General features: G+C 62.7%; 229 protein-coding genes, 2 tRNA genes and 1 pseudogene (2 of these 232 only partly in view). 99 read left to right on the top strand and 133 right to left on the bottom strand.

From position 1 onward, the window contains the following. Nucleotides 1-317, bottom strand: partial view of a DUF4330 domain-containing protein gene (locus EP007_RS04845; protein WP_166035442.1) — the 5' portion only. 172 nt of this gene lie to the left of the window's left edge; 317 of the gene's 489 nt are visible here — the first part of the coding sequence; its start codon is at nt 315-317; its stop codon lies off the left edge, out of view. Between the two features lie 293 nt (nt 318-610). Here EP007_RS04845 and EP007_RS04840 point away from each other — a divergent pair, with 293 nt between their 5' ends. The 3 genes from EP007_RS04840 (at nt 611) to EP007_RS04830 (ending at nt 5376) form a co-directional block, all read left to right on the top strand. Next, nucleotides 611-3106: a GH92 family glycosyl hydrolase gene (locus EP007_RS04840; protein WP_368408092.1), complete on the top strand. Its 2496-nt coding sequence runs from the start codon at nt 611-613 to the stop codon at nt 3104-3106. Between the two features lie 46 nt (nt 3107-3152). Next, on the top strand, nt 3153-4604 hold the full coding sequence (locus EP007_RS04835; RefSeq protein ID WP_128476577.1) for an oligosaccharide flippase family protein: 1452 nt from the start codon (nt 3153-3155) through the stop codon (nt 4602-4604). A gap of 112 nt (nt 4605-4716) precedes the next feature. Then, complete coding sequence (locus EP007_RS04830) at nt 4717-5376, top strand: class I SAM-dependent methyltransferase (protein ID WP_166035440.1); 660 nt, start codon at nt 4717-4719, stop codon at nt 5374-5376. Nucleotides 5377-5502: 126 nt separating this feature from the next. Here the strand turns inward: EP007_RS04830 and EP007_RS04825 are convergent, their stop codons facing one another. The 9 genes from EP007_RS04825 to EP007_RS04785 all read right to left on the bottom strand — a co-directional run bounded on the left by EP007_RS04825 (nt 5503) and on the right by EP007_RS04785 (nt 16597). Continuing rightward, nucleotides 5503-7191 (bottom strand): hypothetical protein, encoded by a 1689-nt coding sequence (locus EP007_RS04825; protein ID WP_128476575.1) that lies wholly within the window; start codon nt 7189-7191, stop codon nt 5503-5505. A 61-nt stretch (nt 7192-7252) separates the two neighbouring features. Continuing rightward, nucleotides 7253-8296 carry a glycosyltransferase family 4 protein gene (locus tag EP007_RS04820; RefSeq protein ID WP_128476574.1) on the bottom strand — a complete coding sequence of 348 codons (1044 nt, stop codon included), beginning with the start codon at nt 8294-8296 and terminating at the stop codon, nt 7253-7255. A gap of 7 nt (nt 8297-8303) precedes the next feature. Beyond that, nucleotides 8304-8516: a CopG family transcriptional regulator gene (locus EP007_RS04815; RefSeq protein ID WP_128476573.1), complete on the bottom strand. Its 213-nt coding sequence runs from the start codon at nt 8514-8516 to the stop codon at nt 8304-8306. Between the two features lie 28 nt (nt 8517-8544). After that, a complete protein-coding gene (locus EP007_RS04810; RefSeq protein ID WP_128476572.1) occupies nt 8545-9654 on the bottom strand; it encodes a prenyltransferase/squalene oxidase repeat-containing protein in 1110 nt (369 codons plus the stop codon). Beyond that, nucleotides 9651-11474 carry a heparinase II/III family protein gene (locus EP007_RS04805; protein WP_166035438.1) on the bottom strand — a complete coding sequence of 608 codons (1824 nt, stop codon included), beginning with the start codon at nt 11472-11474 and terminating at the stop codon, nt 9651-9653. The genes EP007_RS04810 and EP007_RS04805 overlap by 4 nt, the downstream gene beginning before the upstream one ends. 1 nt (nt 11475) lies before the next feature. Next, nucleotides 11476-12888 (bottom strand): sulfatase, encoded by a 1413-nt coding sequence (locus tag EP007_RS04800; protein WP_128476570.1) that lies wholly within the window; start codon nt 12886-12888, stop codon nt 11476-11478. A 1-nt stretch (nt 12889) separates the two neighbouring features. Then, on the bottom strand, nt 12890-14140 hold the full coding sequence (locus EP007_RS04795) for a nucleotide sugar dehydrogenase (RefSeq protein ID WP_128476569.1): 1251 nt from the start codon (nt 14138-14140) through the stop codon (nt 12890-12892). After that, nucleotides 14137-15264 (bottom strand): non-hydrolyzing UDP-N-acetylglucosamine 2-epimerase, encoded by a 1128-nt coding sequence (gene wecB, locus EP007_RS04790; RefSeq protein WP_128476568.1) that lies wholly within the window; start codon nt 15262-15264, stop codon nt 14137-14139. Before wecB ends, EP007_RS04795 begins: the two co-directional genes overlap by 4 nt. A 73-nt stretch (nt 15265-15337) precedes the next feature. Beyond that, nucleotides 15338-16597, bottom strand: coding sequence for a glycosyltransferase family 4 protein (locus EP007_RS04785; RefSeq protein WP_128476567.1), 1260 nt, complete (start codon nt 16595-16597; stop codon nt 15338-15340). A gap of 100 nt (nt 16598-16697) precedes the next feature. On the opposite strand from EP007_RS04785, the gene EP007_RS04780 reads away from it, so the two are divergent. Together EP007_RS04780 and EP007_RS04775 are read left to right on the top strand one after the other, a co-directional pair. Next, nucleotides 16698-17678 (top strand): GDP-mannose 4,6-dehydratase, encoded by a 981-nt coding sequence (locus EP007_RS04780; RefSeq protein ID WP_128476566.1) that lies wholly within the window; start codon nt 16698-16700, stop codon nt 17676-17678. After that, nucleotides 17675-19018 carry a nucleotide sugar dehydrogenase gene (locus tag EP007_RS04775; RefSeq protein ID WP_128476565.1) on the top strand — a complete coding sequence of 448 codons (1344 nt, stop codon included), beginning with the start codon at nt 17675-17677 and terminating at the stop codon, nt 19016-19018. Before EP007_RS04780 ends, EP007_RS04775 begins: the two co-directional genes overlap by 4 nt. 50 nt (nt 19019-19068) lie before the next feature. Here EP007_RS04775 and EP007_RS04770 read toward each other — a convergent pair whose 3' ends face one another. The 4 genes and pseudogenes from EP007_RS04770 to EP007_RS04750 form a co-directional block, all read right to left on the bottom strand. Beyond that, nucleotides 19069-20352, bottom strand: a complete 1284-nt coding sequence (locus tag EP007_RS04770) for a sugar transferase (protein ID WP_368408091.1) — start codon at nt 20350-20352, stop codon at nt 19069-19071. 202 nt (nt 20353-20554) lie between these two features. Beyond that, complete coding sequence (locus tag EP007_RS04765; protein ID WP_166035436.1) at nt 20555-23560, bottom strand: LamG-like jellyroll fold domain-containing protein; 3006 nt, start codon at nt 23558-23560, stop codon at nt 20555-20557. A gap of 108 nt (nt 23561-23668) precedes the next feature. Then, nucleotides 23669-24077: pseudogene (locus tag EP007_RS04760) on the bottom strand (hypothetical protein). 681 nt (nt 24078-24758) lie between these two features. Then, nucleotides 24759-25745, bottom strand: a complete 987-nt coding sequence (locus EP007_RS04750; protein WP_128476562.1) for an SDR family NAD(P)-dependent oxidoreductase — start codon at nt 25743-25745, stop codon at nt 24759-24761. Nucleotides 25746-26085: 340 nt separating this feature from the next. Between EP007_RS04750 and EP007_RS17330 the strand changes: the two genes are divergently transcribed. Further along, complete coding sequence (locus EP007_RS17330) at nt 26086-26250, top strand: HVO_A0556 family zinc finger protein (RefSeq protein ID WP_166035434.1); 165 nt, start codon at nt 26086-26088, stop codon at nt 26248-26250. Nucleotides 26251-26659: 409 nt separating this feature from the next. Here the strand turns inward: EP007_RS17330 and EP007_RS04745 are convergent, their stop codons facing one another. After that, complete coding sequence (locus EP007_RS04745; protein WP_128476561.1) at nt 26660-27823, bottom strand: tubulin/FtsZ family protein; 1164 nt, start codon at nt 27821-27823, stop codon at nt 26660-26662. Between the two features lie 302 nt (nt 27824-28125). Here EP007_RS04745 and EP007_RS17750 point away from each other — a divergent pair, with 302 nt between their 5' ends. Next, the gene (locus EP007_RS17750; protein ID WP_208023539.1) at nt 28126-28356 is read left to right on the top strand and encodes a hypothetical protein; all 231 of its coding nucleotides are present in this window, start codon (nt 28126-28128) and stop codon (nt 28354-28356) included. A gap of 45 nt (nt 28357-28401) precedes the next feature. Beyond that, nucleotides 28402-28998: a tRNA (pseudouridine(54)-N(1))-methyltransferase TrmY gene (trmY, locus tag EP007_RS04735; protein ID WP_128476560.1), complete on the top strand. Its 597-nt coding sequence runs from the start codon at nt 28402-28404 to the stop codon at nt 28996-28998. 197 nt (nt 28999-29195) lie between these two features. On the opposite strand, the gene EP007_RS04730 is transcribed toward trmY, so the two are convergent. Next, entirely contained in the window at nt 29196-29534 is a 339-nt protein-coding gene (locus EP007_RS04730) for a cupin domain-containing protein (RefSeq protein ID WP_128476559.1), read from the bottom strand. Nucleotides 29535-29981: 447 nt separating this feature from the next. Between EP007_RS04730 and EP007_RS04725 the strand changes: the two genes are divergently transcribed. The 6 genes from EP007_RS04725 (at nt 29982) to EP007_RS04700 (ending at nt 34636) form a co-directional block, all read left to right on the top strand. Continuing rightward, a complete protein-coding gene (locus tag EP007_RS04725; protein ID WP_128476558.1) occupies nt 29982-30512 on the top strand; it encodes a DUF5817 domain-containing protein in 531 nt (176 codons plus the stop codon). Between the two features lie 170 nt (nt 30513-30682). Beyond that, nucleotides 30683-31939 carry a hydroxymethylglutaryl-CoA reductase (NADPH) gene (gene hmgA / locus EP007_RS04720; RefSeq protein ID WP_128476557.1) on the top strand — a complete coding sequence of 419 codons (1257 nt, stop codon included), beginning with the start codon at nt 30683-30685 and terminating at the stop codon, nt 31937-31939. Nucleotides 31940-32383: 444 nt separating this feature from the next. Beyond that, on the top strand, nt 32384-32707 hold the full coding sequence (locus EP007_RS04715; RefSeq protein ID WP_128476556.1) for a hypothetical protein: 324 nt from the start codon (nt 32384-32386) through the stop codon (nt 32705-32707). Between the two features lie 103 nt (nt 32708-32810). After that, nucleotides 32811-33791, top strand: coding sequence for a ribose 1,5-bisphosphate isomerase (locus tag EP007_RS04710; RefSeq protein WP_128476555.1), 981 nt, complete (start codon nt 32811-32813; stop codon nt 33789-33791). Nucleotides 33792-33839: 48 nt separating this feature from the next. Next, the gene (locus EP007_RS04705; RefSeq protein ID WP_128476554.1) at nt 33840-34028 is read left to right on the top strand and encodes a hypothetical protein; all 189 of its coding nucleotides are present in this window, start codon (nt 33840-33842) and stop codon (nt 34026-34028) included. 71 nt (nt 34029-34099) lie between these two features. Continuing rightward, the gene (locus EP007_RS04700; protein WP_128476553.1) at nt 34100-34636 is read left to right on the top strand and encodes a DUF302 domain-containing protein; all 537 of its coding nucleotides are present in this window, start codon (nt 34100-34102) and stop codon (nt 34634-34636) included. Nucleotides 34637-34769: 133 nt separating this feature from the next. Here the strand turns inward: EP007_RS04700 and EP007_RS04695 are convergent, their stop codons facing one another. The 3 genes from EP007_RS04695 to EP007_RS04685 form a co-directional block, all read right to left on the bottom strand. Next, nucleotides 34770-35558, bottom strand: coding sequence for an ABC transporter permease (locus tag EP007_RS04695; RefSeq protein WP_128476552.1), 789 nt, complete (start codon nt 35556-35558; stop codon nt 34770-34772). Next, nucleotides 35555-36547: an ABC transporter ATP-binding protein gene (locus EP007_RS04690; RefSeq protein WP_128476551.1), complete on the bottom strand. Its 993-nt coding sequence runs from the start codon at nt 36545-36547 to the stop codon at nt 35555-35557. The genes EP007_RS04695 and EP007_RS04690 overlap by 4 nt, the downstream gene beginning before the upstream one ends. Nucleotides 36548-36754: 207 nt before the next feature. After that, nucleotides 36755-37543 carry a DUF2270 domain-containing protein gene (locus EP007_RS04685; RefSeq protein WP_128476550.1) on the bottom strand — a complete coding sequence of 263 codons (789 nt, stop codon included), beginning with the start codon at nt 37541-37543 and terminating at the stop codon, nt 36755-36757. Nucleotides 37544-37721: 178 nt separating this feature from the next. On the opposite strand from EP007_RS04685, the gene EP007_RS04680 reads away from it, so the two are divergent. After that, nucleotides 37722-38228: a hypothetical protein gene (locus EP007_RS04680; protein ID WP_128476549.1), complete on the top strand. Its 507-nt coding sequence runs from the start codon at nt 37722-37724 to the stop codon at nt 38226-38228. 21 nt (nt 38229-38249) lie between these two features. Here EP007_RS04680 and nucS read toward each other — a convergent pair whose 3' ends face one another. Together nucS and EP007_RS04670 are read right to left on the bottom strand one after the other, a co-directional pair. Beyond that, nucleotides 38250-39038 carry an endonuclease NucS gene (gene nucS, locus EP007_RS04675; RefSeq protein WP_128476548.1) on the bottom strand — a complete coding sequence of 263 codons (789 nt, stop codon included), beginning with the start codon at nt 39036-39038 and terminating at the stop codon, nt 38250-38252. Between the two features lie 409 nt (nt 39039-39447). Further along, nucleotides 39448-39975, bottom strand: a complete 528-nt coding sequence (locus EP007_RS04670; RefSeq protein WP_208023537.1) for an AAA family ATPase — start codon at nt 39973-39975, stop codon at nt 39448-39450. A 166-nt stretch (nt 39976-40141) separates the two neighbouring features. On the opposite strand from EP007_RS04670, the gene EP007_RS04665 reads away from it, so the two are divergent. From EP007_RS04665 to EP007_RS04655, 3 genes are all read left to right on the top strand, one after another. After that, the gene (locus EP007_RS04665; RefSeq protein WP_128476547.1) at nt 40142-40474 is read left to right on the top strand and encodes a glycosyltransferase family A protein; all 333 of its coding nucleotides are present in this window, start codon (nt 40142-40144) and stop codon (nt 40472-40474) included. Then, nucleotides 40471-41703 (top strand): M20 family metallopeptidase, encoded by a 1233-nt coding sequence (locus tag EP007_RS04660; protein WP_128476546.1) that lies wholly within the window; start codon nt 40471-40473, stop codon nt 41701-41703. The genes EP007_RS04665 and EP007_RS04660 overlap by 4 nt, the downstream gene beginning before the upstream one ends. 84 nt (nt 41704-41787) lie before the next feature. Then, the gene (locus EP007_RS04655) at nt 41788-42165 is read left to right on the top strand and encodes a DUF5684 domain-containing protein (protein WP_243700444.1); all 378 of its coding nucleotides are present in this window, start codon (nt 41788-41790) and stop codon (nt 42163-42165) included. A 27-nt stretch (nt 42166-42192) separates the two neighbouring features. Here EP007_RS04655 and EP007_RS04650 read toward each other — a convergent pair whose 3' ends face one another. Beyond that, nucleotides 42193-42912: a hypothetical protein gene (locus EP007_RS04650; RefSeq protein ID WP_128476545.1), complete on the bottom strand. Its 720-nt coding sequence runs from the start codon at nt 42910-42912 to the stop codon at nt 42193-42195. 807 nt (nt 42913-43719) lie between these two features. Between EP007_RS04650 and EP007_RS04645 the strand changes: the two genes are divergently transcribed. Continuing rightward, nucleotides 43720-46899, top strand: a complete 3180-nt coding sequence (locus EP007_RS04645; protein ID WP_128476544.1) for a type 2 lanthipeptide synthetase LanM family protein — start codon at nt 43720-43722, stop codon at nt 46897-46899. Between the two features lie 22 nt (nt 46900-46921). Here EP007_RS04645 and EP007_RS04640 read toward each other — a convergent pair whose 3' ends face one another. After that, nucleotides 46922-47560, bottom strand: coding sequence for an SDR family oxidoreductase (locus EP007_RS04640; RefSeq protein ID WP_128476543.1), 639 nt, complete (start codon nt 47558-47560; stop codon nt 46922-46924). A 432-nt stretch (nt 47561-47992) separates the two neighbouring features. On the opposite strand from EP007_RS04640, the gene EP007_RS04635 reads away from it, so the two are divergent. After that, the gene (locus EP007_RS04635) at nt 47993-49021 is read left to right on the top strand and encodes a tyrosine-type recombinase/integrase (protein WP_128476542.1); all 1029 of its coding nucleotides are present in this window, start codon (nt 47993-47995) and stop codon (nt 49019-49021) included. 29 nt (nt 49022-49050) lie between these two features. On the opposite strand, the gene EP007_RS04630 is transcribed toward EP007_RS04635, so the two are convergent. Together EP007_RS04630 and EP007_RS04625 are read right to left on the bottom strand one after the other, a co-directional pair. Further along, the gene (locus EP007_RS04630) at nt 49051-49806 is read right to left on the bottom strand and encodes a hypothetical protein (RefSeq protein WP_128476541.1); all 756 of its coding nucleotides are present in this window, start codon (nt 49804-49806) and stop codon (nt 49051-49053) included. A 1145-nt stretch (nt 49807-50951) separates the two neighbouring features. Further along, nucleotides 50952-51239 (bottom strand): hypothetical protein, encoded by a 288-nt coding sequence (locus EP007_RS04625; RefSeq protein WP_121820585.1) that lies wholly within the window; start codon nt 51237-51239, stop codon nt 50952-50954. A 355-nt stretch (nt 51240-51594) separates the two neighbouring features. Here EP007_RS04625 and EP007_RS04620 point away from each other — a divergent pair, with 355 nt between their 5' ends. From EP007_RS04620 to EP007_RS04590, 8 genes are all read left to right on the top strand, one after another. Further along, nucleotides 51595-52758, top strand: coding sequence for a hypothetical protein (locus EP007_RS04620; RefSeq protein WP_128476540.1), 1164 nt, complete (start codon nt 51595-51597; stop codon nt 52756-52758). Then, nucleotides 52758-55181: a UvrD-helicase domain-containing protein gene (locus EP007_RS04615; protein ID WP_128476539.1), complete on the top strand. Its 2424-nt coding sequence runs from the start codon at nt 52758-52760 to the stop codon at nt 55179-55181. The genes EP007_RS04620 and EP007_RS04615 overlap by 1 nt, the downstream gene beginning before the upstream one ends. After that, nucleotides 55181-56533 (top strand): hypothetical protein, encoded by a 1353-nt coding sequence (locus tag EP007_RS04610; RefSeq protein ID WP_128476538.1) that lies wholly within the window; start codon nt 55181-55183, stop codon nt 56531-56533. The genes EP007_RS04615 and EP007_RS04610 overlap by 1 nt, the downstream gene beginning before the upstream one ends. A 168-nt stretch (nt 56534-56701) precedes the next feature. Next, nucleotides 56702-57157: a hypothetical protein gene (locus tag EP007_RS04605; RefSeq protein WP_128476537.1), complete on the top strand. Its 456-nt coding sequence runs from the start codon at nt 56702-56704 to the stop codon at nt 57155-57157. Nucleotides 57158-57643: 486 nt separating this feature from the next. Then, the gene (locus EP007_RS18230; RefSeq protein WP_368408089.1) at nt 57644-58144 is read left to right on the top strand and encodes a twin-arginine translocase TatA/TatE family subunit; all 501 of its coding nucleotides are present in this window, start codon (nt 57644-57646) and stop codon (nt 58142-58144) included. Between the two features lie 207 nt (nt 58145-58351). Then, on the top strand, nt 58352-58492 hold the full coding sequence (locus EP007_RS17325; RefSeq protein ID WP_166035432.1) for a hypothetical protein: 141 nt from the start codon (nt 58352-58354) through the stop codon (nt 58490-58492). 719 nt (nt 58493-59211) lie between these two features. Then, complete coding sequence (locus tag EP007_RS04595) at nt 59212-59928, top strand: recombinase family protein (RefSeq protein ID WP_128476536.1); 717 nt, start codon at nt 59212-59214, stop codon at nt 59926-59928. 305 nt (nt 59929-60233) lie between these two features. After that, nucleotides 60234-61430, top strand: a complete 1197-nt coding sequence (locus tag EP007_RS04590) for a BstXI family restriction endonuclease (RefSeq protein WP_128476535.1) — start codon at nt 60234-60236, stop codon at nt 61428-61430. 316 nt (nt 61431-61746) lie between these two features. Here EP007_RS04590 and EP007_RS04585 read toward each other — a convergent pair whose 3' ends face one another. Genes EP007_RS04585 through EP007_RS04570 form a run of 4 tightly spaced genes read right to left on the bottom strand, consistent with a single transcriptional unit; the run spans nt 61747 to nt 68185 of the window. Next, on the bottom strand, nt 61747-64719 hold the full coding sequence (locus tag EP007_RS04585) for a type I restriction endonuclease subunit R (RefSeq protein ID WP_128476534.1): 2973 nt from the start codon (nt 64717-64719) through the stop codon (nt 61747-61749). 5 nt (nt 64720-64724) lie between these two features. Beyond that, the gene (locus tag EP007_RS04580; protein WP_128476533.1) at nt 64725-66017 is read right to left on the bottom strand and encodes a restriction endonuclease subunit S; all 1293 of its coding nucleotides are present in this window, start codon (nt 66015-66017) and stop codon (nt 64725-64727) included. After that, on the bottom strand, nt 66014-67582 hold the full coding sequence (locus EP007_RS04575) for a type I restriction-modification system subunit M (RefSeq protein WP_128476532.1): 1569 nt from the start codon (nt 67580-67582) through the stop codon (nt 66014-66016). Before EP007_RS04575 ends, EP007_RS04580 begins: the two co-directional genes overlap by 4 nt. Before the next feature lie 54 nt (nt 67583-67636). After that, a complete protein-coding gene (locus tag EP007_RS04570; RefSeq protein WP_128476531.1) occupies nt 67637-68185 on the bottom strand; it encodes a TATA-box-binding protein in 549 nt (182 codons plus the stop codon). A 750-nt stretch (nt 68186-68935) separates the two neighbouring features. Between EP007_RS04570 and EP007_RS04565 the strand changes: the two genes are divergently transcribed. From EP007_RS04565 to EP007_RS04540, 6 genes are all read left to right on the top strand, one after another. Beyond that, nucleotides 68936-69199, top strand: coding sequence for a DUF7386 family protein (locus EP007_RS04565; protein ID WP_128476530.1), 264 nt, complete (start codon nt 68936-68938; stop codon nt 69197-69199). A 328-nt stretch (nt 69200-69527) separates the two neighbouring features. Continuing rightward, complete coding sequence (locus tag EP007_RS04560; protein WP_128476529.1) at nt 69528-70700, top strand: hypothetical protein; 1173 nt, start codon at nt 69528-69530, stop codon at nt 70698-70700. After that, nucleotides 70697-71590, top strand: coding sequence for a hypothetical protein (locus EP007_RS04555; protein ID WP_128476528.1), 894 nt, complete (start codon nt 70697-70699; stop codon nt 71588-71590). Before EP007_RS04560 ends, EP007_RS04555 begins: the two co-directional genes overlap by 4 nt. Before the next feature lie 207 nt (nt 71591-71797). Continuing rightward, nucleotides 71798-73750 carry a CBM20 domain-containing protein gene (locus EP007_RS04550; RefSeq protein ID WP_128476527.1) on the top strand — a complete coding sequence of 651 codons (1953 nt, stop codon included), beginning with the start codon at nt 71798-71800 and terminating at the stop codon, nt 73748-73750. A 267-nt stretch (nt 73751-74017) separates the two neighbouring features. Continuing rightward, nucleotides 74018-74260: a hypothetical protein gene (locus EP007_RS04545; protein ID WP_128476526.1), complete on the top strand. Its 243-nt coding sequence runs from the start codon at nt 74018-74020 to the stop codon at nt 74258-74260. 399 nt (nt 74261-74659) lie between these two features. After that, nucleotides 74660-74923: a hypothetical protein gene (locus EP007_RS04540; protein ID WP_128476525.1), complete on the top strand. Its 264-nt coding sequence runs from the start codon at nt 74660-74662 to the stop codon at nt 74921-74923. A 403-nt stretch (nt 74924-75326) separates the two neighbouring features. Here EP007_RS04540 and EP007_RS04535 read toward each other — a convergent pair. The 4 genes from EP007_RS04535 to icd all read right to left on the bottom strand — a co-directional run bounded on the left by EP007_RS04535 (nt 75327) and on the right by icd (nt 78489). Beyond that, nucleotides 75327-75399: transfer RNA gene (locus tag EP007_RS04535), tRNA-Pro, on the bottom strand. Between the two features lie 191 nt (nt 75400-75590). After that, complete coding sequence (locus EP007_RS04530) at nt 75591-76052, bottom strand: TIGR00725 family protein (protein ID WP_128476524.1); 462 nt, start codon at nt 76050-76052, stop codon at nt 75591-75593. 138 nt (nt 76053-76190) lie between these two features. Further along, nucleotides 76191-77090, bottom strand: a complete 900-nt coding sequence (locus tag EP007_RS04525; protein WP_128476523.1) for a tetratricopeptide repeat protein — start codon at nt 77088-77090, stop codon at nt 76191-76193. A gap of 127 nt (nt 77091-77217) precedes the next feature. After that, nucleotides 77218-78489, bottom strand: a complete 1272-nt coding sequence (gene icd, locus EP007_RS04520) for an isocitrate dehydrogenase (NADP(+)) (protein ID WP_128476522.1) — start codon at nt 78487-78489, stop codon at nt 77218-77220. 229 nt (nt 78490-78718) lie between these two features. Between icd and EP007_RS04515 the strand changes: the two genes are divergently transcribed. Continuing rightward, nucleotides 78719-79639, top strand: coding sequence for an isoaspartyl peptidase/L-asparaginase (locus EP007_RS04515; RefSeq protein ID WP_128476521.1), 921 nt, complete (start codon nt 78719-78721; stop codon nt 79637-79639). Between the two features lie 30 nt (nt 79640-79669). Here EP007_RS04515 and EP007_RS04510 read toward each other — a convergent pair whose 3' ends face one another. Continuing rightward, entirely contained in the window at nt 79670-81259 is a 1590-nt protein-coding gene (locus EP007_RS04510) for a hypothetical protein (RefSeq protein ID WP_128476520.1), read from the bottom strand. A 267-nt stretch (nt 81260-81526) separates the two neighbouring features. On the opposite strand from EP007_RS04510, the gene map reads away from it, so the two are divergent. Next, nucleotides 81527-82423, top strand: coding sequence for a type II methionyl aminopeptidase (map, locus tag EP007_RS04505; protein ID WP_128476519.1), 897 nt, complete (start codon nt 81527-81529; stop codon nt 82421-82423). 204 nt (nt 82424-82627) lie between these two features. On the opposite strand, the gene EP007_RS04500 is transcribed toward map, so the two are convergent. The 3 genes from EP007_RS04500 to EP007_RS04490 form a co-directional block, all read right to left on the bottom strand. Then, nucleotides 82628-82828: a DUF7835 family putative zinc beta-ribbon protein gene (locus tag EP007_RS04500; RefSeq protein ID WP_128476518.1), complete on the bottom strand. Its 201-nt coding sequence runs from the start codon at nt 82826-82828 to the stop codon at nt 82628-82630. Between the two features lie 205 nt (nt 82829-83033). Next, the gene (locus EP007_RS04495) at nt 83034-84635 is read right to left on the bottom strand and encodes a TrkH family potassium uptake protein (protein ID WP_128476517.1); all 1602 of its coding nucleotides are present in this window, start codon (nt 84633-84635) and stop codon (nt 83034-83036) included. Then, a complete protein-coding gene (locus EP007_RS04490) occupies nt 84632-85312 on the bottom strand; it encodes a potassium channel family protein (RefSeq protein WP_128476516.1) in 681 nt (226 codons plus the stop codon). The genes EP007_RS04495 and EP007_RS04490 overlap by 4 nt, the downstream gene beginning before the upstream one ends. A 110-nt stretch (nt 85313-85422) precedes the next feature. Here EP007_RS04490 and EP007_RS04485 point away from each other — a divergent pair, with 110 nt between their 5' ends. From EP007_RS04485 to EP007_RS04475, 3 genes are all read left to right on the top strand, one after another. Then, nucleotides 85423-85962 (top strand): HIT family protein, encoded by a 540-nt coding sequence (locus EP007_RS04485; protein WP_128476515.1) that lies wholly within the window; start codon nt 85423-85425, stop codon nt 85960-85962. 50 nt (nt 85963-86012) lie between these two features. Beyond that, nucleotides 86013-86924: a cation diffusion facilitator family transporter gene (locus tag EP007_RS04480; protein ID WP_208023535.1), complete on the top strand. Its 912-nt coding sequence runs from the start codon at nt 86013-86015 to the stop codon at nt 86922-86924. 128 nt (nt 86925-87052) lie between these two features. Next, nucleotides 87053-89419 (top strand): methyl-accepting chemotaxis protein, encoded by a 2367-nt coding sequence (locus EP007_RS04475; protein WP_128476514.1) that lies wholly within the window; start codon nt 87053-87055, stop codon nt 89417-89419. Between the two features lie 119 nt (nt 89420-89538). On the opposite strand, the gene EP007_RS04470 is transcribed toward EP007_RS04475, so the two are convergent. Continuing rightward, nucleotides 89539-90789: a tRNA (N(6)-L-threonylcarbamoyladenosine(37)-C(2))-methylthiotransferase gene (locus tag EP007_RS04470; RefSeq protein ID WP_128476513.1), complete on the bottom strand. Its 1251-nt coding sequence runs from the start codon at nt 90787-90789 to the stop codon at nt 89539-89541. Between the two features lie 169 nt (nt 90790-90958). On the opposite strand from EP007_RS04470, the gene EP007_RS04465 reads away from it, so the two are divergent. Further along, nucleotides 90959-91963 (top strand): sodium:calcium antiporter, encoded by a 1005-nt coding sequence (locus EP007_RS04465; protein WP_128476512.1) that lies wholly within the window; start codon nt 90959-90961, stop codon nt 91961-91963. A gap of 296 nt (nt 91964-92259) precedes the next feature. On the opposite strand, the gene deoC is transcribed toward EP007_RS04465, so the two are convergent. The 3 genes from deoC to tmk all read right to left on the bottom strand — a co-directional run bounded on the left by deoC (nt 92260) and on the right by tmk (nt 94327). Further along, nucleotides 92260-92901 carry a deoxyribose-phosphate aldolase gene (gene deoC, locus EP007_RS04460; protein WP_128476511.1) on the bottom strand — a complete coding sequence of 214 codons (642 nt, stop codon included), beginning with the start codon at nt 92899-92901 and terminating at the stop codon, nt 92260-92262. Nucleotides 92902-93237: 336 nt separating this feature from the next. After that, entirely contained in the window at nt 93238-93684 is a 447-nt protein-coding gene (locus tag EP007_RS04455; RefSeq protein ID WP_128476510.1) for a hypothetical protein, read from the bottom strand. A 31-nt stretch (nt 93685-93715) separates the two neighbouring features. Then, nucleotides 93716-94327, bottom strand: coding sequence for a dTMP kinase (gene tmk / locus EP007_RS04450; protein WP_128476509.1), 612 nt, complete (start codon nt 94325-94327; stop codon nt 93716-93718). Nucleotides 94328-94456: 129 nt separating this feature from the next. On the opposite strand from tmk, the gene EP007_RS04445 reads away from it, so the two are divergent. The 7 genes from EP007_RS04445 (at nt 94457) to cofG (ending at nt 101730) form a co-directional block, all read left to right on the top strand. Then, entirely contained in the window at nt 94457-95344 is an 888-nt protein-coding gene (locus tag EP007_RS04445; RefSeq protein ID WP_128476508.1) for a complex I NDUFA9 subunit family protein, read from the top strand. A gap of 268 nt (nt 95345-95612) precedes the next feature. Beyond that, a complete protein-coding gene (locus tag EP007_RS04440) occupies nt 95613-96794 on the top strand; it encodes a tubulin/FtsZ family protein (protein WP_128476507.1) in 1182 nt (393 codons plus the stop codon). Further along, a complete protein-coding gene (locus EP007_RS04435; RefSeq protein WP_128476506.1) occupies nt 96772-97560 on the top strand; it encodes a DUF4398 domain-containing protein in 789 nt (262 codons plus the stop codon). Before EP007_RS04440 ends, EP007_RS04435 begins: the two co-directional genes overlap by 23 nt. 271 nt (nt 97561-97831) lie before the next feature. Next, on the top strand, nt 97832-98512 hold the full coding sequence (gene cofC / locus EP007_RS04430) for a 2-phospho-L-lactate guanylyltransferase (RefSeq protein WP_128476505.1): 681 nt from the start codon (nt 97832-97834) through the stop codon (nt 98510-98512). An 87-nt stretch (nt 98513-98599) separates the two neighbouring features. Next, entirely contained in the window at nt 98600-99937 is a 1338-nt protein-coding gene (locus EP007_RS04425; RefSeq protein WP_128476504.1) for an AAA family ATPase, read from the top strand. Beyond that, on the top strand, nt 99937-100533 hold the full coding sequence (locus EP007_RS04420) for a hypothetical protein (RefSeq protein ID WP_128476503.1): 597 nt from the start codon (nt 99937-99939) through the stop codon (nt 100531-100533). Before EP007_RS04425 ends, EP007_RS04420 begins: the two co-directional genes overlap by 1 nt. Before the next feature lie 54 nt (nt 100534-100587). Continuing rightward, entirely contained in the window at nt 100588-101730 is a 1143-nt protein-coding gene (cofG, locus tag EP007_RS04415; protein ID WP_128476502.1) for a 7,8-didemethyl-8-hydroxy-5-deazariboflavin synthase subunit CofG, read from the top strand. Here the strand turns inward: cofG and EP007_RS04410 are convergent. The 5 genes from EP007_RS04410 to cofH form a co-directional block, all read right to left on the bottom strand. Then, the gene (locus EP007_RS04410) at nt 101727-102878 is read right to left on the bottom strand and encodes a hybrid sensor histidine kinase/response regulator (RefSeq protein WP_128476501.1); all 1152 of its coding nucleotides are present in this window, start codon (nt 102876-102878) and stop codon (nt 101727-101729) included. The two genes, cofG and EP007_RS04410, sit on opposite strands and share 4 nt — an antisense overlap. Then, nucleotides 102871-103323 carry a response regulator gene (locus EP007_RS04405; RefSeq protein ID WP_128476500.1) on the bottom strand — a complete coding sequence of 151 codons (453 nt, stop codon included), beginning with the start codon at nt 103321-103323 and terminating at the stop codon, nt 102871-102873. The genes EP007_RS04410 and EP007_RS04405 overlap by 8 nt, the downstream gene beginning before the upstream one ends. Beyond that, nucleotides 103316-104767 carry a sensor histidine kinase gene (locus EP007_RS04400; protein WP_128476499.1) on the bottom strand — a complete coding sequence of 484 codons (1452 nt, stop codon included), beginning with the start codon at nt 104765-104767 and terminating at the stop codon, nt 103316-103318. The genes EP007_RS04405 and EP007_RS04400 overlap by 8 nt, the downstream gene beginning before the upstream one ends. A gap of 79 nt (nt 104768-104846) precedes the next feature. After that, entirely contained in the window at nt 104847-105404 is a 558-nt protein-coding gene (locus tag EP007_RS04395; RefSeq protein ID WP_128476498.1) for a metal-dependent hydrolase, read from the bottom strand. Between the two features lie 15 nt (nt 105405-105419). Beyond that, the gene (gene cofH, locus EP007_RS04390) at nt 105420-106811 is read right to left on the bottom strand and encodes a 7,8-didemethyl-8-hydroxy-5-deazariboflavin synthase subunit CofH (RefSeq protein WP_128476497.1); all 1392 of its coding nucleotides are present in this window, start codon (nt 106809-106811) and stop codon (nt 105420-105422) included. A gap of 319 nt (nt 106812-107130) precedes the next feature. Here cofH and EP007_RS04385 point away from each other — a divergent pair, with 319 nt between their 5' ends. Continuing rightward, nucleotides 107131-108156 (top strand): phosphoribosylaminoimidazolesuccinocarboxamide synthase, encoded by a 1026-nt coding sequence (locus EP007_RS04385; RefSeq protein ID WP_128476496.1) that lies wholly within the window; start codon nt 107131-107133, stop codon nt 108154-108156. 302 nt (nt 108157-108458) lie between these two features. On the opposite strand, the gene EP007_RS04380 is transcribed toward EP007_RS04385, so the two are convergent. Together EP007_RS04380 and EP007_RS04375 are read right to left on the bottom strand one after the other, a co-directional pair. Continuing rightward, nucleotides 108459-109856 carry an aryl-sulfate sulfotransferase gene (locus tag EP007_RS04380; protein WP_128476495.1) on the bottom strand — a complete coding sequence of 466 codons (1398 nt, stop codon included), beginning with the start codon at nt 109854-109856 and terminating at the stop codon, nt 108459-108461. 130 nt (nt 109857-109986) lie between these two features. Continuing rightward, entirely contained in the window at nt 109987-110970 is a 984-nt protein-coding gene (locus EP007_RS04375) for a formyltetrahydrofolate deformylase (RefSeq protein ID WP_128476494.1), read from the bottom strand. Nucleotides 110971-111124: 154 nt separating this feature from the next. Between EP007_RS04375 and purS the strand changes: the two genes are divergently transcribed. Both purS and purQ read left to right on the top strand, forming a co-directional pair. Continuing rightward, a complete protein-coding gene (gene purS, locus EP007_RS04370; RefSeq protein ID WP_128478496.1) occupies nt 111125-111379 on the top strand; it encodes a phosphoribosylformylglycinamidine synthase subunit PurS in 255 nt (84 codons plus the stop codon). Next, nucleotides 111376-112053, top strand: a complete 678-nt coding sequence (gene purQ / locus EP007_RS04365; protein WP_128476493.1) for a phosphoribosylformylglycinamidine synthase I — start codon at nt 111376-111378, stop codon at nt 112051-112053. The genes purS and purQ overlap by 4 nt, the downstream gene beginning before the upstream one ends. A gap of 29 nt (nt 112054-112082) precedes the next feature. On the opposite strand, the gene EP007_RS17320 is transcribed toward purQ, so the two are convergent. Beyond that, nucleotides 112083-112253, bottom strand: coding sequence for a hypothetical protein (locus tag EP007_RS17320; protein WP_166035430.1), 171 nt, complete (start codon nt 112251-112253; stop codon nt 112083-112085). Between the two features lie 20 nt (nt 112254-112273). Then, nucleotides 112274-112510, bottom strand: a complete 237-nt coding sequence (locus tag EP007_RS04360; RefSeq protein WP_128476492.1) for a hypothetical protein — start codon at nt 112508-112510, stop codon at nt 112274-112276. Between the two features lie 99 nt (nt 112511-112609). On the opposite strand from EP007_RS04360, the gene EP007_RS04355 reads away from it, so the two are divergent. Beyond that, nucleotides 112610-113239: a hypothetical protein gene (locus EP007_RS04355; protein WP_128476491.1), complete on the top strand. Its 630-nt coding sequence runs from the start codon at nt 112610-112612 to the stop codon at nt 113237-113239. Further along, nucleotides 113239-113760 carry a hypothetical protein gene (locus EP007_RS04350; protein WP_128476490.1) on the top strand — a complete coding sequence of 174 codons (522 nt, stop codon included), beginning with the start codon at nt 113239-113241 and terminating at the stop codon, nt 113758-113760. The genes EP007_RS04355 and EP007_RS04350 overlap by 1 nt, the downstream gene beginning before the upstream one ends. Before the next feature lie 75 nt (nt 113761-113835). Here the strand turns inward: EP007_RS04350 and EP007_RS04345 are convergent, their stop codons facing one another. Beyond that, nucleotides 113836-114921, bottom strand: a complete 1086-nt coding sequence (locus EP007_RS04345; RefSeq protein WP_128476489.1) for an archaeosine biosynthesis radical SAM protein RaSEA — start codon at nt 114919-114921, stop codon at nt 113836-113838. A gap of 337 nt (nt 114922-115258) precedes the next feature. Further along, complete coding sequence (locus EP007_RS04340) at nt 115259-115690, bottom strand: VanZ family protein (protein WP_128476488.1); 432 nt, start codon at nt 115688-115690, stop codon at nt 115259-115261. Between the two features lie 190 nt (nt 115691-115880). On the opposite strand from EP007_RS04340, the gene EP007_RS04335 reads away from it, so the two are divergent. Continuing rightward, nucleotides 115881-117812, top strand: coding sequence for an aldehyde ferredoxin oxidoreductase family protein (locus tag EP007_RS04335; protein WP_128476487.1), 1932 nt, complete (start codon nt 115881-115883; stop codon nt 117810-117812). 19 nt (nt 117813-117831) lie between these two features. Here the strand turns inward: EP007_RS04335 and EP007_RS04330 are convergent, their stop codons facing one another. Then, a complete protein-coding gene (locus tag EP007_RS04330; RefSeq protein ID WP_128476486.1) occupies nt 117832-118152 on the bottom strand; it encodes a hypothetical protein in 321 nt (106 codons plus the stop codon). Nucleotides 118153-118203: 51 nt separating this feature from the next. Further along, nucleotides 118204-118374: a hypothetical protein gene (locus tag EP007_RS17315; protein WP_166035428.1), complete on the bottom strand. Its 171-nt coding sequence runs from the start codon at nt 118372-118374 to the stop codon at nt 118204-118206. Between the two features lie 461 nt (nt 118375-118835). On the opposite strand from EP007_RS17315, the gene EP007_RS04325 reads away from it, so the two are divergent. Then, nucleotides 118836-119375, top strand: coding sequence for a GNAT family N-acetyltransferase (locus EP007_RS04325; RefSeq protein ID WP_166035426.1), 540 nt, complete (start codon nt 118836-118838; stop codon nt 119373-119375). Between the two features lie 215 nt (nt 119376-119590). After that, complete coding sequence (locus EP007_RS04320) at nt 119591-120895, top strand: trans-sulfuration enzyme family protein (protein WP_128476484.1); 1305 nt, start codon at nt 119591-119593, stop codon at nt 120893-120895. Here the strand turns inward: EP007_RS04320 and EP007_RS04315 are convergent. The 8 genes from EP007_RS04315 to arcS form a co-directional block, all read right to left on the bottom strand. Beyond that, complete coding sequence (locus EP007_RS04315; RefSeq protein WP_128476483.1) at nt 120892-121734, bottom strand: MOSC domain-containing protein; 843 nt, start codon at nt 121732-121734, stop codon at nt 120892-120894. The genes EP007_RS04320 and EP007_RS04315 overlap by 4 nt on opposite strands. Before the next feature lie 41 nt (nt 121735-121775). Continuing rightward, nucleotides 121776-122141, bottom strand: coding sequence for a hypothetical protein (locus tag EP007_RS04310; RefSeq protein ID WP_128476482.1), 366 nt, complete (start codon nt 122139-122141; stop codon nt 121776-121778). A gap of 28 nt (nt 122142-122169) precedes the next feature. After that, nucleotides 122170-122439 (bottom strand): hypothetical protein, encoded by a 270-nt coding sequence (locus tag EP007_RS04305; RefSeq protein ID WP_128476481.1) that lies wholly within the window; start codon nt 122437-122439, stop codon nt 122170-122172. After that, complete coding sequence (locus EP007_RS04300; RefSeq protein WP_128476480.1) at nt 122440-122745, bottom strand: ubiquitin-like small modifier protein 1; 306 nt, start codon at nt 122743-122745, stop codon at nt 122440-122442. It lies immediately after the preceding gene. Nucleotides 122746-122778: 33 nt separating this feature from the next. Then, entirely contained in the window at nt 122779-123258 is a 480-nt protein-coding gene (locus EP007_RS04295) for a hypothetical protein (RefSeq protein ID WP_128476479.1), read from the bottom strand. An 8-nt stretch (nt 123259-123266) separates the two neighbouring features. Beyond that, nucleotides 123267-123647, bottom strand: coding sequence for a hypothetical protein (locus EP007_RS04290; protein ID WP_128476478.1), 381 nt, complete (start codon nt 123645-123647; stop codon nt 123267-123269). A gap of 367 nt (nt 123648-124014) precedes the next feature. After that, nucleotides 124015-124863, bottom strand: a complete 849-nt coding sequence (locus EP007_RS04285) for a GNAT family N-acetyltransferase (RefSeq protein WP_128476477.1) — start codon at nt 124861-124863, stop codon at nt 124015-124017. Between the two features lie 147 nt (nt 124864-125010). Beyond that, entirely contained in the window at nt 125011-126762 is a 1752-nt protein-coding gene (gene arcS / locus EP007_RS04280) for an archaeosine synthase subunit alpha (protein WP_128476476.1), read from the bottom strand. A 207-nt stretch (nt 126763-126969) separates the two neighbouring features. Here arcS and EP007_RS04275 point away from each other — a divergent pair, with 207 nt between their 5' ends. Continuing rightward, nucleotides 126970-127341: a hypothetical protein gene (locus tag EP007_RS04275; RefSeq protein WP_128476475.1), complete on the top strand. Its 372-nt coding sequence runs from the start codon at nt 126970-126972 to the stop codon at nt 127339-127341. A gap of 4 nt (nt 127342-127345) precedes the next feature. Here the strand turns inward: EP007_RS04275 and tgtA are convergent, their stop codons facing one another. The 3 genes from tgtA to EP007_RS04260 form a co-directional block, all read right to left on the bottom strand. After that, entirely contained in the window at nt 127346-128818 is a 1473-nt protein-coding gene (tgtA, locus tag EP007_RS04270) for a tRNA guanosine(15) transglycosylase TgtA (RefSeq protein ID WP_128476474.1), read from the bottom strand. Between the two features lie 211 nt (nt 128819-129029). Then, nucleotides 129030-129587, bottom strand: a complete 558-nt coding sequence (locus EP007_RS04265; RefSeq protein ID WP_128476473.1) for an NUDIX hydrolase — start codon at nt 129585-129587, stop codon at nt 129030-129032. A 510-nt stretch (nt 129588-130097) separates the two neighbouring features. Next, on the bottom strand, nt 130098-130505 hold the full coding sequence (locus EP007_RS04260; RefSeq protein WP_128476472.1) for an SPW repeat domain-containing protein: 408 nt from the start codon (nt 130503-130505) through the stop codon (nt 130098-130100). Nucleotides 130506-130695: 190 nt separating this feature from the next. On the opposite strand from EP007_RS04260, the gene EP007_RS04255 reads away from it, so the two are divergent. The 4 genes from EP007_RS04255 (at nt 130696) to EP007_RS04240 (ending at nt 135233) form a co-directional block, all read left to right on the top strand. Further along, a complete protein-coding gene (locus EP007_RS04255; RefSeq protein ID WP_128476471.1) occupies nt 130696-131502 on the top strand; it encodes a DUF63 family protein in 807 nt (268 codons plus the stop codon). A 395-nt stretch (nt 131503-131897) separates the two neighbouring features. After that, entirely contained in the window at nt 131898-132806 is a 909-nt protein-coding gene (locus EP007_RS04250; protein ID WP_128476470.1) for a carbohydrate kinase family protein, read from the top strand. A gap of 92 nt (nt 132807-132898) precedes the next feature. Beyond that, the gene (locus tag EP007_RS04245; protein ID WP_128476469.1) at nt 132899-133630 is read left to right on the top strand and encodes a nucleoside phosphorylase; all 732 of its coding nucleotides are present in this window, start codon (nt 132899-132901) and stop codon (nt 133628-133630) included. Between the two features lie 97 nt (nt 133631-133727). Next, entirely contained in the window at nt 133728-135233 is a 1506-nt protein-coding gene (locus tag EP007_RS04240; protein ID WP_128476468.1) for an HPP family protein, read from the top strand. 19 nt (nt 135234-135252) lie between these two features. On the opposite strand, the gene EP007_RS04235 is transcribed toward EP007_RS04240, so the two are convergent. Then, nucleotides 135253-136419, bottom strand: a complete 1167-nt coding sequence (locus tag EP007_RS04235) for an NAD-binding protein (protein ID WP_128476467.1) — start codon at nt 136417-136419, stop codon at nt 135253-135255. A 160-nt stretch (nt 136420-136579) separates the two neighbouring features. Between EP007_RS04235 and EP007_RS04230 the strand changes: the two genes are divergently transcribed. The 4 genes from EP007_RS04230 to EP007_RS04215 all read left to right on the top strand — a co-directional run bounded on the left by EP007_RS04230 (nt 136580) and on the right by EP007_RS04215 (nt 140977). Then, nucleotides 136580-137842: a potassium channel family protein gene (locus EP007_RS04230; protein ID WP_128476466.1), complete on the top strand. Its 1263-nt coding sequence runs from the start codon at nt 136580-136582 to the stop codon at nt 137840-137842. Next, entirely contained in the window at nt 137839-139077 is a 1239-nt protein-coding gene (locus EP007_RS04225; RefSeq protein WP_128476465.1) for a cation:proton antiporter regulatory subunit, read from the top strand. The genes EP007_RS04230 and EP007_RS04225 overlap by 4 nt, the downstream gene beginning before the upstream one ends. 277 nt (nt 139078-139354) lie before the next feature. After that, nucleotides 139355-139630 (top strand): ubiquitin-like small modifier protein 1, encoded by a 276-nt coding sequence (locus tag EP007_RS04220; RefSeq protein ID WP_128476464.1) that lies wholly within the window; start codon nt 139355-139357, stop codon nt 139628-139630. Between the two features lie 144 nt (nt 139631-139774). Continuing rightward, nucleotides 139775-140977 (top strand): hypothetical protein, encoded by a 1203-nt coding sequence (locus EP007_RS04215; RefSeq protein WP_128476463.1) that lies wholly within the window; start codon nt 139775-139777, stop codon nt 140975-140977. Between the two features lie 11 nt (nt 140978-140988). Here the strand turns inward: EP007_RS04215 and EP007_RS04210 are convergent, their stop codons facing one another. Both EP007_RS04210 and gatD read right to left on the bottom strand, forming a co-directional pair. Beyond that, entirely contained in the window at nt 140989-141912 is a 924-nt protein-coding gene (locus EP007_RS04210; RefSeq protein ID WP_208023595.1) for a GNAT family N-acetyltransferase, read from the bottom strand. Between the two features lie 18 nt (nt 141913-141930). Further along, nucleotides 141931-143178, bottom strand: a complete 1248-nt coding sequence (gene gatD, locus EP007_RS04205) for a Glu-tRNA(Gln) amidotransferase subunit GatD (RefSeq protein ID WP_128476461.1) — start codon at nt 143176-143178, stop codon at nt 141931-141933. Between the two features lie 115 nt (nt 143179-143293). On the opposite strand from gatD, the gene EP007_RS04200 reads away from it, so the two are divergent. Continuing rightward, entirely contained in the window at nt 143294-143782 is a 489-nt protein-coding gene (locus tag EP007_RS04200; RefSeq protein WP_128476460.1) for a hypothetical protein, read from the top strand. 9 nt (nt 143783-143791) lie between these two features. On the opposite strand, the gene EP007_RS04195 is transcribed toward EP007_RS04200, so the two are convergent. The 3 genes from EP007_RS04195 to EP007_RS04185 form a co-directional block, all read right to left on the bottom strand. Then, a complete protein-coding gene (locus EP007_RS04195) occupies nt 143792-144580 on the bottom strand; it encodes an ArsR/SmtB family transcription factor (RefSeq protein WP_128476459.1) in 789 nt (262 codons plus the stop codon). A gap of 69 nt (nt 144581-144649) precedes the next feature. Further along, entirely contained in the window at nt 144650-145771 is a 1122-nt protein-coding gene (locus EP007_RS04190) for a DUF7096 domain-containing protein (protein WP_128476458.1), read from the bottom strand. A 114-nt stretch (nt 145772-145885) separates the two neighbouring features. After that, nucleotides 145886-146533: a DUF1405 domain-containing protein gene (locus EP007_RS04185; RefSeq protein WP_128476457.1), complete on the bottom strand. Its 648-nt coding sequence runs from the start codon at nt 146531-146533 to the stop codon at nt 145886-145888. Nucleotides 146534-146721: 188 nt separating this feature from the next. Here EP007_RS04185 and EP007_RS04180 point away from each other — a divergent pair, with 188 nt between their 5' ends. Together EP007_RS04180 and EP007_RS04175 are read left to right on the top strand one after the other, a co-directional pair. Next, on the top strand, nt 146722-147078 hold the full coding sequence (locus EP007_RS04180; RefSeq protein WP_128476456.1) for a DUF5802 family protein: 357 nt from the start codon (nt 146722-146724) through the stop codon (nt 147076-147078). 75 nt (nt 147079-147153) lie between these two features. Then, nucleotides 147154-147429, top strand: coding sequence for a hypothetical protein (locus EP007_RS04175; protein WP_128476455.1), 276 nt, complete (start codon nt 147154-147156; stop codon nt 147427-147429). Between the two features lie 20 nt (nt 147430-147449). Here the strand turns inward: EP007_RS04175 and carB are convergent, their stop codons facing one another. Further along, complete coding sequence (gene carB / locus EP007_RS04170) at nt 147450-150746, bottom strand: carbamoyl-phosphate synthase large subunit (RefSeq protein WP_128476454.1); 3297 nt, start codon at nt 150744-150746, stop codon at nt 147450-147452. 299 nt (nt 150747-151045) lie between these two features. Between carB and EP007_RS04165 the strand changes: the two genes are divergently transcribed. Then, nucleotides 151046-151633, top strand: a complete 588-nt coding sequence (locus EP007_RS04165) for an NUDIX hydrolase (RefSeq protein ID WP_128476453.1) — start codon at nt 151046-151048, stop codon at nt 151631-151633. Nucleotides 151634-151651: 18 nt separating this feature from the next. Here the strand turns inward: EP007_RS04165 and EP007_RS04160 are convergent, their stop codons facing one another. The 5 genes from EP007_RS04160 to EP007_RS04140 all read right to left on the bottom strand — a co-directional run bounded on the left by EP007_RS04160 (nt 151652) and on the right by EP007_RS04140 (nt 155767). Then, on the bottom strand, nt 151652-152296 hold the full coding sequence (locus tag EP007_RS04160) for a MogA/MoaB family molybdenum cofactor biosynthesis protein (protein WP_128476452.1): 645 nt from the start codon (nt 152294-152296) through the stop codon (nt 151652-151654). Nucleotides 152297-152459: 163 nt separating this feature from the next. Further along, nucleotides 152460-152750 (bottom strand): hypothetical protein, encoded by a 291-nt coding sequence (locus EP007_RS04155; RefSeq protein WP_208023532.1) that lies wholly within the window; start codon nt 152748-152750, stop codon nt 152460-152462. Next, nucleotides 152747-153793 (bottom strand): zinc-binding dehydrogenase, encoded by a 1047-nt coding sequence (locus EP007_RS04150; protein ID WP_128476451.1) that lies wholly within the window; start codon nt 153791-153793, stop codon nt 152747-152749. The genes EP007_RS04155 and EP007_RS04150 overlap by 4 nt, the downstream gene beginning before the upstream one ends. 104 nt (nt 153794-153897) lie before the next feature. After that, a complete protein-coding gene (locus tag EP007_RS04145; protein WP_128476450.1) occupies nt 153898-154326 on the bottom strand; it encodes a desampylase in 429 nt (142 codons plus the stop codon). A gap of 400 nt (nt 154327-154726) precedes the next feature. Continuing rightward, entirely contained in the window at nt 154727-155767 is a 1041-nt protein-coding gene (locus EP007_RS04140) for a hypothetical protein (protein ID WP_128476449.1), read from the bottom strand. Between the two features lie 72 nt (nt 155768-155839). Between EP007_RS04140 and EP007_RS04135 the strand changes: the two genes are divergently transcribed. Further along, nucleotides 155840-157189: a hypothetical protein gene (locus EP007_RS04135; RefSeq protein WP_128476448.1), complete on the top strand. Its 1350-nt coding sequence runs from the start codon at nt 155840-155842 to the stop codon at nt 157187-157189. Here the strand turns inward: EP007_RS04135 and EP007_RS04130 are convergent. Continuing rightward, complete coding sequence (locus EP007_RS04130; protein ID WP_128476447.1) at nt 157186-158022, bottom strand: PspA/IM30 family protein; 837 nt, start codon at nt 158020-158022, stop codon at nt 157186-157188. The two genes, EP007_RS04135 and EP007_RS04130, sit on opposite strands and share 4 nt — an antisense overlap. A gap of 215 nt (nt 158023-158237) precedes the next feature. Between EP007_RS04130 and EP007_RS04125 the strand changes: the two genes are divergently transcribed. After that, a complete protein-coding gene (locus EP007_RS04125; protein ID WP_128476446.1) occupies nt 158238-158894 on the top strand; it encodes an alpha/beta hydrolase in 657 nt (218 codons plus the stop codon). A gap of 36 nt (nt 158895-158930) precedes the next feature. Next, complete coding sequence (locus EP007_RS04120; protein ID WP_128476445.1) at nt 158931-159287, top strand: hypothetical protein; 357 nt, start codon at nt 158931-158933, stop codon at nt 159285-159287. 36 nt (nt 159288-159323) lie between these two features. On the opposite strand, the gene EP007_RS04115 is transcribed toward EP007_RS04120, so the two are convergent. Further along, nucleotides 159324-160427: a S1C family serine protease gene (locus tag EP007_RS04115; RefSeq protein WP_128476444.1), complete on the bottom strand. Its 1104-nt coding sequence runs from the start codon at nt 160425-160427 to the stop codon at nt 159324-159326. Nucleotides 160428-160588: 161 nt separating this feature from the next. Between EP007_RS04115 and EP007_RS04110 the strand changes: the two genes are divergently transcribed. Genes EP007_RS04110 through EP007_RS04100 form a run of 3 tightly spaced genes read left to right on the top strand, consistent with a single transcriptional unit; the run spans nt 160589 to nt 163489 of the window. Further along, nucleotides 160589-162247 carry a CTP synthase gene (locus EP007_RS04110; RefSeq protein WP_128476443.1) on the top strand — a complete coding sequence of 553 codons (1659 nt, stop codon included), beginning with the start codon at nt 160589-160591 and terminating at the stop codon, nt 162245-162247. Beyond that, entirely contained in the window at nt 162247-163164 is a 918-nt protein-coding gene (gene guaA, locus EP007_RS04105; protein WP_128476442.1) for a glutamine-hydrolyzing GMP synthase, read from the top strand. Before EP007_RS04110 ends, guaA begins: the two co-directional genes overlap by 1 nt. 4 nt (nt 163165-163168) lie before the next feature. Further along, nucleotides 163169-163489: a DUF7126 family protein gene (locus tag EP007_RS04100; RefSeq protein ID WP_128476441.1), complete on the top strand. Its 321-nt coding sequence runs from the start codon at nt 163169-163171 to the stop codon at nt 163487-163489. Between the two features lie 8 nt (nt 163490-163497). On the opposite strand, the gene EP007_RS04095 is transcribed toward EP007_RS04100, so the two are convergent. Continuing rightward, nucleotides 163498-164121 carry a class I SAM-dependent methyltransferase gene (locus EP007_RS04095; RefSeq protein WP_128476440.1) on the bottom strand — a complete coding sequence of 208 codons (624 nt, stop codon included), beginning with the start codon at nt 164119-164121 and terminating at the stop codon, nt 163498-163500. A gap of 62 nt (nt 164122-164183) precedes the next feature. Beyond that, nucleotides 164184-164879, bottom strand: coding sequence for an MBL fold metallo-hydrolase (locus EP007_RS04090; RefSeq protein WP_128476439.1), 696 nt, complete (start codon nt 164877-164879; stop codon nt 164184-164186). A 145-nt stretch (nt 164880-165024) separates the two neighbouring features. Between EP007_RS04090 and EP007_RS04085 the strand changes: the two genes are divergently transcribed. Further along, complete coding sequence (locus EP007_RS04085) at nt 165025-165243, top strand: hypothetical protein (protein WP_128476438.1); 219 nt, start codon at nt 165025-165027, stop codon at nt 165241-165243. Nucleotides 165244-165434: 191 nt separating this feature from the next. Here EP007_RS04085 and EP007_RS18100 read toward each other — a convergent pair whose 3' ends face one another. Then, complete coding sequence (locus EP007_RS18100; protein ID WP_281062932.1) at nt 165435-165560, bottom strand: hypothetical protein; 126 nt, start codon at nt 165558-165560, stop codon at nt 165435-165437. 163 nt (nt 165561-165723) lie between these two features. Here EP007_RS18100 and EP007_RS04080 point away from each other — a divergent pair, with 163 nt between their 5' ends. After that, a complete protein-coding gene (locus EP007_RS04080; RefSeq protein WP_128476437.1) occupies nt 165724-166041 on the top strand; it encodes a cupin domain-containing protein in 318 nt (105 codons plus the stop codon). Between the two features lie 185 nt (nt 166042-166226). Here EP007_RS04080 and EP007_RS04075 read toward each other — a convergent pair whose 3' ends face one another. Further along, nucleotides 166227-166766, bottom strand: coding sequence for a hypothetical protein (locus tag EP007_RS04075; RefSeq protein ID WP_128476436.1), 540 nt, complete (start codon nt 166764-166766; stop codon nt 166227-166229). A 104-nt stretch (nt 166767-166870) separates the two neighbouring features. Between EP007_RS04075 and EP007_RS04070 the strand changes: the two genes are divergently transcribed. Next, entirely contained in the window at nt 166871-168436 is a 1566-nt protein-coding gene (locus tag EP007_RS04070; RefSeq protein ID WP_243700443.1) for a methyl-accepting chemotaxis protein, read from the top strand. Between the two features lie 25 nt (nt 168437-168461). Here EP007_RS04070 and ppc read toward each other — a convergent pair whose 3' ends face one another. Continuing rightward, nucleotides 168462-171155: a phosphoenolpyruvate carboxylase gene (ppc, locus tag EP007_RS04065; protein WP_128476435.1), complete on the bottom strand. Its 2694-nt coding sequence runs from the start codon at nt 171153-171155 to the stop codon at nt 168462-168464. A gap of 501 nt (nt 171156-171656) precedes the next feature. Between ppc and EP007_RS04060 the strand changes: the two genes are divergently transcribed. Further along, nucleotides 171657-172046 (top strand): DCC1-like thiol-disulfide oxidoreductase family protein, encoded by a 390-nt coding sequence (locus tag EP007_RS04060; protein WP_128476434.1) that lies wholly within the window; start codon nt 171657-171659, stop codon nt 172044-172046. Nucleotides 172047-172065: 19 nt separating this feature from the next. Here EP007_RS04060 and EP007_RS04055 read toward each other — a convergent pair whose 3' ends face one another. The 9 genes from EP007_RS04055 to EP007_RS04015 form a co-directional block, all read right to left on the bottom strand. Further along, the gene (locus EP007_RS04055) at nt 172066-172395 is read right to left on the bottom strand and encodes a transcription factor S (RefSeq protein WP_128476433.1); all 330 of its coding nucleotides are present in this window, start codon (nt 172393-172395) and stop codon (nt 172066-172068) included. A gap of 123 nt (nt 172396-172518) precedes the next feature. Next, nucleotides 172519-173268, bottom strand: a complete 750-nt coding sequence (locus EP007_RS17745; RefSeq protein WP_208023530.1) for a hypothetical protein — start codon at nt 173266-173268, stop codon at nt 172519-172521. After that, nucleotides 173265-174176, bottom strand: a complete 912-nt coding sequence (locus EP007_RS04045) for a hypothetical protein (protein WP_128476432.1) — start codon at nt 174174-174176, stop codon at nt 173265-173267. Before EP007_RS04045 ends, EP007_RS17745 begins: the two co-directional genes overlap by 4 nt. Nucleotides 174177-174255: 79 nt before the next feature. Further along, on the bottom strand, nt 174256-174606 hold the full coding sequence (locus tag EP007_RS04040) for a hypothetical protein (RefSeq protein ID WP_128476431.1): 351 nt from the start codon (nt 174604-174606) through the stop codon (nt 174256-174258). Nucleotides 174607-174649: 43 nt separating this feature from the next. Next, entirely contained in the window at nt 174650-174970 is a 321-nt protein-coding gene (locus EP007_RS04035; protein WP_128476430.1) for a hypothetical protein, read from the bottom strand. 4 nt (nt 174971-174974) lie between these two features. After that, complete coding sequence (locus tag EP007_RS04030; RefSeq protein WP_128476429.1) at nt 174975-176636, bottom strand: GTPBP1 family GTP-binding protein; 1662 nt, start codon at nt 176634-176636, stop codon at nt 174975-174977. 123 nt (nt 176637-176759) lie between these two features. Beyond that, nucleotides 176760-177791 (bottom strand): restriction endonuclease, encoded by a 1032-nt coding sequence (locus EP007_RS04025; protein ID WP_128476428.1) that lies wholly within the window; start codon nt 177789-177791, stop codon nt 176760-176762. Nucleotides 177792-177856: 65 nt separating this feature from the next. Then, nucleotides 177857-179311, bottom strand: coding sequence for a BGTF surface domain-containing protein (locus EP007_RS04020; protein ID WP_128476427.1), 1455 nt, complete (start codon nt 179309-179311; stop codon nt 177857-177859). A 106-nt stretch (nt 179312-179417) separates the two neighbouring features. Beyond that, nucleotides 179418-179969 (bottom strand): J domain-containing protein, encoded by a 552-nt coding sequence (locus tag EP007_RS04015; RefSeq protein ID WP_128476426.1) that lies wholly within the window; start codon nt 179967-179969, stop codon nt 179418-179420. Between the two features lie 190 nt (nt 179970-180159). On the opposite strand from EP007_RS04015, the gene EP007_RS04010 reads away from it, so the two are divergent. The 3 genes from EP007_RS04010 (at nt 180160) to EP007_RS04000 (ending at nt 182771) form a co-directional block, all read left to right on the top strand. Further along, nucleotides 180160-181932 (top strand): DUF255 domain-containing protein, encoded by a 1773-nt coding sequence (locus tag EP007_RS04010; RefSeq protein WP_128476425.1) that lies wholly within the window; start codon nt 180160-180162, stop codon nt 181930-181932. A 210-nt stretch (nt 181933-182142) separates the two neighbouring features. After that, nucleotides 182143-182562, top strand: a complete 420-nt coding sequence (locus tag EP007_RS04005) for a DUF2178 domain-containing protein (RefSeq protein WP_243700442.1) — start codon at nt 182143-182145, stop codon at nt 182560-182562. Beyond that, nucleotides 182559-182771 (top strand): helix-turn-helix transcriptional regulator, encoded by a 213-nt coding sequence (locus EP007_RS04000; protein ID WP_128476424.1) that lies wholly within the window; start codon nt 182559-182561, stop codon nt 182769-182771. Before EP007_RS04005 ends, EP007_RS04000 begins: the two co-directional genes overlap by 4 nt. A gap of 4 nt (nt 182772-182775) precedes the next feature. On the opposite strand, the gene EP007_RS03995 is transcribed toward EP007_RS04000, so the two are convergent. After that, the gene (locus EP007_RS03995) at nt 182776-184803 is read right to left on the bottom strand and encodes a hypothetical protein (RefSeq protein ID WP_128476423.1); all 2028 of its coding nucleotides are present in this window, start codon (nt 184801-184803) and stop codon (nt 182776-182778) included. A 353-nt stretch (nt 184804-185156) separates the two neighbouring features. Beyond that, nucleotides 185157-185456 carry a hypothetical protein gene (locus EP007_RS03990; protein WP_128476422.1) on the bottom strand — a complete coding sequence of 100 codons (300 nt, stop codon included), beginning with the start codon at nt 185454-185456 and terminating at the stop codon, nt 185157-185159. Between the two features lie 124 nt (nt 185457-185580). Here EP007_RS03990 and EP007_RS03985 point away from each other — a divergent pair, with 124 nt between their 5' ends. From EP007_RS03985 to EP007_RS03975, 3 genes are all read left to right on the top strand, one after another. Then, nucleotides 185581-186393 (top strand): TrmB family transcriptional regulator, encoded by an 813-nt coding sequence (locus tag EP007_RS03985; RefSeq protein WP_128476421.1) that lies wholly within the window; start codon nt 185581-185583, stop codon nt 186391-186393. Between the two features lie 155 nt (nt 186394-186548). Then, nucleotides 186549-187892, top strand: a complete 1344-nt coding sequence (trkA, locus tag EP007_RS03980) for a Trk system potassium transporter TrkA (protein WP_128476420.1) — start codon at nt 186549-186551, stop codon at nt 187890-187892. Nucleotides 187893-187949: 57 nt separating this feature from the next. Beyond that, nucleotides 187950-189479, top strand: coding sequence for a TrkH family potassium uptake protein (locus EP007_RS03975; RefSeq protein ID WP_128476419.1), 1530 nt, complete (start codon nt 187950-187952; stop codon nt 189477-189479). A 21-nt stretch (nt 189480-189500) separates the two neighbouring features. Here the strand turns inward: EP007_RS03975 and EP007_RS03970 are convergent, their stop codons facing one another. Further along, on the bottom strand, nt 189501-189785 hold the full coding sequence (locus tag EP007_RS03970) for a hypothetical protein (protein WP_128476418.1): 285 nt from the start codon (nt 189783-189785) through the stop codon (nt 189501-189503). 286 nt (nt 189786-190071) lie between these two features. Between EP007_RS03970 and EP007_RS03965 the strand changes: the two genes are divergently transcribed. Next, the gene (locus tag EP007_RS03965; RefSeq protein ID WP_128476417.1) at nt 190072-190302 is read left to right on the top strand and encodes an Lrp/AsnC family transcriptional regulator; all 231 of its coding nucleotides are present in this window, start codon (nt 190072-190074) and stop codon (nt 190300-190302) included. A gap of 23 nt (nt 190303-190325) precedes the next feature. Here the strand turns inward: EP007_RS03965 and EP007_RS03960 are convergent, their stop codons facing one another. After that, a complete protein-coding gene (locus EP007_RS03960; protein ID WP_128476416.1) occupies nt 190326-190727 on the bottom strand; it encodes a hypothetical protein in 402 nt (133 codons plus the stop codon). 45 nt (nt 190728-190772) lie between these two features. Further along, entirely contained in the window at nt 190773-191222 is a 450-nt protein-coding gene (locus EP007_RS03955; RefSeq protein ID WP_128476415.1) for a hypothetical protein, read from the bottom strand. A 138-nt stretch (nt 191223-191360) separates the two neighbouring features. Between EP007_RS03955 and EP007_RS03950 the strand changes: the two genes are divergently transcribed. Continuing rightward, entirely contained in the window at nt 191361-192761 is a 1401-nt protein-coding gene (locus EP007_RS03950; protein ID WP_128476414.1) for an NAD(P)/FAD-dependent oxidoreductase, read from the top strand. A 1-nt stretch (nt 192762) separates the two neighbouring features. On the opposite strand, the gene EP007_RS03945 is transcribed toward EP007_RS03950, so the two are convergent. Both EP007_RS03945 and EP007_RS03940 read right to left on the bottom strand, forming a co-directional pair. Beyond that, nucleotides 192763-193131 carry a hypothetical protein gene (locus EP007_RS03945; protein WP_128476413.1) on the bottom strand — a complete coding sequence of 123 codons (369 nt, stop codon included), beginning with the start codon at nt 193129-193131 and terminating at the stop codon, nt 192763-192765. Between the two features lie 159 nt (nt 193132-193290). Beyond that, nucleotides 193291-193884 (bottom strand): DUF6149 family protein, encoded by a 594-nt coding sequence (locus EP007_RS03940; protein ID WP_128476412.1) that lies wholly within the window; start codon nt 193882-193884, stop codon nt 193291-193293. Between the two features lie 105 nt (nt 193885-193989). Between EP007_RS03940 and EP007_RS03935 the strand changes: the two genes are divergently transcribed. From EP007_RS03935 to EP007_RS03915, 5 genes are all read left to right on the top strand, one after another. Further along, entirely contained in the window at nt 193990-195231 is a 1242-nt protein-coding gene (locus EP007_RS03935; protein ID WP_128476411.1) for an NAD(P)/FAD-dependent oxidoreductase, read from the top strand. Nucleotides 195232-195393: 162 nt separating this feature from the next. Then, on the top strand, nt 195394-195630 hold the full coding sequence (locus EP007_RS03930; protein ID WP_128476410.1) for a DUF7120 family protein: 237 nt from the start codon (nt 195394-195396) through the stop codon (nt 195628-195630). 165 nt (nt 195631-195795) lie between these two features. Continuing rightward, the gene (locus tag EP007_RS03925) at nt 195796-196038 is read left to right on the top strand and encodes a hypothetical protein (protein WP_128476409.1); all 243 of its coding nucleotides are present in this window, start codon (nt 195796-195798) and stop codon (nt 196036-196038) included. Between the two features lie 128 nt (nt 196039-196166). Continuing rightward, a complete protein-coding gene (locus tag EP007_RS03920; RefSeq protein WP_128476408.1) occupies nt 196167-196580 on the top strand; it encodes a DUF7124 domain-containing protein in 414 nt (137 codons plus the stop codon). Nucleotides 196581-196781: 201 nt separating this feature from the next. Next, the gene (locus EP007_RS03915; protein ID WP_128476407.1) at nt 196782-197315 is read left to right on the top strand and encodes a DUF5815 family protein; all 534 of its coding nucleotides are present in this window, start codon (nt 196782-196784) and stop codon (nt 197313-197315) included. Between the two features lie 38 nt (nt 197316-197353). On the opposite strand, the gene EP007_RS17310 is transcribed toward EP007_RS03915, so the two are convergent. Continuing rightward, nucleotides 197354-197491 carry a hypothetical protein gene (locus EP007_RS17310; protein WP_166035424.1) on the bottom strand — a complete coding sequence of 46 codons (138 nt, stop codon included), beginning with the start codon at nt 197489-197491 and terminating at the stop codon, nt 197354-197356. Between the two features lie 226 nt (nt 197492-197717). On the opposite strand from EP007_RS17310, the gene EP007_RS03910 reads away from it, so the two are divergent. Next, complete coding sequence (locus EP007_RS03910) at nt 197718-199583, top strand: hypothetical protein (RefSeq protein WP_243700441.1); 1866 nt, start codon at nt 197718-197720, stop codon at nt 199581-199583. A gap of 408 nt (nt 199584-199991) precedes the next feature. Here the strand turns inward: EP007_RS03910 and EP007_RS03905 are convergent, their stop codons facing one another. Further along, nucleotides 199992-200405, bottom strand: coding sequence for an Lrp/AsnC family transcriptional regulator (locus tag EP007_RS03905; protein WP_128476406.1), 414 nt, complete (start codon nt 200403-200405; stop codon nt 199992-199994). Between the two features lie 102 nt (nt 200406-200507). On the opposite strand from EP007_RS03905, the gene carA reads away from it, so the two are divergent. Next, a complete protein-coding gene (gene carA, locus EP007_RS03900; RefSeq protein ID WP_128476405.1) occupies nt 200508-201587 on the top strand; it encodes a glutamine-hydrolyzing carbamoyl-phosphate synthase small subunit in 1080 nt (359 codons plus the stop codon). A gap of 31 nt (nt 201588-201618) precedes the next feature. Here the strand turns inward: carA and EP007_RS03895 are convergent, their stop codons facing one another. Next, entirely contained in the window at nt 201619-202683 is a 1065-nt protein-coding gene (locus EP007_RS03895; RefSeq protein WP_128476404.1) for a metallophosphoesterase family protein, read from the bottom strand. A gap of 165 nt (nt 202684-202848) precedes the next feature. Between EP007_RS03895 and EP007_RS03890 the strand changes: the two genes are divergently transcribed. After that, nucleotides 202849-203757: a Vms1/Ankzf1 family peptidyl-tRNA hydrolase gene (locus EP007_RS03890; protein WP_128476403.1), complete on the top strand. Its 909-nt coding sequence runs from the start codon at nt 202849-202851 to the stop codon at nt 203755-203757. A gap of 79 nt (nt 203758-203836) precedes the next feature. Here the strand turns inward: EP007_RS03890 and secY are convergent, their stop codons facing one another. Further along, the gene (gene secY / locus EP007_RS03885) at nt 203837-205306 is read right to left on the bottom strand and encodes a preprotein translocase subunit SecY (RefSeq protein ID WP_128476402.1); all 1470 of its coding nucleotides are present in this window, start codon (nt 205304-205306) and stop codon (nt 203837-203839) included. A 151-nt stretch (nt 205307-205457) separates the two neighbouring features. On the opposite strand from secY, the gene EP007_RS03880 reads away from it, so the two are divergent. Continuing rightward, on the top strand, nt 205458-206180 hold the full coding sequence (locus EP007_RS03880; RefSeq protein WP_243700440.1) for a DUF6663 family protein: 723 nt from the start codon (nt 205458-205460) through the stop codon (nt 206178-206180). 43 nt (nt 206181-206223) lie between these two features. Here the strand turns inward: EP007_RS03880 and EP007_RS03875 are convergent, their stop codons facing one another. The 25 genes from EP007_RS03875 to EP007_RS03755 all read right to left on the bottom strand — a co-directional run bounded on the left by EP007_RS03875 (nt 206224) and on the right by EP007_RS03755 (nt 219928). Further along, a complete protein-coding gene (locus EP007_RS03875; RefSeq protein WP_128476401.1) occupies nt 206224-206883 on the bottom strand; it encodes an HAD family hydrolase in 660 nt (219 codons plus the stop codon). Nucleotides 206884-206995: 112 nt separating this feature from the next. Further along, a complete protein-coding gene (locus tag EP007_RS03870) occupies nt 206996-207472 on the bottom strand; it encodes an uL15m family ribosomal protein (protein ID WP_128476400.1) in 477 nt (158 codons plus the stop codon). A gap of 2 nt (nt 207473-207474) precedes the next feature. Further along, on the bottom strand, nt 207475-207939 hold the full coding sequence (rpmD, locus tag EP007_RS03865) for a 50S ribosomal protein L30 (RefSeq protein ID WP_128476399.1): 465 nt from the start codon (nt 207937-207939) through the stop codon (nt 207475-207477). After that, nucleotides 207939-208583, bottom strand: a complete 645-nt coding sequence (locus EP007_RS03860) for a 30S ribosomal protein S5 (RefSeq protein ID WP_128476398.1) — start codon at nt 208581-208583, stop codon at nt 207939-207941. The genes rpmD and EP007_RS03860 overlap by 1 nt, the downstream gene beginning before the upstream one ends. Before the next feature lie 3 nt (nt 208584-208586). After that, a complete protein-coding gene (locus EP007_RS03855) occupies nt 208587-209138 on the bottom strand; it encodes a 50S ribosomal protein L18 (RefSeq protein ID WP_128476397.1) in 552 nt (183 codons plus the stop codon). A gap of 2 nt (nt 209139-209140) precedes the next feature. Then, on the bottom strand, nt 209141-209581 hold the full coding sequence (locus EP007_RS03850; protein ID WP_128476396.1) for a 50S ribosomal protein L19e: 441 nt from the start codon (nt 209579-209581) through the stop codon (nt 209141-209143). Continuing rightward, complete coding sequence (locus tag EP007_RS03845; protein WP_128476395.1) at nt 209578-210294, bottom strand: 50S ribosomal protein L32e; 717 nt, start codon at nt 210292-210294, stop codon at nt 209578-209580. The genes EP007_RS03850 and EP007_RS03845 overlap by 4 nt, the downstream gene beginning before the upstream one ends. A gap of 3 nt (nt 210295-210297) precedes the next feature. Then, on the bottom strand, nt 210298-210834 hold the full coding sequence (locus EP007_RS03840) for a 50S ribosomal protein L6 (protein ID WP_128476394.1): 537 nt from the start codon (nt 210832-210834) through the stop codon (nt 210298-210300). A gap of 2 nt (nt 210835-210836) precedes the next feature. After that, nucleotides 210837-211229: a 30S ribosomal protein S8 gene (locus EP007_RS03835; protein WP_128476393.1), complete on the bottom strand. Its 393-nt coding sequence runs from the start codon at nt 211227-211229 to the stop codon at nt 210837-210839. Nucleotides 211230-211231: 2 nt separating this feature from the next. Further along, the gene (locus tag EP007_RS03830) at nt 211232-211414 is read right to left on the bottom strand and encodes a 30S ribosomal protein S14 (RefSeq protein WP_128476392.1); all 183 of its coding nucleotides are present in this window, start codon (nt 211412-211414) and stop codon (nt 211232-211234) included. After that, nucleotides 211411-211935, bottom strand: coding sequence for a 50S ribosomal protein L5 (locus tag EP007_RS03825; RefSeq protein WP_128476391.1), 525 nt, complete (start codon nt 211933-211935; stop codon nt 211411-211413). Before EP007_RS03825 ends, EP007_RS03830 begins: the two co-directional genes overlap by 4 nt. Next, nucleotides 211932-212633, bottom strand: coding sequence for a 30S ribosomal protein S4e (locus tag EP007_RS03820; protein ID WP_128476390.1), 702 nt, complete (start codon nt 212631-212633; stop codon nt 211932-211934). Before EP007_RS03820 ends, EP007_RS03825 begins: the two co-directional genes overlap by 4 nt. Beyond that, nucleotides 212630-212986 carry a 50S ribosomal protein L24 gene (rplX, locus tag EP007_RS03815; RefSeq protein ID WP_128476389.1) on the bottom strand — a complete coding sequence of 119 codons (357 nt, stop codon included), beginning with the start codon at nt 212984-212986 and terminating at the stop codon, nt 212630-212632. Before rplX ends, EP007_RS03820 begins: the two co-directional genes overlap by 4 nt. After that, complete coding sequence (locus EP007_RS03810; RefSeq protein ID WP_128476388.1) at nt 212983-213381, bottom strand: 50S ribosomal protein L14; 399 nt, start codon at nt 213379-213381, stop codon at nt 212983-212985. Before EP007_RS03810 ends, rplX begins: the two co-directional genes overlap by 4 nt. Next, the gene (locus EP007_RS03805; protein ID WP_128476387.1) at nt 213381-213758 is read right to left on the bottom strand and encodes a 30S ribosomal protein S17; all 378 of its coding nucleotides are present in this window, start codon (nt 213756-213758) and stop codon (nt 213381-213383) included. The genes EP007_RS03810 and EP007_RS03805 overlap by 1 nt, the downstream gene beginning before the upstream one ends. Further along, nucleotides 213743-214267 (bottom strand): ribonuclease P protein component 1, encoded by a 525-nt coding sequence (locus EP007_RS03800; protein ID WP_128476386.1) that lies wholly within the window; start codon nt 214265-214267, stop codon nt 213743-213745. Before EP007_RS03800 ends, EP007_RS03805 begins: the two co-directional genes overlap by 16 nt. 2 nt (nt 214268-214269) lie before the next feature. Further along, complete coding sequence (rpmC, locus tag EP007_RS03795) at nt 214270-214482, bottom strand: 50S ribosomal protein L29 (RefSeq protein ID WP_128476385.1); 213 nt, start codon at nt 214480-214482, stop codon at nt 214270-214272. Further along, nucleotides 214482-215402, bottom strand: a complete 921-nt coding sequence (locus tag EP007_RS03790) for a 30S ribosomal protein S3 (RefSeq protein ID WP_128476384.1) — start codon at nt 215400-215402, stop codon at nt 214482-214484. Before EP007_RS03790 ends, rpmC begins: the two co-directional genes overlap by 1 nt. After that, the gene (locus EP007_RS03785; protein ID WP_128476383.1) at nt 215402-215863 is read right to left on the bottom strand and encodes a 50S ribosomal protein L22; all 462 of its coding nucleotides are present in this window, start codon (nt 215861-215863) and stop codon (nt 215402-215404) included. Before EP007_RS03785 ends, EP007_RS03790 begins: the two co-directional genes overlap by 1 nt. Nucleotides 215864-215867: 4 nt before the next feature. Further along, the gene (locus EP007_RS03780; RefSeq protein WP_128476382.1) at nt 215868-216293 is read right to left on the bottom strand and encodes a 30S ribosomal protein S19; all 426 of its coding nucleotides are present in this window, start codon (nt 216291-216293) and stop codon (nt 215868-215870) included. A 3-nt stretch (nt 216294-216296) separates the two neighbouring features. After that, nucleotides 216297-217016 (bottom strand): 50S ribosomal protein L2, encoded by a 720-nt coding sequence (locus EP007_RS03775; protein ID WP_128476381.1) that lies wholly within the window; start codon nt 217014-217016, stop codon nt 216297-216299. Between the two features lie 2 nt (nt 217017-217018). Further along, nucleotides 217019-217270, bottom strand: coding sequence for a 50S ribosomal protein L23 (locus EP007_RS03770; RefSeq protein ID WP_128476380.1), 252 nt, complete (start codon nt 217268-217270; stop codon nt 217019-217021). Continuing rightward, nucleotides 217267-218013: a 50S ribosomal protein L4 gene (rpl4p, locus tag EP007_RS03765; RefSeq protein ID WP_128476379.1), complete on the bottom strand. Its 747-nt coding sequence runs from the start codon at nt 218011-218013 to the stop codon at nt 217267-217269. The genes EP007_RS03770 and rpl4p overlap by 4 nt, the downstream gene beginning before the upstream one ends. Before the next feature lie 3 nt (nt 218014-218016). Beyond that, nucleotides 218017-219033: a 50S ribosomal protein L3 gene (locus EP007_RS03760; protein WP_128476378.1), complete on the bottom strand. Its 1017-nt coding sequence runs from the start codon at nt 219031-219033 to the stop codon at nt 218017-218019. 4 nt (nt 219034-219037) lie between these two features. Beyond that, on the bottom strand, nt 219038-219928 hold the full coding sequence (locus tag EP007_RS03755) for a putative RNA uridine N3 methyltransferase (RefSeq protein ID WP_128476377.1): 891 nt from the start codon (nt 219926-219928) through the stop codon (nt 219038-219040). Nucleotides 219929-220140: 212 nt separating this feature from the next. Here EP007_RS03755 and EP007_RS03750 point away from each other — a divergent pair. The 4 genes from EP007_RS03750 (at nt 220141) to EP007_RS03735 (ending at nt 222234) form a co-directional block, all read left to right on the top strand. Then, nucleotides 220141-220211 (top strand) — tRNA-Gly (locus tag EP007_RS03750). 122 nt (nt 220212-220333) lie between these two features. Further along, a complete protein-coding gene (locus tag EP007_RS03745) occupies nt 220334-220645 on the top strand; it encodes an MTH1187 family thiamine-binding protein (protein WP_128476376.1) in 312 nt (103 codons plus the stop codon). 151 nt (nt 220646-220796) lie between these two features. Beyond that, nucleotides 220797-221729: a methenyltetrahydromethanopterin cyclohydrolase gene (gene mch / locus EP007_RS03740; protein ID WP_128476375.1), complete on the top strand. Its 933-nt coding sequence runs from the start codon at nt 220797-220799 to the stop codon at nt 221727-221729. Between the two features lie 16 nt (nt 221730-221745). Beyond that, nucleotides 221746-222234, top strand: coding sequence for a hypothetical protein (locus tag EP007_RS03735; protein WP_128476374.1), 489 nt, complete (start codon nt 221746-221748; stop codon nt 222232-222234). A gap of 4 nt (nt 222235-222238) precedes the next feature. On the opposite strand, the gene EP007_RS03730 is transcribed toward EP007_RS03735, so the two are convergent. The 4 genes from EP007_RS03730 to EP007_RS03715 form a co-directional block, all read right to left on the bottom strand. After that, complete coding sequence (locus EP007_RS03730; RefSeq protein ID WP_208023526.1) at nt 222239-222568, bottom strand: hypothetical protein; 330 nt, start codon at nt 222566-222568, stop codon at nt 222239-222241. 2 nt (nt 222569-222570) lie between these two features. Further along, nucleotides 222571-222888: a helix-turn-helix transcriptional regulator gene (locus EP007_RS03725; protein WP_128476372.1), complete on the bottom strand. Its 318-nt coding sequence runs from the start codon at nt 222886-222888 to the stop codon at nt 222571-222573. Nucleotides 222889-223203: 315 nt separating this feature from the next. After that, the gene (locus EP007_RS03720; protein WP_128476371.1) at nt 223204-224040 is read right to left on the bottom strand and encodes an RAD55 family ATPase; all 837 of its coding nucleotides are present in this window, start codon (nt 224038-224040) and stop codon (nt 223204-223206) included. A gap of 236 nt (nt 224041-224276) precedes the next feature. Next, on the bottom strand, nt 224277-225206 hold the 3' portion of the coding sequence (locus EP007_RS03715; protein WP_128476370.1) for a beta-ribofuranosylaminobenzene 5'-phosphate synthase family protein. 36 nt of this gene lie beyond the right edge of the window; the window shows 930 of its 966 coding nt (coding positions 37-966); the start codon falls outside the window, past its right edge; the stop codon is at nt 224277-224279.

The raw sequence follows: 225206 nt of genomic DNA, 5'->3' as shown, positions 1-225206 counted from the left end.
TTCTGCGGATGGGACTGCTCGCGTAACGTCCCGTTTTCCGACTTGACGACCGTCCTCGTCGGTTCGACCGTCTTGTTCACGACGGCGACGACGACAGACTCGTCTACCGGCCCCTCGGATATCGCGTCTGCAACATATGGATGCACACCGTTGACTTGGACTTCAATGGTCGCCTTGACTTCGTCCTCTCGACCCGAGTCATCGTTCAAGAGAAGTCCAGCGACACCTAAAGCTCCAATTACAATGAATACGACAATGAGAGCATCGATGATGTTCACTTTTCCGAATAGATTTCCGTCCTCGTCGATCGGTATCAACGTGGTACCTCGTTCACTTGTGTAGGAGGTCTCCGCCGTAATAAAAGGATTGCTTTTCTAAATGCACTGTATTTAGCTGAGGAACCCCGTAACGCCAATTGTCTGCAGACGAAAAACATATAAATGATGCATATAGTCAACACGTTACTGACCACGCGACCAAGTTTTAATTTACCAAAAATTATTATATGGGTTAATATTGCCCGGAACTGAAATGCGGGAGGCCTCTGATACTCCTACCACAGTCTAACCTACAACGAACAACTTATGTATATAACGTTCTACGGGTCGCTATGACGAATCGTCATTCAGATACATGGCAAACGGGGGTCAACTGGACGCGCCGTGCGTTGCTAGGAACTGGCACAAGTATCATGGCGGGATTTGCTGGCTGTAGCCGTTCCGGAGAGGATAGACCGGAAACCACGAAGTACGAAGGTTCGAATAGATCACAACTCGCACCTGACGACGATGCCCCCAAACCAGCGATAGATGGGAAGAAACCTACTGAGTGGGTGGCACCATGTATCGACACCACTGATACACGTTGGTTTTATTTCTCCTCGGCCTGCAGACCATTCGGGTTAGTAAATCTCAGTCCGGATACGATTACCGACGGGGCGTGGGACGCTGGCTACGTATATGACCGTGAGTACATCCGGTGTTTCAGTCATATCCACGCGTGGCAATTGGCTGGAATTCCAGTAATGCCGACGACCGGCGAGTTCAAGGGGCATCGCGGAATGGACGCTTACGAGTCGCGGTTTAGCCACGACCGCGAAACAATCATTCCTGGCTACCATCAAGTTGAACTGGAAGCCTACGATATTACTGCCGAACTGACGGCCAGCACTCGAGTCGGCGTCCATCGCTATACTTTTCCTGACGACGATGAAAGCCGAATTCTCTTCGACACTGGTGCCGACATCGGCCAAAGTGAGGTATCTCATACCGAGGTTCGACGTGTCAGCGACAGTGAAATAGAAGGATACTCACTACTTGACAGCACCATTCGACGGCCGAACAAGACACCCGTGTTCTTCGTCGCTCAGTTTAGTAAGCCGTTCGAAGCCTTTGAGGGGTGGGAAGGTGGAGAACAGTGTGACAAAGGAGTCGATTCAGTAGCAGGCAGTGATGCTGGCGCTGCCGTTCGATACAATACGTCTGATGGCGATCGCATTATAGTCAGGGTCGGCGTCTCCTATACGAGTGTCGAGGGGGCGCGGCGCAATCTCAACGCTGAGTTTCAGGACTCGAACTTCGACGAGGTTCGGGCGGACGCTGTGGCAGAGTGGAATCAGTGGTTAGGACGTATCGAATTGTCGGGCGGTTCTGATAGACAAAAGACAAAATTCTATACGGACCTGTGGCATGCACTACTGGGTCGGCGTATTGTAAGTGACGTTGACGGCCAGTACAGCGACTACACTAACGACTTCAGAACGGTTCGCCGAGTAGAAACCGACGAGGAGGGTGAACCTCGCTATCCCCACCACCAGCACGATGCATGGTGGGGAAGTCAGTGGAATTTGAACATCCTTTGGTCGATGGCGTATCCACGGGTAATGGCGAGCTTCTGTAACTCGATGATTCGTATGTACGAAGACGGAGATCTACTCCCCCGCGGTCCTTCTGGTGGTAATTACACATACGTCATGATCGGTGATCAGGCAGTTCCGTTCATCTCCGCGGCATGGCACAAGGGCATCCGCGACTTCGATATACAAACTGCCTACGAGGGTCTGCGAAAAAACGCCTTCCCTGGCGGCATTCGCGATCATGCTGGCTACGAACACGCTAACAACGCCCACGGCGGCGGAATGAGACACTACGTGGAACAAGGATACGTCCCAGCCGATATCGAGGCTAACGGTTATCACCTCGAAGGTGCGTCAATGACCCTTGAATACGCGTATCAAGATTGGTGCCTGGCAGAACTTGCCGCCTCGCTAGGTCGTGTCGAGGACGCATCGATGTTTCGGGAGCGAGCGCAGAACTATCGGCACATCTGGGATGACGATCGCGGATACATGCGACCGAAGAGCACAGATGGATCCTGGCTCACGCCGTTCCATCCATTAGGGGAAGGAAATACCACCGAGGACTTCACCGAGGCAAACGCCGCTATCTACACTAACTTCGTGCCGCACGACGTTGCAGGTTTGGCTGATCTTTTCGGGGGTCGCGACGAGTACGCCGATTGGCTCGAAACAGCATTCAAGGATGGCATGGAATACGATTTCGTCCCGGAACGCGACGAGCGAGCGGACTGTCGCGTTGACTTCGGAAATCAGCCGGGGTTGCACATGGCTCATCTGTTCAACTATCTTGGGCGACCATGGGCAGCTCAGAAGTGGGTCCGACAGGTCAAACGAGAAGCCTACGGCGACGTGTCACCCGACGCTGGTTATAATGGTGATGAGGACCAAGGACAGATGGGTGCGCTGGGCGTTCTTATGGCCCTCGGCCTCTTCTCAGTTCGCGGCGGCGCAGCAGCTGTTCCAGTGTACGAAGTGACGTCCCCTATCTTCGACGAGGTGACGATTCACCTCAACGGGGACTACTACGACGGCGAGACGTTCACGATTCGGACGACGAACAACAGCCAGAATAATCAGTACATACAGGCCGCTAGTCTTAATGGCAAGTCACTTGACCGACCCTGGTTCCGACACGAGATGTTTGCGGCGGGTGGGACACTCGAATTAGAACTTGGCTCGGAACCGAACAAGAGTTGGGGGAGCAACCCGTCCGACATACCACCGTCGGGGCATGAGGACGAAAATTAGGTAGAATTATGAGGCCTCTTTCTGTGCTATCCGGTGTAATTAATCGATGGGCCGTAGTATTACGAAGCTCGTCTCGATAGCGTTTCTCGGAGGGTTAATCGGTCGGGGGCTTCGATACGCACTCAACGTCGTTATCGCTCGCGGGCTCGGAACCGACGCTCTGGGGGTCTTCGCATTCGGGCTCGTCCTGATGAAGGCCGGAAGCGTCCTCGCTCGCTTCGGGTTGGGGAGTGGAGCACAGAAGTTCATCCCAATATATCGCTCCGATGGAGACGACGCGAAAGTTACGGGAACAGCGGTTCTATGCCTTGGGATACCTCTTTTCGCCGGGGGCGTAGTGGCTGCTATACTCTACGTCGGTCAAGACGTCATCTTCGCAGTCGTAGACGTGGCGATGCGGTCCCAAGTGAAGTTGTTCTATCTCGGTATTCCGCTGTTTGCAATGCTGATGGTTGGGTTGGCGATAACCCGAGGACTTAAAGAGACAAAGTATGCGGTGTATTCAAGGGACCTCGGACAGTCCGGGTTCGCCATACTTTTGATCGCCGTTGGAGTATACGTTTTGGACGACCTCCAATATGTGATTGGGGGCTATCTACTGTCGCTGGTATTGGGTATCGTTCTCGTCGTCTACTATCTCTACGCCGAGGGAGTACTTACCCCACAGAGTCACCCGTCGTTCAACACCCGCGAACTATTGGTGTTTTCACTTCCTCTCTTGCTCTCGGCCGCGATGCAGTATCTCGTATCGTGGACGGACATCTTTTTTCTCGGGATTCTGACCTCTGCGACAGAAACTGGTTGGTATCAGGCTGTGTTCCAAACGTCGGTACTGCTAACTCTGGTACTAAAGTCCGCGAACACGATACTCCCCTCGTTGGTCTCAGACTTTACGCACAACGACCGGGACGAGCGTCTGGCTCGCGTATACACGTCGGTGACCAAGTGGGTTACCATGCTCACTGTGCTCGGATTCCTTTTTCTCTGTATCTTCTCAAAGGACGTTCTCAACATGTTTGGAACCGTAACGAAGGAAACGCAGGTCGCACTCGTCGTTCTGGGGGCTGGACAGATGATCACGGCGAGTACTGGCGTCAGCGGGTACTTCCTCATCATGTCTGAGTACGAGCGTCTCGAGGCGGTCAACACGTCGATAGTTGCCGTCCTGAACGTGGCTCTCAACTTTGTCCTCATCCAGCAACTCGGCCTCCTCGGTGCTGCAATCGCCACTTCGATGTCACTGGCTCTGGTCAACTTGCTCCGACTTCTGGAAGTTTGGTACTTACTCGGAATCCAACCCTACTCGCCGAGATACGTCCGTGAATTCTTTGCGGTCGGTTGCGCGACACTGGTGATGTGGTTCGGAAAGCAACTACTCCTCCCCGGTGTCGTTCGCGTCTTCGCTATCGGTGGCCTGTCGCTCATCGTCTTCTTCGCTATCGTTTCGGTTCTCGGGTTCGACGATGCAGATCGTATCCTTCTCGAATCTATCGAGTGAGTTCTGTAGCGTTGAACGCGACGACGAGACTACTTGACGGGTAATTGACGAGGTTCCGAATCAACCACGGAGGAGAATCAGACTTTTAAACCGGCCGTCCGAAATCGGCTTCGTGAAAGCGCGAGTGTCGGCGTGGAAAAGAGGGCAAAGTCATGACAAACAGGTATACGCTGACAGAGAACAACCTTGGCCGAAGGAAACGGTGCGAGAGACGCTGAAGTTCTTCGGGAAAAGTTTCGAGGACCTGAAGGGTGCTCGGGTTCTCGAGGTTGGCTCGGGAATGGGTATGATTCACAGTTTAGATTTCAACTGTGAGGCTGTCGCCATCGATCCGCTAACTTTACACAACAAATACAAACTCTCCGAGAGCCACGCAGAACTTACAACTGGAATCGGTGAAAAGTTACCCTTTGAGTCGAACTCCTTTGATGTTGTTCTCTCTTATAACGTACTAGACCACTGTATAGACCCCGCAGAGGTGCTAAGTGAGATTTCAAGGGTCACACGTCCTGGTGGCGAACTATTGCTAGAGGTGAACACGTACGAAGTCCCGGAAATTGTGCGGAACTCGATAATTGATGCTCTTGACGACGAGCATCCACATCACTTCTCTTCGAAAAATGTGGAGTTGTTGATTACTGAAAACGGGTACGAAGTAGCCAGCGAGCGTCTTATGAACCGATTCGAATTTCTACAAAATCCCACTGTGAGGCGACTTGGAGCATTACCGTTCCGAATGCGACGGTATTTTGTGACTGGTAAAAAAGTCTAGCATTTTAGTATCTCTATAGCCCCTTATAATGTGCGTAGTTTTATACTAGCTAGATTTTAAACCTGTATAATGTATCTTTATCAGGCGTTACTCATTGGAAGTTAGTTTCCGGAAGTACTCTCGTAGCTACGGGCGTAGTTGCTGGGTGAGAGAGTATACTTTCGACCTTTGTAGAGACATACGTAGCAGCGAGTTTTCCCACGTAGCCGTCATCGTTCGCCCAACAGCGACAGTGTAGTCATGTAACCGAAATATACTCTTGTAGAGCTGAGAATTCGTAAATACGGCGCACAGTCTGGTCCCCACTCGCAAAACAATTGATTTCTCTACTGGCAGCCGAGTCGTAGCGCCACGGAAGTCAGCAGATGCAAGGAGCACCACACTACCCATCAATACAAATCGGAAAAGGTGCTTCGTAAATAACGCGATGAGATCCTGTTCCATTACATAAAAGAACGAGGGAAACATGATTCCGACGAACGCTGCGATTACAACGTGATTTTGTGGCCGTACGAGATAATTATTAAGAATCCTCCACAGGACACCAATAGTAAGCATTCCTATAATAAGGCCTGCAAAGCTTCCACTCCAATATAGTTGCCCCGGAATCGTTGGTGGGACAGCTTTTGCTGCAGGGAACGAGCCCGGAACGACGATGATCTCTGCGTACAAACGACCCATACTAGTTTGGGGTTTTCCTGGCCATAACAGCCGTGGAACGACGGACTGTGGAATTAGTAAAAGGTCTTTTCCGTAGAAGTGGGGGACAGGATTTGGGACGCGATAGAGTAAAAATGAGAGTGTGTTTGCACCAATCAGTCGGTGGCCAAGACTGTCGAGTAATCCAAGTGATGTAAGTTCCGTTGCAACGGCGGTCAGTGAGAGCGAGCCTGTATGACGATATACGGACACGAATGGGTACATCACGACGAGGAGTAGGATATTTGATGCTCCAGCGACTCCGTACTTGAGGGACTTTTGGAATGACCGATTTGAGAGAAGGTAGACGGTAATAACTAAACCGAGCACAAGAAATGGGACCGCCCGTCGCATGCCTGTCAATAGACGGAATCCGATTTCGGGAAGGAGAATTGCGGTGGTAGCAAGATATAGTCGCCAGTCGCGGTCAATGTAAGCTATGGAGAGTGTGATAAACCCAACGAGGGCGGAAAGTTCTCCGACGAGCTTTAAATATGTAATCCCGGGGACGCCGAGAAACCGCTCGTTCGCGGGGGCTGCCAGCCATGCATTGAGACTGCCAGATGATAGGTAGACAATCGCAAACCGAGCTGTCCACGCGATGACGAGACAACCGAGAAGAATTGCAGGGAGGCGGTGGCGTTCCCACGTACTTGAGAAGGGTGGAAGTCGGTTGGTAATCCTATACCCAATGGGAAGACTGTACCCTAGCCAGAAACAGATAAGTCCGAGCGTAGCGACGGAGAGCCCTGCGCTAAGATAGAAGAATGCTATATCTGATGGTAGATAGTCGAGTGGCGGGCCATTGAACACCAGTATGTGAAGACCGCCGAGAACCATGTGGGCGAAGTAGAATGCACTAAACCAGAGGCCTAGCTCGGCGACGTTTAAGCTTCGTGTCCTCAACCGAATCACGACTGGAAGCACTGTCAAGATCGTGAGAAGGCCGAGATTCAGACTGATGAAGTAGGGGCTTTCGAACGGAACACCGAGTACGAATAGCAAGCCTGCGAGAAACTCTCCAACGAGTACGACGCTGAGAAGCAGGATGCGATAGTACTGGGCACTTCGCCGTTCACCCTGCCTTTTGTGGTCACGATTCGCGTCCGAATCCATTGGGTGGTTGTTTCTGACCATCCGATTAAATCTTCTCAATTTTCTTCGTGGCGGGTGTCGATTACAAGAGTGACGTGACGAGGTTGGACAGCCCCTCTTTTCGGACGGGGAGCGAGAACCGTTCGACGACGCGTTCACGAGCAGCGATGCCATTCGAAACTCTTTGCGGATCGGTATCGGCCGTTTCGATGGTCGAGGCGAGGTCTTCCGAGTCGCCTGCTTCGGCGTAGTAACCGGTGTCGCCGACGACTTCCGGGACAGCACCCCGGCGCGTACTCACGACGGGCGTTTCGCACGCCATCGCTTCGGTAAGCGCTACGCCGAACGCTTCGTGGAGGGTCGGCTGGAGGTAGAGGCGAGCACCACGCAACAACTCGACTTTCTGCTCTTTGGAGATATCGGTCAAGAACGTAATCTGGTCGGCGACGCCGATCTGCTTGGCGTACTGGGTGATACGTTCGTAGATTTCTCGGGAGACTAGTCCACCCGCGAGTACTAGCGGCCGGTTCGTCTCAGCCTGTTTGAGGCCGTCGAGCAGTGTGAACAACTCCTTCCGACTGAGACTGCTCGGTGCATACTTCGCTATCGTGAGGTAGTACTCGTCGGGCGCGTACGGGAGTTGCGTCGAGTCCGACTCTGCGGGCGTATACACTTCAGTATCGATGCAGTTCGGGATGACCTGTGGGTCCGTCGCACCGAGATAACGAGCCTCTTCGGCCATGTGTTGAGAGGGCGTGACGGTAACGCTCGCGCCATTGATACACAGTCGGATCACGAGCCTCTGCCACATCGGCCTCGCTGAATACATGATGGAGAGGTCTTCGGGGATTGAGCTGACGACCTCGGATCCACCAGCGACGACGATACTAGGTGTTCTCGCGAGTTTGGATCGGACGACGGGACTAATGCCGGTCGTTCCCCACCACGCAAAGTACAAATCTGCATTTGGAAGTAGGTCACTTGGCGATGTTCCGATTCGTAGCTCGCAGTCGTGTTCGCCTGCTATCTCTTCCAGAACTTCTATGTCGAACTTGTAGTAGGATGTCTGTTCGAGAAGGGACTCGTCGTCTACTTGGGCATAAAATTGGATTGTTTTCTTCGTCATCGGATTCTCACATATACCCGAGCGATTCGAGCCGTTCTTTCATCGCTTCGTCGTTGGCGTGTTGTTCGACGGTTCTGCTGTCGTCTTCCTGCTCAAAGAGTACCTCCAGCACGAACGTCACGTACTCGTCGACGCTTTCGAACTCCGTGCCTTCGATACGGGAGGCACACTGCTGGTGTATCTCCGGTGGGAGTTCGATCGACGGGCGGTCGGATTCCATCGTACGGGAAATTCTCTTGCGGATGGATTTACTTTTGCATTTGTGCCAGCAGTGCGTCCGCGAAGAACTTCGCGGCCCAGTTCGGATAACGGAGGCGCATGTACGGTCCCCAGACCGGATGTGACCCTTTCATCCCACCTCGTACTTCATCCGGGCCGTCCATCCGGTGTTTCGTCTTGAGGAACCGAACGGCTTCAGTAGCCGCGCTCGCGTACGCATCGTCGCCCCAAAGTTCGGACAGCCGCGACCAGACGACCGCCATCTGGGCGTTCCCCGTGAGGCAGTAGTAGGACGCCCCCGACCAATCGGAATCATACGCCCCGGTGAGTGGACCGCGCTGTCGCTGGATCGTGCGAAGCTTCTCAGCGGCGATTCGGGCGGCACTGACGAACGCCTCGTCGTCGAGGAGGGCACCGCCTTCCAACAACCCTCGGATAGTGTACGCGATGGTGTGGAGGAACGGAGTCTCGTCGGGACTGAACCCGCAATGGTCGAACCAGCCGTTCGACCGTTGTTGGCTCACGACCCACGAGAGGTGGTCGACTGCGGCGTCGCGGAACGCCGACGCGCCCGTGACGTCGTGGACTTCGAGGAGGGCCCATGCCACGCGAGAGCAGTAGGCGTGTATCTCGTCACGGTAATCGTACCTGTCCCAGTACCCGTTCTCGTGCTGAACGTTGACGAGCCATTCGCTCGCCCGTCGTGCCGCCTCCCGGTACCGCTCCTCACCCGTCTCGTGGTACGCGCGGACGAGTCCGAGTATAATCTGACCGGTGTTGAAGACGCTCGGCTCCGGATCAGGGCCGGGATCGACGCCCGCGGGAAAGCCACCAGAGTCGAGCTGGAGGGTAGTGAGCCACGACGCCATCCGATTCGCCCGGTTGCGCGCCTCCATCGCGTCTGTCGCTTCCCCGTAATCGTAGAGGGTCGGGACGACGTACCCAGTCGTCTCGGGATACGGACCGGACCAGCCGAAAACCAAATTGTATCCCGCAGTAGAGCCACCGCAGTCGGTCACATCCTGGGTTCGATACAGCCACTCCATGGTCAATCGGAGGTGTTCGCTATCAGTTCGCGGTGTCGTCTCGATGCCGCGAACGTCCCGTATTGTTTCGGTGAACAGCGGTGGCGCGTTCATATCGATTCCTTTCTCGGGAGTTCGTACTTTACGCCGTCGATAGACACCGTCCTCGTCCCATCCCTGTCAGTTTCGAGACCCACATCAGAACGTCGCTTCGCGCTGAACAGGTATCGAGAAACGCCGTCGCCAGTGGTGAACTTGAGTACAGGTCGCGTCTCTGCGACCCCGAACCGGGGATAGTACTCGCTCGTCGTCCGACCGACGTCTCCGACGTCGAGCGGCCATATTTGGCCCTTCGGGGCCCCGTCCTGGGATAGCTCGATGGGGTCCATGCCGGTCGATTCGACGGCTGGATGAATGTGAAGCCGACTTACCATTGGGTCGTCTGTCCCGGTGACTTCGTCCTCGACGAGCCACCAGCTGTCGGCGTAATACACCCGCCGACGGTGACGGTATCCGCTTTCAGCTCGATAGCGACCGTCGACGGCCGCTACGCTCCCGTCGACGTACGTGGATTCGGGTTCGACCCGGTGAGCCATCAGGAACCGGTGACCGATGTCCGCCGGTTCCTTCTCGCCGACTTGTACCGTGTTGTGTCCCTCGACGCTTCGGGCCGCAGTTCTACGTTTTCCGGGTTTGTAGTCGAAACACCCAGTGTCCGTCAGCACTCGGTCGCCGTCGACCCACGCTAGCACCGAGAGGGCGTCGTTGTGCGCGTGTGCGAGGAGATGAGACGGTCCAGGCGCGCCGCAGTCGAGCAAAAGTCGATTCTTGCCCGCCCCGAGCCAGCAGTAGCCGGACCCGTCGAGCGTCGAGCGAGGCTCCTCACCGGTTACCCCGACGCTCTCGGCGTAGCGGAGGCAGGAGTCCAGTTTGAGCGCCTCGCCGAACACCGAATCGTTGAGCAGGGGTATCCGACCGTCGGGCGGTCGGATGGTCGAGAGAAATCCGGTCGCGGCACTGGCGATTTCTTCGAGCTCTGTCGGCCACGAGTGTCCGGTCTCGGACAGCAGATCGAGGACAGTCAGCAGACGCGTGAGTACCAGAATGTGGTACATTGGGCTTCGCTCGAAGTGGCAGCCGTCCTCGCAGAACTGCGTTTGGGCGACGGTCTCTAGCACGTCCAGCCCCGCTTCGAGCCAGTTCTGGTCGTGTTCTTCGAAGAAGATTCCCGCCACGACCAACGCGGCCCCGTTCTCGACGAGGTGGTTTCCGTCCACGTCCCACTCGACGTGGTTCGAGAGGAACAGCGCGTTCTTGTACGTGGCGCGAACGAGGGCCTCGTCCACGGCCTCCGTCCCCTTCCACGCGCAGTACCGACACCAGTTCACGATCCGGAGTGACACCGCGTATGGCGCCCACGCGCGCCGAAGATATCCCTCCCGGTCTCCGATTCGATTGCTCGCGAGCCACGAGTCGATCCACATGTCGAGGGCCTCGGCGGCCTCTTCGGAGTCGGGCAAACCCAAGGTGACCCACGACGTCGGTTCGAAGGCGTCAAGCTTCAGCTTCCATAACCGCGGGAACGACCCCGCCCGTTCGTCGTCAGCGTCAACGTCGCTGGGATCCTCAAACGATAGCGTCCGATTGAGGAACGTGACTTCTCCATTCGCGAAGTTTGTCGCTTTTCGTCCGCGTTCCCGTTGCTCGCCGTTCGACAGTGCCCTACGGAGGGTAGTGCTGTTCGCCCGAATCGGGCCCGGAGTCGGTCGTAGCGTTGCAGGTACGCGTCGTTCGTACCGGGCGTCAAAATCAAACGGTAACTGTGGGAGGACCGCGTTCCGGAGTTTTCGCTTGACGACACCCGCTAACTGTACCGGGCGCTTGTTGATAGCGGTCTTGAAAACCAACTTCTTGGTCCGTTCGGAACCGGTCATCTCACACCACGCTCTCGTCCCGAAGGGTGGCGAGTCGCTCTCTGACCCACCGCTTTTCGGCCAGCGTTTCGTTCCGGCGCGCCACCGCCCGCCGGGACTCGTCGAGTTCGGCATCTAGTTCTCGTACGGTCTCGGGATGGGCCTCGCTCACCTCGTCGTGCTCGCGGGGATCCGATTCGAGGTGATAGAGCTGGGTTTCGTCGGTCTCGAGGTTCCTAACGAGTTTCCACGGCCACCGCGTTCGGGCTTGCAGGAGACCGTTATCTCGGTTCTTTTCGAGCGCAGGGTCGTAATCGTACACCACTTCCGTCGTCACGCCGTTGGGTCGCCGCTCGAAGAGATCGTCCCCTTCGAACGCCGCGACGGCTTCCTGAGAGAGACCAGCCTTACTCGCCAGGGTCGGCGGCACGTCGACGAGTTGGGCCGCGTCGTACTCGGTCGCCGGAATCTCCGGTCCCTTGAAGACCAACGGCACGTCGACTATTTCGTCGAACAACGTCCGTGGACCGTGGCTGAAGCCGCCGTGGTCGTACAGCTCCGTCCCGTGGTCGCCGACGATGCTGATGACGGTCTCGTCGTACACGCCCTGTCGCTTCAGTTCATTCACTACCCGTCCGATGGCCGTGTCGGTACGTCGGATCTCGGCGTCGTACAGGGTGCGTATCTTCTCGAGGTCCCGATCCGCGACGTCCGTCGCGTCGTCCTCGTGGAGATGGGCGACGAGGTGCCAGAGCCGCCCGATGTCGTAGGTAGAGATGTCGTCGTCGCCGAACGGGGTCAGATACTCCGACGGCGGAACCCATGGGTAGTGTGGGTCCATGTAGTGTATCCAGAGGAAGAACGGTTGGTCGGTGTCGGTCCGGGCGAGCCAATCGGTCGCACGCTCCGTGACCGTCTCCGCCGTTTCGAGTGGGATGTGGCCGTTGATCGCGCAGAACAGTCGCCCGGCGAACCCGAGTTTGTCGGTCAACCAGTCGCTTCCGTCGACTGCATTCTTGCAGAACTGCTTCAGTTGCTCGAATGTGTCTCCGCTCACTCCGGGTTCGTCCGACTCGTCGGTCATGAAGTCCCGGAACGTGTCGAACCCCCGGTGATACCCGTAGTTCCGCGTCAACCACGGATTTCCGGCGTTGAAACCAGCCGTTTCGTACCCTGCTCTGTCGAACGTCTCGGCGAGGGACGTCGCGTCTCTCGGTAGTCCGATGTCCCGGCCGTGACTCAACGACCGGACCCCACCAAGTAACGACTTGAACGAGTAGTACGTCGGTATCCCATTGGCGATGGTTCGGGAGTACGTCGTCCCTTCGGCGGCTAACTCGTCGATGTTCGGTGTCGTCGGTTCGTCGTACCCGGCGTACCCGATGTGGTCAGCTCGAATCGAATCGACGGTGACGTAGACGATGTTCCGTTTCATGTCAAATTTTGATTACTTCGAGGCCCGCCGACTCCCATTCGGCGGCATTGAGCATCGCTTTCGTGTCGAACACGACGTGTCCGTCCATTCTCTCGGCGATCTCTACCGGGCGGAGTTCCGCGAAGTCACTGTGGTCGGTCACGAGGACGGTTACGTCCGCGCCGTCGAGCGCGTTGTCTAGCGGTTGCAGGTTGAGAACCTGATCGACAACGTGCGGGTCGTGGAGGCGAACGTCGATTCGACCGTCGGTTCGTCGCTGTAGTTTCCGACTGAGGTCGAGTCCCGGACTTCGACGAGCGTCGTCTACGTCACCCTTGTATGCGACGCCGAGAATAGCGATCTGTCGTCCGGCGAGTCCGCCAAGGCACTCGTCGAGTTCGTCGATGACGTAATCGACCATCGAATCGTTCACCTGCCGCGCCGTCTCGATCAGCTCCGTCCTGGTCGATTGCTGGACCAGGAACCACGGATCGACGGGAAGGCAGTGCCCGCCGACGCCCGGCCCTGGATCGAGAATATCGACGCGAGGATGCTCGTTCGCGAGTTCGATGGCAGTGCGCGAGTCTATCTCGTGCTCGGCGGCTATCTTTGCCACCTCATTCGCGAACGCGATGTTCGTGTCGCGGAAGGTGTTCTGGATCAACTTCACGAACTCCGCAGTCGTGGCGTCGGTTGTCCGCAGGTCGCCAGCGACGAACGTCTCGTACAGTGCTATCGCGGCGTCACACGACGCTGCATCGACGCCACCGATTACCCGGTCGTTTTGCTTCAGTTCGGTGAGAATGTTTCCGGGGAGCACCGTCTCCGGGCAGTGAGCGAGCGCGAAGTCCTCGCCTGCGAGGAGACCCGAGGATTCGAGTAGCGGTCGAAACACGTTGGTCGTCGTTCCCGGTGGAACCGTCGATTCGAGGACGACGGCGTCACCAGGACGAAGAATCTCTGCGATGGACCTGGCGCACTGCTTGACGTACTCAAGGTCGGGTTCCTTGCGGTCTTCGTCGAACGGCGTCGGTACGCAGACGACGTGCACGTTCGCAGGGGCAGGCTCTGGGACGATAGTGAGATCCCCCGTCTCGATTTGACGCTTGACCAGGTCGGTCAATCCTGGTTCGTCTACGTGTACGGTCCCGTCTATGAGCGACTCCCGAACTGATTGTGACGCATCATATCCCAGAACCGCTTCTCCGGCGTCGGCCAACACCGCCGCGGTCGGAAGGCCGATGTACCCGAGTCCGTGGACACAAACAGTCACGGGTGGTCCACCTCTCGCGGCGTCTGCAGGCCGAGTTCCAAGTCCAGCGTCTCTAAAATCTGCCCAGAGGCGCTTCCATCACCGAACGGGTTCTCCCAATTACCTCTTCGCCCAGACATCGCCGAGGCATGGACTACGATACTGTCGGGGTCGGTTCCGGCAAGTCGGTTCGCTTTGACTTCTATGGTCTCCGGGCGTTCCGTGTTGTCCCGGAGCGTTACACACGGTGTCCCCAGGATACATGCTTCCTCCTGAACGCCGCCCGAGTCGGTGAGTATCAAGCTGGCCGACTGCTCCAGTTTCAAGAAGTCGAGGAAACCCTGCGGATTGACGCACTGAATCTGGTCAGAGACGGTCAATTCGAACTCCTTGAGCCGCTTTTTCGCCCTCGGATGAATCGGATACACCACTGGCAAATCGCGTTGTTCGGCGAACCGCGCGACACCTTCTAGAAGATTGGCGAACCGGGTTTGGTCGTCCACGTTCTCGGCGCGATGTGCCGTAAGGAGGACGAACTCACCAGCGGTCAGGTCCAAATCAGAGAGCACCGCACTTTTTTCATCGGCAAGCTCAGTGTGTTCCCGTACTGCGTCTACAATCGTGTTCCCGGTAACGTATATTTGATTGTTCGGGACGTTCTCTGACTGTAGGTATTCCCGTGAGTTTTCGGTCGGAGCGAAAAGATAGTCCGCAACGTGGTCGGTGACGACTCGATTTATCTCTTCGGGCATCTGCTTGTCGAAGCTCCGCAGTCCAGCCTCGACGTGGCCAAGCGCAATGTCGAGTTTGCTGGTGGCGATCCCACCTGCTAGAACCGAGTTCGTGTCCCCTTGAACCAGGACGACTTCAGGCTGTTCCGACGCTAGGACTCGGTCTAATCCGATGATCATCTCACCTGTCTGTCTGCCCTGCGACTGAGAACCGACTTCGAGGTTGTGGTCCGGGTCTGGAAGGTCGAGACGGTCGAAGAAGACTTCGTCGAGCGAGTCGGAATAGTGCTGTCCCGTGTGGATGATGCTAAATGGAAGGCTTCGACGCTCACATTCGCGGATAAGTGGGCTAAGTTTGATAATCTCCGGACGGGTGCCCAGAACGAATGTGACTACGGGTTGGCTGCTGGACATTGCTACTACGCACCCAGTGTCTACTACGAATACTTAAACGGTGTTATTTGGCTCCCTCCCGGCACTTCAACTGCTACGTCACACCATGTCGTGACACGAGCGCTTTCAGGTCCCGTTCGTACTCCGCGGCAATGGCGTCCCAGGCGAAGTTTTCCCCGACGAAGTCGATTCCGTTCAAGCCAAACGTGGTTCGCCGGTCGGCATCGTCGTAAAGGTCCCGTACTGCATCGGCGAGGTCCTGCGAATTTTCTGGCTCCATCGTTACCCCTGCGTCCGCGTCGGTGAGGATGCGTCTGGCCTCACCCTTTACTCCAAGTACTATCGGCACCCCCGCGGCCATCGACTCGAACATCTTTGAGGGAATTACTGTCTTGAACAGTTCTCGATCCTTGAGATGTACCAGAGAGAGGTCCGAGACCGACAGGAATCCCGGGACCTCCTTCTTCGGTCGTCTGCCCGCAAAGACCACGTTGTTGAGCTCTCTCTCGGAAACCTGCGCCTGTAGCGTCTCGGCTTCTGCGCCATAACCGACGAACAGGAAGAGAACGTCGTCGTACTTCGATTCTTCTCGTAACTCCGCCGCCGCGTCGAGAATGACGGACAACCCATGCGCCCGTCCAATGGTCCCGATGTACGACACGACGAAGTGCTCGGAGAGCGATTGGTCGGAGAACTCGGGGTCGCCGGTGTCCTCGAAGAACGACACGTCTACGCCGTTCGGATGGTAGAGGACGTCCTCCGGAGATGCTCCGGCTGCTACTATCGACTCTTCGAACTTCTGCGACACGACGACGACTCGGTCAGCGTGTCGGTACAGGAACGACGATACCACTTCGAGTGACGAGTACAGTATTCTGTTATCCCCATCACCTACCGCCGCAATCGACTCCGGCCAAAGGTCTCTAACCTCGAAGACGAACTTGACGCGCCTCGTTCGAGCAATTACCCATCCTGATACGCCAGTGAAAAGCTGTGGCGACGTTGCGAGCACCACGTCCGGTTTCTCAAGACGAACCCCGATAAGGATCGAGACGATCATGAACCAGACGAACTTGAGTGCACGCCGAAAGAGACCGACGTTCGACGCGGGTAGCGTCTTGGTCATCACGACTTCGACGCCGTTTCGTTGCTCACGTTGAACCCACTCGTTCCGATAGCCGTCGTACACTTCGCCTTCCGGATAGTCCGGTGCCGACGTGAGGACCGTCACGTCGGCACCCCGTTCAGCCCATCGCTTCGTGAGCTCGTCGAATCGAGTCGCGGGAGCTCCGGTCTCTGGGGGAAAGTACTGGGTAACGATTAACAACGAAGCGGCGTCCTCAGAGTCCGCCATACAGAGTAGTGTTTAGGTCGGCTTAATGAGTCTTACCTTCTCTTAACTACGCCGTCGATGTTCGCCACAATTATAACGAGGTAGTGACTGAGAGCGAATAATGACACACCTAATCACGGGTGGCGGTGGATTTATTGGTTCCCACCTCGCCGACCACCTACTTGCGGACACTGACAACGACGTTCTCCTTCTCGACGATTTCTCTACGGGGGCGGAAACCAACATCGAACACCTGCGGGATCATTCTCGCGTCGAAGTTCTCCGCGCCGATGTCCGTGACAGAAACGCCGTCTTTGATGCCGTCGGACGGGCCGACTTGGTGTACCATCTCGCCGCCGCAGTCGGCGTCCAGCGAATCGTCGAGAACCCACTGGCGTCCCTCCAGACGAATCTCGAAGGAACAGAAAACGTCCTCGAAGCCGCCGCCGAAGACGGAACGCCGACCTTCCTCGCGTCCTCGTCCGAGGTGTACGGCAAGTCCGAGAACGTCCCGTTCAGCGAAACCGACGACGTTGTCTACGGTCGGACGACGGCACCCCGGTGGGGGTACGCGACCGCGAAGGCGACCGACGAGTTCCTCGCGCTCGCGTACCACGACGAGCGCGACCTTCCGGTCGTCGTCGGGCGCTACTTCAACATCGTCGGCCCGCGCCAGACCGGCCAGTACGGGATGGTAATTCCGACGTTCGTAGATCAGGCACTCGCGGGCGAGGACCTAACCGTCTACGGTGACGGGACCCAAACCCGGAGTTTCACACACGTCGCCGACGCGGTCGAAATCACGCACGAACTGCTCGAAACCGAGAGCGCCCACGGCGAGGTGTTCAACGTCGGTGCTCCCAACCCAACGTCTATCAACGAACTCGCCGAGCGCGTCATTGATCTCACCGATTCGGGCTCGGAAATTACTCACATCTCCTTCGAGGAGGCCTACGACGAGGACTTTGAGGAACCCGACCAGCGCGAACCCGACGTGACGAAACTCCGAGAGACGCTGGGGTGGGCACCGGAACCGGACCTCGACCGGATCCTCTCTGACGTGATCGAGGAGCGAACCGACAGAGAGGTGCCTGCCAGATGACCGACCTCCGGACGCGACTCGCCGAGAACCGCGCCCGAATCGGCGTCGTCGGCCTCGGCTACGTCGGCTTGCCCCTGAGTCTAGAGTTCGCGGAAGCGGGCTTCTCGGTCGCCGGGTTCGACATCGACAGCGAGCGAGTCGCGCTCCTTGAAGACGGCCAGAGCTACGTCGATGACGTGACTGATGAGCAACTCACGAACGCTCTTGAAGCGGGATTCACGCCTGATACCGACCCGACCGTCATCGCCGACTGCGACGCCTACGTCATTGCGGTCCCGACGGGTGTCTCGAATGGGGAACCCGAGATGGACGCCGTCCGGAAAGCCACTCAGACGATTGCGGCCCAATCTGGCGACCAAGACACGCTGGTCGTCGTCAGCAGCACCGTCTATCCGGGTGCAACCAACGACATGGTCACGCCGCTCCTCCACGACCACCGCGACCCCGACCGGACCTACGTCGCAATGGTTCCGGAACGGGTGAATCCCGGCGGCGACTATCAGATTGATGAGATCCCGCTTATCGTCGGAGCAGAGGACGAGGTCGCACGCCGTGCTGCCGGGACGCTGTTCGAGTCGATAGTGGGCGGGACTCACCGAGTCCAGTCCGCCACGACTGCCGAACTGGCGAAGACACTTGAGAACACCTACCGGATGGTGAACATCGCACTCGTCAACGAACTCACGGCGTTCGTCGAGCGGTTCGACGCCGACATCTGGGATGCCATCGAGGCCGCCTCGACCAAGCCTTTCGGCTTTCAGGCGTTCTATCCCGGTCCCGGTGTCGGCGGCCATTGCATTCCCATTGATCCGCAGTTCCTCACCTGGCGGGCGTCGGAACTCGGAGCCGAACTCTCGCTCATCAAGAACGCCCAGCGAGTCAACGAGTGGATGCCCTCTGTCGTAGTGAACCGCATCGAGCGCATTATCTCCGAGCGAAACATCAACATGAGCGAAGCCTCTATCGTCACTCTCGGCGTCTCCTACAAGCCAGACGTCGGCGACGTTCGCCATTCACCGGCCCTCGAAATCTCGCGGAAGCTCAACCAAGAGGCCGACGTCATTGCAGTAGATCCCCACGTTGAGGTGACTGACGAGCTAGCGGTCGTCCCGTCGGTCGCCGACGTACCTCTCGAACAGGCTGACATCGTTGCGCTCCTCGTGGACCATAGTGACTTCGACCTCGACGAAATCTCAAATCGCGCCTCGCTGGTCTTCGACGCGCGTAACGCAGTCCCGAGAGACAACCTCGCTGAGGTCGTCACACTGGGCGACGAAACCGAAGCGCGGTCCCCAACCGAGCGATTCGACTCGCCGGTCAACTCGGCGTCGAACCGATAGCAGGTTCCCGTGTGAAAATCCTTCGTCTTGTTGTCGGGCGGTTCGGGAAGTCAGCGATCAAGTAGTTCCTCAACGACCTGCCAGATTTGGCGGATGACGATTACCACGTCGAATTGAAGCGACTGCTTGCGGATGTACTCCACGTCGTACTCGATTTTCTTCGATGGTTCCTTGCCGGTGGCTTCGTTGATTTGGGCCAGTCCTGTCAGGCCTGGCTTGACGAACCACCGTTGCTTCCAGATGTTCACTTCCGAGACGTAATCCGGTTCGAGTTCCGTGATCGCCGGGCGCGGTCCGACGACGCTCATGTCCCCGACGAGGATAGACCAGAGCTGGGGTATCTCGTCCAAGTGGGTCTTACGTAGAAACTCGCCGAGAGGAGTCCGCCTGTCGCCCTCGATGTCCAGACTCACCTCGTCGTCTGGTTCGGGTTTTAGCGTCCGGAACTTGTAGATTTGGAAGATTCCGCCGAAGCGGTCCGTCCGATCCTGCGTGAAGAAGATGGGACCGTGTCCCTCGATTTTGATAGCGGTCGCAATTGTGAGAATGACGGGCGAAAGCGCTAACAGGGCCGTTCCAGCGAACGCCACGTCGAACAATCGCTTGAACGCTCGCTCCTGCCAGTCCCACGGTTCGAGGTCCACCTTGATGATGGAATCGTTTGTTTCGGGCGACGTTAGCACCGTCTCGGAGTGCTTTCGGGGTGCCATCGCGTGAATCCCGTACTCGTGGCAGGTGTGGAGCGTCCCGAAAAAGTCCGCTCTGTCGGGACGCTCAAACGCCAGGATTGCAGTGTCCACGTCGTGTTCGACGAGTACCTCGTCGAAACGCGATAGGCCTCCGAGATATTCAACATTGCCATCGGCTTCGCCGCTTCCATCGGCGAGCGCTCGCACGCCGCGGCGCTCGCTCCCGTCAGAGGCATACCGACTTGGCGGCGAGACGTAGCCAACGATTGGGACGTCAGTCGCGTCCAGCGCGTCGTGGACCTCCTCGGGGTTGTCTCCGACGACGATAGCCCGTTTGCTCTCGGTCGGTCGGTGACGGATAACGATGAACAGAGCCTGAAGGCCGACTACCAGTAGGACAGCAGTCCCGATTAGCGTAGTTCGAGGAAGGCGATAAGTATAGTCGAAGTATCCCACAGCCGCTAGCACGAGTCCTGCGAGGACAACTCGCTTCTGTACGAGCAGAATCATGTCGAGTATCCGCCGGGGCTGGGGCTTGAACAGCGGAGCAAAGCTCCCAACGACCACGACCACGGTCGTCGCTACCGCGAGTATCAGTTCTTCCCCAACCAGCACGTCAACCGGAAGCTGACGAAGTGTCGGCACGGTCGTTATCAGCGATTGCACCGAGAGATGATTCGATAGAAGAACCGCGCCGAGAGCAGAGAGAAGAGTCCCGACGAGACTCACAACTCGATACCGATATCCGGAAACCATCAGGCTATCTCCTTCGTTCAGTTAGCTTAAAGGCTTTGAACTCTCGATGTCTCCCGCGATTTTGGCGGTATCGAGAAGAGTGAGGGCTGAACTACTGGCCGGTCTCGCTTCCGCTGGACTCATCGGAACGGAACTCACGGATCTCCTCGGGCGACAGTCCTCGTTTCCAAACTCGCATCTCGTCGATGGTTCCGGGGTAGCCGTGGCCGACGACGAACGAGTCGTCGTTGCCAATAGTTCCGGTCCAGTCTGCTCGGTCTACTGCTTGTCCGTCCACGTACAGTGTCGCTTCCGTGCCGTTCCACATTAGTGTCGCGTGGTGCCACTTACCGTCGTCCACGCGTGGGCCTTGGACCTTCGCCGCGTTCGTTCCGTTCCCAACGACACCTATCAGCTGACCGCGAGCCATGGCGATCTGATACCCATCTGTCTTTCTGAAGGGAGTCACTTCGCCTTTGAGCGCGATTCGGGGATACTTCACGTCGTTTCGGTAATCGACACTCTGGTTGGTCCGGAACCACATGGCCATCGTCACACTCTCGTTCGCGTCGAGACTCGGAGAGTCATCCGTCTGTAATTTCTGGGTCTTGTTGAGCACGATGGCATTCCCGTGACGGCTCTCGACCCACTTCGCACTACCAGCGGTTAGATGGTTTCCGGAGCGAACGTCGTAGGCCGTATCGTCGGTAGGATCGTCGAACGGCCAGTACGCTCCCGAATCGCCGAGTAAGTTCATTTGCGTACCTGCTCGGACCTCGCGTTCCGAAACTTCGACCGTCTCACCGCCGATTTCGTACGTCCCTGGGTACGGAACTGTCACCTCGTACACGCCGAGCTCGTTGACCGAGATTGCCCTCTCGTACATAAACGAAGCGCCTTCGATGTCTATTTTTTTCTCGATAGTCAGCGTCGTATTAGGCTTAGCCTCTCCGGTAATGGAGACTCCAGGAACCAGTGTAAACACCTTCACTGACCCGTCTTCGCTGGCGTACACCGCCCGGTAGTGACCTGCTCCGCGTTCGCCGTTCGGCCCGACACTTCCGAACCGTTTGTGAAGTCGTGCATAGTTCGACTCCGGCAGGGCTTCGCCGTTGAGGTCGAGGTTCTTCGTGACGAGGAATCCGACCCTGTCGCTCAGTCGATTGTACTCTGCCTCGGGGTCGTGAGACGAGAGAAACTTTTCGTAGTTTCGCTCGGCGAAGGTGTATGACTTCGCCTCATCGTTCACGAAGTAGTTGTACATCCGATTGCGCCCCCACTTGCTCAACACGTAGTTCTCGGGGTACTCCAGACCCCGATCTTCGGCGTAACTGCCCATCCACACCGCCGCATCGACCTTATCGTCGTCTATTTTCACTTGTTCGTTGCGGACGCCGGTTTGGACCGCGCCAGCGCTGGATACGAACAGGAACAGCACAGCGAGGGCGACGATAGTACCTCGGTCTGGCAACCCGATCGATTCGACGCCACCGTCGGCGCTCTGGGACTGTTTGTTCGCTCTACTGCGAGCGAACGACGGCCCCGTGACTATGTTAAGTTTCGCCCCGAGCACGACGAATGCGTATCCGGCTAGTATCGCGACAAAGGGTGTGAACTCTCCGACGAATCGGCGCTGCAGCGTTGCCAGTACGAGGAAGTACCACCCGTAGACGCAGACGACAACCCACTCCGTGTGGTCGCGCCGGTACACGCGCCAACTCGCCCATCCAAGCATTGGCAACGCCAGAACCCACGCGAATCCGAGTTCGAGTATCGGCCCGAGGAGGATGCCGCTAGGTCCGCCAGCGAACATCGACCTATTTTCGGCGATACCGGTTCTGAACAGGAGGAAGTCGATCTGGTAGTTCAACACTGAAGCGTACGACGGGAGGAAAGAGAAAATGAGCGCGAGGCCGCTCAGCGCACCCGCGACTTCCGCCGTGCCGAGGACGTATGCGGGCATGCCGACGCGGCGGACTGCCTCGCCGAGTAGCGAGATGGCCGCGACACCGACGAGCAAGAGAACCGGCGAGTAAGCCACGACATCGGTGTGCCAGCCGAACCCTGCGTGCGCAAGGTGAGAGAGTACCGAGGCGAGCGCCAGTCCGGCAAGTACAGGTGCAGTAGTCACGAGCGGCGAGCGGTCGGCCCGTACGTCCGCGATTGCTCGGGAGGCGACGTAGACGCCGAGCGCACCGACGAGGAGCGGTCCAGCCTCCCACGCCAAAACCTGTCCAGCCACCGCTACTCCGAGAATGGCTGACCAGAGCAACGTTCGGGGCCTTTGGAGGCTTTCGCGGTCCACGTCGGCCAGCACGACCAGCGTGAGGGCAGTCAGTACAAGCCACGGGTAGTCGAAGGCATGGTGGTCGGCGAATCCGAGACCGGTCCGATAGGCGAACGCGGGACTCACAGCGAGGAACGCGACCGAGGCTAATCCCACTCGACGGTCACCTGTCACCCGGACTGCTAGCGCGTACACCAACAGACTAACCACGAGTGCCGACACAACGGGATACCACGCTAACACCAGTCCTGAAGCATCTGCGCCACCGAGGAGGTTTGTCAGCCACCAGAGCGTAGCGACCGTCAGGGGTTCGCCCTTCTCCACAGCAGTGGGAAGTCCGGAGAGGACGCTGAAGTCGAAGACGCCGGTAGCGTTTACGGCAAGTTGGTCAACCCAATAGCGATAGTAGTAGGGGTCGTTTGAGGGAAGGACGACGTACTCGCCGCGGAAGACGCTCGGATAAATGTACGTCCGCATCAGGAGGACAAACGCCAGCACGGTTCCGAGCGCGCCCGCTTCGACCCGCGACACTGAGGGAAGCGAGAGGTCGGGCATCGTTGGTCCACCGCCGGAGTCGTGTTTGGTGGCTTTCTCGCTCTCGCCGTCGAGACTCGCCTGAACTGCTTGTGGGTCGGCGATTTCGTACTCGTCGCCGTCCTTCACAACGATGCCCTGCGAGACGAGTTCGCCAAACGTTCCCGAGTCGAGCGGAACTTCCTCGAAGGTCCAGTTGTCAGCACGCTCGTCTACTGCGAGGACTTCGCGGAGGTCCGATTCAAGATCGGGTTTCTCCGCGAGGAGGTCGTCAGTCGCCTCGCGTACGTCAGTCATGGTGGCGAAATAACGGGACTGGCGCATAAACCCTGCGACACTCGCTGACGAACATCTATGAATAAGAATTTCTTCAGAGTCCACAGTAAACCTCTACTTTCGTATATTTTAAGTTTGGAATGAATTGCGCCAGACGGCGAAGGCTTGCAACCATGATTCTGCTGTTTCTAGCTCGTCGTTGCGGAATGCATTCGAAGACAAAGAAGCTCGCCGCTTTACCTCGCGGAAAGACGAAATTCGTTCGTCGCAGGATTGATTGCGGCGTACAGCAAGCACCGCTCAGCATTGACCCGAATCACCGTCTCGTCCACTGCGATCTGATTCGGTACAGTGTCGCTGGTCGGCTGTACATCGGCTTTCTGTACTCAATTGTTGATGGCAGTGCGACTCCGTCCGACACCCAACTTCTCAAGTTCTTGTTTGGTATTCGAAAGTGAAAGTCCCGCCAAATAGAGACGGATAGCTACTTCAATCGCAGGCCGGGTGTCCGCTCTCACTCCACAAATGCCAAGTCAATACACGGACTAGAACGACTGGGGCAGTTGTTTTGGTCATGAAACAACCGAATCACGACTGCCTCATCGTTAACTGAACACGGTCCCCGGAACCCTACAAGATCTAATGCAAAAACAGCGGTCTACACCTACTCATACAGCGTAAATTCCGGGGAAACAGCCGATTTGTAGGCCTCCATTTGGGAACCTTGCGAACATCTTGCGGTCAAATACACGAACTCAACGGGGTGTAGAAACAGTCCGTAAATACCGACCGGAGTCCGAAATTATTCCCGAGACGCCGACTCTGGGTCCAACCGCTGAGTGAACTGGTCGAGTCCGAGCGTTGCGGGGAATAGGACACCGCCAGCGTACAGAGACGACTGTGGATCGGTAGCCAACTTTGAGAGATACCTACCCCGTACCCGACGAAGACACTCACGTAGCCCAGTACTGGGGTCGTCCAGCCGATGCCCGTGACGCCGCCGAGGCGGTGAAGCGTCTCGCTATCGAGATCCATATTCATCCTCCGTTCGCGCAGTCAATTCGGCGTCGTGGTTCACCTGCTGGCTCGCATAGCAGGGCGGGCCGAGACCACCGTCGCTAGCGCGACAAGAATAATCATATTATCTATAAATAAAAATATAAATATGTTATTTTGTAATATTTTAAATAGGTATTGGATCAGCGTAACGGGTAATGTATTAGGACCCTAATGAGAGCTGTTCGTACCAGTCTCGGTTCGCTCGGTACCACTCGGTGAACTGCTCGACGCCCTCCCGGATGGTCGTCGTCGGTTCGTAGCCGATTCGCTCGCTGGCCTTCGAGATGTCAGCGTGGGTGTGTTCGGCGTCGGCGTCGTTGCGCTCGCCGTACTCCAACTCCAGTTCGGGCGCGAGTTGGTCCCGAATCTCCTCGGCTAGCACGCGAATCTCGATGTTGTCCGTACTCCCGACGTTCATCGCTTCGCCGTCGGCGGCGTCGGTCTCCAAGAGGGTCCGGTTCGCCTCGACCACGTCGCCGACGTAGGTGAAGTCCCGCGTCTGGGTGCCGTCGCCGTAGATGACCGGCGGTTCGCCGTTCATACACCGCGAGACGAAGTTGCTGATGGCCATGTTCGGCCGCATCCGCGGGCCGTAGACCGTGAAGTACCGGAGCGAGACGGTCGGGAGTCCGTACACCTCGTTGTAGACGCGGGTGTAGTGTTCCTGTGCCACCTTCGACGCGCCGTAGGGACTGACCGGCGTGTTCGGGTGCTCCTCGTCGTAGGGCAGATACTCGGGCTTGCCGTACACCGACGAGGAACTGGCCACGACGACGCGCTCGGTTGCAGAGTTCCGCGCGGCCTCCAACACGTTGAGCGTGCCTGAGACGTTGATGTCGTTGACCTTCTGGGGTTCCTCGACGCTAGTCCGGACGCCCGCCTGCGCGGCCTGATGGAAGATTACGTCGGCGTCGCCGACTTGTTCGTCCACGACTTCCTCGTCGCGGATGTCTCCCCTGACCAGTTCGTACGACCCGTTGCTCTCGGCGGCCGCTTCGCGGGCCGCCTCGACGTTGTGTTCCTTGATGCCCGTGTCGTAGAACGGGTCGAAATTATCGAGCGCGACCACATCGTGGCCGTCGCGGGCGAACCCCTCAGCGAGGTGGCCGCCGATGAACCCCGCACCGCCGGTAACGAGTATTCGCATTAGAAGTACCGGGCAACACCGGTTCTCAAAAAGCCATTGGACGTAACCCCACGTTTCGTTTACGTATATTCTACTTAACTGTTATTTTGGCTAGATATGGGCGCTGTATCCCCACCCTACTCCGCTCCCCTCGGTCGCTCTGTTGGGGGTGGGGCTTAACGCCTATATCCAGCTAAAAACTCCGAGTCCGTGAACACCAACGCGCCCACGACCTCGACACCGCGGCAGAACTCGTCGGCGAGCACAACTGAAACCCCGCTGAGGCAGCGACCCTGACGGCGTATCAACTTTTGTAGCATTTTCGGTGCTTTCATATACCACGGTCGTTCTGTTCCGAACAATGCCACAGGTAACTTCGCAAGACGCGTCGGATGCGGTCCTCGGTGCGCTCGTCGGCGACGACTGTAGTTGGTGCGCGACGGGCACGTTGGTCCGCGAGGAGTTCAAGGGCGACGCTGCGGTCGTCTGTGTGGAATGTGGCACGCCCGCCGCTCGTGTCTGGTAGGCCGTTCGTCCCCTCCACCGCGAATTTCATAGATATCGGTCACTGATATTCTGTTGTTTTTTTCGACCGCAGCTCGCCGTCTCAACGGTGCTGGTTTACCGTTACCCCCGTCTATGGGCATATGCGGACCGACTACGAGACCGTCCAACTTGCCGAAGCCGCCTACGAGAAACTTCAGAGCCAAAACCTCAACGACGAAACGCTTTCTGAGACCGTCAAACGGTTAGCGACGGAACGTCCGACTCAAGACTTCGCGGGACAGTTCTCCGACGAAGAAACCGAAGCGATTCCGACGACAAGGACGAAGAGTTACGAGAGCTATTTGGAATATTCACGGCGGCAAAACTGGTGAAAAAAGTATTGACTTCTAACCCAAACCAATCGAGCGGATTTTTCTTTCGCTGGGACCTCAGAACAACGCTTCCAGTTCGTCGCTGTCGTCTCGGACCAGACTCTCCAGATTCTCGTCGCGCTCGGCGTCGATATCGTCGATGTTGTCCTGCGTCTCGACGGCAACGTCCTGCAACGCCTCGACTCGCGGCACGTCCGTGACGCCCGAAAGGAGCGTGACCGCCCCGACGCGGTCAGTGTCGGCGACGGGGTAGTCGCCGCCCCGGACCTCCATGCTCGCGGTTTCGTTCTCCAGCCACTGGCGGCCGCGCTCGATGCCCTTCCGGTTGAGGTGGTCTTGGGGTCCGCTCACGACGACCAGCGAGCGGTCCGTGCTTCGGACCTCGCAGGGCAGGGTGAGTCGCCCGAGCGCCGCCTTCCGGACGAGGCTGGTGATGCGGTTGGTCGTCTCGGTCGCGTCAAGGTCGTCCTCGGAGAACCGCCCGAGTAGGCCGCCGCCCGCCGTCTCGACCTGCTCGGTGGCGTAGCCGACCGTCGAGATGCCGCCAGAGGAGAGCGTGTTGATGATTTCGCTGGAGTCCACGACACTCTCGGCGACGGCTTGGCCCTCCCGTACCTCGCCCGCCGAGAAGAGGATGCCGAACCGCCGGACGATTTCCTCGTTGATGCGGTCGTACCCGCCGCGGACCGACTCGCCGGTCTCGCGCCACGCGTCGTTGTCGAACACGAGCAGGTTGTCCACCTCATCCACGAAGGTCTTGAACGACCGCGCGGCGTTCAGCGTGTAGATGCCGCCCTCGTCCTCGGCGGGCAGGATGCCCAGTCCGTAGACGGGTTCGGTGTAGATGCGCTTGAGGTGGCGAGCGAGGACGGGCGCGCCGCCCGATCCGGTTCCGCCGCCCATCCCCGCGACGACGAGGAACGCGTCGATTTCGTGTACCGCCACGTCGTCTAGTGCGCCCTGAATCTCGTCGATGTCCGCCTCGGCGATTTCCGCGCCCAACTCGTTGTCCGCGCCGACGCCGTGGCCCTTCACGCGGGCCTGTCCGATGAGGATGCGGTTTCGCTCGGGGACGTGTTCGAGTCCCGCGAGGTCCGCCTTCGCGGTGTTGACCGCGATGGCCGACCTGACGACCCCGCTCCCCGTCTCCCGGTCGTATTCGACGAACTTGTCCACTATCTTGCTTCCTGCCTGCCCGAAGCCGATCATTGCGAGCTTCATGTTTTGGTGCCTCCCTAACGCCGATGTCCGCGAGTTACCCGACGACTGACCGCGAGTCGCGGCGGGCTTATCGGCTGTACTTCGTCAGGTCGGCGGTCTTACCCATAGTTATACGGCGGCACACGGGGTTTCAGGCGGTGCCATACGGTCTCGGGGCAGTGTTCGGTTCGGTCGCTCGACCGCCGTAAGCGACGCCTGACATGCTGTTTCTTCGGTTAGTCAAGGGCAGATACATCCTCGCTAATAGGAGATAGTCTAAATAGTCGGAAAGTATTTGTAGCGGCGTCAGGTGGAGCTATAATATGAGCGAGGATGATTCGCTGGAGAAAATCCCCGGTCCGGCCGACGAGCGTTCGGTCCACAATAAGTATCGACTGGTGGAACTTCGAGAAGATTTCAAACTCGTTCAGATACCCGACGACCCACTCGAAGCACTTCGTTCGGCCGCAAGCGAGGAGTTCGAGTCGGTATCTGTGATGGAATTGCAGGACTTCGAACCTCAAGTGAGATACGAAGAAACAGACAGCAAGTAATTCCCTTCCGACGCGCGTATTATCCTCGCCCGACAACCCCCTGCCATGCGCCAGTTCATCGTCCTCGGTCACGACGCCCCGACGACGCCCGACTTCTCGCTCGACGACCTCGCGGGCGGCGCGGGCCGCCTCGACGTGCTGTGTCGGTGCGTCAACTCCGCCTTCTTCCTCTCGCACGCGATTCGGGAGGACGTGGAGGTCCACCTCGTTCTGCAAGACGAAGTGACGGTCCGGTTCGAGGGGTCGGACCTCCGGCGACTCAATCCCGACGAGCGAAGCACGGCCGCCCTGATTCGCAACGCGCTCGAAGAGAAAGGCGAGGCCATCGGCCACATGGAGACCGAGAGTTCGCCCGGCGTCCACATCTCCAAGCGCGGCTTCGAACCGGTGCTGGAGGAGGCGGCGCGAAAGGGAACCGTGGTCGAACTCCACGAGGACGGCGACCCGGTGGTGGACGTAGCGCCGCCAGAGAACCCCGTCTTCGTCCTCTCGGACCACCACGATTTCGAGTCCAAGGAGGCCGACCTGCTCGCGGACGCCGCCGACCGCCGCGTGCGACTCGGCCCGGAACTGCTCCACGCCGACCACGCGATTACGGTGGCGCACAACTACCTCGACACCGAGGGATTCGCGCGCTACTGAGTGTTTCGGAGGTTCGCGGCGCGGGTGCGGTTGTGGTGTGGTATGATTGCGGTGCGGTTGGGGCGAAGTTGCGGTACGGTTGCGGTGCAGTTGCGGCGCAGTTGCGGTGACTCCTCGGCGTCGGCAGTCGCTCGCTCCGACTCCGCGTTTCACTCCGAGGCTACCCGCCGAGCAGAATCCCTGCGAAAAGTCGCTATTCAGTCCTTCCAGTCGGGGTTCTCTCGCGGTGGGCTGAAGATGTCCACGCCCTCGACGGGCACGTCGCCGCGGTTCTCGGCGGCGTGGGGTTCGCCGCCGGGGATGGCGTAGGAGTCGCCTGCACTCACGTCGCGTTCCTCGCCGTCCACGAGAAAAGTTAGCGTCCCCCGCGTGATGTAGCCGGTCTGTTCGTTGTCGTGGCTGTGTTCGGGCACTTCCGCGCCGGGTTCGATGTCGAAGTGCTGGACGTTCATCTCGTCGGCACCGGCGAGCAGCGAGAGGTGGACGCCTTCGACGGCCTCGGTGGACGCTTCGGCGTCTTTGGGTACGATTTCCATGGTTAGCTGTATCGAGGACGGCCGGGCACCTAAAGGTTCGACTACGGGAAACGTGGGCTGGGGAATGGGTATGTGGCGGCGTCGGGGAACTTGGAGGGTCGCGGACATGGGTTACGTCAAGCGGACGACGCCGGAAGTGCAGAGAGGCGAGTAGCTAGCTTCAGGCTTGAGCTAATCATACTGCACAGCACCGTGACCGCACCGCCCCGCACGGGCCTCACGCCTCCCCAACCTCCTCACTCCGTCGCTCCGCTCAGTCGTTCGTCCCTCGCGCGGAAGGGGGCGGCACAGTCGCGCCGCGCCGGAAGACAACCCGCGTCTTCCGAGCCGTCGTTCACGTCCGTTCACGACGCCAGCGCGCGCCGGGAGAAAACGAATGACCACCACACAGCGACCGAACCGTTCCCAGACCGAACATTCACGTCCGAAAAAGCCCGACCACTGACCATGTACGCCGTCGTAGGGTGTAGCAACTGTCAGGCGCTCAAAATCGTCGAGGGACGCCCGGAGACCACCAAGTGCCCCCGGTGTGGCAAGCGCCGGAAGTTCGAGAAGTTGAAGAAATTCGTGGAGACCGACGACGAGGACCACGCCCGCGAAGTCCGGTCGTCGATGCTCGCCAACCGGCAAGGCGAGGGCGAGGCGTTCGCGGAGTTGGACTCGTTCACGGAGATGGAGTCCCGAGTCGATGATGCGGGCGTCTCCGACGAGGAGTTCCTCGAAGCGTCGGGCATCGACACCGACGAGGTGCAGGCGGCCGCCGACCGCGTCGAGAATCGGTCGGCCAGCACGCGCGGGACCTCCCGGAAGGAGACCGTGCTGGCGGCTCTGCGAGAACTCGACCGGCCGACCGACGAGGAGGTCGTCACCTACGCGAGCGAAGAGGGTGTTCCCGCAGACTACGTCCGCGACGCGCTGGAGAAGTTGGTGCGGCGCGGTGAGGTCAGCGAGAGTCGCGGCCGCTACCGGTTGCTCTGAAGGCGGTATTTCGGAGAAAACAATTTTGCGACGCCGACGTACCATCGTCCCAAACGGTCCCGCGGTGGTGGGGCGCGAGGTGGGGAGGACAGCAGGGATAGAAACGAATCGGCCTCGCGTTCCCGGCCCGAATGAGAACTGTTAGGGGCCGCGCCCGCCATCGCCCGGACATGACCGACGACTCCGCCGGGAGCGATTCGGACGCCACCGCCGCGAGCGACCCCGACGCGCTGGCCGAGCGCGTGCGCGAGGGCGAACTGCGACTCCACGAACTTGACGACCACGCCGATGCCGAGACCGCCGCGACGGCCCGGCGACGCCTACTGGAAGCCGAGACCGACGCCGACCTCGACACCGTCGGCGACTACGCGCTCAACGCCGAGCAGGCCGCCGACGCGAACGTCGAGAACATGGTCGGCGCGGCCCAGATTCCGATGGGCGTCGTCGGCCCGGTGCAGGTCGCGGGCGGCGCGGCCGACGGCGAGTATTACCTGCCTCTCGCTACGACGGAGGGCGCGCTACTGGCGAGCGTTAACCGCGGGCTATCGGTCATCGCAACCGCTGGCGGTTCGGACGCCCGCGTTACCGACTCGGGCATGACCCGCGCGCCCGTTTTCCGCGTCGCGGGAATCGCCGAGGCCGAGCAGGTCGTCTCGTGGGTCGGCGAGAACGCTGACCGACTCCGGGAGGCCGCCGAATCGACCACGAGCCACGGCGAACTCCTCGACGTGGACCCCTACGTCGTCGGCGACTCGGTCTACCTGCGGTTCGTCTACGACACCAAGGACGCGATGGGGATGAACATGGCCACCATCGCCACGCGCGAGGCCGCGGAGGTCGTGGAAAGCGAGACGCCCGCCTTGCTCGTCGCGCTCTCGGGCAACCTCTGCTCGGACAAGAAGCCTGCCGCCATCAACGCCGTCGAGGGCCGCGGTCGGAGCGTCACTGCGGACGTGAAAATCCCGCGCGAGACCGTCGAACAGCGCCTCCACACCACGCCGGAGGCAATCGAGGAGGCCAACACCCGGAAGAATCTGGTCGGGAGCGCGAAGGCCGGGAGTCTCGGGTTCAACGCTCACGCCGCGAACGTCGTCGCCGCGGCGTTCCTCGCCACCGGACAGGACGCCGCGCAGGTTGTGGAGGGGGCCAACGCCATCACCACCGTCGAGGCGCGCGAGGACGCGCTGTACGCCAGCGTCAGCCTCGCCAGTCTGGAGGTCGGCACGGTCGGCGGCGGTACGAAGCTTCAGACCCAGTCGGAAGCGCTCGACGTTCTCGGTCTCCGCGGCGGCGGCGACCCCGCGGGAAGCAACGCCGACGCGCTCGCCGAAATCATCGCCGTGGGCGCGCTCGCGGGCGAACTCTCCTTGCTCGCGGCACTGGCCTCGCGCCACCTGTCGAGCGCCCACGAGGACCTCGGCCGGTAGCGCGACGGCCGCCCAGACCGCGGGGACGCGCTCGGTGCGACGTTCCACCAGCGAACGCTCGGTGCCCCAACCCACCGGAACGCGCTCGGCGCGACGGACGACCGTTTGGGTGGACTGAAAGGGGCCGTCCGGTCGCGGGCTGTAGGCCCGTGGTCGTCTCAGCGACCGTCTCGTGAGCGAAGCGAACGAGACCTCGGAAGTCGCAGCCCGCGTGGTTCGAGAGCGTCGCTCTCGTCATCCCAAAAATCTCCGATTTTTGGAGACAGCGCAGCGAGCAGGACCGTCTTCCGGCCGCGAGCCGACGGGGGGCTTTCTAAATCTGCGTCACTCCGTGTCTGTCGCTCACTTACCCGAGGTCGCCACTCTCTGTCCGTCATTCACTTCTTCGAGGTCGTCACGTATCCGGTAGCCACAAAAGCGAGCGGTCCCAAGACGGACGTAGCAATGGTCTCGGCCGCCACAGTCATCGGATTCCTGCTCATCATGGTCGTCAACACCGTCATCGCGGCGGTCTCCATCCGCTTTTTCCGCCTTCGACTCACGACGCAGTGGGGCGCGGTGGTGTACACCGCCGTCTTCATTCCGCTGGTGTACGTCGTCACGACCATCGTCCTGTCGGGCGTCGTCGGGTTCGGCGGGAGCGGGGTTCAGGACCGGGGAACCGCGCTCGTTCTGGTCTGGGTGATTCCGCTCACGCTGGCGGTGTCGCTCGAACTCTTCTGGATGCCCGCGCCCGACGAGGTCGAAATGCCCGAGCGGACGCGGTGACCGCCGTCGCGTCGCTCCGCCCTCTCGTTTTCCGGTCCGCTCGTCGTTCCACCTACTCTCCCGACCCGTTCGCTTTTGCCCCCCTAGCCCGTACCCGGCGGACATGACCAGCACCGACTCCGAACTTCACGAGAGCGTCGAGGCGGCCGCCGCCGACATCGCCAGCATGGAAATTCGCGGTGCGGCGACCATCGCCGACGCCGCCGCCGACGCGCTCGCGGCCCAAGCCGAGGACAGCGACGCCGACGACCCCGAGACCTTCCGCGCGGAGATGCGCTCGGCGGGTCGCCGACTCCGCGAGACCCGACCGACCGCAGTCAGTCTCCCCAACGCGCTCCGGTACGTCCTCCGCGGCATGGAGGGCGAGACGGTTCCCGACCTCCGGGCGTCCGTCGTCGAGAGCGCCCGCGAGTTCCGGCGGGAACTCGACCAAGCGCAGGCGAACCTCGGTCGAATCGGCGCGAACCGCCTCCGCGACGGCGACACCGTGATGACTCACTGCCACTCGACCGACGCGCTCTCGTGCGTTGAGAAGGCCCTCGAACAGGGCAAGGAGATAGAGGCCATCGTCAAGGAGACCCGGCCGCGCAAGCAGGGCCACATCACCGCGCGCCAACTCCGGGAGTGGGACGTCCCCGTCACGCTCGTCGTGGACAACGCCGCCCGCCGGTATCTGGACGAGGCCGACCACGTCCTCGTCGGCGCGGACTCCATCGCGGCCGACGGGTCAGTCATCAACAAAGTCGGAACGTCCGGTCTCGCGGTCAACGCCCGCGAGCGCGGCGTCCCCATCATGGTCGCGGCCCAGACGCTCAAACTTCATCCGGACACGATGACGGGCCACACGGTCGAAATCGAGATGCGCGACGAGCGCGAGGTCCTGACCGCAGACGAGCAGGTCGAAATCGACGGCGAGGCGGACGGCGACGACTTCGCCGTCGAGAACCCCGCGTTCGACGTGACCCCGCCGCGCTACGTCGATGCCATCGTAACCGAGCGCGGGCAGTTCCCGCCCGAGAGCATCGTGACGCTGATGCGCGAGATGTTCGGCGACCAGCAGGGTGGCGAGCCGTGGGAGGAATGACTTAGTAGTCTATTTCAGTTTGCTTCACACAGCTAAAGAGAGAACTCCATGAGCGACGCTCCGCGGAATCTGATGAAAGAACTTCTAGAGGACGTTAGAGAGTTATACATCGAAGAACACGGTGAGGAGCCGACAGAGGAGTTTATCGAGGAAGCACGGAAGAAAATCGTCCAAGATGTCGCACAGCAGAACCGCGACGCCCACCGCGACATCTACGACGCACTCGCCGACGAATAGCGCGAAACGTCGGTTTCTCCGGAGAACGCACCGGATAACTTTCCATCGGAGCGCCGTCGTCTCGGTGAATCATGAACGACACGAAGCGACGCCGGTTCCTCCGGGCCACGCTCGCGGGCGCGGGCCTCACACTCGCAGGCACCGCGGCCGGACAGGAGACCACAACCAAATCCGGCGAGACGACGACCGAGGGCGACGAGACCACCACTACGCCGACCACCGACGCGGGCCTCGTCACCGTCACGAGCAACGAGAGCGTCGGCGCGACCGTCGATAGAATCGAGGAGGATATCGAGGACAACGACGACCTGATTCTGGTGACGACCGTTGACCACGCACGCAACGCCGAGAACGCGGGACTCGACCTGCGACCGACGAGGCTGATTCTGTTCGGGAACCCGAATCTGGGCACGCAACTGATGGCGGTCTCCCAGACCGCGGGCATCGACCTGCCACAGAAACTGCTCGTCTGGGCGGACGAGGACGGGTCAACGAACGTGACCTACAACGACCCGCGATGGCTGGCCGAGCGCCACGACATCGAGGGACACGACGACGTGCTGAATACGATTTCGAACGCGCTGGAGGCGCTGGCGACCGGGCGATAGCGACGGCGAGAACCCATCGAAGCCTGCGAAACGCGACTTATCGGGAGCGCGAAGCGAGAAACGTCGGATTTCTCCCGGTGGGCAGTTGTTCGGAGAGTCGAGCAGTCGGGCGACCAGTCGAGCAATCAGTCCATCAGTCGGTCAGTCCGTACCCGCGCTTGAACAGCGCGATGTCGAGCGCGAGGACGGCCGCGGTCAGCGCAGACAGCACCGCGAGCGACCAGTTGGGGTCCACCTCCGAGACGCCCAGAAAGCCGTATCGGACGCCGTTGACCATGTAGACCATCGGGTTCAGCATCGAGAGTTCCTGATACGGCGAGGGGAGTTCCCGGATGGCGTAGAACACGCCGCCGAAGAAGACCAGCGGCCGGACGATGAACTGATTCATCATCGTGAGGTTGTCCCAGTCGTCGGCCCAGAGACCGACCACGACGCCGAAACTGGCGAATAGCAGGCTGACGACCAGTCCGAACGCCGCGAGGTAGAGCGGTTTTGCGACGCCGACGGAGGTGAAGAACGCGCCGATGACCGCGATGAGCGACCCGACGAGCAGGCCACGGGTCGCGCCCGCGACGATGTACGCCGCGACCATCCGCGAGTAGGACATCGGCGACGTGAGCGTCTCCTCGATGTAGTCGTTCCAGCGCCCGTGAAAGACCGAAAAGGAGGCGTTCTCGAAGGCGTTCGAGATGGCTCCGAGGACGACCAACCCCGGCAGGATGAACAGGATGTAGGGAATCGGGTCGCCGCCACCGCCGATGCTGATTTCACCCACGCGGTCCCCGAGGATGACCCCGAACACCGAGAAGTAGAGGACGTTGGTGACGAACGGCGGAATGAACGTGTTTCGGGGCCGCCGGAGGAAGCGCAGAATCTCGCGGCGCGCGAGCGTCTTGAACCCGGTGAGTCCGGGGAAACTCACTCCGAGACACCTCCGTCGGCCGCGACTGCTTCCGCGGACTGGTCGCTCCCGCCCTCTCGGGTCATGTCCACGAACACCTCTTCGAGCGAGGTCCGAGAGATGCCCAAATCCACGATTTCGAGACCTGCGCGGTCGAGCGCCCGCACGAGGTCGGGCGCGACGAGTCCGCCCTGCGTCGCGGTGACGACCAACTGGTCGCCGTCGAGTTCGACGCTCTCGACCTCACCGTCGGTCGCGCCAGCGCCTGAGAGCATCGGCAAGTCGGGCACGCTCGCGGGAGCGTCCCGGAGCGTCACCCGAATCTCGTCCGGTCCGCGGTCCATCAGTTCCTCGGGTGTCGCCACGGTCAGTAGATTTCCGGAGTCGAGAATCGCCACCTCGTCGCAGAGGCGTTCGGCCTCCTCGATGTAGTGAGTCGTGAGCAGAATCGTCGTCCCCGACTCGTTGAGTTCGGTGATGAGGTCCCAGAGGTCGTGGCGCAGTTGCACGTCCACGCCTGCGGTCGGTTCGTCCAGAATCAGCAGGTCGGGGTCGGTGATGAGCGCCCGCGCCAACATGAACCGGCGCTTCATGCCTCCGGAGAGCCAGTTGAATCGGGTGTCTCGCTTGTCGTAGATGCCGACCTGCTTCAGCACCTCGTCGGCGCGCTCGCTGGCCTCGTCGGCCGGAATCCCGTGGTAGCCAGCCTTGTGCTCCAAGACCTCCCGAACCGGGAAGAAGTGATCGACGTTGAACTCTTGGGGCGCGAGACCGATGGCGTCGCGGGCCTCGCGGTAGTCGTCGTCCACGTCGTGGCCGAACACCTCGGCCCGGCCGCCGGACCGCCGGACGAGTCCCACGAGGATATTGATAAAGGTGGTCTTGCCCGCGCCGTTCGGCCCGAGCAACCCGAAGAAACTCCCCTCGGGAACTGACAGCGAGACGCCGTCGAGCGCCTGCACACCCTCGTACTGCTTGCGAAGGTTCTCGACTTCGATGGCGGCAGTCATCGCCGAGTCGTAGACGAGTCACGGCGAAAAAGCCGTTGGTAGCGGCCGAAACCTGTTGAATCCTCCCGTCGGAACTCGTCGCTTCGCTCGTTGAGATCGTCATAGTAATGAACGAGGTTCGGAAATTCGACTATATGGACAGACGAAGACTCGGTCGTATTCTCATTGCGACGTTCATCGTCAGTGTGACTTTCAGGTACGCTGGCGTCACCGTTGCTTGCGGTAGTCGGCGGTCCGGAGTTCGTCGCGGGCGTGCCACGTCCGCGGGCGGAGTGCGACCCCGACCGCGGCAATGTACGCGACGAACACGACCGCGGTCACGGCGAGACCCGGAATCTGGCCGACGGCGGCGCTCGCGGGCCACGGTCGGGGGTCGAACGCGCCGACACGGATGACCCACGCGCCGAGAAGCACGGTGAACAGCGGGAGATAGACTCGGCGAAGTCGATGGGCCAGCGCCTCTTCGGCGGTGATTTTGACGGTCGGCGTCCGGTAGTCGTTGGCGAGTCGAGTGCGCCAGTCGCCGTCCACGAGACTCTTCGAGGGGTCGAGACCGTAGGCCCAGACGTTCTCCTGTAGCGTCCGGACCCGCGAGCGCCACACGTCGTAGGCGCGGTAGCGCCGGGCCTCGATAACCAGAAAGAGACTCGTCGCGGCCGCGCCGACCAGCAGGACGTAGTGGGGGTTGCCCGCGCTGGAGAACGCCCACGTCAAGACGCCCGCCATGACGAGGACGGCCCAGTTGGTCGTCTTGTCGAGGCGCTCGCGCCAGAGTTTCATCCGGTGGATTTCCCCCCGGTAGAGGTGGGCCATCGCGGAACTCGGTCCCATATCGGCGTCGAGCAGGCCCCGCCCGACATCCGCGCCGTCGGGTGACGAGCGGTCGTCGTCGGGCGCGGCGGCGTCACGCGGCGACTCGGTGTCGGAGTCGGACCGGTCGGTATCGGGCGACTCGGTGCCACCGTCCGGCGGGAGGTCAGCTACGTCCTTGCTCATCGTTTCGGGCCACCTCGGAGCATTTAGTATTGTATAGTAATCGGTTTACTATACAAAACAGTTCCGCCCGGTGGGCGGTCGGCGACATCTTCGAACTACGAAGGCGGTACGCTTGTTATACCTAAACATGCATTCAAGATACAGAATTTTATCATGTTATAGAAATACTACAAATAGTATGAACGCAGAGCCACTCGAAACGTGGATAGACACCTCCGGTTCCGGATTGGAATCTCTGTTACATCATCCACTTCTCAACCCGCCCTACGGCTACGTGATTGGGGTGGTTCTCTGGCCAGTCTTTCTCTCGATTCTATCCGTATGGGGCCTGTTGATGTCTAGCCTCCCCTCGTCCGTCGTTACTCCCGGTGGTCTGGCCCTCGGCGTCGGAGGTCCCGTGGTGACGAGCATGAGTTCGGCACTCGTGATGGGTGCAACCGCCTGGAACACCCCACGCGAGCGTATTCGTCGGCAGTTCGCACTCCTGTCTCTATCTTTCCTTCTCGCAGTACCGCTGTTCGGTCTGTATTTCGACTGGCCAACGATTCCCTACGGACGCGAATTGGGGTTGAGTGTCTTTGCCGCACACGAACTGTCGAAAATCGTCCTTCTCGGTCCGGCAATTGGAGTTGCGTTCCTGATATTTCCTCTACTAATGCTCGGGGACAGGTCTCACCGCGAATGAATGGAACCTCTCACGCGCGACTCAGAAGTCGGTCAGTTTCGCCTCGGTCGCGCCCTTGGCGTCGGTGTCGAACGCGGAGAGTTCGACAAACTCCAAGCCGTTGTCCCGGAGCGCGCGCCGGACGCGCTCGGATGCGTCGGGCGCGACGAGCATCCCGCGGACCTCGTCGTTTTCGGCGGTGACACTCTCTCCCCGAGACGACGCCTCGCCGTCCCGATAGAGCGAGACGTAGCGCTGTAACTGGTCGAAGTGGTTCAACGTCGCCTGAATCCGTTTGACTTCCACGACGACGGGGGTTCCCGACTCGTCGCGCGCGAAGAAGTCGATGAACCCGTACTTACTCTCGCGCTCGTGGTCCACGATTCGCAGGCCCTCTTCCAGCACCTCGGGATTCGCCTCGATGTACTCGTGCATCTCGGCCTCGGTGCCCGACTCCTCGTAGGTGGCACCGTCGGTGGCGTCGAAGCGCGTCAGACCGTGGGCGTCGAGGATTCGCGCCTCGACGCGCTCGGTCGGATTCGTGCGCCGAGCGAGCAAGACTGCATCACCCTCACTCTCGCGTGCGGAGACGGTTCCCCCGCCGGGCATCCAGTTGACGGGCTTGTGGCCGGTCGGTTGGTGGACCAGAAACGTGCCGTCGGGCTTGGCCACGAGGATTCGGTCTCCCGGTCCGAGGTGGCCGGAGGTCCGGCCTTCGTACTCGACTTCACAACGCGCCTGCACGGTCAGCATCGCGCCGTCCCGGAACGCCGCCTTCGCCTCGCTGACGAGGGTTTCGGGGTCGGGCGCGTCGATTTGCTCGGCGACCATCTCTTTGCTCGGTGGTCGGTAGCGGCGTAAAAAGGTAGTGGATTCGCGGTTACGGAAATCGGTCTGTACAAGCGTCGGAGAATCGGTCGTCGGTGGGTTAGCGAGTGGAATCTGTGGGGTCAGTTCGGCAAGCAGAATCTGTGAGGTCGATTTGGTGAATAGAAGCTAGCTACAGGCTTGAACCACTCATACCGCACCCGCCCCGCACAGCACTGCGCCGCATCAGCCTCACGCCTCCCCAACCGATTCGCTCGCCCCCTCACTGCGTTCGGTCGTTCGCTCATCCCTCGCGCGGTTGGTGCGACGGCGCAGGTGCGCCGTCGCACCCGCACGCGCCGAGTAGTTAGAGACAGATAGCTCTCGACGGCCGAAAGTCACCGCCAGAGGCCACCGACCCACGGCCAGCGAGTCAGAACCGTTCTTCGACCTGTCGGCGCGTCTCGGCCGCGCTCTCGGAGTTGTCCACCGTCAGGTGGTCGTCGGAGACGGCGTCGAACTGCTCGCGGTACATCGCATGAATCTCGAAGTCGGCGTCGCTGGCGTCGTCCTCGCGGCTTTCGATTCGCTCCCGGACGACCGACTCGTCGCACTCGACTTTGACCAGTCGGAACCGGGCGTCCAGCGACTCGGCGAGTTCGAGCGCGCGCTCGCGGTCGGCGGCGTCCTTGAACGTCCCGTCGAGGACGACGCTCCGGCCCGCTTCGACGGTGTCGCCCGCGCGCTCGAACAGTTCGCGGTAGACCATCCGGCCCTCCTCTTCGGTGTAGTCGGGGTCATCGAGGATGTCCTTGCGAACTACGTCGGTCCGGAGGAGTCGCCCGTCGAGTCGCTCGGCGACATCCTCGGCGACCGTCGTCTTGCCGACGCCCGGAAGGCCACAGACCACGACGAACTGCGGCGTCTCCTGTCGTGCGTCGAGCGGTTCCATTTCAGACATCGCCACCACCAACCACCCCTACGTTCGTTGTCGCGCGAATGCGAGTCATCTCAACTACTGTAACCCACGAAGCCAACTCCTTATCAATGTAGGGTAAAGGAGTCCGCAGCCAGCGACCATCCGCCACCGCGACTTTCCCGGCCGGGGTCGTACGAGCGGGCGTGACATGACGCCAAACGCCGATTTGGCGAGCGACGACCACGCCCGGCCGGTCGCGGAGGCCTTCGGCGCGACCTACGTCTCCCAAGAGCGCGACGAGGGACCGCAGGCCGCCCGGAGCGTCGGCGCGGAGTTGGCTGACTGCGAGTACGTGCAGTTTCTGGACGACGACGACCGACTCGCGCCCTCGAAGGTCCGCAAGCAGGTATCTCGCCTCGGTCCGGAAGTCGGCGTCGTCTACTGTGGCATCGACGACGAGGCGCGCGACGGGATTCTGCCGAACCCGGTCGTTCGCGGGGGACTAACGCGCTGGCGTCCGAACGACGGACTACGACGATGACGACCGCACGGGACGAACTGACCGACCTCGCGGCTGAACTCGTCCGAATCCCCACGGAGAACCCGCCGGGCGACGAGCGACCCTGTGCCGAGTTCGTCGCGGACTGGTTCGCCGAGCGCGCCGTAGAGTCCCACCTCGTGGAGAAACCGAGCGCCGAGCGCGCGCAGGTGGTCGCGTGGGTCGGCGACGACTCCCGAGAGCGGGCCGACAGCGAGGGCGCGAGCGGCGACGAAAGCGAGAGCGACGACTCGACCCGCGACGCCACGACGTTCGTCCTGAACGGCCACCTCGACGTGGTGCCAGCGGGCGACCCAGAGCGGTGGGAGTACGACCCCTTCGCGGGAACCGTCTCGGAGGGCCGACTCTACGGCCGGGGGAGCGCCGACATGAAGACGAATCTCGCGCTCGCCATGCTGACGGTCAGGGACCTCACGCCCGACATCGAGTCCGGGGACCTCGACGGGTCCATCGTGTTTCACGGCGCGATGGGCGAGGAGACCGGTCAGCCCGGAACCCGGACGCTTCTCGAAGAGGGCTACGGAGGGGATTGTGCGGTCGTGCTGGAACCTACTGATTTCCGAGTCGGAACGAGCGGAAAGGGCGTCGCCACCTTCCGAGTCGGCGTCGAGGGGTCGGCCTCCCACGCGAGTCGCCCCGACCAAGGCACCAACGCCATCGACGCCGCGCGACCCGTCCTCGACGCGATAGACGAGTACGACGACCGCCTTCTCGGGCGCGAGGACCCCCTCGTCGGCCGGGCGTACGCGACCGTCACCGAGTTCGAGGCCGGAACCGACTCGAACATGGCGGTTCTCCCCGGCCGCGCGGAGTTCCTGCTCGACCGGCGTATTCTGCCCGACGAGACGTTTTCCACGGTTGAGGACGAAATCGAATCGTTGCTCGCAACCGTCGAGCGCGAGGCTGGCGTCGAGACCGACTGCTCGCTGGTCGAACACTACGCCGCCGCCGGAATCTCGCCCGACCATCCGCTCGCCGAGCGGTTCCGCGGTCTCTCCGCGAAACTGGCCGACGCGCCCGCTGACCCGTGGGGACTGGAGGCCGCGACCGACGCCCGCGAGTTCGTCGCCCGCGGAACGCCCGCCATCATCTGGGGACCGGGGAATCTCGCGCAGGCCCACGCCGTAGACGAGTACATCGACCTCGCGGACGCCGCGACCGGACTAGAAATTCTGAAGACGGGCGCGAAGGCAGTTCTATCGCGGGAATAAGCCGGAAACACGTTTGGCCGGGTTCTCTCAATTCTCCAAAGGATTTATCAAATGCCGGACGCCAGTTCAACTGACACAGTATACATGGCAGAAAACGTCATCGGTACGGCAGTGATGGTGTTCTGGCTTGCGAGCGTCGTCGTAACGCTCGCAAGCTTGTGGAAAATATTCCAGAAGGCCAACATAGCTGGATGGAAAGGTATCGTCCCGATATACAACGTCTACCTGATGTTGAAAATCGGCAATAATCCGGGCTGGTACCTCCTGCTGTTCGTAATCCCGATTATCAACTTCATCGTCGCAGCGAAGATGTACATCGACTTGGCCAAGGCGTTCGACAAGGGTCTCGCTTGGGGACTCGGTCTCTGGCTAATTCCCATCATCTTCCTACCGATGCTCGCGTTCGGCGACGCGACGTACCGCGGTCCTGGCGGTTCGTCGGGCGGTTCGGCCGCAATCTGAATCGCGCGAAACGCCCCTCTCAATTTTTCAGAGCGAGACGCCGTCGAGACTCGCGTCGAGGTCCGCGACATACTCGTTGAACGCCTCGACGAACGCGGGCACGTCCTCGGCGAGACTGCGCACGTCGTGGGATGACGGCGGTTGGTACTGCGAGAGGAGATAGATGCCGCCCTCGCCGCCGACGCGGAGGTACGACGCGCCGTTCTCGTCCCACTTGAGTTCCCAGCGATTGCCCGCGACGCGGGTCCCCCAAGTGCCGTACTCGCCGCCCTCGTAGCGGGCGAGTTGGTGGGCCATCTGGTCGGCGACGCCGCGGACCTGTCCGAGGATTCGCTGGCGCTCGGCGACGACCGACTCGGTGGACGCCACGTCGGGGAAGTCGGCTGGAACCTCGTCTAACACGCCGTCGAGCGACCGGACGTAGCGGTTGAACGACGCGACGAAGTTCTCGTAGTCAGTCATCGCGTCGGCGAGGTCCTCGGGGTCCGGCGGTTGGTGGGTCGAGACGACGTAGGTCTCGGCTCTCCGGCCCTCGAACAGGAGGAACTGCAACTCGCCCGCCTCGTATTTAACCGTCCACTCGCCGTCGTCGGTCTCGAAGGTGTGCTTGCCGTAGTCGCCGCCCTGTAGCAGGGCGAGTTCGCGGGCAATCGTCCCGGCGTGGTCGCGGACCCGCGCGACCACCTCGTCGCGGCGTTCGGCGGCGTCCTCGGTCGATTCGACGGGCGCGTCGAACTGCTCTGTCATCGGTCTCACTCGGAGCGCGGCGGGTAAAAGGGTCGTGACCCGTGGGGCGAAACCGGCGTCGAGCGTAGTCGTCGGTTCGGAGACGTGATTTTGGCCACCGCTTTGGTCACGTCTGAAGCTAGCTTCGACGACTCGTCACGGTCGCTCGTCGTTGCATACACCTGCTTCGTTACGCTTCCCGTCTGGACCGGACGCAAGTACAATCGTACAGCCACTACGAGGATAAATTTTATATATTGGTGGGCACTACAACCATGTGTAATGCCCACAAACACCGATAACGTGAAAGCCCAGTTCGAAAAAGAGTACGCCCGCGAGGAACCCACAGTGAAGAAGGGCGACGAGATTCCACCGCCGACGCTGTACAACTGCGGCCACTGACCGCGGTTCCCGGCGCGGCATCGCGCCCGACGCCGACTACTTCGGCCGCGAAGACTTTCTCCTGACCGTTCGTCCGTAAATCTCATCCGCGAATCCTCGGGACGCGAAGTGAAACCGTCAGTCCACCGTCCGTAATAAATTACTTTTGAGAAAATGTGTAGATGTAAATGAAAAAATTTATGTAAGTATGTGGGGCAGTTGCATGTGCAATGTCCGCAAACAACAACGTCAAGGCACAGTTCGAGAACCAGTATTCCCGCGACGACCCCGACGAGCAGACGGCCGAGTACATCCCACCGACGCTCACTATGGGCTGTGGCAGCTACTGATACGGCCTGTTTCCTTCCGTAGGCACCGAGAACCGCACCCGAGTCGGAACGTGCAGACGAACACCAATCGACGTTTATTCTGTAGGCATTCGACCACATGTCCCCGAACAATTCGGACCGACGACGCATCGCCGCCCGTGCGCGAGGCGTCGGCGAACGACTTCGGACGCCGACCGACGACTCGAAAACGACCGACCCGGACGGCGACGAGTGGATTGCACAGTGGCGCGAACACGTTGCCGACGACCCCGAGGCCTTCGAGCGTCGCCTCGACATCGAAGGCGAATCGCTCGAAACGTGCCGCCAGAGACTTCACAGTCGCGCGATTCCCGACGAGCAGTCGCGTCCCGAGTGGGTCGGGACGCTCGGCGAACTGCTCGACTACGTGGAGTCGCGCGAACCGAGCGACCCGCCGCCGCTGGCCGACGCCGCGGACGACGTACCGTTCGTGGAGTTGCTGGCTCGGGTCGTGGCGTTCGCGTCCGAGCGAGTCGAGTGGGCGGCGTCGGCCGATTGCCTCTCGGACCGAGCGCGGTCGAGCCTCGAACGCTGGTTACTCGACCGTCTTGGGAAGGTCGCGGCCCACGCGCTGTTCATCGAGTTCAAGACCTTCCTCGCGTCTCAGGACCGCGAACTCGCGTTCGCGGACGATCCCGAGATGCCCGACTCGCCGCGGCGGTACTACGACCAGTTCGTCGCCGAGATGCACGAGGGCGAACTCCGGGCGCTCTTCGAGGAGTATTCGACGCTCGCGCGACTGGTCGTCACGCTGACCGACCAGTGGCGCGACGCGGTCGAGACGTTTTGCGAGCGCCTGCGCGACGACTGGGAGGCGCTGACCGAGACGTTCGGCGCAGGGTCGTCGCTCGGGACTGTCACGGACCTCGATTACCGCGGCGACCACCATCAAGGCGGGCGCGTCGTCTTCCACCTGACGTTCGAGTCGGGGGTCGAACTCGCCTACAAGCCCCGCGACGTTCGACCCGAGGCGCGGTTCGCCGACCTCGTGTCGTGGGTGAACGCCGAGTCCGACCTCGAAGACCTCGCCGCGTTGGACTGTCTCACGCGCGAAGGGTACGGGTGGATGGCGTGGGCCGACTCCGAGCCGTGTTCGTCCGCGGCCGCCATCGGCCGATACTACCGCCGCGCCGGGTCGGTACTCTGTCTGCTCTACGCGCTGAACTTCGTTGACGGACACATCGAGAACGTCGTCGCCGCGGGCGAGCATCCGGTCGTCGTTGACCTCGAAACGCTCATGCATCCGCGCGCTCCGCGGTCGGCGATACCACCGGCCAGCGAGTTGCCTGAGCGCCGCCAGAACACGGTCCTGCGGACGGGGATGGTGCCCGAAGACGACCCGAGCGACGACGTACAGAACGTCGCGGGGTTCGACGCTCCGGCGGGCGAACAGACCGGCGTTCAGGTTCCCACGTTCGAGCGCGTCAACACCGACGTGATGGAACTCCGGTACGAGGAAAGCGTGACCGTTTCGGGCGACAGTCTCCCGATATTCGACGGTTCGCGGGTCGAGCCTCACGAGTACGGCGAAACGCTTGCCGACGGGTTCGCCGAGACCTACCGGTTTCTGCTCGACAACGAGGGCGCGCTCCTCGCCGACGACGGTCCGGTCGCGGCGTTCGCCGACGCGGAACTCCGGTACGTCTATCGACCGTCCCAGACCTACCAGTCGGTGTTACAGCCGTTGACGACGCCCGAATGCCTCCGAGACGGCCGAACGTTGGGATGCAAGGTGGAACGACTCGCCGAACCGTTCGCCGCTGGCGACACCGACCGACGGCTCTGGCCGGTGTACGAGGCCGAGCGCACCGCGCTCTGGCGAGCGGACACGCCCCGGTTTTCCGTGCGGGCCGACGACACGACGCTCCGACACGACGGGTCGCCGGTGGCCGACCTGTTCGACGCTAGCCCGCTCGAACAGGTTCGGCGTCGAATCGATGGCTTCTCAGAGTCAGACCTCGGCGAACAGCTCGACCTTATCAGGACGGCGTACGGGTCGCCGGTCTCTCCATCCGGCGATGCTTCGGGAGCAGTCGCCGACGCCTCGCCCGAGGAGACCGACCCCCTCGCGGACGCCGACGCGCGCCGAGAGGCGCGAGCGATTTTCGAGCGGGTTCGCGGTGCGGCCACGCGAGCGCCCGATGGAACCCCGACGTGGCACCGCTGCGAGCGCGGCGCTGGTGGCGTCGAACTCGCCGCGGTCGGCGACGACTTCTACGGTGGTCGGCTCGGCATTGCGACGTTCTGCGGGGCGCTCGCGGAGGTGACCGGCGACGCGCAGTGCCGCGAGTTCGCGGTGGAGGTGGCGTCGCCGGTGGCGCGAGACCTCAACGCCGACACCGACGCGCTCGCGGGTCTCGATGTCGGTGCCGGAACCGGAATGGGGTCGTACGTCTACGGGTTCGCCGTCCTCGGCGACCTGCTCGACGCCGACCGGTTCACCGAGGCGGCCCGCCGGAGCGCGTCGCTGTTGACCGCCGAACGGTTCGCGGGCGACGCCCCGACCGAGGTCCAGAGCGGAACCGCCGGGGCGCTGTTGGCCCTGCTCGCGCTCTACGACCGGACCGGCGACGACGACCTTCTCGAACGCGCGACTGCCGCCGGGGAGCGACTGCTCGCCGAGCGCGTCGAAGTGGACGGCGCGCGCGTCTGGCAGCCGGTCGCTGGCGACCGCGTGCTGACGGGGATGGCCCACGGCACTGCGGGCATCGCGTACGCGCTAACGAGGCTCTTCGGAGCGACCGGCGACGAGCGGTTTCGAGACGCCGCGACCGACGCGCTCGCCTACGAGGACGCCGCGTACGCGCCCGAAAAACGGAACTGGCGGGATTATCGCCCGGACATCGACGCGGAGTTCGTGACGGGGTGGTGCGGCGGTCGGTCGGGAGTCGGACTCTCGCGGCTCGGGATGTACGACGCGACTGGCGATGAGGCGTTTCTGGAGGACGCCGAGCGGGCGCTCGCCGGGACGGACACCCGCGCGCTTGAAGACTTCGACCACCTCTGTTGCGGGAACTTCTCGCAGGTCGATTTCCTCTTCGAGGCCGGGCGGACGCTGGACGACTCGCGTTACTCCGAGGACGCGCGACGACTGGCGGCCGCGACGGTTCGACGCGCCCGCGAGAACGGACGGCTCACGGTTCCAAAACGGACCGACAACTGGCTCAATCCGTCGCTGTTCACGGGCGAGACCGGTGTCGGCTACACCCTGCTCCGACTTGACGACCCGCAGTTGCCGTGCGTAACACTCTGGGAGTAGTCGTCCGAAAGACCGGCAGAATTCACTCCTCGCTCACCGGACTCTCCAGCGACGATTCTATCGGTTCGTCACCGGCTAGCACCTCGAAGGTTCGCCCGTAGGTACTCTCCATCGGAAGCGCGGCGACGAGCGTTCGCGCCACGTCCTCGCGCGGAATCTCGCTTTCTTTCCTGTCGAGGTCCGCGCCGGTTCGAATCCGACCGGTTCCCGCCTCGTTGGTCAGCGCGCCCGGACGGACAACGGTGTAGGTCAAACTGCTCTCGCGGAGTCGTTCGTCGGCCTCGGCCTTCGCGTTCAGGTACTCGCGTAGCTCCTCGGGACTCTCCTCGGGCGAGTCGGCGTTGATGGAACTGAGCATGACGAATCGGTCGGCGGTCTGCTCCTCGGCGGTCTCGATGAGGTTTATCGCACCGTCTCGGTCAACGCCCCACACGTCCTCGCCGCCGGACCCTGCGGCGAACACGACGGCGTCACAGCCTCGGACCGCGTCGGTGACATCTTCGGTCACGTCCGCGAGAACCGCCTCGGCACCGAGCGCCTCGATGTCGGACAGTTGTGACTCGTCGCGGACCATCCCGCGAACCTCGTGGTCGCTCTCGGCCAGCATCCGGGTGACGTGCTGGCCGACCTGTCCGTGCGAACCGGCTACGAGTACGTCCATAGGTAGTTCGAGAACGGGTCGCCGTCTGAAGAGCGTTGCGACCGGTAGCCGTCGCTCGCCGAGAGGAATGCGGGAAAAGTGGGCCGGCGCGAATTCGAATCACGCGAGACTCGCTGTGCTCGTCTCGCTTGCTCTCGTTCGCTTCGCTCACGAGAACGCGGTTACGGCCACCCGAGAGCCGTAGCTGCGAAAAACGAAAGTGGGGAAAAGTGGGCCGGCGCGAATTCGAATCGAGCGAGACTCACTGCGTTCGTCTCGCAGACTCTCGTTCGCTTCGCTCACGAGAACGCGGTTACGGCCAACGCTCCGGTCGGTTTCGCGGTTCGGTGCTCGGGGGCTCCGCAGGCTTCGCCCCCTGCGCTCCGCTTCCACCGTCTAAGGCCGACGGCAGCGTACGCGCTTGGCCCGCCAACCCGCCCGTGCCCCAGAACAATGGCACGAAACTCTCCCGACGACGGGCTTGAACCCCTCACACCACGCGACGCAGTCGATCTGTACAAACAAGACCGAGAACGCGAACTCTCAGACGCAACGCTCCAAAGTCACGGATACAGGCTGAAACGATTCATCGAATGGTGCGATAAAGAAGACATCGACAACCTGAACGACGTCACCGGCCGCGATGTTCAACGCTTCAAAATATTCCGGAAACAGAAGGTGAGCGATGTCACGCTTAAATCTAACCTGGACACGCTACGTGTCTTCTTGCGGTTCTGCGTCAGCATCAACGGATGCATCGACGGCCTCGATGAAACTGTCAACTCCCCCAGCTTAGCCGACCCCGGAGCGAAAGGCACCGACACAGTCCCCCGGCAGAAAGCCGAGCAAATCCTGCAGTACCTCGATAAATACCAGTACGCGTCCCTACAACACGTACTCTTCAGAGTGCTTTGGGAAACTGGAATGCGTATGGGAGCGGCTCGGTCAATCGACCTGCAACACTACCACCCGCGAGACGAATACATCGAACTCCGGCACAACCCGGACACTGACACTCCGTTGAAGAACAAACGAAAAGGGGAGCGGGCAGTCGCAATCAGCACGCGGACTTGCAGAATCATCGATGACCACATCGAGCATCACCGTCACGACGTGCAAGACGACCACCGCAGAGACCCGCTTCTGACCACAGAATTCGGGAGAATCACGAAGAACACGATCCGCCTCAACGTGTACCGAGTCACCCGCCCGTGTACGTTTAACGGCGGTGACTGCCCGCACGATCGGGACCCAGACGAGTGCGAGGCGATGAACAATATGACCGCGAGTAAGTGCCCGTCCAGCACTGCTCCGCACTCGATCCGTCACGGGGCGATCACCGATTATCTCTCGTCAGATGTCCCTGCAGACGTCGTCAGCGATCGGATGAACGTCGGTACAGACATCATTGAGGAAAGATACGATCACAGGGATTCGAAATCCAAAATGCGACAACGGAGGGAACGGATCAACTGGCTGTGACCGCATGCGGGCAGGCACCCCAGACCCCCTCACGCCAGCCCGTACATCGACGGACGATCCTCCAGCGCGTTAATGATCGTCCCACGCGAACACCCGAGACGCTTTGCAGCACGACGCTTACTGGTTTCTGAATCACGAACCTGCTGGAGCACAGTACAGATACGATCGTACTCATCAGTCTCTACCAACCTCCCATCCTTCACATCGAACCCCAACGGCGGACGGCCGCCACTCCATGCGTACGTGGCGTCACTATCGTGGTCATGCGAGGGATGCATGGCATCGCTGAGTGTGGTGAGCGCGCGTTTCGTCGCACCCTCGATAGCAGTATCGGATGTGATTATCATACCTGCCTCAGCCAGGTGTACGTCCACCGCGCTGTCCACGAGCTGTTGAATGCGGTCGGCTCCATGTGCGCGGTCAATGAGTTCGTCGGGGTGGACGACGATGAGGGAGTATGGTTGATTGCTTTTCGTTGCGCCCTGCATCATACCGTTCAGTCCGTTTTTCGTCGTGGTTTTGTCGTGGCAGATGAGGAGCTGGTTAATGGGGGCGTGCCAGTCTACCTCTTCAATTGTCACTGAGTTCCCTGGTGTTTCGTTCTCGATTGCTTGCGCTGCGTTATCTGTGTTTTTCGTGAGGGAGGGCTCAGTGAGCCATGTTTCACCAGTATGGTTAGTGGCGTGAGAGAGACACGCGCGCAGATTGTCTTTGCGTTCTGTGGGGGAATCTCCGGTCACGTAGATGATCGTGGTGATTGTTTTGTAATCTTTGTCCGGGGCCATTGTGTTTGGTTATAACACCCATAGAAGTATAAATGACAGGGGTTCTTGACATGGTATATTTCTTCTTGACAGGGCGCGATTTTCAATAGAGTGATTTTCACCCCTCTCATGGCAAACTTCATTTACTGTATCAATTGGTAGGTTTCTGAACCCCCGATTCACCCCCTCCATCTCAGTTAACTGAGTGTTCTGAGAGGGTGTTTTCCGTGCCAGGGCTTAGAATTGCTTGAAAAAGCTTTTTTGTCGGGATGCCGGGCATAATGACACCTCTCAGGGACTTTCTGACAGGGTTCTTACGTCCGAAGATGGTGTTTGGTGTATAGGAGAGGATTTACCTCCTGTGTTAGATATCTGAGATGGGTCAGGGCGAAGTGTTATGGGCGCACGGAGTGAGCGACGCTCACGCGCCACTGGGCTTCGAGAACATACCCGCGGTCACGATCAGTGTCACGCACACCCGCCTGGCGTGCAGACGACGTCAGCGCAGACACGATCGACACGAACCTGTCAACGCTCACATATCGCCAGTGCTCACCAGCTGGAGGGGAGAAAACCTATAACGAGAAGCGCGTGACGACAGAGCGGTAGCGTACCACCGCTGCCACGACACGCAGGTCACACACTCTCTCTCCAGTCCCACACGTCCCCACATAGGCGCTCACACGCCGCGCAACACGCTGCAGTCAGGACACGTGTCACGCCCCTCATCGAGCCAGCACACCCCGCCACGCGCGCACGCGTCAGCAGGAGTACCGTGACCACCGATCCAGACGCTGACGTTCATCCGTCCACAACGAGCGCGGCAGCCGCCGCGCCCTTCCCATCGATACCTCCAACTTCTTCCCCTACTATATTGGGGGTGCTGTCGCTAGGAGAGCGCGCCCAAATTGTAAGAAATGTGAGCACCAATTGTTGTAGTGTAATTTATGTGAATTGGTGGTTAGTATTCTGATGATTTGGGGAGGGTGCTCTGGCGACAGCACCCACTACACTATACGCGCGAAAGGTGAGACCTCACGGCCAGTGAATATCAGAACTTCACCACGGAGAATAGAGTGTTGTTAACGGTCGGGAGACGTCGGCATGCTGCGAGCCTTTAAGTGCGCCAGTTGGTTGTAATCCTGTGCCACCAATCGATGCAGTCCTCAACCCTGCAGCAAGCGCCAGAACCCCCCTCGATCCTCTCGATACATATCGAGGTTACCAGCCGCGCGTTCACCGAGCGTGGTGAGTTCGTAGATCCCCCGGTCAGCTCTTTGTACCAGATCGTTGTCGCGGAGGTGTTTGAGTCTGTTTTGGACGTACTGTTTCGAGTCCGTGGAGGCTACGGATTTGAGGAGCATGCTCGGTGTTTGTCTGCTTTCCTCGTTGAGGAGTTCGAGGATTTCTTGATCGGTATCAAGCAGCGAGGGGTGTTGAGCGGTCATGGTCATTCCTTATTTGTATATTTGCCCCCCAAATACTTATAAGTACCAGGTCCTTAACAGAGGATAAGCAGTGAAAACGCGGGCCTGGACGAGCGCCTAACCAGCGTTCGTATGAAAGGACAGGCAGGGAGGGAACCACCCTCCCGCCCTGGTACCGCGGGTTCACCTGACCTCGATGGATGTGCGTCTGCGAGACGGATCGTTTCCGCCAATCAACCAATCCATGCGGTCCGCGAGTACCAATGCAACGTACGACACGAAAACTTAAAAATCGTCCTACAACGGACGGACGCAGCGACGAACAGCACGGAGTAAACGACGGTATCAACGGTGGTGGGGCCTGATGGCAGCGGGAGGAGACATGCCCGACGACATCTCGGGCCCATCAGAGGACACACCCACTGCGAAGCTGGGCGCGCAGTTCTCGCAGTACGAGGAAGCTGTGAAGGACGCAGACAACGCTGGCGACGCGATGCAAGTCTGCATGGATGCAGCTCAGACCTTCGCAGCGATCGAAGTCGAAGCCGGCGACGAAGCCACGGGTCTGCACTCGATGGCGAAAGCGTACCTCAACCAGCTAAGTGACACGAAAAGCGGCGTGTCGCGGAAGAACGTCCGCCAAATCTGGTTAGATGAGATTGATGACCTCGAAACTGAGAAGAAGATCGATGACGGTGAAGTGATCATCTTCTCAGACCTCATTGAGGAGACGCTTGTCGGTGTGACGAAGAAGGTTACGACAGACAAGTCATCCACCGAAGAGACCGAATACGTCCTGAAATTCAACGATGCGAACGGGACGCGTCTCACGGTCACCCAATCGACATTCTTCGAAGGACGGGTTCTGTGGAAGGCCTACACAGCCGCTCAGGAAGGCGAATACCCTGACCGAGCGGAGAGTGAAGAAGTTGAGTGGGACAACTTCATCGGCGATGTTATCGAGAGCGTTGGTGAAGTCGTTGAAGAAGAGACAGGTGCACGGACGGCAGCGATGCAGGCGTTGAAGAACTACGTGAGTAACACTGTCGCGTACGGAGACCGCAAGGATGCTGTTGAGAACGGCGGTGTGTACGTGGACGATGAACCCCCGGCGAACTCTGAGGTTGTCGTGCCGAGGGAGGCGATTGCGTCCATCACATCGACCCACGAAATCACCGACCGGGCGCTGCAGGCTGAAATCTCCGCGCGTGAACTTACAGGCACGTCAACAGCTGGTGACAAGGTGTCGAAGTCAACGACCGTTCACGGGAATTGGCAGACGTTCTGGTATCTGTCCGGTGACGCATTCGAAGTTGGCGAGGATGCCTACCAGCAGGAGGCGTCAGGGTCCACGATGGACCGCATGGATAACCACGGTAACGAGGAGGATGGTGACAGCGCCAGTGAACCGGACGAGACCGGCGACACCGACGAGGTTGTAAACGGTGACTCGGGCGGTTCACTGCCTGGAAGTGACGAAGACAGCGACGACCATGAACCCGGGAAAATCCGGTCATACACGCCCGAAGACGGGGGTGACGAGTAATGCCACGAGCACCTACTGACTACGACGAAGTCACCGACTACGAAGACGCCCGCCCGCCTGAATCCGTCCGCAAGGGCCTCCCGGCGGACCTGAAGGACGCGAAAATCAAAGGCGGGGAGACGCACCCTGCAGACGCGACAATCCGCCTGAACGGGCCGCCCGGCACGGGTAAGACGACGCAGATGTGCCTCCGCGTTGCTGTGCTTATAGAGGAACACAACATCGACCCCCGTGATATCACGATCATGACGTACCGTCGTTCACTTGCCGGTGAAATCGAAGCGCGTCTCAAGTCATGGGGAATCCTCGATGAAGAAGACGAGTTAGAAATGTGGACGACCGCACATGCCGCGGCGAACCGCGTTACAGGGCTTCTCAGCGGTCGTCACGATGAGAACACGGATTCCGGGCTCGGTCCAGCCGTGACGGGATACGAGAAATGGTACTTCTGCAGTGAAGTACTGGACATCAAGTACAGTTCAGCGCCGTGGAGCACGTCGCGCGGTGAGCTGTTGTTCAAAGTCATCGAATACGCTCGTGATAACCTGCTTGACCCGGCGGACAAGAGCGATCTGTACGAAGTGCCGAAGTACACCGACCTCAAGGAAGAATGGCCGGGCGTCGACGTCCCCCAGATCTATGAGCGGTGGGAGGCGTTCAAGCAGGAAGCCGGTCTGACGGAGTTCGGCGAACTGTTAGAAGCAGCCGTGAACGGTCCGCTACCGCCGACGAAGGCGGTTGTCGTGGACGAGTACCACGACGTGACACCGCTCATGGCGCAGGTGTGTGAGCGTTGGGTTGCAGCTGCAGACACCGCAATCGTTGCCGGCGACCCGTTGCAAGTCGTGAACGAGTATACGGGCGCGGACCCGCGGTTCTTCAGTGACCGACTCGATCACATTCCGGAGGTCCTGTTGACGAAGACCTGGCGTGTCCCGCGGTCGCACTGGCAGGCTGCGACGTTGATGCTGTCGAAGGAGTTCGACGAACCGCCGGTGACGCGTGACTCTCGCGGTGAACTGCATGAGTACAAGTCCCCATGGTTCGAGAAGGGGGACAGTGACGGTTGGCGCGTCCCGGGCGCGGATACCCCGGCAAGCCCCGGCGCGCTCGTCCAGGACCACATCGACGGGCATGACGACCGGTCGATGATGCTCCTTGCACGCAGTCGCACGCAAGTGTCGGGTATCAGTGCCGCACTGGAGAAAGCCGGCATCATCCATTCGACGCATGACAGCGATCTGGGCGGGTGGACACAGCGCCGCGTGGACCTGCTAAACGCGTTAGTGAAACTCCGCGGTGTCCCGGCAACCTACGCGTCAGATGACGGTCAGTACGGGCTGCAGACGTACGACACGGACGCGTCGCAACTCCGTCTCACCGGCGACGAAGCCGCGACGCTGTTAGAGCACACGAACGGTCGTGTGCTGTCGGTCACGAACGACGAACGGGAGACGTTCATTAGTGGTCTCCGGGACGGTGAACAGACAGTCACTGCTGACGACCTCGGTGAAGTTGTCAAAGACGCGTTCTGGGGGCGTTACACCTCAGGAACGGCGTCTGTTAGTGAGTTAACGAAATCCGGTGAACTCGATGACGGTGAAATCGATGCGTTGCAGGCTGCAGTGTCTGAGCGTGACGAGACGGTTGCAGAGGACGCGGTGAAGCGGGTGCGTGTCCTCACGATTCACGCATCGAAGGGCTCGGAGGCAAGCGACGTTGTCGTGTACGACGGCATCACGAGCACGATTGCGAGTGAAACCGACCGGTTGAAGCGTAAGTCAGAGAATGAAGCTCGGACCTGGTACGTCGCGCTCACACGTGCGAGCGAGCGGTTGCACATCATGCGTGGCGGGTTCCGTTGGATGACGCCGTATCTGGACGGGGAGATCGTCAGGAAGTCGGAGCAGGCCGCTGAACGCGCTGCAGCGAACGCGGAATCCGCCGAAGATGACGGTGACGAGTTGCCTGTCATCGGTACTCCCGACGTCGAAGAGGAACCCGCCCCGGATGCTATGGAGAACACCGGTCCCGACCCCGCCCCAACCACAGGAACGTCAAGTGTTCTGGGGGAACGTGAACGGGTGGATAACGCTGTCAGGCAGGCATGTACTGACGGTGGGGTTGACACCGACGCAGCGACGGGTCGTGTCGCTAAGCAGACCCGCGCAGACCTGGACATGATTCAGGACAGGATCGAAGCGTACCAGGAACGCATGGAGTACACGCGAGAGTTAACGCGTGAAGTGTGTAGCGAAATCTACAATGGTGGGATATCGACGATGACTGAGGTCATCGATGCGTGCGAGTCCCGCGGATTCCGACGTGAGAACGTTGAGGCGGTACTGGATGCGCTCATTAACGCAGGCACGGTCGCAAAGAAAGACGGTGGATTCGTCGGCCTCACATGGGGTGATTGTTGATGCGAGAAGCAATCCAGCGGTTAGACGACGCTGAAAGCCCGGTGAAAGTCACCGACGTCGGTGAAGAGTACGTCACGCTGGACGTTCCGGAATCAGTCCACGACGCGGAGCGTGTCATCCCCGCAGACCTGGTTGAAATCGGGCAAGACGCCCGGAACTGGTTCGCGTGGGATTTGGAAGAGAAGCAGCCGCGCGCCCCGTACACCAACCCCGGGTACGCTGGTGCAGCGCAGTGGGGACGTGAGAACGTCAGTTGGGATTCACGGGCAGGCGGGACGTTCGAGGACGTGATTGACGCCCTCGATGGAACTGTCAACGGGCACATCGATGACAGTTGGCGGTGGGGGACTGTTGAAGACGATGACGGGAACGAGCACCGTGAGGATCCCCGGCCGCTGTACCCGATGGCGATCGTTCCGCACTTGGACTTCCAGCCTGACGAAGATCCGCTCATGCTGGTGGACCTCGATGACGTCATCGAACCTCAATACGATGGGACCGCGCTGATGACGCGGGAAGCGTGGGACCTCATCCAAGAACTGGACGCCTACACTGAAGTCAGCACCAGCATGACCGGCGTTCACGTGTTCGTACGGGCGGAACTCCCCGGGTTCGTTGACGGGAAGAAGGTTCAGGAAGATCTGACCCAGTCACTCCCGAGCGGTGAAGTCGGGCACGTTGAGGTGTACGGTGCTCCCGCGAACGGACGCGTGATGGGGACGACGTGGATGCACATCGACGCCACGCCGCGGCACGACGTCCCTGAACGGCAGGCAACGATCGACGACATCGTTGACGAGCACCTGGATGACGACGATACTTTGACGCCAGCTGAACAGGCACAGGCAGCGTTCGATGACCGGGCTGAGGGTAGTGATATCGACTCGTCCAAGTCGAAGTCAGCGTACTACTCCCTGAACCCTGAGCCGATCGCGCAGACCGGTCCGTTCCGCGCTCACGCGGTGAACGGGCAGGGCCCACACCCGGTTCACGGTGGCACCAGCACCCCAGACGCGAAGTCTACGAACTTCGGCGTGGACACTAATGACGGGTGGAAGTGCTGGGCTCACGAGGACGGTGGCGGTGCGCTGCAGTTGATTGCAGTCATTGAGGGCATCAGGTCGTGCGGGAACGCGAGCGATGTCATGCAGGACCCTGTCGATGCGCTTCGGGTGTGTCTCGCTGCGCGGGACAAGCACGCGACTGCGCTTGAAGACGAAAAACCGCCAACGATGGCTCTCAAGGGCGTTTTGGGGGTACAGGGTGTTGACTACAAAGAAGACGGACAGTTGTCGAAAGCGAACTACGCGCTGGCGATCGGGCTGTTCGAGGAGATGGAGTACACGGGGTGACTAAGATTGTCAACTCAAAACTCAACGACGACGGTGACGTGGCAGTCGAACAGTGACTTAACCAGCTCTGAGAGCGCACTCATCTCCGCGCACTGGAGCGAGGTGACCGCTCACCTGGTTCCGCCGGGCGTGGCGTGGCGGTGGGGGGAATGCGGAGTGTCCCACCGCGTGAAGTGTAATTGGGAGGAAGACGGGCTCATCCGGCGCGCTCCGGACGGTGGTAAGTGGTTGACGACGGAGGCGCTGTGGCTACATGTGATCAAGCGCGCGGGCGACGACGAAGTCGTTGGCGCGCGTGCACAGGGACAGCAGGTCCTCGATGTACCGTCACAGTCGGGGAGTTCGTGTGTCCTCGCTCCCAAGACACGCTCACCTGACCGCGCGGTGCAGGCGACGCTCACCGGTGACACGGTCGATCACCGGCAGAGTCTGAATTGGTGCGGGGTCCGCGAAAACCAAATGAAAGACCCGACCCGGGCGACGACAAAAGCGGAGAAGGCCGCAACGAAGACGGGGCAGGTGACACTGTCTCTCGCTACAGACTACGACCTCGATGCGTGGGACGTGAACGTTCCGTGGTTCCGCGAGAATGCAGTGGTCGCGCCGACCGGTCAGGTGTACTGACCGCGGTTGTGTTTTTCGCGCCGGTTTCATTTGCATGGATCGGCGATTTGGTGTTACGGGTTTTGACGGGCGTGTTTTCACACTTTCTTCAGTACTTCTTTACAGTGCCTTCACGGCCGTGTTTCACCCCCGTAACACTCCGAATCACTGCAAAAGCAGTCCTTGTAAGGAGTTTCACAGCCAGAATTCGAACCGTCCCATTTGCAAGGATCCACGATTTAGGTGTTATGGGAGTTAAAGCGCCGGAAATCTGTAAATTCACGGTGTCTTCAGTACTGTTTTCACAGTGTTCTGGGGGTAGAACACGTATCCTGACCGCGACCCGCCCGGTGTTGTCAACCGAAGAACTCTCTGACGGTCCCGATGCGACACTCCCGCGTGGTGCGCCAAAGGAGAGTGTTAGTGTATAGTGTGCGCGCGACCGATCGAGTGACCGGGCAGCGGGTGAGATTCCGATCGATGAAGTGGGTATAACACGTAGACTGAATGCCGCCCGGGCGCTTCCGGGCGGCGTGTTCCCGGCAAGAGAGAGTGAGATTCCCGGTCGTGGTGGGCCGGGGCTCATTCGGACCGCCGGAGGTACGGCGGTCCATACATTCGGACGAGCAAACAGACGCACACTCGACCGTACACGGAGACGGACGTAAGTACGTACACGAGTACGTACACTGCGGTGTACACGACTACGAACACAGACACTCAATGACGGACGTGTCTACGTACAGGCGGGACGATGGGTGTGCTACCACCCGCACACGTTTTCACCGCCACGTATGCCGGTTTTTCATTTGGTATCCGCGCGGAACGGTGTTACCTCTCTTATCGGTGAGTCCCCTACCTGAGAGTATGCAACCAGGGTTCATCGGGGGAATGGAGGTAGGAGTGGTGTTGATTCTTGCAGTATTACTGTTCGGTGCAGATCGGATTCCGCGGCTCGCACGGTCAGTTGGGGAGTCAATGGGCGCGACGGGAACGGGAGACGATTGAGGATGAACTGCAGGACGATGACGAAGACTGAGGCACTGGTACTGTTGTATCTGGAGAACACTGACGGGAGAGCGACGACTGGCGATATCGTTGATGACCCCTCCATCAACAAGATCACATTACACTCGATCCTCCTGCGCATGATCGGACAAGGACGCATCGAACGTGAGGGAGAACGCGTAACACTGACCGCGTAACACTACCAACATGGATAGCGAACGACCGCACGGAATCCCCGACCTCACCCCTGCAGAGCGACGCGAATTCATCGAACAACTCAAAGAGTTCGAGATTCCTGAGGGAATGGAAGCCGCGATCGAACGTCACCGAGAACACCTGGCAGAGTAGCAGTCAGAGTTCCGGACACCCCCCGTCCCTCCGGGTAGTGTTACCTCTCCTATAAGGGTGGAAGTGCTGTTATCGAGTATGGGCTCTGAAACACTTGTCGTGTACCGCTGCAGCGAATGCGGAGCGAACGACATGACACTAGGCAGTATCCACGGGCCATCGAACGACACCGTCCAGTGCGGCGAATCTACAAGATCGGAGACCCGGAGTTCCTATACGCCCGTACTGAACGGTACGAAATCCCGGTCGAAGACGCTGACGAGTACCGCACCGATCCACAAGGCGGGGGCGGTGAGAGTATCGCAGAACGCATGAGCGGGCGGACGCGCGACGCTGCCGCACGCCGCACGGCCGGTGAGGGCCGGAGACTGACGTACCGACCGCGGGAGAAGTTGCAGCATCAACCGGGGCAGACGCCGAAACAATTCGCTGGTGTGAGTCAGCGATTGAATTCCCCGAAGGCGAGATGCATTCCAAGGAAAACTAATGTTTCCCATACTGTCAAGGAATCCTGCTTCTTTGATATGGGCACTCTCCATATGGTTAGACATGGTAGAAAGAAGGAAAGCACTCACGGCAGACCCCACGTGGTGGAGAATTATCACTGTCATCAAAGGAGAGCCCATCTGTGCGATCGAGCCTCTGGGCCCCGAGTGCTGGCGAGGGAACCCGTACGCGACAACCGTATGCGAGTGCGACGACGGTACCGGTGATCAAGCATGACACGTAACGTCGCCGCGTACGTCCGTGTCAGCACTGCTGATCAGGATGAAGAACGGCAACGCGAATCGATTCTCAACGCGTACGAGGCTGACGATGTCGAATGGTTTGTGGACGTCGAATCCGGCGCATCACTTTCCCGTGACCAGTACAACGAGCTCCGTGACCGCGTGACTGAGTTCGACACTGTCGTGACGGCAGAGATTGACCGACTCGGTCGATCATTCTCAGAACTCGCCAGCTTTGTCGAAGATCTTCGAAACCGCAACATCGACCTGTACCTCACTCAGCAGCCCATCGATACGCGTGACGCCGATGGCTGGATGGCAGACCTGATGCTAAACATGCTCATTGTGTTCGCGGATGCTGAGCAGAAGATGATCCAAGATCGCGTCCAACAGGGCATCGACAAGGCGAAGCGTGACGGCAAGCGAATTGGCAGACCGCCGTTCGGGTACGATGTCGAAGACGGGTTCATGTATCAGGACCCGGTCGAATACAACCGCGCTCAAAATTTCATCCGAGAAGTGAAAAAAGGGCGGGCGAAGAGCACAACAGCGGAGTATTTCGAAATCCCCAAGTCTGCAGTACAGTCAATCCTGAAACGCTCGCATCAGAATTACGAGATCCCGTTCGACAACGACCAGTGGAAGGTCAAACGGGCAAAGGTCGAAGCCGGCGAGAAACTGTTAGACCCGCTTGAATCGGACGACTGACGCGATCTTGTCAACGGTATTCTCCTAAGAACCCTATAGATCTGCCTTAGCGCCATGCAATTGCTGTAACTCCGGCTCAATCTTCTAGTCCGTCTTGCCACCGGACTCCGTGTCACCGTCCAGAATCTCCTCAACGTACGACGCGATCCCCTTCAATAATTTATCATCTTCTGTGGGTTGCCTTTGTCCACTACGCTTTCACAGTAACAGCGTACCCATCAAAATCCTGCTTTCTAAGAACCATCTGAAGTTATCGCAGAGGCAAGGTTTTATTCACCCCTGTTGTCCATATCGTAGTAGTTAGTATGGGATCCACATTGTCTTTGTGTAGTGACAAAAATTGTAGAAGAATTGAAGGACATGATAATAGACATAATCAGCATCCACAAGATGCTTGGAAAGAGTTTATGCGAGATGCAGATGCTGACAAAGTAAACAAGACTGGATACGCTACACCCAGAGGCGGTGAAAAAGGGGCATATCAAAACCATGTCACTAGAGATAACAAAGTTATAATTCCATACGAAAGAATCGAAGATGTTGAGTTAGATGCGTTCCAAGATGGATATGTTGTAAGATTATTCCCTTCCCAATACTTTAATGAAGAGGGTGGAAAAAGCAGAGAGGTTGAAAATATTGACACAGATGTGAGTGTCGGTGAAAATGCTTTTATCTTATATAGGAGCAGAAGTTCATTTCAAAAACTGCCACCAAAGGATGACTGGGAAATTCGATGGTTGGAGAGAGATGGTGAAAAAGTAGACAACAGAACCAGTAGGGCAGAAGACAGAGGACACTATGTTATCCGTTTTCCAGGTACAAATTCGCAGACAAAGAGGGTTGAAGGACCACCACAGGGTATCTTTGCTCCTGAATATGCAACGAATGAAGATAAGTACCTCTCACAATGTTTGCTTGCATGGCTTATAACTCAAACATTAGATTCCCCTTATACTGAGGACGAATACGCACATTTAGAGGCTATCCTGGAGGAGGAGGATATACTTGAATATGACTTCAGATCAAAAGGGATAATTAGAGATGGCATCTGTACGTGCCCTCTTTGTCGTAGACCAATTGTATATGAAGAATTACATAATACCGTATCCTTCGATGAGGAAGATGGGCTGTCTAATGCAGGTGTCCAAATTCAAGAAGTGACCAGATCTACATCTGTAAACCTCTTTCATCTGAAACCTCTTGTGTATCACGAGTTGCGGCATGCGCCCGATGATGTAGCATGGGGACATGCCTCTTGTAATACTCGGCTCGGTCAGAGAAGATGCTATTCGATATCTGAGCTGAAGGATCAAAACCACTCTGTTTATGTTAGTTTAGATGACGGAAATAGTGAGAGAATAGGGTATGCAAGTCGGGATCGAAGGATGATAAGATCAAATGATGGCGCTGTATGGATTAAAATAAATGAGGAATTTGACGAGGACCCCCTGGACAGAGTAACTGAGTTTTTCGCGGAAGAGGAAACAGTCGATGATAACTGAGGTGAGTCAGAGGTTGCACGGGACGTTGGTCCTAATTTTGCTGTAGAGATAGATTTTCAGCTGAGGTTCGGCAGTTTACAATTATATTTCCCTCTTATCGATTATTTTCAATTCCATTGTGGATCAGTGATCAAGCCGCATAAAGTAGCTTTCTGCACATCCTGTCGCGGACTATAATATGACACTTAGTCATCCGGCATTTCTAATTTAAGCATCATTTCAAATTTGAAACTTGTTAAGACGGTAACGAATTATATAGAATAGGCCGACTGATACGGCCAACTCATTCTAAGCCATCATTATATGGAGTCCATGACTATGAACGATTTCCTTCCGATACGTCACCGTAGAGCGCCTCAGCCTGATGAACAATCGGCTGTATAAGGGGTTGATAGTCACTATGCGATAGACCATTTTTACGGAGGAGGCCTTTCACTCTTGCTTTTAGTTTGGATCGCATCGCCTTGCGGTCCGTCCAATCGATATTCACGTTCTCCTTCAACATCTCGCATACCTCCTGGGCGACCTCTTGGAGTAGTTCGTCGTCAATTTCTGTTTCCGCATTCGTTTCTATCGCATCGTAAAACGCCAACTCCTCAACAGAGAGTCCTAATCGTTCTTGTCGATGGTCCTCTTGTTGAATCTTTCCAGCGTAGCTCCGCAACTCTTCAATCACTTCCTCGGTCGTCAGGAATTGGTTGTTGTACTCGTTGAGCGTCTCCTCCAACTCTTCCTCGAATGATTCATATTTTGCGAGGTTCTGCTGCTTCCGCGTCGATATCTCGTTTCGAAGCAACTTCTCAAGCATTTTCACTTGCAGATCCGGTTCCTCAACACGCTCAACGTCGGAAAGGAACTCATCACTGACAATTGGTTCCTCGGACTTCCATTTCTCGAATCCAGCAACGGATACTACCTCATCTGCAGTCACACCCTCTGCAATCAATTTCTTCATCGCGGAGTCCAATTTCTCCTCTTTAGCTGCATTATTACTCTCCAAGGACCGGAGACTATCCCTAACTGCCTCGAAAAAGAGCAGGTCAGAACGGATCTCACCAGCCGCGTTATGAGGCGTCACTAATGCGAACGCATGCTTGAGTTCTGCCACAGCCTGCAGATACTCTTCTTTCTTTTCTTCCGTAGCGATGACTTCACTCTCAGCCCGATGAATCAGCCGTGACAGTTTGAGTTCACTAAGTTCCTGCCAATCCTCGTAATCAACGCGTGAAAGGTACCGAGAGACTTTGTAGTGCTTCTTTTTCATTACCTCCACGGCAGTTTCGACATCTACCATCGCCATCTCTTGGATATCGGATGTGTACTGATCCAGTGCTTGGCGCAGATCCTCCGCAATACCGATGTAGTCAACTACCAGTCCTCCTGGTTTATCTTTGTAGACCCGATTTACTCTTCCTATTGTCTGAAGGAGGTTGTGGTTCTTCATCGGCCGATCAATGTAGAGAGTATGCAGTGGGGGGCAATCGAAGCCCGTCGTCCACTTATCACAGACAACAATGATCTTCAGGGAGTCGTCTGGATTCTTGAAACGGCGTTTGAGTTCACCCTCGCTCACAGGGTCATCGATGTACTCTTCAGGTTCAGAGATAACTACACCAACTTCTGGGGCATCAGGTTGCTGCTCAATATAGCGCTTGTATTTCACTGCAGCCTTCCGACTGATGGACACAACCATCGCTTTCCCCTCAATTTCCCTATCTTGATAGTGATTGACGATGTCCTCAGCAATCTTGCTTAGACGGTCATCAGCAGTTTCGATAATACGTCGAAGCCTCGTCCACTTTTCGACAAGTTCGTTCTCAAGTTCTTCGTCGCCCGAATCCAGCAGCTCACGCACCGACTCACCGATTGCTTCTTTATTAAGTTGGAGTTTTGCGAACCGGGATTCGTAATAAATTGGAACGGTTGAACCGTCTTCCTCGGATCGGTCAATCGTATACTTACTGACGTACCCCCCAAACGTCATCCGAGTTGCGTTATCACCATCATGAATTGGAGTGGCTGTGAAGCCGATGAAAGAGGCGTTGGGGAGGGAATCTCGAAGATTCTCCCCCAGCTTTTCTGTCTGAGATCTGTGTGCCTCATCTGCCATTACGATTATGTCTTCACGATCATTGACCACCGGATGTTCGTGTTCGCCTTCTCGGGTCTGGAACTTCTGTATCGTCGTGAAAATCAGCCCGCCAGCCTGGCGATCAAGTTTGTCACGTAGGTCGGGAATCGTATCAGCCCAGTTCACGTTATATCCAGCATCACTGAATGTGTGCGTAATCTGCTCGTCTAACTCGTTCCGATCCGTGACGACGACGAACGTCGGATTCCCGAAGTCGTCACTCCGTCGGATCTTACGTACGAAATAAACCATTGAGAGTGACTTCCCGGAACCTTGAGTATGCCAGTAGACGCCAATTCGTCCTAAATCGTCTCCTTGGGTTTTCTTTGCACTCTCAACAGCTTCTCGGACGCCGTAGAACTGGTGGTACCCTGCCAGCATCTTCACCGGCTGCCCGTCCCTCTCGCTGAAAATAATAAAATTCTCAATGATGTCCAGGAATCGGCCCTTATTGAACACTCCCCTAAGGAGAACTTCTTCTTCGGGGAGTTCATGCTCAACCCCCTCTTCTTCGATATACCGCCAGGGGCGGTACCACTGCCAACCCGCATCAAGACAACCAACCCGTGCCTCGTGCATGTCCATTAACCCGATGACTTCGTTAAATCGAAGCAGAGGCGAAATATCGTCTCGATATCTACGGTTGACCTGATCGTATGCGTTCTCCAGAGTTGCCTTAGGGTCGGTTGGATTTTTGAATTCGAGAACACCGAGAGGGAGACCATTTATATAAACAACCATGTCAGGTCGGCGACGAGGATTGTCACCAACCTGGATAGAAAGTTGGGTCGTTACAAGCCAGTCGTTATTCTCTATATTCTGGAAATCAATGGGACGGATGAACCGACCAACCTGTTCGCCTCCCTGCTCAAATTCGACTTGGATGCCGTCTACTAATTGTTTATGGAATTGTTGATTGTCCTCCAATAAGTTCGGAGATTGTGTACTTTTTAGTTGTCGAACTGCATCCTCAATCGCCTTCTCAGGGACATCAGGATTGAATTTTCTGAGGCTCTCTCTAAGCCTTTCCTGGAGAACTACGTCAGAAGTGGATACACGTTCCGAGTTTAGCTCAGCTCCAGGAACATGATCGTAACCAAGTTCTTGAAATATCTCTATAGCAGGGGTTTCTGATAAGGACAATTCATTTAGCCCCATCTGAATTATACCTCGTTGGTCTCTGTTATTCTTTCTAAGTTGATGTTATCTATCCTCAACTCACCAGATACCAATTTAGGAAGAAGCGTTTTTCGGATTTTCCGCAAGGAATCGTTTTCTAATTGCTTAGAATGAATCTCCTCATACATCGGTGCTACAATTTCTTCAAACCGGTTCCGGTCTGATTCAGGAGGGAGAGCAATCCTGATGCCGTTAAATGAGGTCTGGCTAATTTCATCGTATGTGCTTCCACTTGCCCTGCTTTCAATCTCAGGTCTTTTGTCTTTGATTAACTGCATCAAGAAATAGGGCGGAATCGTATCATCTGGCATGATACAGATGAACCCCTGATTGGTTGCCATCGGCTGCTTATTAACAACAACTTCTCCAACTGTAGCTCTGCTGGTAAGTAGGACGGACTCTGGCGGCATTAGCTTCGCAGAAGTATTATCTAACCCCTCCTCCGTGAGTGTCCGTTCAGTATTATACGCAATTGAGCCATCAAGTGATGTAACTTCTTTTGGTGTTAACCAGAAGTGTTTCCCGCCCCAATATTCGCTAACATCGGTATCGGGAGTACCACCTCCGGAGGTTCCACAAATATCACCGATTTCAACTATTTCAAAGCCATTGGGAATTTGACCCTCTTCTGACTCTTTGAATCCGTCATAGATATCATACGACACAAACCACGAATCATATATTGTCTGTACAGTTTCCTCAAGAGATTGCATTATATCAATATTCAATTCGTATTTTTCGTCAAGCACAGACAAGATGCGTCCAATTTTTCGTTGTTCCGTAAGTGGAGGTAAATCAATCTCAAGATTATTAAATGAAGTTTGAGATATTTCTGGATAAGTAGATCCAGATGCCCGACTCAATATCAGATCTTTCTTGTGCCGAATCCAATGAAGCAGAAACTCGTTATTAATCTCATCTCCTGGCTTAATCCCAATGAACCCCTGATTTGTCGCCATATCAACGTCATTAATCACTGGGACTCCTACTGTCGCTCTGCTTGTCATTAATACTGACCCAGGAGGGAGCACCTTAGCAGAACTATTAGAGAGGCCTTCTTGCGTAATCTTCCGTTCCGTATCGGAGACATGTAACCGCTTTTCATCAGAAATCTCTGAAGGAGTGAGCCACCTTACACTTCCTTCCCAATAGTCATCATTATCTGTCTTGGGAGTACCACCACCAATAGTCTCAATGAGTTCACCGAGTGGTCTAGTGACCCAGTCAGAAGTCTGGGACATGTTCTCTTTTTCAGTAGACGCTTTATGTTCAGTCAAAATCCTAGTTCCTCCAAGTTCTTTCCAATTTCTTCCTGGAGCTCGTTCGAACGTGTGAATTGCTCGCGTAATTCTGCGCTCAATTCCTCCATTTTTACCTCGTATGGGATTCCGTCACCGTCGTCACGTTCGATTCCAACATACCGACCGGGAGTAATCATATAATTGTTATCCTCGATCTCATCAGTCGTTGTAACTTTACAAAATCCTGTTTTGTCCTCATACGCTTCGACATTTTCTTCACCCCGATAAGCACGAACGGTGTCAGCAATTTTTTGTATATGACCTTCAGTTAGACGATTCTGTGTACGGTCAATTGATTCGTGTAATTCGGTGGCGTTGATGAATAGAGTTTCACCGCTCCGATCTCTGTATTCATCTGAATCTTTTCCGCGACTAAGTATCCAGATGCAAACAGGAATTGAAGTTGTATAGAACAGTTCATCAGGTAGAGTGATGACTGCATCAAGGAGATCATCTTCAACTATTTCTTTTCTAATTTCACCCTCTTGGCCTTGGATAGACATCGAACCGTTTGCCATGACGGTACCGGCCATCCCGTCATCATCAAGATGCGACAGCATATGCTGTATGAAGGCGAAATTCGCGTTGTTCGATGGGGGCATCCCATACTTGAAACGAGAGTCTTCCTCCGACACTGTCTCTTTCCCCCACTCGCTCATATTGAACGGCGGATTCGTAATGATCTTGTCTGCACGGAGATTAGGAAATTGATCTTTCCGAATACTGTCCCCAAGTTGAATATTACCATCGATACCACGAAGATAGAGATTCATCTTACAGATACGCCAGGTGGCATCGTTAACCTCTTGACCAAAGATGGAAATCTGGCTTTCGTCTACCCCCTTTCGCTCTAGGAACTTATGACTCTGAACGAACATTCCACCGGATCCACAGAATGGGTCAAAAATGCGTCCCTCAAAGGGTTCCAATATCTCAACTAACAGTTCTACTACGTGTTTTGGCGTGTAGAACTCACCACCACGATGTCCTTCTTGCCGCGCGAATTCCTTGATGAAGTACTCGTAAACTCGACCGAAGATGTCTTGATCCTGAGTATCTTTTCCGTTACCAAGGTCTAGCTCGGAGAATTCGTTGAGTAAGCCTTCCAAGGTATCTTGCGGGATGCGCGAATATCGTTTTGGCAGCATCCCATCAAGACGTTCTGGGTTTTCTTCCTCAATGGCACGCATTGCATCATCAATTTGTGAGCCGATATTGGGGTCGGTCGCATTGTCGATAAGATACTTCCACTGCGCCTCCTGGGGAACGTAGAACACGTTCTCACCGTGGTATGCGTCCTTGTCTTCCAGAATGAACTGGCGTTCTTCATCGTCGTTACCGCAATAGTAAATCGAGTCTTCGTCGTAAGTTAGATCCCGCAACTCTTCACGGCGCTGTTCAAATGCATCCGACATATACTTCTGAAAAAGGAGACCGAGAACGATATGCTTGTACTGAGCAGATTCGACGGGCCCGCGAAGCCCCTCAGCAGATTGCCAGAGGCTTTCTTCGAATTCCCCGTCGCCGTTATTGATACTCATATAACAACCACGAGCGGTTAGGAACTTCAAATTTTGCTTACTGATCCACTGCAGTCAGCAATCATCGAAAATAGAGAGCTGGTCTCTGAGATGCTGAGTCGCGGACTTAGCGTGTTTGTTGTCAGTTGTACCGCCGATAATAACCTTCCCGCTAGCGAAAACCAAGAGAGTGACATCATATTGGGTTGGGCGGTAAATCAAGCCAGGAAACTGCTCGGGTTCGTATTCGATATATTCAAGCCCGAGTGCAATAGCAAATGCTTCCAGATTGATTTCACGTCCGAGATCTTCCATAAACACAGAGGTCACTTGTTTGAATTCAGTTTCGGTGGTATCGACGCCGATATCATCAAGGACTTCCTCAAATTGCCGGAAGGCTTCTGTTAGCAGCAGTTCGGTCCCAGCACCACGAATTTGGAACGTACCTGTTCGATATATAGTGTAGGCCGGTCCGTTCTCCTTCAGTCGAACAGTGACCATTGAGGGGCCGTGAAAATTCGCGTCTACGATTTCACCCAGATGGTTCTCCAACTCGGATACGAGCGTCTCTAAATCAATTTCTCGTCCGAGCGAGCCACTACCCATTGTACTTACAATTTCCATTCTGTGCTCCGGGTTGTTACTAACACATCGCCTGTGCTAGCGAATATAACTTCTCGTTGAGATGCACAATACACACGAAGCGCTGGTATATCGTTCTGTCCGTCCAGGAGTGAGTACGGACGGATGTACTTACGTGAATGCTTTCAGGTGTACACGAGTACGTACATGGCAACGTACTCGGAATCGAACTGACAATATGGTTCAATTTCTAACGAACTACCGCGCGATTCCCAAATGATAACCGCCAGATTGCATAGGGTTGTTAGAGAACATCTGCTGTGACCACGTCCCAAATGAAGCATCTCCATATTATCACCGGTCTTGGACCCCTTGTCCGAAATTTCTGCTGTGGATGTGAAACTGGCAGAAGAGGAAGACGTAAAGTTCCGGACACCCTCCGTTCTCAAATCTCTCCTCAAAATCGGATGAACAGCGTGTAGGCAAACTTTCCAACTTTCTGTGGCGGTCCAGGAGCAACTGTCTGTATGTAAAACGGACGGGTGTCCAAGCATCTGGAACCGGGTCTTCGAGGCCGCCCCCACGGGTTGTGCTCAGATGTATACGGTCGTCCGGATGTATGCACCTCGCAGCGCGTCGGCAGAGTGACGGGTACATAGATTCGCCTGCTTCCCGACCTATGTCCACGTCGTTCACGCCTGGGACCGGTGCCCCCTTTATATCGGATGGACTCTCGTTCACCTTAGAACGACACACTAGCACCCGCGTGCATACTCTCGTACTTAAACAACCATGGCAACCGACAGAACCAGTCTGAAGCTGACCGACGAACGGAAGATCCTCTTCGACAAGACGAGCGAGATTGTCTCCGATGGACCAGACGATGACCCGCCGCGGAGTGACGTCATCGACGCAGCGCTGACGCACCTCATTGAGAGCGAGGAGAATCTTCAGAATGTCCACGACCGCTACCCGCCACAGACGGTGAAGGACTGCTGTAACACGTCTGTACTCCAGTTGTACTACCGGACCAATATCGAATCAAGGTGGCGGTGACAATGCGTTGCTTTTCGTACTGCTGGGGGTTCTTAGGCTCCCATTCTGTGTGGTCGGTGTGCCCCTATTCCTGCTTCTCACTTGCCGCCATCCGTGCTCACGTCTAACCGCTCGCGGGTCACGTCTTAGTATGGTCTTTCCTTAACCAGTTCGGCGCTGGTGGTTGCTCACCCCAGAGCAAGGGATATCTCACCACCTGTGATCAAGCTCATCTGTACCTCAGATTAGCAGAAACGACTGCACCGAGAATTTCACTTACGGCCTATGCCAAATCCTTTCAACCGTTATACGCCAATGGGCAACCAAGGGACGATTTCGTGAATTACCTATGCCACCTCTAGAACCGACGGATCGACGGGAACTATACGAGCATTTCCAGCATGTCATAGAAGGAACATATGACCAACTGTTGGAGGAGCAGAGGCTGAACTACAAACAGAATATGCTCAAATCCTTCCTCGTGGAAACTAATATTGAACCCACCACGCTTGAGGAACAATTCGAGCATGTGACTGTCGGGGAGGTGGATTACAGCTTGTTTGAGGTGCTCATCGATACTTCAAGCGACGAAGATGAAGAGGAAATTCTGTCGTTCTATTTGGATAGTCAGGATGAGCGGTTCTGGACGTTCTATTCAATCGAGAAGTCCCGACCAGCGAAGGACGCGATGGAGGACTTGATCATGGCGGAGCGAAGTGGGCTGGATTATCTCTGGTTCCCGGCGCAGCTACAACGTTACTTCACTAAGCTTGGCGAATTCCAAGGTGCAGGCATCAATTACGACGCTGAGGACGTGTTTTCTGAAGAGTATATTGACGAACATCTCCCATTTGGCGAGCTGTCGATTCAGAGTTCAGGACAGGGTACGAGCTGGCTGCTGGATGCATTGAGCGACGCTGACCTGAAGCGGTTCCTGTCGTTGTCCTCGGTGAAAATTCGCCGAGAAATGGAGGAGGGAGTCGTAATTGAGCGGATCGACAATAATGGTCGGATAACTACTAGAGGCGGTGATGACATCCAAGCACATCTATCGTTCGTCGAAATCATCCGCGACCTCTATGCAGACCTCATTCGAGGGATCGAGGAAGAAGGGCGGATTGGATATCCAATCCGAGAAATCGAGGCTGAGGAGGATGAACGCCATTCATCAGGCCAATCTATTGAGGGAACACCGATAGTAATCAATCTCGCCAACTCGGTTGAGAATCTGAAAGAGTTCGCCGACAGCATTACCTCCGCCACGAAACCACTGCGACTCTGGGGGGTTGGTACCTGGATTGCGGACGACTACTACAAGGTTCGAGGTACCGATCTCCATAACAACGACAGCTTCACGCTGGAGATCAAGCGGGACTGGATTCGCCTCTATCTCCCAGACGATGCATGTGGGAACACTGCCTTGCGGATTTTCTCGAATATCCAGCGGTACTACGATGCAGAGGCCTCCTTTGGCGAGCGAAGTGACCCGTCGAACTCGAAGGTTGGTCTGACTGCACAATGACGTACTATCTGTCGCCTCATACGGTACAGATGAATGCGTGGATTGGTTTGTGCCAACTAGACGACCGATTCCCGGACACCCTCGCTAAACTCGGGTACACCGTGGATATCATTGAGCCGGGGTTCACTATCAAGGGGGACTATATTCAGCCGGATTTAATTCTGACTGCTCATCGGCGCAACCACAGTCTGTTATTGGATTTCAAATCATATCACCTGAAAGACCATCAGAACGAGCGGTACGAAACAGCCGTTCGGAATCCCGACCAACTAGTGCTTCGGGGGGCTGTCCAGGGTGTTCCTCCTGAGGAACTGAGTGCCGACTTCTCATACTCTTCGTTCGGTGATCTGGCCGATATCCATGACTTGAGCGAGTTCGCTTTCACGACAGTGCAGTTTGAGGCACACGTTGGGGATTCGAACCTTCGTATCGAAATTGTCGGGTCAGAAGGGTTTGGAGAACCCGATCTGGATGATGCGTTCCCGATTGAGGTGCCTCATGGGAAGGACATCCCGACGGATTACTATCCGTTTGATGCTGAGGATGAGGATCATACTCAGTTCTGTATCTATATGCTGAATGCTGCAATTCAACTGGCGGGTGAGTATGGTTCAGATCCGTTCAACGTGGATGAGTTGTTGGCTGAGTCGCACAAGCTCTGGGGTTCGATGAGTGAGGAGAAAAAGAAGGAGTTGCGGTCGTGGGGTGAGGACTTCCTTGATAAGTACAATAAGAAAGGGTTAGATGAGCATCTGCGGAAGGTGCAGAAGGACAATCAGCCAGCGTGGTTCCGAAAATCGAGTTCGTTCCAGGCTCTGCGGAATAAGGCGGACGAATTTATTGCTGACCTTGAGGAAGAACTGGCTCAAAAGAAGTTGGGTGAGTTCTAATCCAGATCTGTTTGGGCTTGGGTTTTCTCTGATAGACTCGGTCTGCTTTGTTGAGTACCTATTGATCAAACACTATCTACATTCTATACAGCAACTTGACACCGTACCTACCCCGAGCTAAAAAGCGGGTGACCGGGATCCAGAAAAGCGTTAGACTACCAAGAACCGTAGAATATTATATACAAAGAACGGATTTGATAATGGTATATGACAGATAGTCCTCTGGAAGGTGTGGAATTTAGTTCTGGTTCAGAAACCCGCACTGCAGGAGAATTTGTGGACACAACTCATGACCCGGATCTTCTATACTACTACATACAAGACGCCTACCAAAAAGCGGAAGCCGGGGTCGATATCGATGCTGATGGAAAGGAGGAAGAGGTGAGGATTCACTCCCAAATCGAAGTCTTCCAGTCCTCGATTCAGTACGTGGAAGCGTTTGGGATCTACCTTCTCTCATACATCAAGGGAAGAGAGGACCTCCTTGAAAACCTGATTCAAACTCGACCGAAGCAGCTGCGGTCTTTCTTTGAAAGCCTGAATGATGGTACAGAAGATGAGTTTTTCCACCGTCACGATATCAATGAGGATTACCGGGATACGCTAGAGAGATTGTTTGGCTACGTATTCATCGACAATATCGAGGACGACGAAGTCTCCGAGGAAGAAGTCGAAGAAGCGATCGACCAATCAATAGACGTTTTAGATACGAACATCCGACGAATCGGGGAATTCTATCTCTACTTCCACGAGGTCTATAACGCGGTAAAACACGGGAACCGAGCTCTTCCACAGGCCGAAAACTCGTTCACTCTCAGCCATGGTAACGAGGAAGAAACTAGTGTCGATCTGGATATGGACTTTGTCGTCTTCATCTGCAAAAACGACCAAGGCCAACCATACCTGGTAACCATTCCGATCGAGTACCTGATCGACCACTCACTGCAAATCGTTGAGAAGGTTCACCGGGTTTTCAACTACCTGAAACGGGTTTCCAACGCGGCCACCACTGAGGAACCAGTAGATCTCTCGTTTTTCAGATTCAAAGAGACCGACGACGACCCGGAGCAGGAGTGGCTGACCGCAACCCACCAAAGCGGTGTGATCATACTACCCAAGATCGAGGAGTTAGAGGAGTTGCAGGTACCGAGGGAATTGACGTTTCCAGCCCGGATTGAGGTCAATCACCGGACTCTCTATATCAAAACACGGTTCGACGAAGAACCCAGTGATGAGTTCCCTTTGTTGATCACGATACTGCAGAAAGGGTTAGTCGGTCTCTCTCCTCAGCCGATTCTGGGCCTTGATTTTGATATTGATATCGCTGATTTGGATGTGCTTCAGTACCATGAATTATTAAAACTGGAAGAGGTTGAGCTGGAAGAAGACGGTGTTGCTGAGATTATCGTTTATGACGAGCAAGCTGATGAAGAGATTGATACCGGTCACCCGGAAGATTTGGGTTATGAGCCGGCGGAGGAGAAACCGCTACCGAAAGAAGAAATTGAGCAGTTGGCTTTGCTGCAGAAGATCAGTGGGGAGCGTATCCCGGTCCCGCTTCCATTCACTGTAGCGAAGAGACAAGGCAAGGTGATCGAACGATGCCTTGACTCAGATCTTACCCGTGATGATGCTGTTGATGCGGTAGAGGAGTTACGGGAAATCGGGGAAATCAATCACATGACCACAGTTTACGTGGAGGAAGTACTTCCGCTAGGTCAGACAGTACGTTCTGAAGTTGTTGGCCAGTATCCAGGTGAAATATCGTTCGATGATTTAGAGTTCGAGACGGAAGAGGGAAGAGAGAATTTTGAAGAGGAATGGGGTGATCCTGGGAGCACTTTAGGCTTTAATGTGACCGGTTTTGACGGTGGGCCTGATGACCTGGTTGAGTTTTTACAGGAGGATGTTTCCAATTTAGAACGGGTCTTAGCACAGTTCGATGTCCCACAAAACGAGTTGGAACTCGCACCGCTAAGAATCGAGTACGAACTCGGTGAACCAGGGTTCTGGTACACGGAGAACACACTCTGGTTCAAGTTCCTAAAGCTGGAATACACTATAAATGAGGCTAAGATATGCCCGATATGCAGATCGCCCATGACTACTGATTTTGCAACCCATCTGGCAGAGGATTGTGAATTATCAACGGCAGAATAGACTCTGAACCGGTTCATCAATGTTGTATACGCGCCCTGTCTCCTTCAGAATGGGCTACCCACTGGGCACCCCGTATCTCTGATGTCACGTCACATGATGGGCGACACGACGCAGCACACCGATATCTCGCCACTCAATATTACGAAGGGAATTTGAGGCGACGGCGAATGCGGGTTTGTCAACGACAGTGCAGCGAGCTCGGACCCCGACATGACCGCACTGATTGACAGTGTGGATGGTAGACTGGCAGCACGACAATACTTCCGTATGGGTGCGATAGAGGTTCTACACCCCCCAAATACAGGCGTTTTTACATTATCGGAGACTACTGCTAACTATGGACCCTCCCTCGATATCGAGCACCTCACGCGAATCGCCGTCGGCGACGTGATCAACGGCGACAAAGACGACAGCGACAGCGGGCACTACGGCTACGCAGTCCTCCGCGACATTCGCGCTGGTGACACCATCACTGCAGCCGCGTACGAGGACACACTCGATTACTGCTAACGCCCGCAGCCGAGGACGGCAGTGTGAACATGGAGACGCGCGAGTGGCAGACAATATTCGGATTCACTGCCGACATCAACATCGAACAATGACCCGGAGCATCGACTCGATAAAACACGACGCAAACCAGTATGTCAAAATCACCATCAACTGTGCAGACGGCGACGGAGATGTCAAGGTCGCAGCCAACCCAGCGCGAGCGACCGTCACAGCCCAGTACAAGTACACTCCTAACGAGGCGCTCATGGCGACCGAGTGCGTCAGTGCAAATGACGACCGCGGCGAAGCACACGCGGCGATCCGCGACGCGCTCGCAGGACTCGATGTTGACGACAATGTCCCCCCAGACGATCGACCGACTGGAACGAGTCGGCACTGGATGGACGACGGGACCCCGTGTTGCCAGACGATATCACGGGCGTGGACGTGCACGGCGACTACAAGGCGCTCCGCAGCGGGCAGGACATGCACCTCATTGAAGACGACGGCACCGCGTATCGCGGGCAAATACTGTTCGTGAAGATCGGCGACGGCCTCCCGCCCGTGGATGAGCTCCGTGATGCCCTCGATCAGAAAGTTGAGCGGCGGGTGAACGAAGGATCTGCGGGCAGCAACGCACTCACTACGAGGAAGAGGTTGATGACCGGGTCCGGGCGGACATAATGGAAGTGGAGTCCCTGGAAGAGGCCGCACATGTTGTTCGTGGTGACCAGGGCGAGAACAACGACCATGGCAGTGACCAGGAGGATGGTGGTAGTGACGGTGAGCAGGGGACGCTCACAGGATTCTAGCGCGCAGCTGGCCGGTGAATCCGGATTGGGCGATCAGACGACCCGCCAAAGTGCTTGCGCTGCAGGCACCCCAAGCACAACACATCCTTTTTCGTCAACTCCTCCACCCCACGCTGAACCCCCACTTTCACCGCGCCGACTCTCGCAAAACCACCAGCAAGCGCAACCCGCAACATGAGTCATGTTCGACTCTAACCTGCTAAACCGGCGATCGAGACCCCAAACCCCAAGCTATACGGGGATTATCCTCAACCCTCAGAAAACACGGGCGAAAGTGGGCCGGCGCGAATTCGAATCGCGGTTACGGCCACCCGAAGGCCGAAGGATACCAAGCTACCCCACCGGCCCGCAGGTGAACAAATGCGGGTCGGAAGTTTAATCCTTCCGGATTCGCCCGACCGGTCGCCGGACGTTCGCGGTCGAGGCGGCGCTCGGCCCGACCGACGCCATTTCTGTCGCAGGAGCGACGCCGGAGCGCCCGCCCGTGAGAAAACGGTACTGCTGTCTGTTAGCCTTCTCTACCTATGTTTAACCAATTTCTATCTTTCTTCTCCACCGGGTTCGACGGCCGACTCGACGTAGGCCACCGCGTCGGCGGCCGACTCGACGGCTTTGACGCCCGGCGCATCGTGGGTTCCTAGTCCCGCTATCGGGCGGTCGAAGACGCCCGCGAGACCGAGTTCCGAGAGCGTGCCGACGCCGCCGTCCACCGCGATGACGGCGTCGCCGTTCATCACCACGAGCGCGTTCCGAGCGTGGCCCAGTCCCGTGGCGACGGGAACGTCCACGTAGGGGTTCGCGGCGGCGCGGTCCTCGCCGGGGAGGACGCCGATTGTTCGCCCGCCTTCCTCGCTCGCACCGCGACAGGCGGCCTTCATCACGCCGCCCAGTCCCCCGCAGACGACGGTGTGGCCGTTCTCGGCGAGACGGCGGCCAACCCGCTCGGCGGTCTTCGCTTCCGATTCGGTGACGGTACTCCCGCCGATGACGCTGACGCGCATGGCTGTGACTGTCGGTTCGGGAACCCTGAGAGTGTCGTTCCGAGAGAGATGTGCGTGTTCGAGCGAGTCGTGGCTGTACCGCGATATTCGCCCTGCCCCGCGACGGCGGTCGAAACGTCAGCAATCGCGCTCGCCGACTCACGCCAACCGTTCGAGGAACCGCCCGAACACCTCGCTCTCCACGTCGCGGAGTTCCGCCTCGTCGTCCGGTTCGACGCCGGTTTTCAGGTCTCCGGGGGTCGCGTCGGTCTCGCCCTCCGAGAGGCGTTCGAAGAGTGCGGTCGCTGGCTCAGAGAGCTTCTCGCGGTGGTCTCCCACGAAGTCGAGGGTCGCCTCGCGGTCCGCGTCGCGGTCGGTCAGGTCCGCGTAGGCGACGCGGCCGACGCCCGCCGCGAGGACGACCCGGAACTGCCCGACCTGCTCGCGCACCACGTCGGCACGCTCCCACGTCGCGTCCAGCAGGTCCGCGCCGATCTCGTCTTCGCCCGCGAGCAGGCGCGTGAGCGCGATTCCGTAGAGCCGACCGGCGCTGTCCTCGGTGCGAATTCGGTCGGCGTACCGTTCGATCAACTCGTCGCGGCGCGCGGTCGAGAGTTCACCGGGGTCGGCTTCCCCGAGAATCATCAGCGCGTGGCCCCACCACTGCGCGAGTTCGTCGTCTGCGCCCTGCTCGTCCAGCACGTCGAGCATCGGTTCGAGCGCGTCGAGCGCCTTGCGGGCGTTCTCTCGGCGGGCGTGGAGTTCGACCACGCGCTCGTAATGCTCGCGCGCCGTGGCGTAGTCGCGGTTCCGGTCCGCGAGGTCCGCCAGTCGCAGGCCGAGGTCAACCGCTCGCTTGGTGTCGCCGAGGCGACCCCAGACCCCGATGGCAGCGTCGTAGTGTTCGCGGGCGGTCTCGTAGTCCTCACCCGCGAACTCGGCGCGCTTCTCGTGGTAGAACGCCTCGGCGCGGCGCTTCCACGGAAGGAGCTGTGCGAAGTTCGCTGCGAGCCATTCGTCGAGGCGGCTTCCGGCTCTCGGAATCTCCTGTGTACTCATGTACTACCCTCTCGCGCCGAGTTTTATGAATCTTACCTCGAAATATATGTGAAATAAAGTGGGGCGCGAAACGATGGTCTCCCTATCGAGTGACGCGCGAAAAGAAAAATACGGAGAGAACGCGACTCTACGCGAGTTCGTCGATTTTGTCGCAGATGGCCTCGGCGTACTCGGTGGTGCTGAGCTTCTCGCCGCCCTCGATCTGGCGTTCGAGGTCGTACGTGACCTTGCCCGAGGAGATGGTCTCCTCGACGGCGTCGCGGATGAGTTTGCCGGTGTCGTCCCAACCGAGGTACTCGAACAGGAGCCGACCCGAGAGGATGAGTGCGGACGGGTTGGCCTTGTCCTGACCGGCGCGCTTGGGCGCGGAGCCGTGAACCGGCTCGGCGAGACAGCGGTTGTCACCGAAGTTCGCGCCGGGCGCGATGCCCAGACCGCCGATTTGGGCACCCGCGGCGTCCGAGAGGTAGTCGCCGTTGAGGTTCGGCATGGCGAGCACGTCGAACTCGTCGGTACGGAGCTGCATCCACTGGAGCATCGCGTCGGCGAGGCGCTCCTCGACCATGACGGCGTCCTCCGGGATTTCCACTTCGTCCTGCTCTTCCCAGAGCGAGTCGGGCGCGGCGAAGACTTCCTCGTCGGGGTACTCCTCGTCGGCGACCTCCATGCCCCAGTCACCGAACTGACCCTCGGTGAACTTCATGATGTTGCCCTTGTGGACGAGCGTGACCTTGTCGCGGTCGTTCTCGATGGCGTAATCGATGGCCTCGCGGACGAGCCGCTTGCTGCCCTTCTCGGAGATGGGCTTGAGACCGAGACCGATGTCGCCCTCGTGCATGACGCCGTCGAAGTCCATCTCGTCCTCGACGAAATCTCGAACCTTCTCGGCCTCGTCGGTTCCGGCCTCCCACTCGATACCGGCGTACACGTCCTCGGTGTTCTCTCGGAACGTGACCATGTCCATCTCCTCGGGCGCTTTCATCGGGGACGGAACGCCGTCGAGGTAGTAGGTCGGTCGGACGTTCGCGTAGAGGTCGAGCGTCTGGCGGAGCGCGACGTTCAGCGAGCGGAAGCCAGCGCCGACGGGGGTCGTGAGCGGACCCTTGATGGCGACGCGGTGTTCGCGGATGGCGTCAACCGTCTCGTCGGGGAGGTTCTCGTCGTACTTCTCTCGGGCGCTCTCACCGGCGTAGAGTCGCATCCAGCTCACGTCGCGGCCTGTCGCCTCGGCGGCCTTGCTGAGGACTTTCTGGGCGGCCGGACCAACGTCCTGTCCGATTCCGTCCCCGTGGATGATGGGGATAATCGGGTTGTCGGGTACTTCGAGTCCGTCCTCGCCTTCTTCCGCGACGGTAATCTTCTCGCCGTCTTCAGGGACTTCGACCTTGTCGTAGCTCATGACGTGTGAATCTGCGAGCGAGGGGAATAAAAGGGCTACCGTTTAGTCCTGCGAGTCCCACATACGTCCTAATATTCCTAGTTTGGTGTCGTGACTCATTCCCGTGGAGTCGCGGGTGACCACCTGCTTCCGTTCGATCTCGTGACACACCGCCTCGCGGCGACACGCCCTGTCACACTTCCTCGCCGAGTAACCCGATTTTAAGGCCGATGGGGAACCACCACCTCGCATGAACGTCATCGTACACGGCGGTGCGGGGAGCGCCCCCGACGAACCCGAACCCAGACAGGCAGTGTTGGACGAGGCGGCCGAGACCGGCGCGGGCGAATCCTCGGTCGTGGACGCGGTCGAGGCCGCGGTTCGCGTCCTCGAATCCTCGCCGCGGTTCAACGCGGGCGTCGGCGGCGCGGTCCAGAGCGACGGCGCGATTCGGACCGACGCGGGCCTGATGACCGACGACCGCGAGGCGGGCGCAGTCTGCTCGATGCCCGGCGTCGAACACGCGGTCAGCGCTGCGCGCGTCGTCATGGAGGAGACCCCCCACGTCCTCGTCTCGGGCGACCACGCGGTGGAACTCGCCGCGGACTACGGCGTCGAGACCGACGTGGACCTCTGGTCGGCCGACACCCGCGAGAAGTGGGACGACCTCGATTCGACGCCGGAGGGCACCCCGAGCGAACACCTCGATTGGCTCACCGAAAAGTTCGGCGGGAACCCGGACAGCGCCGAGAGCGACGACCCGACGGACGACCACAAGGACCACGACACCGTGGGCGCGGTCGCCTACGACCCCGAGACCGACGAGTTCGCCGCGGCGACCTCGACCGGCGGCCGATGGCTCGCGCTCGCGGGCCGGGTCGGCGACGTGCCCCAAATCGGGAGCGGCTTCTTCGCGGCCCCTGCGGGCGCGGCCAGCGCGACGGGCGCGGGCGAGGACATCGCCAAGACGACGCTCACCCGGCGGGCGGTCCGCCACCTCGAATCCGGCGACGACGCCCAGACCGCGGCCGACCGCGCCGTTGAGGCGTTCGCGGAACTCACCGGCTCGTCGGCGGGCGTCATCGTCCTCGACGGCGACGGGAACGCCGGGAGCGCGTTCAACTCCGAGGCGATGCAGACCGCGGTCAGCAGTCGCTCGGCGAGCGAGTGAGAGCCGAAAGAATCGAAATTGGGGACCGGGCTACACTTCCGCGGTGGTCGTCTCGTCGTCGGTTTCGTCAGTTTCCCCGTCGGCTTCAGTCGTAGTCTCGTCACCGATTTCGTCGGCTTCAGTCGTGGTCTCGTCGTCGGTTTCGTCAGTTTCCTCGTCGGCTTCAGTCGTAGTCTCGTCGTCTTCGGTCGTCGTCTCTTCGATGTTCATCTCGCCGCCGTCGGTCTCCTCGGTCTCAGTAATGTCGAGTTGCGCGGTCGAGCGCGCTATGTCGGTGTAGACGCCGTGGGTGTACGTTCCGGCCGGGAACGCGCCGATGCTGGCGTTGAACGTCACCGTCGTGGAGCCATCCGCGGGCACCTGCACGAGTTCGGAATCGATGACGTTACCCGCGATGCGGTACGAGAACTGCTTTGCGACTCGGTCGTTCCCGACGTTGACGAGGACGGCCTCAACGGTGAACGACTCGCCCTGTTCGACCGAACCGGGCGCGTTCAGGTTCTGAATGGAGATGAGCGCGAGCTGCCCGCTCCCAACATCGATGGCGCTGGCCGCGGCCGACCCGACGGTCGCGCGCTGGACGCTCACGCTATCGGCCGAGACGCTACTGACGGTCGCCTCGCCGACTTGCTCGGTCTCGCCAGCGGCCTCCTCGGTCGTGGTTTCCTGTTCTTCGTCAGCGACCATTCCGTCGTCCGCCTCGGTCGTGGTTTCTTGTTCTTCCTCGGCGACGACCCCGTCGTCCGCCTCGGTAGTCTCTTGGTCCATCACAGTGGTCGTCTCCTCTTGGAGCGCGACCTCTTCGGTCGTCGTCTCCTCATCGATTACCGTTTCCTCGTCGGCCGCGGTGGTCTCCTCGACGGGGTCGGCGGTCTCCTCGGCCTCGGTCGTACTCTCGGCGTCCGCTTCGGTCGTCGTTTCTTCTTCCTCGGCGGGCGTCTGGTCGGCTTCCGCGCCGATGTCCATGAGGACGAGCGTCTGGATGCTCATCTCGCTCACGCTCACGGTCTGGATGGTCGCGCTCTCGACCGTGACAGCTTCGAGTTGCGTCTGCTCGCCCGCGGTCGCCGTGGTCGTTTCCTGTGCGGCGACCGTCGTCTCTTCGCCCTCCGCGACAGTCGTTTCCTCACCGTCCGCTTCGGTCGTCGTCTCTTCTTGGAGCGCGGCCTCCTCGGTGGTCGCCTCGCCGCCGCTCTCGACGCGGACGTTCTGGACGACCAACTGCGAGACGTTCATCTGCTCGATGGTCAGGTCCTGCACCGTGGCGGACTCGACGGAGGTGTTCCCGCTCAGCGCCTGCGAGAGGCTCTGGTCGTCGGTCTGGAGGGTTTCCATCGAGACGCTCCGGACCGAGAGACTCTGGAGCCTGACGTTTTCGAGCGCCGCGTTGTCGAGGGTCCGGTTCTGGCTGACGACTTCGACCGAATCCACCTGCATGGTCTGAATCGTCGCGTCCTCGACCGTCGCGTTCGCTAACTGTAACTGCTCGACTTGAACGTTCTGTAGGGTGACAGTTTCCGACTGCGCGGCAGACGACGATGTCCCTCCGAGCGCCGCCAGCGGGACGCTGGCGAGAACGAGGGCCATCACCATCAGCACTGCGCCGGTTTCTCGTTGCATATGCAGGCAGTCATATCGCCAGAACCGCCAATAAACGGGACCAACCGTTTCGCACCGTTCGGGGTTTTGACGGGGTATTACCGCCGTTACCGCCGAGCTATCCCGGAAGTACGGCGGCCCTAACGGCTTTGTGGCGTGGCGACCGACGACCCCGGTTTGTCGTCGGTCAAACACGCTTGGCCTCGCGTCGCCGAGAGGATCGCTCCCCTTCGGTTCGCGTTCGCGCGAGACGGAAACTCTTTCCGGGACTCAGGACAACGTAGACCCATGAGCGAAACCGAGGTGGACCTTGACGCCGAGAAGTACGAGAAGCACCGCGAGGCCGGAGAAATCCTCGCACAGGTCCGCGAGGAGGCCGCCGACCGCGTCGAAGTCGGGACGACCCAGTTGGAGGTCGCCGAGTACGCCGAGGAGCGCATCCGCGAACTCGGCGGCGAACCCGCCTTCCCCGTCAACATCAGCGTGGATGAGGAGGCCGCCCACGCCACGCCGAGCGCGGGCGACGACACCGAGTTCGGTGAGGAGATGGTCAACCTCGACATCGGCGTCCACGTTGACGGCTGGATAGCTGACACCGCAATTACCGTGGACCTCTCTGGCACTCCCGAACTGCAGGAAGCCAGCGAGGAGGCGCTTGACGCGGCACTCGAAATGGTCGAACCCGGCGTTGGCACCGGCGACATCGGCGCGGAGATAGAGTCAGTCATCGACGGCTACGGCTACAACCCCGTGGTCAACCTCACCGGTCACGGACTCGACCACTACCAGCAACACGTCGCGCCGAACATCCCCAACCGGGCGGTGTCGCAGGGCGTCGAGTTGGAAGTCGGCGACGTGGTCGCCATCGAACCGTTCGCCACCGACGGCACCGGGAAAGTGACCGAGGGCAACGACGAGGAGATTTTCGCTTTGGAGCGGGAGGGGTCGGTCCGCGACCGGAGTGCGCGACAGGCGCTCGAACAGATTACCGAGGAGTTCCGGACGCTCCCCTTTGCCCAGCGATGGCTGGACGCGTCCCGCGCCGAGATGGCGCTGCGCCGCCTCAAGATGAACGACATCGTCCACGGCTACCCGGTCCTCAAGGAGGACGACGGGAAACTGGTGAGCCAGAAGGAACACACCCTCATCGTGACCGAGGACGGGTGCGAAGTCACGACTAAGTAGGCTCGCGGCGACGCCTTCGACGTAGCGAATCGACGACCGAATTTTCCCGAGCGTGACATCACTGCCGACGACGATACCTTTCGCTACGAGGTGTTTCGATTTCTGAGACAATTGCCGACGACGCGCGAAAACGAGACCGCGAGGTGTGTCGTCGGCGAAAACCCCCGTTTTCGCAGGGCCGATGCGGCGGGGACCGCGGCGGCGTTACGCGTTGTTCATCCGCTGGCTCGACTCTTCACCGCAGATTTCGCACTCGGTGACGCGGTAGGGTTCCCGCGAGAACTCGGCGTTCTCGCGCTTCTGACTCTCGGTCCGAATCTGGACGGAGACCTCGTGGGGCGTCTCGCGCCCGCAGTGGTCGCACGATTCCGTTATCGCTTGGAAACTGTGATTTTGTGTAGCCATCGTTACCTTCCTCTCGGTCTCTTCTTGCGCTGATAGGAGCATAAAAACCCCCTTCCGTTGGGGGGCGTTCGAACCGTTTATTCCGTTCCCGTCGGGCGATTCGTCGGAGAAAGAGAACGAGAGGAGTCGAGATAGTTTATAGAACAGTTAGAGAGAGTAATGAAACAAAAACACCGTGCAACGGCCGAAGTCTTTATATACTGTGTTACGGGTCGAGTCCGTAGAGAGCGGACCGCAGGAACACCAGTACCGGGATGATTTCGAGTCGGCCGATCCACATGTTGAACAGGAACATCGCTTCGGCGGGTGCGGGCATCTCCGGGCCAGTGATACCAGCCGAGAGTCCAACGTTACCCTGTGCGCTAGCGACCTCGAACAGCGCGTCCGCGTAGCTGAACGACGGCCCGGCAAGATTTACCAGAACGAGGCTACTAGCGAGGAGGATAAGGACCCAGAGTACGCTCACGATGGCCGCCTCGCTGAACTCCCGCTCCATTCCCTCGCGGTCGAGCAAGCGGTCGCCGATTTCGACGTTGACGACGGCCGACGCCGGGAGGAACACGCGGGAGAACTGCCACCGAATCCCCTTGCCGATAGTGTACCCGCGGATTATCTTGATGCCGCCGACCGTCGAACCGGCCGCTCCGCCAAGCGTCATGGCGAAGCTCACGATGAGTTTTCCGCCCGCGCTCCAACGTCCGATGGGTGCCGACTGAAACCCCGTACAGGTGAGCGCGCTGACGAACTGGAACGTCGAGTCTCGGAACACGTCCCACTCTCCCACGAAGGCGTCCCCGAACTGCGGCGTCAGGAGGTTCTGGACGGTCAGGGCGGCCACGCCGACCGCGAACAGGACGAACAGCCACTTGGTCTGTACGTCCTCGAAAAGCGCGCGCGGGTCGCGGTCGGTCAGCACCATGTAATGGATGGGGAACGCGATGGCACCGAGAGCCATTATCGGAAGCAGGACCGTCTCGACCAGCGTCGAGTCGTAGGTGGCGATGGAGTTGTCGGTGACGCTGAATCCGCCGGTCGAGAGACCGGTCATGGCGTGGTTGAGCGCCTGCCAGAAGGCGGTTCCCGTCGAGAGGGGTTCGCTGAGCGAAATCGCAACGAACAGCGCGAGAACCGCGAGGACGGTGTAGCCAGCGAAGATTTTCCAGACGGTTTGGACGGTGTGTATGATGCTCGGGTGGATGCGCTCCTCGCGGGTCTCGGCCTGATAGAGCGTGTAGCTTCCGCTTCCCGGCCGAGCGAGGATTGCGGTCGTGAGGACGATGACGCCGACGCCACCGACCCACTGGATGAGCGACCGCCACCACTGGATACCGTGGGGAAGCGATGGTTCGTGGATCGCCATCGTGAGACCGCTTCCGGTCCACCCCGACATGCTCTCGAAGAAGGCGTGAAGCGGATTTCGGAAGTACCTGAGACTCGACTCGGCGTACTCTGCGCCCGCCGGAACGAACGTCGCCATCACGTCGGGGGGAATGAGGTAGGCCGACAGAACGAACGGAAGCATTCCGAACGTCGCCGTGGCGAACCACCCACCTGCGGCGATGACCATCCCGTGTTTCATTTGGGGGTCCGGGGCCTCCGCGAACAGTTGACGGGCAACCCCGCCGAACAGCGCGGTGACGCCGCCAGCGAGCAGAAACGCCAGCGCGACGTACCACTCGCGGAATACGGCGGCGACCCCGATACTGAGCGTCATCAGTCCGGCCTGCATCAACACGAGTGCACCCACGTCTCGGAGGATAGTGGCGAGGTCCGCGGGCACACCTCGGACGGTGCGCCGTCGCCTCATGCTTCCTGATCCTCGTAGTGACCGAAGATGTCTGTCGTCTCCGGCGTCACGCCGGTCTCGGAGAAGACGGTCACGAGGTCGCCAGCCTTGATTTCGGTGTCACCGCGCGGGGTGATGATGTCGCCGTCGCGCTCGATGGCGACCACGAGAACACCCTCCCGAAACAGGCCCTCCTCGGCGGCCTGCGAGAGCGTCATACCGGAAACGTCGGCACCCTGTTGGACGGTTATCTCGAACACTTCGGCCCGGTCGCCGACGCGCATGTAGTCTTTGATGGACGGTCGCTTGACTGCCCTGTAGAGGTAGTCGGCGATGAGTCGCTGGGGGTTCTCCATCACGTTGACCCCGATTTGTCTAAAGAGATTCATATGTTCGGGGTTGTGGACGACCGAGACGATGGAGGGAATTTCCAGTTCCTTGCCGAGAAGGCTCACCATGACGTTCGTCGCGTCGTGCTGGGTCGTGGCGATGAGCGCGTCCGCTCGGTCGCCACCGGCCTCCTCTAATGTGTCCAGAACGGTGGCGTCGTCGTTCAACACCAGCGCGTCGAACTTCGAGGCGGCGGCTTCGGCGCGCTCCGGATTCTTCTCGATGACGACCACGTCGTTGTCGTTCTGGGACGCTATCTCGATAAGTTGCGAGCCGATATCTCCCGCTCCGACGATGACGATATACATTCGTGTCCCTCCTGAAAGGGGCGACACTTGAAAAGATACCTTTCTCTTCGCGTCGAACGAATCCCGTCGAAACCGCGGGAACCTAAACCCTCCTCGCCGATGGACGAGACATGGAACAGGTCTTCGCACCGTGGCGCATCGACTGGGTCGAGCGAGACGACGAGGGCGACATCGAGGGCTGTGTCTTCTGCGAACTCCCGGCGCGCGAGGACGACCGCGAAAATCTCGTCGTCGCCCGAAGCGACCACGCCTTCGTGATGTTCAACAACTACCCTTACAACCCCGGCCACGCGATGGTCATTCCCCGCGAACACACCGGCGACTATCGGGACCTCTCCGAGGAGGTTCTCCTCGACCACGCCCGCCTCAAGCAACGGACCTTCGACGCGCTCGAAACCGCGCTCTCGCCCACTGGGTTCAACGCGGGACTGAACCTCGGCGACGGCGCTGGCGGGTCCATCGACGACCATCTCCACACTCACGTCGTCCCGCGGTGGGAGGGCGACACCAACTTCATGCCGGTCGTCTCGGACACGAAGGTCATCGTGGAAGCGGTGGACGAGACCTACGACCGAGTGCGCGAGGCGTTCGCCGAGCAGGAGGGCGCGGCGGTGCCCGACGACGAGCGGGCGATTCGCTTCCAGTTCTGAGCGACGCACGAACGATACTCCCTTCTTTCCCGAGTTCGAAGCCATCCCCGATGAGCGAGCGGAGCATGCGCCGCGTTGGCGCGGTCGTCTTGGCGGTCAACGTCTTCCTCGTTGTCGCCAAGGGAGCGGTCTGGTGGACGACCGGGAGCCTCGCGGTCGGCTCGGAGGCGGTCAACAGCCTCGCGGACGCGGGGTACAGCGTCGTCATCCTCGCGGGTCTCTACCTGACGACCCAACCGCCCGACTTCAGCCACCCGCACGGCCACGAGCGCATCGAACCGTTCGTCTCGCTGTTCATCGCGCTCGGCGTGTTCGCGGCGGGTGGCGCGGTCCTCTGGCAGGCGACCACTTCGGTCCTCTCGGGCGAAGTCGGGGCCGGGACCGTCTCCCCGGCCGCGGTCGGCGTGCTGGTCGGCACCGCCGCTGTGAAGTTCGGTCTCTATCGCTACTGTCTCCGGGTCGCCGAGGAGACGCGCTCTCCGGCGCTGACCGCCACCGCGCTCGACAACCGTAACGACATCTTAACCGCGAGCGCGGCGCTCGTGGGCGTCCTCGGGACCGGCGTCGGCCTGCCCGTCCTCGACCCCATCGCGGCGGCGGTCGTCTCGGTCGGCATCCTCTACACGGGCTACGAAATCGTGCAGGACAACGTGGACTACCTCGTCGGGAGCGCGCCGCCCGAGGACTTGCGGGCCGAAATCATCCGCCGGGCGCTCGACCACCCCGACGTGGAGGGTGCCCACGACGCTATCGCCCACTACGTCGGCCCGGAAATCGACGTGAGCCTCCACATCGAGGTCGAGGGCGACCGGACGCTGTTCGAGGCCCACGACATCGAGACCGACATCGTGGAGTCTATCCGCGAGTTAGACGAGGTAGACGACGTGTTCGTCCACGTAGACCCGAAGGAACTCGGCGAGTGGAAAGACGACGAGACCGTCGAGGGTTTTGCGGAGACCTGAATTGGGAAATAAATCCAAAACACGGTGATGATTTAATATATTTAATCATATTTTAGCCATACATAATCTAACGCTCTCGAACTTCGCCTCTCGAAAAATATATGTTATAGAAGTAAACAAGCAGAGCTATGAATATTGACCCACGGGAAAGCTACAGCGCCAAGGTCCTCGTCGGACTCCTCGTGGTGTTGCTCGTCGGCGGTACGGCTGGCGGCTACACGTACATGACTACAGACGATACAGTCCGGACACAACAGCGAGCGACACTCGCTGGTCAGGCCGACGTACAAGACGATATCGTCGATATCGTCGTGGCGGACGGACTCGAAAGCACGGAGCGGGTCGCAAACCGAACTGAGACGACAGTCGAGGGATGGAGCGAACAGTCGTCACAGGAAGGAATCTCAAAAATAAGGCAGGACGGACCTCAATCGCTCGAAGCCCAGCTAAACTCTCTTTTTTCCTCCGAAGTCGAGCAGTCGGATTCGTTTCAGCGTCTCCACTACGTGAACGCGACGACGGGCCGGATTGTCGCTAGTTCCGACCCGGCGTCTCGTGAGGGCCGACTCACCGACCAGACACTCGGGGTCGCCGCGGCGTCTCCCAGCGAGACCGGGACCGGCGTCGAGTTCCGGTCAACGACAGACGGAAACTTCTGGCTGTTCCGGGTCCCGGTCGATGGACACTGGGTCGTCGCGGAAGTCTCGGTCTCGACGCTGACGGATGAACTCGACGCCGTGATGACCGACACGCGAACGCGCATCGTCAACGACGCGGGCGTCGTGGTCCTCGATACGGACAACGAGTCGTCGGTCGGGACCCAACACGTCCCGGACGACGGCGTCCAATCGCCCGCGGTCGAGGCGGGACTCGCTGGCAACGAGAGTGTGATGACCGTTGGGGGCGAGCAGTCCTCGACCGGCGAACGACTCGTCGTCGGCCACGACGGCATCGACGGCGTGAACTGGGCGCTCGTCAGCTACGCGCCGCCGAGCAGTCTGTTCTCGGTCGCTCAATCGGTCGGTCGCCAGATTTTGTTGCTCCTCGGACTCGTCGGGGTACTCCTGTTCGGATTCGCAACGGTCGTCGAGCGACCGACGATCAACGCGCTGTCGGACCTCTCGTCGCGCGCCGAGAAGCTCCGACAGGGAGACCTCGACACCGAAATCGAGACCGACCGGAGCGACGACGTGGGCGACCTCTACCGGTCGTTCGACCGGATGCGCTCGGACCTCCGTGAACGCATCGCAGAGGCCGAAGAGACCAAACAGGAGGCCCAACAGGCCCGAGCGGACGCCGAACAGCAGCGCGAGGAGGCCGATGCCGCACGCGAGGAAGTCCAAGCGGTCAAAGACCACCTCGAACACAAGGCCGAGGAGTACGAGGCCGCGATGAACGCGGCCGCCGACGGCGACCTCACGGTTCGCGTCGATGCCGAAAGCGACCACGAGGTCATCGCTTCGATGGGTCACCAACTGAACACGCTGTTGGTCGAACTCGAACGCACCGTCGCCGAGGTCGAGTCGTTCGCACACGAGGTCGTCGCGTCGAGCGAGCAACTCGGCACGAAGGCGAACGCGATTCGTGAGTCGGGCCAACAAGTCGGCGAGTCCGTCGAGACCATCGACGAACGGACCACCGACCAGCGCGAACGCCTCCGGGAAGTCGCTGGCGAGACTAACGACCTCTCCGCGACTATCGAGGAGGTCGCCTCGACCGCCGACGCCGTCGCCGATACGGCCAGTCGGACTGCGGACGAAGCCGAGTCTGGTCGGGTCGCCGCGGAGGACGCCGTCGATGCAATCGACCGGGTCGAGACGACCACCGAGACAGCCGTCGAGGAGGTCGATGAACTGGTCGAGCGAATCCACGACGTGAGCGACATCGTGGACATCATCTCGGACATCGCCGAGCAGACGAACCTCTTGGCACTGAACGCTAACATCGAGGCCGCACGGACCGACGCCGCGGGCAACGGTTTCGCGGTCGTCGCCGAAGAGGTCAAGTCACTCGCCCAAGAGACCCAGCATCACGCCGACGACATCGAGGAACACATCGAGGATATCCAGCGCCAGACCGAGACCACCGCCGAGCGGATGCGCGAGTCGCGGACGCAACTGGCCGAGGGAGCCGAGACCGTCGAGACGACACACGACGCCCTCCTCTCCGTGGCCGACCGCGTCGAGGAGACCGACGCAGGCATGCAGGACATCAGCGCCGCGACCGACGAACAGGCCGCGACCACCGAAGAGGTCGCCGCCATGGTAGACGACGTGAGCGACACCGCCGAGCGAACCGCCGAGGAGACCGAACGTGTCGCCTCGGCCGCTCGACAACAGTCCGCGACGCTCGACGAGGCAACCGAGGTCGTAGACGAACTGCGCTCGCGTGCCGACGACTTGGAGACCGCGGTCGAACAGTTCGAAGTCGAGAGCGACGCGACGACCGAATCAGACTCGGCCGCCACGGAATCCGACCTTCAAGAGACCAACTAACGGACGGTCCGTCGAACCGACCGCCGTCGTCGTCTTTTTGCCAGCGTTCGACCGTCGCTACACTGACCGAGAGAATCGTCTGAAACGGCGAGATATGACTTGAAACCGAAAAAGTCGCCTCAGACCGGTTCGCCGAAGGCGTACACCGTCTGGTGGCCCGTAATTTCTACGTCCACGAAGTCGCCGACTTCGACGCCGTGGTCGTCGGCGTTCTGGACGATGACCTGCCGGTAGGCTTCGTCGTAGCACTTCACGGAGTCGCCGGTGCCCTCCTCGACCACCAGCACCTCGTGAGTCTCGCCGACCATGTCGTCGTAGGCCTCGGCGACTACGTCCATCTTCAGGTCGGTCATCGCCTTCGAGCGGTCCTTCTTGGTCTGGCCGCCGAGTCCCTTCATCTCCGCGGCGTCGGTGCCGGGACGCTTCGAGAATCTGGTGACGTTGATCTTCTCCGGGCGGGTCTCGCGCAACAGCGCCATACTCTGGGCGTGGTCCTCGTCTTCCTCCGAGGGGAACCCGACGATGAAGTCGGTCGAGAGCGTCCAGTAGTCCAGATACTCGTCGAACGTCTCGACGATTTCGACGTACTCCGACACTTGGTGCTGGCGGCGCATGTCGCCCAGCACGTCGTCGGACCCCGACTGGACGGGCGCGTGGATGAAGTTGTAGATTTTCTCGTTCTCGGCGAACACCGCGGCCAGTTCCTCGCGGATGCCGTGGACGCCCTTCGGGTTCGCCATCCCGACCCGGACCCGGAACTCGCCCTCGATGTCGCAGATGCGGTCGAGCAGTTCGTGGAGTTTGCGCTCGCCGTCGTCCCAGCCGTAGACGCCGGTGTCCTGTCCCGTGATTCGAATCTCTTTCGCACCGGCGTGGACCAGCGCGCGCGCCTTCTCGACGTTCTCTTCGACCGGCGGCGAGTCGATTTTGCCGGTCGCTTTCTTCGTGATGCAGTACGAGCAGTCGGACATGCAACCGCGGGCGATGGGGAGGATACCGATGACGCCGTCGAGAATCGGCTCGGCGTCGGGCGTCGTCGTCGGACACTCGCCGTTCGTGACTGCCTCGGGCACCTCGTCCCAGTGAAGAACGTCGGCATCGACGCCAGCGTCGCGGAACTCCTCGCCCTGCGCCAAGGCCATGCAACCGGTGACGATGAGGTCGGCCGTCTCGTCTTCCAACTCCTCGGCCCGCCGGAGCATGTTGCGCTCGGTCTTCTCGACGACCGTGCAGGTGTTGAGGATGGCCACGTCGGCCGCCTCGGCACCCTCGACGCGGTGGTGGCCCGCGTCGCGGAGCCGCCGCTCTATCTGGCGGCTCTCGCCCCGGTTCGATGTGCAACCGTAGGTTTCGATGTGATACCGGGCCATTCGCTACGGTATCTTTTCGACTACGCGGGCAAAAGCGCGACGGATTCCGGTCCCGTTTCCGGCGGTAATCGCGTCGGGAGTTTCCGGCGGTTGCACCGAGCGGTTCGTCTCCCCGCGACCCGATAGCTACCCCACAACGAACTTGTCCGTTCCCGTTTACGTTTCGGTCGTGTCGCTCGCGCTTTCGCTCGCCCTCGCCGTCGTCTCGACGGCCGTCATCTGGAAAGGGAGCATCTGGCTCGAAGACGCCGCCGAGCAGTTGGCGGCCTACTACGGCCTGCCAGCCGTCGTGCAGGGCGCGGTCGTCGCCGCAATCGGGTCCAGTTTTCCGGAGCTATCCAGCACCGTCATCGCCACGTTCGTTCACGGGAACTTCGAACTTGGCGCGGCGGCCATCGTCGGGTCGGCGGTGTTCAACATCCTCGTCATCCCGGCCCTCTCGACGCTCGCGGGGACCGAATCCCTCGACGCCGACCGGAGCGTCGTGTTCAAGGAGACCCAGTTCTACATGGTCGCAGTGGCGGCCACGCTGGTCGTCTTCTCGTTCGCGGTCATCTACTTCCCCAGTCCCGGCGACTCGCTCAGCGGGACGTTCACCCGGCCGCTCGCCCTGCTTCTGGTCGCGCTCTATGGTCTCTACATTTTCATTCAGTATCTCGACACGCGGGACCTGCGCGAACCGCGAGTCACCGACGCGAACGCCGCGCGGCTCTGGGGGACGCTCGCGGTGAGTCTCCTCGTCATCGTCGTCGGCGTCGAAGGTCTCGTCGAGGCCGTCCTCGACTTCGAGGAGAGTCTTGGCATCCCGAGTTTCTTCTGGGGGCTGACCGTCGTCGCAATCGTCACCAGCCTCCCCGATACCTTCGTCAGCGTGCGCTCCTCCCAGAAGGGCGCGGACGTGACTAGCCTCGCCAACGTCCTCGGGAGCAACGTCTTCGACCTGCTCGTGGCGCTCCCCGCGGGCGTCCTCGTCGCTGGCGCGACTCCCGTTGAGTTCGGCGTCGCGGTCCCGATGATGGCGGCGCTCGTCGCGGCGACGATACTCTTTTTCGCGCTCGCTCGGACCGACCTCGCACTCAGCAGGCGCGAGGCCTACGCGCTCTTGGTCGCCTACGCCGCGTTCGTCGGTTGGTTGCTGTTGGAGACTGCGGGGGTGACGAGTCTGATAGGATGAGTCAGGCCGGATTTTCTTGGGGCATCGCGTCGGGGAGAAAACAGCCGTTTCATCTCCCGCGGGCGGGACACGTTTACGTCTCCTAAATCCTCCCGTCGCCGGGGGAACGTCCGGTCTCGGTATGCGGCCAAGAACAAACTCCGAGAACGTCGTCGCACTCGGCGTCGGGATAACCCGGTGAGAACTCATGGACTGACCAAACGTACTCCTTCAGGCGGACGGCGGAGAACTGTTCGGCAACCTTCCGGAGTGGCTCGGCAATGCGCTCTCGGAAATCATCGCCGCGCTCCCGCGGCTCAGTAGTTCCGCCGGAAGTCCTCGACGATTTCGACGCCCGAACTCGCGCCGATGCGCTCGGCCCCGGCGTCGAACATCGCCTTCGCTTGCTCGTAGTCGCCGACGCCGCCGCTGGCTTTCACCGGCAGATACTCGCTCATCAGTTCCACGTCCGGGACTTCCGCGCCGCCGTCGGCGAACCCGGTCGAGGTCTTGACGAACGCGGCATCGGCCTCCTCGGCGGCCTCGCAGGCGGCGCGTTTCTCCTCGTCGGTCAGCAGTGCGGTCTCGATGATAACCTTGACCGGAATCGGCACCGCGGCGACGACCTCCTCGATGTCCTCGCGGACTGCCTCGTGGTCTCCGGCCTTCAGGCGGCCGATATTGATGACCATGTCCAACTCGTCCGCGCCGTCCTCGTAGGCGAGGACGGCCTCCTCGCGCTTGGCCGCGGTGGCGTTTTGGCCGTGCGGGAAGCCGATGACCGTGGCGAGCGTCACGTCGGGAGCGTACTCGTCGGCCTCGGCGACGAAGCACGGCGGGATGCAGGCGTTCATGCCGTACTCGGCGGCCGCGTCGAGGACTTCCTCCACGTCGGCGAGGGTGGTCTCCGGTCCGAGGACGGTGTGGTCTATCTTCGCGGCGAGTTCGTCGTCGTTCATGCTCGGAACTGATACGTCGCGGCGATAAAAAGGCGATTATCTGTGGAGTGAGGGCGTGACGGGAGTCGGGACAGAACTCTCCGTGAAAGTCCGAATGGAACTTGTAGATCGAGTTGAGTCTAAGCTAGCTACTGCCGACACCACTCATACCGCAACCGCACAGCCCCGCGACGGCCTCACGCCTCCCCAGCCTCCTGCGTTGCTCGGTCTCCGCTTCGCTCCGACCTGCGCTACTCGTCCCTCGCGCGGTTGGCGCGCGCAGAACTGCGCGCGCCAGCACGCGCCGGGAAATATCCAAAAATTCGCGTTTCCGACGACTTCCAACCGAGGTTCGACTTACTGCGAGAGGAGGATTCGCGCGAGAACCAGCGCGGTCAGCGTGGGCGCGAACGAGAGCCACCCGACCCCGCCGAGAATCGCCAGCAACTCCCACCCGTAGAGCAGTCCCGGACCGCCCGCGAGGACGACCGCGACGACGACGCCGACCGTCGCCCGCGCCCACGCCAGCGTCTCGGGACCGGCCCAGAGGACCGCGAAGGCGTCGAGGGCGTCCGCGAGGACGACCGCGAGCAGGACCCACGAGACCCTGACGCGGGTGGGTCGAGAAATCTTCTCCGGCTGCTCGGGCACCGGAAAGACGAGGCGGATGCGCTCGGGGAGTCGCACCTCGGGGAGCGACATCGGCGGGAGCGAGAACCGGAATCCGGAGTCGTCGCGCTCCCGGCGGCCGCGCTCGCTCGCACTCTCTCGGGGTCGGCTTCGCCCGGCGTCCTCGTCTGCCATACCTCGTGCTACGCTATCGAACGACAAAGGGCTATTCGTCCCGTTCCTCGCGCTCCCCGCGGTCATCGAGCAGTCGCTCGACCGCGTCCACCGCGGCGTCGATGACCTCTTCGGGCGAGCGCGTGGCGTCGATGCGGACGAACCGCTCGGGTTCGGCGTCGCGCAGTCGCTCGTAGTTCGACTGGACCTGACTCAGGAACGCGGCCTGCTCGAACTTGTTGGTCGCGCCGCTCCGGGCCGCACCGGTCTCGGGGTCCACGTCGAAGTAGAGCGTCGCGTCCGGCGGTCTGGTCCACGGTTGGTGGACCCCCCGGATGTACTCCAACGGGCGCTTGACGTCGTTTTCGATGCTGACCGCCTGATAGGCGTACCGCGAGTCCGAGTAGCGGTCCGAGACGACGACCTTCCCGTCGGCGAGGGCGGGCCGGACCGTCTCCGAGAGGTGGTTGGCGTGGTCGGCGGTGTAGAGGAACAGTTCCGCCAGCGAGTCGGCGTCGTCGTTCGAAACCGAGCGGTTCACTGCGTCGCCGTACCACGAGTCGGTCGGTTCGTGAGTGTAGACGAACTCGGGGAACTCCTCGCGCAGGACCTCCCAGACGGTCGTCTTGCCGCTCCCGTCGAGACCCTCCAGCGTGATGAGCATACTCGGAGGTGGTCTCGGCTCGGTATAAAGACCTGCGAGTCGGGTCGGGCGAGTCGGAACTCCGTTCGAGTGCGAAAGATTCGGGTCGGAAGCAGTTAGCTTTACCTTCCGACGGTACTTATTCCCGATATGAATATTCTTGTAGCGGGCGGAACCGGATTCATCGGGACGAATCTCGTGCGCGAACTGGACGACGACGGCCACGACGTGACCGTGTTGGCGCGTGACCCCGACGAGGCGGACCTTCCGGCAGGCGTCGAGCGCGCCCGCGGCGACGTGACGGCTTACGACTCCATCGAGAGCGCGTTCGAGGGCCAAGACGCGGTGGTAAACCTCGTGGCGCTTTCGCCGCTGTTCAAGCCCTCCGGTGGAATCTCCCACATGGAGGTCCACCTCGGTGGTACGCAGAACGTCGTGAAAGCCGCCGAGGACCACGGCGTTCGGAAGATCGTCCAAATGAGCGCGCTCGGCGCGAACCCCACCGGGGCGACCGAGTACCTGCGCGCGAAGGGCCAAGCCGAACAGGTCGTCGAGGACTCGGCGTTGGCGACCACCATCATCCGGCCCTCGGTCGTCTTCGGCGAGGGCGGGGAGTTCGTCTCGTTCACGAGGGTTCTGACGACGCCGTACGTCACGGCGCTTCCCGGCGGCGGCCGCACGCGCTTTCAGCCGATTTGGGTCGGCGACCTCGTGCCGATGCTCGCCGAGAGCGTCGCGGAGGACCACGACGGCGAGACCTACGAAATCGGCGGCCCGGAGGTGCTGACGCTGGCCGACGTGACTCGCCTCGCGTACCGCGCGGACGGAAAGTCCGTGACGATTCTCCCGCTCCCGATGGCGCTCGCGCGCGTCGGACTAACCGCCGCGGGTCCGGTGCCGTTCGTCCCGTTCGGGAGCGACCAGTACCGGTCGCTGAAGTTCGACAACACGGTCGAACACAACGACATCGACGCGTTCGGCGTCGAGACGAGCGATTTGACCACGCTCGGGTCGTATCTTGGCGTCGCCGAACGGTAGTCGAGAGACGAGTTTAGCGGAATCGCCGTCAGACGAGCGTCAGACGCCCGTTTGACGGGATTTACTCGCCAATCGTTGGATACATTGACTGGGCAACAAACTTAAAAGGACATGTCCGTGAGCTGGTGGTGGGTCCCGATACCCGGAAATACCGGGTTAACGTCGGGCGATTCGGCGTAAAACGCCATTTCCGGTGTCCGTGGAACGGACCAAAAGGATTATCACCCCTTCGTGGTTGTATTTCTCCCAACGGAGTACGGTCCGGAAAATGAAGCTCGCAATGATTGGTTTCGGGCAGGCCGGTGGGAAAATCGTGGACAAGTTCCTGGAATACGACCAGCGAACTGGAAGCGATATCGTCAGGTCCGCAGTCGCGGTTAACTCCGCGAAGGCAGACCTGATGGGACTCGACAATATCCCGCAGGATAATCGCGTCCTCATTGGTCAATCCCGTGTGAAAGGTCACGGAGTAGGAGCAGACAACGAACTTGGCGCGGAAATCGCCGAGGAAGACATCGACGAGGTTCAGGGAGCCATCGACAACATCCCTGTCCACGAAGTCGATGCGTTCCTCATCGTCGCAGGGATGGGGGGTGGCACCGGCTCTGGCGGTGCCCCGGTGCTGGCAAAGCACCTCAAGCGCATCTACACCGAACCGGTGTACGGTCTCGGTGTCCTGCCCGGAAGCGACGAAGGCGGCATCTACACGCTGAATGCCGCGCGGTCGTTCCAGACGTTCGTCCGCGAAGTGGACAACCTGATGGTGTTCGACAACGACGCGTGGCGACAGTCCGGCGAGTCCATCGAGGGCGGTTACGACGAAATCAACGAGGAAATCGTCCGGCGGTTCGGCATCCTCTTCGGCGCGGGCGAAGTCACCGGCGACGGCGAGGTGGCAGAGAGCGTCGTGGACTCCAGCGAGATTATCAACACGCTCGCTGGCGGCGGCGTCTCGACCATCGGCTACGCCGCCGAGGAAGTCGAGAACGAACAGTCGTCCAGCGGACTGCTCTCGCGGTTCACCGGCGGCGACGAGGACACCCAGACCGACACCGCCAACACCACCAACCGCATCACCAGTCTCGTCCGGAAGGCGGCGCTCGGGCGACTCACCCTGCCCTGCGAAATCGAGGGCACCGAGCGCGCCCTCCTCGTCCTGAGCGGCCCGCCGCGCCACCTCAATCGGAAAGGCATAGAGCGCGGGCGGAAGTGGCTCGAAGAGCAGACCGGTTCGATGGAAGTCCGCGGTGGCGACTACCCAGTCGCCGACTCCCAGTACGTCGCCAGCGTCGTGCTCCTGTCGGGCGTGAACAACGTCCCGCGCATCAAGGAGCTACAGGAGGTCGCCATCGAGGCACAGGACAACATCGACGAGATTCAGGAGGAGAGCGAAGAGAACTTGGAAGAACTCGTGGAGGACGACGACGATGAACTCGAACCACTGTTCTAAACTACTCGCGCTGTTGCTCGCGGCGACGCTGGTCGTCTCGGCGGTCGGTCCCGCCGCGGCGATGTCGGCCTCGGCGAGCGGCGCGCCCGACGAAAAGCAGGTCGGCGAGGACGTAGAATCGACGTTCACCATCACCAAGCCGTTCAGCGAGTACAATACGTGGACGCTAAACGGAGAAACCGAACTGGACGACGTGACGTGGACCGTCCAACTGTTCGACCAGAGCGGGTCGAAGATAGACCAGAGTTCCTACGACGGCCAGTCGTTCAACCACTCGCTGGAGCAGAGCGATGCGTTTGAGGTGAAAGTCGTCGTCAAGGGGACAGTTCCCGAAGTCGAGAACTTCACCTACGACCCCGAGCAGGAACTGGCGCTGGCCGAACTGAACCAGCTCCGTGACGGCGGCAGTAGCGCCTCCATCGACGAGTGGACGTTCCGACCGTACACCACAGAGAGCCAAGAGGCGCGCGACGCCATCGACTCGGCGCGCGACGCCATCGACTCGGCCGACGGTTCCGGCGCGGACGTTTCCGGTGCCGAGGACACCCTCAGCAACGCCGTCTCGGCGTTCGACGCCGAGAACTTCGGCAACGCGGTGGACCTCGCCGACGAGGCTCAGACGAAGGCCGAGAACTCCCAGCAGTCGAGCCAGCAGACCCAGATGCTCCTCTACGGGGCCGCCGGACTGCTCGCGCTCGTCGTCGTGGTGGGCGGTGCGCTCTGGTACCGCTCGAACCAGCAAGACGACTACGACAAACTGCGCTGACGCGACTTCGCTTTCGGACCGTTTTCGCGTTCGCGCGCAACGGGGTGTCATCGTGGGGTAATCGTGATTGACCGAGCGACCGTCGGCGACGAGTCGGCGTCGCCGACAGCACGCCGTCGCTGGCGGGGCGCTCGCCGACGAGAGTTCTCCCTCGCCGAAACAATCCTACACAATTCTTCGAGCAAGGTAGCTAATTGCGTGAGATATTTGCACCGTTCCGACGGGTATTCCGTAGGCTCTTAAGGGAGCGCGCGCGAGTTGGGAATCGAGCATGCGAGTCGTCGTCCCGTACGCCGCCGACGCGCCCAAGACGCGGTTAGCCGACACGCTGTCGCCCGACGAGCGGACCGCGTTCGCCGAGGCGATGTTGGCCGACGTGTTGGCGGCGGTCCGTGCGACCGGCCGCGCCCCCGAAATTCTCGCCACCGAACGCATCGACGCGGACGCGCCCGTCACCGTGGACGACCGACCGCTGACCGAGGCGGTCAACGCGGTCCTCGCGGAGACCGACGAACCGGTCGCGGTCGTGATGGCCGACCTCGCGCTGGCGACGCCCGACGCCCTCGCGGGTCTCTTCGAGACTGACGGCGAAGTCGTCCTCGCGCCGGGGCGCGGCGGCGGCACCAACGCCGTCGTCGCGCACCACCCGGAGTTCCGGGTGGACTACCACGGCACGTCGTATCTGGACCACCGCGCCGTCGCGCGGCAAGTCGGGACCGAGGTGGCGGTGGTCGATTCGCACCGACTGGCGACCGACGTAGACGAGCGCGCGGACCTCGCGGAGGTGCTGATTCACGGCGGGAGCGCGCCCGGAAACGTGGACGACGCGAGCGCGGACCCCCGCGAGACGAGTCGGGCGCGGTCGTGGCTTCGGAACGCGGGCTTCGAACTCTCCGACGACGCGGGCCGGACGACGGTCGAACGCGAGGGTGGTTGTGCCGTTCAGTCGTGAGGGTTGATAGGGTGATTTGTGGAGTCAGCCACTGAGAAGGCCACCGTTTTTATGCCATGACGGCTAAGTTTCGGGCAAGCGACTACGATGACGGAACTCGAACACGTCGAGATTGAGGGGTTCAAGGGGTTAGAGTACGTCGAGTTCGAGCCTACGGATATTAATCTGATTACTGGGCGGAACAATACGGGAAAGACCTCGTTTTTGGAAGCAGTGAACCTCGCTTTCGATTTGAGCTACGTCAATCACTTCGAACGAAAGGTAGACAAGCTAATCAACGTTGACGCCGCCGAGAGCCGGATTCGAGTCCAGCGAGCAAGTAATAAAGAGTCTATCACTATTCGCCGACCGACAATTGCCGAGGCCAAGGGGCATCTGGTCAAAACCCTCATCGAAAACCTGAGCTTTCAACGCGAGGGGCTTCACGAGTTCGGATTTCAGGCCCGGTTCGATACAGAGAACGACTTCGTTCGAGTCCTCGAAGAACGCACCGATATGGACAGCGTCACAGTCGGTACTGAAATCGAAACTGGGTTAAAACAAACGGTCACTACGGTTCTGGACCAATCTCTCAGAGGCGAAACTGCTGACCGATTCTCTGAGGAATGTCTCGTCTTCGAAAAGAACGGCGAGCAGTTCCCGTACGTCTATTTCCAAGACTTATCGGACGTACTTCGAAATCATTACGACGAAATCGGGCGTGCATTCGAGCGCGAAATAAAAGCGGAATTTGAGGCCGAAAATCTCCGTACACCCGATGAACACGGGGATTTGATATATCCCGGAGGGGACCGAGACAAGTTCTTCGAATTTTTGTTCGACCAACCGCCAGACGAGGGACAGTTTCTTCGAAAACCGACGGGGAAACAAGAACTCTTGTTCATCAAGTCCAGACGACTTACGGAGAGAGATCAGAACATCGACCCGGAAGAACACGCTATCAAGATAGACGACATCGGGGACTACGTTAAGGAAACAGAACTGATAGACGGCCTCAAGACCTTCAATCTCGATTATCTCGTCTTTGAGGAAGACGGCGAGAAACACGATATCCCCTACGACTTCATGGGCGACGGTTTCAAGTCCATCGTTGGCCTGCTCTGGGAACTCATGGACGACGACGTAGAGAACGAAATCGTCCTCCTCGAAGAACCCGAGACCCACATGCACCCCGGATACGTCCGCGAGGTCGTCTACTTCCTCATCGACCTCGCCCGCGAGGAGGACGTACAACTGTTCATCACCACCCACGACAGCGACTTCATCAACGACTTCTTCACCGAGAATCTGACCGACGAGGAGGAGGCGTATCTCGAAGACGAGTTCTCGCTCCTGCGGATGGAGGAAGACGACGCCGTGGTCGAGGACTACGAGACGGCCCGCGAGAATCTGAAAGACCTCCACCTCGACCTGCGAGGGATTTAATGAAACAGATCGTCCTCTGCGAGGGGAAACACGACGTTCACCTCATATCATCTTTCTTTGAACAGCGGGACGGAAACTTCGAAGTGAAGAAGGTCATCGGCGAGGAACTTGACTCGCCGATACAGGGCGAGGAGTCGCGCCAGATAACGAACTTTCAGGAGCGACGAAATCCGTACCACGTTCTCGCAAAGTCCGACAACGGGAAACAGGAGTTAGAAAAGGTTTTCGCGGCGCTCGTCAACCAACTGCTCCGAATCGGTCCCGAGGTGGTCGTCTTAGTGGACCTCGACGGTGGCAGTCTCCAGCGATTCGTGGACGGACTGGACGAGCGAATCCGCGGGTCTCACGACCGAATCGAACTGGGACAGCACGAAGTGTCGAGGCGAAACGACGATATGGTGGCCGCCGTGTGCGAAGTGCTGAAACGCGACGGAAGCCGAAAAGGGGCGTTCAAAATCGTCGCCTTCGAACAGACCTTGGAGCGAGTCGCCGACGTTTCCAGAGACGAAGAGATAGACGCGCGCCGAGACCAGATCGAGGAATTTCTGGAAGAAGCACACGTCTACGACCTGCTCGATACGGTCCTCCCTGAGTGACGGAGAAGGTCCGGTACAGCAAGGATTTTCCCGCCGAAGCGAGAACCCACACCGATGGCTGGTGCCGAGATTCCGGGAGCCGACGAGTACGACATCGATCTCTCCATCGCTGACGCCGATGTAGAGCGACTGCTCGAAGTCACTCCCGACGACGTGTCGGCCGCCGACGAACTCACCTTCGCCAAGAACGTCTTCGTCCCGCTGACGACGGCCTGCCGGTACACCTGCACGTACTGCACCTACTTCGACCCGCCGGGCGAAGCCACCTTGCTCTCGCCCGAGGAGGTCCGGGATATCGTCCGGACCGGCGCGGACGCCGGATGCACGGAAGCCCTCTTTACTTTCGGTGACGACCCCGACGACCGCTACGACCGGATTCACGGCCAACTCGCGGAGTGGGGCCACGACTCTATCCACGACTACCTTCGGGAGGTCTGCGAAATCACGCTGGAGGAGGGCCTGCTTCCCCACAGCAACCCCGGCGACCAGACCCGCGAGCAGATGGAGACGGTCGCGGACGTGAACGCCTCGATGGGCGTGATGCTCGAAACCACCGCGGACGTGAGCGCACACGCCGGACCCCGAGTGAAGAACCCCGGCCAGCGCCTCGACACGATTCGGACCGCGGGCGAGTTGGGCGTGCCGTTCACCACGGGCCTGCTCGTCGGTATCGGCGAGGAGTGGCGCGACCGGGCCGAGAGCCTGCTTGCCATCCGTGAGATGCACGAGCGATACGGCCACGTTCAGGAGGTCATCGTCCAGAACGTCGTGCCGAACGAGCGCTCGAACTACGAGCGCCCGTCGGTCGAGACCATGCGGCGAGTCGTGGCGATGGCCCGCGAGTGTCTGCCCGAGACGGTGTCGGTGCAGGTGCCGCCCAACCTCTCGCCGACCCGCGACCTGCTGGACTGCGGCGTGGACGACCTCGGGGGCGTCTCGCCAGTCACGGACGACCACATCAATCCGGAGTACAAGTGGCCCGCTTTACAGGAGTTGGAGGACATCGCCGACGAGGCCGGGGTGCCCCTGCGCGAGCGCCTGCCGGTGTACCGGCGCTACCTCCCCGCGGAGTTGGGTGGCGAGACCACACGCGACGACCGACCGAGCGAGACGTGGGTGTCCGAGACGATTCAACGCGCGATAGCCGCGGACGACGAGGCTGGCGAGCGATACCGCGAGACGCTCGCGGGCCCTTAGAGCGCGACCAGTTCGACCACGAACACCGCGCCGCTCGGGTCGTTGTCCTCGACGTGGACCGACCCACCGTACTGCTTGACGAGCGTATCCACGAGGTAGAGACCGATACCGGTGCCCTCGCTGTCGATACCCTGTTCGCCCCGGCCGAAGACGGCGTCGCGGCGGTCGCTCGGAATCCCCGGCCCGTCGTCAGCGACCCGAATCTCGACGGTATCGTCGGCGACCGACACGCCGACCTCGATTTGCGGGTTGTCGGTGTCGTTGTGCTGGACCGCGTTGTTCAGCAGGTTGCTGAACACCGACGAGAGCATGCTGTTCGCCCGGACCGACACGGAGGGAAGGTCGCCGTCCACGGCGAACGTCGCGTCGTCGTGGGAACTCCGGGCCTTCCGGAGTTCGGTTTCGAGGATTCGGCCCGCATCGACCGGTTCGAGGTCGGGGTCCTGCTCGCCGGTGATGGTTTCAAGCAGCGTCGAGACGGTCTCGGTGAGTTCCACGACGTGTTCGCTGTTCTCCAACATCCGGTCGAGGAACTCCGCGTGGTCGTCATCGACGCGTTCGCGCAGGAGTTCGCCCGTGCCGCAGACGACGTTCATATCGTTGCGGATGTCGTGTTCGAGAATCTGGTTCAGGATGGCCAGTTGCTCGGTCCGGCGGGCGAGTTCCCGCTCGTTTTTCTTGCGCTCTATCGCGTAGCGCATCGTCCGGACGAGCAGTTCCCCATCGATTTCACCCTTGACGAGGTAGTCCTGCGCGCCGCGCTGGACCGCTTCGACGCCGAAATCTCGGTCGTTGAGTCCCGTCAGAAGGACGATTGGCACTTCGCGGGTCTGGTCGAGGACGGCGTCGAGAGTCTTCTCGCCGCTGCTGTCGGGGAGCATCAGGTCGAGCAAAATTACATCGATGGTCGCCGCGTCGAGCGTGTCCAGACCGTCCGCGAGACAGTCCTCCCGGACGAGCGTGATATTGGGCATGCTGCTGCTGTCGTCCAGCATGTTGCCCTTCATGTGAATCATCTCCTCGATGAGGCGGGCGTCCCCGTCGTTGTCCTCGATGAGCAGAATCGTCGTCTCGTCGGGAGCGTCGTCGCTCGTCGCTTCCTCGTCGGCCTGTGCGTCCGCCGTCTCGTTCGAGAACCGGTCACTCATTGTTCGGCGGAAGTTTGACGATGGAGAGCCAGAACGCCTCTAGATTCTGTGCGACATCGATGAACTGGTCGATGTCCACCGGTTTCGTGATGTAGGCGTTGGCGTGGAGTTCGTAACTCCGGGCGATGTCCTCCTCGGCCTCCGAACTCGTCAGCACGACTACCGGGATGCGCCGGAGTTCGCGGTCCTCGTCTATCTCCTTGAGGACTTCCTCGCCGTCCTTCCGAGGGAGGTTGAGGTCCAGCAGGATGAGGTCGGGTTGGGGCGTGTCCTCGTACTCGCCCTCACAACGGAGAAACGACATCGCCTCGACGCCGTCGCCGACGACGTGGAGGTTGTTCAACACGTCGCCCTGCTCTAACGCCTCCTCGGTCAGGCGAACGTCGCCGGGGTTGTCCTCGACGAGCAGAATCTCTATTCGCTCGCCGGTGAGTCGGTCACTCATCCTCGACACCTCCCACGGGAAGAGTGAAGTAGAAGGTAGAGCCTTCTCCGGGGGCCGATTCGACCCGGATGGTGCCGCCGTGGCGGTCAACTATCTTCTGGCACATCGCCAGTCCGATGCCGGTCCCCGAGTATTCGTCCTTGCCGTGGAGTCGCCCGAAGATTCGGAACACCTCTTCGAGGTTGTCCTCGGAAATCCCGATGCCGTTGTCGCTGACCGCGAAGACGTACTCGTCGCCGTCGCGCTCGGCCGTGACGTGGATTCGGGGCGGTCCCTCGTCGCAGTATTTGATGGCGTTGCTCACGAGGTTCTGAAGCAGCATCGCCAGTTGGCTCTCGTCGCCGACCACCGTCGGGAGCGAGTCGTGGGTAATCTCGGCGTCGCTCTCGGCGATGGCGACCTGTAGATTGTCGAGGGCCTGCTCTAACACCGACTCGAAGTCGGTCTGCTCGAAGTCGCCGCCGCGGGTGTCAACCCGCGAGTACTGGAGCAGGTCGTTTATCATCTGTTTCATCCGGTCGGCCCCGTCCACGGCGTAGTCGATGAACTCCTGTGCGTCCTCATCTAACTTGTCTCCGTACTGGCGTTCGAGCAGTTGCATGTAGCTAGACACCATCCGGAGCGGTTCCTGAAGGTCGTGGGAGGCGACGTAGGCGAACTGCTCTAACTGGGCGTTGGACTCTTCGAGCTTTTCGACGGTCTCTTTCAGTTCTATCTCGGCCTTCTTCCGGTCGGTGATGTTGCGCGCGATGACCTGACACGTCGCGCGCTCGCCGGGCAGGTCCACCGGCACGAAGACGTTGTGGAAGTAGTCGCCGTTGTATCCGTCCTCGAAGCGCCGCGTCTCGCCCGTCTCGATGACCTCCCGGCCGACCGACAGTCGCTTCTCGGCGATGTCCTCGGGCGCCAGATCGGCCACCGACTTGCCCGCCAACTCCTCGGGCGTGGCGTCGAAGGAGTCGGCCATCGACTGGTTGGCCATGACGAACTCGCCGTCGGCGTTTATCTGCGCGATGAGGTCCGGCGAGTTGTCCACCAGTAGTTCGTACTTCTTTTCGGTCCGGCGCTGTTCGACGGCGTTGTCGATCTGATTCGCCAGTTTCTCGAACTGCTGGTCGCCCTCGTTCTTCTGGAAGTAGTGGGTGACGCCCGCCGCAACCGCCTCGCTGGCGACCGCCTCGCTCCCGGTGCCGGTCAGGAGAATGAATGGTTGCTCGAAGCCCCGCTCGCGGGCCGCTTCGAGGAACTCGATGCCGTCGAGGTCGGGCATCTGGTAGTCGGTGACGACGCAATCGACTTCCGACGTTTCGAGAGAGTCGAGTCCTTCGCGGGCGTTGTTTCCGGTAAGCGTCTCCATATCGTAGTCCGTCGAGAGGGTGTCGGCGACGAGTTGGGCGTAGAAATTGCTATCGTCTACGACCAACACCCTGATAGCGGTGTCCATGTGTGCGGTTCATCCGGACCGCACACGATAAACGTACTGAAACGGCCCCCATGTTTTCGTTACGTCATAGTCGGTAAAATTATCGGAGAAAGCGCGTCTCGACCTCGGGCAACTGCTTTCGGACCGCGACGTAGACGACCGACACCGCGAGTCCGACGACGGTCAGCGTCCGAATCGCGCCGTCGAAGACCAACAGGCCCGGTAGCGAGAAGACCGCAGTCACTACGAGGTCTTCGGGCGCGCCGTCGTAGCGAATCCAGCGCCGCGGTCGGACCCACCTGCCCGCGGCGTGGACGTAGACGCCCCGGTCGTCGGTGGCCTCCCACGGCCGGAGTTCGAGACCGCCGCCCGCGGCGTCGGTCATGCAGTGGAGCGCGGCCGAGAGCAGGAACAACGCGAGCGCGACCGTCGCCGTCGCGGGCGCGAGCAGGGCAATCCCGCCCGCCGCGACTCCGGCCACCGCGTAGTAGACCGGAAAGTGGAGCGTCCGGCGGTGCTGGCCCGAGAGCAAATCGAGGTCCGGAAAGACGCCCCCGGCGAGTGCGGCCAGCGCGGCCGCGGGCGCAAACTCGGGCGCGAGGGCCGTGAACGGGGCCGCCAGCGTGACCCCCATCGCGGCGTGCGTGGTGTTCATCATGTTCAGTCGAACTCCTCAGTCGTCGGCGACCGACTCGGCCGGGGCGGTTCGCTCGGACTCGGGGACCAGCGGCGACCCGTCGGCCGCCGGACCCAACTCCGGGCCGAACGGCGGGTCCGAGGGGTCGATAACTCGGGTCTGTCGGTAGTCGGTCGAACGCTCGACGGGCGTCCGACCGATGGCGGTTATCATCTCGACGTACTCCGCGAACGACCGGGCCTCGCCGAACTCGCCGCCCGCCCGCTTCGTGATTTCCTCGCTGAGGATGGTGCCCATGAAGTCGTTCGCCCCACAGGAGAGCATCTTCAGGCCCTGCTCGTCGCCGTACTTGACCCACGACGACTGGATGTTCTCGATATTGTCGAGGAAGAGTCTGGAGACGGCTATCATGAGTTCGTCCTCGTGGGTCGTCGCGCCCGCCTCCACCATCCCGCGCTCGGCGAGCGGCGTGTTCGAGTGGACGAACGAGAGCGGGACGAACTCCGTGATGTTGTCCGTTCGGTCCTGTAAATCCCGGATTCGTTTCAGGTGCATCACGCGGTGGGCCTCGTTCTCGACGTGGCCGTACATGATGGTCGCGGTCGTGTCGAGACCGACTTTTGCGGCGGCCTCCATCGCTTCGACCCACTCGTCGCTCCCGATTTTGCCGGGACAGATAACCCCCCGGACTTCATCGACCAGAATCTCGGCGGCGGTGCCGGGAACGCTGTCGAGTCCGGCCTCCTTCAGGCGGCGGTACACCTCCTCGTAGGACCAGTCGGTCCCTCTTCGGGCGTGGTAGGCCTCCTCGGGAGTCATCGAGTGGAGGTGAACGTCGCCGACGTTCATCGCCTCCATCTGGGCGACGTAGGTGCCGGGGTCGGTCTCGTAGGCCGACGGCGACTTGTAGTTCAGGTCGCCGCGGTCGCTCGCCTCCAAGAGTTCGAGGTGTTCGTCGTCCAGCGCGAGACCGGGGTGGAGACCGCTGACCGACGTGACCTCGTAAATTCCCGTCTCGCGGGCCGATTCGACGATTTTGCGGGACTCCTCGGGCGTCTTGGTGAATCCGCCGTGGTTGGTCTCGTTATCGGTCTCGAAGTCCTGAGCCGTGTTCTTGAAGTTACAGAACAGACATCCGGTGTTGCACGCGGTCGTGACGTTGTTGTTCAGGTTGGCGACGAAGGTGACGCCCTCGCCGACGACCTCGGCCCGGCGGCGGTCGGCGGTCTCCAGCACCCGCTCTTTCCGGTCTAAGTGGATACCCTCGCGGTCGGTGCCGGTCGTCATGAGTTCGATGCCGTCGGCGACGCTCAGGCGCTCGCCATCGCTGGCTTTCGCCAGTGCGTTCTCGAACGACTGGTCGGTCTCGGGCACGTACTCGAAGTCGAACTCTCCTCGCGGAACGTTCGTCCGGGCCGCGTCTTCCATCACCCGTGATGAGGACCGGGAGCGATAAAAACCGACGGGTTACGGCAGGGGGTTGCCGCCGTCCGGAACGAGCGGTCTCGGTCGTCGCGGGTCGTTGCGGTCCTCACTGGTCGTCGGAAATCCTGACGCCACCCCGACCTAATGCGCGAAAGTGCATATTTCGAGCGGGTGATTGATAGAAAGTACGCACGGGAATGGAAACGCCTTAGTCCGACGGCGGCTACCCCTCGCACATGACCGACAGCGACGGGGCACGCGGCGACAAGGCGAGTGATACCGGGACGGGCGCGAGTCGGGCGTCGAGCGCGAGGTGGTTACGGTGACCAGCGTCAAGGAGTTCCGCATCGAGCGCGAACCGACCGCGACCACGCTCGGGCGCGGGTCGTTCGTCTTCACCGACGACTACTCGGTCTTCGACTGGGGGAAGATGCCCGACGAGATTCCCGACAAGGGCGCGAGTCTCTGCGCGATGGGCGCGTTCAACTTCGAGTTGCTGGAAGCGGCGGGCGTGCCGACTCACTATCGGGGAGTGGTCAGCGAGGAGACCGGCGAGGTCGTCCCGCTCGCCGAGACCGAGGTCCCGCCGACCGAGATGGCCATCGACTTGACCCAAGTACCCGACCTGCCCCACGAGGGCCGGAGCTACGACTACGACGCCTACCACGAGGCGGCGGGCGACAACTTCCTGATTCCGCTCGAAATCGTCTTCCGGAACAGCGTCCCCGTGGGGTCGAGTCTCCGGCGGCGCACCGACCCCGCGGACCACGGTCTCGACTTCGCGGAGTGGCCCGAGGGCGTCGTCCAACTCGAAGAACCCATCGTGGAGTTCTCGACGAAGTACGAGGAGGGCGACCGCTACCTCTCGCGCCGCGAGGCCGACCGCATCGCCGGACTCGCCGACGTGACGGAACTGGAAGCAGTCGCCCGCGAAGTGAACCGGGTCGTCACCGAGCAGGCCGCCGAGGCCGAACTGGTCCACGAGGACGGTAAAATCGAGTGCCTGTACGTTGACGGTGAGGTTCGCGTCGCCGACGTGGTGGGCACCTTCGACGAGAACCGCTTTACCTTCCACGGCCAGCAGGTCAGCAAGGAGTTCGTCCGCCAGTACCACAAGCGCACCCAACCGGAGTGGGTCGAAGCGGTCGATGCGGCCAAGCAGGAGGCCAAGAAGCGCGACGTTGCCGACTGGAAATCGCTCTGCGAGGCGTCGCCGGAATCGCTGGACGACGAGGTTATCGAGGCCGCCAGCGACCTCTACGCGGCGGGGACGAACGCCTACGTCGGCCGAGAACTGTTCGAGGCCCCGTCGCTGGTGGACGCTGTGGGCGCGGTTCGGGACCTCTGAGACGTTCTTTTCGGTAGTTGATTCTCGACTCTCGCGTACTTTCTTGACATCCGAACTCGCGGGGCGGTCGCGGTCAACTCCTTGGAATCGGCAGTAGCTAGCTTCTCCGTACTTTCATCGAGAATGCGCTAGCTACTGCCGACTCCTATCATACCGCCCCGCACAGCACCGCACCCTCGTCCTCCCCAACCGATTGCGGTCCTCGGTCTCCGCTTCGCTCCGACCTGCGGTCCTCATCCCTCGCACGCGTTGCTCGCGCGCGCCGACGATGTGATTCTCCTGACTACTGCTTTCCCATCTACTCACTTCCGCCGCGAAATCGACACCGGCGAGTGAACCGACGCGCGCCACGACGACCAGTAAGCCTCGCAGACGACCCAGACCACCAGCGTCAGGAGCGCCGCCGCGAGCGCCAGCACCTCCGGGCCGCCCATCCAGACCGGCGTGACGTACATCAAGCCGTTGGCGGTCCGGCCGGGGAGCAGGTCCCTGACGACCGCCCACGCTCGGTCGAGCGGACCGGCCGATTCGGTCGCCGCCGTCTGTCCGGCGGAGTCGCCCAGACTCGCGCCGCCGCCGGTTCTGGACTGGAGGCCCGCCTCCGCCGCGGCGGGACCGCCGGTACTCTCGTCGCCGGTGTTCAGGCGCTCGGACTCGTAGGGAAACGCGATGTCCACGCTCCAGACGACTTCGCCCTGCCGATTCACCTCGACGACGCGGTTGCCGTTCGAGTCGGTAACGAGCGTGTTGCCGTTGGGCAGGCGGTCGGCGTCGCGCGGCCACTGGGTGCGAGCGTCCTGCCAGACCCACGACTGGGTCCACTCGCCGCCCTCGCGCTGGTACTCGACCACGCGGTTGTTCTCCGAGTCGCCGATGAGAACTGCGGGACCGCCGTCGGCGGCGTTGATGTAGTCGGGGTTGTGCTGTTCGTAGATGGTGTCGTGGTCGCCGTCCTCGCCGAGCGTCCGGTTCTCCTGTAAGCCGGTCTCGCGGTTCAAGAACACCACTTGGTCCTGATTGCGCAGGCTGGCCATGATGGTGCCGTCGGCCAGCACCTCCACGTCGTTGAGGTGCGTCCAGTCCTCGGGGTACGGCCCGCCGCTCGCCGTCGAGTAGTCGCGCTGGGCGTCCCACTCCCACTCGATGAGTTCGCTGGTCGTGTTGACGACGTACACCCGGTCCTGCGCAATGTCGGCGACGACCAAGCTATCCTCGTCCAATCGGTCCGCGTCGTGCCACCGCGTCGAGTGCTTGCCCGGCGTGATGCGGCCGTAGAGGCGCGTCACCTCGCCGGTCGAGAGGTTAGCGCGCTCGACCACGTTCCGCGTGCAGGGCGTCGTCGCGTGGCACTCCGAGGCGTTGAGGTGGTCGGCCGCGACGTACTCGACGGTCGTCTCTGCGCCCTGCACGGGGTCCACATCCCAGTAGCGCGTGTGCGAATCGTTGTAGTACATCACGCTGCCGTTGGGTGCGAACGCGACGAGTTCGGCCCGCGCTCGCGGCCCGTCGCTGGCCTCGCCCATCCATGTGTTCGAGTCGGTGGCGACCACCGTGATTCCCTCTCTGGGAGACGCGTCGAACGTCGGCCGTCCGGACGAGGACGAGGTGGTCTCGGCGGAGAGATAGCCCGAGGCGAACACGAACGCCGACGCGACGACGATACCGACGAACAACACCCTAACGGCGTCCCGAAAACGCATTGAGTCGCGGTTGGCGATGAACCGTCTTTGTTATCCGGAGACTAGAGGCGGCCATCGCGGCGTTACCGCTCGGCGAATCGCAGGAGGGAGCCACAGACCGAGGCTGAAAGGAGCAGTACGACGAGGGTTCTCAGTCGTCGCTCGTCTCCGGGGGCGCGACCAGTCGCTCGTCGGTCGGTTCGTCCGGCGTCGCTCGGTCGAGTTCGGGCGGCATGCCGAGTTGATAGGCCGAGTCGTCGCTCGCGCCAGTCGCCACCTCCGCGGCGTCATCTCGGAGTTTGGTCCGGCCGCGGTGGATGGACAGGTCGTCGCCGAGGTGGAGACGAACCGCCTCCAGCAACACGTCGGCTTCGAGGGGTTGGCCACGCTCTTTCAGCGTCTCGACGCTCGCGCCGTCGGGCACGTTGAACGCGCGCTGGGCGACGATGGGACCTTGGTCGAGGTCGGTCGTGACGTAGTGGGCGGTCACGCCCGCCAACCTGACGCCCGCCTCCTTGGCCTGCCGGTAGGCCTTCGCGCCGGGGAACGCGGGCAGGAGGCTCGGGTGGACGTTGATGATGCGGCCCTCGTAGCGGAAGACGACGTTCGGCCCGAGGATGCGCATGTAGCGGGCCAGCACCACGAGGTCGGCGTCGTACTCCCCGAGCAAATCGAGCAGATGTTCCTCGTCGGCGTTGCCCTGCGCGTCGCCGATGTCGTGGAAGGGAACGTCGTACTCTTCGGCGACCGATTCGAGGTCCGGGTGGTTCCCGATGACGACCGAAATCTCGGCGTCGAGGTCCGCCTCGGCCTCGCAGAGTCGCCGCAGGCAGTGACTTTCCTTGGTGACCAGCACTGCGATGCGCTTGGTCTCGCGGTCGTCGGGGAACCGGACCCGAACGTCCACGCCGAGGTCGTCGCCGAGTTCGCCGAGGTCCGCGCGGAGCGCGTCGCGGGTGGTCTCCATCCCGGCGGTATCGACGCGCATCGTCATCCGGAAGAGGTCGTCGCGGACCGCTTGGTCCAAGTCCTCGATGTTGATTCCGCGCTCGAAGAGGAGACTCGTGACGCGGGCGACGAGTCCGGTGTCGTCGTCGCCGATGACAGTGATTTCGGTCAGTTCGCGCTGCGTCATCGTACCACCTGCACGGGAGACATCGTTGCTCTGTCTGAGAACGCTCGACGCTAAAAGGAACCGCTTCGGCGCAAGATTCCCGCATTTATGCACGTCCGTGGAACGACCACGGATTCCGAAAGGGCTTTTGAGCATGAACGACCATCTCGAAGCGATGACTGCCTACACCGCCACGGTCACGGTCCGCCTGAAGGAGGGCGTCCTCGACCCCGAGGCAGAGACGACCAAGCAGGCCCTACAGCGACTCGGCTTCGAGTTGGACCACCTCCGCTCGGCCGACCGGTTCGAGTTGGACCTCGACGCCGAATCGGCGGACGACGCCGCCGAGCGCGCCGACGAGATGGCCGAGCGCCTACTGGCGAATCCGACCATCCACGACTACGACATCGAGGTCGAATCCCGAGAATGACCGTCGCCATCGTCCAATTCGGCGGTAGCAACTGCGACCGGGACGCCCGGCGCGCGCTCGCCCACCTCGACATCGACGCCGAACTCGTCTGGCACGAGGACGGTCTCCCGGCGGACCCAACCGGCATCATGCTCCCCGGCGGGTTCTCCTACGGCGACTATCTCCGGGCGGGCGCAATCGCCGCGAACAGCCCCATCATGGCCGAGATTCGGGAGGCCGCCGACGACGGCGTGCCAGTTCTGGGCGTCTGCAACGGTGCCCAAATCGGCTCGGAGTCGCGGCTCACGCCCGGCGCGTTCACCACCAACGCCTCCGCGCGCTTCCAGTGCGAGCGCGTCCACGTCCGCGTCGAGAACGCCGACACGCCGTGGACTGCCAACTACGAGGAAGGTGAGGTCGTCGAGTTGCCCATCGCCCACGGCGAGGGTCGGTTCGAAGTGACCGACGACCACCTCGCGGAACTGAACGACGAGAATCGCATCCTCTTCCGGTACTGCGACGAGACGGGCGCGGTCACCGACGAGGCCAACCCCAACGGCTCGAAGGAGAACGTCGCTGGCGTCCTCGGCCACTCGAAGAACGTGGCGGTGCTGATGCCCCACCCCGAGCGTATCTCGCTCCCCGACATCGGCGGTACCGACGGACAGGGAATCCTCCGCGGGTTCGAGACCTGAGACGGACTCGGGACTCGTCTGCGAGTCGCTCAGTGGTGCGACTCCCGCTTCTCTCGGCGACCGTACGCGAAGACCAGTGCCCAAACGAGTGCCACGACGACGAGCCAGCCGACGACGACGAGTATCGACCACGCCGAAATCGGCCCTGCGGCGACTGCCGATACTCCCGTCGCATCTGCCGGGAGACTGGTAGCAACCACCGGAACTCCCGTGGCGACCGTCATCGGTCGATGGATACCGGCGTATCGCTGGCTATCCACTGGTGGTCGGTCTCGTCGCTGTTCCGGATTTCTATCCAGCCGTTCGAACAGAAGATAGTTTCGTAGTCGCCCCATCCCTCGGACATGTGTCCGACACGCCGGGTCGGCGACCCGACGAACTCCCCGGTCGCCGAGCGCCGCCCTGCGTGCCACCCCCACGAGGACGGTGGGCGAGCGAAGCCTTTGTTATCCGGCAAGTATCGACAGGTAGGGTCGGCTTAGACGCGCGAAACGCGGAATGGATGCTTGTTCCCGGCGACACAAGACACTTGTCGGCTGACGGCCACCTCCCGGTTATGCCCTCCAGACGCGCTCTCCTGCGGACCTGCGGCGTCGGAGTGACTCTCGGCGTCGCTGGCTGTCTCGGCTCCGGCGGCGACTCGTCCGGCGAGACGACCGCGACGACGCGAACGACTACCGAATCCACGTCCGAGACAACAACGGACCGAACGCCGACCACCGCGGTCCCGCCGACCGCCGAGGCGGTCGAACCCGCCGCTATCGGCGAGCGAGGCGTCCCGCGCTCGCCGACTATCGAATCCAATACCTACGACCCGTTTCGCGGCGTGGTCGTCGGCGAACGCCCCGAGACGCCCGGCGGCCACTACGAGACGCCCCACGTCTGGGTCTGGAACCTGACCGGCGACCCCACCACCATCGCGGTCGAGGTGGCGACCGGCGGCGCGCGACTCCACCGCGCCGAGACCGAGTTCCCCGCCGGGGCACCCCTCGCGGTCGTCTTCTACGCGCGGCGCGCCTACGACGTGACGGTCCGCATCGGCGGCCGCGAGAAGGCCGTCACCGTCGAACCGAACCGCTTCTGGTGCAACGCCACGGGGACCGACGTGCAGATTCGACCCGACGCCATCAAGTCCGGGACGGTTTCGACCTCGGCGGCCTGCACGACGACGCCGGGAGGGTCGTGATGGCGACGCGGCGCGACTATCTCGCGCTCTCGGGGTCGGCGTTCGCGGCGTCGCTGTCGGGGTGTCTCTCGTCGGGGTTGCTCGCTGGCGGGCCACCGGACGTACAAATGGAGTCTGAACCACCGGAGCGCGGAGTCCCGACTGCGAACCCCGACCTCTCGGCGAACTCGACGGTCACGACGCTCGCGGTCGGACGAGGAAGCGACCACCGTCAGGTCTGGCTCTGGAACGAGACAGACCGGAATCTGGAGGTAGCCGTCGAAATCAGCCGTGAGGGCGACGGTGAACCGTGGTTTCAACAGAGCTACGACCTCGACACCGACGTGAACCTCGCTATCGACCTGCGTGAGAGCCGCGACTACGCGATTACCGTCGGCGTCCCCGACCGGACGGAGACCGTCGAGATTTCGAAGTCGGAATTCGACTGTAACGCTTCGGTGACGGACGTGGCGATTCGAGCGACGGAGTTCGACACGGCGAGCATCAAGACCACCGAAGGCTGTAAGGTGGGATTTTGGTAGGAGTGAGAGACCCAAAGCGACGATCAGAAGTGACGATAAGAAGGCATAGACCGGATGGAACCCGAATCGACCGACTTACCGCGCCAGCGGCAGGCTAAAGCCCTTCTCGCGCTCCACGACGGCTTCCCACGTCGCCTCGCACTCACAGGAGACTTCCTCGAAGACCGAGGGGTCTTGGCGGAGGTCGAAGTCCTTGATGGCCTTCTGCACTCGGTCGTCGCACTCGCCGCAGTTGTGCGGGCCGCGGTCGGACCCGTGGCCCACCGGGTCCGAGACCACGATGGCGTCGGCGTCGGCGGTGTCCTCCAGCACTTCGGCGACCGACCAGAGCCACGGCGGGCGGTAGCCGTCCCGGAAGTACAACTGATCGACCATCGTGTAGCGCTGGACGTTGGTCGGGTTCATCGAGACGGTGTGGGCGTACTCGGCACAGCGGCGCACTGAGGACTTCATGTCCTCGATGGCCTCGGACTCGCTGAGGAACGGCGGCTTCATCAGGAGATAGGCCTTGATTCCGGCCCCGGCGGCTTCGGCCTGCTCGCTCGCCTCGATGTAGTCCTCGAAGTCAAAATACTTGTTCACGCAGTCGTGGCGCACGCGGTCGGTCGCGGTTTCGAGACCGATGGCCACGTCGGTGTTCAGGCCCTGCGCGGTGAAGTCCTCGATTTTGTCCTGCTCCACGAAGTCGGGCAGGCTCTCGACCACGATTCGCTCGCGGTCGGCGAACGTCTCGGCGATGGCTTGGCGGGTCTCCGCGCCGACCTCGCGTTCGTCGAGGAACGACCCGGAGGTGTAAATCTTGATGAGACCGGACTTCCCGTCGGCCTCGCCCGCCTCGATTTTGTCCCGTTCGTGGTCGAGACAAACATCGATTTGGTCCATTAGCGCCTCGTGAGCCACGGAGCCACCTTCGACGGACTCGGCGACGTAGCCACACATCGTACACCCACCGGCGCGCGCCCAGCGACACCCGCCGGTGTTGAGGATGATGGTGAGACTCTGGTAGACGCCGCCGGGGGTGCGGTCCTCGTCTATCCAGACCCGCGTGGGTTCGTGGGGGTCGTAGGTCTTGTCTTTCTCCGCGCGAATCTCGCGCATCACCTTGTTGTGGGCGTCCATGCCCCTCCCCTGCTCGTACACGTCGGGCGTCGGCTTGCTCATTGGGCGTTGGTAGCGTTCGGGCGCGTAAATCGGCTTCGGGTCCGAAATCGGAAACTGGTCGCGGACTCTCTCGTCGTCGGCCTCGTGCCCCTCGTCTTCTCGGCGCGCGCTGGCGGACCCTCGTGGTCCGCCAACCGCGCGAGGGCTGAGGACCGCAGGCCCGTGGCCGAGGACCGCAAGCGGGTGGGGAGGACGAGGCCCGGTGCTGTGCGGTCGCGGTGCGGTGACTCCTCGGCGTCGGCAACAGCTAGCTTCTCTGTACCTTCAACCGTAGCTGTGCTAGCTACTGCCAACACCAATCAGACCGCACCTTCGTCCGATATTCGCTCCGCAGTCGCTAAACCTCTCTCTCGGCCCCTCGTTCCGACGACGACCGATTCACTAGACCCACCAGTACGCGCCAGCCCAGAACCGCCACGCCAGCGCCCACCGCGTCGGCGACCATATCCGCCACCGAGAACGACCGCTCGGCCAGCGGGGCCTGCACGAACTCGATGCCGACGCCGTAGCCGACCGCGAGCAGGCCCGCGAGCGCGGCCGTGACCGCGGGACTGCGACCGGGCGCGAGCGCGCTCGCCAGCGTTCCCGCGAGACCCGCGTAGGCGAGCGCGTGGAGCCACTTGTCCATCCCGAACGTCTCGAAAGGTCCGAGCGCGGCGAGACCCGACGACGGCGAGTCCAGCACCGACGCGAAGAAGATACCACCGGCCACGACCGCGACCGCAACCCACCGGAGCCACGTCGGCGGCCGAACTGCGTGCAGGTTCATCGTCCGAGCGTTGACACCTACGGCGGTAAAAAGCGGCGGTCGTCGGCGGATGGGTCCGTCCTATTCTCCACCGACGACTGCATCTCGTCGCCGACCGCGCCTCGCCGCCGACCGATATAACCGAAATCGGTTACACAGTTACGGCAATCCCTAACACGTTTCCGGCATAAGACAAGTGTACACCGTTACTATGACTGACCTCGGCGGATACCAAGACAACGTCGCCCGAATCGACCTGAGCGAGGAGGGAGTAGACTACGAGAGCATCGACGACGAGGACGCCCGGAAGTACATCGGGGCGCGCGGTCTCGGCGTGAAGTACGTCTTCGACCAAGGCCCGGAGGTGGACCCGCTCGGTCCCGACAACCTGCTGGCGTTCATGAACGGGCCGCTCACCGGTACCCAGACTGTGATGAGCGGCCGCATCGCGGTCGTCACGAAGTCGCCGCTCACGAACACCGTCACCGACTCCCACCACGGCGGGTGGTCGGGAGCGCGACTCAAGTGGGCCGGATTCGACGGCCTGCTCTTCGAGGGCGAGGCCGACGACCCCGTCTACGCGGTCGTGGAGGACGGCGAAGTCGAACTGCGCGACGCTTCCCACGTCTGGGGGTCGGGCGTCCACGACACCATCGACACGCTCGGCGAGGAAGCCGAGGGCAGCGTCGGCAAGAACGTCTCGGTGATGGCCATCGGGCCGGGCGGCGAGAATCAGGTCCGCTACGCGGCTATCTTGAACGAGGACGACCGCGCCTCGGGACGGGGCGGCACCGGCGCGGTGATGGGTTCGAAGAACCTCAAGGCAATCGTCGTCAAGTCCTCGACCAAGATGCCAAAGCCCGCCGACCAAGAGACGTTCCAAGAGGGCCACAAGCAGGCGATGCAGGTGATTCAGGAGTCCGACGTGACCGCCCCGAACGAGGGCGGTCTCTCGATGTACGGCACCAACGTCCTGATGAACCTGACCGAGGAGATGGACGGCCTGCCAACCAAGAACGCCCAGCACACCTCCACCCAGAGCGAGATGGAGACCGACGACTCCGAACCCAACATCGACTCCGAGAACGTCTCCGGCGAGAACGTCCGGGAGAACATTCTGGTGGACGAACCCACCTGTCACTCCTGTCCAGTCGCGTGTAAGAAGGAAGTCGAGGTCGATGTCCACCACAAGGGCGAGGACCACAACATCCGGATGGAGTCCTACGAGTACGAGTCGGCGTGGGCGCTCGGTCCGAACTCGATGAGCGACGACCGCGACAAAATCGCCATGATGCTCGACCGGTGCAACGACATGGGCATCGACACCATCGACGTGGGCAACACGATGGCGATGGCGATGGAGGCCACCGAGGAGGGCCACATCGACGAGGGTCTCGACTGGGGCGACGCCGACACGATGATAGAGATGATAGAGCGCATCGCCCACCGCGAGGACGACCTCGCGGACACGCTCGCGGAGGGCGCGGGCCGGGCCGCCGCCGAGTTCGGCGACCCCGACATGAGCCTCGACGTGAAGGGCCAGACGATGGCGGCCTACGACCCGCGAGCGATGAAGGGGATGGCAATCGGCTACGCCACCTCGAACCGCGGGGCCTGCCACCTCCGGGGGTACACCCCGTCGGCCGAAATTCTCGGCGTCCCGACCAAGGTGGACCCGAGCGAACCCGAGGGGAAAGGCGAACTCTGCGCGACGTTCCAAGACCTCCACGCAATCAGCGACTCGTTCGACATCTGCAAGTTCAACGCCTTCGCAGAAGGCATCGAGGAGTACGTCCTGCAGTTCAACGGCATGACGGGACTGGACTTCTCCGAAGAGGAACTGCTGGAGGTTGGCGAGCGCGTCTACAACCTCGAACGCTACTACAACAACCTCGTCGGCTTCGACGGGAGCGACGACGACCTGCCCGCCCGCTTCGTCGAGGGCGACCCCAAAGCAATTCCCGGACAGGGCGGTTCCGAGGGCCAACTCGTGGAACTCGACCAACTCAAAGACGAGTATTACGAGGTCCGCGGCTGGGAAGACGGCGTGGTTCCGGACGAGAAACTGGACGAACTCGGCATCGACGTGGGACCGGGAACCGGCGTGAGCAGTGGCAGTGCGGCGGCCTCGGGCGACGACTGAGCGCCGAGTCGTTCGGGTTCTACAACGTTTCTGCCCGCTCCACGACGCTATCGAGGTCCCGCTCGTACGTTGTGTCCCGTTCGCCGACGCCGATACACCAGAGAGTGTCGTCTCGTCTCACGTAGTAGGCCCGGTAGTCGCTCTTTCCGATTCGTTGTCGGTACACCGTTTCGTCGGTAGCGGCCGTGAGCGGAGTGACGTAGCTCCGAAAGTCGGCACCCCATTTTTCGACCTTCGTCTCTACCTTCTGAATCCCTCTGTCGTCATCGCCGAGGATTCGCTTCCGTTCGGGTGGGTCGAACTGCGCGAGGTCGTCGGTAACGCAGTCGTGTATTTCCACCGTCCCGACATTATGCATGCCGTGAGCTAACGGACTAAACGACAGATGAAATTAGCTATTCGAGTCGATTTTCCCACGAAGCTCGGCAACGGAGTTGCCCTCGCTCTCCTCGAACTCGATTTCTTCGAGGCGGTCGCTTACCGAGTCGCCGCTTGCCAGTTCGGGGTCAGAAGGTTCTGAATTCTCTCGCTTGTCGGCATCGCTCCCTGAATCGGCGGCCATATGCACATAGGTAGGGAGTCTGAACTAAAAGGATTCCGGTGAAATCGAGTTCGAATAGCGTGGCGGCCTCGGGCAACGACTGACTCCGCTCTTTCTTGAGGGCTGATTTCGACGGAGCCGTCAAGTACGGCGCTCTTCGCATCCGTTATCCCGTTTTTGAGAAGCGGTGCGCCCGACGCCGAAAACAGGTAGAGTGCCGCGCCCAGCAGTACGAGCGGAGCAAAGTAGAGACCACGATAGCTTTGGGTACTCGTTAAATACAGGGCGGTCAAACCGAACGCGACTGGTACAGAGACTAGTAGGACGAATGCTGTTCCGAGTGATGACTCCATAGAAACACGAAAAGTTCAGAAGAACTAAAAATTTCGTCGAGAGCGGTGGTAGCGACGTATCCTCGTTCTGCCACTCTCCGCGACGAATCCGACCGCTACCGCTAACCACGTTCCATGCAAACAACCACCATGGAAATTCGCAACGCAACGACCGACGACGTACCGACCATCCGGTCGGTCGCCCGAGAATCGTGGAAGCGAGCGTACGCCGACGTGGTGCCCGAATCAGTCGTCGAGGACGCCGTGAGCGAGTGGTACGGTGACGAGACGATGACCAGAATCGTCGGCGACGACGAGCAGGTGTGCCTGGTGGCGACTGACGATAGCGAGGCGTCTCACGCCTCGAAAAACGCGAGCGGGGAGCGGAGCGAATCGGGAGGCGAAATCGTCGGGTTCGCACACGGCGCGACCGAGGGCGAGGAGGGCGACGTGTTGCGCCTCTACGTGCATCCCGACCGTTGGAACGAGGGCATCGGAAGCGCCCTGCTGGAGGCGATGGAACAGCGACTCACCGAGATGGGTGCCGAGCGGATGCAGGCGATGGTGCTGGCCGACAACGAGATGGGCAACGCGTTCTACGAGGACCACGGTTTCGAGAAGACCGACGAGGCCGAGACCCAACTCGACGGGACGACCCGAACCGAGAACGTCTACGCGAAGGCGCAGTGACCCGTCTCGCCTCGCGGCGAGCGCCGACGCGCGCCAGCTCGTCGCGGCCGAAATCGGTTTCGTACAGACTTGTGCGGTTATGAAATATCCGCCAAGACGATGGTAATCCCTGCCGATATTCTCCGTGGTAATCTTTCGCAGATATGCATTCTTTCGGCGCATGAGGCAGTCGAAGGAATGATATAGCTCTTCATCGGAGACCTCACTGGTTGTGTATGTCTTCCAAAAAACCGACTGGGGCTGACGATGGACGGGGCGACCGACGGTTCGAAACGCTCTCGGTGACCTACGGCGAGGAACCGGACCCGAGCGGAGTGGGCGACGTGACTTCGCCGATTCACCTTACCTCCACCTACGCGGTCGAGGGAATTGACATGGAGACCGCGCTCGAAGACTTGGACCCCGACGCCGACGAGTATCTCTACACTCGCCTCTCGAACCCGACCCGGCGCGCCGTCGAGAAGCGCGTCGCGGCGCTCGAAGGTGGCGACCACGCGATGGCGTTCGCCTCGGGGACCAGCGCCATCGTCTCGACGATGATGGCCGCGGTCGAACCGGGCGACCACGTCGTCGCCTTCGAGGACCTCTACGGCGGGACCAATACGATGCTCAAGGAGTTGTTCCGCGACAAATTGAACGTCGCGGTGGACTTCGTGGACGCGACCGACCCCGAAGAGGTCCGAGCCGCCGCGACCGACGAGACCGCCCTGCTCTGGATGGAGACGCCGACGAACCCCCTGCTCCGACTGTGTGACATCTCCGAGATGGCCGCCATCGCCGACGACTACGACGCCCTGCTCGGGGTGGACAACACCTTCATGGGACCGTACTTCCAGCGGCCGCTCGAACTCGGCGCGGACGTGGTGGTCCACAGCACGACGAAGTACATCAACGGTCACAGCGACTCGCTTGGCGGCGTGGCGGTCCTCTCGGACGACGCCTACGCCGAGGAAATCGGCTTCCTCCAGCAGGTGGGGATGGGCAACGTGATGGCCCCTTTCGACGCCTACATGATCCTGCGCGGGATGAAGACCCTGCCCCTGCGCATGCGCCAGCACGAGACGAACGCCGCGGAGGTCGCGGCCTACCTCGACGCCCACGAGCAGGTCTCGGCGGTCCACTACCCCGGTCTCGACTCGCACCCACAGCACGACCTCGCCGACGACCAGATGGACGGTCACGGCGGGGTCCTCTCGTTCGAGTTGGACGGCGACCTCGAAGCTGTCGAACACTTCGTCGCGGCGCTGGAGCAGTTCACGCTCGCGGTCAGTCTCGGCGGCGTCGAGAGCCTTATCGAGCATCCGGCGAGCATGACTCACTCGCCGCTCCCGGCCGAGGAGCGCGCCGAGTTGGGAATTACCGACAGTCTGCTCCGGGTCTCGGTGGGCGTCGAACACCCGAAAGACCTCATCGCGGACTTCGAACGCGGGTTCGAGGCGATGAGCGCGGGCGAGGCGGGCGACGCGGAAGAGAGCGCCGACCGCGCCGACGCCTCGGAAGCCTCGGTCTCGACCGACTAGTTCTCGGGTCGCGTACCGACGACTCGAACCTCGTCGCCGACCGCTATCTCCTCGCCCCACTCCGACTCGGGGACTCGCGTGTTGACCATCAACTGGTAGTAGTGGTCAAGTCGATCCGAGTCGGCCCATGCGGGCAGGGTCGCCTCGCGCTTTTCGAGGAACGTCTCGCGGAAGCCTTCTGTCGCCTCGCCCGTGTCGGGGTCTCGCGCCGGGACGACACAGCGCGAGCAGGGCCGGACGCCCTCGAAGCGGACGCCGCCGATCTCGAAGGCGACGACCTCGCCACGGTCGCCGTAGAGTCGGTCCTCCCAGAACGGGGCCACGCCGCCGATTTCGAGGCTCGCGCGGAACCGCCTGCGCGCGCCCGAGAGGTCCATCTCGGAGAACCACGACGCGACCTCCCGGAGCGTCGCCGTGGAGACGACGGTCGGTCCCGACGCCTCCCGGTCGTCGGGGTACCCGCCCGCCGGTTCCCGCCGGACGCTCACCGGGCGGCCGAAGTAGTCGCTCAGCCAGTCGTTCAGGTCGGCGCGCTCGTCCAGTTCGAATCGGTGGGTCTCGTCGTCGCCCTGCACCCGGAGCGTCAGAGTCCCCTCGTCGGGGTCCACCGACGAGCGCAGGCGGTGGACCGCGTCGGTCTGCTTGCCGTTCACGTAGTCGCCGTCACCGGCGACGGACGCCGACTGCGGGTCGTGCGGTCGGTCGGCGGGCGCGTCCACGATGGCGTACTCGCGGTCGCCCGCGAGCGCGCCGCGCTCGGCGAGTCGGACGCGCTCGCGGGGTTCCGGGTCGAGCGACTTGACGGGGTTGACCGCGATTCGTTTGAGCGTCGGAGCCATTGTCTCGAAGTCGGCGCGGCCGGTCGTGAATCCTGCGGTCGCTATTTTTTGGCACCGACGACGACGGTCTCGCGCAGTTCGAGGGCGGTCTCGAACTCCTCGCGGCGCTCCTCGCGCTTGCCGACCCGAAGCAGTTGCTCGGCGTGAGCGCGCGCGACGGCTTCGGCGGCCCGGCGCGACCACCCGCGCTCCTCGCCCACCTCGGCCCAGAACCCATCGGGCGCGAGGAATATCTCGCGCACGTCGTCGGCGTGGACGCGCTCGTACCGTCTGCGGAGTTCGTCGGTCCGCGGTTCGACCGCTCGGCGCGCCTCGGCCACGAGGTCCGGCACCCTGTCGCCACCCACGCTGGCCTTCGCGGCCGTGAGGACCAGCACCTGCCCTTCGATGGGGTTGTCGGCGGTCATCGTCGGAGAGGGTTCGGTCGGCGGGAACTCATCCGCCCGCCCGCATCGCCTTCTGGGAGAACTTCTCGATTACTCCGTCGAGTGTCTCCTCGTCGCCCTCGAAGACGACCGTTACCTCCGTCAGCGTCACGGAGCGGCCGATCTTCACCTTCTCGGAGGAGACGCTGGCCCGCCAGTCGTCAGCGAGAACATCGCCGTCGCCCTCCGGGTCGCCGCCCTCGATGTCGCCGCCGAGGTTCGAGAGGTACCTGCGGGCGAGTCGCTCGGAGATTCCCCGGTAGGACTTCTCGACGTGCATCTATCGCTCCGCGTCCGGCGCGCGAGTCGATTCGCCGGAACCGCCCGCGACCGGCGGGAAGACGCTCAGGGTGTCGCCGTCCGAGAGCGGCGTGTCCACGCCGTCGAGGTGGACCACGTCCTTGCCGTTCTTCATGATTGACAACTGGGTCCGAAGGTCGCCGTCTTCGAACAGGTCGAGACCGTACTCGTCGGTCAGGTCCGCGAGAACGTCGCCGACGGTGGCGTCGTCGGGATACTCGCGCTCGACGATCTTCTGGCCGACCGCCTCCCGGAAGTTAGCGAAGAAACGAAGTTCGAGAGTCACGTCACCGTCTTGGGACCCCGCGAGCATAAATACTCATGCGTCGCGCTTCCGGGGCGACACTCGCAGGTCGCGGCCCTTGCGCCGACCACCGACGGACCCGACGAGCGCACCGACGGCCGCCCCGGCGGCCGTGAGTCCGACCAGCGCGAGCGGGATGGAGACGCCCACCAGCACCGACGTGACTGTCCCCGGCGCGAGCGCGAACCCGGTAAGTCCCGCGCCGAGGGCCGCACAACCGACCGCCGTGGCTCCGTGGCGCGCGCCGGACGCGCCGTCTGACCCGCCGAGATACCCCGCGACGTAGGCCCCGAGGAGGGTTGCGAGGAGCGTCGCCGCCGCGAGGGCGGTCACCGCCGACTCGGGGACGCCCGCCGCGAACGCGAGCGCCGGGGCGACCTGCGGAGCCACCGTGAGAACGCCACCGGCCGCGACCGCACCGCCGTCGAGCCAGTGGTCACTGTGCTGGCGCGCTTTCGCCCGGCGGACGCGCGAGAGCGTGTCGTCGTCGGTCATGCTGTCCGCTATCGCCCCGGCCGGATGCCGTCGCTCACGAGGCGCGCGTGGCGCTCGCGGTCGATTCGCTCGTTGAGGTCCTCGTGGTCGTAGAGCTGGCGCATCAGCGCGCCCATCAGGTCGCGCCACGCCATCGCGTAGATGGGCGACTGGCCCCACGCCCGGAGTTCGGCCACGAAGTCGTCGTACTGCTCCCACCGGTTTTCGAAGCGTTCGAGCATGTCCACGACTGCGCCCGCGGCGGCCTCGTCGTCCTCCTCGGCGATGACCCGGTTGAGCCGTCGCTCCCAGCCTTCGACCGCTCGCTGCATGTCTCGGGCGGCGTCCTCGCCGTCGGCGGGAAGCGACTCGGTAATCGGGTCGGGAACCGTCAGCGAAATCTCGTCCATGTCCGCGCGTTGGTCCTCTCGGGTGAAATACCTACGGTCGCGGATAAAGTTCGCTTTAGACTGGGAGGCGTCGTCTACTGCGGACGCCGAGAAGTGGTCTCGGTGTCGTACGACGAGGTGGCTCGATGTTGTACGACGAAGTCGCTCGCCGTCGCACAACGAGGTCGAACGCGACCGAGGCGCTAGCTACTGCCGATGCCAATCAAACCACACTGCGACGCACTGCAACCGCATCACTCCGTACAGCACCGCAACCGCGGGCCTCACGCCTCCCCGACCTCTTCTCTCTCCCTCCGGTCGCTCAGTCATCCTTCGCGCGGGTCGGTGTTGGCCTGCTCGCGGGACTCGTCGGCAAGTGAGCGTCGCGCTACTCGCCGTCCAACCGCTCGGCCATCTGGACTTCGTCCACGAGTTCGCCCTCGATTTTGTAGTGGTCGGCGCGGGTCGCCTCGCGCGACCACCCGTGTTCTTCGAGCAGTTCGAGCGCCTCGTCGTTGGTCGCCGGGAGGCTCTGGTACACCTTCCGGCAGTCCTCGGCGTCGGCCCACGCCATTCCGCGTTCGAGCAGAGTGCCGCCGATGCCTCGCTCGCGGTACTCGGGAGCGACGCCGACAGTCAACTCCGCGGTGTGGTCCCGCGCCGGGAGTTCGAAGCCCTGTAGGTAGACCCATCCGACGATTTCCCGGTCCACCTCGTCCGCTTTATTTCCGTTCTCGCCGTCTTCGCGCTCGGTCTCGTCGCCGAGTTTCTCGGCGACGAACACCATCCGGGACTCGCGCTCGTTGCGCCGAATCAGCGCGTCGTCGCGCTCGATTGCGTCGGCCACACGCTCGTCCACGACGATGGCACCTTCCGCGGCCACCGCGCGGATAAGTCGAGCGACCGTCTCGCGGTCGCTCTCGCGTGCGGGCCGGATCTCGTACGCGAAGTCGTCAGTCTCGTGGCGCTCGGTCTCCGCGTCGGGTTCGACCGCCAACTTCCCGTCGCGCTCGGTGAGATGCCCCTCGTCGGTCAGCCTCTCGACGTGGGCGTTGAACTCCCCGACCGGCAGACGGACCGACGGTTCGGTCCCCGACCGCGCGGGCTTGGACTCGGCGCTCTCGGAGACTCGAACTTGCTCGCGGACCTCCTCGGGGTCGGCCGCCCCGTGGCGCTCGACGTACCGATAAATACGACTCGCCACGTCGCTCTCGAACTCCAGTTGAGGTGTCGCCATGTTGGCGGAGATACGCCGCCGACGCTCATGGTTATTGCGGCGGTACGAGAGCGTATGCGCCATATTCGCGGGAGGATTAATCTCGCTCCGAGTAAAATATCGCCGCTATCGGGCTGTACGCCCCTGCCGTATTCGCGCTCTCTTCGCCTACTTCTCTTCGACGTGCCGGACCGTGGTGGCGATGCCGCGCGTACTCTCGGCCATCTCCGGGCCGGACATCTCGGCACGGCCGACGGCGAACGCCTTCGGTCCCTCGATGACTACTTCGTCGCCGACGCGCACGTCGTCGTCGGCGTCTACGACGCCCGGCGCGAGGACGCTCCCGTGGGGCGCGAAGTTGTCGATTTCGACGCGCTTGGTCGGGGCGTCGGAATCGACCCACCGGCGAGCGCCCGCGAGGGTAAACGAGAGGACGCCGTACTGGGGCACCATCGCGGCGAGTTGCTCGCCGTCGTCGTCGTGGACCCGCAACTTGGGGTAGCGAGCCTCGGTCCGAATCCCGTCGAAGAGGGCGTCGCCCGCGCCAGCGCCGAACTGGTAGTCCGCGATGGCTCGGATGGTGTTGTGCTGGCGCTCGCGCTTGCCGTACTTGAGTTCGCCGTCGAGGGTCCGCATCAGGTTGCCGAGCGATTCGGTCGTCGTCGGGTGGTCGGAGACGGTGTACTCGAAGTCGAGGTCCAACTGGTCCTCGACGCGCTCGCAGACCTCTCGGTACCCCTCCGGCGGGACGTGCGCGATGACTCGCGGGTAGTCGTTTTGTTCGAGGTAGCGCCGCAGGACTTCGGCGACGAACTGCTTTTCGTCCTCGGACCAGCGACCGGTCACCACCGAGTCGTAGTGCTGGGCGGGGTAAGTCAGTTCGAGTTCCTGTGGGACGACGCCGATGGGCGAGGTCATCGACACCGTGTGGCCTCGGAACTGGATGGCGTCGTGGAACTGGCCGTGGCTCTGGGACTCGCTGTAGGGTTTGGCGGCCGAGCAAGGCACCAGCACGAGGGGGTTGTCGAACCGATTCTGATACCGGGTCGTCACCCTATCCGCGAACCGCTTGATTTCGACGCGCTGGAGGGTATCCTCGGTCGCGGCCGAGAGTTCGGTGTCGCGGATGAGCGGCGTGCGCTCTTCGACGTAGCTCCACTGCTGGTCGAACTCCCGGAACGCGGCGGTTAGCCACTGCTCGTGGCGGGCCTGTCCCTCGATGTAGTCGCGGAGTCGCCCCGCGCGGATTCGCTCGCGGACCACGCCGAGTTCGGCCCTCAGCGCGTTCTCGTTGTGTTCCGCGCAGTCCTCGCGGGTGAACTCCGAGACGGGTTTCTGACAGGCCGGGCAGGCGCAGGGGAGTTCCGAGAGGTCTTCGAGGAAGTGTCGGCCCTCGCTCGTCAGGTACTCGCCCTGTGTCCCTGCGACGACGGCGCGGTCGGCGTCCACGAGGTCCACCCCGGCGTAGGCGAGCATGGCGACGTTCGCGGGCGTGGCGACGCCGGGCAGGTAGAGCGCGCTGTCGGCCGGAATCGCCTCGCGGGTCTCGACGATGGCCTCCTTGAATCCGGCACCGTGGCCGACGAACCCCTGCGCGCCCGAGAGGGCGTAGGCGTCCGCCCCGTGGTCGTCCGCGGTTTCGGGCGCGACGACCGCCGCGCTCGGGAAGTCCACGTCGGGGTACTCGACAGCAAAGGAATCCATCACTTCCTCGTCGGTGCCGCTCGGGAATCCGCGATGGGGGAGAACCGTGAGTTCGTCGTCGCTTCCCTCGGGAATCTCGCGGTCGGCCGTCCAGAGGCTTCCGGCGTCGGCGAGAAAGTCGTCCGCGAGCGCGGGCGTCGTCACCGAGTCCGCGAGGCGCAACTCGGCGATTCGCGCCGCGCCGTCGCGCTCGTGGACCTCGAAGTAGTCGGTCATGCTTTCGGGTCGGGGAGCGAGGGGCAACTATCTTGCGAGTCGGGCCTGCTCGGTGACGGGTTCGCCGTCGCCGTCGCGCACGGTCCGTACTCGTGTCCGGTCGGACGAGCGACCACGTAACGTGGCTCGTAGCCGACTGCTTGCCAGTGTCGAGGAGCGGTCAGTGGTATCGAAAATAGTATCAGATTTACGAGAGCCTTCCCGAACGTGAACACTGACCGGTCTCGCGGACGCTCGCTCAAGCCGTCGCTCGCGCTGTTCGTCCTCGTCGCAGTCTCGCCCGCCATCAGACTCTACGATGCCGGAACCGTCTCGTGGCCGTGGCTCGGTCTCGGCGTCGTCTCGTGGGCGGCCGCGGCGGGTCCGGTCGCGGCCAGTCGGTTCGGCCAGCGCGTCGAGTCGTGGTTCGAATCTATCGGTGTCGGCGGTCGAGCCGCCATTATCGTCGCTCTCGCAATCGTGATTTGGGGGTCGATGTTCGCCATCGAACCGCCGACGCTGCCGACTCAGAGTTACCTCCTCGGTGGTATGGTCGGTCTTGTGTCGGTGGAAATCTGGCAAAAAGCTCTCTCCGAGTGACCGACTACTCCGCGAGGTCCACGGTGTCCACGTCCTCGGGCACCAGCGCCAGCGCGCTCTCGGGCCACCCGTGGTAGGCCAGCGTGAACTCCGTCTCCGGATTCGCCGCCGCGAGGCGGGCGACGCCTTCCGCCGCCGAGCGGTAGCCCTCGGCGTCCATGCGCTCGGGGACTTCGGCGGTCAGGGGATACGTCTCCGAGAGCGCCTTCGGGAAGGGACCGAACGGGGCGACGACGCGCCACGACTCGTCGTAGCGGTCGCTGTGTCCGCCCTCGGTGAGGAAGACGCTGTCGCCGGAGTCGAGACTGAGCCGTTCCAGTCGCGCTTGGTGGCGGACGACCTCGGGGCGTCGCGCGCTCTCGCCAGAGAGGTAGAAGAACGCGCCCTTGGACACCGAGTCCTCGCGCTCCAACTGGTCGGCGTGGTCGGTCAGCGCGCGGTAGCCGTCGAGCATCGCGGGGTGGGCGCGGGCGCGGGTCTCGACCAGTTCGAGCAGGTTTCCGGCGCGAAGCGCCTGCTTGACCGTCCGCATCTCCTGAAACGTGACGTGGAGGTTGTGTTCGGCTAGCAACTCCTCGCGCGTGCGAGCGTCGAGACCGCGCAACTCCGCCGGGGTGTGGTCGGCACAGACCGGACAGGAACACGGGAAGTAGTCCAATTCCTCCAGATGTTCGGTGCCCCGGACCGTCAAATAGCGGTCGTCGCGGGCGTAGAGCGCGTACGCCGCCGAGTCGAAGAGGTCACAGCCCATGGCTACCGCCAGCGCAAACATCATCGGGTGGCCCGCGCCGAAGAGGTGGACCGGCGCGTCCGCGCCGAGACCGCGCTTCGCTCCGGCGACCACGTCCACCATCTCGGCGTACCGGTAGTCGTTCATCAGCGGGACGACCGCGCCGACCGGGAACACGTCCAAGTCCGTCGCTTCGGCGTGGCGACCCGCCTCCTCGCGCAGGTCGGGGTACGTCGAACCCTGCACGGGCGCGTTGACGAGCATCTCGCCGACATCGACGCCCTCGGCGACTTTGAGACGCTCTTGGGTCGTCGCCAACTCGTCTTCGGCCTGCTCTCGCGGGGCGTCGGGCGGCGTCGGAATGTCCACGGGCGTCCCGATGTCGCTTCCAACGTCGTGCTGGAACTGGAGGATTTCGGGCGTCGTCACGTCGATTTCGCCGTACTCGGCCAACTGGAACGACCCCGAGTCGGTCATGATGGCCCCGTCGAAGTCCAGCACGTCGTGGAGACCGCGGTCCAGCGCCGCCTCGCGGTAGTCGTCGCTCCCGTAGAAGATGTAGGAGTTCGTGATGAGGATGTCCGCGCCGAACTCCGACTGCATCCGGGCGGGTTCGACGGTTCGGACGTGGGGATTGACGACTGGCAGGAGCGCGGGCGTCTCGACGGTCACGCCCGCCCGCGGGACCGAAAGCTCCCCGATGCGACCGAGACCGTCTTGGTCGCGTATCTCGAAGTTGTCTCTCATTGGCGCGCTATTGCCGGACGGGGAGGGTAAGGGTTCCGTTCTCCGGCGTCGGTCGGATTTCGCGCAAAGGTCGATTTCCAGTTGGGCGCGTGAGGCCCATGCGGTGGTGTGCGGAGGGTGCGGTCATGATTTGGTCACGCCTGAAGCTAGCGTTGTCTCCCGACTTCTCTCCGAGGTCGGCGTCGGTCCGGCAAACAAATTCCGTGCGTACCTACGCCCCAGAAGTCCCGAACGCCTCGTAGTAGAGCAGTCCGAGCGTCGTCCGGCCGTCACGAATCTCGCGCTCCGCGATATGCTCGCGCAATTCTTCGACGGTCGTCGTCTCGACGCGAATCGACTCGTTGTGGTCCAACTCCTGCTCGGCGGTCGGGGTACACTCGCGGGCCACGAAGAAGTGCAGGACCGAGTTCGCAACTCCGTTCGCGGGTTCGATGCTGGTCAGAAACTCCACCGACTCGGCCTCGTGGCCCGTCTCCTCGCGGAGTTCGCGGCGCGCCGCGGCCGCGCGGTCCTCGTCTTCCGGTTCCATCCCGCCGACCGGAAGGCTCCGATTGACCCGCCGGACGGCCTGTCGCCACTCTTCGATGACGACCACGTCGCCGTCGGGCGTGAACGGGAGGACGACGACGCTCTCGGTCTCGTCGAGGTAGTCGAAGTCGGTTTCGGTCCCGTCGGGGAGACGGACCGACTCGTTGCGAACGTCGAAACCCGGACAAGTGTAGGCCACCGCCGAGTCGAGGGTCTCCCACGCGAGGGGGTCATCGCTCATGGCTCTCCGTGAGTTCGGGGGCGAAAAAGGTGCTTCGCTATTGGTGACACGCGCTTGCGGATTCGATGGCAATTCGATATAGCGCTCGAAGATTTATACCCCGCGGAATCTCTGTCGAATCGAGCGACGTGCCTTCGTCCTTCGGCGAGGCACTTGCAATGTCCCGAGTTGAGCGACCTCGCCTCGTTCTGAGAGTGCGTCTTGGCAATTCCTCCCGAGTCGTTTGCCAGTCGGTTTCGAGGTGGGCCGGTCGGTCGGTTACGAATCAAGTCTCGAACTCTCCGACTGTCCCAACAACCACGCTTCTATCTCGGTCACCGATTCCGCTCAGACGCACCGTTCTACAACGTCCTGAGTAGTGGTCACCCACAGATCGACATCGTACCTACCTATTCTCACGCTATCGCCGAACGGCGGTTCGACTCCGCGGTAGCGACGACTCGCCTACTATACACCGTATCCCGCGATACTATTTTGCCGACGAACGGGAAAAAGTCCGAATCGTCCCGGCTACCGGGTTTCGGCCTCAGCGGTTCGGGTCCGGCGCTCGGTCCCTCTGGACTGGTAGACGTTGTAGCCCGCGAGGAGCGCGACCAGCGCGCCGCTCACCACGTCGCTCCAGAACGCGGCCTCGAAAACGGTCTCGAAGACGAACGGCGCGACCACCATCCAGAGACCGAGGAACGCGACCAGCGACGCGCCGCCGGTGTTGATACCCTCCCTGTCGTCAGCCTTGACGGCGTTGTAGCCCGCGATGATGCCGATTGCGGAACCGACGATAACGTCGTTCCAGAAGTTGGCCGCGGGCGGTTCGTACACGAACGCCGAGATGAGTATCCACGTCCCGACGAGCGCCGTCGCGGCCGCGATGTAGCCGCCAGCGTTGCTGTCGCGGTTCGTGGTTGTTGGTTCGCTCATTGTCTCCCCCGAATCTAGTTCGCCACTCAATAGGATAAGTCGAACGGCGGGTTATACATCGTCGGTCGGCCAGGGAACACGTCACCGTCGCACTCGGAGTCGGGTTGGTGGTTCGGGCTGGTCGCCGACCACTGGAACCCCGGAATCGCCGACCGCAAACCTTTCGGCCCCGCAATCCGCCGTATCGGGCATGGTGCTTCCAGAGGGGTTCGCGCTCCCGCCGCTCCCGTATCTCGTCGGCCTGCTTGCGGCGGTGGCGCTGGTCGGCGGGGCGCTGGCCCGGTCGGACCCGCACGTCTCCGACCGCATCGTCCTCGCGCTCGCGCCGTGGGTCGTCGTCGGGTCGAGTCTCCACGTCCTGTTCGTCCTCGACTGGGTGCCTGCGGCGGTTGCGCCGCTACTCGGCACGCCGTCGGTCTACCTCTCGACGTTCGCCGTCGCCGGAGTGGTCTGGCTCGCCGGGATTCACACCGCCACGGACCCCGAGCGCCCGGTGGTCGCGGTCGGGGTGCTGGCCGCGAGCGCGGTCGTCGCCTACGCGGTCGCTCGGGGGTCCGAAACCGGGCTTCGGCTCTTCTGGCCGCTGGTCGGTCTCGCGCTGGCGTTGCTGCTTGCCGGAACGCTCTGGGCCGCGACCAGATGGTCGTACCCGAGCGTGACCGCCGCGACGGGCGCGACCGGCGCGCTGGCGCTGTTCGGCCACGCGCTCGACGCGGTTTCGACCGCTGTGGGCGTAGACTTGCTCGGGTTCGGCGAGCGAACGCCCGTCTCGCGGGCGGTCCTCGACGCGGCCGCCGCGCTCCCGACCGCCGAGATGTTCGGCGTCGGGTGGCTGTTCGTCCTCGTGAAACTCGCCATCGCGGAGGTTGTGGTGGTTCTGTTCGCGGATTTCGTCCGCGAGGACCCCCGCGAGGGGTTCTTACTGCTCGGCACGGTCGCCGCGGTCGGGTTGGGACCGGGCGCGCACAACCTGCTCCTGTTCATCCTGACGGGGTAAGTGCGGGATGTCGGAGTTTCGTGAGGTCGGGTTTTGTCGGCTTCTGGGGCTGAACTTATTTCCCGGCGCGTGCTGGTGCGACGGCACACCTGCGCCGTCGCACCAACCGCGCGAGGGATGACTGAACGACCGGAGGGAGTGAAAGAAGAGGTTGGGGAGGCGTGAGGCCTGCGGTCGCGGTGCTGTGTAGTCGCAGTGCGGCGCGGTGCAGTCGCGGTGACTCCTCTGCGTCGGCAGTAGCTAGCTCCGCGTTCGCCCTCGACCTGTTTTCGAGAACTGGAAGTTCAACTCTCCACCCACGAGCCACGGATTTCGAGAAACCCACCAGCGTTTTGACGGCCGGGTGCCTACCGTGGCGGTATGTCGTTCGCAAACCGCCGCCGCAGTCGCCACCGATGGTCGAAGTAGTCACCGCCGGTCACGTCAACTGGGACGTGACCCTCCGCGTCGATGCCCTTCCGAAACCCGACGGCGAAGCCCGTATCGACTCCCAGCGTCGGTCGGGCGGCGGAAGCGCCGCCAACGTCGCCGTCGCGCTGGCGGGCATGGAGTTCGACACCGGCCTCGTCGGGAGCGTCGGCGACGACGAGACCGGCGAGTTCGTGCGCCGCGGGTTGCAGACCGCGGGCGTGGACTGCTCGCACCTGCTGGAGGTCGAGACCCGCGAGACGACCACGAAGTACCTCATCGTCGAGGACGACGGCGAGGTCATGGTGCTGGGCAACGAGGGCGCGAACGAGGAGGTCACGCCCGCCGACGTGGACCACGAGTTCGTCGCCGATGCCGACCACCTCCACCTGACCAGTCAGCGCCCCGACACCGCCGCGGCGCTCGCCCGGTCCGCCACGGACGCGGGCGTCAGCGTGAGTTTCGACCCCGGCCGACGCCTCGCCGAGCGGGATTTCGGCGAGGCGCTGGCCTACTCCGACGTGGTGTTTCTCAACGACCGCGAGGCGAAGACCCTGCTCGACAGCGACCTCGAACATCCCTCCTCGGAACTGCACGGCCGCGTCGTCGTCGTCAAACACGGCGCGGACGGCGCGCGCGTGGACACGCCGAACAGGGCGGTAGACCATCCGGGCTTCGACGCCGAAGTCGTGGACACCACCGGCGCTGGCGACGCCTTCGCCGCGGGGTTCCTCGCGGTGCTGTTGCGCGAGAACGGGGTCGTCGGGCCGGAAGCAGACTACGAGCGCGCGTTGGAGTTCGCAAACGCCTGCGGCGCGCTCGCGGCGATGGAGGAGGGCGCGCGGACCGCGCCGTCGTTCGAGGACGTGGAGGCGTTTCTGGACGGGCAGTTTTAGACCAAGCCTCTGTTCTTGGAGATGACTATCGAAGAGTACCATCTCGCCGCGAACCCGCGCGTTTTTTCTCCCTCTCGCCAGAACCCTCACCCATGGCGAAACAGCCCCATCTCCTCGTCGAAGAGGGCGACCTGAACGACATCGCGCTCATCCCCGGCGACCCCGGCCGCGTGGACCGCATCGCCGGTCTCTGCGATAGCTCCGAGGTCGTCGCCGAGAACCGCGAGTACAAGGTCGTCAACGCGACTTACGAGGGCACCGACCTCACCATCTGCTCGACCGGTATCGGGTGTCCCTCCGCGGCGATAGCTATCGAGGAACTCCACGCGGTCGGCGTCGAGACGGTGATTCGGGTCGGCACGACCGGCGCGCTCCAGTCGGACATCGAAATCGGCGACATGATAATCGCCACCGGCGCGACCAAAAACGAGGGCACGAGCAAGCGCTACGAGGACGTGGAGTATCCCGCGGTCCCGGACTACGACGTGCTGACCTCGCTGGTGGACTCCGCCGAGGCGAACGACGAAGACGTTCACGTCGGTCCCATCGCCAGCGACGACGCCTTCTACGCCGAAACCGAGCAGTACGTCGAGGACTGGGAGGCGGCCAACATCCTCTCGGTCGAGATGGAGGCCGCGGCCGTCTTCTCGCTGACCCGGCGGCGCGGCATGCAGGCGGGCGCAATCTGTACCGTGGACGGCAACCTCGTGGAGGGAACTCAGAAGGGCGAGACCGAGGACGAGGAACTGCCCGAGAAGGCCAAGAACAACGTCGAGCGCGCGATTCTCATCACGCTCGACGCCGTGGTCGAACTCGCGGAGTGAGCGTCTGATCGTCGGCTTTTTGTCCGGCGGTTTCGCTCCGACGTGAGGGGTCCGCGAGCGGACAGATATTTGAAGCCCCGCGCCAGACGTGTCGATAATGTTTGACGGCCTGCGAGCGCGGTATCTTGGAGTTCTTCGGCGCGTACGTCGGTTCGAGCGCCGGGAAGTCCGGGAGTTCCGCCGGTGGATAGAACACACCGGAAACCTGATTCACCTCTCGGTCCTGCTTTTGGTTCCGCTCCTCATCGCGCTCGTGACCGCCATCTCGAACTCGGTGGCGATTCTGCCGTTCGTCCTGTTCCCGCCGCTGGCGTCGGGCACGTTCACGCTGTTCGCCGACCCGGAGGGAACCTACGCCTCGCCGACGAAGTTCGTCGGCGGACTCACTGCCGGGGCGCTCTGTGGCACCGTCGCCATCTGGGTCGGTGTCAACACCGCGCTCCACGACCCCATCGCCGCGACCGAGTTGTTCGTCTCGCCGGTCGAGGCCGCGCTGGCGGTCTTCCTCACCGGCGGGGTGACGTGGGCGCTGGACTTCGAAGAGCCATCCGCGTTCTCGACGGCTCTACTGGCGCTCATCGCGCCCGTGTTCGGGACCCCCGGCTCCGTGGGGACGTTCTTCCTCCAGTACGTCGGGTCGGTGTTCGTCGCCAGCACCATCGTCGCCGGAGCGTTCCACGTCTGGCGAAAGCATTTCTACGAGCGGCGGTCGCGCTACCTCTACGAGTCCACGAATGGTGACGACCACGTCCTCGTCCCGATGCGGAGCGACGCCGACCGCCCGACAGCGATGTTCGGCGCGCGACTCGCCGCGGCCCACGACGCCGGGAAGGTCGTTCTGCTCGACGTGGTGGACGAGGCGTCCGTCGAGGAGGCGGCGCGGACGATGGCGGTGCCGACCGACGGTGCCGACGCGCGACTGGTCGATACCGACGCGGCCGAGACCGACGCCGTCGAGACCGAGGAGGTCCAAGTTGCCCAACGCTCCGCCGAGCGACTGGAAGCCGAGGCCCGGCGCATCGAGACGGAGGTCGGTATCCCCTGCGAGGTGGTCGTGGTCGGGGACGGCACCGACCGCTCGCGGACCGTCCTGAAGACCGCGCGGGAGACCAACTGCGACCTCGTGGTCGCCCCTTACGAGGAGGAAGCGGGTAGTCTCTCGCCGTTCGTTCGGGGACTGTTCCGTGGCGACATCGACACCGTCGCGTTCCGCTCGGGCGACGACTCGCGCGAGCGCTGGAAGCGCGTGCTGGTCCCGGTTCGGGGGGCGGGCGACACCGCACACGCGATGATAGAGTTCGCCCGCCGGGTCGCAGGCGAGTCGGGGCGAGTCAGCGTCTGCACCTGTATCGACGGCGAGGGCGAGCGTCGGGCGGCCGAGACGACGCTGGCGAACCTCGTAGAGGCGTTCGAGGGGTCGTTCGAGACCCGCGTCTCGCGGTCGTCCATCGAGTCGTTCCTGTCGGCCAACGACAGCTACTACGACCTCACCATCATGGGTGCGAGTACCGACCGGTCGGCGGCCTCGCGGTTCGTCTCGCCGCCGACGTTCGAGCGCATCCACGAGTTAGACTGCGACGTTGCCATCGTCCACCGGGGGTAGCCCCGGCGGCCGGTCGTCCTCACCGCTTCGCGGACTCGCCCGTGAGGCGGTCGGCGATGCTCTCCATCCCGTCGCTCCCGAGCGCCGACCGGACGAGCAGGTGGCCCCCGATGGTCGCGGGACTGATGACGGTGTCGGCCCCCGCGCGTTTGAGTTTGTCCACGTTCTCGCGCTCGGTGGCCGCGGCGACGATGCGGACCTCGGGGTTGAGTTGGCGGGCGGTTAGCACGGCCAGCGCGTCCTCGGCGTCGTTGTTCGTGGCGGCGACGACTGCCCGCGCCTCCTCGATGCCGACCCGTCTCAACGGGTCCTCGTCGCTCGGGTCGGCCTTCAGCACTTTGAACCCGCGGTCCGAGAGTTCGGTCGTGCGCTGTTGGTCGGGCGAGACGACGACGAAGGTGGCCTGCCCGTCGAGTTCGTTCAGTATCGGTTCGGTCAAATCGCCGTAGCCGAGGACGATGACGTGGTCTTCGAGGAGTTCGAGCTGTGATTCTGTCATTTTTCCGAGTGCAGTGGCGAGGCGGGCTTCGATGGCGGGACCCAGCAGGGAGGCCAGCGCGACGGCGAAACTCGCCGTGCCGAGGACGACCACTGTCATGCCAAACAGACGACCTGTCTGGGTCGTCGGCGTGAGGTCGCCGTACCCGACCGTGCTGGACGTGACGAGCGTGTAGTAGAACGCGTCGAGGGGCGTGTTCACGTTCTGGAAGTGATCTTCGAGCGCGTACGTGCCTACTGTCCCGTACATCTGGACGCCAGCGAGCGCGGCCAGCGAGGCTAGTTGCGAGGCCGATAGGTTCACGTCGTGGTCGAATCGACTGCGGGTCCGCAGTACCACCGGGACCGACGCCAACGAGGCAACGACCAGCGGCAGGGAGTAGGGACTCGACTGGACCAGCCCCTGCACCGCGGTCAGCGGGAGCAGGAGGGCCGTCGAGTACCACGCGACGCGGAAGCCCCGGCGCATTCCGAACGCGCTGGCCAGCATCAGGAACCCGGTCAGCGTGCCGGTGAACCCGGCGGTCTCCTGCGCCCAGTGGGGAATCCCACCGCCGAAGAGATTCTGGGTCGAGGCCGCGGTGAATCCGATGCTAGAGACGCCGGTCGCTATCGACAGCACCGCGACCGCGAACGTCAGCGTCACGGTGACGCGCACGCCGACTCGTCTCCGCCACGACACCTCCATGCCCGTACCTGTCGCCGTCTTCGTCAATAAACCGTCGGTCGTTCGGTGATTCGTCGGTACGGTGTCTCTGGTTGTCGGTGAGCGCCCTCGACGCCCCGCCGAACGGGCCGAACGCGTCGGTGGTTCTTTAGGGGTCCTCCGTCTGGCCGAAAGCATACGCATGGCTCTCGGGTCCGCGCTACTGATCGACCTCCTCGTCGGTCTCTACATCGGGATTCTCTCCGCGGTCGTCCCCGCGCTAGTGGCGTGGTCGCTCGGATTCACGTTCAAATACTTCACCGGCGTCACGATTCCGGGGTTCGGTGTCCTCGTCTTCGGCATTGCCATCGCCGGGATTCAGGGCGGCCTGCTCGGCCTGCTCGACCCCCAGTTCGTCACCTCGCCGAGCGCGCTGGTCTCTGCGCTGGTCGTGATGATGGCGACGCTGTACGCCCACGCGCAGGGCGACCGGATGGGCGCGGAGTTCCCCCGCCGACTGACGCTCCGGGGTCTCCGCGAGCGCGGCCTGTCGGCCGACGCCGTCGAGCGCGTCGGCCGGTTCGGCCAGATTCGCGTTCGGACGACGGGCGAGGTCGGCGACGTGGAGGGGTATCCCCCGCTCCCCGACGACCTCCGGGAGACGATTCGGGACGGCGAGTGGACGTTCCCCGCGGACCTGCCGCTCTCGGAGTTAGAGCGGCGACTCGAAGACCGACTCCGAACCGACTACGACCTCGCGGCGGTCGCGGTTGCTCTCGACTCGCGGGGGCAGGCCACCGTCAGCGCGGCCCCGCCAACCGGTGCCCTCTCCCGGCGAGTCCCGCCGGGCGAGCGCGCCGTCTCCGTCGAGGCGCTGGTGCCGTCCGGACTGGCGCGCAAGGACGAGGTGACCGTCTCGACGCCCGCGGGCGACGTGACCGGCACCGTCCTGAGCGCGCGGACGGACGGGTCGGGGTCGGTCCCGGTGAGCGGCGGGTCGGCCGGAAGCGACTCCTCGAAATCCGCGGACGAGTCCGTCCGGTCCGACGACGCCGCGGCGTCGCGTCCGACCGTGAGCGCGTCGTCGGGGCAGGCCACCGGCGGCGACGGTCGGGTGACGGTCGCGGTTCCGCGGCGCGAGGCCCGGACGCTGCTCGGCACCGAGTCGGCCGAGGTTCGGGTTCGCGCTCGCGGCACTCACCGGGAGTTCGAACTGCTGTCGCTGCTTCGCCGGGACGGCAAGCGCGTCCAGCGAGTCGAGTTGCGGAGCGGGAGCCAACTCGACGGCGCGACGCTCGGCGCGGCGGACCTGCGCGAGCGCTACGGCGTCGCGGTCATCGCGCTCCGGCGCGGCGACGAGTGGACGGTCGCGCCGCGCGGAACCGCGCGGCTGGCGGTCGGTGACCTCCTCTACGTCGTCGGGAACCGCGACGCGCTCGACCGGTTCGGGGAGGCGGTCCAGTGAACCTCCTCACCGCGCTCGAACGGCCGGTGGTCGCGGTCGCTCGCATCGTCGGTCTCGCGGCCCTCTCGGGCGGCGTCGCCACCGTCGTTGGCGTCCTCTACCGGACGTACGCCCGCGAGGAGATACCCGAGGGGCTGGCGGTGCTGGTCGGTCTCGGCGTCGTCGGCGGGTGGCTCAACACCACGACCGCGCTCCGGCAGTTTCTCGGCACCGGCGAGACCGTTCCATCCCTCGAAGTCGTCGCGGTCAACGTCGCCGCGTTCGCCCTCGGCGCTGGCGCGGCCGCAGTCGGCGCACGGTCCGGGTCGCGGGTCATCGCGGACGCGCTCTCGCTCGCTGGCGAGGGCGACGTGGGCCGGTTCGTCCAGTCCGTCGGCCGGTTCGTCACGGTGGACCTCCCCGAGGAAATCGGCGATATCGACGGCTACGAACCGCTCGACGCCGAGACCGCCGACTCGCTTTCCGGGACGTCGCTCCGATTCCCCAGAGGGCTGACGGTCGCCCAACTCCGCGAGCGCCTCGTCGAGCGACTCCGCGACGACTACGGCGTTGGCCACATCGACGTGGAACTCGACGACGACGGGAGCGTCGAATATCTCGCGGCCGGGGGCCGGGCGGTCGGTCTCGGGCCGACGCTCGCACCCGGAACGGTTGCCGTCGCGGTCCGGGCGGACCCGGCGTTCAGCGCGAGCGCGGGCGACCTCGTGCAGGTCTGGCGGCGCGGCGAGTCGCCGGGTGACGGTTCCGCGGACGGGAGCGGCGACGCGTCCGCGCCGGACGATGACTCCGAGCGACCGGCCCGCGTCGCCACCGCAGAACTCCGGGCGGCGGTCGGCGACGTGGTGACGCTGGCGCTCGATGCCGACGCCGCGGCCGACCTCGACCTCGACGCCACGTACCGACTGGTCACGCTCCCCACCGAACCCCGCGCCGACCGGGAGTTCTCCGCGCGCCTCCGGTCGGCCGACGAGACGGTCGGCGCGGTCACGCTGGCGGCCGACAGTCCGCTGGTCGGCGCGCCGGTCGGAAGCCTCGCCGCGACGGTGGTCGCGGTCCGGGACGCCCACGGCGTCGAGACGATTCCGGGCGACGACCGCCTGTTCGCGCCCGATGACACCCTCTACGTGGTCGCCCGGCCCGACCTGCTCCGGAAGGTCGAGACCGCCGCTGGCGGCGAGTCCGTGCCGGTCGGCGAGGGTGACGGGACCGCGGTCCGAACCTCTCGGCAGAGCTGAGAGGACCGAATTTTCCACGTCGGCGCGTGAGGGCGCGGCGCGCGACTGCGCGCCGCGACCTTCCGCGCGAGGGACGACTGAGCGACTGAAAGGAGCGATGGAGGGGGTTGGGGAGGCGTGAGGCTGATGCGGTGCTGTGCGGTTGCGGTGACTCCATCGCTCAAGCCTGTCGCTCGCTTCTTCCGGACTTCTGGATTCGTGTCGTGAGTGCGAGCGAAATATCGTCGTCGTCCCGGAGAGCGATGGAACAAAGGCCGCCCGCCGCCAACGCCCGGCTATGGAGTGGAAGCTCTTCGCAGACCTTGCCGAAATCGCGGGCGGGAAGGAGGTCGAAGTCGGAACCGACCCTGGCGAAACCGTCGGCGCGGCGCTCGCCGCGCTGGTCGCCGAGCATCCCGACCTCGAAGACCGCATCTACGACGACGAGGGCGACCTGCGCGACCACATCAACGTCCTCCGGAACGGAGCGAACGTCCGCGCCGCGGACGGACTCGACACCGAACTCGACGCGGGCGACGAACTCGCTCTCTTCCCGCCTGTCAGCGGCGGGTGACGCGGGCAGTTCGACGGATACCTTTCGCTCGACCCGCCATACCCCGACCCGACAGGCAGTCCCTAAGACTCGGTAGATGACCCTTTCGGGCCGGTACGCCCCGCCAGAAACCCTTACCCGAACGCAACAGTACACGGAACCGGGATGGGGACGGGGGACTCCGACAACGACACTATCGACGAATTGGTACCGGACCACCGGTCGCTCGACACGCTGATACCCGGCGACAGCGGCGCGCCGTCGTCGCTTCCAGAGCGAGTGAGCCACTGGTTTCTCCTGCGGGGCAAGCGCACGCACGTCACCGGCGTCCTGTTGCTCGGCGTCCTCGCGGTCCTGTTGGCGCTGTCGATTCTGCGACCGGTGGACGTGTACGCGCTGCTCAACGACACGAACACCATTCAAACGCTGTTCAACACGCTGTTGAGCGGCATGATTCTGCTCGTCTCCGTCGTCGTCTCCATCAACTCGATCGTCCTCTCCGAGGAGATTACCGACATCGAGCACCAGCGCGAGCGAATCGACGCCTCGATTCAGTACCGCGGCCAGATAGAGGAGTTCATCGAGGGCGACGTGAGTCCGGCCCGTCCCGCGGAGTTCCTTCGAGCGATTTTGAAGATAATCGACCAGCAGTCGTCGTCGCTCGCCGACATCGCCGCCAAGAGCGACAACGACCAGTTCCGCGACGAGGCCGAGACCTTTTCCGAGAACATCACCAACGAGGCCGAGCGCGCGGGCGAGACGCTAACCAACGCCCGGTTCGGGACGTTTCGCGTCCTGCTGGCGGGGTTGAACTACGACTACTCGTGGCAACTCCACGTCGCGCGCCGGTTCGACCGCAAGTACGGCGACAGTCTGGACGACGAGGAGAAAGGGGCAATAGAGGACATCGTGGAGACGCTGAAGGTGTTTGCGACCGGCCGGGAATACTTCAAGTCGCTCTACTACAAACGCGAGTTCGCTCACCTCTCGACCAGACTGCTGTACGTCTCGCTTCCCGCCATCGTCGTCACCTCCTACGTCCTGCTCGCGCTCGACGCAAACCTCTTCCCGGAGGTGTCGTTTTTGATGCTGACGCCGCTGATGGTGTTCGTCGGCGTCGCGTACACCATCGCGCTCGTACCGTATCTGACGCTCACCGCGTACGTCCTCCGGGCGATGGCCGTGACGCTTCGGACGCTCGCGTCCGGCCCGTTCATCCTCGAACACGGCGGCGGGGTCGAGAACTTCGACTGGAACGAAGACGACATCGAGGTGTCGGACCCGAACATTCCCACGGAAGCAGACGACCGGACCGCCGACGAGCGCACGGACGACCAGCAAGAGGAAAGCAAGCGGGCCGACGACTGAACGAACTCTTCTCAGGCGGTCAGGTCCGCGCCCAACACGAAGTCGGGTTCGTCGGCGATTTCGACCCGGCAGAGCGCCGCGTCGCTGACAACTCGGGTCGTCTCGGGGACCAACACTCGCGTCCGGTCGGCCCCGCGGTCGGCGGCGTCGCGGGCTATCGCGTCGAACAGCGCGTCGGCGCTCTCGGCGTCGGCCCACGCGCCGACGCCGTACTCGATCCACTGCACGGATTCGTCGGTTCCGTTCGCGTCCGAATCGCGCTCGTACTCTCGGACTCGGTGAGCGAACCCGCGGGTTCCGTCGTTCTGCACGACGAACAGGCCGTCCTCGTCGGCCGCAGTGCGGAGGTCGTCGCGGGTCAGTTCCGAAAGCGCCCACGACTCGTCGGGGTCGAGCGCGAGACCTCGAAGGTGGTCACGGGCCTCGCTGTCGGTCCAGTAGCGCCACGCCGCGCGGGGGTCGGCGGTCACGTCGAACGCGGACGCCGACGCGTCGGCGTCGGCGCTGGCAGGGTCGGGATGGACCCACCGGAACTCCGTCACGGGGTCGTAGCCCATCGCCCGCGACTGGCCCAGTCCCGCGGCGTTCCACGAGAAGACCATGTTCCGGGCGATGGTCGCACCCTGCTCGCGCGCCCACTCGAAGAGGTCCTCGCTGACCTTGACGCTAACGCCTCGGCCCCGGAACTCGGGGTTGACGCGCATCCCCTGATTCCACGCCTCCCAGTCCGACAGCATGACGGCCTGAGCGAGACCCGCAACTTCGCCGTCCACCACGGCGACGGCGGTGCGCTTGTCCTCGCCGTCTATCCAGTCGTGGTAGATGTCCGGGATGTAGTCGCCGCCGTCGCGCTCGGGCCACGTATCCTGCGTGAACGCCGCTATCTCGTCGTAATCGTCGTGGCGGGCCTCTCGAACCTCGACGCCCGCGTGCATGCTACTCATCGTACCACCTCACTCCCACGGGACCGACCGGTCAGTTATCTCGCCCGCGAGAGGGGTCCGGACCGTGGTCTCGGGTTCGTCGCCGTTGGCCAGCGCCCACATCAGTTTCACCTTCGCGGTGCCGGGGAGCATGTCCTCGCCCTCCACGACGCCCGCATCGAGCAGGTCCCGACCGGTGTCGTACACTCGGTCGCAGACCCGGCCCTCGATGCACTGGCTGGTCATGACGACCGTCGTGCCCGAATCGACCAGTTCCGAGATGCGGTCGGCCCAGTCGGAGTGGACGTGGCCCAGACCGGTGCCTTCGAGGACGAGACCGGCCTTGCCCTCCGCCATGTCGAGCGCCGACTCGTCCATGCCGGGCGTGAACTTCAGCAGTTCGACCTCGCTTTCGAGGTCCGGCGACAGCGAGAGGTCGGTCTCGCCGCGCTCGGCGTAGTCTCGGCGGAAATCGACCGACGCTTCTCCGCTGGCGTATTCGACTTCGCCGAGCGGTTTCGCGCCGACCGTCTCGAAGGCGTCGCGCCGGGAGGTGTGGTTCTTCCGGACGCGGGTGCCGCGGTGGAGCGCGCAGGCGTCGTCGCTCTCGGTCGCGTGCATGCAGACCATGACCTCCGCGGCGTCGGCCTTGGCGGCCTCGACGGCGCAGACCGCGTTCATCACGTTGTCCGAGGAGGGTCGGTCCGCCGACCGCTGGCTTCCGGTGAACACGATTGGCACCGGCGTGTCGAGCATAAAGGAGAGGGCCGACGCGGTGAACTGCATCGTGTCGGTGCCGTGCATCACGACCACACCGTCCGCGCCGTCCTCGATTTCCTCGCGGACGGCCTCGGCGAGGTCCTGCCACACGTCGGGAGTCATGTTCTCCGAGAGGATGTTGGCGACGACCCGGCCCCGGAAGTTCGCCCGGCCCGCGAGGTCCGGAACGGCCCGAAGCACGTCCTCTGCGTCGAACTGCGCGGTCACCGCGCCGGTGCGGTAGTCCACGGTCGAGGCGATGGTCCCGCCGGTCGAGATGAGCGAGATGGTCGGCAGGTCGGGGTCGAACTCGACCGACGACTCCTCGTCGGCGTCGCCGTCTTCGATGTCGTACACGTCGCTTTCGAGTACGTCCACGTCGGCGTCCTCGCGGTCGATGCCCACGTTGTAGCCGCCCTCTAGCTTGACGACGAGGTTCTGGCTCGTCGTGGAGGGGAGCAGTACGCCCTCGTAGGTCTGGTCGGCCCGCTGGACGCGGACGCGGTCGCCGGGATTCATACCTCCGAGTACCGGCGGGGCGGACTTGAAACCATCTCTTCGGCGCGTGGGGACCCGCAGGCGAGATAGTTTCGTCACGGAAAGAACCATTATCCCCGACGCCCCATGTCTCGGTATGCCCCAGCGTTCCGACCAGCGCAACCCCGATTCGTTTGCGGACGACCTGACCGAGTCCCTCCAAGACGACGCCAGCGAGCAGGAGTCGGAGTCTTCGTCGTTCGTCCAGCGCACCAAGCGACGCACCGTGAGCCTCTTCTCGCCGCGCGTGTTCCTCGTCGCGCTCGCCCTGCTCGGCGGCGGGATGGTCGTCGGGAACGCCTTCGTCCCGCTCCCGGTTCTGGACAATCTTGCGGGACTGCTCGGCATGTTCGCTGGCGCGTTCGTCCTCGGACTCGCAGTCGAGCGCAGTACCGTCCTCGAATCGGCAGTCGCTGGCGCGCTCGCGTCCGGTCTCGCCGTCCTCTTGGGAAACCTCGCGGTGTCGGCGTTCGGCGGCGCGGGCGTCCCGCTGGCGGCGGTCGGCGCGGGGACCGGCCTGATAGCTGGCGCGCTCGGTGCCTACTTCGGCGGCGACCTGCGCGACGGCGTGACCGCCGACATCTGAACGTCTTCTCTACTCGGTCAGTTCCCACTCGCCGCTCTCGTCGCGCTTTAGAAGCTCTCGGTCCGCGAGTTCGGTCAGCGACTCCTCGACGACGTGTTCGGGGGCCTCGACCGCTCGGCTCACCTCGCCGACGGTCGTCGCGCCACCGGCCACGGCGGCCAGCACCTCGGCGAGCAGTCGGCTCTCGCCGTTCGCGTCAAGCGAGTCGCCGAGCCGGTCCTGCACGTCCGCGAGTCGGCCGTGGACCCACCGCTGGGCTAGCGAGAGTTCGCGCTGGAGCTGTTGGAGTTCGTCGAGTTCGGCCGCGAGGTCGGTGGCGCGCTCGGTCGTCTCGGTGTCCTCCGGGTCGGCGTCGATTTCGTCGGGGTCGGTCTCGTCGTCCGCTTCCACGGCGTCGGTTGCGTCGTCGGTTCCCTCGCGTTCGTCTGCGTCCGACTCGTCGCTGTCCTCGTCGTCGCTGGCGGCCAGTTGGACGTTGAGCGAGACGTGGCGCCACCTGCTCGCGTCGAGGCTCGTACTCGCGGGGTAGGCGCTCTTCATTCCGAACTCGTAGGGCGAGACGTTCACTTCGAGGCGGAGGTTGCGCGAGATGCTGAAATACTTCCTGCGCTGGTCGTCGGTCCGACTCTCGACGAGTCCGGCGTCCTCCAGCTTCCGGAGGTGGTCGATGACGGCCTTCGGGCTGACGCCGAGATACTCGCTGATCTCCGTGACGTAACAGGGTTTGCGCGAGAGTAAGCGGAGGATGCGCCTGCGATTCTCGTTTCCGAGGATGTCGAGTAGCTCGGCGGAGTCCATTCGATGCCGAGGTTACGCATCCCGCGCTCAAAAGCGTGTCTTTCGGTCCGGAACCGCTCAGTGACCGAATCAGGCCGCGAAAGAGCCGACGCCAGCGACGAACGCCGTGGAGACGCGGTCGGTGGAGTCGGTCGTCGCGCCCGTTAGCGCGGCGTCCTCGGCGGCCGAGTTACCCCGCGAACCGTCCGCGGCATTGCCAGCGTTGTCCGGCGGGCCGCTACTGCCGTTCGTGGCGTTGCCGACGTGGTCCGGCGGTCCGTTCGACCGGTTTCTCGGGTCGGTGACGCCGTTTCCGTCGTTCGCGTCGATTCCGCTGCCGTTGCCCGCGACGCTTCCGTTACCTGCGTTGCTCATGCCCTTCTCCCGTCCCGCGGCGTTGCCGTTACCGGGCGTCGTGCCGTCGGTCGGGCTTGCGGCGTTACCGTTTCCCGGAGCAGTATCGCTGGCGGCGTTTGCGGCGTTGTCGTTACCGACGCCGCTCGGCGGACCGCGGTCCCCGTTACTGGCGCCGGTCACGTTCCGTGCGACCGACGCAACCTCGGGACCGGTCAGGTTCCCGGCTTCGGCGCGGAGACCGGCCAGTGCTTCGGCGTTCGCGTTCATTTCGGCGTTTGCGTTCATCTCGGCGTTCGCGTTCGTCTCGACGCTCGCCGTCATCCCGCTACTCTCGTTCACTTCCCGTGCGTTCGTCGCGGTCACGTCGATGGCCGATTGCAGAGCGTTGATATCTCCGAGTAGGCGGCTTACCTGCGCCTTGTACGCGGTCTCGCTGATGTTGCCCGCCTCGCGCGCGGCGACGAGTTCGCTCCGGCGCTCGCGGAGTTCGGTCAGTCGCTCGCGGAGTTCGACGGTCCGCATCTCGACGAGTTCGCCTCGGGCGGATTCGTTTTCGGTGCCGTTGAACGCCGCCGACCACATGCCGGTCTCGACCGTACCATCGACTTCGGCCGCGTTCGACTGCATGAACGAAGAGATGTTCGTGCCCAGCGACGAGTTGGTGCCGTTGTTCGCGGCGGCCGCGCCGTTCGTGGAGGGTGCCGGTCGCGCGTCCGAGAGGCCGACTCGGTCTCCGGTCGAAGCGACGACTCGGGTCGCCTCCCCGTCGTGGTTCGTCGCGCTGGCGGGAGCGGCCGCGCCCAGCGCACCGCCGACCACGAACAGCGCCAACAGGACGGCTCGATAGGGACTCATCATTTCGACCTTTACGTCCGCAGCTTAAAAAGGGCGACATTCGTTCGTTCCGTTTAGAAAGGAATTTCACTCGCCGAAGCGCGCTCTTAGAGTTTAAATCCGGATTAGAATACGTTACGCGGAGCGGGGGTTCTCCGGTAGGTCCTCGAAGGCGCGCGCGGCCGCCGCGACCGCCAGAATCGAGAGTGCGACAGTCGCCACGGGCAACAGTAGGCCGGGTTCGTACCGAAGCGGCGGGTGGAGACCGAACAGGTAGTCGATGGCGTCGTTCGCCAGCAGGGCCGCGAGCGCGGTCGCCAGCGCGCCGCGAGTCGTCGCGCCGTAGTAGGGCACGAGTGCGGCCTCGACCACGAACCCGAGGTGGGTCACGACGATGAACCAGTAGGCCCAGAAGGCGTCGGGATTCCACGGCGCCCCGAAGTACGACGAGAAGCCCAGATTCAGCGAGACGAACGTCCAGAGACCGTACTTGACTAGCCACGCGAACGCCAACGTGTGGAGGTACGCCAGCGCGCGATTCCGGGGCGCGTCGGCGGCGCGACGCCCCAAATTCGGCAGGAGCGTGGCTAGCGAGAGGGTTACCAGGAACAGCGCGGCGGGCGAGTCGGCGTAGAGCGGCCAGAGGTAGACCGGAACTTCGGGTAGCGTCTCGACGTAGAACTGGACCCCGACCAGCATCGCCAGCACGTTGACTGAGAGCAACCACGCGAGGTTCGGCCCGTCTTCGAGGAACTGCCGCGCAACGCGCTCCGGACTCTTCATACCGGCAGGCCGGAGCGCCACCGTCATAGGTCTTCTCAGAGCGGGCGAACGCGGGCGACGGTCGGAATCCGGAGCGGCGGAGGAGTTCTACCGTCCGAAAGTCGGAAAGTATTAAAAATAGATTTGTACTACTATATAAATCTTTACGAAACATTGATATTCCACAGGGGTATAGAATACCATGTTACATGTTCACAGAGTTCTCCAGCGGCTACTACCTCGGGCGACTCTACGTCGAGCCGTTCGAGGGCGACCGCGCGGCCATCCGGCGCGACCAGCACGAGCAGATAAACGAACAACTGTACGCCACGGGCGAGGGCGTCGAACGCCTCGACAGTCCCCTCGTCATGAAGGTCGGCAATCGCCACGTCGCGGTCTCGGGCGACGACGGCGTTCCCGAGGGGACGCTGGCGCTCCCCGAGGAGTTCCTCGACGACGCCGACATCAAGAACCCGCCGAAACTCACCGAAGTCCTGTTGGCGAAGGCCGAGTGCGCCGACCAACTGCTCCGATACCAGAGCGAACTTCCCAGCGCGGGAACGTGAGTGGCGGTCCGTCGTTGGGACTCTGCTTTCTCGCCCGCAAAAACAAATTTAACTCCGATAGACTCATATTATTCCATGGGAAAACCGGTCCTCGGGACGGACAACCCCCTCACGTACACGGAACTCCACGCCGTCGTTCTCGGCGCAGTCATCGGCGTTCTCACGGGATACGCCCACGGAATCGGCCGGACGACGGTCGCCGTCGGCGTCACGTCCACGTTCGTCGCCGTGGCGCTCGGTGTGAAGTACACCGGCGAGATACCGGCCGCACAGCGGACCGTGCGACGCGAACCGTGGTACGCGCTGGCGGCGCTGGTGGTTGGCGGTGCGGTCGTCCTCGCCGCGCTCTGAGTCCGTTTTCGTCGCCGCTTCTATTCGCCCCAGTTGCGAACCTGTTTACGGCGGTCGCCGACCGGTTCCACGTCGAGGGGTTCGTCTTTGGCGGCGAGCGCTTCGAGCGCCGCCGCGGCGCTCGCTTCGGTCGAGAAGTACGTGATTTCCTCCTCGACGGCGGTCTCCAGCAGGTCTCGGTTCCGCGAGACGATGCAGTCGATGTTCCCCTCTAAGACCGACTGCTTGGCGTGGTCGGTCCAGTTCTCGGCGTCGTCCTCGAACTCGTCGGGGGTGACAACCTCGAAGTAGTCGGCGAACTCCTCGGTGCTGAAATACTCCTCGAAGTCGTCGGTGAGGTCCACCAGCGCGGTTCCCTCCTCAGGAATCGGCTTGCCGGTCGAGTCCTGCGCTTTGTCGTAGGCTTTGCCGAAGGTGTCGGCGGTACCCATGACCTCGCCGGTCGATTTCATCTCCGGGCCGAGACGCGGGTCGCTCCCCGGCAGGCGGTCGAAGGGCAACACGACCTCCTTGACGCTGACCTGCTCGGGAATCTGCTCGTCGGCGTCCAACTCCGCCAGCGACTCGCCCGCCATCACCTTCGCGGCGAGTTTGGCGATGGGGACGCCGGTCGCCTTCGAGACGAACGGAACGGTGCGCGAGGAGCGCGGGTTCGCTTCGAGGACGTACACCTCGCCGTCTTGGACCGCCAACTGGACGTTCAGCAGGCCGACCGTATCTAACGCGGCCGCGATGTTCTCGACGACCTCGCGGACTCTCCCGAGGGTGTCGTCGTCCAGCGCGCGCGTCGGAATCATGCACGCGGAGTCCCCGGAGTGGACGCCCGCCGATTCGACGTGTTCCATGATGCCGCCAATGAGTACGTCCTCGCCGTCCGCCACGGCGTCCACGTCCAGTTCGACCGCATCCGCCAAGAACTCGTCCACGAGAATCGGCTTGTCGGGCGAGACCCTGACGGCCTCCTCGATGTACTCTTTCAGTTCCTCGTCGTCGTACACTACGTCCATCGCGCGCCCGCCGAGGACGTAGGAGGGACGGACGAGGACCGGGTAGCCGATGTCGTGAGCGAGTTCGAGCGCTTCCTCCTCGCTCGTTGCAGAGCCGCCTTCCGGTTGGCTGATACCCATCTCGTCCATCAGGCGGTTGAACCGGTCGCGGTCCTCTGCGAGGTCCATCGCCTCGACGGCGGTGCCCATAATCTCGCAGTCGAGTCCGCGGCGCTCGAGTTCGGCTTCGAGCGGTTCGCCGATGTCCACGGAGGTCTGGCCGCCGAACTGGACCATCACGCCGTCAGCGTTCGCCGTCTCGATAACGTCGGCGACCTCTTCGGCGGTAATCGGCTCGAAGAAGAGACCGTCGGAGGTGTCGTAGTCCGTCGAGACGGTCTCGGGGTTGTTGTTCACGACGTGGGCTTCGATGCCCTGCTCGCGCAGGGCGCGGACCGCGTGGACCGAGCAGTAGTCGAACTCGACGCCCTGTCCGATGCGGATGGGACCGCCGCCGACCACGACGACGCTCTCTACGTCCCTATCGACCTGTACCTCGTCGCGCCCGAGTCCCGCGCCGGGTCTGCGCGAAGAGTAGTAGTACGGCGTGGAGGCCGCGAACTCGCCCGCACAGGTGTCCACCTGCTTGAAGTCTCGCTCGGGCGCGTTCGCCTCCACGTCTTCGACCGTGACGCCCGCGCCGTCGGTCGGTTTCTCCGGGGCGTCGGCCGCGTCGGCCGACGCCGTGCCGTCCTCGTCGGGAATCCACGAGGAGTGGGTGTCGTCGAACTCGCCGCCCGCAATCGCGGTAATCTCGTGGTCGGTGAACCCGCGCTCGGCGGCCGTCTCGAAGTCGCCTTCTTGGGCGGCGACGGCGGCCTCGGCGACGTTCTGGAACCGCTCGACGTACCACTCGTAGATGCCCGTGAGGTCCACGACCTCCTCGGCGGTGTATCCGCGGTCGAAGGCCTCGAACATCGCGTAGGGACGGTCCGGCGTCGGGGTTTCGAGGTAGTCGGTTTCGAGGGTGTCGTCGTCAACTGCGCTCCAGTCCACGTCGGGGTCGTACTCCGAGGAGCGCAGGGCCTTGAGCAGGCTCTCCTCGAAGGTCCGACCGATGGCCATCGCCTCACCGGTCGATTTCATGGCGGTGCCCAACTCGAAGTCCACGTCGCCGAACTTGTCCTTGGGCCATCGCGGGACCTTCGTGACCACGTAGTCGATTGCTGGCTCGAAGGCCGCGGTGGTCTGGCCGGTAATCTCGTTCTCGATTTCGTGGAGGCGCTTGCCGAGCGCCACCTTCGCCGTCACGCGGGCGATGGGATAGCCCGTCGCCTTCGAGGCGAGGGCGGACGACCGCGAGACGCGGGGGTTGACCTCCACGACGCGGTACTCGCCGCCGGGGGTGCCGTCGTCGCGCCACGCGAACTGGATGTTACAGCCGCCCTGAATACCGAGGTCGCGGATGACCTCCAAGGCGGCGTCGCGCATCTCTTGGTGGCCGTCGTCGGGGATGACCTGCGAGGGCGTCACGACCGTTGATTCGCCCGTGTGGATGCCCATCGGGTCGATGTTCTCCATGTTGCAGATGATGATACACGAGTCGCCCGCGTCGCGCATCACCTCGTACTCCAGTTCGACCCACCCGGAGATAGATTCGGTAATCAGGACCTCGCCGTTGCGCGAGAGGCGCAGGCCCTTCCGGACGCGCTTGAGGAGTTCGTCCATCTCTTCGACCACGCCGGACCCCGACCCGCCGAGCGTGTAGGTCGTCCGAGCGATGACGGGGAGACCCCCGACCTCCTCGACCGCGGCCTCGACGCGCTCTTCGAGGTCGTCCTCGGTGATGGCCGAGACCTCCTCGTCGTCGTCCAGCGTGATGGTCGTCGAGCGCGCGACGGGTTGGCCCAGTTCCTCCATGCGCTGGCGGAAGAGTTCGCGGTCCTCGGTGGCGTAGATGGTATCCAGCGGCGTGCCCATGATGTCCACGTCGTACTCTTCGAGGACGCCCTCCTCGGAGAGTTCCGCGGTGACGTTCAGTCCGGTTTGGCCGCCGAGACCCGCGATAACGCCGTCCGGGTTCTCCTTCCGGATGATTTCGGCGATGGCCTCCGTCGTGATGGGTTCGATGTACACCTCGTCGGCCATCTCGGGGTCGGTCATGATGGTCGCGGGGTTGGAGTTGACCAGCACGACTCGCGCGCCCTCCTCCTGTAGCGCGCGGCAGGCCTGCGCGCCGGAGTAGTCGAACTCTGCGGCCTGTCCGATCTGAATCGGTCCGCTACCGATGAGCAGAATGGTCCGTCCGTCGCCTGCTGTGTCGTCGGTCATTCGTTGGTAGAGAGGAGTTCGCTCATCGTAATAAATCCGACGATGAATTACGAGTCTCGGAACCGGATTTCGATTTTCGTAATTTTCGGCCGAGCGTTCGGATTTCGGTCTCGCGGGGCGCTGGCGAGACGGAGCGCGCCAGCGCCCGTGCGCTCGGCGGGTCGATTAGGCGAGGTCGCGCTTGGAAGATTGATTGGCGGGGTCGTGCTCGGCAGACTGACTCGGGGGCCGCGCTCAATGACACACATCGCCACGGACTATCGAAGACGGTTTTACCCATCCGCGCCAATCAGCGGCCGATGAGCGCCGACGATACGGCGGCCGACGCCGCCGCGCCGACTTCCGAGGAGCGACACGAGAACGCACGCCAGCACGTCGTCGCGGTCGATGCCGACGACGAGGAACAGGATACCGTCAACCGACTCGACGCCCACACGGGCGACGGCATCCGCCACCGGGCGTTCACCACGCTGGTCTTCGACGGCGACGGCAACATCCTGCTGGCCCAGCGCGCGCCTGACAAGCGCCTCTGGGGGACATGGTGGGACGGCACCGTGGCTTCCCACCCGGTGCAGGGCCAGACACAGGAGGAAGCGACTCGCCAGCGCCTCGACGAGGAGTTGGGCATCTCGCCCGACCAGTACGACGACCTGCGCGTGACCGACCGCTTCGAGTACAAGCGATACTTCGAGAACGCGGGCGTCGAACACGAGGTCTGTGCCGTGCTGAAGGTGACGCTGGACGACCTCTCGCTCAACCCCGACGAGGAGGAGGTCGCGGGCGTGATGTGGGTCCCCTACGAGCGCCTCCACGAGCATCCGGAGTGGTACCGCCAACTCCGACTCTGCCCGTGGTTCGAAATCGCAATGCGGCGGGACTTCGAGTAGTTCGACGAGACGAGTTCGCTACTCTTTGCGTCCGGCCAGTCCGGCCAGATGCGTGGCCTCTTCGACGATTATCTCCTCGACGCCCAGTTTCGCGGCGTTCTCGCTCCCCGGCAAGCAGAAGACGACCGCGCCGTTCACGACGCCCGCCGTCGCGCGCGTGCCGACGACCTTGGTGCCGATTTCGTCGTGGGAGAGCAGGCGGAACAGTTCGCCGAATCCAGGCAGTTCCTTGTCGAACAGTTGCTTGACGGCCTCGATGGTCACGTCGTCGGGCGTCACGCCGGTCCCGCCGGTCGTCACGACCACGTCCACGTCGTCGCGCTTGGCCAGCGCGTTCACCGACCCCTGCACGCCGTCGAAGCCGTCGCCGATGAGGTCCCGACTCACGACGCTGTGGCCCGCGTCTTCGAGGCCCGCGACGATAACGTCGCCCGAAGGGTCCTCGGAGAGACTCCGCGAGGACGACACCGTCACGACCGCCGCCCCGAGGGTGTCCACGTCGTGAGCGTGATGGTCGTGGGAATGGTCGTCGTCAGCGTTGTCGTCGTGGGCGCGGTCGGTCTCGTCCGTCGGCGGGTCGCTCTCTTGGTCGGTGTCGCTCTCGCCCGACTGCTCGTCCTCGTCGTCGTGTCGCCGCGTGTCGCGTGACTGGAAATCGACCATGTGAGCGTATTTGGCAGACGAAAACTTAAATCAACGCCGACGCCGTAATTCGTGTCGTATCTCTGTCTTTCGACGTACAGTCGGTGCATCTCTGCCCGCTCTCTCGCTCTCCCACGCGTTTGCGCCGCGCCGACGGCGCGGCGCGAACCGTCTTCGAAGTGTCTCAGTCGGAGCGCTGTGCCGACCAGACCGCCGTCGCGCCGAGCAGTATCGCCGGAATCATCGGCAACACGAGGTAGGCGAACTTGAACGGTCGGACCGGCGGCAGATAGAGAATCGTCGCCGGAATCACCAGAAAGCAGAGGACGATGACGCCGACCAGCACCCATCCGCGCCAGTCCCACTCCTCCTGACCGCGCTCGACCGGTGCGTTGGGGTGGACGGCGTCCGCCGTCTCGTTGTCGTTCTCGTCCTCGATGCGTCCCGGTCGGTGAGTGTAGGTGTCGTCGCTCATTTGTTGTACTCGCTGTCGGGGACGACAACAACTTTTCCGAAGCCTTCGCGCTCTTCGAGCATCTCGTGGGCGCGGGCCGTCTCGCTCATCGGAAGCACCTCCCGGATTCGGGGTTCGAAGGTGCCGTCCCAGACGAGTTCCAACACGTCGTCAACCTCGCCGGGGTTCGCCATCGTGGACCCGATAACCTGCAACTGGTTCCAGAAGATGCGGTTGATGTCCGTCTCGGGGGTGCCGCCCGTGGTCGCGCCGCAGGTCAGCACCCGGCCGCCCTTGGCGAGACTCGACAGCGAGTCGCGCCACGTCGCCGCGCCGACGTGATCGACTACCACGTCCACGCCCCGCTTGCCGGTCAACTCCCGAATCTCGGCCGCGAAGTCGTCGTCCTCGTAGTTGATGGTGTGGTCGGCACCGACCTCCTCGGCGTACGCCAACTTCTCGTCGGTCGATGCGGTGGCGTAGACGTTCGCCCCGGCGTAGTCGGCGATTTGGACCGCGGCGTGGCCGACGCCGCCCGAGGCCCCCAGAACCAACACGTCCTCGCCGGGCGAGAGGTCACCGCGATTCAGAAGCATCCGCCACGCGGTCTGGAAGACCAGCGGCGCGGCCGCGGCGGTCTCGAAATCGACGCCAGCGGGCACTTCGACGAGGTTGTCCTCGTGAATCGCGGCGCGCTCGCTGTGGACGCCCCGGACGTGTTCGCCGACGACGTGGAAGTTCACGCACATCGTGTACTCGCCGTCGCGGCAGAACTCACACTTCCCGCAGGAGACGCCCGCCGAGAGCGCCACGCGATCGCCCGGTTCGAACCGGGTCACGTCCTCGCCAACTTCGAGGACGATGCCCGCGCCGTCGCTCCCCGGAATGTGGGGCATGTCGAGGTTCAACCCCGGCAACCCCCGGCGCGTCCACACGTCGAGGTGATTGAGCGCGCCCGCCTTCACGTCTACCAGTACCTCGCCGCGGTCCGGCGTCGGGTCCGGGAACTCGCCGTAGTCGATGACGCTCCGGTCCCCGTGGTCGCTGAACTGGACGGCCTTCATACCCCAACGGTGGGTTTCGCGGGGTAAAACTGTACCTCAACGCGACGGGCGAGTCGTCTCCTCGCCGCCGACCTGCGTGGCACTCTTTGCTGACGAACTGCGCGTCACCTTCCGTTGACCACCCGCACGTCCTCCCGCGCGAACTCGTCGCCGGTCCACCGCCACGAGGTCACGGCGGGGTCCTCCGGCGTTGCCAGCGAGACGATGAGATACGACCGACCGGGCCACGTCGCCTGCGCGGCGTCGGTCGCGCTCGGTTCGTCCGGGCCGCGGGGGTGTGAGTGGTAGAACCCGACCACCTCGTGCCCGTCCTCCTCGATACTCTCCATCAGGTCGAGTTGTTCGCGCGGGTCGATTTCGTACCGCGTTTGCGGCGTCGCGGCGACGTTCTCGGCGGGGTGGTGGCTCTCGACGCGATGGGTACCTCGGTCGCGCTTTCCGGCGAGAATGCCACAGATTTCCTTGGGCACGCCCTCGCGTGCGCGAGCGAGAACGTCCTCGCGGACCGACTTGGGGATACGGAGTGTCGGCACGGGTCTCGGCGTCCGGTTGGGCGTCCGAGTGGATAAGTGCTTGTTCGTCGTGTCGGTCAAAGCTTGCTCAATTTTGGGGCCTCGTCCATCTACCGCGGAGCGACGACGACGCAGGTAAAGAAATCTCAGCGTCAGCGACGACGACCAGCAAGGAGACGCTAGCTTCAGGCTTGAACGATGGAGTCTCCCGCGACTGCACCGCACCACAACCGCACGGCACCGCACCGCAACCGCAGACCTCACGCCTCCCCAACCGATTGCGTTGCTCGTCCTCCGCTTCGCTCCGTCCTGCGCTACTCATCCCTCGCGCGGAAAGGCGCGGCGCGCAGTCGCGCGCCGCGCCAGCACGCGCCGAGGTCCGAAACGCCACTCGGAGCGCGCCCGAGGGAATCCCTACTCGTTACTCGAAGTCCAGTTCGTCACTCCGGTCCACGTTCCGGAGGACGAACGGGCCGATGGAGAGGGTCCGCTTGGCCACCGTCGCAATCCGGAGGATGAACGACAGCAGGAGCATGAACGGCACGACCGAAACGGTGACTGCGAGACTCGTGAGGAGAATGTCGTTGCTGACGCCGAGCGTCGCGCCGGTGACCGCCAGCGCGTCGTAGTAGAGAACCATCGCGGCGGCCACGACCAGCGCCGGGACCGCCGAGTAGAGCATCGCCCGCGAGAGGTCCACCAGTTCCCACTGGAAGTACAGCGTCTTGAAGTGTTCGCGCGCCGGGCCGAAGAACGCCAACACATCCTCCAAGTCGTCGAACGCGGCGTCGGCCGCCTCGGTCAGTGCCACCCCGCCCTCGCTGTGGAGTCGCCGCGCGGTGAAGATTTTCCACGAGTAATTGAAATCCAGCACCGCCGAGAGCATGTGGTAGCTTCCGAACTCGGCGTCGTCCAGTCGGTCGCTGACCTCGCTCGCGTTCTCTTCGAGGTTATCGGCGAACTGTTGGACCTCCCTCCGAAACTCCTCGTCGGCGCTGTCGCTCACCTCGTCGGCGAGCGCGTCGGCCCGCGAGCGACTCTCGTCGATGAGCGCCTGTAGGAAGGCGGACGGTTCCGGCGGACTGACCGGACTGTCGAGGGCCTGCTCTACGTCCTCGCGGAACGCCATCGCGCCCTCCATGCGCTCGCGCTGGTCGCCGACCGGCCCGAGTTCCTGCGAGAGGACTAACTGATTCAGCGTCACGACCAGCGTGACGCCCGTGATGATGGCGGTCGTGAACGCCTGAAACAGCGTCTCGACCGGGTCGGACTGGGCCACCGACCGCTGGAGCGGCGAGGGGTCGAGGACGCCGAGGACGACGAGCGAGACGAACACCCCAGCGAGCAGTATCCCCGCGACGACCCACCGATTGGCCTCCATCAGCAACCAGAGCTTCCAACTACTCTCGTCGGCCCGCTCGCGCATCGTATCGTCGGGCTGAGAGCCGTCGCTATCCGACATGTGCGACCCCCTACGCTCGCTCTACGGAAAATACCCGCGGGCCTTTTGACGCTCCGCGCCGTGCCTGTGGTCATGCCACGTTCCCGGCGCACGGTCGCGCTGGCAGTCGCGCTCGTCGTCCTCGCGGGCGCGGTTCCGGTCGCGGGCGACGAAACGCCACCGGCGACCGACGAGACAATCGACATCGAGACCGAGGGGTTCGAACCGGACTACGACCCGACGACGGTGCTGAGTCGGGTCGAACGACTGCGTGACCTCTCGGCCACCCAAGACATCACGCTCCACGAGTACGACGCCGAGGAGGGACCGCCCTACGACGTGCGCGACGCGTTCGGGGGCATCCGGCCCATCGGCGCGCAGGCGCTTCAGTTGTACTCGAACGCCACGACCGAGCGCAGGCACCCGTTGGGCTACACCGTCGAGCGCCGGGGCGAGGTCCACATCTACCTACTCGACGAGTCGGACCTGACCGACCACGGCGTCTCCCAAGAGGCGGTGCTGGCCCACGAGTTCGTCCACGCGCTCCAGTTTCAACACGACCTACTGACGCCCTCGCGCCGACAGTTCCGGTCGGCGTTCGACCGATGGACGACTGACTCCCGACTCGTCACTACCGCGCTCGTGGAGGGCGACGCGATGTGGGTGACCCAACAGTATCTCGACCGCGACGGCGAGAGCGACTACTCGGTCGGCGAGTACAACCGGACGCTGACGCGGGCGGCGTGGCCACACAGCATCGCCGGGACGCCCTACTACTACGGCTACGAGTTCCACGAGGCGGCCGGGAGTTCGGCCGCGAATCGGTCGGCCGCCATCGAGCGCCCGCCGAACTCGACGGCCGAACTGCTCCACCCCGGCGAGGAAATCGAGCGCGCGCCGCTCCCCGACTCGCCCGAGATTTCCGGCGACCGGAACCTGACCCGCTACCACACCGACACCGTGGGCGAGTTGGTCGTCCGCCACGCGCTCCGGCTGAACGGCCTGCGGTTCGCCCGCGCGGCCGACGCCGCCGAGGGGTGGACAAACGACCGGATGGACTACTACGCCGCCGACGAGACCGGACCGGCGACTCGCTGGGTGACGATGTGGGAATCGGGAGACGAGGCGCGCGAGTTCGCCGCCGCGTGGCGCGACCTGCTCGACGCCAGCGGCGCGCGCGACAATCAGACGTCGGACGACACGCTCTTGGTTCCGGCCAGCGACCACGCGCCGGGGATGTACTACATCGTGGAACGCGACGGCGCGACGGTCCGCGTCACGGCCGCCGAAACCGCCGACACTGCCGCGCGCCTCGCCGAAGCGGCAGAGAACTCGGCGCGGAGTTTAGTGCGGGACTCAGCGCGGAGTTCGGCCCAAGATTCGCCAGCCCATTCGGGTCGCTCGTCGGCGACGAGCGACCCGAACGCGACCGCGGTTCGTTAGCTACTCTCGTCGTCTTTGAGGTCCTCTAACTCGGCTTCGATGTCCTCGCTCGCGGTCTCGGTCTCGACTTCGGTTTCGAGGTCCGCCGCGTCGAGGTCGGCAGGTTCGGCGTCCGACTCGCCGGAGCCGCTCGACCCCTTTCCCATCTCGGTCTTGAGGGTTTCGAGTTCGGCGTCCACTTCGCCGGAGGTCCGAACGTCTTCGAGTTCGCGGTCGAGGCTGTCCTTGTCCGAGAGGGCGTCCTCGAAGACGCCCGAGTCCTGCAACTCGTCCATCGCCTCCGAGCGGGCCTCCATGTCCTCGGTGCGCTCCTCGGCGCGCTCGATGGCGCGGCCAACGTCCTCCATTTCGTCGCCAGCGCCCGTCATGGCCTCCGAGACGCGGGTCTGTGCCTCGGCGGCCTCGTAGCGGGCCTTCATGCTCTCTTTCTTCGTGCGGAACTCCTCGATGCGGTTTTGGAGCTGGTCTTTCTTCTCGACGAGGTTGTCCTGCGTGTTCTGCAGGTTGGCGATTTGGCCTTCGAGGTCCTCGATCTGGTTCATCTTCTGCTTTTTCTTCTCCAGCGCGCGCCGGGCGAGGTCCTCGCGGTCCTGATTGACGGCCTGACGCGCCTGCTCGTTGTGCTTCTCGACGTTCTCTTCGAGGCGGCGCTTCTGCATTTCGAGTCGCTTCTTCTGGGTCGTCAGGTCGGCGATGCCCTGCTTAACCTCCTGTAACTCGTCGCGCATCTGCTCGTAGGAGTAATCGAGTGTCTCGGAGGGGTCCTCGGCTCGATTCAGCACGGCGTTTATCTTCGACCGGACGACGTACGACAGGCGTGAAAGCACTCCCATATCACCCTCTTTCGTGAGGGGACCCTTAAAATCCTCACCTCCCCAACAGTCGTCTGACGCTCGGCAGTCGTTTCGGCGGGGTCGTCGGGGGGTCTCGACACCACGAACGAGCGGAAATTTCTCTACCGAAACTCCTCCTGCGGTCCGTGTCTCCAGCTCACTCGCACCAGAGCCGGAATACAACCCTTATCCGGACGCTTCCACAACGACCGGCCATGCACTCCGAGGACCTGCCGATTCCCGGCGGCCGCGACGTGCGCGCGACCCTCGACACGCCCGACGCCGACGCGAACGCCGACCTCGCGGCTTCGCCGCCCGACGAGACCAAGGCGCACAGCGCCTCGCGGATAGTCGTCGCCTGCCCGCCTCATCCACAGCACCGCGGCCACCGCGGCGACAAGCGCCTGACCGCCGTCAGCGAAGCCCTCGTCGAGTCCGGAATCGCCTGCCTGCGGTTCGACTACGACGACTGGGACGAGGGGTATGGCGAGCGCGAGGACGCCCGCAACGCCCTGCGGTGGGCGCGCGAGCGGTACGACCGCGTGGGCGTCTTCGGGTTCAGTTTCGGCGGCGCGATGGCGACCCTCGCGGCCGCGACAACCGACCCCCAACCGGACGCCGTCTCTCTGCTCGCGCCCGCCTCACGGTTGGCCGAGGACTTGGACGCCGCCGAGGCGCTAGCAGACGTAGAAGGACCGGTGCAGGTCGTCTACGGCACGCGAGACGACACGGCCGACTGGCGGCCGCTGGTCGAGCGCGCGAAAGAGTTAGAGTGCGAGACCGTGGAGATGAGCGCCGACCACTTCTTCGTCGGCCAGCACGCGAAGGTGGCCGACGCCGTCGGCGCGTTTCTGGTCGAACAGCTCGGGTAACGATACAGTCATTTCAGAAGAGCGTTGATTTCCGATATGAAACTCCTCTCGATGGTCAACCTCGCTCTGTTCGTTTCGGGAGCGAGTCTCACCGCCCTCGTCTTCTCACTTCGCGCGGAGGGGTCGCTGAAACTGGAAGAGGAAATCGCGTATCCGCTGGTCTTCATTGGGTTGATTCCGTTCTCCGTAGCGAACAATCCACGATGCGTCACCGACTGTGCGACGCCGTTCGAGACGTTCGCGTTTCAGGTCGCCGCGAATCTCTGCTTTCTCCTCGCGTTCGCCCTCCAACTCCGAGCTAACGCGAAGAAATCGAGTAGTAACGGCCCAACACACCCGAAGAACGAACCCTACGAGGGCGGCGGCCAGAACTACCCTTGGGAAGACGACTGAACGGCCGAGGAAGAGACGGCGACGACTTTCAGCACTTTACGCGACCAGTTCCGGACGCTCGCCGATTTCGACCGGAACGGTCGTCGTCCCGCCGTCGCGCCGGACCTCGACCGACAGCGTGTCGCCCGGACTCGCTTCCAGCGCGAGGTATGCGTGGAGGTCCTTCTCGGTTCGAATCGTCGTTCCCTCGACGGCAAGAATGGCGTCGCCGCCGACCGGGACGCGGAATCCCTCAACCTGCTTGACGCTCGTACAGGGCCGAAGTTGCCCCTCGGCCGGGACGCCCGCCGGAACGTCCACCACGAGAACGCCCTCGGCGGTGGGGAACTCGTTCGCTCGCGCGACCAGTTCCGTGACCGTCGTCGCGCGCGCGCCGAGGAACGGGTGGTCGTACTCGCCGTCGGCGATGAGCGCCGGGACCACCCGGCGCACCAGCGACGCGGAGATAGCGAACGCGATGTTGTCGCCGCCCCCGGAGTTGACGACGCCCAATACGTCGCCCGAGAGGTTCACGAGCGGCCCGCCGGAGTTGCCGGGGTTGACCGGCGCGTCGGTCTGGATGCCGTTGGGAATCCGGTAGTCGCCGACGGGACTCGCCACCTGTCGGTCCACGCCGCTGACGATGCCGGAGGTGAGCGACCCTCGGAGACCGTAGGGACTGCCGACGACCGCGACGCGGGTGCCGATTGGCGTCTCCGAGTCAGTCAGGTCCAGCGACGCGATGCCGTCGGGCACGTCCACCTCAACGACCGCGAGGTCGCTCCGGGGGTCGCGGCCGACGACGCGGCCGACCCGCGAGAGTGCGTCGTCGAACTGGACGCTCACGCGGTCGGCCGACCCGATGACGTGGTAGTTAGTGACGTAGTGGCGGTCGTCGTAGAGGAACCCCGACCCTTGCGACCCGCTCGGCGTGCGAATCAGCGCGACAGAGTCAGAGGTCTTCCGGTAGACCCGCGTGTAGACGCTGTCGGCGTCGGCGGCGGTCGTCTCCGACGCGCCGCGCGCGGGGTCGGTCTCGGAGCCACCGTTATTCGGTCCGTCCGAACCGGGCGGCGAGTCGCTCGAACAGCCCGCGACGCTACCCGTTGCCACGGCCGCGAGCGAACCGAGGACGCGCCTGCGAGTTGGTCCGTTTTCCATCGGGTTTTCCTCCCACTGCTCGATAAAGAAGATTGGGATAGCGTCCGGCGAGCGGCCCGCTAGACGAGTATTTCCGCCGTTCGAGCGCCCCAATCGTGCCACCCTCTGACGGTCCTTTCTCGCTCCGAAATCGTTTTGAACAGCGGCCGCCGACACCCAGTATGCCGACAGAACCGGAAACTGATTACGACCCTTCTCTCGGGAACAAGTTCATCTTCGTTACCGGGGGCGTCATGTCGGGACTCGGCAAGGGTATCACCGCCGCCAGCACCGGCCGTCTGCTGGCCAACGCCGGATTCGACGTGACCGCGGTCAAAGTCGATCCCTACCTCAACGTGGACGCGGGGACGATGAACCCCTTCCAGCACGGCGAGGTGTACGTCCTCAAGGACGGTGGCGAGGTGGACCTCGATTTGGGGAACTACGAGCGATTCCTCGACATCGACATGACGTTCGACCACAACGTCACCACGGGCAAGACCTACCAGCACGTCATCGAGAAGGAGCGCGCGGGCGATTATCTGGGCAAGACCGTCCAGATTATTCCCCACGTCACCGACGACATCAAGCGCCGGATTCGGGAGGCCGCCGAGGGCCACGACGTGTGCATCGTGGAGGTCGGCGGTACGGTGGGCGACATTGAGGGAATGCCGTTCCTCGAAGCCCTCCGGCAGTTCGCCCACGAGGAAGACGAGGAGGACTTCCTGCTGACGCACGTCACGCTCGTTCCTTACTCGAAGAACGGCGAGCAGAAGACCAAGCCGACCCAACACTCCGTGAAGGAACTGCGCTCCATCGGACTCCAACCGGACATTCTGGTCGGGCGCGGCGAGGACGAACTCGACCCCTCGACCAAGGAGAAAATCGCGCTGTTCTGCGACGTACCGACTGACGCCGTCTTCTCGAACCCTGACGTGAAAGATATCTATCACGTCCCGCTGATGGTCGAAGAAGAAGGTCTCGACGAGTACGTGATGGACCGATTCGACCTCGCCGACGACGCGCTTCCGAAGGACGAGCGCGACAATACGTGGCGCAACCTCGTCACTCAAGACACCCACGGCGAAGTGGACATCGCGCTCGTCGGCAAGTACGACCTCGAAGACGCCTACATGTCGGTCAACGAGGCGCTCAAGCACGCCGGACTGGAGAAGAACGTGGACGTGAACGTCCGGTGGGTCGATTCCGAGCAGATGGACGACGACCACGAACAGCGCCTCCGCGAGGCCGACGGCGTCGTCGTCCCCGGCGGATTCGGCTCTCGCGGCACGGAGGGGAAAATCGAGGCCGTTCGGTACGCCCGCGAGAACGGCGTGCCCTACCTCGGTCTCTGTCTTGGCTTCCAACTCGCGGTCGTGGAGTTCGCCCGGAACGTCCTCGGACTGGAGGGCGCACACTCTGCGGAACTCGAACCGGACACGCCCCACCCGGTCATCGACCTCCTACCCGAGCAGTACGACCTCGAAGACCTCGGCGGGACGATGCGACTCGGTGCCCACGAGACCGACATCGAATCCGGAACCGTCGCGGAGCGAATCTACGGCGGCACGTCCTGCACGGAGCGCCACCGCCACCGCTACGAGGTCAACCCCGAATACTTCGAGCAGTTTGAGGACACCGACCTCGTGTTCTCGGGGCAGTCGGGCAACCGCATGGAGATTGTGGAACTGGCCGACCATCCGTACTTCGTCGGCACGCAGTTCCACCCCGAGTTCCGGTCGCGGCCGACCCGCGCAAGTCCGCCGTTCGTCGGCCTGCTTGAGGCCGTGCTGGACGAGTCCGAAACAGACGCGAAAAACGCCGAGGAGGTCGAAGCCTGATGGTCAACACAGAGGAATTCATCGACGAGAAGATCGCAGAGATTCGTGAACAGGTCGGCGACGCCAACGCCGTCATCGCGCTGTCGGGCGGCGTCGATTCTTCGACGGCCGCCGCGCTGGCCTACGAGGCCGTCGGCGACCAACTCACCCCGGTCTACGTCGATACCGGCCTGATGCGAAAGGGCGAGACCGACGAGATTCGGGAGACGTTCGACTACATGGACAGTCTCCGCATCGTGGACGCGAAAGACCGCTTCCTCGACGTACTCGCGGGCGTCACCGACCCCGAGAAGAAGCGCCACGCCATCGGTGAGCAGTTCATTCGGGAGTTCGAGACGGTCGCCGAGGAGACCGATGCCCAGTTCCTCGTGCAGGGGACCATCTACCCCGACCGCATCGAGAGCGAGGGCACCATCAAGTCCCACCACAACGTCGGCGGCCTGCCCGACGTGGTGGACTTCGAGGGCATCGTCGAACCGATGCGCGACCTCTACAAGGACGAGGTCCGAGAAGTCGCCCGCGAACTCGACCTCGAAGAGATTATCGCCGAGCGCATGCCGTTCCCCGGTCCGGGTCTCGCGGTCCGCATCCTCGGAGAGGTCACCGACGAGAAGTTGGAGGTCGCCCGCGAGGCGACTCACGTCGTCGAAGAGGAACTGGAAGAGTACGACCCGTGGCAGGCGTTCGCCGCGGTCCTCGGCAAGGCAACCGGCGTCAAGGGCGACAACCGCGTCCACGGCTACGTGGTCTCGGTACGCTCGGTCGAGAGTCGAGACGGCATGACCGCGCGCGCCCAAGAAATCGACTGGGAGACGCTTCAGCGCATCCAGAGTCGCATCACGGGACAGAACGACAACGTCTCGCGGGTGGTCTACGACGTGACCCACAAGCCGCCCGCGACCATCGAGTACGAGTGAGACGATGAAGGCAATTCTTCTCGGTCCCGACCGAGACGGACTGGGCGACGCGCTCGAAACCGAGGGCGTCGAACTGACCCGCATCGAGGACTCCCCGAACCGTCCCGCGCTCGAAGCGGCCGGAATCACCGACGCCGACACGCTGGTCCTGACCGAGACGGCGGGCGCGACGGCCATCCCGGTCGCCAAGGACCTCACCGACGACCTGCACGTCGTCGTCTACACCGACGACGACCTGCCGGACTTCGCCCGCGGACAGGCCGACCTCATCGTGGACCCGCAACTGCTGTCGGCGGAAGCCGTCGCCGAGGAACTGGCGGCCTGAGAGCGATTTCACCCTTCTAACCGCGCTTCGAGAAACGGTTTTTCAACCTCGTCGTCGGCCAGTTCGTCGGTAACGCGCCACTCGTCTTCGACCGTGAACCCGGCGCGTTCCAATTGATTTTTCGTCTCCTCGACCCCGGCGATGTCCCATCGCATCTCGACGCCGCTGTCGAGCCAATCCGGATTCGCCCCGGACCACTCCTCGATACCCTCTGTCAGAAGGACGCGCCCGCCGGGTCGGACGACGCGCGCGAACTCCGCGAGGACCGTCTCGTGGTCGCCCGAGGGGACGTGAATCAACGAGTGGAAGGCGGTCACGGCGTCGAACGCGTCCGCTTCGAGGGGGAGCGCGGTCATGTCGCCCCGGACGAGCGGTGCGCCGGGGACGGTTTCGTACGCGAGTCCCAACTGCTCGCGCGAGAAGTCGAGACCCACCGGGTCGCCCGACTCGGCGACTCGGCGGAGAACCGGCGTTCCCTGTCCGCATCCGGCGTCGAGGACGCGGGGGTTCTCCGGAAGCGAGTCCAGAAACGCCGTCAGAATCTCCACTCCACGACCCCGCTCGGAGCGCTCGGCGGCGTAGGTCTCGGCCATCTCGTCGTAGGCTCGACGAACCGCGTCTCGGTCGCTCATCGGTTCGACCGACTCGCTCGTCACACGTAAACGTCCGGGGGTGTGCGATTTGTCGGCACTCGCTACACGCGCTCGGCCAACTCCCGCAGTCGCTCGCTCCCGCCGCGCATGATTGGCGTCCCGTGGCCCATCGCGGCCACCTCAAAGTCGGGTGCGGTGTCGGACAACCGCCGGACGCTCCGGGCCACCTCGCCGGTGTCGTAGCTGATGGCCCACGGCGAGGTCTCTAACTTGCCGCCCTCCTCGCGGACCAAATCGCCGAGGAAGGCCACACTCGGCGACTCGGCGACGTAAGCCGTGTGGCCCGGCGAGTGTCCCGGCGTGTGGTACGCCGTGAATCCGCCGATTTGGTCGCCGTCCTCAACCGGCCGGATGGGCAGGTCCGGTACCGAGACGAGGGCGTCGGCCGCGCGCTGGAGCAGGCCCTTGTGGTTGCGCGCGCTCGGTTTCCGCTGGCCCGCCAGTATCTCGGCGTCGGCCCGGCCGACGTAGACGGGCGCGTCCAGTCCGAGTTTCGAGAGCGCGCCGACGTGGTCCACGTCGTAATGCGTAACGAGAACGCGGGCCACGTCCGAGACGTGATAGCCCGCCTTGCGGATGCCGTCGCGGATGTCACCTGCGTTTCGCGGAGTTCCGGCATCGACCAACACGAGGTCGCCGCCGTCGTCGGCGAGATAGGCGTTGACGCTTCCGAGGTCGAGCCACCAGACGCCCGCCTCGCTGCCGGATTCGGCTTCGAGTTGGGTCGCAGTCGCCATACCACGAGGTACAATATCATACCTCAAATTACTGTCCCCGCGAGGCTCTTCGACCGACTCCACCGGAGTGTGGGCGTCGCACGCCGACGCCTCGACTGCCCTCGGGAACGGACGCTTTTTGTCGGTGCGGACCGGTCGTTCGAACATGGAGAATCGCTTCCCATCTTCGGGGTCGGTAAACCGCAAGCGGGCGGCGCTGGCCGTCCTACCGTTTCTGGCGCTCGGGCTGTTCGACGTGGTCCTGTTGCTCGCGTGGGGCATCGACCCGCTCTGGGGGTTCGCCATCCTGCCGCCCATCCTGTTCGTGAGCGTGCTGGCGTGGATCGCCTTCTCGAACGGATTCGTCGGCGAGCATCGCACGTAGTCGCTGTCCCGATAGGGCCGCCGCTCGTCGTGACGGCGGGAAGCGACTGTTCTTCCCAACGCTGAGTTTCCGAGACGACCAACCGCGGTCACAGACCTACGCGACCGTTGAACAGTTCACGACCGTTCACTCCGTCAGTGAACGGGGCTGAACTGTCTGGACGGTCGTCTCAGTTCAAGTGGACGCGATTCCTACGAGTCGATGCGGTCAGCGCGACTCGCGCTGTCGTCCGCTCCCGACAGTGCATCGACGACCGCAACCACACGTCCCGGCACGACCAGCGGCGGCGAGTCTACCCGGCCGGGCCGCTCGCCCACCGGTCCGGTCCCGCCAGCGCGACAGCCGACTCCCTCGCCGCTGCTCGTCGTCTGCGACGCTCAGAGGCACACTAACCGCACCCATCGACCGCCGCCCCGCTTTCGGACCGGCCGAGCTGTCCCTCCGCCCACTTTTAAGACTCGTCCTGGCGTCTGCCGTGACATGGGACTCGACCGCTACCCGGACCTCGACCCGGACGACGGACAGCTTATAGATACGGAAGTAGCCGTGACCGACGACGTGCTGGTGAAGGCGTTCGCGCTCGGTCCCGGCGCGGAGCTATCGCCCCACGAACACGCCGACGCGACCAACGTTTTCCACGTCCTCGAAGGCGCGGTCACGGTGATTCAGGGTGACGACGAGGAGACAGTTCAGGCTCCCGGCGTCGTCCTCCACGACCGCGGCGAGGTTCACGGCGCGCGCAACGAGACCGACAAGCGAGCGGTGCTGACCGCGAGTCTCTGCCCGTTTCCGTCCTGAGTAGCCGTCGCTCGCGCGGTGTCTGGCTCAGCCCTTTCGGGGTAGTCGGACTGTCGGTCTCCGGCCGCGACTCCGGACGACCGCACGGAGCGTCCGGGCAAGGTTCGTCGCGTCCTCGTACTTGAACATCGGGGTCGGTCTTGTCGAACCGTTCCGTTTCAGCGCCAGTCGGGCGAGGGTTCGAGTTAGTTGCTCTTCGACCGCTTGCCGGTACTCACGCCGGGACCAGTCTTGATGTCGATACCCGGAAGTTGGGTGGCGGTCACGCCAGCGGTGTCTCCCGGACAGGTTTCGAGACGGTTGACGATGTACGGCGTCCCCAGTTCGGGCGGCGTGTCCTGTTCGTCCACGTATATCTGCTTGCGTTCGACCAGTTGCTGGGCGCGCACCTCGGAAGTCGTCGTTCCGAAGAGTCCCTGCGGCGCGCCCTCCCACTCGACGATGATGCCTTCCCAGAGGGTCAGCCTCTCGGGGGGCCAGTTCGAGAACTGACAGTCGCTCACCTCACTCACGTCGGGATTCTCGTTCGTCCGGTCGGTCAGCAGGATTATCTTCCGCCTGAGAGACGCGTCGAGTCGCTCGGGATAGTTGAACGCCATCCGGCGGGTGAACCGGGTTCGACTCGGTTCGTCCTGCGCGGCGAATCCGGCGAACCCGAACGCGCCGACGGCGCTCCGCTTTAGAAAGTTGCGTCTGTCGAGGTCGAGTGATTGGTCGTCGGTCATGTTTCGTCCCCCGAAGAAGGTCAGCGACATCCGTAACGATTGTTGCCGCCATTCGAAACCGTATTGATTTAAGTTCCGAGATAGATATTTTATGATTAGCTAAAATGGCCAAAATCTCAACCGAATCAGACGACGAAGTCGCGGTCGCTCCGGGCGAACTCAACGCGCGAAAGTCTCTCGTCGGGTTCGACGATACCGACTCCGAAACGCTCGCGGGTCTCTCCCTCGACCACCGAGAGGGCGCAATCGTGGACCGCCTTCTGGAAGCGTACGAGACCCGCGAGGAGGTGGACGACGAGCAGGCCGCGGCGCTCGCGGACCTCGGCGTTTCGCTGACCGCCGCGGAGTTCGACGCCGACGGATTCGCCGCTCGGGGACGGTTCGGCGCGGCCCACGACGCGGTCGGTCTGTCACGGTCGGCGTATCTCTGCAGTCACGCTCGCTGGTTCGAGGCGGTCCTCCCCGCCCTGCGCGAATCGCTCGAAGCGGATATCGAGCGAGCGGTCCGAGAACTCGCGCCGACGAGCGAGGGCGACGGCGAGAACGAGGAAACGGCGACCGACGGGGGCGCGGTCGTCGCCGACGACGCGAGCGCAGGCGACCTCGACGTACTGGTCGAGCAGGTCAACACCCACATCGGCGAGACGTTCGAGGAAGTCTCCTCGCTCGCGCGCCTGTTCGCGCTCGACGCGGGCGTCGGTCTCGACGCCTACGAGAGCGACGAAGACGGCGACGAGGACCTGCAAGCGGAGGTCGAGCGACTGCGCGAAGAGAACGAGGAGCTAGCTCAACAGAACGACGACCTCGAACAGCGACTCGACCGCGCGCAGGCGGTCGGCGAGAAGACCCAAGCGACCGTGGCCGACTTGGACGAGTCCTCGGAGGACGTGAACCAGAGCGCCCAAGAAATCAGTCAACTCACCGACGAGCAGTCTGACCGGATGAGCCAGATTGCCAGCGAGGTCTCCAAGCAGAGCGCCACCATCGAGGAGATAGCGGCCAGCGCCGACGAGGTCGGCGAGCAGAGCCGCGAGGCCCAACAACTCGCCGAAGAGGGCCAAGAACTCGGCCAGCGCGCCATCGAGGCGACCAAGGAGACCGACGAGGCCCGCGAGAGCATCGTCGAGGACGCCCAAGCGCTCCAGAACGCCGTGGAGGAAATCGGCGACGCCGTGGACATGATAAACGACGTGGCCGACCAGACCAACCTGCTCGCGCTCAACGCCTCCATCGAGGCCGCCCGCGCGGGCGAGGCCGGAGACGGGTTCGCGGTCGTCGCCGAGGAGGTCAAGACCCTCGCCGAGGAGTCCCAGACCCGCGCCTCCGAAATCGAGTCGATGGTCGGACGCATCGAGGACCGCGCCCAGAGTACGCTCGACAGTCTCGGCGAGAGCGAACGCTCCATCGCCGATACGGTAGATGCGGTCGAGCAGACCGGCGACAAGTTAGAGCGCATCGTGGACGCCGCCACCGAGACGGCGACCGGGATGGGCGAGATTACCGACGCGACCGACCAGCAGGCCGCCAGCACGGAAGAGGTCGCCAGCATGATAGACGACGCCGCGGACAAGGCCGACCGAGTCTCCGAAGAGGTGGACACCATCGCCACCGCGACCGAGGAGCAGGTGATGATGATTACCGACCTCGACGACACGGTCTCGAAGCTGTAGGCCGACAAAAGGCGTTTCTAGGTCGCTACCCCGTATTCTTCATCCCGGCCGCGATTCCCTTGACAGTCAGTCGGAGCGTTCGCTCTTCCTCGGGAGTGAGGTGGGACTGCGAGAGCAGTTTCGTCTGGAGCAGGTTCAGCGGGTCCACGTAGGGGTTCCGGCGTTCCAGACTCTCTTCGAGCCATTCGCGCGTCAGCAGGCCGTCGCGGTCGGCGATAGTCGTCACGAGTTCGACCGCGCGCTCGTGCTCCGATTCGATTCGCGGGAAGAACTGCTCGCGCCGGTCGGCGGGCGCGAGTTGGGCGTACTCCGCAGCGATGTCGAGGTCGGTCCGGGCCAGCGCAAGGGCGGCGTTGTCCACCATCGTCCGGAAGAACGGCCACTCGGCGTACATCTCGCGCAGGGTCTCGGCGTCGCCGCCTGCGTCGAGATATTCGTCCAACCCGGACGCCAACGAGTACCACCCCGGCAGGATACACCGGGCCTGCGTCCACGAGAACACCCACGGAATCGCCCGCAGGTCCTCAACCGTGCGCTCGCCCGACCGGGAGGCCGGACGCGACCCGAGGTTCAGTTCCTCGATGACCTCGATTGGCGTCGCGTCCTCGAAGTACGAGACGAACCCCTCGGTTTCGAGCAGGTCCCGGTAGGACTCGCGGGCGGCGTCCGCCGCGGTCTCCATCGCCGCGGCCCACTCGTCGGGCACGTCCTCGACTGGTTCCCGGACGGCCTCGTGGCGCGCCCGAATCTGGGCGTTGAGCATCTGTTCGAGGTTCCGCTCGGCGATTTTCGGGTTGGCGTACTTCTCGGCGATGGCCTCGCCCTGTTCGGTGAACTTGACCTCGCCCGTGACCGTCTCGTTCGGGAGCGCGAGCAGGGCGTCGTTCATCGGGCCGCCGCCCCGCGAGATGGACCCGCCCCGGCCGTGGAACAGGCGCAGGCGCACGTCGTGGTCGTCGCAGATGTCCGCGAGATGCTTCTGGTTGCGGTAGAGGCTCCAGTTCGCCGCGAGGAAGCCGTTCTCCTTGTTCGAGTCCGAGTAGCCGAGCATGATTTCCTGGGTTCCTTTCCGAGCCTCCACGGCGGCCGCGTAGGCCTCGTTCTCGAAGAGCGTCCCCATGATTCGGCGTGCGCCCGAGAGCGCCGACTCCGTTTCGAGCAGGGGGACCACGTCGAGACCCGAGTAGCCTGGCAGATCCACGATTCCGGCCTGGTCGGCGAGGAAGAGGACTTCGAGGACGTGACTCGGCTCCTCGGTCATGCTGATGCAGTAGGTGTCGATGGCCTCCACGCCGTACTCGGCCTGCCAGTCGGCGGTCCGGGAAAAGAGCGTGAGGACGCGCTCGGCGCTCTCCGAGAGGTCGTCGGTCGCTTCGAGGTCGATGACGGGGTCGTCCTGCAGGATGGTCTCGGTCAGCGTCTCGACGCGCTCGTCTTCGTCCATGCTCTCGTAGTCGATACCCTCGCGGGCCAGCGCCTCGCCGACCGCCGCAGTGTGGTTCTGTTGGTGGTCGCGCAGGTCGAGGCTGGCCAGCGAGAGACCGAAGGTGGCGACTCGCCGCCGGAGCGGGTCCACGCGGGCCTCCGCGACCGTCTCCGCGCTGTTGGCGCGCAGGCTCTCGCCAATGGCGTCCACGTCGGCCAACAGTTCGTCGGCGTCGTCGTAGCCGCCGGGGCGCACGTCGCCCACTCGGTCAAGGCGTTCGCGCATCAACCGCAACTTCTGGCGGTAGGGTTCGTCGGGGTAGCGCTCGCGGGCCTCCTCGGCGACGCCCGGCATGCGCTCGCGGTCGGCGTCCAATCGCTCTCGCAACTCGTCGCCGACCGCGACGCTCCGGTCGTCTTGGCTCAGGACGCCCGAAAGGCGCTTGCACTCCTCGCGGTAGCGCGAGACCACGACCTCGCGCTGGCGTTCCAGCGTCTCGGCGGTCACTTGGGGCGTGACGTAGGGGTTGCCGTCCCGGTCGCTCCCGGCCCACGACCGGAACTCGAAGAGTTTGGGCACCTCCACGCCGTCGAACTCCTCGCCGAGCGCGCGCTCCAGTTCGTCGTAGGCCTCTCCGACCACGTCGAACAGCGTGTTTTCGAGGTACCACTGGACGTTGAGCGCCTCGTCGGTGACTTCGGGCCTGCGCTCGCGGACCTGCGGGGTTTGCCAGAGACTCGTCACTTCGGCTTCGAGGTCGCGCTCGACGGCCGCTTCCTCGCGGTCGGTCAGGCGGCGCTCGTCCAGCGTCTCGATGGCCTCGGCGACCGTCCGGAGTTTCGCCTTCACGGTCTTTCGGCGGGCCTCGGTCGGGTGGGCGGTGAACGTCGGTTCGACCAGCACGTCGTCCAAGACCCCCTGGACCTCCTCGGCGTCGGCGTCCGCCTCGGCCAGTCGCTCGGCGGCCTCGGCCACGCTGTCGGAGAGCGTTCCCTCTTGGGACCCCTCGCGGACGGCCCGGACGCGCTCGCGCTCCTCGGCGAGATTGATGAGTTCGAAGTAGGTGGCGAACGCGCGGGCGACGACCCCGGCGCGCTCGGGCGGCAGGTCGGCAAGATTCGCGCGCAGGTCGTCGCGGCTCTCGGTCTCGCCGCGACGGTAGTCGATGGCTTCGGTTCGGACGGACTCGACCACATCGAACGCCTCGGCGGACGTTTGGCCTTCGAGTACGTCTCCGAGAAGCGCGCCGAGTTCCCGTACGTCCCGACGTACGTCTCTGGCGTGTAGTTCCATACCACATCCTACGCGCTGGGATGGCTAAAACGTCGGGTATGTGTGAAAATTGCCACTCGAAGAGGACCGAATCGACGTTCGCTAGTGTCTTGGCCGTCCGCACGTCGGGACGTGTTCGTCGGAGACGAACGAGAACGTGAAGTGGGTGGTGAGCCGGTGTGCTCACTTCCAGAGGAACTCGTCTCGACTCCCGTCGAAGCGGTTGTACTCGTCAACGAGCGCCCGAACTTTCGGAGGTAGCTCGTGGCGCGAAATCGCCTCAACTTTGACGAGTTCGTCCGACGAAGTGACTGACTCGACGAGTTGTCACGTCCGCTCCCATTGTTTCCACTGTCGGACATTCAGCGTCGATATTTAGACTTTGGTGTTTACCGCAACTCCGGTTCGGGCTTCGAATCGACGGCGACGAGCGAGCCGCAGAGCGTCTGTGGCCTAGTTCGCGGTCGTCACGGCGGACACGATTCCAGTAGGAATTAGTTGCCGACGCTCTTTCGCTCGAACATGCACGACGCTACGCTCGTTTACGACGACGACTGCGGATTCTGTACGTGGTGGGCCGACTTCTTCGAACGACGCTCGGACTTCGAGGTCGTCGGCTTCACGCAACTGTCCGACGACCAGCGCGAGCGCCTGCCCGACGATTACGAGTCGTGTTCGCACCTACTGACCGACGGCGAAGTCTACTCCTGTGGCGAGTCGCTGGAACAGGCTCTTGTCCGGTCGAACGTCGCCGACGAACTCGCTCCGCTGGTCGGGTTCCTCCGGAACTTCAAGGATTACGAGGAGTTCCGGGAAGGGGTCTATCGGGCGGTCGCCGACCACCGCGGGGACCTCGGGGTCGTCGTCTCGAAGACGCCGCCCGCACGAGACGACTCACGAGTAAACGAGTAGGTGGCCGAATCGCGGTCCGTTAGCTGTACTCGCGCCACCGATGGCCGCACTCTTGGCACTTGAAGAACCGCGTCGGCGGTTCGTCGGCTGAGCCGGTCTGCTTGATAGTGTACCACGCCTTGCCGTGGCCACACTCGTCGCAGGTCACGTCGTCGGCCGTCGGTTTCCCCTCGAAGTTGGCGTTCTCGGAGGTTTCGATGACTTCGTCGCCGCTCTGTTCCTCCGTCGAGACGAAGTCGGCGGCCACCTCCTCATCCTTGTCGGTCGTGCCCTGACAGTCGTCGTTCGCACACACCATCTTCGACCCCATCGACTTCATCATGGAGCCGCATTCGTCGCAGAATTGCATGTTCGGAGGTAACTGGCGGGTACTGATAAGCGCCACGCTCGACCGGTCAGGTCGCCGGACTCTTCGTTCTGCGGGCGACTGGTCTCGGGGCGACTCGGGGGCGAGCGACCGAATCCAGCCCGATTACGACTCGTCGTCGCCCTCGCTCCCGCGGGTGATACCGCCGATGTCCTCCTCGCCGTCCACTACTATCGGGCAGTCGGCAACCCGGAAGTGGTCGGCGTCGGTCATCGCCAGAATGTCGGTGCCCTCGTGCGTGCAGTGGAGTTCCGGCGGGTCGCCGAGGTGCGGACAGCCGTGACAGGTCGCTTTCGGAATCGTTCGCACGTCGCGGTCGGTCGCGTCCGCGAGTTGGGTGGTCGCGTCTGGGATGCCGTCGGTCGCGTCCGCCGACGCCGTCGCGTCGGCGGACTGCTCGGGCGGAGCAGCGACCGCCGGTCCCTCCTCGTCGTCGGCCAACTGCTTCCAGAGTCGCTCGCCGTCGATGTCGCTCACTTCGACCGACTCGAAGGCGTCGGGGTCGTCGCGCTTCCGATTTCGTCGCTCGTCCACCGCCGCGGCCATATCGGCCAGCGGTCCCTCGCGCTGGGACTCCTCCGGGCGCTCGCTCCGCCGCTCGCCGTCCGGCAGTCGCCCGCTCCGACTTCCGTCGTCGCGCGCTCGCTTGCCGGTCCGTTCGCGGACCTCCGCGGCGAGGTCCGCGAGCGGTTCGTTCCGGTCGCGCCGGGCGTCTGGTCGGTCGGGGTCGGCGTCGATGTCGGATTCACGGTCGGCGTCGATGTCGGGTTCCCAGTCGGCGTCCGTCTCAGTGTCGCGCTCCGGGACCTCTGGCCGTTGGTCGTCGCGCTGGCGCTCGTCACGTTCGTCGCTCATTCGTCGTCGTCCTCCGCGAGAACGTCGTCGAGCGCGCTGCCAATGTCTTGGCCCCCGGCGTCCATCACGCTCCCGAGGTCCCAGTCGGCGCGCTCGCCCTCCAGCGCGGGCGGGTCGCCGACCACGAGTTTGGCCGACCCGAACAGTCCCTGTTTGGGTTCCACGTCGTTGAACGTGCTCGCGCAGTGGGGACACTTCGGTTCGGCGAGCAGGCCGACGTGGACCGTCTCGCCGCAGTGGCCGCACTTGGCCGATTCGACGCCGCGGCGGTTGGCGAGATGCGCGAGTTCGTCGGCCGCCGCGCGGGCGGCGTGGCGGGCCGTCAGCGTCCGGGTCTGGTCGCGCAACTCGACGGTGACTTCCGCGAGCGTGGTGAGTCGCTCTTCTAAGTCGTCGGTCGCGTCGGTCAGATACTCCAACACGTCCTCGTAGTTCTCGAACCCACTCTCGACCTGCTCGTCCAGTTCTTCGACTGTCTCGGAGAGCGCGTCAACTTCGTCGGCGAGTCGGTCGGCGCGGTCGGCCGCGCCCTCGGTCTGCTCGCGCAGGTCCGGGTGGTCGTGGTCGGCGGGCGCTTTCTCGTCGGTCTCGCGCTTGACCTGCACGATTCGCTCGCGCACGTCCTCGATTTTGTCGTCGAAATCGCCTTCGGCGTCGGCGAGGTCGGTCTCGACTTCGGCGAGTTGGCTCTCGAACTCCTCGCGGGTCTCCGACAGACGCTCGCCGAACTCCCGGCGGAGCGCCGCGAACGCCTCGCCGCCGACCGCCCCCTCGGGCGCGTCGCCGTCTCGGAGGCGAGCCAGTAGTTCCTCGCGGCTCAGGCCCAACTCCTCGGCCTTGGCGTCCAGCCACCCCTCCAGCGAGTCGTCGGGTGACTGCGACGGCTCGCCGATGTCTTCGCCAGCCATTCGGTCAAAGTTCTCACAGCCCCGACTTAATGGTTGGCCTCCGGCGTCACACGTATATTGCAGGTGACAACAGAAGCGGTCACTTCGAGCGAGTGTCAACCGCGAGTGCGACGAGCATCGCCGCGCCCGCCGCGACCATCAGTAGGGAGTACAAGTCGTCGGAACTCGCGTACTCGACCAGTCCGAAGACGACCATTCCGCCGAAGAATGCGACTTGCCAGCGCCAACCGTCGGTCACGTCGAACAGGACGCCGACCGCGAGCGCCCCCGTGACGTACAGCGAGCCCCCGACCGTGGCCATGGAGTCGAACTCGCCCGACTGCACCGTCGCCACGGCGGCCGCCAGCGCGACCACGAACAGGAGCGAGGCGAACACCTTGGCGAGGAGCGTCACGTCGAACTGCGCTCGGGGGGACGAACGTCGAATCACGCCGGAGATTTCGCCCCGGTGTCAGAAAAATGCCGGTGGGTCGTCACCGAAGGTCCAGCAGATTCGCCGCGACCATCACGACACCCAACACGGCGAGCAACAGCGAGACGAGATCGCCAGCGGTGGCGTACTCGTAGCCGCCCCAGAGCGCGACGCCGCCGAAGAAGGCCACCTGCCAGCCGCGAGCGTCCATCGCGCCCCGGAGGACACCCCCGAGCAGGAGTCCGGTCAGGTAGACCGCGAACAGCGCCGAGAGGATATCCTCGCCGCTTCGTAGCGCGACGACCAGTCCGAGAGAACTGAGACCGAACAGCGCGGCCGCGAACGCCGTCGTGGCGAGCGTGACGAGTCGGTCCCGGTCCACGATTCTACTCGGTCTCGCCGGGGTCGGCGTCCGAATCCTCGCCGGGATTCACGCTTTTCACGGTGCCGACGCCCTTGCTCTGGCCCTCGCGGAAGACGAACCGCTGGCCTTCCTCGACGAGGTAGGGGCGGAACTTGAACCTGACCGTGGTCGCCCCTGAGTCGCCGGGCAGGAGTTGACCGCCCTCCGGGTGGAACGTCGCGGCCTCGCTGACGGTTTCGAGGTGGACCACTGGTTCGTAGCCGTCGTTGATTCTGGTCGGGTGGTTGAGGACGACGACTTCGGCCTCGAACGCTCGGACCGGTTCGGGTTCGGCGTCGCCGGGGAGCAGGACCATGCCGCGCTCGATGTCCTCCTCGCGGACGCCCTTCAGCGCGATGCCGACGATGCGGCCCGCCTTCGCCTCGTCCACGCGGTGGTAGTGCATCTCGATAGAGCGGACCTCCACCTCGCGGAACGACCCGTCGGCCATCGGGCCGAGCAGGAGTTCGTCGCCAGCCTCCACCTCCCCGGACATGATGGTTCCCGAGGCGACCGCGCCGACCCCCGTCACCGAGTAGGTCCGGTCGATGTACATCCGGAAGGGTCCGGCCTGTGCAGTCGTCTTGGGCAGTCGCTCGAACAGTTCGTCCAGCGTGTCCAGTCCGTCCATCGTGACCGCGCTGGTCGTCAGCACCGGGACGACGTTCTCGTTGATTTCTTCGACTGCGGCGTCCACGCCGTGGCGATCCACCAACAGGGGCGTCTTGCCAACGTCCCGGAGCAGGCGCTCGACTTCGCGTTCGACCTCGGCGACGCGCTCGTCGGAGACGGCGTCGGCCTTCGTGACGGTCACGATGGTCGGGAGTTCGGTGGCCAGCAGGACGCCCAGATGCTCGCGGGTCGTCTTCGTCGGGCCGTCGTCGGCCGCCACCGTCAGCAGTCCGTAGTCGAGTTTCTGGCCCACCAGCCCCCGAATCGTGGTTCGGAGCCACGGTTCGTGACCCACGGTGTCCACGAACGAGACCAACTTGTCGGACTCCTCGACAACGCGCGCTCGGTCGGTCTTTCGGTGGGGGTTGTCCATGTGGACCGGTCCCTCGCCGTCGAATCCGTAGACGGCGTACGAGAGGTCCGCCGAGAGACCGCGCTCGACCTCGTGGGGTTGCACGTCGAGGAACCCTCGCGTGCTGCCCTCGCCGTCGTCGGCCTGTCCGGTCACGAGCGACCCGACCAGCGTGGACTTGCCGTGGTCTACGTGACCCGCGGTCCCGACGACGATGTGTTCGCTGTCGGTGTCGAGCATCGCACCCTCTCGAACCGTGGCGACGCCCACGAGACCGTCGGCCTCGCCTTCGGTGGTGATGGTCCCGTCGGTGATGCCCCACGTCTGTACGTCCTCGATGTGGGCACCGGCCTCCTCGGCGAGCAGGCTCAACACGTCCATCGATTCCGAAAAGTCGTCGTGGTCGATTCCGGCGATGCCGCCGTCGTCGGTCACGCCGACGACGTAGGTCGCTTCGCCGTCGCCCGAGAGAACGCGGTGGCGGAGTTGGGCCGCCAGACTCTCCATCCGGCCGTCGGCGAGGTGCAGTTCTCTGGTCAGTCGCTCTTTGAACTCGACGCTGCCGCCCTCTCGCTCGCCGCGGTCAAGGGCGCGTTGCAGCGTGGCCCGGGTAGGGCACATACACCTCGATTAGGGCGGAGTCGTCAAAAGCCTTGCCCGAGTTTGGATGGCGACACGTCCGTCGTTATCCGGCGATTTTGCGCCTCTCGGCGCAAATTCGCTGAGGAGTAGCTTCGAAAATATTCACCGGTCGCTAACGCTCACTTCGAGATTCGAATCGCGCGTGAACTTGACGGCGATGGAGTCGCCGGTTACGCTCTGGTCGTAGACCAGCGTCCCGGATGAGTCCTCGGGCACCGCGAACACCATCCAACCGGCGTACCGCGTGCCGGGCGACATCTGCAAGCCCATGAACCCCTCGTGTTCGCTCAAGGGCTGATGGCTGTAGGTCCGCTCGTCGGTCCGGAACTTGAACGATTTCTTGGTCAGATTCACGCTGCTCTCTCCGCCGTTTTTGAACTGCATCTGGACGAGGACGAACTGATAGCCTCGCGGCGGGTTGTAGGCTCTGCCGTCGCTCTCGTTGGGGTCGATGGTGTCGGTGACGCGGGCGTTCCACGTCACGTTGAGCGTACTCGTGCTGTTTTCCGGTGCGACCGACTCGGCCGAAACCGGCCCGTTTCCGCCGCCGCCGAGGAACGGCACGGAGACGCCCGACAGGACGCCGACCGCGAGCAGGGCGACGACGACCACGACCGCTATCACTGGCTTCGTCGGAATCGACGTGCCACCGAGCGCGCCCGAGAGTTTCGCTCCGACTCGGTCGCCGACCGCCTGTAACTGGTCGAGCGGCGAGTCACCGTCTCCGCCGCTCGCCGTCTCGGCACCGCCGCCCCCATCGCCATCGCCGTACTGCTCGGCGAGGTCGGTCCACTCTTTCTGCTTGAGGATTTTGGCGACGCCCTCGCCGTCGAGGAGGTCCACGCCCGACCCCTGCGAGACCTTGTTTGCGTGGTCAGAGACTGTCCCGGCAGTGACGATAGCCGACTCCGAGACGCCGTACTGCTTACAGAGCTTGGCGAACTGCTGGACCTGTTTGCCCCCGACTTCACCGTCGGGTATCGCCCACAACAGGCCCTCCTCGCCGGTGTTGGGTCGCTGTACCGCGACGAACGTTCTACCGTCGTCGCGCTTGACCTGCGTTTGCCAGCCTTGACGCTCCCAGAGGGCCGCAACGAACTTCCCGAACTCGGACTGGTCCATTCCCTGCAACATGATTTCACCGCGGGGGAACCGTGTTCGAGTTCATATCCTCAGCCCCCGTATAAAAAACATCGCACCTACCCCCGACGGGCGGCTATCACGCCGCCCGCCAGCAGTGCGAGGAGTCCCGCGACCGGGCCGAAGCCGGGAACCGGGACGAGACCGCCGCCTCCATCGCTCTCGTCGCCGTCTTCGCTTCCGTTCGCGCTCGCCTGTTGGGTCAGTGGCTTGGGAGTGCTATTCATGGGTCGCTGTGTCAGCCCGTTCGCGGTCGTCTCCGTGGTGGTGGGCGTTTCGGTCGTCGTGTTGACGGTCGTGGTCGCCGTCGTCGTGTCCGGCGCCGTCGTCGTCGTCGTGGTCGCGCGTATTGCGACCTGCGCCGGGACGCTCGTCTTCTGGTCCTCCAGTCGAATCTGGAAGTTCCGGCCGGGTTCGATGTCCGAGAAGTCGAACGTCGTCGAGAACGTCCGGTTCCGGGTGACCGTGACCATCTCCGAGAGGTGGAACGGCGGGATTTCGCTGTCGCGCGCCGAGAGGTTGATGTTCGTGCCGGGCGTCAGACTGGTCGTCCCGCGAATCGTGGTCTTGTCGTCCACGACGATGGTTTTGCCCGGTCCGTTGCGCTCTATCTGTATCCGGCGGTCCACGACCTTGATTTCGGTCGAGACGTTCTGGCGCTTGTCGGCGAGCGGGCTTTTCTCGGGAACGACGAACTCGACGCGATAGCGCTGGCCGGGTTCGATACCGTTCTCGCCCGTATCGACCGCGAGGTAGAATCCCTCGGTGTCGCCGAGCGTGAAGACGCGAGTCGCGTTCGCGCCAGTGAACTGGTGACCGTTCTCGTTCAGCGGCGGATTCGACTGCATGAAGTTCACCTGCATAATCCCGTTATCGCCGCTCAAATTGGCCTCCTCGATAGCACCCTTGACGCCGGTGGCGTTAACGTGGACGACCATCCAGTCGTCGTGGGCGACCTTCCCGCCCGGCGGGACCGAGCGCTCTCGCACGCCCTTCTTCGAGGCTATTTTGTCGGCTGAGACGCTTTCCGGCGCGATTCGGGGCGACACGTCGTAGCTTCCGCGCTCTTGGAGGACGAGCGCGCCGACGCCCACCTCGTTGCCGTTCTTGGTGGCGTTAATCGTGTACTTGCTGGCGACGAGTGCCTTGTCCAAGTCCGAGTATCCGAAATCGACCACCGTCCCACCCGAGACGGCGGCTTTCATCTCCGCCGGGGTCTCGGCCATTCCCGCCTCATAGGTGTTCAACTGTATCTTCTTCTTCCCGCCGCCGACCTCGACCTGCAACCAGAACGCGTCCGATGGAGACCCGATGTTGACGATTCCGCCGCCGTCTACGTTGACACTGATGTTCGCTACGTCTCCGCGCTCTTCGTAGATGACGCTCGGCGAGAACGACGCGCTCGCCGCGCTGGTCGTCTCGACGGCGCTCGGACCGAACGCGGGAGCGACGCTGGCGGCAAGCAGGACTGCGACGAGGGCGACGACGCGGTACTGCGGGGAGTTCGCTGACATGGCGAAACGAAAGTTAGCGAGGTGTTATGACCCATCCGTAATAAATCCGATTGGTGAGAGCCGCCGCTCGGCCCGGCTAACGTTTCGAGATTCCGAGGCGTCACCCTCAGTCGCGGTCGTTCAGCACCTCGTAGGCCTCCGTCACGCGCTTGAACTCCTCCTCGTCGCCCGACTCGCGGTCGGGGTGGACCGACTTGACGCGCTGGCGGTAGGCCCGCCGGACCTCGTCGGAGTCGGCGTCGGCGTCGAGTCCGAGGACGCGGTAGGCCTCCCTCGGGGTCGGTTCAGTGTCGCCGACCGTCTGTGCGCGTCGGCCGCCGCGTGCGTCTGCTCCGGCGCGAGCGCGCCGCCCGCGGGCCTCGCGCGCGCCGAACCCGCCGTCACCGTCGAAGCCCCGGCGGCCGGAGAACGAGTCGCGCGGCCCGGCACCGAACCCGCCGGTCTCGGGGTCCGCGCGGCGGTAGCTTCCGGCCCGACCGCTCTCGACGCGCGCTCGGAGCCGCCCGGTGGCGTGGTACCAGATGAGGTAGGCCGCCGCCGCGAACGGCACGGCGACCGCGAGTAGCGCGGGACTGGAGACGAACGCCATCACGAACTGGAGCATGGCGATACCCGCGAAGACCGCCGCCAGTCCGAGTAGAAGCCGGTCTCGCTGCACGCTTCGTGCTTCGGGGCCCGGCATTGTAAGCGTCTCGCTCGGGGCGAATCGGTGGGTCCGACGGGTAGCCGGTCGCCGGGGTTCGGGGCGAGAGGCGACGACCGACCCGACCGCGAGAGACCTCGAAACAATCGTCAGACGACTCCGACATAGCAAGACCCATCCCGGCCGACTCCCAAGTCCGACCGGAATGAACGAAAGCGCCGAGAAGACCAAGGTGGAGTGGCGCGAGTGGGGCGAGGCCGCCTTCGAGGAGGCCCGAGAGTCCGACACGCCGGTCCTGCTCTCGCTGTCGGCGACGTGGTGTTCGTGGTGCCACGAGATGGACCGCGAGGCGTACAGCAACCCGATGGTCGCCGCGAACGTCAACGACTCGTTCGTGCCGGTCCGGGTGGACATCGACCGTCAACCGCGGGTCCGCGAGCGGTACAACGTCGGCGGGTTCCCCTCGACCGTCTTCTGCACGCCCGACGGCGACCTGCTCACGGGCGCGACCTACCTCGATGTGGACGCCATGCGACAGGTCGTCCAGCGCGTGCGGGACCTCTGGAGCCACAAGGGCGAGGAGGCCGCCCGCATCCCGCGGAGTCTGCGGGAGGACCCGCCAGCAGGGGACCTTTCACCCGAAATCGAGCAGTTGGTCGCCGGGCAGTTGGGCGACAAGTTCGACGACCAGTTCGGCGGGTGGGGCGACAGCGAGAAGTTCCCGCTCCCCCGGACCGTCGAGTTCGCGCTCAAGCGCGAGCGCGAACAGGCGCTCGGAACGCTCCAAGCGGTCAACCAGTACCTCTACGACGACTACGACGGCGGATTCTTCCGGTTTGCGGAGGGCCGCGACTGGACGGAAGTCCACCACGAGAAACTGCTCTCGACCAACGCCGCGCTGGTCCGAGCGTTCGCCAACGCCTACCTCTACACCGGCGACGACGACTACCGCGACCCCGCCGAGCGCACCATCGAGTATCTGACGACGACTCTCTGGAACGGGAACGCTTTCGCCGGGAGTCAGGCCCCCGGTGACTCGCCGGACGTGCCCGAGAGCGATGGAGACGAGGACGGAGACGTGGCCGAAAGCGAAGGCGAGAGCGACGCACAACAAGCGGACACCGAGGACGACCCTGACTACTACGGTCTCGCGCCGAGCGACCGCGAGACGGCGGATGCGCCCGCGGTGGACCCGACCGCGTTCGCCGACTGGAACGCGATGGCGGCCGACGCACTGTTGACCTACCACGCCTACACCGACGACGAGCGCGCCCGGACCTACGCCGAGCGCGCGCTCGACTACGTGCTGGACGAACTGGTCGAGGATGGCGAAGTCGTCCACTTCGACGACGGCGAGACGGGCGACGAGAGCGAGTCCGGTCTGCTGGCCGACCACGCCCACCTGCTCGGCGCGCTCACGACCGCCCGACAGGTCACGGGCGACCAGAAGTATCTCGACGCGGCCCGCGAGGTGGGCGACTACGCGCTCGCCGAACTGCGGGAAGGCGGCGAGGACGGCGACGAGTCTCTTTCCGGCGCGTTTGTGGACGGTCCCCGCGAGGGTCCGGGCCTGCTCGACCGACCGATGCGCCCGCTCGACCACAACGCGGAAATCGCCGACGCGCTGACCGACCTCGCGCTTCTGACCGGCGACGACGACTATCGGGAGGCCGCCGCCGACGCCATTGCGGCGTTCGCGGACGCGGCCGACCGCTTCGGCGTACAGGTCGCGGCCTACGCCACGGCCGCGGCGCGCCTCTGCCGGGACCCGCTCGTGGTCGAAGTCGCCGACGAGGCCGGGTCGGACCTCCACCGCGCCGCGATGCGAGTCGCCGACCACGAGAAGGTCGTGATTCCGGGCGTCTCGGGTGACGAGTACGAGGACGGGACCGCCCACGTCGTCGTGGACGGCGAACGTTCCGAGACCGTGGAGACTCCCGAGCAACTGAGCGACCGCGTCGCCGAGTTGACCGAGTAGACGCCGATTCTCGGCTCCTCACGTTTTCTCTTGCTGTTTCCGGTGTATTCTCCTGAGAGTTGCGCCGAGAGTCGAATCTCCGGTAGAGTTAAGTAAATGTGTAAAGTCTGCTTTACTGTAAAGAGAACTTTACGACAGGTTCGCTTTACACGACGACCGTCTCCGCGTACCGCCAGCCGGTACACCACGAGACAACATCACACCCAATCCATGACACAGACACACACGGCCGGACCGAAACGACTCGAAAAGGCGCGACGCTATCGGCAACTGCTGGTCGGTTTCCCCGTTGGGGGCGCAGTAATCGCCATCTTTCTCAGGGAGATACTCGGCTATCCCCTCGTCAGCGAGGCCGTCTACTGGGTCGGCATCGTCGGCTTCCTCGCGGTCTGGGTCGGCACCTCGGTGACGCTGTTCGACGAGCGCGACCAAGCGCTCGAACGGCGAGCGAGCAAGCTCACGCTCACCATCTTCGCGCCCGTGCTGGTCGTCGCGGCCTCGCTGGCGCGCGTCCTCCCGAAGGTCAGCGACGTTACGATGCCCGAGGCAATCTGGCCCGCGCTCTACGCCTTTGTCGCACTGTACGCCGTGTTTGCCGTCGTCTATCTCACCCTGCGCTCGCGCACATGAAGAACGACATCCGCGACTACCGGGACGCCGAAGGTATCAGTCAGGCCGACCTCGCGGCGGCCGTCGGGGTCACGCGCCAGACGATAAACGCCATCGAGCGCGAGCGATACGACCCCTCCATCGAACTCGCGTTCAAGTTGGCGCGGTACTTCGACTGCCGCGTCGAAGACTTACTAGATCCGGAACTCCCCGACGATTTGCGAGAGTGACGGCCTACAGGCTGTCACCGAATCGCTCGATGTCGTCGAGGACGGGCTGGTTCACGCCGCGGTCAGCCAGATCCTCGCGGAGTTGTTCGACCTCCTCTTTGGCCTGTTCTTCTTCGTTCGCCTGCTTGAGCAAGCCCGCGCGCGTCCGAGCAAGTTCGTTGTACGCGATATTCAGCGACTTGTCGTCGCGTCGTCGGTAGACATTTCGCGCGGTGTCGGTGTACTCCAGCGCCCGTTCGGGCTGTGCATCTTCGAGTTTCGTCACGCTTCCGTCTCGAACGCTGAAGAAGGAATCCTTCAAGCTGGCCGCGATGGTCGTGGCGGCCTTCGCGCCCGCGACATCGTCACTCATCTCCTCGGCGACTTCTTCCAGAACCGCCATCCCGTTCTGTAGGTACGGGGACCGCGATCCAGCGAACGACAGCGCGAGACCGACCTCGTCGCTGAAGAACGACGAGGCCAATCGGTCCTCTGTTCTCGATTGGGGCGTCCCGACGCGGAAGGTGTGGGTCTCGGAGACGACCAACAGGTCCTCCTGATCCTGATAGGCCGCCCGGACGGCGTACTGACCGGGTTGGTCGAAGTACGCGCCGTCTTTGCCGTAGCCGACGAAGACGCGCTGGCTGTACCGGTCTTCGCCCTCGGTGGCCCGGCTTGGGGCTTTCAGCGTGATCGTCTCTCGTTCGCCCATCTGGTGGACGACCGGTTTGTAGCGGACCACCGTGTCGTCGGGTCGGCGGATGAAGATGGTCACGTTTCCGAACTCCGGTCTCAGCCGCGAGTCCACATCGACCGGCCGGTCGTCCATCAGATTCCGCAACCGGAGTTCGATTTCGACCGGTTCAAGAAACTCGACGTAGTCGCTCGAACGGACCAGCAACTCCACCGGCGGATTCCCTTCGACGCGCGAGAGTCTGTCCAGCGGTATCTCTTCGTTCCCTCTCAGGTGGCCGCCGGTCGCCCACGCGTCGCCGCCCATGATCACCGCGTTCCGGTTGCCGTGGCGCATGTGGATCAGTTCCTCGTCGTCGAACCGGAACTCGAAGTTCTGCCAGAAGTTCGAGACCCGGTAGGGGTAGTTCATCCACGAGAGCGACTGCGGACGGCCCTTGTCCCACGAGTGCAAGAAGTTGAACGCGTGGCCCGCCTCGTGGACCCATGTGTAGAGGTACTGGCGCATGGCGTCGGCCTCCGTCTGGTTGGCGGGACCGTCGGTCGGGAGGTCGTCGAACCAACTGTGTTCGCCGAACACCGCGAAGCCTTGCCGTTCGGGCGGTTCGCCAGCGCCCCCGTACGAGGCCCGAGCGTCGAACATGATTCCGGCGGTGCTGGAACTGTCGAACTCGCTCGCTAAGAGTCCCCACATGTTCCAGCTCGGCCAGCCGCCACTGTACTGGCTGAAGTGAGTCTCCATCGCGTCGTGGAGTTCCGCGACCGACCATGTGTTGAACGTGGAGGCGCTGTCGTCGATGACCGTTCGGCCGGGACCGAGAGTGAGGTCTACGCCAGCTTCCCGGTAGGCCTCCTCGATGGTGAGCGTTCGCTGTGGCAGCCCCGGTGGACGCGTGTTGTGTGCGTGCGTGTCGTACTCCGGAAGAACGGGGTCAGTATTGACCGACTCGCAAACGTCTACCTCCAGCGTGAGGTCGCGGAACGCGTCGGACTCGCGCTGGCAGGTGTACGACCGGCTTGCACTGTTGCCCGTCTCGCGCAGCGTGACCTCTGCGGGTCCGGCCGGTTGCAGCGTCCCCCACGGAATCCGCAGTTCGAGTCGCGTTGACGGGTGTGACCCCTCCCAGTATCGCACCGAGCCTTTCACGTCCACGTAGCAGTCCTGCCAGTTCGTGCTCGGCTCATCGACGATCCACGATTCGCGGTACACCCGCCACTCGTAGGTCTCGCCGCGCCACTCGAAGCGGTACTTCTGGAAGACATCCCCGCTGATTCGGTTCATCACCGGCGAGTTCGCGTGCCGCGGGTCGATGTCCACCCGTAACACGAGTTCGTACTTTCCTCGGTTCGGTGCGGTCATCTCTCCGACGTACCGTCCGATCACCGGTCCGCGACGGAGGCATCGCCACCAGTCGTCGTCCCACCGGTCTCGCCAGTCGTCGGGCACTCGATCTCGCCACTCTCTCTCGCGCTGGCCCGCCGAGCGGTCGCCTGACTGGAACTGTGTGCGGATCGCTGCAGGAATTGACGGTTCTCCCCAATCACCCTCTTGTTGCTCCCCAGGCATGTAAAAGGGTTGGATTACTAAGGTGAAAACATTCTCGGAATAGCACGCCGAAAATTTTGATATATTTAGATATAATGCTGTAGTATCTATGAATCCTGCCCTTCGATTTCGGCTGTGGACCGAGACGCTACGCAAAGTCGCTCGGGCTACAGATAGCCGAACGGTTCGTCCGACTCCCGGAAGACGACCTGACTTCTCTCCACGGAGACGCCCAGATACGCGTCTCTCGTCACCTTCACTTCGTACTCGCTGGTCAGTTGTCGATCTGGCAGTTCGACGACGACTTCGTGGCTTCCGTCCCTGATCTCATATTCGATGGAGTCCGCGACCCCGAGGAGCAGCGACGTAGTAACGTCCGACTCCGCGTAGACGGACTCGCCGTTGACGCGAACCTCAACGGAGTCTTCCCGAAATCCCACTTGGAGTGCGAGGTGTAGCGTCCCCATGTCTCGATTTACGGCCTGCTCGATTACCACGCTTTCGGGCGTATCGCTCGGCGCGCCCTTGCGACATCTGTTTCAACTAAAAACAGGGCGAGAGTTTATAGGGTCCGAGCGTCTGGCCCTTTACATGGCGAGTCTACGAGACCTCGGTCTCTCGGAGTACGAGGCGCGGTCGTACCGGGCGCTGTTGGACGCGGGACCGACGACGGCCAAGGAGTTGTCGCGCGCGAGCGAAGTGCCGATGGGTCGCATCTACGACGTACTGAGCAGTCTGGAGACCCACAACCTCGCGCGCTCTCAGAGCGCGAGTCGGCCAAAGAAGTACGTCGCGGTCGAACCTGAGACTGCGCTGAATCGACTGCTGGACGACAAACTCGCCGAGTTGGAGGAGCAGGCGAATCAGTACGAGGAAATCGTCGAGGAGTTGACCGAGGAACTCGACGCGGGCGAACCCGTCGAGGAAGGGTTCTGGACCGCCGCGGTCGGTGCCGAGGAGTCCTCGGACCTGCTGGTCGAGCGCCTCGACGCCGCGGACGACCGAATCGTGATGGTCACGGGCGACACGTCCGCGCAGTTCGACCTCGGCGACGTTGGCGAACTCGTCTCCCAGCACCTCGAAGCGGCTTTGGAGCGGGGCGTCGAAGTCTCGTTGCTCATGTCGCCGGAACTCGTGGAGACGCTTCCCCCGAGCGTGGGCCAGCGATACACCAAGACGCTCTCGAACCACCCCAAGTTCGCAGTCCGGACCGCAGAGGGGCTTCAGGGAACGTTTAACCTCATTGACGACGTGGAGGTCTGCATCGAGGTGGACAACCCCCTGAATCCGGGCGAAGCGTTCGCCATGATCGACATGAAAGACCCCGAGTTCGCGGCGGGCGTCCGCGAGACGTTCGCGCCGCGGTGGGAGTCCGCCGAACCGCTCTCGTTCGGGAGTTCGTGAGCGCGCTCCGCGTTCCGAGCGAAGCGAAAGCCGAACCACGGACCCCGTATCTCGGTCGCGCGGGACCGACCATGAGAAATCCACGCACATCACCGAATAGAAATAGTGATACCGCGGGCCTCGCAAAACCCGGCAAGAATGAGGGAGGCTAACTGATGCACGTCATCATTATCGGTGCAGGTGAGGTCGGTTCCTCCATTGCAGAGAGTCTCGCGGATGCTCACGAAGTTGTCGTCGTGGACATCGACGGCGAGCGCGTGGACGCCCTGACCTACTCGCACGACGTTCTCGCAATCGAGGGAGACGGCACCTCCCTCGACACGCTCCAAGAGGCGGGCGTCGAAAAAGCGGACATGATAATCGCCAGTACGGACGACGACGAGACGAATCTGGTCGCCTGCGGCACGGCCAAGACCGTCGATGACCCGTTCACCATCGCACGGGTGAAGAACGTCGATTACCTCGAAACGTGGCAACACGCCGAGAACCAGAACGCGTTCGGCGTGGACTTCATGGTCTGTACGAACCTCCTGACCGCGGAGGACATCGTTCGGGTCATCGGCCTGCCCGCGGCCCAAGACGTGGACCTGTTCGCGGGCGGGACCGTCCAGATGGCCGAGTTTGAGGTCGGCGCGGAGAGTCCGGTCGCCGACCAGACGGTCATGGAGGCCGACCGATTCGACTCGCTGACGTTCGCGGCCATCATCAGAAACGGCGACGTGGAGATTCCCAGCGGCGAGACGGTCATCCGGGCCGACGACAGGGCCGTCGTCATCGGGAGTCCCGAGAGCGTGCAGGGGTTCGCCCGCGAAATCGCCCCGAACCAGACGCCATCCGGCAACGAGGACTTGGTCATCATCGGCGGGAGCGACATCGGCTATCACATCGCTCGCCTGCTCGAAGAGCGGGGGCTTCATCCGCGACTCATCGAACAGGACCCCGACCGCGCGCGCCAACTCGCCGAGGAGTTGCCTGACACGGTCGTCATGCAGAACGACCCGACCGACGCCGAGTTCCTCGCGCGCGAACACGTAGACGAGGCCGACGCCGTCGTCGCGGCCCTCGAAAGCGACGAGCGGAACCTGCTCGTCTCGGTGCTGGCCAAGCAACTCGGCGTGCGCCGGACCGTCGCAGTCGTCGAGAGCGGCGAGTACGTCGATGTGTTCGAGACGGTCGGTATCGACGTGGGCGTCAACCCCCGCGAGGTTACCGCCGAGGAGATTACGCGGTTTACGCGCGAACTTCACACCGAGAACGTCGCGCTCATCGAGAACGACAAGGCGGAAGTCCTCGAAGTCGAGGTGGACGACGACTCGATTCTGGTCGGACGACCCATCAGCGAGGCGGTCGCCGACCTGCCCGAAGGAGTCGTCGTCGGCGCGATAACCCGCGACGGCCAGTTCGTCGTCCCGCGAGGTGACACCAGCGTCGAGTCCGGAGACCACGTCGTCGTGTTCGTCGGGCGCGATGCACTGCAAGCCGTCTCTGAGAAGCTATGAAGGGGTCGAGAGCGTAGCAATGTCCCGACAGACGAATCAGCGACGGGTGAGCCGTCAATGAACCTGCGTGTGGACTGGCGAGCGAGTTGCAGTCTCGTCGGAACGGTGGTCAAGTGGCTGGCGGTGGCGATGTTCTTCCCGCTCGCGCTGGCGGTCTTCTACGGCGACGGCGTGACAACGTTCGTCGCGTCGATGGCGCTGGCGGTCGGCGTCGGGTGGAGTCTCGAACGGTTAGACGACGACCCCGACCTCGGCGCGCGCGAGGGGTTCCTGATGGTCGCGTTGACGTGGCTCGCGGTGTCGATAATCGGGGCCACGCCGTACGTCATCGCCGGACAGGGCACCATCGCCCAGCCGGTAAACGCCCTCTTCGAGTCGATGAGCGGATTCACGACCACGGGCGCGACGGTGATGAAAAACATTGGCTTCGAGGACCACTCGCGGGCACTGATGATGTGGCGCCAACAGACTCAGTGGCTCGGCGGCATGGGCATCGTCGTGCTGGCGGTCGCCATCCTGCCGGAACTCTCGGTGGGCGGCGCACAACTGATGGAGGCCGAAGCCCCCGGTCCCGGTATCACGAAGCTCACGCCCCGCATCGCCGAGACCGCGCGAGCGCTCTGGAAGGCGTATCTGGGCATCACCGCACTAGAAATGGCTCTCCTCTACGGTCTCCACCTCGTCGGTCTCGCGCCCGAGATGACGCTGTATCAGTCGGTCGCTCACGGGTTCACCACGATGGCGACCGGCGGGTTCTCGCCCGCCGCGCGGAGCATCGAATACTTCTCCGCGGCGGTGCAGTGGCTCATCATCCCGTTCATGGTCGCCGCCGGAACCAACTTCGCGCTGTTCTGGCACGCGCTCAACGGCGAGGCCGAGGTGTTCGGCAAAGATACGGAGTTCCGCTTCTACGCTGGCGTGCTGGCGACCTTCTCCGGGTTAGCTGCGATTCTGCTGTTCACCGGCGCGGGAATGGCCGAGACGCCGACTATCGGACCGCTCTCGGGCAATTTAGAGAAAGCGGTCCGCCACGCGATGTTTCAGGTCGTCTCGCTCGTGACGACGACGGGGTACGCCAGCATGGACTTCAATACGTGGAGCAGTTCCGCCCAGTTCGTCCTGTTCGTCACCCTGTTCGTCGGCGGGTCGGCGGGTTCGACCGGCGGTGCCATCAAAATCGTGCGCTGGCTGGTCATCCTGAAGTCGCTCAAGCGTGAACTGTTCACCACGATTCACCCCGAGGCTGTCCGGCCGGTGCGTCTCGGCGGCCGGTCGCTGGACGAGCGCGCGGTCCGGGGCATCTACGCGTTCACCCTGCTGTATCTGGTCATCTTCTTCGTCGCGGCGATGCTGGTCTACTTCGACGCGGCCCGCGTCGGACTCGACTTAATCGCACTCGATGCGATGAGTGCGACCGCGGCGACGCTCGGCAACATCGGACCGGGATTCGGCATCGTCGGCCCGATGAACAACTACATTCCGTTCCCGTCCACGACGAAGTTGTTCATGGTGTTCCTGATGTGGATCGGTCGCCTCGAAATCCTGCCGGTGTTAGTCCTGCTGACTCCGGCGTACTGGCGGTCGTAAAAATCTGCGACGCGATTTCGACTATGCGATGAGTTGTGGACCGAACTGCGTGCCGAAACTCGAATCGGCTTGGTCACCGTCGAGACTGTACGGGTAGTTACCGCAGGCGCTGGCGTAGCAGGCGTCTTCCTGCGTCACCGTCTCGGTGATCGCGGTCGGGTCCTCGCTGATGCTATACGGATAATTACCGCAGGCGCTAGCGTAGCAGGCGTCTTCCTGTGCCGCCCCGATACCGGTTACTCCAGCGAGAAGCAGACCGACGACGAATAGCCCGATGCTTGCTCGAAGTAGTGTGTTATTCATCATCAACCACGGTAGAAAACCACATCTCGACAGAGTTAAAAGTTATTAAAAGACTGCATATTTAAACTCAATCGACGTGTCGAACTCTACATGTATCTGGCTGGCTCTCGCTCCAGTTGTCCTTATCGCCCACTTCGAGCACGGCAGCGAGCGTCCGCCGCTATTTGTCGGTCGGAACTGAAAACTCCGCAACGAGGCTCAGACGCCACGCCGACTCTTCGAGCGGAAACCCCGTTTGGGGGACTCACCCGGAGGATAATGCTTTCCTGCCGGTCGCCGTAACTGCGGTATGGTTCGTGCGTACATCGTAATAATTACCGGAACCGGCGCGGCCGAGAGCGTGGCCGCGGCCGTCCGCGACCTGCCGGGCGTCACGGAGTCTCACGTCGTCGCCGGAGAGTTCGACATCGTCGCCGAAGTCGAGGGCGAGACGGTCCGCGCCTTACAGAAAATCGTCACCGGAGGGATACACGAAGTAGAGGGCGTGGGGACGACCCGGACGTACATCCAGATAGACTGACGCGGTCGCCGATTTCCTGCCAGTCAGGCGTCGAGCGCGATGAACGACACGTCGCGTTCGAGCATGTACTCTCGGAACTCGTCAACGACCGTCGGCAGAATGGGGAGGATACCCCGCTCGAAGGCGGCGATGACCACTTCGTCGTCCACGAACCCGGTGAACAGAATCTTCGTGTCGGCGACCTTGATTATCTGGTTGACGTTGTCGGCACCCATCAGTTCCTCGTAGCTCTCGCTGGCCACGAGTTCGAGGAGTTCGGATTCGACTTCGCGCTGGCGGCGGTCGGTCCAGTCAAGGTCCTCGCGGAGGTGGAGAGTTTCGACCTCGCTGTGATCGCCGTTGTCGGGGTCCGCGCGGACGAAGTATCGGAGCTTTTCGCCCGCGTGGTCTAACGTAATCGAGCACATATCCTCGGCAATACTCATTAGTGCATCGAGACCGGGCTTAGAAAATAAACCTGTTGAAGCGACCTACACGGCGGCGACCCACGCGCGGAACTCCTCGGGGCGGTCGTACACTTCTCGGAAGATACGCTCGACGCACTGGGCGACCCGGTTGGCGTCGGCCAGCGCGGACACCCGGACGTTGACGCCTTCGGTCTCTTCCGGGCGAACGATGTCGTCTATCTTGAACGCCGGAAATTCGCCGAGCAAGGCCTTGAGATCGTCTAACTCCGCGTCGGTGCAGTCGAGGTTGAGCGTGCCGTCGCCGAACTGGACCCACGGCGGGGCTTGCTGGGGAGCGTCGGAGTTCTCGCCCTCGGCGTCCGCGCCGTCGGTCGCGCTCCCGCCGGATTCGGCCGTCGCGTCAGCGTGGGTCTCGAAGGTAACGAACGGACTCGCGCGCTCGCGGTGGGCGACGATGCCCTCCGCGAACAGTTTCTGGCGCTCCTCGGGGGTCGTGGCGTCGAATCGAGTCATACGCCGGAGTACGCGCCCGGAACTCAAAAAGGGGCCTGAACGCGACTCGGCGAGAGACGACCGGAGCGACGACTTGCAGGCAACCGTCACACCGGGGCTTCAACAAGACCTTTGCCGGGCGGCGGCGAACGGAGTGGTATGAAAGGTGTCGTCGGTGGCGGAATCGCGGGTCTCGCGGCCGCCTACCGCCTCCAGCAGCACGGACACGACGTGCAAGTATTCGAAGCCAGCGACCAGATCGGCGGTCTCGCGGCGGTCTACGAGACCGCGGGCGACCCCGTCGAGAAGTTCTACCACCACCTCTCGGCCTCCGAGGAGACCATCATCGACCTCATCGAGGAGTTGGGACTGGGAGAGGACGTGACGTGGCCCATCGGCAAGAACGCCTACTACTGGGACGGGACCGTCTACCCGATGGACAAGCCGTGGGAGATTCTGGCTTACCCGCACATGAGCGTCTACGACAAGTTCCGCCTCACAATGCTCACCCAAGAGATAGACGTGCGCGGCGGGATTCCGACGTTCGATACCTACGAGAATCTGGAGGATTTCGAGGACGTGCCCATCGAACAGTTCCTGCGCGAACACACCTCCAACGGCGTCTACGAGGGCTTTTTCGAACCGCTGCTGGACGCCAAGTTCGGCGACCGGAAAGGCGACGTGAGCGCCGCGTGGTTGTTGGGTCGCATCAAGTTCCGCGGCGAGCGCGACCTCCTTCGGGGCGAACCGCTGGGCTATCTCGAAGGCGGGTTCGGTCGGTTGCTCGACGCCCTCGTAGCGGCGGTCGGGCGCGAGAACATCACTACGAACGCTCGCGTGACTGACCTCAACCTCGACGACGGCCGAGTCAGCGAGATGACGGTCGAGACGAAACCGGCGGCGAGCGCCGAGGTCGGTGAGGCGGCGGAGACCGACGGAGGCGTCGAAGCGGCCGACCCTGGCGTCGCCACCGAAACGCACGCCGTGGACGACGTAGTGGTCGCGGCGATGCCCAACGTCCTCGAAGACCTCTGTGGCTACGAATGTGACATCGACTTCCAAGGCGCGGTCTGTGCGCTGGTGACGATGGACGAAGCGCTGACCGACACCTACTGGCTGAACGTCGCCCACGACGCCCCGTTCGGCGCGCTCATCGAGCACACCAACTACATGCCGCCGGAGAACTACGGCGGCGACCATCTTCTGTACGTCGCCAGCTACATTCAGGACTACGAGGAGGACCTCTGGCAGATGGACGAGACGGAAATCGAGGACTTGTGGCTCGGCCACATCGAGGAGATGTTCCCCGACTGGGACCGCTCGCACGTCGAGGAGTTCCGCCTCGGCAAGAACCCCCGCGCCGCGCCCATCTACGAACGGGGGTATCTCGACACGGTGATTCCCTACGACCTCTCGGCGGAAGTCGCCGACGGTCTCTACTACGCCGGGATGGCCAGCAGGGCGCAGTATCCCGAGCGCAGTCTGAACGGCGGCATCGTCGCGGGTTACGAGTGTGCCGACCGCATCGCGGGCCGGAAAGAAGTAATCACCCCCGAGTGAGCTAGCGTTCGTCGAGTTTCGCCTCGGCTTCCGCGACTGTCTCGGCCTTCGTGACCTCGTAGCCCTCGTCGCCGCCGACGCGGCTAAACTGCATGTCGCCGAGCGCCGAGTCGCCCGTGACACGCACCAGCGCCGCGGCGTCGCGGACCGTCAGCGCCTCTTTGCCCTCCGCGATGATGTCGGCCACGTCTTGGGAGAGGGGTTTGAACGCGGAGATATCGTTGATAACGTCGAATCCCGGCGAGAGCTTCGCGGCTTCCGCCTCGACTCGTTCGATGGCGCTCGCCGCCTCCGCCTCGCTCAGCGACCCGCGAAGTTCCATGTGCAGTCGATTCGCCGACTCGTCGGCTTCGATATCGAATCCGGACATTGTGTTCGATTCCCCACAATCCCCTCTATGTTTATAGCTGTTTCTTCCCGCACGTCTCAGAATACGAACTGTAAGGTAGAAATCCGCACCCGGCCGTTGTTTTGTGTCTTCTACCGCTCGGAGAAACGAAATTGAATCCGGAGGGTGCGCGGACCCCGGTTAGGCTTCGGCGTCCTCGTCGCTCACGCCGGGGGCGTCGGTCAGGTCCACTTCGTCGGGTTCCTCTTGGCCACCCACGCGAACCTCGCCGTCGGGTCCCTGCACGTACACGTCGTCGGCGAACCCGTCCTCGGCGTAGGGGTGTTCCGGCTCTTCCAACTTCTCGGGCGTCGAGGGCGAGTCCGGGATGCCGTCGGCGGGCATGAACTCGCCGAGAGGGTCCTCGATGGCGATGCCGTGGCGCTCGAAGAACTCGGCGTAGCGGTCGTAATGCTGGTCGAGTTCGTCGCTGGGGAACTCCATCATCTCGGTCCAGCCGTGGTTGTAGAAGTCAAAGTTGGCCTGGATGTGGGTGATTTCACGGGCCTCGGCCTCGGGTGCACCCTCCTGTAGCGCCGCGAGGTAGGTGTCCATCGTCGCGTCGAAGAAGGCGTCGAGTCGCTCCCGGCGCTCCTCGCGGTGGGCCTCGTCTGCCTTTTCGAGGAAGATGCGGGTGTGGAGGTCCACGAGCTTTTGCTTCACGATGTCGGAGACCACCGGAAGCTCCAGCGCCTTCCGCGAAGCGAAGTGGCGGACGTTCTGGTTTATCTTCATCGGGCGAGTGTTAGGACGCGACGCCCAAAAGCTCGTCTGTCCGTGAACGTCTCGCATAATACGGAGATAGCAACCGACTTTAACCCCGAAGATGAAGACTCGGTTATGAGCGAGTCGTACGTCATAATCGGTGACGGTATCGCGGGGAGTTCCGCGGCGGAGACCATCCGCGAGGAGGACCCCGACGCCGACGTATCCGTGATTACAGACGAAGGTGAGGCACTCTACAACCGTATCCTCATCAAGGAGTTCGCCAAAGGAAAGCTCCCCGAAGCACCCATCTCCATCCACGAGGAAGACTGGTACGCCGAGCGGGATATCGACCTCGAACTCAACACGTTCGTGACGAGCGTGGACCCTGACGCACACGAGGTACACACCCACGACAGCGGCACGTTCGAGTACGACAAACTGCTGGTCGCCACGGGCGGGACGCCGACCCAGCTTCCGGTGGACAACAGCGACGCTGAGGGCGTCCACCACTTCTGGACGTTCCAAGACGCCCGGAAGATTCAGGAGAACGCGGACGCGGCCGACACGGGCGTCGTCGTCGGTGCGGGCCTGCTCGGTATCGACCTCGCGGCGGTCTGTGCCGCCCAAGGAGTCGATGCCAAGTACATCATGCGGGGCAACCGCTGGTGGCGCTACGGCCTGAGTCTGGACGGCGCGGAGATTATCCACGACGCCCTCGAAGAGAAGGGCGTCGAACCCGTCCTCGAAAGCGGCGTCGAAGGCTTCGAGACCGACGACGACGGCCGGGTCGTCTCGACGGTGGACGCCAACGGCGAGGAGTACGACAGCGAGTTCGTGGGCGTCGCCATCGGCCTGAACTTCAACACCGAGTACCTCCAAGGAGCGGGCATCGAGGAGGACAGCGGCATCGTCGTTGACGAGTACATGCAGACCAGCGTCGAAGATATCTACGCGGCCGGTGACATCACCCGCTACTACGACACCATCCTCGACGAACACGCCCAGAACGGCTCGTGGGGCAGTGCGAAAGAGCAGGGCCAGATCGCCGCGAAGAACATGGTCGCCGACGACGAAGTCGAGTCGTTCCGCTGGGTCTCGTCGTACTCCATCACGCACTTCGACTTCCCGTTCCTCAGCTTCGGTTTCCCGACGCTGGGCGACGACGAGTGCGAGCGCAAGTACAGCGACACTGAGTGGCGACGCCTCGCGTTCAAGGACGGCAAGCTCATCGGCGGCGTCCTCATCGGCGACATCGCCCCGCAGGGCAACTACAAGGACCTCATCCGGCAGGAAGCGGAGGTCGCCGACCAGAAAGAGACCCTGCTCGAAAAGGACTTCGACCCCGAAGAGCTGGCGATTCCGCAGGAACAGTAGTGACGAAGCGTCGCGTCTGGCGAGCGCTCACCGTGCGAACCGCGAGTCTGCCCGAGTTTCGATTCCGTTTTCGTCGCCCTCGATTACCGTTTCTGGGGCTGTTCGCGGCCGAACCGTGCGGCAACCAAACGTTGTAGTGGCTGGAACCGGTAGCGCACGTACATGCCCCAACTCGAAATCTCCCTGTCCGACGACGTGGACATGCAGATCGACCAACTCGTCTCGCAGGAGGAGTTCGTGGACCGCCAAGAGGCCCTCGAAGAGATACTCTCGCTCGGTATCAAGGAGTACCAGACCACGATGGAGAGCGACACCCGCGACGAGATGGAGTTCGCCGACGAGATGATGGAGACCACCGAGCGTTCGCTCGGCGACGAAGACGAAGGCTACCGCTTCTGACCAGCGACTCGGCCTTCAAGCGCCCGTAGTGCCGCCGAACGCGGCTATCCCGCCCGATTTCTTTTTCGACGTGCGGCCCTGACGGAATATCTATCGAGCCGAACTGTAAGTTCCGACGACCAGAAGGTTTAACATACTACACGACATTTGGTATCACGTAACACAATGTCCTCGAACACGATTTCCGGAACCGAGCGCGACGGACGGACAGTCCGCGTCCGTCCCACGACGACCCTCCCGGCGGGCGCGCCGGTCCGCCACTTCGACGAACTCCCCGAGGAGGTCCAGCAGTTGCTCGCCGACCGCGAGGGCGGTGGCACCGTCGCGGTCACGCCAGAAATCGCTACCGCGCTCGCCGACGAACCGGTCGTCGTGTTCTCGGAGTACCTCCGCGTCGAACTCGTCTGACCGGCGTTTCGGCCGCGTTCGAGCGTCCGACCCGGAGCGACGCCCGCGTTTGGAGTCGCCCATCGAGTCCCCGGTAGAGATGGCTCCGTACCGAAGCCGTTTTGGCCGCCACGGGCCGAAATGGAGGTATGAACGGAAGCGGCGAGATGACCCTCGCCTTCGAACTCTCGGCGCTGGAAGAGTTGGCCGAACCCGGCACGGTGTTCGACGACGCCCGCAGGTGGAGCAAGTACGTCGGCGTGGTCTCGGACAAGCCCACCTACGTCGTCACCAACTTCACCCGGAAGAACCGCATCCGGCAGGACTTCTTCTCCGGCCCGAAGGGGAAAGGCGAGAGCCTCGAAAGCGTCCGCGAGCAGTTCGACACCGACCGCCACGTCCTCGTCGGCACGGACGACGAGGACCGCGACCTCGCCGACGACCACGAGTGGGAGTTCCTCGACGTGACCGAGGCCGCCGAGGCGGCCGAGTGGCAACTCGCCGAGGAGGCCGACAACGGCGAGGACGCGACCGAGGAAGACCAGCGCGACGACTGGCCCTGAGTCAGTCCACAGTAACTCGGAGTATCACCTCGGAGAACGTCTCGCCGTCGTCTCTGAGCGTTTTCAGGCGTTCGTGAGCCGCTCGCGAGAGACAGATTCGCTTCGCCATCTTGAGAAGGGGTTGTCTCGTGTTCGTATTTCAACCTTCACGCCTCTCTGCGAGTCGCGGCGTTTAAACGCTCGAAACCCCAACCCTGTCGCATGGCAGAACCGCGCGTTCCGGGCGGTCGGGGGGCCGAAATCGACCTCCCCTGTGGCGAGTCAGTCCACGTTCACGACCTCGACATGGGCATGCGCGAGTACGAGTGTGCCTGCGGCGCGAACCACGCGGTCGTGACCGACGTGCATCCGCCCTCCCGATTCGTCCCGGAGTTCCTCGTGAACGTCCTCCAGGCGACCATCGACACCGACGACGACCTCGGCGAGTTCGGGACACCCCACATCATGGGCGTCGTGCTGGAGGAGTTCCCGCAAAAGGTCGTCAGCGAGAACGTCGAGGAGGACCAAGACGTTGGCTACGCGTTGGTCTGGCTGACCGACTTCGACTCCCGGCAACTCCACGAAATCGTGGTCGAACTCCTCGTAGAACTGATGGAACACGCCGTCAGTCACGCCGAGGACGACGACGCGATGGCCCAGTTTGAGGACGACATGCTCGATTTCGAAATCGAGGAGTTCGTCGAGCAGTACCGCCGCGAGCGGGAGTTCTCCGGCCCGCACGACCAAGCGGTGTAATTTTCTCCGAGTTCGGTTCGTTCGGTACGACGAGCGCTTCAGTCCGGATTCGGTTCGTAGCGCTCGCCGACCGGAATCTCCACCGTGCGCTCGCCGGTCTCCATCGTCAGCGACTGGTACTCGGTGGTCTCGCCGTCGAAACTGAACCCAACCGGTTCGTCCCGGCGCACGTCCACCCGCAACTTCGAGGCGAGCAGGTTCGTGACGTGGTCGGTCTCGCCGCCGAAGTAATTCGACGGGACCCATTTTTCACGCCGCGACGATTTTGTATTTCCGCTCGGCTCAGAGCAACATACGTACAGCGCGCCCCATCTTAAAATTTCTCGTTCGTTTATCTTTGGAAACTCTGTCAGGAGGTAATTAACTAACTCTTAATATGGAGATTATCAACTCGGAGTTCCAATGAGACGAAGCAAACGAAACGGCGATTCGGATACGGACGACGACGGGACGGTAACTGACGGCAGGGACGCCGACGGAACAGACCGCACGGACGACGGACACCTCTCGATGGACCGCCGACGCCTGTTACAGGCCACGGGCGTCGGACTGGGCGGGCTTTCGCTGGCGAATTTCGGCGGGGGCGTCGCCACCGCGCAGACCGACTGCGCAGAGGGTCCCTTCGAGCGAACGTACTCGGGCGGAACCGTCAACGTCGGACAAATTCGGGCCGAACAGGGTCGCGGGGACGCCGAACCGACGGTGGACGCCGCGAATCCCGCGGACGCCGCCGCGATGGCGGACCGTCGCCGGGACGCCGCCGACGCCGAGGGTCGCCAGCCGCCGCGGCAGGCCGCACAGGAGTCGGACATCGACGACTCCGGCCCGCTCTCGGTGCGCACCGAGTACGACGGCGTGAACGCCGACGAGACTCGCGGCGGGGTTCCCTCTGACTCGCAGGTCGCCGCGGGCAACGGCAAGCTCGTCCACGCGCTCAACCGGCAGGTCGCCATCTTCAACAAGCAGTCGGGGACGCGCGAACAGCAGTTCCGCCTTGAACGCCTCTGGGAGCCAGTGATTTCGGAACCTGAGGGCGGGTTCTTCTACGGCGAACCGTTCGTGTTCGACCCGCGGGCGCGCTACGACCGCGAGAGCGACCGGTTCGTCGTCGCGGCGACCCAGTACGAACCGGGCCTGACGACCGACGGCGAGGTCATCGACCGCGAGATGCTGGAGGAGGGTGAGTTGGAGGACGTGCAGGTGAGTCGCCCGCCGAGAGGGTGGTGGGTCGTCGCGGTGTCGGCGACGAGCAACCCGAACGGGAAGTGGCACGTCTACCGCGTCCCGCCGCTGGAAAACGAGGGGCTGGTCGATTACCCGCCGCTCGGCGTCGGCCGGGACGCCATCTACCTGACCCAGAACTTCTTCGGCACGGAGTTCGAGGTGACGATGGTCACGCTCGACAAGGCCGCGATGTACGCGGGCGAGGACGTGACCGCCAACCACTTCACGGGGATGAGCGACCCGAACTCCGACGGCCAGACGTTCACGGTCCAGCCCGCGCTCCAACCGTTCGCGGGCGGGCAGTCGAACGCCTACTACCTCGTGAACGCCGACTTCCCCGTCGGGCCGAGCGTCGAGACGCTCACGCTCTGGGAACTGACCGACCCGCTCGGCGACCCGACGCTCTCGTGTCACACCGTCGCGGTGGACCCGTACAGCTATCCGCCGCCAGCGCGCCAGAAGGGCGGCGACGAGACTGACCTCGTGGACACGCTCGGCACGCGCCTGATGAACGCCGACTACGACGACGGGTCGCTGTGGACCGCCCACACCATCCAGTACGACTGGGACGGCGACGGGCGCGCGGTCGCGGCGATTCGGTGGTACGAAATCGACGTGGCGACGCGCTCGGTCGTCCAGAGCGGCGTCTACGGTGAACCGGGAACCTCCTACTACATCCCGACGGTCGGGGCTGACGGCGGCCGGATGGTAATAGCTCACGACCGGAGCGGTCCGGACACCTACATTCAGGCGGTCGTCGCGGGCCGGACCGCGGACGACGCGCAGGGTCAACTGGCCGATTCGCTCGTCGTGCAGGACGGCGAATCGAACTACGACTACGGCGAGGGCTTCGGTACGGTCGGCAACCCGCTCCGGTGGGGCGACTACAACGGCGTCGCCGTGGACCCACAGAGCGGGCGCTTCTGGACTGTGAGCCAATACTCGCCCGACGTGGAGATTCCGCCCGAGACCGAGGAGCGAGACCCCTACAACACCCGCATCGCGGAAGTGAGCTTCGACGGCGGTCCGGGACGAGGGAACTGAGAACGTCGGAATCGGGGGGTGTAAACGCGATTCGATCCGGTTTCGGTTTTCGTAACTGAAACGCGTTCACCGAACATCCATCCCGGCGCGCGCTGGCGCGGCGCGACTGCGCGCCGCGCCAACCGCGCGAGGTCGTCGTGAGCGGATGCGAACGACGGCTCGGCGGACGCGGGTTGTCCGCCGGTGGACGAGGACCGCAGCGAAGCGAGGACCGCAGGCGGTTGGGGAGGTGTGAGGTCCGCGGTTGCGGTGCGGGGCGGTGCCGTGCGGTATGAGTGGCGTCGGCAGTAGCTAGCTCGACGCTTTCCGCGAGTTAGCGGTCATTCAGAGCCGACTCTCGAAGTCTTCAAAAGCGACTTCCGAATTTCTCACAATTCGCTTTCGACGCCTTCAGAATCTCGGTCTCAATCACCCCAACTTCTCGTCCAGAATCAGGCGCGTCTTCGTGTTGACGACTTCCTCCAGTTCGCGCGCTTTCGAAATCAACTGATTCACGCTCTGGGTGTCGGCGGCGTCCACGACGAGTACGATGTCCTCCTCGCCCGAGACCTGCCAGACGAAGTCCACCTGCTCCCAGTCGGCCACGCGCTCGCCGAGGTCGGAGGTGTTCACGTCCACCGCCACGTCGAGTTCTATCATCGCCTTCACGTTGCCCGTCCGGGTGGTCACGGTGAAGCGTTCGATGACGCCGTCGTCGGCCATGCGCTCGACGCGGTTGCGGACCGTCCCTTCCGACGTGCCGACCTGTTCGGCTATCTCGGTGTACGGTTTTCGGGCGTCTCGGCGGAGGATGCTCAGGATTTCGCGGTCGAGTTCGTCCATTGAGATGCGATAGTAGACCGGGGAGTTACTTGATAATTACGAAATTCGTAATCTCGCTACGAAAGCAAGGTTTATACACCGGTATTACGTATGAATCTCGTAATGACAGATGCATACGTGGCACTGGAAGGCGGCAGCGTCGTGGAGGCGCGCTGTCGCGCTCCGGGCACGACTCACGGGGAACTGGTATTTACGACCGCGTACACGGGGTACGAAGAGAGTCTGACCGACCCCTCCTACGAGGAGCAGGTCCTCACGTTCTCGTACCCGCTCATCGGTAACTACGGCGTCCGAGAGGAGCGCTTCGAGGACGAGCGAGTCCACCCCCGCGCGGTCGTCGCGCGCGAACTCACCGACGACGTGGCCCAATGGCTCGAAAGCGAGGGCGTCCCCGCGGTGGACAACCTCGACACGCGCGACCTCGTGGGACAGATTCGGGAGGGCGGCGCGATGAAGTGTGGCATCTCGGCCGGTCCCGACGCCTCTCCGGAGGCGGCCAAGGAGGCGCTCGCGGACTGTCCGGGGATGAGCGACCACACCGACATCGGCGCGCAGGTCAGCGTCTCACAGCGCGAGACCCACACTCCTGACGGGGCGGCCGATGGTCCCGACGTGGCGCTGGTGAACTGCGGCGCGAAGGGGTCCATCACCGAGTCGCTGCTCGAACGCGACGCGACGGTCCACGTCCTGCCCTACGACGTGACGCCCGGCGAAGTCGCGGACCTCGACCCCGACGTGTTGTTCGTCTCGAACGGGCCGGGCGACCCCGCGAACTTCGAGGCCGCCCAGTCGCTCGTCTCCGAGTTCGTCGGCGAGGTCCCGCTGGCGGGCATCTGTCTCGGCCAGCAGATCGTCGCGCGCGCGCTCGGCGGCACGACCGAGAAGATGGACTTTGGCCACCGTGGCGTCAACCAACCGGTCCGGGACCTCCGGAGCGACAAGGTCGTGATGACGACCCAGAACCACGGCTACACCGTCGCCGAACCCGGCCCGGAACTCGACGTGACGCAGGTCAACGTCAACGACGATACCGCCGAGGGACTGGAGAGCGACGACCTGAACGTCATCACGCGCCAGTACCACCCCGAGGCCAACCCCGGTCCCCACGACACGCTCGGCTTCTTCGACGACGTTCTCCGGATGGCTGGCGACGAACGTCGGTCTCCGGTTGCGGCCGACTGACGAGTCCATTCAAGTCAACATCTGTTTATTTCTACCGCTCGTCGGCCAGCGGCAGGTCGGCTAACTGCGCTTCGACCATCTCCGCAACGTCACGGCTCCGCTCGGAGTGGGTCCGCGCGAGGTCGTAGGCCTCCGCGACGCCCGCCTCGTCGGCGACCGGGACGAGTCGGACAGTCGTCCCCTCGGGACCGACCTCCACGAGCGCGTAGGCCTGCGGGAACGACGAGAGGGCCGGGCAAACCAGCCCTCGCACGTCTCCCGCTCGCGGGCCTTGCCCGCTCGCAGTTCGAGGCGTTGCCGCCTCGCTAATCGCCGCGGGCAGGTGGACGTGGCCCGAGAGGTGGAGCGCGTCGCGGTCCGCGAGCGCGTCCACGAGCGCGGGCGCGTCGCCGACCGGCGGATGGGGCGCGTAGTGGTCCTCGCTCAGGTGGGCTTCGAGACCCGGCAGGTTGTGGTGGCTCACGACGAGCGCGGTGTCGGTCTCAGGGAGCGTCGATTCAAGCCATGCGAGTTGGTCGTCGGAAATTGCGCCGTCGTGGGTCGCGTCGAGTTCGCCGTCGGGCGCGGACGCCGAGTTCAGCCCCAGCACGTCCACGCCGCCGAGTCGCGCCCGGTAGGGGAACGACTCGGGCGTGAACCAGTCCTCGAACGCGGAGATGGGCGGCGTCTCGTGGTCGTCGAACGCCTTGGGCACGTCGTGGTTGCCCGGCACCGCGACGAACGGCGCGTCCAAGTCGGCCAGCGCGTCCGCAGTCGCGTCGAAGTCCTCGGGGCGGCCGTCCTCGGTCAGGTCGCCCGCGAGGATTACGCCATCGACCCCGCGGTCGTTGGCGTCGGCGACCGCGCCTCGGAGGCGGGTCTCGGTCCGGTGGTAGGCCTTCCACGTTCCGGACTTCTCGGTCGAGACGTGCGGGTCGGAAAACACCGCCAGCGCGGTCCGGGTCTCGGCGCGCGGCGCACCGAACCGCGCGAGCGTGGTCGGTTCCGCGCGAGCGGTCAGGGCGGAGAAATCGACGGTTCCGTCGTCGCGGTGGTCGTTTTCAGTCGGTTCGGGTGCGGCAGGTCGGAGCTTCTGGACCCCACTTCCCTCGGTCATTGCTTAGTCGAAGCTACCCGCCTGACGCTCATAAGCGTAGCGCAGAAAGTATATATTTGGCACCCTAAACTATATAGATTCGAGTGGTCGGAAGCGCAACGAGGCTCGGAGCGAGGCGACCCCAAGCAGAAGCTACAAGACGCCTCCGGTCACTTTTCGGGGCGAATGCTCGACCAGTTGCTCGGGCGCGCGGAGTTGAAAGAACGAATCGCCGACCTCGAAGACGAGAAGCGCCACCTTCAACGCCAGTTGGAGGCCGAACAGGAGCGCCGTTCCGAGGACGCGACCGCCCGACAGGAGGCCGAACAGCGGGTCAATCGGCTTCAAGACCGCATCACCGAGTTGGAAGATCGGGTCGAGCGTACCGAGTCCGACGAGACCGACCTCGATTTCCGCGGGGTCGAGACCGTCCGGGGCGACCGCCTCGCGGAACTCCTATCGCGTCTCGACTCCGTCGAGACCGACCCCGAGGGCGCGCTGACCGCGATGGTCACCGACGGCGACCGGGGAGTACCCTCCAAAGTCGAAGAGGCGTTCGGCGACCACGCCGGACTGGTCGCTCGCGCACGCCCCTGCCTCGCGGTCAGCGACGACGCCGGTCTCGTGAGCGCCGCACTGACGCCGCCGGTCGCACCCGACCCCTTTGCGGAGTGGGGCGAGGGATTCCGAATCGAGCGCGAGTGGTTCCTGCCGACCGGCGCGTTCGCGCTGGCGGTGGTCCGGTCGGACGTGTTCGCGGTCGGCACCTACGAGGGCCGCGAGCGAGTCGGCTTCGAGGGGTTCGAGAGCGACGTGAAGGGCGACCACTCGAAGGGCGGCTTTTCGCAGGGCCGATTCGAACGCCGCCGCGACGCCCAGATAGACGAGCACATCGACAAGTGCGAGGCAACCCTCGACGAGGCGCTGGCCGAGTCGTCGGCCGACCGACTCTTCGTCGTCGGCCAGCGCACCCTCCTCGGGGAGTTCGAGGAGCGCGCTGACGCCACGCGCGCGGTGGACGCGACTGGTGACCCTGAGGATGCGCTAGGCGATGCTTTCCGAGAGTTCTGGACGGCGCGACTGTACCGCGTCTGAATCTCCCGAAGTTTGAGAGTCGAGCGAATCAGTTACGGAACGACGGCGAAAATAGTTCAGAACGTCACGTTCGGACCGACTATCCGAACATGTCGCGCATCATCGGGTGCATCTCCATCAGTTGCTCTTCGGCAATCTCCTCGTAGAGCTTGTACGTGATGGAGACTGTCAGCAGCAGGCCCGTCCCGGAGACGCCGCCGATGGTGCCGAGCATGTTCGCCAACACGGCCAGTAGGCCAACGAGCGCGCCGCCGATGACCGTGACCTGCGGGATGTAGCGCTCCATGACCTTCTCGATGACGCCCGTGTTCTGGCGGAAGCCGGGAATCTGCATCCCGGAGTTCTGAATCTGCTTGGCGGTCGCTTCCGGACCCATGTCGGTGGTCTCCACCCAGAAGATGGCGAAGATGGCACCGCCGACGACCATGAAGGTAAGGTCGATGAGAATCCGAATGATGACCTGCCACGGCTCCTGACCGACCGTCCCGGTCCACCACATCCACTGGCCTCGCGTCTGAATCGGCGCAAGGTAGTAGAACAGCCCGCCGGTGGGCTGGCCGCCCGAGTAGGTTCCCAGCCAGTTGGGCATCCCACCCGCCCCGAGTTGGCTGTAGAGAATCTGGCCGAGGAACTGGAGGTTCGCCTGTAGCGCCCGGACGAGGATCATCGGTAGGACGCTGGCGTAGATGAGCTTCACGGGGAATCGACCCCGAGCGCCCTTCACGCGGGCGTGACTCAGCGGAATCTCGACGCGGACGCTCTCGGCGTACACGACGACCGCGAAGATGAGGACCGTCGTGACGAGCGCGAGAATCCCACCGCCGTCGAGCAGCAGGTACTGGATGCCGTCACTGGTCAACAGCGACGGCGCGTTCTGGGCGCTCCCGGTAATGAGGGAAATCCATGTCGGGATGAGGCCGGTCTGGCCCGGCAGGCCGGGCCACGCGAACAGGCCGCCGAGGAGCTTCTGGCTCACACCGGCGATAATGAACAGGCCGATACCGGAGCCGACGCCCCACTTGCTGATGATCTCGTCCATGAACAGGATGAGGATACCCCCGACCGCGATCTGGCCGAAGATGAGCCACTTGACGCCCATCGTGCCGACGCCGAGGCTCTGGGCGACCTGCGGGTCTACCTGTAGGAACCCACCTGCGAACACCATCGGCAGGCCGGTCAGGAATATCATCCCGACCACCAGCACCTTCTGGAGACCCTGATACAGGATTTGGTCCCGCGGGTCGTCGGTGTCGAGTCCGAGCAAGTCGGCACCACCGAGAAGTTGGAGGACGATGGAGGCGGTGACTATCGGACCGATTCCGAGTTGCAGGACTGTTCCTTGGCCACCCGCCAAAATCGAGCGGAACTGGCCGAAGGCGTCTTGGCTTCCGATGTTGACCCCGTACAGGTAGATGTTCGTGAGGAAGAAATACAGAACCAACACGCCCGCGGTCCACCCAAGCTTTCGCTTGAACGGAACGTGGCCCTCCGGACGCCTTACGGAGGGCATCCGGGTGAGTATTGGTTCTGCCGTCTCTTTCCAACTCATATATCGCAATACATCGGACGGGGGCTTGTATGTGCTTCGCTTTGAACCACGATACGAATGTGACAAAGTCTCACGATACGGGCGACCGTCGTCGTACTTGCAGAGGCACCGATGCGTGTGCTTTTCCCCGCGTCAACTCCTACACCGTCGCATGAGCGACGACATCTGGCGCACCGACGACCGGTCCGCGAACGGCGATGGATCGATGGACGACACTCGGACCGCAAGCGACGACGAAAACGGAGACGCGACCGACCACGACGATGCCCGAACGGACGAGGGAGCCACCGGCCCGAAGCGCTATCGCATCCTTGAGGTATCCGACGGGCGACTTCGACTCCTCGACCTCCAGACGTTCGAACCGGTCGTCACCGCCGATTCGGGACACGACGCGCCGGTCTCGGACCTCCGTCCCGGCTACCTCATCGACGCCGACCTCGACTGGTCGAGTCCCGACCCGACCGTCCGGTCTGTGTCGGTTCGCCGTCCGACGCTGTACGTCTTCGCCGACGACATCGACCCCGTGTTCGACGTGGCCCGAGAGACGTGGACCGACGCGCGCGCCGCGGGCGACTTGATGAACAGTCGCGTCACGCGAAACACCGACAACGAGGTCAACGGCGTCCTCTACGTCTTCGCTGAGAGTCCGACTACTGGGACGTTCGAGTCGTTCCGCGACGGCACTCGCCCGGTCGAACCGCTGGTCGATAGAGTGAACGAACAGGAGGGGTCGGCTCCGCGCGAGGTGTTCATCCTCCGGCCCGCCGACGAAGAGTTCGTCGTCGTCACCATCGCGCTTCGGAAGGGCGGCCAGTTCGCCGACACGCTCCGGGAGACGTACGACCGGTCGCGGCCGTCTGAACCGCTGGCGTAGCTACCGCTGGCGCGCCGCTTTCCCGCGAGTGCTGTCGGCTTCCTCAGGCGCTACAGATTCTGTGGAGGTCGTCCAGCGACTCGATGTCCCACGTCGGCCAGACGTTCAGGTCCCAATCTCGACGGTGGGGTCGCCGGATGAACGCCGAGTCGATGCCCGCGTTCTCAGCGGCCCGGATGTCCGACTCGTTGTCGCCGACGAACAGCGCCGAGTCGGCGTCCAAGTCTGACAGCGCCCGGTCGATGTAGTGGGAGTTGGGCTTGCGCCGGTCGAGGCTCTCGATGGTCGCCTCGCGGCCGTACGCCGTCTCGAACAGATGGTCCACATCGAAGTGATCGATGAGGAAATCCACCGTCTCTTGCTGGTTCGAACTGACGATTCCCATCGAGGTGTCGAGGTCGGCCAGCGTGTCCACGTCGTCGTAGGGGGTCTTGCGTCCTTCACGAGCCTCCATCTGCTGGGCGCGCGAGGAGGTGCTGTCGAGGGCTCGCCAGAACCGCTCGGGGTCGAGGTCGTACGTCCTGCAAACTTCACTGACGCGACTCGGTGTCGCGCCTACCGTCATATCGTCTACGTGGTCGGAGTCCGGGTCGGTCACGTCGAACTTCTCGAACGTTCGTAGGGTCGCGTCCCGCAGAACGTCGAAGCTCGTCCGGCCGACGAGGACACCGTCGTTGTCGAAGACGACGGTATCGTAGGTCATACTCCGTATTGAAGAGGTGGCCTCATAAGCGTTTCACTCGATTGTCTCAACGCTGTCGCCACTCAAATCGAAACCGAACACCATCGAAAAATCGAAAACTGCGACTGCGCGACTACTCGTCGTTCGAGTCGTCCGCGTCGTCTTCCTCGCCGCGCTCACTGAGGACGGCGTCGCCGCCCTTCTCCTCGATGAGTTCGACCGCGCTCGCAGAGAAGGCGTCGGCCGTCACTTCGAGTTGGTTGCGCACTTGGCCGTCGCCGAGAACCTTCACGGCGTCGGCGTCCCAGCCGTCCTCGACGATGTCTCGAACGTCGAGACGGTAGCCGAAGTCGGTCTCCTCGGCATCGCCCTCGGCGGCCATCAGGGCCGCGTCCTCGTCGAGCTTCTGGACGGTGATGGTCAGGACCTCGTCCTGAACCTTATCCGGTCGGGAGAAGCCGTGCTTGCCGAGCGGTTCGTAGTTGTGGAATTCGTGTTTGGCGCGACCCGCGCGTCCGCGTCCGCCGCGGTGACCGGCACCGCGCCGGTTCTTGTGACTACCGCCGCCGTGCGTGCGGGAGCCGCGCTGTCGTCGTTTCTTGTCCGTCATGGTTATCGCATCGCCTTCAGGAGCGAGTCGATCTGCTCGGTGTTGTGCTTGCCGAGCTGACCGCCCTCTTTAGTCGGGTGCTTGATTCCGTCGTGACCGCCACGCGGCGGGTGAAGTCGGAGGACCGGGGAGAGACCCTGCTCTCGCAGCGTCGTCTCCTCGTCCAGCAGCGCGCTTGCGAGGTCGCTCACATCGTCGTAGTCGGTGTTGTCGGCGACCCACTCGTCGTCGATGTCGGCGCTTCCCGCTTCGGGTTCGGCGCGCTTCTGAAGTACCGTCTCCAGCACGTCTTGGCTGGGTTCGCCGTAGGCGGTGTAGTCGTTGACCTTTGCGACCATACCGCGGTAGGCGTCGGTGTCCGGGACGAGCGTGCAGTGGTTGACGCGGTGGAGATTCAGCATCTCCAGCGTGTCCTGCGTTTCGCCGGTCATGTCAACTTCACCGCGAATCTGGACGACCGCCTTCATCACTCGGCCACCTCCTCGCTGAAGTCAGTTCGACCGCGCGGGCCGCGGGACTCCGCGGCGTTCTCCAAGGCGTTGTACGTCGCCTTGGCGAGGTTGAGCGTCGTCCGGGTGTTGCCGTGACTCTTGGTCCACGCGTTCTCGACGCCGCCGAGTTCGAGAATCTTGCGGACGGTGTCGGTCGCCGCGAGACCGAGACCGGTCGGGGCCGGAATCAGTTCGACCTCAACGCTGCCAGCCTTGCCCTTCGTCTGGCGGGCCAGCGAGTGGGGCCGTTCGCTTCGGTCCTCCCACGACCCCGCGCCGCGGTTGACCTGAATCATGTTCAGCTTCGCAATGTCGATTGCCTTCTGGATGGCACCGCCGACCTGATCGTCGCGGCCTTCGGCGTAGCCGACGTAGCCGTCTCGGTTGCCGATGGCGACGACACAGCGGAACTTCACGCGCCGACCGGAGTCGGTCATCCGCTGGACCATGTTGATGTCCAGCACTTCGTCTTCGAGTCCCGGCAGCAGCTGATCGACGAGCTCCGACTCCTTCAGCGGGAGTCCGGAGTTGAGGGCGTCCTCCATCGTGTCGATTTCGCCCTCGGCGACTTTGCGGCCGAGACGGGTCTGGGGTTCCCAGCCGTCGTGGTTAGCACACATACGTTAGTCCTCCATGAGGTTCTCTCGCACTTCGTCGAAGTGCGCGGGTAGTTCTGTGGCGTCGAAGTCCCCGCTGTAGAGCGGTTCGTCCAACTGCTCGGCGTACTCGGCGATGTGTTCGCCGCGGTTGCGCGACCAGTCGGCCAGCACGCTGTCGTTGTGGGGGATTTCGAGCCCGGCGTCGATTGCGCCTTCCTGTACTGCGAATACTTTGCCTCCGGGTGTCGCGGTGTTGAGACCGATGTCGAGGACCGCCTCCTCGAGTCCGGCTTCGAGCGCTCGCTTGCCTGCCAGCAGCCCCGTCAGGTACGCGCTGGGGAGATTGCCCGTGGGGGCTTCCCAGCCGTACTCTTCGAGGTCGCCGGAGTACGCGCTCGTAACCGTTTCGTCGCCGTTGGGACCCATCGTGACCAGCTGCGCCCTGACGTGCTTGTTGCTCTTGCGAGCGACCAGCCGGGGCTTGCCCGATTTTAGCAGGCGCAACCTCTGATGGTAGTCAGTCCGGACCTCGCGGCGACGGCGCATCGGCACCGTATATCGTGGTCCTGTTGCCATTGTTAGTAGTTACTCTCGATGTAGTTCAGCAGGTACTGGACGCTACGGAACTCGCCGCCTTTGGACTTGTCGTACAGGTCTCGGTACTGAGACTGCGTGATTTCGCCCTCGGCACGGAGTTCACGGAGCTTCGTTCGCTGCGCGCGAATCTTCTGCTGCCACTGTTCTTTGCCCTGCTGGCGACCGCCCGACTTCCCCTTTCGGGTGCCAGCGCCGGTCTGGTGACCGTAGTCGCGCTTGGCCTTCCGCTTGCGGGCGCGGCCGCGGGAGTTGCCTTTCTTGTCCTTCGCCTTGATCGAGCCGTCCTCGACCAGTTCGCGGATGTCCTCGCGGGTAATCGCCTCCGCGATCGCTCCCTGTGCTTCGGGGTCGAACCAGACGCGGTTCTCGCCAACGTCGAGAACGTCGGACGCGAGTCGCTTCTGTGCGCTCAGGTCGCTCATTCGTCAACCTCCACTTCGACGTAGGTCGGGTTCAGGACGCGAACGCCCTGTTCTTCGGCCTGTTCCTCGATACGCTCGCGCTTGCGAGCGCCGACTTTCGAGGCGATGCGGACTGCTTCCGTGTCGCCATCGACGCCTTCGAGGTCGTCGGTGTTGTGGACGCGGACTTCCTCGAAGCCGCTCGGGTGCTTGCCGCGCACCTCGGTCGGCGTCCGGAAGCCAGCCTGCACCGTGTCGCCTTTGCCCTTGACGCCGCGGCGCTGCTTCGACAGCGCGCCGCGCGGGCGTCGCCACGAGGTCGGCGTCCGCTTTTTCTTGTGGTAGTCTTGCCGGTTGAACTGCGGCTTGCCGACGCGCTTGCGCTGCGTGAGAAGCTCCTCCTCACGGTCGCTGAGGTCGGGGGTCTTATCGACCAGCCCGCGGGGCTGGAGTTCGGTCTCGACCTCCTCGTCGGTCTCGGCGTCTGCCTCGTCCGGTTCGTCCTCTTCGATTTCGGCCTCGGTCTCCTCTTCGACTTCGAGACCGCCAACGTCCGCCTTGATACGGGCGGCGAGGGCGTTCCCGATGCCGTTGACCTCCGCGAGGTCGTCTTGACTCGCGGCCTTCACGTCCTGTACCGACTCGAAGCCCGCGTCGCGGAGCGACTCGGCCTTGCTCGGGCCGACTCCGCTCACGTCTTCGAGCGATTGGGGTTCGTCGTTTTCTTCTGCCATTCGTTAGACACCTCCAGTCTGGGGCTTCTCGGTGATGTAGACGCCGTCTTGGAAGACGCGGGTGTCCTTGTCCTTGACGCGGGTGAGCTGTTCGATGTCCGCGGCCGTCTGGCCTACGTCCTCGATGCTCGGTCCGCTCAGGGTCAGGACCTCGTCGTCCACGCTGACGGTCGTGTCGCCGTGAATATCGGTGGTTCGGGGAGCTTTCTCACCGAGGAAGTTCTCGATGACGACCTCGCCGTTCTCGGCGCGGACCTGCATCGGGAAGTGAGAGTAGAACACCTCCATGGTGTACTCCCAACCCTCGGTCACGCCGTGGAACATGTTGCGAACGTGGCTCTCGAACGTACCCACGGTCGCGTTGGTCTTGGCGTCTTCCTCCTCGCTCTCGATGACTACGGACTCGTCCTCGACGCTTACGGACACGTCGGGGTACCAAAGCCGTCGCGTAACGGCTCCTTCCGGCCCCTCGACGGTGAGTTCGAGGTGGTCCTGCTCCGCAGTCACGTCGTCCGGAATTTCGAGTTCTGTTCGTGCCATTGTTAGTAGACGTACGCGATGACCTGACCACCGACGCCCTCTTCGCGGGCCTCGTAGTGGCTCATGACGCCGTGGCTGGTCGTGACGACGAGTGCCCCGTAGTCGCGGGCGGGGAGGAATCGCTTCTCCCACTTCTCGAAGTCGTCGGACCCGGCCGAGTACCGGGGCTTGACCGCGCCGCACTCGTTGATGGCGCCTTTCAGTTCGACCTCGAACTGACCGGCTTTACCGTCATCGACGAACTCGAAGCCGTCGATGTACCCTCGGTCGTAGAAGACTTCGAGTACGCTGCCGATCTCGTTCGACGCGGGCTGTACTGTGTGGTCCAAATGACCGACGCTCTCGGCGTTGTCGATGCCGGAGAGTGCGTTGGCCAACGGATCGTTTCCTGCCATAGTTATCGGTACTTCTTGAAGCCCATGCTTCGGGCGACTTCGCGGAAACACTGCCGACACAGGTTGATGTCGTACTTGCCGACGAGACCCTGCTTCCGACCGCAGCGCTGGCACTCGTCCGACTGGCCGGTACGCTTGGCGGCGTGTTCTCCGGTCGCTTCGGAGTCTATTTCGCTTTCACTCATCGTTCAACCTCCACGTCGAAGTTCGATTCGATGTACGCGATGGCGTCCTCGGCGTTCAGCTTGTGTGCCGAGGGGAGCGACCGCGTAACCTTGTCGCGCTTGCTGATTCGGTAGCCGGGTCGGACGAGGTTAACCGTCACGTCCAGCCCGTAGATGCCGATGTTCGGGTCGTACTCTTGGCTCGGGAACTCGGTGTGTTCCTCGACGCCGAAGCTGAAGTTCCCCGTGCCGTCGAACTGACGACCCGCGATGTCGGCCAGCGGGAGCGCCTTCTGGAGGAATTCCGTCGCCTCGTCGTCGCGCAGGGTGACCTTCGCACCGATGGGGTCGCCCTGACGGATGCCGAACTCGGGCTTGGTGGACTTGGCCTGCGTCCGCACGCTCTGCTGGCCAGTCACGTCTTCGAGAATGTCCTCGGCGTCCGCGAGCTCGCGGCCGCCTTCGCCGACGCCCATGTGGACGACGACCTTCTCGATGGTCGGCTCGCGCATCTCGTGGAAATCAGCGTCTGCTTCGCTCATTCGTCATCACCCACGAAGTTCTCGTCGATGACCACGACGTACTCTTCGACCGTCTCGAAGGTGCCGTCGTCGTCCGTCTCGACCACGACGTTGTTCGAACCGCTACCGGGCGTCACCTGAATCTCGGTGACCTCGCCGATGTCGCCCGCGTGCGAACCGCGGACAGCGGTCACGAGGCTGCCTTCCTCGTAGGGGAAGTGCGCGACGACCTCGGTGTCGTCGTTGCTGATGACGATGGAGTCCCCGGCGCTGTACTCGTCGTCCTCGACGAGCAGGTTCTGCCCGTCGTGGAGGTTGAGCTGGGTGCGACCGCCCGAGACCTTCGTCTTGTCCTCGATCTTTCCGAGCTTGCTCTCGGCGGCGTCGGCCTCGATGGGAGTCAGCGTGAGCCGACCGCCCTCGTCGGGGAAGACGCGGTAGAACTCTTCGCGCTCGGTGAACGCGATGATGTCGAACATCCCGATAGGTCGGTCCTCGGCGACGTTCTCGTCGCCGTTGACCAGCACGTTGCCCTGATCGAGAGCGTATCGTGCTTCCTTCCGGGAGCCGACGTAGCCCAGCACGTCCCGCAGCAGGATGATGAGGGGCACGCCGTCCTCTCCGTGCGGGCCGGAATCGGCCTTCACGGTGAAGGTTTCGGTCTTGCGCTCGACCGGCCAGGACTTCGGAACTGAGAGTCGCTTCTGGTGTTTCGTCATTCGTTCTCACCTCGGAGGCGCTCCTCGCGCAGGTCGTCTTCGAGGTCGAGGTCGGTGACCTTGAGATTGCTCGCGTCGAGCGGCCGGGGCACTTCTTCGCCGTCGGCCTTCTCGAGAGTCACGTCCTCGACGTGAACGACCGCGTCGCGGAGGTCAACCTTGATGACTTCGCCTTCGTCGCCAGCGAAGTCCCCGCGCATCACCTCGACGGTGTCGCCCGCGTTGACGCGGACACTGCGGGTGTCGAACTCCTCGCGGAGGTCGTCGGCGAGCGTCGCCTTGACCTGCTCGTGTCGCTCGTGGAGCGAGGCGCGCTCGGTCTGGTTTCGTTGTTTGCGTGGTTGCTGAGTCATACTATCATCGTAGCGGTGCTTGCGATGCTTCCGAACCGCTCTGCGACTTCCCGCGCGATGGGACCCTTGATTTCGGTCCCGCGCGGTTCCTCAACGTCGTCGATGATGACGGCCGCGTTGTCTTCGAACTTGACGCGCATGCCGTCGGGACGACGAATCGGCTGGCGCTGGCGAACAACAACCGCTTCCAGCACTTGCCGTCGCATCTCTGGGGTACCCTTCGTGACCGAGACGGTCACTTTGTCACCGATGCCCGCCTTCGGGTGGCGGCTCTTGGCGCCGGAGTAGCCGGAGACGCTGATGAGTTTGACCTCGCGTGCGCCCGTGTTGTCGGCGCAGTTGAGGAGCGAGCCTTTCGAGAGGCCCTGCGTAATGTCGGCTTTGAGCGCTTCCATTATTCTTCGTCCTCCGATTCGTCTTGTTGTTCGGTGCCGCCCGCTCCGAAGCTCCGCGTCGTCTCGAACTGCTCGACGACGACGTGGCTCTTCGTCTTCGAAAGCGGTCGGGTCTCTGCGATACGAACCGTGTCGCCGACTTCCAGTTCCAAGCAGTCCGGGTGGTGTGCCGGGACTCGGGACCGGCGCTTCATGTACCGGTCGTACTTCGGAACCGGAACGTCGTACTCTCGCTCGACGATCACGGTTTTGTCCATGTCTGTGGAAGCAACCTCTCCTTCGAGCGTCTGACCGCGCACGGACAGCGTTCCGTGGAACGGACAGTTCTCGTCGGAGCAGGTTCCTTCCGGCTCTGATACGTTCAGTCCTGTTGCCATTTAGATTCACCTGCGTTTTCGGTGCGTAGTTCGGGTCGTGAGAGCAGCCGCGCGCCATCCACCGTAACGTAGGCCACGCCCTCGCCACCGTCGGCGTTCGGCCGACGAGCCTCCGAGCGCCCTCCGGAGGTGCAGTCGGCCGAACGCCGACTGCCCCCCGAACGTGGTTCGGAGACAGCACCGGACTGACCGGAGGCAACTCCGGCAGTTTCCGATGCAAGTTTGGACGCGGTCCCCGACCCCTTCGCGGCATCGTCGCGCGAGGCGCGACGAGGTCCCGAGCGCGTCTCGGAACGGTCGGCGGATTCATCTGTAAGCGCGAACTCGAATGTCGAGCCCTCTTTCGGCACCTGCCGCACCCGAGAGGCGGACGCGACGCTCAACGTGCCCTGCGTCTCGGCGACGACCCGGCCCTCGATTCCCACGAGGTCCGGGTTCGGCGCGTCGGCGACGCGGACGTGAAGTCCGTTGAGTTCGTGTCGCGTCAGGTTCTCGGGTGTAAGTGGCATGATTATTCGTCGCTCAGGTCGCCTTCCTCGCGCTGGATCGTCTTGATCTGCGCGATGGTCCGGCGAAGCTGCTGGAATCGGCCGGGGTCCTCCGGTGCGCCACCGGCGGCCTTCACGGCCTTCTCGTTGAGGAGTTCGGTTTCGAGGTCTTCCAGCTCCGACTCACGCTCTGCGGGAGTCATGTCGCGGATTTCCTCGATATGAAGGATGGCCATTATTCGTCACCCTCCTCGTCTTCCATCTCGTCCATGAGGTCCTCTGCTTCCTGCTCGACTTCCTCTTCGAGCTCGTCGAGTTCCTCTTCGACCGAGTTCTCGGTTTCGGTCTCGTCGGCCGACTCCTCGCTGGTCTCGTCCTCGATTACCTCTTCGACGACTTCCTCGTCAAGCTCCTCTTCGGCGGGTTCGGCGGGAACCTCGTCCGCGTCCTCCTCCTCACGAAGCTCTTCGAGTTCCTCGTCGGTCGGCTCTTCGAGAAGTTCCTCGACGCCAGCCTGCTCGTTGGCCTCGACGGCCTCGGGGACGATCTCTTCGGGACTCGCGTCTTCCTGAATCTCGAAGTCGTCGGGGAGCTTGGCGTTCGGCGGGATGATTTTCACGTCCACGCCGATGGTGCCGAGCTTCAGGACGGCGACGCCCTGCCCGTGGTCAACGATGTCCTCGGCGGGTTCACCGTTGTGCTTGATGTACCCACGGTTGAACTTCTCGACGCGCGAGCGCGCACCGGTAACTTTCCCGGAGAGGACGATTTCGGCACCGAGCGCACCGGCGTCCATGATGCGGTCGATGGTGGTGTGTCCGGCCTTCCGGAAGTACCAACCGCGTTCGAGCGCGTTGGCGAGTCGGTCCGCGACGATTCGGGCGTTGAGGTCCGGCTCGTCCACTTCCTGCACGTCGATCTGCGGGTCTTCGAGGTCGAACCGCTCTTCGAGCTGCGTGGTAATCTTCCGGATGTTCTTCCCGCCCTTGCCGATGACCATACCGGGCTTCTCGGCCTTGAGAACGATTTGGGTCCCCATCGGGGTCTTGGCGACATCCATGCCGCCGTAACCCGCACGGCCGAGTTCTTCGCCGAAGAACTCGTCGATCTGGGACCGCTGAAGTCCGTCGTGAATGAACTGCTGTTCGTCTGCCATTATTCTTGCACCTCTTTGAGTACGAGTTCCACGTCTACCTCGGGCGTGTTCCACGCGCTCGCCCGCCCCATCGCTCGGGGCTTGCGGCCCTGCACTTCGCCGATCTTGTGGGCGGCGACGTGCATGATTTCCATCGACTCGCCGTCGAAGCCCTGCTGGTCGGCGTTGTTGACGACGTTCTCGATGAGGGTCAGGAAGGCCTCACTGGCCTTCTCGGGGTAGCGACCGGCGTCCCAGCCGTCGATGTCGCTACGGTGGCCGACGCCGCTGTTGTGTTGCTTGAACGGCACCGACCGCTCGCCGTCGATGACCGCTTGGAGGTACTCTCGGGCGTCCTCCACGGTCTTGCCCTTGATTTCGCGGGCGATGGCTTTGCTGTGCTTGTGGCTCATGTGCCGCTCCCGGAGCATCCCCTTGGCGGTGGTGTCCGGGTCGGTCTCGACGCTGTAACTGATTCCCATGGTATCACTTGAGTGGCACGAACTTCGAGGAGCGGGTCGCGCCGATACCGGCCTGTCCGTGTTCGACCGATTTCCGCGTCAGCTGGAACTCGCCGAGGTAGTGGCCCAGCATCTCCGGCTCGACGTACACTCGCTCGAAGCTCTGACCGGTGTACACCGAGAACGTCTTCCCGACGAATTCGGGGAGAATCGGCATGTTCCGGAGGTGTGTCCGAATCGGGTCGTTCGCCGAGCCGTCTTCGGTGGCCTCGCGGGCCTCTTCGATAAGCTTCTCCTGCTCGGTGGACAGACCGCGCTCGATGGTTCGCCGCTGGCGTGCGGGAAGCAGTTCCGCGACTTCCTCAAGACTCATGTCCTGCAGGTCGTCGAGGTCGTAACCGCGGAAGGTGAACTCACCTTCGCGGCCGGTTCGGTATTCGCCTTCACTCATGGCTTAGTTACCTCCTCGTCCCGTTCGCCGGGACGAGATGTCCCCGACCTTCCGTCCGGGCGGAGCGTTCCGCGAGACGGACTTCGGCTTGCCGGGGTGCTGGCGGCCACCGCCACCGAACGGGTGATCGACGGCGTTCATCGCAACGCCGCGGACGTTCGGCCACTTGGTGCCGCGCGCTTTCATCTTGTGGTGCTTGTTTCCTGCCTTCACCATCGGCTTCTCCGTTCGGCCGCCACCTGCGACCACGCCGATGGTCGCCCGACAATCGGGCGAGAGACGCTTGACCTCGCCGCTCGGAAGCTCGACGACCGCGGCGTCGCGGTCGTGCGTGACGAGGTTCGCGCTCACGCCGGAGGCGCGAGCGAACTTGCCGCCGTCGCCGGGCTGGCGCTCGACGTTACAGACCGGGACTCCTTCCGGAATCTCGGCCAGCGGCATGGTGTTTCCTTGTTTGATCTCGGCGCTGACGCCGACCTGAATGGTCTCGCCGACGCCGACGCCCTCGGGCACGAGGATGAGACGCTGGTCGCCGTCCTCGAACTCGACGGCCGCCACCGGTGCGCTCCGGGCCGGGTCGTGTTCGATGTCCACGACGGTGCCGGAGACGGTGTCGACCTCTTCGGGCTTCTTGTGCGTGAGGTCCGCTTTGTACTGGTGCGACGGGGCGCGGAACGTCGGCGTCCCGCGACCGCGTCGTTGTCCTTGGATTCGTCGTCCCATGTTCAGAACACCCCGATTCGGGAGGCGACTTCCTGCGCGTCGTCGTCCTCCGAAAGCGTCACCGTGGCCTTCTTGTCGCCGTTCATGGTGACTTGCGTGTTGATCTTCTCGATGGTGACTTCGTACTGCTCCTGAATCTCCTCGCGGATCTCGGGCTTCTCGGCGTCGAGGTCCACGATGAACTGAAGCTTGTTGTCGAAGTCCATCTGATTCATTGCCTTCTCAGTGACCCACGGGTACTCGATGACGCTCATCGGTCGGCCACCTCCTCGACCGCGCTCTCGGTCCACACGGTGAGTCGGCCGGGATGCGTGCCGGGCGCGAGATCCTCTGCGTTGAGTTCTCGGGCCGTGGCAACGTCGGCACCCGCGAGGTTGCGGGCGGCCTTCGAGGGTTCCTCACTGGTCACGAACAGGACCGACTTGGGCGTCTTGTACTTACGCCCACGCGTGGTCCCGCGACCCGCTCGGATCGACTTGTTCTCCTCTGCGCGCTCGATATCGGCGTCCGCGCCGATGGCTTCGAGGAACGAGACGACCTCCTTGGTCTTCACGAGGTCCTCGAAGTCGTCGCTGACGACGAGCGGCAGTTCGAGGTCGTCGTCGAACTGGTGGCCGCGCTCGGCCACGGTGTCGGCGTCGGTCGTCGCCGCGATGGCGCTCCGAATCGCCTTCTTTCGCTCTTTCGTGTTGATGTCGAGCGAGCGGTCCTTCTCTTCTTTCGGCGGGTGGGCCTTGCGACCACCGACGGTCTGGGGCACTCGTGCGCCCTGTCCGTTCGTTTGGGGGACGTGGGCCATCCCGCGACCACTGCCGGGCGACTCCGCCGAGGTTCGCATCCCGGCGTAGTCGTCCGCGCCGTAGTCCTGCTTGCGGTTTGCCTGCGCGGCGAGGACGGCGCGTTTGATGAGGTCCGGCCGGACAGTCTTCGAGAAGACATCCGGCAGGTCGAGCGTGCCGTCTTCCTCGCCGTCGAGGTTTCGTACTGTTGCTTGCATACTTTATCCCTGATTGGATTCGGTGCTTACGTACCGTACCTCGGGGTCGAGGCGCGGCTGGTCTTTCGGCCGGATGGCCGGGCGGAAACGCAGGAGGCGCTTGTCCGGACCGGGGACCGAGCCTTTGACCAGCGCGTAGGAACCATCGACTTCGCCGTAGTTGACGAAGCCGCCGTCAACGTTGATGTCGTCGTCCTCACCGATGTCGATGAGGCGCTTGTTGAGTTCAGTACGCTGGTGGTAGCCGGTCTGGCCCTGCTGGGGCACCGTCGAGCGGACGCGCGAGGGGTTCCACGGACCGAGGTTGCCGATCCGTCGTCGCCATCCCTGACGGGCGTGCTTGCCCTTCCGCTTCTGGACGCCCCATCGCTTGACGGGACCCTGCGTGCCTTTACCTTTCGTCACACCGCTGACGTCGGTGTACTCGCCTGCGCGGAACACGTCGTTCATGGCGTGTTCCCCGCCGTCTTCGAGGAGGTCCAACGCGAAGTCGGCGCGGTCGCTGAGCGACCCGCCACCGACGCGACTCTCCATCACGTCGGGCTTTTTCTTCGGAATGCTTGGCACCTCTTCGGGAACGGTGTGGGTGACGACACGAAGGTCGGAAACGTCGCCGTTGTCGAGCGCCTCGCGGAGCTCTGACTCGGCGGCGTCGATATCGTGGTCCTCCGGCACGTCGAGCGTGCGAGAGAGGTCGTCGTGGAAGTCGTCGCCCCACACTTCCGTCAGCGGCTTTTTGCCGTACGGCGTGTCTTCGTAGGCTCGCAGAGCAACCGCCCGCATCGGCGGCGTCTCCACGATAGTGACGGGAACGGTCTCCTCCATCCCTTCTCGCGGGGAGTTGGATTCGTCGTTCACCATCACCACGTGGGTCATGCCTGCCTTGTAACCCGCGAAGCCTTGGAGAGACGGGTTGCCGTCTCCGTCGGGCCACGAGTTGAAGCGCGGTACCTCACTGGCCGCGCGCTGGCGGGGGCCGAACCCTAGCGAACCTTTACGTGGTCTGCTTGTTTCTGGCATCGTATCACTTCTCTTTGAGGTTCAGACAGGCAAGGGAGGCGAACATCGCTTCTTCAGTTCGCACGACCTTGCTGCCTTGATTCGGAACCGCGTTGACCCAGAGGTCAAACCGGCCGGGTGCGCCCGATTCGACTCCGGACTCCGCGTCCGCCTCGTCCTCCCCGTCGTCGCCGGGCCGCGCGTCGGCCAGCGTTTCGGTGGGGAGGTCGAGTATCTCCGGCAAGCCGCGACCCGGTGCGCCGAACGCGACAGTCATACCGTCGCGTTCGATACGGCCGACCACATCGGTCAGCCGCCGAGTCGTCAATTCGACCCCGTGGCGGGACGTTGCGATTCGAACGCCCGCGTCGTCGCGGTCGAGCGCCGCCGGAAGGTCCGTGCGCATCACCGACCAGCCCGAAAGGGGCTCGTCTACGAGCTTCGCACGGACCGGACTTCGCGAAGAGATCCTGACGGTTACGCGCTCCCGCTCGCCGACCTCCATTTCTGGCGGCACGACGAGCGAGATCGGGTGTTGCAGTCCGCAATTGACCCGAACGCGCCCTTCAGGTCCGACCTCGGTCACGATTCCCTGTCTTAACGACCCCGAACCCTCGGATTCGGAGCCGGTCTGTGACGGAGCGCGGAGCGGCGGTAGGATGCCCGCGTACTCCAGTTCGTCCCGCTTACCGAATACCTCTTTTCGGAGGTAGGGCGGCGTCGCGGCGTAGTTCAGCACGGTGCTTACGAACCCGCCACCCCATTTTTCCTCCCCCTCAGGGTCGGGAAAGACCCCGAGGCGGTCGGCCCGGAACACCGTCGCCGCGCGGGCGACGTAACCGATTTTGCGAGTCGCCTCGCGCTTGTCTTCGGCTTCCCGGACGAGGGATGACGGAACGAGTAGGCTGACGGTCATACCGTGACGCTTCGACGCCCCGTCACTAGACTGTAGCGAATCGTACCGGCTTGGTTCGTAAAAGGGTGCCGCTTTGGTTCTATCTGTGCGGCCGCGTCACAAAGCTCGTAGCGCCAGAAATCGGTCCTTGATTCGTGTCACCGCCCCCCGATTCTACTTCGATTCGCAAGCCTTATTTGTTACCCGGCATTACGTAGAAATGCACTCGCAGGGCGCTGGTAGTGTAGTGGTATCACGTGACCTTGCCATGGTCGCAACCGGGGTTCAAATCCCCGCCGGCGCACTTTTCCAAACGCTACTTCCCACGGAGTTGTAACTCTACGTTACGTCGTCGCGTCGCATTTTGTCACGACGACCGATGAGGACCAAACGGCAAAGAGGCCGCCGCCCGTTCGTCCATCCGCTATGGCCGTAATCGCACTCCTGAGCGTCGCACCGGTCGTCGAGGAAAGCATGGCCGAGGAAGTGGCCAAGGCCGTCGCCGCGCTCGACGACTTCGACGTGTCCTACGAGACCAACCCGATGGGGACCGTCATCGAGACCGATTCGGTGGATGAACTGTTTGCGGCCGCCCAAGCCGCCCACGAGGCGGTGGACGGCGACCGCGTGAGTACGGTCCTGAAAATAGACGACAAGCGCACGCGCGAGCAACGCGCGCACGAGAAAGTAGATGCGGTCGAGGACGCGCTCGGCCGAGAGGCGAAACGGGAACGGTAGTCCCGGAGCCGAGCGTTTTCTCACCTCTCCCGCCGGAAGTTCATGCTGCGTGGCCGTCACCGAGTCGGAATCGGACGGTCCGAAGTTGTCGAAACCGTCGAACCCACACCGACTGATAAACGGTTTACGGGGTGACGCCCAATCGGCGCACATGGACAGTCTCAATCGGAACGCGTTGGAACTCGCCGACGAAGCCCTCGATTTCGCCGAAGAGTTGGACATCGGCGCGCGCGAACTCGACAACGGAGCCACGGTACTGGACTTCGGCCACGAGTTCGACGGCGGCGTCGAGGCCGGACTCCTGCTTGCGGAGATGCAGACCGCGGGACTCGCAACGGTACAGACCCGGATGGACGAGGTCGCTGGCGCGCCCTTCCAGTACGTCGAGTTGACCAGCGACCACCCCGCGCTGGCCCTGCTCTGCTCGCAGAAGGCCGGGTGGGAGCTCACGACCGAGGACTTCGAGGGTCTCGGGAGCGGCCCGGCCCGCGCGCTCGTCGCGGAGGAAGACGAGTTCGCGCGTGTGGGCTACGAGGACGTGTCGGACTTCGCGGTGCTGGCCGTCGAGAGCGACGACTACCCCACCGCGTCGGCCGCCGAGCAGGTCGCGGACCTGACCGGCGTCGAGACGACCAGCGTCTTTCTCGCGTCGGTTCCGACCGCCAGCCTCGCCGGGAGCGTCGGCATCGCCTCGCGCGCGGCCGAGATGGCCGTCTTCCGACTCTCGGAACTCGGCTACGACCCCCTCGATGTGGTGAGCGCCACCGGGTCGGCCCCAGTCGCGCCCGTGGCGGGCGACGAGGAGACCGCCATCGCGCGGACGAACGACGCGCTGGCCTACGGCGGCGAAGTTCACATGACCGTCCGCGAGGAGTTCGACCGCTTCGACGAAATCGTCTCGACCGCGAACGACGAGTACGGCACCCACTTCGCGGAAATCTTCGAATCTGTCGATTGGGACTTCTACGATGTCGCGGAGGGCGTCTTCGCGCCCGCCCGCGCGACGGTGGACGTAATCGGCGGCGACACCTACGTCGTCGGCGAGCGCGACGAAGACCTGCTGGCCGAGAGCTTCGGCATCTGAGTCGGAGGGAGAGAGGATGCAATTCAAACTGGTTCCCGAACCGCCCCAGTCCCTCGACTTCGTGGCCGACGCACAGCGCGCGGTGCCGCTCGTACCGGGGAGCGAAGACGACTGTTGCGCCCGGATGCTCAACCGGACCGACCTGACGAGTCGAGACGAGGCCCGGACGTGGCTGACGTTCCTGCGCGCGCTCGGACTGGCCGAGGAGCAGTCGTCGGGCTTTACCCGGACGCGCGAGGACCCGACGCCGGAGTTTCTGGCCGAGCAGTTCCGAGCAAACGTCTTCGGGGCGCCCGCGCTGTTAGAGATTCTGGACGACGCCGGGAGACCACTTTCTGCCGAGACGGTGTTCGAGCAGTTCGAAGAGGAGGTCCCGACGTGGGAACACTACAAGAATCCGAATACGTGGGAGACGATTTGGAGCGAGCGCGTGGAGTATCTGTTGGAGTGGGCCGTGTTGTTGGGGCTAGCTGAGAAAGTGGACGGGGAGTACGTAGACGGGTAGTTTCCTACTCGACGCCTAGATACCCGGCGGCCTCCTGTGCAACCTTCTTTGTCGTCGCTTCGACTAGGCGACCTTCTTCACCGTGAACATCTGCGTGCCGGATGGGCACGACGGTCCACGGATTGACGTAGCTTTCACGGGGGAGTCCACCGGTTTTGAACTCGGCGTCTGCGAGCGGAATCGCAACCGCGCGTCGTGTTGTCGTAACCGCCGCGTAGAGTGCTTCCTCATCGCTAAACGGGTGAGCGTCGTCACTTAGACAGACGTAGGGGCGATAGTTGTGGTCAGCGAGCAGGTCCGGGCCTTTCACGACTACACCGCGGTCGTACATCATCGCTATTCTTCACCGTAGTAGTCGTCGGTCGTTGACGCCGAACTGGCCCGCGTCTGGGCCGCGTATGACGCGAGGCGGTCGTCTTCGGCGAGTGCCCAGTACCGACCGCGATGACGGACGAGACCACGGTCTTCGAGACGCGATAGGGTGGCACCGACGCTTCCGCGATTGATACCGGTCGCCTCGTGGATTTCGGTTTGGGTGAACGCTTGATGTTCGTTTTCGGCGAGGAACTGGATGATGCGGTAGGGATTGGTGCCCTCTTGGATGTCGAGGGCTCCCGACGGGTCTTCGTTGAACTGATCGATACTGATTGGCATGTATAATAGAACGTAATAGAATGTAATAAATGTGGCGCACGGTACAGGTACTGTTCAGATACGCGTTGAAGCATGAGGCGATTGGAGTTCTGGTTGCCTCTGCCAGAATTCGACCGACTCAACGGCTGTGGCAATGAATCGAGTTAGATGGTGTGGAGCAAGAGGTGATACCGGAACCGCTGATGAAGTTCAGTAACCGTTTCATGCCAACTATTTCCAGAACGCTACTCACCGTACCGCCGAAAATTGGTTGCAAACTCCGTCTTTGCATGGAATCAGCTTATCTGAACAATTCCACAAACGTGACTGAACCCCTCAGCGAATCTTCCGCACGTTACTGATGTCGAATCCGGCGTCGTGAATCTCCGTCTCGAAGCGGATGATGTCCTCGGCCTCCAACCGCGACAACACCCCGCGGAACTCCCGGACGAACATCACCCGGTCGCGCTCGTTGCCGCCGGTCTCCCACTCAAAGGCGATGGTGCCGTCGGCCGCACCCATCAGACTCCCCATCTGGATGTCCGAGAGGGCTTCCTGATTCACGAGGACCAAAATCAGGCCGTCCCACGCGCGCGAGGCCTTTTGGAGACCCTTGACGAGTAGAGTGATATCGCTCCAGTCTAAGTGTTCGTTCGGCGCGCGCGCGAGGTCGGTCAGCGAGTCGATGACGACGAGGTTGCCCGTGGCGTGTTCGTTGAGGTACTCGCCGAGCGCTTCTAGCACACCACGGCGGTCGCCCCCTTTCCCGAGGTCGGTGATGGTCTGAGTCTTGCGGGTGTACCACTCGCGGGGAATCGCAGAGAGTTGGAAGTATTCCTGACTGAAGTCGGCGAAATCGACGGTCCGGACGCCCGGCCGGACTATCTCCTCGCTCATGGTGAACTCGATTTCCCGCCGGAGTTCGTCGCCGCTGGCGGTGAACGAGACGTAGTGGATATCCTCGGGCACCGCGGCCCGGTCGGACACCTCGCCGTAGTGGAGACCGAACTGCTCCTCGTCGGTGTGGGCCAACCCGTTGATGGTCGCGCTGGTGTAGCAGAACTCGCGGGCACCGGCCCCGGCCTCGCCTGCCAGCAGAACCACGCTTCCGGGCGGCGCGCCGCCGCCGATGATGTCGTCCAGTCGGGAGACGCCGAACGGAATTCGGTTCATGAAGCTCTCGTTACGGGGGTCTCGGCCGGGGCGTTTGGGTCTTTCGTCTACCAGTCTCGCTTCTCTCCCCGGACTCATCCGGAGTCCTTTCTTCGACGCGAACGTTCAAATACGAAACCGAGACCATCCTTGCACGGACGCTTCGCGCGGTCACGGACAGGGAGCCGACGACTCAGTCGGCAGTGTCGATGACTCCGTGACCGCCAGTCCGACTACTCCGAGAGGACTGTGCCAACTCACGCGTCGATTTCCGCGCCCCGATTCCGGGGTTCGGCGACCACCACCTCGCCGCCGACGCCCGCCGCCGAGAGCGCCGCGTGGGCCGCCTCGCGGGCCGCAGGCGCGCGCTCGTCGGTGGTCACGGCGTAGACCGCGGGACCCCACGACGACTGGCCAGCGCCAGCTATCGCGGTCGTTCCGGATAGCTCCGCGACGAGTTCGCCGACCGGCGGGCGGTAGACGCCGCCCTGCTCGTCGGCGTACCACGCGCCGTTCAACCGGCCCACCTCGGCGAGCGCCGCGCCGAACGTCTCGGGGTCGCCCTCGGCGACTGCTGGGAGGACGCGCCGAGTCACGACCGCGGCGATTTCGTCGGCGAGCGAGGGGTCCGCGCGCTCGACGACCGACCGCATGCTGGCGTCCTCGTCGTCGCCGCTCCGGCCGGGTTCCGCGTCGGGGTGAACGACCACGAAGCGCCAGTCGTCGGGGACCTCGTGGCTGGCCGTGACCGGCGGGACCGACCACTCCCCGCGGGGCGGTCGGTCGGCCGTGAACCGCTCGGTCGGGTGTCCCGAGTCGAGGACGAACCCGCCGGACTCGAAGGTCGCCACCCCGACGCCGCTCCGACCGCCACGGCCTAGTTTTGGGGCGCGCTCGCGGACTCGCGGATTGCGGCCGTGAGCGCGCGCGACCGCCGCGAGCACCGCGAGTGCCAACTGCGTCCCGCTCCCGAGACCGACGTGTCGTGGCAGGGTTCGCTCGACCGTTACGTCTGCGCCGGAGACACCGAGAAGTTCGACCGCGCGGCGGGCGTACGCGCTGGCGTCGTCGTGGTTACATCGAACCGTCTCTGCGGGGTCGGCCACCACCTCGACCCGCGGCGAGTCGAGCGCGACTCCGAGCGACCCGTAGAGTCGCTCGTGGGCCAGCGAGAGGTTCTGAAAGCC

It is taken from the genome of Halorussus pelagicus (assembly GCF_004087835.1).
Taxonomy (GTDB): domain Archaea; phylum Halobacteriota; class Halobacteria; order Halobacteriales; family Haladaptataceae; genus Halorussus; species Halorussus pelagicus.
Note: the sequence above shows the minus strand (reverse complement) of the source record. Positions and strands in the feature narration are given on the sequence as shown.

Coding starts and splice junctions, on each gene's coding strand:
- EP007_RS04840 (WP_368408092.1), top strand. CDS start 611: ATGACGAATCGTCATTCAGATACATGGCAAACGGGGGTCAACTGGACG.
- EP007_RS04835 (WP_128476577.1), top strand. CDS start 3,153: ATGGGCCGTAGTATTACGAAGCTCGTCTCGATAGCGTTTCTCGGAGGG.
- EP007_RS04825 (WP_128476575.1), bottom strand. CDS start 7,191: ATGGATTCGGACGCGAATCGTGACCACAAAAGGCAGGGTGAACGGCGA.
- EP007_RS04820 (WP_128476574.1), bottom strand. CDS start 8,296: ATGACGAAGAAAACAATCCAATTTTATGCCCAAGTAGACGACGAGTCC.
- EP007_RS04815 (WP_128476573.1), bottom strand. CDS start 8,516: ATGGAATCCGACCGCCCGTCGATCGAACTCCCACCGGAGATACACCAG.
- EP007_RS04810 (WP_128476572.1), bottom strand. CDS start 9,654: ATGAACGCGCCACCGCTGTTCACCGAAACAATACGGGACGTTCGCGGC.
- EP007_RS04805 (WP_166035438.1), bottom strand. CDS start 11,474: ATGACCGGTTCCGAACGGACCAAGAAGTTGGTTTTCAAGACCGCTATC.
- EP007_RS04800 (WP_128476570.1), bottom strand. CDS start 12,888: ATGAAACGGAACATCGTCTACGTCACCGTCGATTCGATTCGAGCTGAC.
- wecB (WP_128476568.1), bottom strand. CDS start 15,264: ATGTCCAGCAGCCAACCCGTAGTCACATTCGTTCTGGGCACCCGTCCG.
- EP007_RS04785 (WP_128476567.1), bottom strand. CDS start 16,597: ATGGCGGACTCTGAGGACGCCGCTTCGTTGTTAATCGTTACCCAGTAC.
- EP007_RS04780 (WP_128476566.1), top strand. CDS start 16,698: ATGACACACCTAATCACGGGTGGCGGTGGATTTATTGGTTCCCACCTC.
- EP007_RS04775 (WP_128476565.1), top strand. CDS start 17,675: ATGACCGACCTCCGGACGCGACTCGCCGAGAACCGCGCCCGAATCGGC.
- EP007_RS04765 (WP_166035436.1), bottom strand. CDS start 23,560: ATGACTGACGTACGCGAGGCGACTGACGACCTCCTCGCGGAGAAACCC.
- EP007_RS04750 (WP_128476562.1), bottom strand. CDS start 25,745: ATGCGAATACTCGTTACCGGCGGTGCGGGGTTCATCGGCGGCCACCTC.
- EP007_RS17330 (WP_166035434.1), top strand. CDS start 26,086: ATGCCACAGGTAACTTCGCAAGACGCGTCGGATGCGGTCCTCGGTGCG.
- EP007_RS04745 (WP_128476561.1), bottom strand. CDS start 27,823: ATGAAGCTCGCAATGATCGGCTTCGGGCAGGCAGGAAGCAAGATAGTG.
- EP007_RS17750 (WP_208023539.1), top strand. CDS start 28,126: ATGAGCGAGGATGATTCGCTGGAGAAAATCCCCGGTCCGGCCGACGAG.
- trmY (WP_128476560.1), top strand. CDS start 28,402: ATGCGCCAGTTCATCGTCCTCGGTCACGACGCCCCGACGACGCCCGAC.
- EP007_RS04730 (WP_128476559.1), bottom strand. CDS start 29,534: ATGGAAATCGTACCCAAAGACGCCGAAGCGTCCACCGAGGCCGTCGAA.
- EP007_RS04725 (WP_128476558.1), top strand. CDS start 29,982: ATGTACGCCGTCGTAGGGTGTAGCAACTGTCAGGCGCTCAAAATCGTC.
- hmgA (WP_128476557.1), top strand. CDS start 30,683: ATGACCGACGACTCCGCCGGGAGCGATTCGGACGCCACCGCCGCGAGC.
- EP007_RS04715 (WP_128476556.1), top strand. CDS start 32,384: ATGGTCTCGGCCGCCACAGTCATCGGATTCCTGCTCATCATGGTCGTC.
- EP007_RS04710 (WP_128476555.1), top strand. CDS start 32,811: ATGACCAGCACCGACTCCGAACTTCACGAGAGCGTCGAGGCGGCCGCC.
- EP007_RS04705 (WP_128476554.1), top strand. CDS start 33,840: ATGAGCGACGCTCCGCGGAATCTGATGAAAGAACTTCTAGAGGACGTT.
- EP007_RS04700 (WP_128476553.1), top strand. CDS start 34,100: ATGAACGACACGAAGCGACGCCGGTTCCTCCGGGCCACGCTCGCGGGC.
- EP007_RS04690 (WP_128476551.1), bottom strand. CDS start 36,547: ATGACTGCCGCCATCGAAGTCGAGAACCTTCGCAAGCAGTACGAGGGT.
- EP007_RS04685 (WP_128476550.1), bottom strand. CDS start 37,543: ATGAGCAAGGACGTAGCTGACCTCCCGCCGGACGGTGGCACCGAGTCG.
- EP007_RS04680 (WP_128476549.1), top strand. CDS start 37,722: ATGAACGCAGAGCCACTCGAAACGTGGATAGACACCTCCGGTTCCGGA.
- nucS (WP_128476548.1), bottom strand. CDS start 39,038: ATGGTCGCCGAGCAAATCGACGCGCCCGACCCCGAAACCCTCGTCAGC.
- EP007_RS04670 (WP_208023537.1), bottom strand. CDS start 39,975: ATGTCTGAAATGGAACCGCTCGACGCACGACAGGAGACGCCGCAGTTC.
- EP007_RS04665 (WP_128476547.1), top strand. CDS start 40,142: ATGACGCCAAACGCCGATTTGGCGAGCGACGACCACGCCCGGCCGGTC.
- EP007_RS04660 (WP_128476546.1), top strand. CDS start 40,471: ATGACGACCGCACGGGACGAACTGACCGACCTCGCGGCTGAACTCGTC.
- EP007_RS04655 (WP_243700444.1), top strand. CDS start 41,788: ATGGCAGAAAACGTCATCGGTACGGCAGTGATGGTGTTCTGGCTTGCG.
- EP007_RS04650 (WP_128476545.1), bottom strand. CDS start 42,912: ATGACAGAGCAGTTCGACGCGCCCGTCGAATCGACCGAGGACGCCGCC.
- EP007_RS04645 (WP_128476544.1), top strand. CDS start 43,720: ATGTCCCCGAACAATTCGGACCGACGACGCATCGCCGCCCGTGCGCGA.
- EP007_RS04640 (WP_128476543.1), bottom strand. CDS start 47,560: ATGGACGTACTCGTAGCCGGTTCGCACGGACAGGTCGGCCAGCACGTC.
- EP007_RS04635 (WP_128476542.1), top strand. CDS start 47,993: ATGGCACGAAACTCTCCCGACGACGGGCTTGAACCCCTCACACCACGC.
- EP007_RS04630 (WP_128476541.1), bottom strand. CDS start 49,806: ATGGCCCCGGACAAAGATTACAAAACAATCACCACGATCATCTACGTG.
- EP007_RS04625 (WP_121820585.1), bottom strand. CDS start 51,239: ATGACCATGACCGCTCAACACCCCTCGCTGCTTGATACCGATCAAGAA.
- EP007_RS04620 (WP_128476540.1), top strand. CDS start 51,595: ATGCCCGACGACATCTCGGGCCCATCAGAGGACACACCCACTGCGAAG.
- EP007_RS04615 (WP_128476539.1), top strand. CDS start 52,758: ATGCCACGAGCACCTACTGACTACGACGAAGTCACCGACTACGAAGAC.
- EP007_RS04610 (WP_128476538.1), top strand. CDS start 55,181: ATGCGAGAAGCAATCCAGCGGTTAGACGACGCTGAAAGCCCGGTGAAA.
- EP007_RS18230 (WP_368408089.1), top strand. CDS start 57,644: ATGCCGCCCGGGCGCTTCCGGGCGGCGTGTTCCCGGCAAGAGAGAGTG.
- EP007_RS17325 (WP_166035432.1), top strand. CDS start 58,352: ATGGATAGCGAACGACCGCACGGAATCCCCGACCTCACCCCTGCAGAG.
- EP007_RS04595 (WP_128476536.1), top strand. CDS start 59,212: ATGACACGTAACGTCGCCGCGTACGTCCGTGTCAGCACTGCTGATCAG.
- EP007_RS04590 (WP_128476535.1), top strand. CDS start 60,234: ATGGGATCCACATTGTCTTTGTGTAGTGACAAAAATTGTAGAAGAATT.
- EP007_RS04585 (WP_128476534.1), bottom strand. CDS start 64,719: ATGGGGCTAAATGAATTGTCCTTATCAGAAACCCCTGCTATAGAGATA.
- EP007_RS04575 (WP_128476532.1), bottom strand. CDS start 67,582: ATGAGTATCAATAACGGCGACGGGGAATTCGAAGAAAGCCTCTGGCAA.
- EP007_RS04570 (WP_128476531.1), bottom strand. CDS start 68,185: ATGGAAATTGTAAGTACAATGGGTAGTGGCTCGCTCGGACGAGAAATT.
- EP007_RS04565 (WP_128476530.1), top strand. CDS start 68,936: ATGGCAACCGACAGAACCAGTCTGAAGCTGACCGACGAACGGAAGATC.
- EP007_RS04560 (WP_128476529.1), top strand. CDS start 69,528: ATGCCACCTCTAGAACCGACGGATCGACGGGAACTATACGAGCATTTC.
- EP007_RS04555 (WP_128476528.1), top strand. CDS start 70,697: ATGACGTACTATCTGTCGCCTCATACGGTACAGATGAATGCGTGGATT.
- EP007_RS04550 (WP_128476527.1), top strand. CDS start 71,798: ATGACAGATAGTCCTCTGGAAGGTGTGGAATTTAGTTCTGGTTCAGAA.
- EP007_RS04545 (WP_128476526.1), top strand. CDS start 74,018: ATGGGTGCGATAGAGGTTCTACACCCCCCAAATACAGGCGTTTTTACA.
- EP007_RS04530 (WP_128476524.1), bottom strand. CDS start 76,052: ATGCGCGTCAGCGTCATCGGCGGGAGTACCGTCACCGAATCGGAAGCG.
- EP007_RS04525 (WP_128476523.1), bottom strand. CDS start 77,090: ATGAGTACACAGGAGATTCCGAGAGCCGGAAGCCGCCTCGACGAATGG.
- icd (WP_128476522.1), bottom strand. CDS start 78,489: ATGAGCTACGACAAGGTCGAAGTCCCTGAAGACGGCGAGAAGATTACC.
- EP007_RS04515 (WP_128476521.1), top strand. CDS start 78,719: ATGAACGTCATCGTACACGGCGGTGCGGGGAGCGCCCCCGACGAACCC.
- EP007_RS04510 (WP_128476520.1), bottom strand. CDS start 81,259: ATGCAACGAGAAACCGGCGCAGTGCTGATGGTGATGGCCCTCGTTCTC.
- map (WP_128476519.1), top strand. CDS start 81,527: ATGAGCGAAACCGAGGTGGACCTTGACGCCGAGAAGTACGAGAAGCAC.
- EP007_RS04500 (WP_128476518.1), bottom strand. CDS start 82,828: ATGGCTACACAAAATCACAGTTTCCAAGCGATAACGGAATCGTGCGAC.
- EP007_RS04495 (WP_128476517.1), bottom strand. CDS start 84,635: ATGAGGCGACGGCGCACCGTCCGAGGTGTGCCCGCGGACCTCGCCACT.
- EP007_RS04490 (WP_128476516.1), bottom strand. CDS start 85,312: ATGTATATCGTCATCGTCGGAGCGGGAGATATCGGCTCGCAACTTATC.
- EP007_RS04485 (WP_128476515.1), top strand. CDS start 85,423: ATGGAACAGGTCTTCGCACCGTGGCGCATCGACTGGGTCGAGCGAGAC.
- EP007_RS04480 (WP_208023535.1), top strand. CDS start 86,013: ATGAGCGAGCGGAGCATGCGCCGCGTTGGCGCGGTCGTCTTGGCGGTC.
- EP007_RS04475 (WP_128476514.1), top strand. CDS start 87,053: ATGAATATTGACCCACGGGAAAGCTACAGCGCCAAGGTCCTCGTCGGA.
- EP007_RS04470 (WP_128476513.1), bottom strand. CDS start 90,789: ATGGCCCGGTATCACATCGAAACCTACGGTTGCACATCGAACCGGGGC.
- deoC (WP_128476511.1), bottom strand. CDS start 92,901: ATGAACGACGACGAACTCGCCGCGAAGATAGACCACACCGTCCTCGGA.
- EP007_RS04455 (WP_128476510.1), bottom strand. CDS start 93,684: ATGGCAGACGAGGACGCCGGGCGAAGCCGACCCCGAGAGAGTGCGAGC.
- tmk (WP_128476509.1), bottom strand. CDS start 94,327: ATGCTCATCACGCTGGAGGGTCTCGACGGGAGCGGCAAGACGACCGTC.
- EP007_RS04445 (WP_128476508.1), top strand. CDS start 94,457: ATGAATATTCTTGTAGCGGGCGGAACCGGATTCATCGGGACGAATCTC.
- EP007_RS04440 (WP_128476507.1), top strand. CDS start 95,613: ATGAAGCTCGCAATGATTGGTTTCGGGCAGGCCGGTGGGAAAATCGTG.
- EP007_RS04435 (WP_128476506.1), top strand. CDS start 96,772: ATGAACTCGAACCACTGTTCTAAACTACTCGCGCTGTTGCTCGCGGCG.
- cofC (WP_128476505.1), top strand. CDS start 97,832: ATGCGAGTCGTCGTCCCGTACGCCGCCGACGCGCCCAAGACGCGGTTA.
- EP007_RS04425 (WP_128476504.1), top strand. CDS start 98,600: ATGACGGAACTCGAACACGTCGAGATTGAGGGGTTCAAGGGGTTAGAG.
- EP007_RS04420 (WP_128476503.1), top strand. CDS start 99,937: ATGAAACAGATCGTCCTCTGCGAGGGGAAACACGACGTTCACCTCATA.
- cofG (WP_128476502.1), top strand. CDS start 100,588: ATGGCTGGTGCCGAGATTCCGGGAGCCGACGAGTACGACATCGATCTC.
- EP007_RS04410 (WP_128476501.1), bottom strand. CDS start 102,878: ATGAGTGACCGGTTCTCGAACGAGACGGCGGACGCACAGGCCGACGAG.
- EP007_RS04405 (WP_128476500.1), bottom strand. CDS start 103,323: ATGAGTGACCGACTCACCGGCGAGCGAATAGAGATTCTGCTCGTCGAG.
- EP007_RS04400 (WP_128476499.1), bottom strand. CDS start 104,767: ATGGACACCGCTATCAGGGTGTTGGTCGTAGACGATAGCAATTTCTAC.
- EP007_RS04395 (WP_128476498.1), bottom strand. CDS start 105,404: ATGATGAACACCACGCACGCCGCGATGGGGGTCACGCTGGCGGCCCCG.
- cofH (WP_128476497.1), bottom strand. CDS start 106,811: ATGGAAGACGCGGCCCGGACGAACGTTCCGCGAGGAGAGTTCGACTTC.
- EP007_RS04380 (WP_128476495.1), bottom strand. CDS start 109,856: ATGCGTTTTCGGGACGCCGTTAGGGTGTTGTTCGTCGGTATCGTCGTC.
- EP007_RS04375 (WP_128476494.1), bottom strand. CDS start 110,970: ATGACGCAGCGCGAACTGACCGAAATCACTGTCATCGGCGACGACGAC.
- purS (WP_128478496.1), top strand. CDS start 111,125: ATGACTGCCTACACCGCCACGGTCACGGTCCGCCTGAAGGAGGGCGTC.
- purQ (WP_128476493.1), top strand. CDS start 111,376: ATGACCGTCGCCATCGTCCAATTCGGCGGTAGCAACTGCGACCGGGAC.
- EP007_RS04355 (WP_128476491.1), top strand. CDS start 112,610: ATGCCCTCCAGACGCGCTCTCCTGCGGACCTGCGGCGTCGGAGTGACT.
- EP007_RS04350 (WP_128476490.1), top strand. CDS start 113,239: ATGGCGACGCGGCGCGACTATCTCGCGCTCTCGGGGTCGGCGTTCGCG.
- EP007_RS04345 (WP_128476489.1), bottom strand. CDS start 114,921: ATGAGCAAGCCGACGCCCGACGTGTACGAGCAGGGGAGGGGCATGGAC.
- EP007_RS04340 (WP_128476488.1), bottom strand. CDS start 115,690: ATGAACCTGCACGCAGTTCGGCCGCCGACGTGGCTCCGGTGGGTTGCG.
- EP007_RS04335 (WP_128476487.1), top strand. CDS start 115,881: ATGACTGACCTCGGCGGATACCAAGACAACGTCGCCCGAATCGACCTG.
- EP007_RS17315 (WP_166035428.1), bottom strand. CDS start 118,374: ATGGCCGCCGATTCAGGGAGCGATGCCGACAAGCGAGAGAATTCAGAA.
- EP007_RS04325 (WP_166035426.1), top strand. CDS start 118,836: ATGGAAATTCGCAACGCAACGACCGACGACGTACCGACCATCCGGTCG.
- EP007_RS04320 (WP_128476484.1), top strand. CDS start 119,591: ATGTCTTCCAAAAAACCGACTGGGGCTGACGATGGACGGGGCGACCGA.
- EP007_RS04315 (WP_128476483.1), bottom strand. CDS start 121,734: ATGGCTCCGACGCTCAAACGAATCGCGGTCAACCCCGTCAAGTCGCTC.
- EP007_RS04310 (WP_128476482.1), bottom strand. CDS start 122,141: ATGACCGCCGACAACCCCATCGAAGGGCAGGTGCTGGTCCTCACGGCC.
- EP007_RS04305 (WP_128476481.1), bottom strand. CDS start 122,439: ATGCACGTCGAGAAGTCCTACCGGGGAATCTCCGAGCGACTCGCCCGC.
- EP007_RS04295 (WP_128476479.1), bottom strand. CDS start 123,258: ATGACCGACGACGACACGCTCTCGCGCGTCCGCCGGGCGAAAGCGCGC.
- EP007_RS04290 (WP_128476478.1), bottom strand. CDS start 123,647: ATGGACGAGATTTCGCTGACGGTTCCCGACCCGATTACCGAGTCGCTT.
- EP007_RS04285 (WP_128476477.1), bottom strand. CDS start 124,863: ATGGCGACACCTCAACTGGAGTTCGAGAGCGACGTGGCGAGTCGTATT.
- arcS (WP_128476476.1), bottom strand. CDS start 126,762: ATGACCGACTACTTCGAGGTCCACGAGCGCGACGGCGCGGCGCGAATC.
- tgtA (WP_128476474.1), bottom strand. CDS start 128,818: ATGAGAGACAACTTCGAGATACGCGACCAAGACGGTCTCGGTCGCATC.
- EP007_RS04265 (WP_128476473.1), bottom strand. CDS start 129,587: ATGAGCGATGACCCCCTCGCGTGGGAGACCCTCGACTCGGCGGTGGCC.
- EP007_RS04260 (WP_128476472.1), bottom strand. CDS start 130,505: ATGAGCGAACCAACAACCACGAACCGCGACAGCAACGCTGGCGGCTAC.
- EP007_RS04255 (WP_128476471.1), top strand. CDS start 130,696: ATGGTGCTTCCAGAGGGGTTCGCGCTCCCGCCGCTCCCGTATCTCGTC.
- EP007_RS04250 (WP_128476470.1), top strand. CDS start 131,898: ATGGTCGAAGTAGTCACCGCCGGTCACGTCAACTGGGACGTGACCCTC.
- EP007_RS04245 (WP_128476469.1), top strand. CDS start 132,899: ATGGCGAAACAGCCCCATCTCCTCGTCGAAGAGGGCGACCTGAACGAC.
- EP007_RS04240 (WP_128476468.1), top strand. CDS start 133,728: ATGTTTGACGGCCTGCGAGCGCGGTATCTTGGAGTTCTTCGGCGCGTA.
- EP007_RS04235 (WP_128476467.1), bottom strand. CDS start 136,419: ATGGAGGTGTCGTGGCGGAGACGAGTCGGCGTGCGCGTCACCGTGACG.
- EP007_RS04230 (WP_128476466.1), top strand. CDS start 136,580: ATGGCTCTCGGGTCCGCGCTACTGATCGACCTCCTCGTCGGTCTCTAC.
- EP007_RS04220 (WP_128476464.1), top strand. CDS start 139,355: ATGGAGTGGAAGCTCTTCGCAGACCTTGCCGAAATCGCGGGCGGGAAG.
- EP007_RS04215 (WP_128476463.1), top strand. CDS start 139,775: ATGGGGACGGGGGACTCCGACAACGACACTATCGACGAATTGGTACCG.
- EP007_RS04210 (WP_208023595.1), bottom strand. CDS start 141,912: ATGCACGCGGGCGTCGAGGTTCGAGAGGCCCGCCACGACGATTACGAC.
- gatD (WP_128476461.1), bottom strand. CDS start 143,178: ATGAATCCCGGCGACCGCGTCCGCGTCCAGCGGGCCGACCAGACCTAC.
- EP007_RS04200 (WP_128476460.1), top strand. CDS start 143,294: ATGCCCCAGCGTTCCGACCAGCGCAACCCCGATTCGTTTGCGGACGAC.
- EP007_RS04195 (WP_128476459.1), bottom strand. CDS start 144,580: ATGGACTCCGCCGAGCTACTCGACATCCTCGGAAACGAGAATCGCAGG.
- EP007_RS04190 (WP_128476458.1), bottom strand. CDS start 145,771: ATGAGTCCCTATCGAGCCGTCCTGTTGGCGCTGTTCGTGGTCGGCGGT.
- EP007_RS04185 (WP_128476457.1), bottom strand. CDS start 146,533: ATGAAGAGTCCGGAGCGCGTTGCGCGGCAGTTCCTCGAAGACGGGCCG.
- EP007_RS04180 (WP_128476456.1), top strand. CDS start 146,722: ATGTTCACAGAGTTCTCCAGCGGCTACTACCTCGGGCGACTCTACGTC.
- EP007_RS04175 (WP_128476455.1), top strand. CDS start 147,154: ATGGGAAAACCGGTCCTCGGGACGGACAACCCCCTCACGTACACGGAA.
- carB (WP_128476454.1), bottom strand. CDS start 150,746: ATGACCGACGACACAGCAGGCGACGGACGGACCATTCTGCTCATCGGT.
- EP007_RS04165 (WP_128476453.1), top strand. CDS start 151,046: ATGAGCGCCGACGATACGGCGGCCGACGCCGCCGCGCCGACTTCCGAG.
- EP007_RS04160 (WP_128476452.1), bottom strand. CDS start 152,296: ATGGTCGATTTCCAGTCACGCGACACGCGGCGACACGACGACGAGGAC.
- EP007_RS04155 (WP_208023532.1), bottom strand. CDS start 152,750: ATGAGCGACGACACCTACACTCACCGACCGGGACGCATCGAGGACGAG.
- EP007_RS04150 (WP_128476451.1), bottom strand. CDS start 153,793: ATGAAGGCCGTCCAGTTCAGCGACCACGGGGACCGGAGCGTCATCGAC.
- EP007_RS04140 (WP_128476449.1), bottom strand. CDS start 155,767: ATGTCGGATAGCGACGGCTCTCAGCCCGACGATACGATGCGCGAGCGG.
- EP007_RS04135 (WP_128476448.1), top strand. CDS start 155,840: ATGCCACGTTCCCGGCGCACGGTCGCGCTGGCAGTCGCGCTCGTCGTC.
- EP007_RS04130 (WP_128476447.1), bottom strand. CDS start 158,022: ATGGGAGTGCTTTCACGCCTGTCGTACGTCGTCCGGTCGAAGATAAAC.
- EP007_RS04125 (WP_128476446.1), top strand. CDS start 158,238: ATGCACTCCGAGGACCTGCCGATTCCCGGCGGCCGCGACGTGCGCGCG.
- EP007_RS04120 (WP_128476445.1), top strand. CDS start 158,931: ATGAAACTCCTCTCGATGGTCAACCTCGCTCTGTTCGTTTCGGGAGCG.
- EP007_RS04115 (WP_128476444.1), bottom strand. CDS start 160,427: ATGGAAAACGGACCAACTCGCAGGCGCGTCCTCGGTTCGCTCGCGGCC.
- EP007_RS04110 (WP_128476443.1), top strand. CDS start 160,589: ATGCCGACAGAACCGGAAACTGATTACGACCCTTCTCTCGGGAACAAG.
- guaA (WP_128476442.1), top strand. CDS start 162,247: ATGGTCAACACAGAGGAATTCATCGACGAGAAGATCGCAGAGATTCGT.
- EP007_RS04100 (WP_128476441.1), top strand. CDS start 163,169: ATGAAGGCAATTCTTCTCGGTCCCGACCGAGACGGACTGGGCGACGCG.
- EP007_RS04095 (WP_128476440.1), bottom strand. CDS start 164,121: ATGAGCGACCGAGACGCGGTTCGTCGAGCCTACGACGAGATGGCCGAG.
- EP007_RS04090 (WP_128476439.1), bottom strand. CDS start 164,879: ATGGCGACTGCGACCCAACTCGAAGCCGAATCCGGCAGCGAGGCGGGC.
- EP007_RS04085 (WP_128476438.1), top strand. CDS start 165,025: ATGGAGAATCGCTTCCCATCTTCGGGGTCGGTAAACCGCAAGCGGGCG.
- EP007_RS04080 (WP_128476437.1), top strand. CDS start 165,724: ATGGGACTCGACCGCTACCCGGACCTCGACCCGGACGACGGACAGCTT.
- EP007_RS04075 (WP_128476436.1), bottom strand. CDS start 166,766: ATGACCGACGACCAATCACTCGACCTCGACAGACGCAACTTTCTAAAG.
- EP007_RS04070 (WP_243700443.1), top strand. CDS start 166,871: ATGGCCAAAATCTCAACCGAATCAGACGACGAAGTCGCGGTCGCTCCG.
- ppc (WP_128476435.1), bottom strand. CDS start 171,155: ATGGAACTACACGCCAGAGACGTACGTCGGGACGTACGGGAACTCGGC.
- EP007_RS04060 (WP_128476434.1), top strand. CDS start 171,657: ATGCACGACGCTACGCTCGTTTACGACGACGACTGCGGATTCTGTACG.
- EP007_RS04055 (WP_128476433.1), bottom strand. CDS start 172,395: ATGCAATTCTGCGACGAATGCGGCTCCATGATGAAGTCGATGGGGTCG.
- EP007_RS17745 (WP_208023530.1), bottom strand. CDS start 173,268: ATGAGCGACGAACGTGACGAGCGCCAGCGCGACGACCAACGGCCAGAG.
- EP007_RS04045 (WP_128476432.1), bottom strand. CDS start 174,176: ATGGCTGGCGAAGACATCGGCGAGCCGTCGCAGTCACCCGACGACTCG.
- EP007_RS04030 (WP_128476429.1), bottom strand. CDS start 176,636: ATGTGCCCTACCCGGGCCACGCTGCAACGCGCCCTTGACCGCGGCGAG.
- EP007_RS04025 (WP_128476428.1), bottom strand. CDS start 177,791: ATGTTGCAGGGAATGGACCAGTCCGAGTTCGGGAAGTTCGTTGCGGCC.
- EP007_RS04020 (WP_128476427.1), bottom strand. CDS start 179,311: ATGTCAGCGAACTCCCCGCAGTACCGCGTCGTCGCCCTCGTCGCAGTC.
- EP007_RS04010 (WP_128476425.1), top strand. CDS start 180,160: ATGAACGAAAGCGCCGAGAAGACCAAGGTGGAGTGGCGCGAGTGGGGC.
- EP007_RS04005 (WP_243700442.1), top strand. CDS start 182,143: ATGACACAGACACACACGGCCGGACCGAAACGACTCGAAAAGGCGCGA.
- EP007_RS04000 (WP_128476424.1), top strand. CDS start 182,559: ATGAAGAACGACATCCGCGACTACCGGGACGCCGAAGGTATCAGTCAG.
- EP007_RS03995 (WP_128476423.1), bottom strand. CDS start 184,803: ATGACCGCACCGAACCGAGGAAAGTACGAACTCGTGTTACGGGTGGAC.
- EP007_RS03990 (WP_128476422.1), bottom strand. CDS start 185,456: ATGGGGACGCTACACCTCGCACTCCAAGTGGGATTTCGGGAAGACTCC.
- EP007_RS03985 (WP_128476421.1), top strand. CDS start 185,581: ATGGCGAGTCTACGAGACCTCGGTCTCTCGGAGTACGAGGCGCGGTCG.
- trkA (WP_128476420.1), top strand. CDS start 186,549: ATGCACGTCATCATTATCGGTGCAGGTGAGGTCGGTTCCTCCATTGCA.
- EP007_RS03975 (WP_128476419.1), top strand. CDS start 187,950: ATGAACCTGCGTGTGGACTGGCGAGCGAGTTGCAGTCTCGTCGGAACG.
- EP007_RS03970 (WP_128476418.1), bottom strand. CDS start 189,785: ATGATGAATAACACACTACTTCGAGCAAGCATCGGGCTATTCGTCGTC.
- EP007_RS03965 (WP_128476417.1), top strand. CDS start 190,072: ATGGTTCGTGCGTACATCGTAATAATTACCGGAACCGGCGCGGCCGAG.
- EP007_RS03960 (WP_128476416.1), bottom strand. CDS start 190,727: ATGAGTATTGCCGAGGATATGTGCTCGATTACGTTAGACCACGCGGGC.
- EP007_RS03955 (WP_128476415.1), bottom strand. CDS start 191,222: ATGACTCGATTCGACGCCACGACCCCCGAGGAGCGCCAGAAACTGTTC.
- EP007_RS03950 (WP_128476414.1), top strand. CDS start 191,361: ATGAAAGGTGTCGTCGGTGGCGGAATCGCGGGTCTCGCGGCCGCCTAC.
- EP007_RS03945 (WP_128476413.1), bottom strand. CDS start 193,131: ATGTCCGGATTCGATATCGAAGCCGACGAGTCGGCGAATCGACTGCAC.
- EP007_RS03940 (WP_128476412.1), bottom strand. CDS start 193,884: ATGAAGATAAACCAGAACGTCCGCCACTTCGCTTCGCGGAAGGCGCTG.
- EP007_RS03935 (WP_128476411.1), top strand. CDS start 193,990: ATGAGCGAGTCGTACGTCATAATCGGTGACGGTATCGCGGGGAGTTCC.
- EP007_RS03930 (WP_128476410.1), top strand. CDS start 195,394: ATGCCCCAACTCGAAATCTCCCTGTCCGACGACGTGGACATGCAGATC.
- EP007_RS03925 (WP_128476409.1), top strand. CDS start 195,796: ATGTCCTCGAACACGATTTCCGGAACCGAGCGCGACGGACGGACAGTC.
- EP007_RS03920 (WP_128476408.1), top strand. CDS start 196,167: ATGAACGGAAGCGGCGAGATGACCCTCGCCTTCGAACTCTCGGCGCTG.
- EP007_RS03915 (WP_128476407.1), top strand. CDS start 196,782: ATGGCAGAACCGCGCGTTCCGGGCGGTCGGGGGGCCGAAATCGACCTC.
- EP007_RS03910 (WP_243700441.1), top strand. CDS start 197,718: ATGAGACGAAGCAAACGAAACGGCGATTCGGATACGGACGACGACGGG.
- EP007_RS03905 (WP_128476406.1), bottom strand. CDS start 200,405: ATGGACGAACTCGACCGCGAAATCCTGAGCATCCTCCGCCGAGACGCC.
- carA (WP_128476405.1), top strand. CDS start 200,508: ATGACAGATGCATACGTGGCACTGGAAGGCGGCAGCGTCGTGGAGGCG.
- EP007_RS03895 (WP_128476404.1), bottom strand. CDS start 202,683: ATGACCGAGGGAAGTGGGGTCCAGAAGCTCCGACCTGCCGCACCCGAA.
- EP007_RS03890 (WP_128476403.1), top strand. CDS start 202,849: ATGCTCGACCAGTTGCTCGGGCGCGCGGAGTTGAAAGAACGAATCGCC.
- secY (WP_128476402.1), bottom strand. CDS start 205,306: ATGAGTTGGAAAGAGACGGCAGAACCAATACTCACCCGGATGCCCTCC.
- EP007_RS03880 (WP_243700440.1), top strand. CDS start 205,458: ATGAGCGACGACATCTGGCGCACCGACGACCGGTCCGCGAACGGCGAT.
- EP007_RS03875 (WP_128476401.1), bottom strand. CDS start 206,883: ATGACCTACGATACCGTCGTCTTCGACAACGACGGTGTCCTCGTCGGC.
- EP007_RS03870 (WP_128476400.1), bottom strand. CDS start 207,472: ATGACGGACAAGAAACGACGACAGCGCGGCTCCCGCACGCACGGCGGC.
- rpmD (WP_128476399.1), bottom strand. CDS start 207,939: ATGAAGGCGGTCGTCCAGATTCGCGGTGAAGTTGACATGACCGGCGAA.
- EP007_RS03860 (WP_128476398.1), bottom strand. CDS start 208,583: ATGTGTGCTAACCACGACGGCTGGGAACCCCAGACCCGTCTCGGCCGC.
- EP007_RS03855 (WP_128476397.1), bottom strand. CDS start 209,138: ATGGCAACAGGACCACGATATACGGTGCCGATGCGCCGTCGCCGCGAG.
- EP007_RS03850 (WP_128476396.1), bottom strand. CDS start 209,581: ATGAGCGACCTGAGCGCACAGAAGCGACTCGCGTCCGACGTTCTCGAC.
- EP007_RS03845 (WP_128476395.1), bottom strand. CDS start 210,294: ATGGCAGAAGAAAACGACGAACCCCAATCGCTCGAAGACGTGAGCGGA.
- EP007_RS03840 (WP_128476394.1), bottom strand. CDS start 210,834: ATGGCACGAACAGAACTCGAAATTCCGGACGACGTGACTGCGGAGCAG.
- EP007_RS03835 (WP_128476393.1), bottom strand. CDS start 211,229: ATGGCAGGAAACGATCCGTTGGCCAACGCACTCTCCGGCATCGACAAC.
- EP007_RS03830 (WP_128476392.1), bottom strand. CDS start 211,414: ATGAGTGAAAGCGAAATAGACTCCGAAGCGACCGGAGAACACGCCGCC.
- EP007_RS03825 (WP_128476391.1), bottom strand. CDS start 211,935: ATGAGCGAAGCAGACGCTGATTTCCACGAGATGCGCGAGCCGACCATC.
- EP007_RS03820 (WP_128476390.1), bottom strand. CDS start 212,633: ATGACGAAACACCAGAAGCGACTCTCAGTTCCGAAGTCCTGGCCGGTC.
- rplX (WP_128476389.1), bottom strand. CDS start 212,986: ATGACTCAGCAACCACGCAAACAACGAAACCAGACCGAGCGCGCCTCG.
- EP007_RS03810 (WP_128476388.1), bottom strand. CDS start 213,381: ATGGAAGCGCTCAAAGCCGACATTACGCAGGGCCTCTCGAAAGGCTCG.
- EP007_RS03805 (WP_128476387.1), bottom strand. CDS start 213,758: ATGGCAACAGGACTGAACGTATCAGAGCCGGAAGGAACCTGCTCCGAC.
- EP007_RS03800 (WP_128476386.1), bottom strand. CDS start 214,267: ATGCCACTTACACCCGAGAACCTGACGCGACACGAACTCAACGGACTT.
- rpmC (WP_128476385.1), bottom strand. CDS start 214,482: ATGGCCATCCTTCATATCGAGGAAATCCGCGACATGACTCCCGCAGAG.
- EP007_RS03790 (WP_128476384.1), bottom strand. CDS start 215,402: ATGGCAGACGAACAGCAGTTCATTCACGACGGACTTCAGCGGTCCCAG.
- EP007_RS03785 (WP_128476383.1), bottom strand. CDS start 215,863: ATGGGAATCAGTTACAGCGTCGAGACCGACCCGGACACCACCGCCAAG.
- EP007_RS03780 (WP_128476382.1), bottom strand. CDS start 216,293: ATGAGTGAAGGCGAATACCGAACCGGCCGCGAAGGTGAGTTCACCTTC.
- EP007_RS03775 (WP_128476381.1), bottom strand. CDS start 217,016: ATGGGACGACGAATCCAAGGACAACGACGCGGTCGCGGGACGCCGACG.
- EP007_RS03770 (WP_128476380.1), bottom strand. CDS start 217,270: ATGAGCGTCATCGAGTACCCGTGGGTCACTGAGAAGGCAATGAATCAG.
- rpl4p (WP_128476379.1), bottom strand. CDS start 218,013: ATGCAAGCAACAGTACGAAACCTCGACGGCGAGGAAGACGGCACGCTC.
- EP007_RS03760 (WP_128476378.1), bottom strand. CDS start 219,033: ATGCCAGAAACAAGCAGACCACGTAAAGGTTCGCTAGGGTTCGGCCCC.
- EP007_RS03755 (WP_128476377.1), bottom strand. CDS start 219,928: ATGACCGTCAGCCTACTCGTTCCGTCATCCCTCGTCCGGGAAGCCGAA.
- EP007_RS03745 (WP_128476376.1), top strand. CDS start 220,334: ATGGCCGTAATCGCACTCCTGAGCGTCGCACCGGTCGTCGAGGAAAGC.
- mch (WP_128476375.1), top strand. CDS start 220,797: ATGGACAGTCTCAATCGGAACGCGTTGGAACTCGCCGACGAAGCCCTC.
- EP007_RS03735 (WP_128476374.1), top strand. CDS start 221,746: ATGCAATTCAAACTGGTTCCCGAACCGCCCCAGTCCCTCGACTTCGTG.
- EP007_RS03730 (WP_208023526.1), bottom strand. CDS start 222,568: ATGATGTACGACCGCGGTGTAGTCGTGAAAGGCCCGGACCTGCTCGCT.
- EP007_RS03725 (WP_128476372.1), bottom strand. CDS start 222,888: ATGCCAATCAGTATCGATCAGTTCAACGAAGACCCGTCGGGAGCCCTC.
- EP007_RS03720 (WP_128476371.1), bottom strand. CDS start 224,040: ATGAACCGAATTCCGTTCGGCGTCTCCCGACTGGACGACATCATCGGC.